The 175,824-nt window shown below is 58.8% G+C and carries 163 protein-coding genes and 18 pseudogenes; 70 read left to right on the forward strand and 111 right to left on the reverse strand.

All coding sequences use genetic code 11. The annotated features are described in order from the left end of the window. Nucleotides 1-9: 9 nt before the first annotated feature. The 3 genes from kduI to AF71_RS12750 form a co-directional block, all read right to left on the reverse strand. Nucleotides 10-852 carry a 5-dehydro-4-deoxy-D-glucuronate isomerase gene (kduI, locus tag AF71_RS12740; protein ID WP_169681530.1) on the reverse strand — a complete coding sequence of 281 codons (843 nt, stop codon included), beginning with the start codon at nucleotides 850-852 and terminating at the stop codon, nucleotides 10-12. Nucleotides 853-914: 62 nt separating this feature from the next. Continuing rightward, a complete protein-coding gene (gene kdgD, locus AF71_RS12745; protein WP_169681758.1) occupies nucleotides 915-1,820 on the reverse strand; it encodes a 5-dehydro-4-deoxyglucarate dehydratase in 906 nt (301 codons plus the stop codon). 99 nt (nucleotides 1,821-1,919) lie between these two features. Continuing rightward, nucleotides 1,920-2,660, reverse strand: coding sequence for a FadR/GntR family transcriptional regulator (locus tag AF71_RS12750; RefSeq protein ID WP_169681531.1), 741 nt, complete (start codon nucleotides 2,658-2,660; stop codon nucleotides 1,920-1,922). Between the two features lie 275 nt (nucleotides 2,661-2,935). On the opposite strand from AF71_RS12750, the gene AF71_RS12755 reads away from it, so the two are divergent. Then, nucleotides 2,936-4,084 carry a mandelate racemase family protein gene (locus AF71_RS12755; RefSeq protein ID WP_018858153.1) on the forward strand — a complete coding sequence of 383 codons (1,149 nt, stop codon included), beginning with the start codon at nucleotides 2,936-2,938 and terminating at the stop codon, nucleotides 4,082-4,084. A 28-nt stretch (nucleotides 4,085-4,112) separates the two neighbouring features. Here AF71_RS12755 and AF71_RS12760 read toward each other — a convergent pair whose 3' ends face one another. The 6 genes from AF71_RS12760 to AF71_RS12785 form a co-directional block, all read right to left on the reverse strand. Then, entirely contained in the window at nucleotides 4,113-5,171 is a 1,059-nt protein-coding gene (locus AF71_RS12760; protein WP_169681534.1) for a dienelactone hydrolase family protein, read from the reverse strand. A gap of 60 nt (nucleotides 5,172-5,231) precedes the next feature. Next, entirely contained in the window at nucleotides 5,232-5,990 is a 759-nt protein-coding gene (locus tag AF71_RS12765) for an ABC transporter ATP-binding protein (protein ID WP_169681536.1), read from the reverse strand. Beyond that, entirely contained in the window at nucleotides 5,987-6,838 is an 852-nt protein-coding gene (locus AF71_RS12770; protein ID WP_169681538.1) for an ABC transporter ATP-binding protein, read from the reverse strand. Before AF71_RS12770 ends, AF71_RS12765 begins: the two co-directional genes overlap by 4 nt. A 10-nt stretch (nucleotides 6,839-6,848) precedes the next feature. Further along, entirely contained in the window at nucleotides 6,849-7,691 is an 843-nt protein-coding gene (locus tag AF71_RS12775; RefSeq protein WP_169681760.1) for an ABC transporter permease, read from the reverse strand. A gap of 67 nt (nucleotides 7,692-7,758) precedes the next feature. Further along, complete coding sequence (locus AF71_RS12780) at nucleotides 7,759-8,775, reverse strand: ABC transporter permease (RefSeq protein ID WP_169681540.1); 1,017 nt, start codon at nucleotides 8,773-8,775, stop codon at nucleotides 7,759-7,761. Between the two features lie 67 nt (nucleotides 8,776-8,842). Then, nucleotides 8,843-10,438 carry an ABC transporter substrate-binding protein gene (locus tag AF71_RS12785; RefSeq protein ID WP_169681762.1) on the reverse strand — a complete coding sequence of 532 codons (1,596 nt, stop codon included), beginning with the start codon at nucleotides 10,436-10,438 and terminating at the stop codon, nucleotides 8,843-8,845. 190 nt (nucleotides 10,439-10,628) lie between these two features. Here AF71_RS12785 and AF71_RS12790 point away from each other — a divergent pair. Together AF71_RS12790 and AF71_RS12795 are read left to right on the forward strand one after the other, a co-directional pair. Continuing rightward, nucleotides 10,629-10,763 (forward strand): annotated as a pseudogene (locus AF71_RS12790) (alpha/beta hydrolase); the annotation flags it as partial. A 66-nt stretch (nucleotides 10,764-10,829) separates the two neighbouring features. Then, on the forward strand, nucleotides 10,830-11,210 hold the full coding sequence (locus tag AF71_RS12795) for a hypothetical protein (protein ID WP_169681542.1): 381 nt from the start codon (nucleotides 10,830-10,832) through the stop codon (nucleotides 11,208-11,210). Between the two features lie 161 nt (nucleotides 11,211-11,371). Here AF71_RS12795 and AF71_RS12800 read toward each other — a convergent pair whose 3' ends face one another. The 6 genes from AF71_RS12800 to AF71_RS12825 all read right to left on the reverse strand — a co-directional run bounded on the left by AF71_RS12800 (nucleotide 11,372) and on the right by AF71_RS12825 (nucleotide 17,070). After that, complete coding sequence (locus AF71_RS12800) at nucleotides 11,372-11,599, reverse strand: hypothetical protein (RefSeq protein WP_169681544.1); 228 nt, start codon at nucleotides 11,597-11,599, stop codon at nucleotides 11,372-11,374. Between the two features lie 508 nt (nucleotides 11,600-12,107). Continuing rightward, nucleotides 12,108-12,722, reverse strand: coding sequence for a DJ-1/PfpI family protein (locus tag AF71_RS12805; protein WP_169681546.1), 615 nt, complete (start codon nucleotides 12,720-12,722; stop codon nucleotides 12,108-12,110). A 58-nt stretch (nucleotides 12,723-12,780) separates the two neighbouring features. After that, nucleotides 12,781-13,731, reverse strand: a complete 951-nt coding sequence (locus AF71_RS12810; RefSeq protein WP_169681548.1) for a substrate-binding domain-containing protein — start codon at nucleotides 13,729-13,731, stop codon at nucleotides 12,781-12,783. Nucleotides 13,732-13,788: 57 nt separating this feature from the next. Then, a complete protein-coding gene (locus AF71_RS12815; RefSeq protein ID WP_169681550.1) occupies nucleotides 13,789-14,781 on the reverse strand; it encodes an ABC transporter permease in 993 nt (330 codons plus the stop codon). Continuing rightward, the gene (locus AF71_RS12820) at nucleotides 14,778-16,358 is read right to left on the reverse strand and encodes a sugar ABC transporter ATP-binding protein (protein WP_210258250.1); all 1,581 of its coding nucleotides are present in this window, start codon (nucleotides 16,356-16,358) and stop codon (nucleotides 14,778-14,780) included. Before AF71_RS12820 ends, AF71_RS12815 begins: the two co-directional genes overlap by 4 nt. Nucleotides 16,359-16,368: 10 nt before the next feature. Continuing rightward, complete coding sequence (locus tag AF71_RS12825) at nucleotides 16,369-17,070, reverse strand: GntR family transcriptional regulator (RefSeq protein ID WP_112648121.1); 702 nt, start codon at nucleotides 17,068-17,070, stop codon at nucleotides 16,369-16,371. A gap of 107 nt (nucleotides 17,071-17,177) precedes the next feature. Between AF71_RS12825 and AF71_RS12830 the strand changes: the two genes are divergently transcribed. The 7 genes and pseudogenes from AF71_RS12830 to AF71_RS31640 all read left to right on the forward strand — a co-directional run. Further along, nucleotides 17,178-18,194: an Ldh family oxidoreductase gene (locus tag AF71_RS12830; RefSeq protein ID WP_051085602.1), complete on the forward strand. Its 1,017-nt coding sequence runs from the start codon at nucleotides 17,178-17,180 to the stop codon at nucleotides 18,192-18,194. After that, nucleotides 18,191-19,417 carry an iron-containing alcohol dehydrogenase gene (locus tag AF71_RS12835; protein WP_169681552.1) on the forward strand — a complete coding sequence of 409 codons (1,227 nt, stop codon included), beginning with the start codon at nucleotides 18,191-18,193 and terminating at the stop codon, nucleotides 19,415-19,417. The genes AF71_RS12830 and AF71_RS12835 overlap by 4 nt, the downstream gene beginning before the upstream one ends. Before the next feature lie 18 nt (nucleotides 19,418-19,435). Continuing rightward, nucleotides 19,436-20,923, forward strand: coding sequence for an NAD-dependent succinate-semialdehyde dehydrogenase (locus AF71_RS12840; RefSeq protein WP_169681554.1), 1,488 nt, complete (start codon nucleotides 19,436-19,438; stop codon nucleotides 20,921-20,923). Nucleotides 20,924-21,039: 116 nt separating this feature from the next. After that, the gene (locus tag AF71_RS12845; protein ID WP_210258251.1) at nucleotides 21,040-21,768 is read left to right on the forward strand and encodes an alpha/beta hydrolase; all 729 of its coding nucleotides are present in this window, start codon (nucleotides 21,040-21,042) and stop codon (nucleotides 21,766-21,768) included. Between the two features lie 510 nt (nucleotides 21,769-22,278). After that, nucleotides 22,279-23,325: a catalase family peroxidase gene (locus tag AF71_RS12850; protein ID WP_169681558.1), complete on the forward strand. Its 1,047-nt coding sequence runs from the start codon at nucleotides 22,279-22,281 to the stop codon at nucleotides 23,323-23,325. Then, nucleotides 23,322-23,858 carry a cytochrome b gene (locus AF71_RS12855; RefSeq protein ID WP_112658375.1) on the forward strand — a complete coding sequence of 179 codons (537 nt, stop codon included), beginning with the start codon at nucleotides 23,322-23,324 and terminating at the stop codon, nucleotides 23,856-23,858. Before AF71_RS12850 ends, AF71_RS12855 begins: the two co-directional genes overlap by 4 nt. Before the next feature lie 63 nt (nucleotides 23,859-23,921). Beyond that, nucleotides 23,922-24,059, forward strand: a pseudogene (locus AF71_RS31640) (IS30 family transposase); the annotation flags it as partial. A gap of 197 nt (nucleotides 24,060-24,256) precedes the next feature. Here the strand turns inward: AF71_RS31640 and AF71_RS12860 are convergent. Further along, nucleotides 24,257-24,682: a pyridoxamine 5'-phosphate oxidase family protein gene (locus AF71_RS12860; RefSeq protein WP_169681560.1), complete on the reverse strand. Its 426-nt coding sequence runs from the start codon at nucleotides 24,680-24,682 to the stop codon at nucleotides 24,257-24,259. 579 nt (nucleotides 24,683-25,261) lie between these two features. Next, entirely contained in the window at nucleotides 25,262-26,263 is a 1,002-nt protein-coding gene (locus AF71_RS12865; protein WP_169681562.1) for a catalase family peroxidase, read from the reverse strand. Nucleotides 26,264-26,481: 218 nt separating this feature from the next. Here AF71_RS12865 and AF71_RS12870 point away from each other — a divergent pair, with 218 nt between their 5' ends. Beyond that, entirely contained in the window at nucleotides 26,482-26,721 is a 240-nt protein-coding gene (locus AF71_RS12870; protein WP_018858175.1) for a hexameric tyrosine-coordinated heme protein, read from the forward strand. A gap of 71 nt (nucleotides 26,722-26,792) precedes the next feature. Here AF71_RS12870 and AF71_RS12875 read toward each other — a convergent pair whose 3' ends face one another. The 13 genes from AF71_RS12875 to AF71_RS12935 all read right to left on the reverse strand — a co-directional run bounded on the left by AF71_RS12875 (nucleotide 26,793) and on the right by AF71_RS12935 (nucleotide 42,379). After that, nucleotides 26,793-27,686 (reverse strand): AraC family transcriptional regulator, encoded by an 894-nt coding sequence (locus AF71_RS12875; RefSeq protein ID WP_112658381.1) that lies wholly within the window; start codon nucleotides 27,684-27,686, stop codon nucleotides 26,793-26,795. A gap of 9 nt (nucleotides 27,687-27,695) precedes the next feature. Next, the gene (locus tag AF71_RS12880; RefSeq protein ID WP_169681564.1) at nucleotides 27,696-28,592 is read right to left on the reverse strand and encodes an AraC family transcriptional regulator; all 897 of its coding nucleotides are present in this window, start codon (nucleotides 28,590-28,592) and stop codon (nucleotides 27,696-27,698) included. Between the two features lie 41 nt (nucleotides 28,593-28,633). After that, nucleotides 28,634-29,584, reverse strand: coding sequence for a catalase family peroxidase (locus AF71_RS12885; RefSeq protein WP_169681566.1), 951 nt, complete (start codon nucleotides 29,582-29,584; stop codon nucleotides 28,634-28,636). A 119-nt stretch (nucleotides 29,585-29,703) separates the two neighbouring features. Continuing rightward, nucleotides 29,704-30,960 carry a condensation domain-containing protein gene (locus AF71_RS12890; RefSeq protein WP_169681568.1) on the reverse strand — a complete coding sequence of 419 codons (1,257 nt, stop codon included), beginning with the start codon at nucleotides 30,958-30,960 and terminating at the stop codon, nucleotides 29,704-29,706. A 51-nt stretch (nucleotides 30,961-31,011) separates the two neighbouring features. Beyond that, a complete protein-coding gene (hemA, locus tag AF71_RS12895; RefSeq protein WP_169681570.1) occupies nucleotides 31,012-32,226 on the reverse strand; it encodes a 5-aminolevulinate synthase in 1,215 nt (404 codons plus the stop codon). A gap of 145 nt (nucleotides 32,227-32,371) precedes the next feature. Then, nucleotides 32,372-33,280, reverse strand: a complete 909-nt coding sequence (locus AF71_RS12900) for an AraC family transcriptional regulator (protein WP_169681572.1) — start codon at nucleotides 33,278-33,280, stop codon at nucleotides 32,372-32,374. Between the two features lie 443 nt (nucleotides 33,281-33,723). Continuing rightward, nucleotides 33,724-35,574, reverse strand: a complete 1,851-nt coding sequence (locus tag AF71_RS12905) for an ABC transporter ATP-binding protein (protein ID WP_169681574.1) — start codon at nucleotides 35,572-35,574, stop codon at nucleotides 33,724-33,726. Between the two features lie 20 nt (nucleotides 35,575-35,594). Continuing rightward, on the reverse strand, nucleotides 35,595-36,356 hold the full coding sequence (locus tag AF71_RS12910) for a DUF1028 domain-containing protein (RefSeq protein ID WP_169681577.1): 762 nt from the start codon (nucleotides 36,354-36,356) through the stop codon (nucleotides 35,595-35,597). A 5-nt stretch (nucleotides 36,357-36,361) separates the two neighbouring features. After that, the gene (locus AF71_RS12915) at nucleotides 36,362-38,143 is read right to left on the reverse strand and encodes a gamma-glutamyltransferase family protein (protein WP_169681579.1); all 1,782 of its coding nucleotides are present in this window, start codon (nucleotides 38,141-38,143) and stop codon (nucleotides 36,362-36,364) included. Nucleotides 38,144-38,164: 21 nt separating this feature from the next. Next, nucleotides 38,165-39,037 carry an ABC transporter permease gene (locus AF71_RS12920; protein ID WP_169681581.1) on the reverse strand — a complete coding sequence of 291 codons (873 nt, stop codon included), beginning with the start codon at nucleotides 39,035-39,037 and terminating at the stop codon, nucleotides 38,165-38,167. After that, nucleotides 39,034-39,981: an ABC transporter permease gene (locus AF71_RS12925; protein ID WP_018858186.1), complete on the reverse strand. Its 948-nt coding sequence runs from the start codon at nucleotides 39,979-39,981 to the stop codon at nucleotides 39,034-39,036. The genes AF71_RS12920 and AF71_RS12925 overlap by 4 nt, the downstream gene beginning before the upstream one ends. A 74-nt stretch (nucleotides 39,982-40,055) precedes the next feature. Then, on the reverse strand, nucleotides 40,056-41,564 hold the full coding sequence (locus AF71_RS12930) for an ABC transporter substrate-binding protein (protein WP_169681583.1): 1,509 nt from the start codon (nucleotides 41,562-41,564) through the stop codon (nucleotides 40,056-40,058). 59 nt (nucleotides 41,565-41,623) lie between these two features. Beyond that, entirely contained in the window at nucleotides 41,624-42,379 is a 756-nt protein-coding gene (locus AF71_RS12935) for an FCD domain-containing protein (RefSeq protein ID WP_025661554.1), read from the reverse strand. 524 nt (nucleotides 42,380-42,903) lie between these two features. Here AF71_RS12935 and AF71_RS12940 point away from each other — a divergent pair. Beyond that, nucleotides 42,904-43,342: pseudogene (locus tag AF71_RS12940) on the forward strand (IS30 family transposase); the annotation flags it as partial. Nucleotides 43,343-43,456: 114 nt separating this feature from the next. Here the strand turns inward: AF71_RS12940 and AF71_RS12945 are convergent. Continuing rightward, nucleotides 43,457-44,563: pseudogene (locus AF71_RS12945) on the reverse strand (nucleotidyl transferase AbiEii/AbiGii toxin family protein). Then, a complete protein-coding gene (locus tag AF71_RS12950; protein WP_169681585.1) occupies nucleotides 44,544-45,272 on the reverse strand; it encodes a DUF6088 family protein in 729 nt (242 codons plus the stop codon). Before AF71_RS12950 ends, AF71_RS12945 begins: the two are co-directional and overlap by 20 nt. 1,610 nt (nucleotides 45,273-46,882) lie before the next feature. Between AF71_RS12950 and AF71_RS12960 the strand changes: the two genes are divergently transcribed. Together AF71_RS12960 and AF71_RS12965 are read left to right on the forward strand one after the other, a co-directional pair. Next, nucleotides 46,883-47,191 (forward strand): DUF1778 domain-containing protein, encoded by a 309-nt coding sequence (locus AF71_RS12960; RefSeq protein WP_169681589.1) that lies wholly within the window; start codon nucleotides 46,883-46,885, stop codon nucleotides 47,189-47,191. Next, complete coding sequence (locus AF71_RS12965) at nucleotides 47,191-47,736, forward strand: GNAT family N-acetyltransferase (RefSeq protein ID WP_169681591.1); 546 nt, start codon at nucleotides 47,191-47,193, stop codon at nucleotides 47,734-47,736. Before AF71_RS12960 ends, AF71_RS12965 begins: the two co-directional genes overlap by 1 nt. A 182-nt stretch (nucleotides 47,737-47,918) precedes the next feature. On the opposite strand, the gene AF71_RS12970 is transcribed toward AF71_RS12965, so the two are convergent. Together AF71_RS12970 and AF71_RS12975 are read right to left on the reverse strand one after the other, a co-directional pair. After that, nucleotides 47,919-48,173, reverse strand: a complete 255-nt coding sequence (locus tag AF71_RS12970; protein WP_062369244.1) for a type II toxin-antitoxin system Phd/YefM family antitoxin — start codon at nucleotides 48,171-48,173, stop codon at nucleotides 47,919-47,921. A gap of 156 nt (nucleotides 48,174-48,329) precedes the next feature. After that, nucleotides 48,330-49,220, reverse strand: coding sequence for a LysR family transcriptional regulator (locus AF71_RS12975; protein WP_169681593.1), 891 nt, complete (start codon nucleotides 49,218-49,220; stop codon nucleotides 48,330-48,332). An 82-nt stretch (nucleotides 49,221-49,302) separates the two neighbouring features. On the opposite strand from AF71_RS12975, the gene AF71_RS12980 reads away from it, so the two are divergent. Then, on the forward strand, nucleotides 49,303-49,647 hold the full coding sequence (locus AF71_RS12980; RefSeq protein WP_169681595.1) for a helix-turn-helix transcriptional regulator: 345 nt from the start codon (nucleotides 49,303-49,305) through the stop codon (nucleotides 49,645-49,647). A 514-nt stretch (nucleotides 49,648-50,161) separates the two neighbouring features. On the opposite strand, the gene AF71_RS12985 is transcribed toward AF71_RS12980, so the two are convergent. The 4 genes from AF71_RS12985 to AF71_RS13000 all read right to left on the reverse strand — a co-directional run bounded on the left by AF71_RS12985 (nucleotide 50,162) and on the right by AF71_RS13000 (nucleotide 56,292). Then, nucleotides 50,162-51,217: a dienelactone hydrolase gene (locus AF71_RS12985; protein ID WP_169681597.1), complete on the reverse strand. Its 1,056-nt coding sequence runs from the start codon at nucleotides 51,215-51,217 to the stop codon at nucleotides 50,162-50,164. A gap of 141 nt (nucleotides 51,218-51,358) precedes the next feature. Then, on the reverse strand, nucleotides 51,359-52,504 hold the full coding sequence (locus tag AF71_RS12990; RefSeq protein ID WP_246733642.1) for an AraC family transcriptional regulator: 1,146 nt from the start codon (nucleotides 52,502-52,504) through the stop codon (nucleotides 51,359-51,361). A gap of 137 nt (nucleotides 52,505-52,641) precedes the next feature. Further along, the gene (locus AF71_RS12995) at nucleotides 52,642-53,952 is read right to left on the reverse strand and encodes an MFS family transporter (protein ID WP_169681599.1); all 1,311 of its coding nucleotides are present in this window, start codon (nucleotides 53,950-53,952) and stop codon (nucleotides 52,642-52,644) included. Nucleotides 53,953-54,471: 519 nt separating this feature from the next. After that, nucleotides 54,472-56,292, reverse strand: a complete 1,821-nt coding sequence (locus tag AF71_RS13000) for a chloride channel protein (protein WP_169681601.1) — start codon at nucleotides 56,290-56,292, stop codon at nucleotides 54,472-54,474. Between the two features lie 86 nt (nucleotides 56,293-56,378). Between AF71_RS13000 and AF71_RS13005 the strand changes: the two genes are divergently transcribed. Both AF71_RS13005 and AF71_RS13010 read left to right on the forward strand, forming a co-directional pair. Then, a complete protein-coding gene (locus AF71_RS13005) occupies nucleotides 56,379-56,819 on the forward strand; it encodes a MarR family transcriptional regulator (protein ID WP_169681603.1) in 441 nt (146 codons plus the stop codon). 51 nt (nucleotides 56,820-56,870) lie between these two features. Next, nucleotides 56,871-57,362, forward strand: a complete 492-nt coding sequence (locus tag AF71_RS13010) for a MarR family winged helix-turn-helix transcriptional regulator (RefSeq protein WP_246733649.1) — start codon at nucleotides 56,871-56,873, stop codon at nucleotides 57,360-57,362. Nucleotides 57,363-58,218: 856 nt separating this feature from the next. Here the strand turns inward: AF71_RS13010 and AF71_RS13015 are convergent. After that, on the reverse strand, nucleotides 58,219-58,833 hold the full coding sequence (locus AF71_RS13015) for an RES family NAD+ phosphorylase (protein WP_169681607.1): 615 nt from the start codon (nucleotides 58,831-58,833) through the stop codon (nucleotides 58,219-58,221). Beyond that, entirely contained in the window at nucleotides 58,834-59,472 is a 639-nt protein-coding gene (locus AF71_RS13020; RefSeq protein ID WP_169681768.1) for an XRE family transcriptional regulator, read from the reverse strand. A 260-nt stretch (nucleotides 59,473-59,732) separates the two neighbouring features. On the opposite strand from AF71_RS13020, the gene AF71_RS13025 reads away from it, so the two are divergent. Further along, entirely contained in the window at nucleotides 59,733-59,978 is a 246-nt protein-coding gene (locus tag AF71_RS13025; RefSeq protein ID WP_169681609.1) for a PD40 domain-containing protein, read from the forward strand. A gap of 295 nt (nucleotides 59,979-60,273) precedes the next feature. Continuing rightward, nucleotides 60,274-60,564 (forward strand): hypothetical protein, encoded by a 291-nt coding sequence (locus AF71_RS13030; RefSeq protein WP_169681611.1) that lies wholly within the window; start codon nucleotides 60,274-60,276, stop codon nucleotides 60,562-60,564. 520 nt (nucleotides 60,565-61,084) lie between these two features. Here the strand turns inward: AF71_RS13030 and AF71_RS13035 are convergent. The 3 genes and pseudogenes from AF71_RS13035 to AF71_RS13045 all read right to left on the reverse strand — a co-directional run bounded on the left by AF71_RS13035 (nucleotide 61,085) and on the right by AF71_RS13045 (nucleotide 64,622). Beyond that, the gene (locus AF71_RS13035) at nucleotides 61,085-61,564 is read right to left on the reverse strand and encodes a hypothetical protein (protein WP_169681612.1); all 480 of its coding nucleotides are present in this window, start codon (nucleotides 61,562-61,564) and stop codon (nucleotides 61,085-61,087) included. A gap of 128 nt (nucleotides 61,565-61,692) precedes the next feature. Further along, nucleotides 61,693-62,560 (reverse strand): annotated as a pseudogene (locus tag AF71_RS13040) (PAS domain S-box protein); the annotation flags it as partial. 376 nt (nucleotides 62,561-62,936) lie between these two features. Continuing rightward, nucleotides 62,937-64,622, reverse strand: coding sequence for a cache domain-containing protein (locus AF71_RS13045; protein ID WP_169681614.1), 1,686 nt, complete (start codon nucleotides 64,620-64,622; stop codon nucleotides 62,937-62,939). A 142-nt stretch (nucleotides 64,623-64,764) separates the two neighbouring features. On the opposite strand from AF71_RS13045, the gene AF71_RS13050 reads away from it, so the two are divergent. Then, the gene (locus tag AF71_RS13050) at nucleotides 64,765-64,977 is read left to right on the forward strand and encodes a hypothetical protein (RefSeq protein ID WP_169681616.1); all 213 of its coding nucleotides are present in this window, start codon (nucleotides 64,765-64,767) and stop codon (nucleotides 64,975-64,977) included. Between the two features lie 248 nt (nucleotides 64,978-65,225). Next, a complete protein-coding gene (locus AF71_RS13055) occupies nucleotides 65,226-65,705 on the forward strand; it encodes a DUF3597 domain-containing protein (protein WP_169681617.1) in 480 nt (159 codons plus the stop codon). 568 nt (nucleotides 65,706-66,273) lie between these two features. On the opposite strand, the gene AF71_RS13060 is transcribed toward AF71_RS13055, so the two are convergent. The 28 genes from AF71_RS13060 to ugpC form a co-directional block, all read right to left on the reverse strand. Continuing rightward, nucleotides 66,274-67,209, reverse strand: coding sequence for a LysR family transcriptional regulator (locus tag AF71_RS13060; RefSeq protein ID WP_169681619.1), 936 nt, complete (start codon nucleotides 67,207-67,209; stop codon nucleotides 66,274-66,276). 79 nt (nucleotides 67,210-67,288) lie between these two features. Continuing rightward, nucleotides 67,289-68,080, reverse strand: coding sequence for a 3-oxoadipate enol-lactonase (gene pcaD / locus AF71_RS13065; protein ID WP_169681621.1), 792 nt, complete (start codon nucleotides 68,078-68,080; stop codon nucleotides 67,289-67,291). Nucleotides 68,081-68,165: 85 nt separating this feature from the next. Further along, complete coding sequence (locus AF71_RS13070; protein WP_169681623.1) at nucleotides 68,166-69,497, reverse strand: MFS transporter; 1,332 nt, start codon at nucleotides 69,495-69,497, stop codon at nucleotides 68,166-68,168. Between the two features lie 43 nt (nucleotides 69,498-69,540). Further along, entirely contained in the window at nucleotides 69,541-70,326 is a 786-nt protein-coding gene (benD, locus tag AF71_RS13075; protein ID WP_210258252.1) for a benzoate diol dehydrogenase BenD, read from the reverse strand. After that, on the reverse strand, nucleotides 70,323-71,348 hold the full coding sequence (gene benC / locus AF71_RS13080) for a benzoate 1,2-dioxygenase electron transfer component BenC (protein ID WP_169681625.1): 1,026 nt from the start codon (nucleotides 71,346-71,348) through the stop codon (nucleotides 70,323-70,325). The genes benD and benC overlap by 4 nt, the downstream gene beginning before the upstream one ends. Before the next feature lie 37 nt (nucleotides 71,349-71,385). Further along, on the reverse strand, nucleotides 71,386-71,898 hold the full coding sequence (gene benB, locus AF71_RS13085) for a benzoate 1,2-dioxygenase small subunit (protein ID WP_169681627.1): 513 nt from the start codon (nucleotides 71,896-71,898) through the stop codon (nucleotides 71,386-71,388). Then, a complete protein-coding gene (locus tag AF71_RS13090; RefSeq protein ID WP_169681629.1) occupies nucleotides 71,895-73,253 on the reverse strand; it encodes a Rieske 2Fe-2S domain-containing protein in 1,359 nt (452 codons plus the stop codon). Before AF71_RS13090 ends, benB begins: the two co-directional genes overlap by 4 nt. A 95-nt stretch (nucleotides 73,254-73,348) precedes the next feature. Beyond that, nucleotides 73,349-74,287, reverse strand: coding sequence for a catechol 1,2-dioxygenase (gene catA / locus AF71_RS13095; RefSeq protein ID WP_169681631.1), 939 nt, complete (start codon nucleotides 74,285-74,287; stop codon nucleotides 73,349-73,351). Between the two features lie 70 nt (nucleotides 74,288-74,357). After that, complete coding sequence (gene catC / locus AF71_RS13100; RefSeq protein WP_169681633.1) at nucleotides 74,358-74,648, reverse strand: muconolactone Delta-isomerase; 291 nt, start codon at nucleotides 74,646-74,648, stop codon at nucleotides 74,358-74,360. 13 nt (nucleotides 74,649-74,661) lie between these two features. Continuing rightward, entirely contained in the window at nucleotides 74,662-75,843 is a 1,182-nt protein-coding gene (locus AF71_RS13105) for a muconate/chloromuconate family cycloisomerase (protein ID WP_169681635.1), read from the reverse strand. Between the two features lie 449 nt (nucleotides 75,844-76,292). Next, nucleotides 76,293-77,972, reverse strand: a complete 1,680-nt coding sequence (locus tag AF71_RS13110) for a glycoside hydrolase family 3 N-terminal domain-containing protein (protein WP_169681637.1) — start codon at nucleotides 77,970-77,972, stop codon at nucleotides 76,293-76,295. A gap of 197 nt (nucleotides 77,973-78,169) precedes the next feature. Next, the gene (locus AF71_RS13115) at nucleotides 78,170-78,526 is read right to left on the reverse strand and encodes a phospholipase D-like domain-containing protein (protein ID WP_169681639.1); all 357 of its coding nucleotides are present in this window, start codon (nucleotides 78,524-78,526) and stop codon (nucleotides 78,170-78,172) included. A gap of 11 nt (nucleotides 78,527-78,537) precedes the next feature. Beyond that, complete coding sequence (locus tag AF71_RS13120) at nucleotides 78,538-79,221, reverse strand: C-terminal helicase domain-containing protein (RefSeq protein ID WP_169681641.1); 684 nt, start codon at nucleotides 79,219-79,221, stop codon at nucleotides 78,538-78,540. Next, nucleotides 79,137-79,961, reverse strand: coding sequence for a hypothetical protein (locus AF71_RS13125; RefSeq protein ID WP_169681527.1), 825 nt, complete (start codon nucleotides 79,959-79,961; stop codon nucleotides 79,137-79,139). Before AF71_RS13125 ends, AF71_RS13120 begins: the two co-directional genes overlap by 85 nt. A gap of 357 nt (nucleotides 79,962-80,318) precedes the next feature. After that, nucleotides 80,319-80,648: a hypothetical protein gene (locus AF71_RS13130; RefSeq protein WP_169681642.1), complete on the reverse strand. Its 330-nt coding sequence runs from the start codon at nucleotides 80,646-80,648 to the stop codon at nucleotides 80,319-80,321. Nucleotides 80,649-80,788: 140 nt separating this feature from the next. Next, complete coding sequence (gene glpK / locus AF71_RS13135) at nucleotides 80,789-82,291, reverse strand: glycerol kinase GlpK (protein ID WP_169681643.1); 1,503 nt, start codon at nucleotides 82,289-82,291, stop codon at nucleotides 80,789-80,791. A gap of 20 nt (nucleotides 82,292-82,311) precedes the next feature. After that, on the reverse strand, nucleotides 82,312-83,817 hold the full coding sequence (gene glpD, locus AF71_RS13140; protein ID WP_169681645.1) for a glycerol-3-phosphate dehydrogenase: 1,506 nt from the start codon (nucleotides 83,815-83,817) through the stop codon (nucleotides 82,312-82,314). Nucleotide 83,818: 1 nt separating this feature from the next. Continuing rightward, on the reverse strand, nucleotides 83,819-85,285 hold the full coding sequence (locus AF71_RS13145; RefSeq protein ID WP_169681647.1) for an NAD-dependent succinate-semialdehyde dehydrogenase: 1,467 nt from the start codon (nucleotides 85,283-85,285) through the stop codon (nucleotides 83,819-83,821). Next, the gene (locus AF71_RS13150; RefSeq protein WP_246733643.1) at nucleotides 85,282-86,037 is read right to left on the reverse strand and encodes a TSUP family transporter; all 756 of its coding nucleotides are present in this window, start codon (nucleotides 86,035-86,037) and stop codon (nucleotides 85,282-85,284) included. The genes AF71_RS13145 and AF71_RS13150 overlap by 4 nt, the downstream gene beginning before the upstream one ends. 17 nt (nucleotides 86,038-86,054) lie before the next feature. Beyond that, a complete protein-coding gene (locus tag AF71_RS13155; protein ID WP_169681772.1) occupies nucleotides 86,055-88,046 on the reverse strand; it encodes an alpha-glucosidase in 1,992 nt (663 codons plus the stop codon). 11 nt (nucleotides 88,047-88,057) lie between these two features. Further along, nucleotides 88,058-88,822: an SDR family oxidoreductase gene (locus AF71_RS13160; protein ID WP_169681651.1), complete on the reverse strand. Its 765-nt coding sequence runs from the start codon at nucleotides 88,820-88,822 to the stop codon at nucleotides 88,058-88,060. 9 nt (nucleotides 88,823-88,831) lie between these two features. Further along, nucleotides 88,832-89,716, reverse strand: coding sequence for an SMP-30/gluconolactonase/LRE family protein (locus tag AF71_RS13165; protein ID WP_169681653.1), 885 nt, complete (start codon nucleotides 89,714-89,716; stop codon nucleotides 88,832-88,834). Between the two features lie 10 nt (nucleotides 89,717-89,726). Continuing rightward, nucleotides 89,727-90,527, reverse strand: a complete 801-nt coding sequence (locus AF71_RS13170; protein ID WP_169681655.1) for an HpcH/HpaI aldolase/citrate lyase family protein — start codon at nucleotides 90,525-90,527, stop codon at nucleotides 89,727-89,729. 10 nt (nucleotides 90,528-90,537) lie between these two features. Continuing rightward, entirely contained in the window at nucleotides 90,538-92,283 is a 1,746-nt protein-coding gene (gene araD, locus AF71_RS13175) for an L-arabinonate dehydratase (RefSeq protein ID WP_169681656.1), read from the reverse strand. Then, entirely contained in the window at nucleotides 92,280-93,134 is an 855-nt protein-coding gene (locus AF71_RS13180; RefSeq protein WP_169681659.1) for a carbohydrate ABC transporter permease, read from the reverse strand. The genes araD and AF71_RS13180 overlap by 4 nt, the downstream gene beginning before the upstream one ends. Nucleotides 93,135-93,138: 4 nt before the next feature. Further along, entirely contained in the window at nucleotides 93,139-94,074 is a 936-nt protein-coding gene (locus AF71_RS13185; protein WP_246733644.1) for a sugar ABC transporter permease, read from the reverse strand. A 64-nt stretch (nucleotides 94,075-94,138) separates the two neighbouring features. Further along, nucleotides 94,139-95,374 carry an ABC transporter substrate-binding protein gene (locus AF71_RS13190; protein ID WP_169681661.1) on the reverse strand — a complete coding sequence of 412 codons (1,236 nt, stop codon included), beginning with the start codon at nucleotides 95,372-95,374 and terminating at the stop codon, nucleotides 94,139-94,141. 51 nt (nucleotides 95,375-95,425) lie between these two features. After that, a complete protein-coding gene (ugpC, locus tag AF71_RS13195; protein ID WP_169681662.1) occupies nucleotides 95,426-96,502 on the reverse strand; it encodes a sn-glycerol-3-phosphate ABC transporter ATP-binding protein UgpC in 1,077 nt (358 codons plus the stop codon). Between the two features lie 273 nt (nucleotides 96,503-96,775). Between ugpC and AF71_RS13200 the strand changes: the two genes are divergently transcribed. The 6 genes and pseudogenes from AF71_RS13200 to AF71_RS31650 form a co-directional block, all read left to right on the forward strand. Further along, nucleotides 96,776-97,807 (forward strand): LacI family DNA-binding transcriptional regulator, encoded by a 1,032-nt coding sequence (locus tag AF71_RS13200; protein WP_246733645.1) that lies wholly within the window; start codon nucleotides 96,776-96,778, stop codon nucleotides 97,805-97,807. A 284-nt stretch (nucleotides 97,808-98,091) separates the two neighbouring features. Next, nucleotides 98,092-98,451: a hypothetical protein gene (locus AF71_RS13205; RefSeq protein WP_169681664.1), complete on the forward strand. Its 360-nt coding sequence runs from the start codon at nucleotides 98,092-98,094 to the stop codon at nucleotides 98,449-98,451. Between the two features lie 150 nt (nucleotides 98,452-98,601). Beyond that, nucleotides 98,602-99,531 (forward strand): LysR family transcriptional regulator, encoded by a 930-nt coding sequence (locus AF71_RS13210; RefSeq protein WP_169681667.1) that lies wholly within the window; start codon nucleotides 98,602-98,604, stop codon nucleotides 99,529-99,531. Nucleotides 99,532-99,655: 124 nt separating this feature from the next. Then, nucleotides 99,656-100,537 carry an alpha/beta hydrolase gene (locus AF71_RS13215; RefSeq protein WP_169681669.1) on the forward strand — a complete coding sequence of 294 codons (882 nt, stop codon included), beginning with the start codon at nucleotides 99,656-99,658 and terminating at the stop codon, nucleotides 100,535-100,537. A 53-nt stretch (nucleotides 100,538-100,590) separates the two neighbouring features. Continuing rightward, nucleotides 100,591-101,571, forward strand: coding sequence for a carbon-nitrogen hydrolase family protein (locus tag AF71_RS13220; RefSeq protein WP_169681671.1), 981 nt, complete (start codon nucleotides 100,591-100,593; stop codon nucleotides 101,569-101,571). 793 nt (nucleotides 101,572-102,364) lie between these two features. Next, nucleotides 102,365-102,531 (forward strand): annotated as a pseudogene (locus AF71_RS31650) (adenylate/guanylate cyclase domain-containing protein); the annotation flags it as partial. Between the two features lie 196 nt (nucleotides 102,532-102,727). Here the strand turns inward: AF71_RS31650 and AF71_RS13230 are convergent. Together AF71_RS13230 and AF71_RS13235 are read right to left on the reverse strand one after the other, a co-directional pair. Beyond that, nucleotides 102,728-103,078, reverse strand: a pseudogene (locus AF71_RS13230) (FAD-binding oxidoreductase); the annotation flags it as partial. Between the two features lie 105 nt (nucleotides 103,079-103,183). Continuing rightward, nucleotides 103,184-103,745: pseudogene (locus AF71_RS13235) on the reverse strand (aldehyde dehydrogenase family protein); the annotation flags it as partial. A 309-nt stretch (nucleotides 103,746-104,054) separates the two neighbouring features. On the opposite strand from AF71_RS13235, the gene AF71_RS13240 reads away from it, so the two are divergent. After that, complete coding sequence (locus tag AF71_RS13240) at nucleotides 104,055-104,357, forward strand: thiamine pyrophosphate-dependent enzyme (RefSeq protein ID WP_348644133.1); 303 nt, start codon at nucleotides 104,055-104,057, stop codon at nucleotides 104,355-104,357. Here the strand turns inward: AF71_RS13240 and AF71_RS31655 are convergent. Next, nucleotides 104,356-104,654 (reverse strand): annotated as a pseudogene (locus tag AF71_RS31655) (PIN domain-containing protein); the annotation flags it as partial. The gene AF71_RS13240 and the pseudogene AF71_RS31655 overlap by 2 nt on opposite strands. After that, a complete protein-coding gene (locus AF71_RS13250) occupies nucleotides 104,651-104,884 on the reverse strand; it encodes an AbrB/MazE/SpoVT family DNA-binding domain-containing protein (protein ID WP_169681677.1) in 234 nt (77 codons plus the stop codon). The pseudogene AF71_RS31655 and the gene AF71_RS13250, both read right to left, overlap by 4 nt. A 290-nt stretch (nucleotides 104,885-105,174) precedes the next feature. Here AF71_RS13250 and AF71_RS13255 point away from each other — a divergent pair, with 290 nt between their 5' ends. After that, entirely contained in the window at nucleotides 105,175-106,137 is a 963-nt protein-coding gene (locus tag AF71_RS13255; protein ID WP_169681678.1) for a DUF808 domain-containing protein, read from the forward strand. Nucleotides 106,138-106,465: 328 nt separating this feature from the next. Here the strand turns inward: AF71_RS13255 and AF71_RS32240 are convergent, their stop codons facing one another. Next, nucleotides 106,466-106,633: a DUF3422 family protein gene (locus AF71_RS32240; RefSeq protein ID WP_348644130.1), complete on the reverse strand. Its 168-nt coding sequence runs from the start codon at nucleotides 106,631-106,633 to the stop codon at nucleotides 106,466-106,468. Next, nucleotides 106,633-107,310 (reverse strand): annotated as a pseudogene (locus tag AF71_RS13265) (STAS domain-containing protein); the annotation flags it as partial. The pseudogene AF71_RS13265 and the gene AF71_RS32240, both read right to left, overlap by 1 nt. Nucleotides 107,311-107,725: 415 nt before the next feature. Between AF71_RS13265 and AF71_RS13270 the strand changes: the two are divergent. The 3 genes and pseudogenes from AF71_RS13270 (at nucleotide 107,726) to AF71_RS13280 (ending at nucleotide 110,494) form a co-directional block, all read left to right on the forward strand. Next, entirely contained in the window at nucleotides 107,726-108,820 is a 1,095-nt protein-coding gene (locus tag AF71_RS13270) for an AI-2E family transporter (RefSeq protein WP_169681679.1), read from the forward strand. A gap of 338 nt (nucleotides 108,821-109,158) precedes the next feature. Further along, nucleotides 109,159-109,314, forward strand: a pseudogene (locus AF71_RS13275) (SulP family inorganic anion transporter); the annotation flags it as partial. A gap of 229 nt (nucleotides 109,315-109,543) precedes the next feature. Next, the gene (locus tag AF71_RS13280; protein WP_192241782.1) at nucleotides 109,544-110,494 is read left to right on the forward strand and encodes a polyphosphate kinase 2 family protein; all 951 of its coding nucleotides are present in this window, start codon (nucleotides 109,544-109,546) and stop codon (nucleotides 110,492-110,494) included. A 53-nt stretch (nucleotides 110,495-110,547) separates the two neighbouring features. Here the strand turns inward: AF71_RS13280 and AF71_RS13285 are convergent, their stop codons facing one another. Together AF71_RS13285 and AF71_RS13290 are read right to left on the reverse strand one after the other, a co-directional pair. Continuing rightward, a complete protein-coding gene (locus AF71_RS13285) occupies nucleotides 110,548-112,029 on the reverse strand; it encodes an alpha-amylase family glycosyl hydrolase (RefSeq protein WP_169681681.1) in 1,482 nt (493 codons plus the stop codon). 30 nt (nucleotides 112,030-112,059) lie between these two features. Further along, the gene (locus AF71_RS13290) at nucleotides 112,060-114,849 is read right to left on the reverse strand and encodes a glucosidase (protein ID WP_169681683.1); all 2,790 of its coding nucleotides are present in this window, start codon (nucleotides 114,847-114,849) and stop codon (nucleotides 112,060-112,062) included. A 268-nt stretch (nucleotides 114,850-115,117) separates the two neighbouring features. On the opposite strand from AF71_RS13290, the gene AF71_RS13295 reads away from it, so the two are divergent. The 4 genes and pseudogenes from AF71_RS13295 (at nucleotide 115,118) to AF71_RS13310 (ending at nucleotide 116,707) form a co-directional block, all read left to right on the forward strand. Next, on the forward strand, nucleotides 115,118-115,318 hold the full coding sequence (locus AF71_RS13295) for a type II toxin-antitoxin system VapB family antitoxin (protein WP_169681686.1): 201 nt from the start codon (nucleotides 115,118-115,120) through the stop codon (nucleotides 115,316-115,318). After that, nucleotides 115,315-115,698, forward strand: a complete 384-nt coding sequence (locus AF71_RS13300) for a type II toxin-antitoxin system VapC family toxin (protein WP_169681688.1) — start codon at nucleotides 115,315-115,317, stop codon at nucleotides 115,696-115,698. Before AF71_RS13295 ends, AF71_RS13300 begins: the two co-directional genes overlap by 4 nt. Before the next feature lie 409 nt (nucleotides 115,699-116,107). Then, complete coding sequence (locus tag AF71_RS13305) at nucleotides 116,108-116,389, forward strand: type II toxin-antitoxin system Phd/YefM family antitoxin (protein ID WP_169681689.1); 282 nt, start codon at nucleotides 116,108-116,110, stop codon at nucleotides 116,387-116,389. After that, nucleotides 116,389-116,707, forward strand: a pseudogene (locus tag AF71_RS13310) (type II toxin-antitoxin system RelE/ParE family toxin). Before AF71_RS13305 ends, AF71_RS13310 begins: the two are co-directional and overlap by 1 nt. Nucleotides 116,708-116,791: 84 nt before the next feature. On the opposite strand, the gene AF71_RS31665 reads toward AF71_RS13310, so the two are convergent. After that, nucleotides 116,792-116,995 (reverse strand): hypothetical protein, encoded by a 204-nt coding sequence (locus tag AF71_RS31665; protein WP_113164165.1) that lies wholly within the window; start codon nucleotides 116,993-116,995, stop codon nucleotides 116,792-116,794. A gap of 47 nt (nucleotides 116,996-117,042) precedes the next feature. Beyond that, a complete protein-coding gene (locus AF71_RS13315; RefSeq protein WP_169681690.1) occupies nucleotides 117,043-117,297 on the reverse strand; it encodes a DUF2934 domain-containing protein in 255 nt (84 codons plus the stop codon). Between the two features lie 539 nt (nucleotides 117,298-117,836). On the opposite strand from AF71_RS13315, the gene AF71_RS13320 reads away from it, so the two are divergent. Next, nucleotides 117,837-118,295 carry a MucR family transcriptional regulator gene (locus AF71_RS13320; protein WP_169681692.1) on the forward strand — a complete coding sequence of 153 codons (459 nt, stop codon included), beginning with the start codon at nucleotides 117,837-117,839 and terminating at the stop codon, nucleotides 118,293-118,295. 38 nt (nucleotides 118,296-118,333) lie between these two features. Here AF71_RS13320 and AF71_RS13325 read toward each other — a convergent pair whose 3' ends face one another. From AF71_RS13325 to AF71_RS13340, 4 genes are read right to left on the reverse strand one after another with little or no spacing between them, the layout of a single operon-like run. Next, entirely contained in the window at nucleotides 118,334-119,512 is a 1,179-nt protein-coding gene (locus AF71_RS13325; RefSeq protein ID WP_029792827.1) for a YcaO-like family protein, read from the reverse strand. Then, on the reverse strand, nucleotides 119,512-120,297 hold the full coding sequence (locus AF71_RS13330; protein WP_169681694.1) for a nitroreductase family protein: 786 nt from the start codon (nucleotides 120,295-120,297) through the stop codon (nucleotides 119,512-119,514). Before AF71_RS13330 ends, AF71_RS13325 begins: the two co-directional genes overlap by 1 nt. A 13-nt stretch (nucleotides 120,298-120,310) precedes the next feature. Then, complete coding sequence (locus AF71_RS13335) at nucleotides 120,311-121,159, reverse strand: McbB family protein (RefSeq protein ID WP_029792528.1); 849 nt, start codon at nucleotides 121,157-121,159, stop codon at nucleotides 120,311-120,313. 54 nt (nucleotides 121,160-121,213) lie between these two features. Beyond that, nucleotides 121,214-121,381: a phazolicin family TOMM bacteriocin gene (locus AF71_RS13340; RefSeq protein ID WP_169681695.1), complete on the reverse strand. Its 168-nt coding sequence runs from the start codon at nucleotides 121,379-121,381 to the stop codon at nucleotides 121,214-121,216. Nucleotides 121,382-121,554: 173 nt separating this feature from the next. Between AF71_RS13340 and AF71_RS13345 the strand changes: the two genes are divergently transcribed. Continuing rightward, complete coding sequence (locus AF71_RS13345) at nucleotides 121,555-123,321, forward strand: ABC transporter ATP-binding protein (RefSeq protein WP_169681696.1); 1,767 nt, start codon at nucleotides 121,555-121,557, stop codon at nucleotides 123,319-123,321. Between the two features lie 572 nt (nucleotides 123,322-123,893). Here the strand turns inward: AF71_RS13345 and AF71_RS13350 are convergent. The 3 genes from AF71_RS13350 to AF71_RS13360 are packed head-to-tail and all read right to left on the reverse strand — an operon-like array spanning nucleotide 123,894 to nucleotide 126,645. Continuing rightward, the gene (locus tag AF71_RS13350; protein ID WP_169681697.1) at nucleotides 123,894-125,147 is read right to left on the reverse strand and encodes a Zn-dependent hydrolase; all 1,254 of its coding nucleotides are present in this window, start codon (nucleotides 125,145-125,147) and stop codon (nucleotides 123,894-123,896) included. A gap of 9 nt (nucleotides 125,148-125,156) precedes the next feature. After that, entirely contained in the window at nucleotides 125,157-125,801 is a 645-nt protein-coding gene (locus AF71_RS13355; protein WP_169681698.1) for a TenA family protein, read from the reverse strand. 1 nt (nucleotide 125,802) lies between these two features. Continuing rightward, nucleotides 125,803-126,645 (reverse strand): BtpA/SgcQ family protein, encoded by an 843-nt coding sequence (locus AF71_RS13360; protein WP_025661805.1) that lies wholly within the window; start codon nucleotides 126,643-126,645, stop codon nucleotides 125,803-125,805. Between the two features lie 25 nt (nucleotides 126,646-126,670). Here AF71_RS13360 and AF71_RS13365 point away from each other — a divergent pair, with 25 nt between their 5' ends. Next, nucleotides 126,671-127,582: a ribokinase gene (locus AF71_RS13365; RefSeq protein WP_169681699.1), complete on the forward strand. Its 912-nt coding sequence runs from the start codon at nucleotides 126,671-126,673 to the stop codon at nucleotides 127,580-127,582. Between the two features lie 24 nt (nucleotides 127,583-127,606). On the opposite strand, the gene AF71_RS13370 is transcribed toward AF71_RS13365, so the two are convergent. The 7 genes and pseudogenes from AF71_RS13370 to AF71_RS13400 all read right to left on the reverse strand — a co-directional run. Next, nucleotides 127,607-128,377, reverse strand: coding sequence for a glutamine amidotransferase (locus AF71_RS13370; protein WP_169681700.1), 771 nt, complete (start codon nucleotides 128,375-128,377; stop codon nucleotides 127,607-127,609). 30 nt (nucleotides 128,378-128,407) lie between these two features. After that, complete coding sequence (locus tag AF71_RS13375) at nucleotides 128,408-129,472, reverse strand: phosphotriesterase (protein WP_169681701.1); 1,065 nt, start codon at nucleotides 129,470-129,472, stop codon at nucleotides 128,408-128,410. A gap of 7 nt (nucleotides 129,473-129,479) precedes the next feature. Next, nucleotides 129,480-130,481 carry an ABC transporter permease gene (locus AF71_RS13380; protein WP_169681702.1) on the reverse strand — a complete coding sequence of 334 codons (1,002 nt, stop codon included), beginning with the start codon at nucleotides 130,479-130,481 and terminating at the stop codon, nucleotides 129,480-129,482. Continuing rightward, nucleotides 130,478-131,296 carry an ATP-binding cassette domain-containing protein gene (locus AF71_RS13385; protein WP_029792518.1) on the reverse strand — a complete coding sequence of 273 codons (819 nt, stop codon included), beginning with the start codon at nucleotides 131,294-131,296 and terminating at the stop codon, nucleotides 130,478-130,480. The genes AF71_RS13380 and AF71_RS13385 overlap by 4 nt, the downstream gene beginning before the upstream one ends. Beyond that, the gene (locus tag AF71_RS13390; protein ID WP_025661799.1) at nucleotides 131,293-132,240 is read right to left on the reverse strand and encodes a substrate-binding domain-containing protein; all 948 of its coding nucleotides are present in this window, start codon (nucleotides 132,238-132,240) and stop codon (nucleotides 131,293-131,295) included. Before AF71_RS13390 ends, AF71_RS13385 begins: the two co-directional genes overlap by 4 nt. Before the next feature lie 38 nt (nucleotides 132,241-132,278). Then, entirely contained in the window at nucleotides 132,279-133,301 is a 1,023-nt protein-coding gene (locus AF71_RS13395) for a LacI family DNA-binding transcriptional regulator (RefSeq protein ID WP_169681703.1), read from the reverse strand. A gap of 256 nt (nucleotides 133,302-133,557) precedes the next feature. Continuing rightward, nucleotides 133,558-134,091: pseudogene (locus tag AF71_RS13400) on the reverse strand (substrate-binding domain-containing protein); the annotation flags it as partial. Between the two features lie 23 nt (nucleotides 134,092-134,114). On the opposite strand from AF71_RS13400, the gene AF71_RS13405 reads away from it, so the two are divergent. Both AF71_RS13405 and AF71_RS13410 read left to right on the forward strand, forming a co-directional pair. Then, nucleotides 134,115-134,369: a TOBE domain-containing protein gene (locus AF71_RS13405; RefSeq protein ID WP_312867265.1), complete on the forward strand. Its 255-nt coding sequence runs from the start codon at nucleotides 134,115-134,117 to the stop codon at nucleotides 134,367-134,369. Nucleotides 134,370-134,509: 140 nt separating this feature from the next. After that, a complete protein-coding gene (locus tag AF71_RS13410) occupies nucleotides 134,510-134,629 on the forward strand; it encodes a DUF1127 domain-containing protein (protein ID WP_169681705.1) in 120 nt (39 codons plus the stop codon). A gap of 216 nt (nucleotides 134,630-134,845) precedes the next feature. On the opposite strand, the gene AF71_RS13415 is transcribed toward AF71_RS13410, so the two are convergent. Further along, entirely contained in the window at nucleotides 134,846-135,694 is an 849-nt protein-coding gene (locus AF71_RS13415; RefSeq protein ID WP_169681706.1) for a ferritin family protein, read from the reverse strand. Nucleotides 135,695-135,878: 184 nt separating this feature from the next. On the opposite strand from AF71_RS13415, the gene AF71_RS13420 reads away from it, so the two are divergent. From AF71_RS13420 to AF71_RS13455, 8 genes are all read left to right on the forward strand, one after another. Next, complete coding sequence (locus tag AF71_RS13420; protein WP_246733646.1) at nucleotides 135,879-138,089, forward strand: NosR/NirI family protein; 2,211 nt, start codon at nucleotides 135,879-135,881, stop codon at nucleotides 138,087-138,089. A gap of 41 nt (nucleotides 138,090-138,130) precedes the next feature. Then, nucleotides 138,131-140,044 (forward strand): TAT-dependent nitrous-oxide reductase, encoded by a 1,914-nt coding sequence (gene nosZ, locus AF71_RS13425; RefSeq protein WP_169681708.1) that lies wholly within the window; start codon nucleotides 138,131-138,133, stop codon nucleotides 140,042-140,044. Then, nucleotides 140,044-141,411 carry a nitrous oxide reductase family maturation protein NosD gene (locus AF71_RS13430; RefSeq protein WP_246733647.1) on the forward strand — a complete coding sequence of 456 codons (1,368 nt, stop codon included), beginning with the start codon at nucleotides 140,044-140,046 and terminating at the stop codon, nucleotides 141,409-141,411. The genes nosZ and AF71_RS13430 overlap by 1 nt, the downstream gene beginning before the upstream one ends. Continuing rightward, complete coding sequence (locus AF71_RS13435; RefSeq protein ID WP_169681711.1) at nucleotides 141,408-142,325, forward strand: ABC transporter ATP-binding protein; 918 nt, start codon at nucleotides 141,408-141,410, stop codon at nucleotides 142,323-142,325. The genes AF71_RS13430 and AF71_RS13435 overlap by 4 nt, the downstream gene beginning before the upstream one ends. Beyond that, nucleotides 142,322-143,149 (forward strand): ABC transporter permease, encoded by an 828-nt coding sequence (locus AF71_RS13440; RefSeq protein WP_169681713.1) that lies wholly within the window; start codon nucleotides 142,322-142,324, stop codon nucleotides 143,147-143,149. Before AF71_RS13435 ends, AF71_RS13440 begins: the two co-directional genes overlap by 4 nt. Then, nucleotides 143,146-143,712 carry a nitrous oxide reductase accessory protein NosL gene (locus AF71_RS13445; RefSeq protein ID WP_169681715.1) on the forward strand — a complete coding sequence of 189 codons (567 nt, stop codon included), beginning with the start codon at nucleotides 143,146-143,148 and terminating at the stop codon, nucleotides 143,710-143,712. Before AF71_RS13440 ends, AF71_RS13445 begins: the two co-directional genes overlap by 4 nt. Continuing rightward, nucleotides 143,705-144,697: an FAD:protein FMN transferase gene (locus AF71_RS13450; RefSeq protein WP_169681716.1), complete on the forward strand. Its 993-nt coding sequence runs from the start codon at nucleotides 143,705-143,707 to the stop codon at nucleotides 144,695-144,697. Before AF71_RS13445 ends, AF71_RS13450 begins: the two co-directional genes overlap by 8 nt. A gap of 69 nt (nucleotides 144,698-144,766) precedes the next feature. Beyond that, the gene (locus AF71_RS13455) at nucleotides 144,767-145,201 is read left to right on the forward strand and encodes a pseudoazurin (RefSeq protein ID WP_169681717.1); all 435 of its coding nucleotides are present in this window, start codon (nucleotides 144,767-144,769) and stop codon (nucleotides 145,199-145,201) included. A 257-nt stretch (nucleotides 145,202-145,458) separates the two neighbouring features. On the opposite strand, the gene AF71_RS13460 is transcribed toward AF71_RS13455, so the two are convergent. The 3 genes and pseudogenes from AF71_RS13460 to AF71_RS13470 all read right to left on the reverse strand — a co-directional run bounded on the left by AF71_RS13460 (nucleotide 145,459) and on the right by AF71_RS13470 (nucleotide 146,730). Beyond that, a complete protein-coding gene (locus AF71_RS13460; RefSeq protein ID WP_246733653.1) occupies nucleotides 145,459-145,818 on the reverse strand; it encodes a hypothetical protein in 360 nt (119 codons plus the stop codon). Further along, nucleotides 145,814-145,987, reverse strand: a pseudogene (locus AF71_RS31670) (Fic family protein); the annotation flags it as partial. The pseudogene AF71_RS31670 and the gene AF71_RS13460, both read right to left, overlap by 5 nt. Nucleotides 145,988-146,184: 197 nt before the next feature. After that, complete coding sequence (locus AF71_RS13470) at nucleotides 146,185-146,730, reverse strand: SpvB/TcaC N-terminal domain-containing protein (RefSeq protein ID WP_169681718.1); 546 nt, start codon at nucleotides 146,728-146,730, stop codon at nucleotides 146,185-146,187. A 984-nt stretch (nucleotides 146,731-147,714) separates the two neighbouring features. On the opposite strand from AF71_RS13470, the gene AF71_RS31320 reads away from it, so the two are divergent. The 4 genes from AF71_RS31320 to AF71_RS13490 all read left to right on the forward strand — a co-directional run bounded on the left by AF71_RS31320 (nucleotide 147,715) and on the right by AF71_RS13490 (nucleotide 149,734). Next, nucleotides 147,715-147,879 (forward strand): hypothetical protein, encoded by a 165-nt coding sequence (locus AF71_RS31320; RefSeq protein ID WP_210258253.1) that lies wholly within the window; start codon nucleotides 147,715-147,717, stop codon nucleotides 147,877-147,879. A 39-nt stretch (nucleotides 147,880-147,918) separates the two neighbouring features. Further along, a complete protein-coding gene (gene tehA, locus AF71_RS13480) occupies nucleotides 147,919-149,130 on the forward strand; it encodes a dicarboxylate transporter/tellurite-resistance protein TehA (RefSeq protein WP_210258254.1) in 1,212 nt (403 codons plus the stop codon). Between the two features lie 19 nt (nucleotides 149,131-149,149). Next, on the forward strand, nucleotides 149,150-149,386 hold the full coding sequence (locus AF71_RS13485) for a hypothetical protein (protein WP_169681720.1): 237 nt from the start codon (nucleotides 149,150-149,152) through the stop codon (nucleotides 149,384-149,386). Nucleotides 149,387-149,587: 201 nt separating this feature from the next. Further along, nucleotides 149,588-149,734, forward strand: a complete 147-nt coding sequence (locus AF71_RS13490) for a hypothetical protein (RefSeq protein WP_169681721.1) — start codon at nucleotides 149,588-149,590, stop codon at nucleotides 149,732-149,734. A 15-nt stretch (nucleotides 149,735-149,749) separates the two neighbouring features. Here the strand turns inward: AF71_RS13490 and AF71_RS13495 are convergent, their stop codons facing one another. From AF71_RS13495 to AF71_RS13505, 3 genes are all read right to left on the reverse strand, one after another. Continuing rightward, the gene (locus AF71_RS13495) at nucleotides 149,750-150,598 is read right to left on the reverse strand and encodes a PhzF family phenazine biosynthesis protein (RefSeq protein ID WP_192241796.1); all 849 of its coding nucleotides are present in this window, start codon (nucleotides 150,596-150,598) and stop codon (nucleotides 149,750-149,752) included. A 423-nt stretch (nucleotides 150,599-151,021) separates the two neighbouring features. Continuing rightward, the gene (locus AF71_RS13500; RefSeq protein ID WP_169681722.1) at nucleotides 151,022-151,675 is read right to left on the reverse strand and encodes an HD domain-containing protein; all 654 of its coding nucleotides are present in this window, start codon (nucleotides 151,673-151,675) and stop codon (nucleotides 151,022-151,024) included. A 368-nt stretch (nucleotides 151,676-152,043) separates the two neighbouring features. After that, nucleotides 152,044-152,484 carry a helix-turn-helix domain-containing protein gene (locus tag AF71_RS13505; protein WP_169681723.1) on the reverse strand — a complete coding sequence of 147 codons (441 nt, stop codon included), beginning with the start codon at nucleotides 152,482-152,484 and terminating at the stop codon, nucleotides 152,044-152,046. A 104-nt stretch (nucleotides 152,485-152,588) separates the two neighbouring features. On the opposite strand from AF71_RS13505, the gene AF71_RS13510 reads away from it, so the two are divergent. Together AF71_RS13510 and AF71_RS13515 are read left to right on the forward strand one after the other, a co-directional pair. Then, nucleotides 152,589-153,833 (forward strand): MFS transporter, encoded by a 1,245-nt coding sequence (locus AF71_RS13510; protein ID WP_169681725.1) that lies wholly within the window; start codon nucleotides 152,589-152,591, stop codon nucleotides 153,831-153,833. Between the two features lie 392 nt (nucleotides 153,834-154,225). Beyond that, nucleotides 154,226-155,422, forward strand: a complete 1,197-nt coding sequence (locus AF71_RS13515; RefSeq protein ID WP_169681727.1) for an MFS transporter — start codon at nucleotides 154,226-154,228, stop codon at nucleotides 155,420-155,422. A gap of 121 nt (nucleotides 155,423-155,543) precedes the next feature. On the opposite strand, the pseudogene AF71_RS13520 reads toward AF71_RS13515, so the two are convergent. Then, nucleotides 155,544-155,882, reverse strand: a pseudogene (locus AF71_RS13520) (integrase core domain-containing protein); the annotation flags it as partial. 441 nt (nucleotides 155,883-156,323) lie between these two features. On the opposite strand from AF71_RS13520, the gene AF71_RS13525 reads away from it, so the two are divergent. Next, nucleotides 156,324-157,301, forward strand: a complete 978-nt coding sequence (locus tag AF71_RS13525) for an antitoxin Xre/MbcA/ParS toxin-binding domain-containing protein (RefSeq protein WP_348644131.1) — start codon at nucleotides 156,324-156,326, stop codon at nucleotides 157,299-157,301. Between the two features lie 298 nt (nucleotides 157,302-157,599). On the opposite strand, the gene AF71_RS13530 is transcribed toward AF71_RS13525, so the two are convergent. Then, nucleotides 157,600-157,932, reverse strand: a complete 333-nt coding sequence (locus tag AF71_RS13530) for a hypothetical protein (protein WP_169681729.1) — start codon at nucleotides 157,930-157,932, stop codon at nucleotides 157,600-157,602. A 964-nt stretch (nucleotides 157,933-158,896) separates the two neighbouring features. Here AF71_RS13530 and AF71_RS13535 point away from each other — a divergent pair. Both AF71_RS13535 and AF71_RS13540 read left to right on the forward strand, forming a co-directional pair. Next, the gene (locus AF71_RS13535; RefSeq protein WP_169681731.1) at nucleotides 158,897-159,634 is read left to right on the forward strand and encodes an AraC family transcriptional regulator; all 738 of its coding nucleotides are present in this window, start codon (nucleotides 158,897-158,899) and stop codon (nucleotides 159,632-159,634) included. A gap of 470 nt (nucleotides 159,635-160,104) precedes the next feature. After that, entirely contained in the window at nucleotides 160,105-162,402 is a 2,298-nt protein-coding gene (locus AF71_RS13540) for a PBP1A family penicillin-binding protein (protein WP_169681732.1), read from the forward strand. A gap of 524 nt (nucleotides 162,403-162,926) precedes the next feature. Here AF71_RS13540 and AF71_RS13545 read toward each other — a convergent pair. Together AF71_RS13545 and AF71_RS13550 are read right to left on the reverse strand one after the other, a co-directional pair. After that, nucleotides 162,927-164,522: a methyl-accepting chemotaxis protein gene (locus AF71_RS13545; protein ID WP_169681734.1), complete on the reverse strand. Its 1,596-nt coding sequence runs from the start codon at nucleotides 164,520-164,522 to the stop codon at nucleotides 162,927-162,929. A 1-nt stretch (nucleotide 164,523) separates the two neighbouring features. Next, nucleotides 164,524-164,835, reverse strand: a complete 312-nt coding sequence (locus tag AF71_RS13550) for a hypothetical protein (protein ID WP_169681736.1) — start codon at nucleotides 164,833-164,835, stop codon at nucleotides 164,524-164,526. A 626-nt stretch (nucleotides 164,836-165,461) separates the two neighbouring features. Here AF71_RS13550 and AF71_RS13555 point away from each other — a divergent pair. The 5 genes and pseudogenes from AF71_RS13555 to AF71_RS13580 all read left to right on the forward strand — a co-directional run bounded on the left by AF71_RS13555 (nucleotide 165,462) and on the right by AF71_RS13580 (nucleotide 167,987). Continuing rightward, entirely contained in the window at nucleotides 165,462-165,782 is a 321-nt protein-coding gene (locus AF71_RS13555; RefSeq protein WP_169681737.1) for a hypothetical protein, read from the forward strand. Nucleotides 165,783-166,459: 677 nt separating this feature from the next. Next, nucleotides 166,460-166,732: pseudogene (locus tag AF71_RS13565) on the forward strand (DNA polymerase IV); the annotation flags it as partial. 143 nt (nucleotides 166,733-166,875) lie between these two features. Then, nucleotides 166,876-167,097: a hypothetical protein gene (locus tag AF71_RS13570; protein WP_169681739.1), complete on the forward strand. Its 222-nt coding sequence runs from the start codon at nucleotides 166,876-166,878 to the stop codon at nucleotides 167,095-167,097. 312 nt (nucleotides 167,098-167,409) lie between these two features. Beyond that, nucleotides 167,410-167,688: pseudogene (locus AF71_RS13575) on the forward strand (acylphosphatase); the annotation flags it as partial. Nucleotides 167,689-167,786: 98 nt separating this feature from the next. Further along, nucleotides 167,787-167,987: a cold-shock protein gene (locus AF71_RS13580; RefSeq protein WP_153272531.1), complete on the forward strand. Its 201-nt coding sequence runs from the start codon at nucleotides 167,787-167,789 to the stop codon at nucleotides 167,985-167,987. A 256-nt stretch (nucleotides 167,988-168,243) separates the two neighbouring features. Here the strand turns inward: AF71_RS13580 and AF71_RS13585 are convergent, their stop codons facing one another. Beyond that, nucleotides 168,244-168,483, reverse strand: coding sequence for a phospholipase (locus tag AF71_RS13585; RefSeq protein ID WP_169681742.1), 240 nt, complete (start codon nucleotides 168,481-168,483; stop codon nucleotides 168,244-168,246). After that, entirely contained in the window at nucleotides 168,471-169,004 is a 534-nt protein-coding gene (locus AF71_RS13590; protein WP_169681744.1) for an AAA domain-containing protein, read from the reverse strand. The genes AF71_RS13585 and AF71_RS13590 overlap by 13 nt, the downstream gene beginning before the upstream one ends. Here AF71_RS13590 and AF71_RS32245 point away from each other — a divergent pair. Further along, nucleotides 168,984-169,220 (forward strand): transcriptional regulator, encoded by a 237-nt coding sequence (locus tag AF71_RS32245; RefSeq protein WP_348644132.1) that lies wholly within the window; start codon nucleotides 168,984-168,986, stop codon nucleotides 169,218-169,220. The genes AF71_RS13590 and AF71_RS32245 overlap by 21 nt on opposite strands. Before the next feature lie 163 nt (nucleotides 169,221-169,383). On the opposite strand, the gene AF71_RS31325 is transcribed toward AF71_RS32245, so the two are convergent. Next, nucleotides 169,384-169,863: a hypothetical protein gene (locus AF71_RS31325; protein ID WP_210258255.1), complete on the reverse strand. Its 480-nt coding sequence runs from the start codon at nucleotides 169,861-169,863 to the stop codon at nucleotides 169,384-169,386. A 318-nt stretch (nucleotides 169,864-170,181) separates the two neighbouring features. Beyond that, complete coding sequence (locus AF71_RS13600; RefSeq protein ID WP_169681746.1) at nucleotides 170,182-171,015, reverse strand: DUF4118 domain-containing protein; 834 nt, start codon at nucleotides 171,013-171,015, stop codon at nucleotides 170,182-170,184. A 208-nt stretch (nucleotides 171,016-171,223) separates the two neighbouring features. On the opposite strand from AF71_RS13600, the gene AF71_RS13605 reads away from it, so the two are divergent. Both AF71_RS13605 and AF71_RS13610 read left to right on the forward strand, forming a co-directional pair. Next, nucleotides 171,224-171,994 (forward strand): hydratase, encoded by a 771-nt coding sequence (locus tag AF71_RS13605; protein WP_169681748.1) that lies wholly within the window; start codon nucleotides 171,224-171,226, stop codon nucleotides 171,992-171,994. A 10-nt stretch (nucleotides 171,995-172,004) separates the two neighbouring features. Next, nucleotides 172,005-172,334: a hypothetical protein gene (locus AF71_RS13610; protein ID WP_169681751.1), complete on the forward strand. Its 330-nt coding sequence runs from the start codon at nucleotides 172,005-172,007 to the stop codon at nucleotides 172,332-172,334. Nucleotides 172,335-172,401: 67 nt separating this feature from the next. Here the strand turns inward: AF71_RS13610 and AF71_RS13615 are convergent, their stop codons facing one another. Then, on the reverse strand, nucleotides 172,402-174,300 hold the full coding sequence (locus AF71_RS13615) for a potassium transporter Kup (protein WP_169681753.1): 1,899 nt from the start codon (nucleotides 174,298-174,300) through the stop codon (nucleotides 172,402-172,404). Between the two features lie 50 nt (nucleotides 174,301-174,350). On the opposite strand from AF71_RS13615, the gene AF71_RS13620 reads away from it, so the two are divergent. The 4 genes and pseudogenes from AF71_RS13620 to AF71_RS13635 all read left to right on the forward strand — a co-directional run. Further along, nucleotides 174,351-174,491 carry a hypothetical protein gene (locus AF71_RS13620; protein ID WP_169681754.1) on the forward strand — a complete coding sequence of 47 codons (141 nt, stop codon included), beginning with the start codon at nucleotides 174,351-174,353 and terminating at the stop codon, nucleotides 174,489-174,491. A 103-nt stretch (nucleotides 174,492-174,594) separates the two neighbouring features. Then, nucleotides 174,595-174,798, forward strand: a complete 204-nt coding sequence (locus AF71_RS13625) for a cold-shock protein (RefSeq protein WP_029792702.1) — start codon at nucleotides 174,595-174,597, stop codon at nucleotides 174,796-174,798. A 302-nt stretch (nucleotides 174,799-175,100) separates the two neighbouring features. Beyond that, nucleotides 175,101-175,334, forward strand: coding sequence for a hypothetical protein (locus AF71_RS13630; protein WP_169681756.1), 234 nt, complete (start codon nucleotides 175,101-175,103; stop codon nucleotides 175,332-175,334). Nucleotides 175,335-175,467: 133 nt separating this feature from the next. Next, nucleotides 175,468-175,689 (forward strand): annotated as a pseudogene (locus AF71_RS13635) (hypothetical protein); the annotation flags it as partial. Between the last annotated feature and the right edge of the window lie 135 nt (nucleotides 175,690-175,824).

Genomic DNA, 175,824 nt, shown 5'->3' on the forward strand with positions numbered 1-175,824 from the left:
TCCCCCTCCTCACCTAAGATCTTCGATGGCGACAAGGTCGACGTCGGTATAGTCGACATTGTCACCGGCCATGGCCCAGATGAATGTGTAGCTTGATGTGCCGACACCGGAATGGATGGACCAACCCGGCGACAGGATCGCCTCCTCGTTCTTGACGATCAGGTGGCGCGTTTCGTTCGGCTCTCCCATCAGATGCACGACGCGGGCCTTTTCCGGCAGATCGAAATAGAGATAGGCCTCCATCCGCCGGTCATGGACGTGGCAGGGCATGGTGTTCCAGACAGAGCCTTCAGCAAGCGTCGTCATGCCGACGACGAGCTGGCAGGTCCTGGCGCCGTCCGGGTGGATGAACTGAAAGATCGAACGCTCGTTGCTCGTTGCCTGAGAGCCGAGATCGACGCGCTTGGCATCTGAAATGCCGATATGCTTTGCGGGGTGACGAACATGCGCGGGGGCGCTGAGCAGGTAGAATTTTGCAGGTTGTTCGGCCGATACGGACCGGAATGTCACCGAAGCCCCCATGCCGGCATAGACCATGTCGCGGGTACCGGCCTGAAACTCTTCGCCATCGACGACGACGATGCCGGCACCACCAATATTGACAGCGATCAGCTCGCGCCGGGCCAGAAGCGTGTCGGTCCCGGCAGGCTTGATCGTCTCCAGGTCAAGCGCTTCCGAAGTCGGCATGGCACCACCGACGATCATGCGGTCGTAATTGGTGTAGTGAAGCTGGATGCGGCCGGCCAGAAACAGCGGTGGCAGCAGAAAATTCTCGCGCAGCTCTTCCGTACTGAACCGTGAGGCCGTCTTCGGATCGATCGCATAGCGGTTGGTAAAATCAGTGTGGCTCATCAAAAGCCGTCCTTCCGTCTGTGTTTCTCAGTTCGTCAGCGACATACTGACGGTGCCGCTTGTCATCTGCGGTGCGGAGCTACCAGCTTCTCAAGCATCGAGACCTCGTCTGCTGTAAGGTCTGTCAGGGGCGCGCGTACTGGACCGCTATCAAAGCCCTGCAGGCGCACGCCTGCCTTGACGGCGGATACCGCGTAGCCCTTGCGGCGGTTGCGTATCTCCATGAACGGGAAGAAGAAGTCACGCAGGATGCGATTGGTAGTTTCGGTCTTCCCGGCCCTTAGAGCCGTGTAGAATTCCTGTGCCAGAGCCGGTACAAAGTTGAAAACCGCCGACGAATAGGTCGTCACACCCGCGCCGAGATATGCATCCGCAAAGAGCTCGGCAGTCGGCATGCCGCCGAGATAAGTGAGCCGGTCGCCGATGGTTGCTGTGATCTGTCGTACCAGCCCGATTTCGCCCGAGCCATCCTTGAAGCCGACCAGATTGGGGCAAACCTCGCAGAGCCGTGCAAGGGTATCGGCCGACAGGATGGCGTTGTCGCGATTATAGACCATAACGCCGATGTCGACCGCGTCACAGACCGCCTTCACATGTGCAAACAGGCCGTCCTGGCTGGCATCGATAAGATATTGCGGCAGCAGCAGAATGCCGTCGGCCCCCGCCTCTTCGGCCAATCTGGCGATCCGGACGGCCATCTTTGTGCCGTATCCGCATCCCGACACGATCGGCGTTGCGCCCGCTGATGCCTTGGCAGCACGCACCACCTCCGGCACCTCGTCGGGGGTTAGCGAGAAGAATTCGCCGGTACCACCGGCGGCAAACAAAACACTCGCGCCGAAACCGGAAAGCCAGCCGACATGGTCTTCGTAGACAGACCGATTAAACCGATCGTCGTCGTTAAAAGGGGTGACGGGGAAAGAAAGAAGGCCAGCTCCAAGAGCAGCCTTCAAAGAAATGGGGTCCAGTGCCATGGATATCCTCCGGACAGAACGAGAGTCGATGGCAGTGAAACTAGCAGAGATATGATGACTGTCAATAACTCATCATACGATAATTGAGATCACTCAGCCGCGCTTGATGAAATTCCGGTAGCGCTGTTGGCTTCCCTTCAGGTGGAGACGCATCGCCTCTCGCGCCGCGGCCTCATCCTGGTCCGATATCGCCCGGGCAATTCGCAAATGCTCGGATTGAATCTGCTGCAGGTACTCCTGCGAGGATCTCTCGGTATCACCCTCAGCCAAGACGCCCCTTGGAATGATCTGCTTGCCGACCAGCTGTAAAAACTCACGAAAACGGGGATTGCTGGTGGAATCAGCTATCGCCAGGTGAAACGCCCTATCTGCCTCGACCGTCGGCTTTTGATCCTGCTTCAGTCGCTCGATCTCGTCATAGGCCTCAAGAATGGCCTCTTCCTGGGCCGGCGAACGCCGTATGGCCGCAAGCCCGGCGGCCTCGATTTCGATCGCGGCCCGCAGCTCAAGCATTTCAAGCAACGAGGAGATCTTATTGGGATCGGCGCTTTTGAACCCGTCATAGGCGCCGGCCGGAGGCGTCAGGACGAAGACGCCGACCCCGTGGCGCGCTTCGACCAGTCCGTCGGCGCGAAGTGAAGCGATCGCCTCCCGGACTACCGTTCGGCTGACCTCGTATTCCTGCGTCAAACCACCTTCCGTTGGCAACCGATCGCCGGGCTTCATGGCCCCTGACGCAATCGCGTCGCGCAGGCGGCGCGCCACCATTTCCACTAACGTTTCACCGCTTTTGCGTTGCTCTGGCCCCGTCTGCTGAACCACATTGCGCCCCATATTTGTCCCCGCCCTCTGTCGATCTAGACATCCCGAACGACGCCCGTCTGTCAAGAGATTGCAAAAATCCGATTGACCAGAACGCGTCAGACATATTATGACATTAGTGACGCCGTATTACAAGTAAGCATCCGGAGGCCTTCGGCAAAGGCATCGCCGCGCACGTCAGCACCAAAACAGTCCAGGCGATGACGCGACAGGACTGTGGATCGAACCTTCGACATTTGCCGTATTCCGCCACCGGCCGGACACAGAAAGAACCTGGAGGAGAAGACTTGAAGATCGTCGATATTAACGTGCGCGTCTTTGCGCACACGACCTATCGCCACGCCGACACGGCTGGGCATGCGCATCCTGGGCCGGCTCACAAGGTCAACCTTGCGCTGCTGACGATCGTCGCAGACGATGGCACCGAGGGCTACTGCTTCTCCCCGCCCGAAATCGTTCGTCCGCATGTCCTCGACAAGTTCATCAAAAAGGTACTGATCGGCCAGGATCCATTTGATCGCGAGAGACTCTGGCAGGAACTCGCCCATTGGCAGCGTGGCAGTGCTGCGCAACTGACCGACCGGACCCTTGCTATCGTGGACTGCGCGCTGTGGGATCTCGCCGGACGTAAGCTCGCTATCCCCGTCCACAAGCTTATCGGCGGCTATCGCGACAAGGTGCGGGCCTATGGATCGATCATGTGTGGCGATGAGCTAGAGGGCGGCCTTGCGACGCCGGAAGACTACGGGCGCTTCGCCGAAAAGCTGGTAAAGCGCGGCTACAAGGGTATCAAGCTGCATACCTGGATGCCTCCGGTCTCGTGGGCACCTGATGTGAAGATGGATCTGAAGGCCTGCGCGGCCGTGCGGGAGGCCGTTGGTCCCGATATCCACCTGATGATCGATGCGTTTCATTGGTATAGCCGGACCGAGGCGCTCGAACTTGGCAAAGGCCTGGAAAAGCTGAGCTTCGACTGGATCGAAGAGCCGATGGACGAGCAAAGCTCGGCCTCCTACGCCTGGCTTGCCGCCAATCTCGATATTCCCGTTCTTGGTCCGGAGAGCGCTGGTGGAAAGCACTTCAGTCGCGCCGAGTGGATCACCTCGAATGCCTGCGACATCCTGCGGACAGGCGTGCACGATGTCGGCGGCATCAGCCCCGCGATGAAGTCGATGCACCTTGCGGAGTCCTTCGGCATGTATTGCGAAATTCATGGCAACGGCGCCCCGAACCTGATCGTCGCCGCCTGCAGCAAGAATGCCAAGTGGTACGAGCGGGGCCTCTTGCATCCCTTCCTCGAGTATGATGACGGCTTCGAGTATCTGAACGCGCTTGTCGATCCCATGGACGAACACGGCTATGTCCACCTTTCCGATAAGCCGGGTCTTGGAGAAGACATCAACTTCGCCTTCATCGAGGCGAACTTGGTGGCATGAACAAGAGGGGCTGGCGAAGCGTCGTTTGTCAGCCCCTTAGAGCCGCATCGAGCCAGTTGAGTGCCGCGTCCTGCTCTGGGATGGGAAACTCGTGGCCGCCTTGCCACATGGTTGTTTTCAGATTTTGCATCCCGTGCCCGGCCGACCAGAGCTCACGCAGACGGCCAAACGCAGCCTCAACGACGGCTGGAGGGAAATGTCGGTCCTCGCGCCCACTCAGAAAGTAGCCCGGCTTCGGCGCTGCAAGGCCGGCAAAGTCGGGATAGTCCAGCTTGCCCGCGATCTGTGGATGCAGCATGTAGAATGCAGATTGGCCGCGCAACTGGTTGCCGCCGGTCTGCATGAGCCCCTCCAAGGTGCCCATCCAGCCGATTGCACAGAAGGCCGCAATGTCGGCAGAAAGAGCTGCGACCTGCCAGGCGCGGTACCCGCCAAAGGAAAATCCGAAACTTGCCACGCGCTTCCGATCAACCTCTGGCAGCTCGCCAAGAAATTTGGCGGCTGCGATATCCTCCATGGCAACGACTGAGGCGAGCGAGACGCCGAACTGCATCAGGTTGGCGGCAAGCGCCTGCTGCGCTTCGTACCCGTTACCGCAACGGCTTGACCAGCCGAGCGCATCGACGCTGAGAACGACATAGCCACGCCGCGCCGCCTCCTCTCCAGGGAAACGTCCCCCATAGAAACGATCTGCCCACGCCTGCGCTGCTTCCCGCGTCGGGCTATCTGACGGCGCAGGGGCTACCTTTTCCTTGCCGATATCAAAGGTCGCACCGTGATCATGCAACATCAGCAAGGCTGGTGCAGGTGTCTGTTGGTGTGGCAGAAGGAGAAGGGCCTCAGCCACCTCGCCATTGGAAAATCGAAGGCTCAGCCGTCTGCCGGCAAAAGACGAGCAATCCCATTGCGCAATCGTTTCCACCCGGTCGACATGGCATGCGTCAGGATCGATCGACTGCACGACATAGGCCAATGTCGAGGAACGCCACGTCGCGAAGTCGACTGAAGAGCCGCCAAACCTCAACGGAAATGCTGACGTGTCGCGATGCCGTCGAGCGATGGAAGCAAGATTGTCTCGATCGATCATTGGCCTTCATCCGTATTGCCCGGCGCTGCCAACCTCACGATTGCGCCGCTTGGCGCCAGCTCAAACGGCCTGGTCGTACTCGACACTGGCTCGGATCAATTCCCTTGCGTAGGGATCGGTCGCCCGCCCCGTCGAAAGGACCGCACGGTCCAGGATCTCGACGATGCGTCCATGCTGCATGACCGCCAGCCGATCGCACATATGGTCGATCACCGCGAGATCATGCGAGACGAGGAGATAGGTCAGCCCCTTGCGTGCTCTAAGCTCGGAGAGGAGGTTCAGCACTTCTGCCTGAACGGACACGTCGAGGGCCGAAGTTGGCTCGTCGAGCAGCAGGACGGAAGGATCGAGGATGAGTGCGCGTGCGATGGCGACGCGCTGGCGCTGCCCGCCGGAGAGCTCGTGCGGATAGCGCTGGAGAAAGGCGGGAGTGAGCCCGACCTCGATCAGCGCCTGTTCCATGCGTTCTTGATGGCGATCCATACGCTGAATACGCAAGGGCTCCTGAAGCGCGGTTTGGATCGACTGGCGCGGGTGAAGCGATCCGTAGGGGTCCTGGAAAACCATCTGGACGGTACGGCAGTATTCGTCCTGAGGCGTATCGCGGACGGCTTTGTTGTTGATGGCAATCCTACCATCCCACGCGTTCAGCAGGCGGGCGACACACCGCAGGACTGTCGACTTGCCCGAACCGGATTCTCCGACAAGCCCGAAGGACTCGCCCTTGTCGACGCTGAAGTTCACGCCCCCGAGAATGCGCTTTGCGTGAACGCCAAGGCCGAGCGAAATGGATAGATTCTCAATCTCGATCGCGCTCATGGTGTACCCTCAACTGTTGCGACTTTGATGGTCTGGCTGCGGCTCAAGACAGGCAGTGGGCGGCGGTCACCGCCGATGTGAGGCTGCGCTGCCAGCAATCCGCGTGTGTAGGGATGTTCCGCGTTCTTCAGGTCGCGCGCCTGCCGTTCCTCGACGAACTCGCCCGACCGCATCACCAGAACGCGGTCACAGAAATTTCGGACCAGGTTGAGGTCATGGCTGATCATGATCAGCCCAATGCCCTTACTGATCACCAGGTCATTGAGGATCTTCAGCACCTGCATGCGCACCGTGACATCGAGCGCTGAGGTCGGCTCATCGGCGATGATCAGCTCAGGCTCGGGGATCAACATCATCGCGATCATGATGCGCTGCCCCATTCCGCCCGAGACCTCGTGCGGATAAAGACCGAACACCCGCTCAGGATCACGAATCTGCACCGCCTCCAGCATTTCAAGCGTGCGTTGCTTGGCCGCGCCGCGTGAGGCGCCACTGTGTATGCGATAGGCTTCCGCAACCTGATCGCCGACCCGGTGGACTGGATTGAGAGAGAATTTCGGGTCCTGCAAGATCATCGACATACGGCGTCCGCGGACCTGCAACATCTCTTTCTCGCGGCAGGTCAGCAGATCGGTTTCACCGAATTGCATCCGCTCAGCTGTAATTTTGGCCGTCGGCAGAAGCTTCAGTAGCGCCCGACCGATGGTGGATTTTCCCGATCCGGATTCACCAACGATACCCAGCCTCTCTTGCCCGAGCGAGAACGAGATTCCCTTGACAACCGGGTTGTCACCTTTGCGGCCGCGATAGCTGACATGTAGATCGCGGACATCGAGGAGATTGGCCATGTGACGTTCCTCACTTCTGCTTCGGGTCGAGCACGTCGCGAAGACCGTCGCCCAACAGGTTGAAAGCAAGACTGACAAGCAGGATCGCGCCGCCTGGAAACGCAACGAGCCACCAGTTGTCCAGCATGTAGCGCCGGCCCGTCGCCATCATCGCACCCCATTCGGGCAAGGGCGGCTGCGCGCCAAGTCCGAGGAAGCCGAGGCCAGCAGCAGTGAGGATCACCGTCGCCATGCTCAAGGTAATGCGGACGAGGACCGAGGGCAGACACATGGGCATGATCGACTTTACGATAATTCGCAGTGGCGAGGCTCCTTGCATGCGCGAGGCAGCGATATAGTCCGCCCCGCGAAAGGTCAGCGTCTCGGCTCGTGCCAGACGGGCAATCGGTGGCCAGGCAGTAAGCGCTATGGCGATGATCGCATTCTCCAGGCCCGCGCCCAATGCCGCGACAAAGGCAAGCGCCAGGATCAGGCTCGGAAACGACAGGAAGATATCGGTAATGCGCATCATCACCGTATCGCACCACCCGCCGAAGTATCCGGCTGTCGTTCCAACCAGAAGTCCGACCGGGCCAACGATGATAGACACGATGAAAATGAATGTCAGGCTGATCCGGCTTCCATAGACGAGACGGCTGTAGACGTCCCTTCCCAGTTCGTCCGTTCCGAACCAATGAAGGCTGCTCGGTCGGCCGAGAGCGTTGCCGAGGTCGACGACATTGGGGTCATGGCTGGCGAGAACGGGAGCAAGCAGCGCAGTCAACAGCAGTATCGCGACGACGATGACGCCGAAGGCAGCTGTTGGGTTCGCCAGCAACTCGCCGATGACCGCGGCGAACCGTCTGGCCGCCATGACAACAGGTCCGTTGCGACGCTCAGTCAAAACAAGATTGCTCATTTCAAGATGTCCTGGTGCCATGTCACCGCGTCCTTGGATCAAAGATCTTGTAGAGTGCGTCTGAAAGCAGGTTCAGCGCGATGAAGATAACGCCCACAAGCAGCACGCAGGTCATGACCGCGTTCATATCGCCGATGAGCATGTTGTTGGTGATGTATTGTCCAAAGCCCGGCCAGGAGAAGACCGTCTCAATCAGCACCGCCCCTTCGAGCAGGCTGCCATATGCCAAGGCAACGATGGTGACGAGCTGAACCCGGATATTGGCAAAGGCGTGATGCCAGATCGTCCGGCCCTTCGACAATCCCTTCACCCGCGCCGTCGTAACATACTCCTGCCCAAGCTGGTCGAGCATGAAACTTCGCGTCATCCTGGTGATGTAAGCCATCGACGAGTAACCGAGAATGCTGGCGGGCAGGATGAGATGGTTGAGCGCATCGCCGAAGACCTCCCAGTCGCCAGCGATCGCCGCGTCAATGAGCATGAAGCCGGTCGTCTCCGGCACAAGGCCGATATAGTAGTCGGAAATCCGCCCGCCGCCGCCCACGAGCCCAAGCACCGCGTAGAAAATAATGAGGCCGATCATGCCCGTCCAGAAGATCGGCATTGAATGCCCGATCAGCGTCAGGAAGCGGATGATGTGATCGGCTGGCCGATTACGATTGATCGCCGCGAAAATACCGAGAGGTATCCCGAAACCAGCCCCACAAAGAATGGCGAAGGTGGCAAGTTCAATCGTAGCCGGCATGACATGAGCAATGTCGCTGATGACCGGTTGCCCCGTGCGGATAGAAACTCCGAAGTCGCCGCGCACCACGTCCCCGACGTAGCGGATGAACTGTGTATGAAGCGGCAGATTGACCCCCAACCGCTCTGCGACCAACTCGTAGGTGGCGCGATCCGCCTCCTCCCCGACGATCGCTCTCACCGGATCCACCGGCATCAGACGACCGATGCAAAACGTCAGGATGAGGAGGCCGAGCAAGGTCACCATAATGGTGCCGGCCTGCCGCGCGGTGGCAAAGATGCGATCATGGCTCATTGCTGGATCTTTCATAGTCACAAAATGGCATGTGCGACGGGACACACCCGTCGCACGTGTTGGCGGCCTAGCGTTCCTTGGTGACCGTACGCAATTGCGTCGACCACGACGGATTAAGCGCCAGCCCTTTGATATCGGCGCGCACGCCCACGGTATCCACCACCTCGGAGAACGGCTGGATCGCCGGTACGAGGTTGGCATAATACGCCTGGATATCGCCGTAGAGTTTAGTCTGAGCAGTCTTGTCGCCTTCAACCTGTGCAGCATCGATCATGCTGTTCAGCTTCTCGTCGAAGAACGACGTGCGCCAACCCTGGAAGTTTGTCAGCTTTGCCTCGTCCGAATTGTTCGGGTTGTAGGCGATAGCGCGCAGATTGGAGTCGGGATGCGGCAACTGTCCGCCGCCGCCGCGACCGACAAGCAACTCGAATTTGCGTTCGCGCATCGCGCCATAAATCTGATCGCCGGACCCGGTGATGACTTCGGCCTTGATGCCCGCCTGCGCAAGTGTTGCCTGGAGAGCCGTTGCGAGGTTCAAGAACGGCGCGTCCGAAATACCGCGGAGCGTCGTCGAAAAACCGTTCGGATAGCCTGCTTCGGCCAGCAGCGCCTTCGCCTTCTCGACATCGAGCTTGTAGCCGGCATCAGGCAATGCACCGAAGATGCCGCTCGGGATCGGCCGATCGCGTAGCTTGCCGAAATAAGGCAGGACAGTCTTGTCGAGACCCTGATAGTCGATCAGATAGCGAAGCGCCTCTCGAACCTTCGAGTTCTTGAACTTCTCATCCTTCATCGACACCGCAAGGTAATAGAAGCCACTGCCACCGATTGTTTCTATCTTTACGTCCTTGTTGGCTTCCAGCGACTTGAGATCGGCCGCCGACATCGAGAAGGCAATGTCGATATCGCCCTTCTCCAGCATCAGGCGCTGGCTCTGCGATTCAGCCAGATGACGCATGATGATGCGGCGCATCGCCGGCTTGTCGCCCCAGTATTTGTCGTTGCGATCAAGAACGACGCGCTCGTTCGAGCGCCATTCACCAAGCACGAATGGTCCCGATCCCGCTGATTGCGTCGTCAGCCAGGCGGCACCCTTGTCACCGTCCTTTTCATTTTCCGTGACAGTCTTGCTGTCATAGATCGATCCCGGGCCAACGATGCCCAGCGTCATGATGACAAGTTCCGGGTCAACCTTCTTGGGAAGCGTGATGACCACGGTCTTGACGTCCGGAGCGGTGAAGCTTGCCTCGGCGTTGGCGGCAGTGAACCCATGGGTCTTCAAAAACGACGCCTGGGCCAGGTTCAGTGACATCAGCCGCTTCAACGACCAGACGACGTCCTCGGACGTGACGGGGTTGCCGGAAGCAAAGGTCGCCCCGTCTCGCAAGGTGAACGTAATCTTCGATTTGTCATCGCTGACGACCCAGCTCTCCGCGAGTTGAGGTGTGACCTCGGACCTGTTGACAGGATCGAGTGAAACCAGGTTGTCGTATATGTTGGCGAGAACCTGGACCGTCTCCTTGCCGGTAATGGCCGCCGGATCCAATGTCAGGATATTGTTCATCGAGAAGCCGACAACAAGCATGTTTGGCGGCGTTTCGGCACGGAGCGGTGCGCTCCAGCATGCTGCGCCGATAACCGCTGCAGCAATCATTGCCTTCATGTGATACATCGAAAATCCTCCTTTGCCGACTCCCGATCGACTGGTGATACTATCTGTCATCATATCTCATTAGTCAAGTTGTATGATATGCCCACACGGCAGCGATCCGTATTTTCGCAAGCGGGCGGCAATTGCCCTGACGGTCAGAAACACCTCCCGATAGCAAGAGCGCATGGAGAGCAACTCGCGGGCAAGTTCCGTGCCGCGTGCAGTCGACCTGCTCAAGAACGGGTCGCTGAAGACCTATCCGGGCTACCCCCATGGCATGCTGACCACACATGCAGATGTCCTCAACCCCGACCTGCTCTCGTTCATCAGGTCTTGACCACATCGACCGGACCGCGGCCTTCACCCCACGTCGGCCGCGCGATCTGTCACCCGGCAGTGCCGGGTGACACCTGTCGCCATCGACATGCCAGCATGGCTGGCGTTGCTGTCGTCTTTGAGTTTTATGGCGCTCAACTCAATGGCAGCTTTTGGGACACTGACCATAGACCTGCTCGGTGCCGCCGTTGTTGATGACTGCATCGTTGGTCGCGTCTGCCCAGATCCGGTGAATGTTGCATCCGAGGCTAATTTCCTGGCGATGGCGGCCGCGATGGCGCGCCGAACGAGAAGAGTGATATGTCCCTCGATCGTAGCCTTCGAAGGAGGATTGATTAGGCCGTCGCTTCTGAACCTGCCGTTACATCTGATGGCGGTGCAGTCGAAGTTTCGTTACGAACCTTTGGTTTCTCAAAACGACCAGCAAATGCGAACAAAGACAGGATGAGCCGCTTGATCGAGAGGTGCCGGGAAATGCACCGCGACTCCGAGAGCCCGGCTGTAATGTGGCCAAGATCAAAGCTCAGTTAGCCTTGGAAACGTCGCCGGCTTCAAGGCATCAGCTATCATATCTCCTAAAAGCCGATGCAAGCTGTGCGGTGCTCATGTTCATATGCAAGCGGCTGGCGATGTCGCAGATGCCACTGTTGTTTCCGTCCACAATGGCGGAGCCAAACGCGAGGCAAAGACTCCGTTGTTGTGGCGCGCTTCAGTGATGATATCGACAAAACTCACGGGACCTCCGTTGTCGCGAATATCTAGCCATTTGTCCCCGACAGCGATCCTTTGGCCGCCACGGACGACCAATTCATTCCTCTTGAAGTCTTCGTCGCTCATGCTCGACTTCCTAGAGTGTGAGGGCGATATTCCACTTGAAGTAGATTGCTTGCCCGGGCGCCAGACGAAATCCCATTTCCTGCGGGATCACCGATCGGACGACTTTTCTCCTTCATTGCGCATAGTCGCCTAGCCGCCTACTGGCGAGCCACCCGAAGGAGGCCCCGAATTACTCGGCCTCAATGGATGCGTTTGACGGCTGGATGAGCCCACGACCCTTTTCACCGCTGGGCCAGGTCCCACATGGAGCGACAGCCGCCTTTGGACGCGTTTACCAGTGGCGCGTTGACGCGAAAATTCGAGAAATAATGTCGAGTTGTCAATTGGCCAGCGGCTTGCGCGATGAACGGAGAAGCGGCCGTGAACCTTAGCTCGACAGATCCCATGCAGACCGCAGTGTGCATCACCCCTTCAAGCTTGGCCGCAAACGCAGGGTGCATCGGAAGCAGTGAAACTTCTGGTTTGGGGCCGCCGAGTGACGGCGACCCTAATGGAGAGGTCGCAGGAGTTACGCTGCCTGTGCAACATCATCCCGGTGGTGAATCTCTGTTCCGAGCACTTTCAGGCATTCCCGGATAAATGCGGCGAGCGCCGTCCATCCCTTTGCGGATACCATCGTGCCGTCAACGTAGGCCTCGGTCGGCGAAAGGTCGATATAGGTACCGCCTGCGAGTGTGACTTCCGGCTCGCAAGCGCCGAGCGCACCGACTTTCCTCCCGCGCACGACGCCGTCGACCGCAATAAGAATCTGCACGCCATGGCAGATCGTGAAGATCGGCTTCTGCTTCTCGTGGAAATGACGGACGATGGCCTGCACACGTTTGTCGGTGCGGATGTATTCCGGACCGCGGCCACCGGCAGCATAAACGGCGTGATATTGGTCTAGCTGCACCTCCGCCTCTGAGAATGTCTTGTTGATGGTGAAGAAGTGCCCGAGCTTCTCGGTATAGGTTTGATCGCCTTCGAAGTCATGAAGCGAGGTCTTGATGAGATCTCCGGCTTTCTTGTCGGGGCAGATGACGTGGACCGTATGGCCAACTGCTTCCATCGCCTGCTGGAAAACGTAGATCTCGTACTCTTCGGTGAATTCACCGGTCAGCATCAGTATCTTCTTGCCTGGCATGATTTACTCCTCTTTGTTCATGCGGCGGGGTGGCTCCTTGCCACCCCTGTTTCTATGATTAGAACGGCGAGTCCGGGAAGTAATACTCCTTCGCATTCGCCTGAGTGATGAGAGGCGCGTCGAGCTTGACGTTTCCTCTGGTGGGAGCCTGTCCGACCAAGTTGGCGACCGTCATGTAGATCGCGGTCTTGATCATCGCTGGCGGGTATGGCGTTTCGACCGGGGTCATGGCGTCTCCGTCGATGACCTTCTTGACGATGTCCTTCATGCCATTGCCGCCGAGTGCCAGCTTGATATCCTTGCGCCCGGATTCCTTGACCGCTTCGAGCACCCCAAGCAGCATGTCGTCGTCGTTTGCCCATACGGCGTCGATCTGAGGGTATTTGGCCAGATAGTCCTGCATCAGCTTGAAGGCTTCATCACTGTTCCAGTTCGCATACTGGATGTCGAGTACCTTGAGGTCAGTGCCCTTGATGGCGTCCTGGAATCCTTGAATGCGCTCGTCATCGATCACTGTCGGAATTCCCCGCAACACGACGAGGTTCCCCTTGCCGCCCAGCTTGTCGATCATGAATTTTGCAGTGTTGCGTCCGACGGCGATGTTATCGCCAGCCAGGTATAGGTCCTGGATCGTTGGATCGTTCAGGCCCCGGTCGACGACCGTGATGAAGGTTCCCGCATCCTTTACCGCCTTGACGGGGGTCGTCAGTTCCTCGGACGTGTAAGGCAAGATCACCAGAGCATCGAGTTTGCGTCCGGCCGACAGATCCTCAAGCGCGCTCACCTGCGCCGTTGCCGAAGGCGAGGTCTTTACCACCACCTCCACGTCCGGAAACGCGGCATTGATTTCCTTTGCTGCGGCCTGCGCGTGATAGACGATGCCTGCCGTCCAACCGTGGTCGGCAGCCGGGATCGACACTGCCACCACTTTCTTGTCGGCGCCGAATGCGTGACCCACGAGCAGCACCGTGCTTGCGGCGAGTGCCACAACCCATTTCCTCTTCAACATTCATTCCTCCCAGAATAGGACCGACAAAATTCATTCGCCGCGCGGTCCGGACGCGGATTATTTCGAGAACCTCTGAATGAGCATCGCGATGATGATGATCACGCCCTGGACGCCCGCCACCAGGTATTCGGAAACGAAGTCGGACAGCACCATCAGGTTGGCGATGAGTTCAAGGATGACCGCTCCGGCGACCGTGCCCCAGACGTGACCCTTGCCGCCGCGGAGTGCGGTTCCGCCGATGACAACTGCCGTGATGACTTGGAGCTCCCAGAGAACGCCAGTCGTCGGGGTGGCCGCGCCAAGACGCGGCACGTAGCAGATCGCGGCGATCGCAACGCAGGCACCCTGGATGGCGTAGGCGATCGTGCGGGTCTTGATTATCGATATGCCGGAATAGCGGGCAACGTCCTCGTTGGCCCCGACCGCGGCGCATTTGCGCCCGTACTTCATCTTGTAGAGAATGAACGAGGCGACGACAGCGACGGCAATCGAGATCAGGATCGGCAACGGGATGCCCGCGACGGTGCCAAAGTACACGGGGCGGTACGCGTCGCGGAGGGTGCGATCGATCGGGATCGTGCCGCCGTCGGACATGTACGTGATCAGTGCCCTGAAGATGCCCATTGTTCCGAGCGTCGCGATGAACGGCTCGATCTTGCCGACAGTCACAATAATACCGTTCATCAATCCGCAGAGGAGACCCACGGCAATCGCCACCACCATCCCGGCCGGGATTGCCGAAACACCCCAGTCGGGTGCCATCCGGTTCATGAACATGATCGTGATCCCGGTGATGAATGCGGCCATGGAGCCCACGGAGAGATCAAGGCCCCCCGACGAGATGACGAAGGTTGCGCCGACCGCGATGATCGCAATGAAGGCGCTGCGGGTGATGACGTTGCCGAGATTGGTCGCGGAGAGGAAATCCGGATTGACCGCAAAACCGATTGCCAGCAATGCGATCAGAGCCATAAATGGTCCCACATCCGCCCATCCGATATTCCATTCCCGCTCCGGTTTGACCGGGGTCGAACCCGTAATAACAGTCATCTGTTTCCTCCCTCGCCTTTTCCCGGAGCAGCGTCGCTTGTCGCCAGAAGCGCGACGTTGTGCTCCGTCATTTCGTCTCCTGAGACCTCCCCCGCGATGCGCCCTTCCCGCATCACAAGAATTCGATCGCAGATCCCGATCAGTTCCTGCATTTCGGAGGAGATCACGACGCACGCCTTCCCCTGAGCCACGAGCCGCTGGATGAATGCGTAGATCTGCGCCTTGTTGGCGATATCGATGCCACGCGTCGGCTCGTCGATGACGACGACCGAGGGCGCGGTCAACAATACCTTCGCAAGCAGGAGCTTTTGTTGATTGCCACCGGATAGCTGTCCTGCTTTCACCCCCAGACTCTTCAATCGGATGTCGTATTGATCGATGGCCTGTGTCAGAGCGGTCTGTTCGCGGCGTCGCCGCATCAACAAACCGGGATGAAACCGTTGAAGCGCGGACAGGGTGAGGTTGGGTGCAAGCCGCTCCTGGAGGAGAAGTCCTTTTCCCTTCCGGTCTTCGGTCAAGTAACCGATCCCGGCGTCGATCGCCGCCCGCGGCGAATGAATGTTGATCGACTTGCCTTCGAGTTCGACTTCGCCAGTTGCCGGTCTCAACCCCATGATCCCTTCGAATAGCTCCGTCCGGCCTGCCCCGATCATTCCGGCGAAGCCGAGAATCTCGGATTTGCGAACGTCGAAGGTGATTTCCTTTGCAAAACCCGGAACTGACAGGTTGCGGACTGAAAGCATCTTTTCACCAGCGGCCGCGGGTGACTTTTCCGGATAGAGCGCCGCGAGGTCGCGTCCGACCATCAGACGCGCCATGTCCAACTGACTGAGACTGTGGCCCGGGTGCGTGCCGACCAGCTTGCCGTCGCGCAGCACCGTTACCTTGTCTGCAATTCGCTGCACCTCGTCGAGACGGTGGCTGATATAGAGGACAGCAATCTCCTGCGCCTTGAGTTGCAAGATGATCGAGAGCAATCGCTCGACCTCGTCCCCCGTAAGGACGGCTGTCGGTTCGTCGAAGATCACCAGCCTATGATCATCCAGCAGCGCCCGAGCGATCTGGACAAGCTGGCGGTCGGCAAGCGAGATGTTTCGCACCAGCGCATTGGGGGAAACCATGCTTCCGAGTTCGGCCAGCTTCTCAGCGGCGAGACGGCGCATCGTCCGGTCGTCAACGACTCCGTTGCGCATCAATTCGCGGCCGAGGAACAGGTTTTCCGCGACAGTCAGGGCATCGGCAAGCAGAATTTCCTGATGGACCAGAACAATACCAGCCTGCTGGGCCTGCTCAGGCCCGACAAAACGGACCACGCCCTTGTCCATGCTCAGCGAACCTGCGGTAGGTTCGGCGTAGCCGGACAGAAGCCGCATGAAAGTCGATTTGCCGGCACCGTTCTCGCCGATGATCGCGTGAATCTCGCCGGGAAGGATGTCCAGTGTCACATCCGAAAGAACCGTGACCTGGCCATACTCCTTGGAAAGGTTTTCGGCACGCAACACCGGCTGACGTGCGAGGTCATCGGCCTGAACCACGGGCGCTCTTCCATCTCTCTGAATGCTGACAACGCTCGACATCGCAGATTCCTCAATCGAAAGCTGGGAGCAGCCTGTCCCGCGAATGCTCAAGGTGGACGCGCATCGCCTTCTCGGCGGCGGAAGCGTCGCCTGCAGCGAATGCCGTCAGTAACGCTTCGTGTTCGTCGAGAGCCTCCTCGGTCACCCGTGAGTGGAACATCAGACGGAAGATATGGAAATGCGTGTGCTGGTGATTGAGCGTCTCGCGGATGAGCTCGTTGCCCGCATATTCGAGGATACGGTCGTGGAACATTGCGTCCTGGCGCGCGAAGGTCGAATAGCGAAGGCGCTCATCGGTGCCATCACGTCGCCCCATCACTCCGGCTGCTTCGCGAAGCGTTGCAAGCTTTTCATCGTCCATCGCGAGGGCCGCTCTGGCTGCGCTGTCCGGCTCAAGCAGAAGACGCAGCTGATAAAGCTCGTCGAAGCGGCGTCGGGCGATCTGGGGAGCCGCGCTGTAACCGATTAGGTGGGTCTTGACTACCAGTCCCTCCCCTTCCAGCCGCCCAAGCGCTTCGCGGATGGGCGTCTGCGAGACATTCAGTTCGCGCACCAGATTATCGACATTGATCCTTGCGCCTGGGGGAATCTTCAAAGCCATCAATTGGGCGAAGATTGCCTCATAGACGCTTCCCGCAAGACTATTGGCCCTCGGGATGAACGCGCCCGTGTCCGGCGCATCGTTAAGGATCGTGGGTGTTCTATTCTGCATCATCTATTGCCTCTTGACAGAACCAATCGCTAACACGATGCTCGCCGATATTCAATACTATATCCTATAGGATTTTATTTGGAGCTGTCGTGAGAGTAAAGAGGGAGATAGCGGCGGACCTGGTGAGGAACCTTCTCGAGGAAAAAGGGACCCCTCGTTCATACGCTTTGCAGCAAACCGACGTTCTCGTCGAAGCAGAGTTGAGAGGTCATCCATCGCATGGCCTTCAAAGGCTGCCGAGGATTCTTCAGAGAATTGGCAATGGTCTCATCGATCCAAGCACCCAAGGGAAATCACACTGGCGAACGCCGTCATTCCTGAAGATCGACGGGCTGCGCGGACTGGGGCCAGTGGTCGCTCTCCAGGCATGCACCATGCTCTCTGAACGAGCTTCTTCGACAGGCGTCGCCGTTGCTGGCATCAGGAACTCAAACCACCTGGGGATGCTCGCCTATTACGTAGAGCACCTCGCGAAAGAAGGCATCATCGGGATCGCGCTATCTTCGAGCGAGGCACTTGTCCACCCATATGGCGGGACAACGCCCCTCCTCGGCACCAATCCCCTTGCGATTGCCGTGCCGACTGCGGACCGACCGCTTGTCGTCGATCTCGCGACCTCTGTGGTTTCAATGGGGAAGATCCATCACCATGCGGCAAACGGATGCGCGATCCCGGAGGGTTGGGCACGCGACAGCGACGGAGAAATGACGACCGACGCCGCCGCTGCAATGAACGGGTCGATCGCTCCGTTCGGCGACGCCAAGGGATACGCTCTTGGTATGGCACTTGAATTGCTGGTGGCCTCGATTGCGGACTCATCGACTGCGCCTGACGTCCGGGGAACGCTGGATGCCGATGCCATCTGCAACAAGGGGGACGTGTTGATTGCCATCGACGCCGGCAAGCAGCCCGACCTCCTCGCTTGCTTCAGTACCTACCTCGATCGCATCCGGAAATCGCGTCCAGCCGAGCCCACACGACCAGTAACGGTCCCTGGCGACGGCACCTGGTCGCGCCGCCAGCAGGCGCTCTGCGACGGAATCGAGATTCCTGGAAGGCTTTGGGACGAACTTAACGCCCTTTCCCGCTCAAACGAAGCACTTGTCAAAGGACATGCACAATGACCCTTTTCGCCGCCATTCGGCTTCCCCAGGAAATTCTCTTCGGCAAGGGACAACGTCATGCCCTCCCGCACATTGCCGCGAAGCTGGGCAGGCGTGCGTTGCTATGCACTGACGAGCGGTTCGCTGCTACGCCCGTCTTCGCGGATATCGTGAAGGCGCTCGAGGCCGCCTCGATCACAGTACTGATCCACGATGGTGTCCAGCCGGACGTTCCCATCGAGACAGTTTCCGTCTGTGTGGAGGAAGCACGAACCTTTCACCCGGACATGGTGATTGGCATTGGTGGAGGAAGCTGTCTGGACATGGCAAAGTGTGCCGCCTTGCTCCTTAGCCATGGCGGGCAGTTGAAGGACTACTACGGCGAGTACAAGGTGCCCGGCCCGACGCTTCCGATCATCGCTGTGCCGACGACGGCAGGGACGGGGTCCGAAGTCACGCCCGTCGCTGTCATTTCCGATTCCGAACGCACGCTCAAGGTTGGGATATCCAGTCCCTATCTGATCGCCACGACCGCCATCTGCGATCCCGAACTTACGATGACCTGCCCGCCCGGACTGACGGCGGTTGCGGGGGCCGACGCCCTCACCCACGCAATCGAGGCCTTCACCGCGGCGCGACGCGGTACCGATCCGCTGCTTGCTCAGAACCATGTATTCATCGGAAAGAGCGCTCTTACCGATCATTTCGCGTTGCTGGCGATCAAGCTTCTCGGCCGCAGCCTGGAGAGGGCCTGCAAGAATGGCTCCGATGAAGACGCACGGGCCGATGTCATGATGGGTGCGTTGGCGGCCGGATGTGCCTTTGGGACTGCAGGGACCGCTGCGGCTCACGCGATCCAATATCCGGCCGGAGCGCTGACCCACACAGCACACGGTCTCGGTGTCGCTACCATGATGCCCTATGTGATGAATTACAACAGATCCGTGTCCGCTGCCGAGATGGCCGAAATCGGCACCGCACTCGGCCTCGACAACGCGAACCGTAGCGACGAAGAACTTGCAGTCGCCGCTATCGAAGAGATCCGCAGGCTGTTTGCAACAATAGGCATTACACGGACGCTCGCGGATCTGGGCCTTGCTGCCGACAAGCTGGACTGGACCGCTGAACAGGCCTTCGGCATCGACAGGCTCATCAAAAACAATCCGCGGTCTTTTGACCTCGACGCCATGAAGCGTCTCGTCAGAGCGGCCTACGAAGGCGATCTCGTCGCATCCGCCAACTAAGAGAATCGGGGAAGCATCATGACCATTGCCCAACACATACCTCAAGTCGACCACCAACTGCCGGATCTCACGGCGACCGCACGCGGCCTCTACATCGATGGAGCCTGGCAGCCATCTCGGTCCGGTCGGACAATCGACGTCGTGAACCCTTCGACGGGCGAGGTTCTCGCCACCGTGCCGGATGCCACGATCGAGGATGCCCGCGCCAGTGTCGAAGCTGCATCCACTGCAGCGCCGGGATGGCGGGCTACGCCCCCACGCAAGCGCTCCGAGATCCTGCGCCGGTGCTTCGAGCTTATGATCGAGCGCTCCGAGATGCTGGCGACACTGATCTCGCTGGAAAATGGCAAGGCGTTGCGCGACGCGCGTGGTGAGGTCGCCTACGCAGCCGAGTTCTTCCGCTGGAATGCGGAAGAAGCTGTCCGCATTACGGGCGAGTTCGGCATAGCGCCATCAGGCACCAATCGCATCATCGTCGACTACCAGCCAATAGGCATCTGCCTGCTGATCACGCCGTGGAATTTTCCGGCGGCGATGGCTACCCGGAAGATCGCGCCTGCGCTTGCTGCTGGTTGCACCGTGATACTGAAGCCCGCCAGCGAAACACCGCTGACTGCTTACGCATTGGCTGCAATCTATGAGGAGGCCGGGGTGCCGAACGGTGTCGTAAACGTACTGACGACGACCAACCCCGGACCATTAACGGCAGAGGTTCTCGCGGATCCACGTGTCAGAAAGCTCTCTTTTACAGGATCGACTGGTGTCGGTCGCGGCCTCTTGGCCGAGGCTGCGAAGAACGTCATCTCCTGCTCCATGGAGTTGGGCGGCAACGCACCTTTCGTGGTGTTCGACGACGCAGACCTGGAAGCGGCCCTTGACGGTGCGATGATCGCCAAGATGCGAAACGCCGGCGAAGCCTGCACCGCGGCCAACCGCTTCTACGTCCAGTCGGGGATATACGATGCATTTGCCGAAGGCCTCACAAGGCGCATGGGCGCGCTCATTATGGGGTCGGGAGTTTCCGGGGACACCGAATGCGGTCCAATGATCACCCGCAAGGCGGTCGACAAGATCGCACGCCTCGTGGACGATGCAAAGGTCCGAGGAGCCCGTGTACTCTGTGGCGGCGACGCCCCGGCAGGTGACGGCTATTTCTATCCTCCGACTGTTCTGGCGGATGTACCATTTGAGTCAGAGATGGCCTCAGAGGAAATCTTCGGTCCGGTCGCGCCGCTCTATCGCTTCGAAACCGAGGAAGAAGCCGTCCGGAGAGCCAATGACACGGAACACGGCCTGGCTGCCTACGTCTATACGCGCGACCTTGCACGCGGGCTGCGGGTCTCCGACGGCATCGAGGCTGGGATGATTGCTTTAAACCGTGGTCTTGTATCCGATCCTGCAGCCCCGTTTGGCGGTGTGAAGCAAAGCGGCCTTGGCCGCGAGGGTGGTCAGCATCATGGCATTGCCGAATTCATGGAAGCGAAATATATCGCAACAAGTTTCTGAGCTGGGGAGCAATCGTGGAAACGGACCCATTTCGCATACGTGATCATGTTGCGCACTTCGACAGCATTGTCAGCGAGATCGTGAAAGCGAGTGAAAGAACTCGCGAAACTCTATCAATGACTGGGAACGTCGTCTATGGCGACGGTCCCTCCGAAAGCTTGGATATCTTCTATCCGGAAGGGACACGAAAGAACCTTCCGGTCCACATGTTCATCCATGGGGGCTATTGGCGGATGTTCTCCAAGCGCGACTATTCCTGTGTTGCAAACACCATCACCCAGGCAGGCGCGATCGCGGTCATCGTCGACTATGCATTAATGCCTGCCTACAGGATGGAGGTCCTTGTCGACCAAGTCGTACGCGCCAAACGATGGGTGATTGACCGCATCGCAGAGTATGGAGGCGACCCCTCGACACTAACGGTGAGCGGGCATTCGGCTGGCGCACACCTCGCAAGCTTCCTATTTCATGGGAGTACCATCCCCTCCGGCATCGAAGGTGCGTTCTTGCTCGGTGGCCTTTACGACCTCGCTCCATTGCAGCGGTCGTTTCTTCAAAACGAGATTGCGCTATCGGATGAAGAGGTGGCGCGCTTCACACCTCTCTCTCACCACCACGACCCGCACTGCCGCGTTATCCTAGCGGTTGGCGCAAAAGAGACAGATCCTTTTCATGCGCAATCTAATGCGTTTCTGTCTACCTTGCGAGGGCAAGGGCTCCCGGCAGTCCGGAAGATCCTGGCAGCTCGGAACCACATGGACTCAGTTCGCGACCTCGGTGTCCCTGGCTCTGAGGCTGGAGATCTTCTCGCCCGATTAGTGACTGGCGAGCCGTGCCCCGCCTGAAGCTTCGATGCTTCGATGCTTCGGTCCATGCTTGCAACGCGCGTGAACATCAAGGCGCTCATCAATGTTGCCTGATAATGGCGCGAATCCGGATTTGCCCGCTTGATCCTCGAAAAAGGAAGGAGCCATGAAAGCGACCAATACCGTTCTCGCGAGCCGCCCCAGCGGCACGCCGACATGATTGCCGACCGGGGCTCACCAATACGCTCATCCGTGCTGACAGCGTGGTACTGCGAGTGGAGAGCGAGTTCACCTGTCGAATGACTTGAGGCGCTCAGCTCCATCCAACATCGATCACAGCACGGATTCGCCACCTCTTCCAGGTACCCCATCCCGGCCATTGAGGATGCGTTTCCCGTTATGAAGTCCGATTTGACCGCGCTCAACAACAATGCCATCCTCCGTGGCCCAAGAACAGGAGAAGCGCTGAAACCCGCGTCGTCGCCTGTCGACGCACTAGCTTTGATTTCCTAGCATCGCAGAGAAACTGCTAAAGACGGAGAGGCTTGTATGCCGGGCTCGCAGCGTTCCGCTCTCGGATCCTTGATGCTGATTGCCGCGGTGGTCGGTTTCAGCGTCGGCGCCTTTGCCTACACTGCCGGATGGCTTTCGCCCGGCCGCCTTTCTTCAACAGAACTTGTCAGCGCCCTGGCGCCTCCAGGCGGACCCGCGCTGGGACATCGGCGGAATCACGCAAAGGGCGTCTGCTTCACTGGCACCTTTGAATCGAATGGGACCGCCGTGGCGCTTTCGAAGGCAACGGTATTCACCGCAGGACACTACCCCGTTCTCGGGCGCTTCAACTTGGCAACTCCTGATCCGAACGCCGCTGATCCGACGGTGCGGGTGCGGGGCGTCGGCGTGCAAATCTCAGCGCCTGACAACAGCGTCTGGCGCATGGCACTAATTGACCCACCCGTCTTCGCGGTCTCGACGCCTCACGGGTTCTACGACCTGCTCGAGGCCTCGAAGAGTAAGGATCCCGAAGCGATGAAAGGCTTCGTGGCAGCACATCCAGAATTTGCTGCGTTTGGCGAGTGGGCAACCACGGCTCCCTGGACGGCCAGCTACGCGGAGGTGACTTTTAACAGTCTCAATGCATTCATATTCACGGATGCTGCGGGTACAAAGAACGCAGTGCGTTGGTCATTGCGCCCAGAAACGCAGGCCGTGCCAATCTCCGGCGCGGATTTCACGAAACTCGGCCCCAATCATCTCGAAGAAGACATTACTGAGCGCGTTGCCAAATCGCCGCAGCGCTGGACACTCGTGCTGACAGTTGCCGACCCCTCAGATCCAACATCGGATCCGACGGGGGCCTGGCCGCCCGAGCGGCGTACTGTCGAAGCTGGAACGCTCGTGGTGCAGAAAATCGAGCCGGAGGTTGATGGTCCCTGCCGGGATATCAATTTTGACCCGACCATTTTGCCTGACGGTATCAAGGTTGGCGATGATCCGTTCCCGGCAGCCCGATCGGCAGCTTATGCCAGATCCTATGATCTGCGGACCAGTGAGGCGAACCACTATCCTCGAACAGCAGTGAGCGCAAAGCCATGACGGACATAAAAACACGCTTCTCCGCCGTTCAGCGTTTGTTGCATTGGCTGATGGCGATCGGAATTCTGGCCATGCTGTTCATCGGCGTCGGAATGGTCTCGACCATCGGACGGCAGTACGTACCGCTGCTGATAACCCACAAGACGCTGGGAATCGCCATTCTCGTTCTTGCCTTGGTTCGTCTTTTGGTGCGCTTCGTATCAGGCGCACCAGCACTGCCCGCAGACCTTCCCGAGCCGATGAGACTCGCTGCGCATCTCTCCCATGTTGGCTTGTACGCGCTGATGATCGGCATGCCCCTGATCGGCTGGGCCATGATGTCCGCAGCCGCCTATCCCATCGTGCTTTTTGGTGGGTTCCGCCTTCCGCCGATCCTACCGCAGAGCGCGAGCCTCCATACAATGCTGTGGAGCGCGCATTTCTATCTCGCCTTCGCGTTCTTTGCCCTCGTGATGGTGCATCTGGCGGCAGCGCTCTTCCATGGTCTAGTTCGACGCGATGGGGTCCTGCAAACGATGCTGTCTGGCAAGTAGGCTCGCTCCGATCGACGAGGTCGCCCTGCAAAAGGACTTCGTTCGTGAGGCCCGAAGGCCATTTTTCCGCCCGGCCTGTCCGTACATAGCCAAGCCCTGCTCAATCCTATCGCCTGGCAGCTCAACGAACGTCCAAGAAAGACCTTGCTTTATCAGACGCCCGCGGAAAAATTTGCAGAATGTGTTGCGGCGATCAATTGAACCCACTACCCAAAGCAGCCGTTCCGAGAACGAAACGCGTCGCCGAGCCCACGATTCGCGAGCGTTGGGAGTGCCCGCATTTATCTTGATGATCGGGTTTGCTGAGCCTCCGCGATCCTCTAGGTTATCGTGCCCTCAAGGCCGGTGTCACGATTTTGCCGACGCCCTCGGACGGCGATCCGAAGCGGTTGCGTCTGTCAGAATTGAATCTCGATCAGCTCGGGAGGCTCCTTGTTGAAATCGGAATATCGAATCCACCGCGGCGTCGCTTTGAACATCTCGGCCCCTCTCTCGATGAACTCCCTTTCGGCCGGAACGCTGTTGAGATGGGCTTCCTGGTATTGTTCGATATCTGCGGCAGGAACCCTTGTGGCCTTACCCTCGTATTGAACCGTGATGTTGTCGTCCCATCCGACAACGAACGCGACGCCGAGACGCTCCGCAAGATTGTTGAACTTCCGGGTGTCTTTGAAAGTGTCGAACACGATCTCAAGATTGTCCCGCACCGAGAAGTCGACCGTAGCCGCCTCCGGCGTTCCATTGCCGTGGCATGTCGCAATGACCGCCAAAGTGTGCTTCCTCAGGAATTCAAGGATCATGCGTTTCGTATGATCTTCGTCCATTGCCTCATCCCTCAGTGAGTATTCACGACTTTTGTGCAGTCTCATTCGACAGCCCGCCGGCTTCACCGGAGTTTGGCCGCCAGCGCCGCGAGCTTGCGAGATATGCGTTCACCGCCCGATCCAGCGATTGATGCGTCCGTTCTAATCTCATGCCTTCCAGGACGATTAACACATTGCTCGCCCTCGTTCGATGGTCGTCAAGACCGTGACCTGGACCTCGAGCGGACTGATGGTGGTTTTGTTCCACTTCGTGCGCGCCTCAGCAGCACAAACTGCATGCAAGCGAGGAAATGGTTGCAGAGGTGCTCTCCCACGTCATCTGCCGGCAGGGTCCTGCGCCGAACATCATGAAGGTCAAGGTTCCAAAAGAACGCAAGATCGCCGACAGGACGTTGCTTCACTTGCACGGCTATGATCGCTCTTGCCGCAAAGCAGACACGTCGCCCTGCCCTTGCGCCCAAAATAATTATGGGCGCAGATGGGGAACGGATGCGAAACGCGGCCCATCTGCGCCCGAAAAAAGCGCTTTGTTTTCAATGTTCGTGGCGCAACAGGGCGGCGGCCGGCAACTGGCGCTTCCTACTGCCGCTCTCCGAACGATATCGGATAGGTGTGGTTGCGAAACGTCAGCATGGGGTCAGCCGGTTCGATACCAGGGTGACTGGTACCCGGGAGGAAAAGCGTTTGCTTGTCGGCGACGGCCTTATCGCGCGGTAAGCCATCGAAGTTGAATGTGCCAAGCCTTACGAGGTTGCGGCTCTCCGGCCATGCAATAGACGGGTCTTCGATCTTGTCGCCATCTTCGGCCACCTGCGCATACCAATCGAATACGACCGGCTTCTTGGAAATCCTCGACACGATTTCCTCTTGGAGATAGTTCGGTCCCATCCTGTTGAGTTCCTCGGGATTCAAGTAATGCTCTCCGGCTTTCGGCACAAAGCGATAGCGCACAAACGCCGACTTTCCGTCACCATTGGTAAATTTGAATGAGTTGATCCCAAAGAAGGTCGCAGTTGCGTAGGATGCGGGGGACGTGAGTGTCTCGACAAAATGCTTAGAGATTGGATGGCTATCGAGGAACTTTTCCAACGGCGTCGGATGTTCCACGCCCGGACCGCTCGCGGCTACCAAACGTAGAAAGTTGGCGAATTCGTCACTCGTCGCGACGACGAATCCGTTGTGTTGATCGGTGGCGAAATCAAACTCAGTCCCGTCCTTGGCCTTGATTTTGATCGCTAGGCCGGTTGGTGCCGCGCCATTCGCCGTATCGGGAATGTCGGGCACGCCGGCAAAAAGGGAGAAACGCGCAACGACGGGGAGTTTTCCTTCGGAGAACACCGAAGCTTTCGTGAGTTTACTCGCGTCCCTGGTCGGCGTGAATGTACCAACGACCATCACGCCCTTGGTGTGCACCGCCCGTTCGTGGTGCGCACCAAATGTCCCGTGGAGTGTGTTTATGAGGTCCTGCGGCGTTTCTTTCTGCCCGTCCGCCCAGGCGGCCGACGTTATCACGGCGGCCCAAAAGACTGATGCCGCCAGGCAACGTTTGATCCGGAAATTGGCGGAAGTGAGGTTCGACATGCGATTGCTCCTTTTCGCTATATTCACCACGCAATTTTGCCCGAGACGCCACAATCCGGATTTTCCGCAACTGTCATTCTTTTCCAAATCGGGCCATCAAATTGAACATTCAGGTGCAGTACGGAATGGCCGGATAGTGCAAGCAGCGGCGCCACCGTCCAATACCTGCGAACCTGAGTGAACTATCCTGCAACGGCAAAAGAAGCTGGGAGGCATCCGTGAAAGAGTTCGCTGCATCACTTGAAACCGCAACGCCCCGCGAAGGCGTCGATCTGGCCGCCAGGCTTGCATGGGAAATGGTGAGGAAGGTCCAGCCTTCGAAGAGCATACGGGACCGGCTGGTGGTGATCTACGAGGACGATGCCGAAACCATTTTAATGGCCTGCCAAATCATTGCGATGAACTTTCAAGCCATCGCTGCGGCGAACAACTATTGGCACGATCGACCCATTGCATAGAGCGGAGAGGAGGCAAACAAAGAGCAAATTGAATCCGTACGAAAGTGCAAAAGAGCGACCGGTAGTGATAGTCAGTGGACACCACGCGGGTCGGTCCCGACTTTTCGGATGAAATCGCCGACGAAGTCGGAAACTTGCTCATAACCAAGGAGCGCGGCCACTTCTCCGGCTTCGTAGCCGCGGACCAACAGGCGCTTCGCACGCTCAATCCTGAGGTCGTCCCTCCAGGCGTGAACGGAGCCGCCGACGGTTTCCTCGAAGGCGGACACAAATTCTAGTGGCGACATGCCGCACTCATCCGAAAGTTCCTCCAGCCTGAGGTCACCGTCCAGATGTTCTGAGAGCTTTTCCTGTGCTCTTGAGACCTCTCCGTCCGACAAGGTCTTGCGCCGCGTCGCTTTTTGTCGAAACGCACATGCGTGATGGCGCACTGCGTGGGCGGTTGCAGCAACTGTCAGATGGTCGACAAACAACTGATTGGCGAGACCAGGGGAACGGAACGCCGGAAGTATGGCACGGACCAGATTATGCATGACGGGGTCCTGCACGCCAACGCCCGGGTTGTGATTGAAAGCGTCGACCGACGGAATTCCTTCCTTATCGGTGATAGCCGTCAATGCTGTCCGGGGCACATAGAAGCTAATGTGGTTAAAAGCGCTTATACTATTGGCCACCGGAGACGAGCGCAGATCGTAAAAGCTCGTTGTCCCCACAGGCAGAAACGCGGTTTTCATTTGCTTGCCATCAAGGAACAGGTCGTGAGCGGGAACGTCGCGCAACTGTACGGTCATGAGGAACGCGTCCTCGACTGCGATCGGCTCGCTCAGGCCCGTGTTTGCCTTATCACAACGGATTTCCGTGATGGCGATCCGGGCGTTCTTCAAGGTTTTGGCGACAAGGGATGGCGCGCGGGCGACTTTGAAAGTCTTTCTCAACCGCTCACCGTAAGCACCGGTCTCTTCCATATCGTTCTCCTAAGCGCGCCTGCGCCACGCGCCGGGCGAGATGCCGACAATGCGGGAAAAGGTGCGGGTGAAATGACTTTGGTCTGCGAAACCGCAGGCGAGTGCAATGTCGGAAATCGGCAATCCGGTATCCCGAAGCAGCTCCTTTGCCCGATCGCAACGCCGCACCACCATCCAGTGATGCGCGGGCATTCCCGTAGATTGCTTGAAGGCGCGCGCGAAATGGCGAGGCGACAGTCCGCAGTGCGATGCAAGTTCCGCGAGGGAAATCTCTCCCGTAAGATTGGCGTCGATGATTTCCTTCGCGCGCCGTTCATTCTTCGCGGAGAGACCTCCAGCGACAGCCCGCGCAATCACGTGCAGACCGCCGTAACGGTGGGCGATATGATTGGCGACGGCAAGCGTCGTGTGATCGAGGAAGAGTTGGCTCGCATATTCGGGATTTGCAAAAGCGGGCATCAGGGTTGTGCTAAGGGCGGCGATGACCGGATCATCAGCGGGCTTGTCGGACCGCATCTCCAGCTCTCCAAATCGCTTGCCATGTTCCTCCGCTATCATATCCATGGCGCTTTTCGGCAGGTAGTACATCATGCAATTCGAAGTTTCGCCGATGAAGGACGTTGGGTCTTCACGCAGATCGTAGAAGGATGTTTGGCCGCCGAAAAAGGGAAGCCTGCCGGTACCCTTGCCGTTGATCCAAAGCTCGTGCTCGATGCAGTCTTCGATCTGATACGCCACCAGATAGGCATCTTCGGGCGGGATCGATGACGTCAGGCTAGGTTTCCGACACTTAATGTGTGTGACTGCCACTTCCGATCGCTTCAGCGTCTTGGTCACGATGGCCGGAGCGTCGTCCAGGTGAAAGTGGTCTCCGAGACTTTGTCCATAAACTCCCTGACTGCGCATCTCAGTTTCCTCGCGGGCAGCTCTCGTAGTTCGATCGGTCGTTATTGGCGCTTTGCCAAGGAAATTCGATAGGCCTTCAGACGCGCGGCGAAGATTTCGTCGGGCGGATAGCCAACTCCGTGGGCCAACGTACCCGGATCGAAAATCGAGACATCGCAGGCATGATCACTATCGATCGCATCGATCGTGATCGTACCGAGGACAACTGTTTCACGTTCATCTTCTCCGGGCCAGCGAGCGGTAACATCCATGGTCGGATCGCCTGGTCGATCGAGCAACGCCAGAATGTCAAACTCTATCCCGCCGTTCCGGATGCGATCCTCAAGGTCATGGTGGAGAAAGTCCACAGCCTTCTCTTTCGCCTCTTCATCGGTCAGAACGATCTCTCCGATCCGTGGCACGATCTTGAATTTAATGAATCTCGTCTTGCCTGCTTCGTTGATAACGGGGAATGAGTGAACTCCCCAGTACGTGGTTCCCGCAAAGCTCGCCGGGAGCGAACGGGCCGCAATGTACTTCGCCTGGTTGAGCGTCTCGGGATTGGCGTCCGAAAAGGATTTGACTTTGGCGGGGTCCGGTTTGCCGTCCGGCCCGGGAATGCGGGCCTTAAGGAAGGCAAGCATCTGGTCGAGAGTGCGAGCGAAATGGACCGGTGCGCTTTCGACAAGGATGTCCGACGTCTCGCCGTCGGTCTCGATGCGAAAGCTGAACCCGCGCAACACCAACCTGTTCGTATCCGGCACATTCGGGTTGCCGCCACCCATCGAGAACCGCGCGAGTACACGGCCTGGTCTCGTGAAATTCACAGAACGTGTAATTTCCGCTACGCGCTCGGAAGGCACGTAGCGGCCGCGTACGCACCGACCCTTTGCGAAACTTGCTCGAACCTTTGGAGGATTGCCCGCAACAGCCTTGAGGGCCGCCACAATCGACGCCGGCGTCGCGGCTCCCTCGGCCGGGACAAATTCGGTGTTTTCGATCACATCAGCCATCGCCTATACCTCCGGCGAACCGCGTTGGTGTTCGTTGAGTTTAGTAGCGGCATCTCGGGTGTCGTGAACTGGGCGGCGATGTTTTGTCTAAAAAGGACAAAATCGTCTGCGCTTCATGATCAATCAACGGCTTCCCGGAGCAGGTTTTCGGCAGCCTTCAGAAGGCCGGGAATCGGTGTGAAGCTCGTGTGGAGCAAATGGATGCGGCCGCCGACTGTCGCTACACCGATCATCTGCTCGCCCTCGATGCCGACAAAAACCGATGGTCCCCAAAGGGCTTCGACACGGACAGCGCCGTACGCGTCAGACAAGGGCGCTTCCCCAAGGTTCGAGAGCATCATTTCGCAAGCACAAGCCTGCAACTCGATGGCGGCGAGCTCCTCGACCGAGGGCGAAGTGTCGAAGATATGCTGAAACGCACCGAAGGACTCGACAATTGCCTCTCGAGTCTTCATCGGCATCAGGTCTTGGCGGATATCCTTGGCCAAATCCCAGAGCCCGGTCGCGATGCCCGGCGCGTATCCGCCGATCGGGAAGACGATGGAGACAACACAGTCGTCTGTGATACCGAGCGTCGGCCTGAGATTGACCGGGGATACGGCGCGGATTGTCGCGTCGCACCATGCTTTTGAAAGCCGCCGACCTGCCAGAATGATGGCCGACAGGAGCGCGCCATGGACGGTCGTCGCATGACGCCGCACAGCCACCCTAAGCTGCGCTGAGAATTCCTGCGACAGTTGCAGGCTCGAAATGACGGGCCAGCCCTTTGACCTATCAAGCATTCGCGCCGGGATCGCCGTTGCGCCCTGGGCTGCCCCGACGGAACTAACGTCCCATTCAGAGGCGATGCTCTCTTGCGCGAGGGCCAGCCCGAGCTGTCCGCGGTGACCGCCACTCATCACCTCTAGCATGTCTCGCAATACAAATGCGATCGACATGCCGTCAGCTACTGCGTGATGCGCAGTGAAGACCAGTGTCGCATAGCGAGGTGAGTGAAACAAAACTGCGCGAACGAGCGGCGCATCGGTTTGTTCGAACGGCTTCATTAGTTCATCCGACACCACTGTCTTCCACGCATGTGGCGGCTCGGACCTGATGACTTCTAGCGGGATCGGGCGACCACTGCCCATGTAAAAACTTGGAACGCCGAACTCATTCCTTGCGATCTTCGAACGCAGGAGTGGGTGCCGCAACCGGGTAGCCTCGAGAGCACTCTTCCAGGATTCAATTGTCGTTTCGCCCGACACCTGCAGCGTCATGCAGAAGTGTTTGGGACTATTTTGGTCGCTAAGCCAGAAGTATTGCTCCACAGCGCCTAAGGGACGAAGTGGAATGCCGGATTGTGGGGCGACTGATGGCTTTACCTGCTGTTCCATGACGAATTCCTTTGTTCGGACGGCCAGCAACGATTGCCGCGATACTCGGGCTCAGGCTGCCGCTTTGGAAAGCGCGCACTGCGACCACAAGGACGAGAGTGCGCCAACGAGGTGTTCGATGTCCGCATCGGTGTGAAGTGGTGTAGGCGTGATCCGGAGACGCTCGGTCCGACGGGGGACAGTCGGATAGTTGATTGGCTGCGCGTAAATGCCGAAATCCCGAACGAGAAGGTCGGATACCCACTTGCATTTGGCCGCGTCGCCAATGACGATCGGGATAATGTGACTGGGATTATCAATGTGAGGAATGGCGGCTCGGTCGAGAAGCGCGCGCAATCGGGCGACCCGATCCTGATGCCGGGCGCGCTCGAATGGACTCTTTTTAAGATGCCTTATCGAGGCTAATGCCCCGGCGGTAAGCGCCGGTGGCAACGCTGTCGTAAAAATGAAGCCAGAGGCGAACGAGCGAATGAAATCACAGAGCGCTGCCGACGCGGCGATGTAACCGCCCATGACCCCGTACGCCTTGGCCAGCGTTCCCTCGATAATCGTCAGACGGTCTGACAAACCCTGACTTTCGGCAATACCGCCGCCGGTGTGCCCGTACATTCCGACGGCATGGACCTCATCAAGGTAGGTCATCGCACCATAGTTCTCGGCGAGGTCGCAGATGTCACGGATGGGAGCAATGTCACCATCCATCGAATAGAGAGATTCAAAGGCAATCAGTTTCGGGGCGTGAGGATCGGCTGCACGGAGCTTGTCGTCCAGATCGCGGATGTCATTGTGCCGCCAGACAATGCGCTCACACCTCGAATGGCGGATGCCTTCAATCATCGAAGCGTGATTAGCTGCGTCCGAGAAGACAATAAGATCGGGTATATGCGTGCCTAGTGTCGTCAGAGTGGCCCAGTTCGACATATAGCCGGAACTGAATGTCAAAGCCGCCTCTTTGCCATGCAAGGCGGCAAGTTCGCTCTCAAGAAGGACATGAAGGTGATTGGTACCGGCGATATTGCGGGTGCCCCCGGCTCCGGCCCCATATGAATCCACGGCCTCCTTCATAGCGGAGACGACAGCAGGGTGCTGCCCCATGCCGAGATAGTCGTTGGAGCACCACACGATCACTTCACGTGATCCGTCCGGCGAATGAATCATAGCTCGGGGGAATGTGCCCTCGGTGCGCTCAAGATCGGCGAAAATCCGATACCTGCCCTCAGACCTAAGGTCTGACAACCGTTCATTGAAAAATGCCTCGTAGTCCATCTTTTTCTCCCGCGTTTCCAACTGAAGACGGGATCATCCTAAGCGATGAACTGGAAGGCCGCTGGAAGCGACGGGTCATCTATTGTTTGATTCGGACAGGAATAAGTTTAAGGGCGGATCGCTGTTCTCTCGGCCCTGACAACGCTCATATGGCGTTATTCCGCCGCCATAACCCTGGGCTCGTTCCGGTTAGCGCCACGAAAACTCGTGTGAAATGGCTCTGGTCAGCAAAGCCGCAAGCCAGGGCCACCTGGGTGAGGTTCAGTTCGTTGGCGGCGAGAAGCCGCTTCGCAGTCTCCACGCGTTGCCGCGTCAGCCACTGGTGCGGCGAAATACCGGTCGATTGTCGAAACGCCCGGGAAAAATGACGGGCCGACACCCCGCATTCGCTGGCGACTGCGGCGAGCGAGATATCCTCACCAAGTCTAGACACGATCATTTCCTTAGCCCGCTTCTCCTGCCAAGGTGCAAGCCCGCCGCGCGCGCCTTCCCGCCTAAGCCTCATGCCGCCATAGCGAGCGGCCACGTGGATTCCGATCGCAAGCATCACATGGTCCATAAAGAGCACGCTCGCTTCTTCGGGGCGCCCAAAGAACGGCAACAATCCGGCTGACATATTCCGCATAACAGGATCGTCGGTGGCCAATGCCGGCTTGTATTGCAGCTCATCGATAGGAGAAGCACCTGCTTCCTCTGAGAGGGCGCTTAGGGCGGCACGGGAGAAATAGTAGTGAACAGTGTGGAAGCCGTGATTCAGGAGAAATGTCGGCTGTCGCTTGAGGTCATAAATGATGGTCTGCCCTTGACCTATTGCCGAGGCCGGAGCGGGACGACCACTCTCCCAGTAAAGATAGGATGGACAGCCGACAAGATAGTGCCCGACCATGAACGCATCTTCCTCCTTTGGAGGAGTGGAGAGTTCAAAGCTCGGACTATCATATCGGAGTTCGGTTGCGGCGATCGTCGATTTTCGAAGCGCTCTGCTGACAAAGGACGTTGCCTGCGCGCCAAGCCTTTTGCCGAAGCCTTCCCCGTAGCCACCGCTATCGCGCATTTAGTCACCACGATCACTTCGAATGGATGCGCATAATATGACAGCCATTCGGCGATGCAATATGTCGAAAAAGAATGTGCCTATCGCAAACGCTCGGACCGCTCACTTTGCCAGGGTGCACGGCCGTCATTGGCCGACCAGTCAATCACGCGTGAGGTTGTGATCCATTTGCGGCATGAAGCCCTGTTTGCAAGGAGTCAACATATCCATCTCAAAACGACTTTTGCTTCCCGTCGTCCTTCCATAATCGGCAATGGTGTCCATGAAGGGCTTCGGATCTAGTATTTCCAGCGAAGCGATCGCCTATAACCTGCTGATGCAGGCTAAGGAGTTTTTCCGGATAGAAGCGGGCCACAGACCGGTGGGAATCTCTCAATCCCGCCGTCCGCCCGCGATCCGATCAAACGTCGAAGAACACGACCGTAGTGGCACAAACCTAGGTCCTAGGCGTCTTGGTCGATCCTGACCAGGTGGCCGGGGCTGACTTCGCGATACTGGCGTGTGGGTGGGACATAGTCGAGCGGACGCACCGGGCTTTTCAGCTCGTCAGCCGCGAGGTTTCGCCGGATACCTCGGCGAGCAGGATCGGGGACCGGCACTGCAGCTATCAGTTTCTTCGTATAGCTGTGCTGCGGATTGCCGAAGACCGCCGGACGCGGCCCGATTTCCACGATCTCGCCAAGATACATGACTGCGACCCGGTGGCTGAGGCGCTCGACGACGGCCATGTCGTGGGAGATGAAGAGATAGGCCAGGTCGAGGCTCTTTTGCAGGTCCATCAGGAGATTGCAGACCTGCGCCTTGATCGAGACATCGAGCGCCGAAACGCTTTCGTCGGCCACGATGACCTTCGGATCAAGTGACAGTGCACGGGCAATGCAGATGCGCTGGCGCTGGCCGCCCGAGAATTCGTGCGGATAGCGGCTCATCATCTCCGCCTTCAGCCCGACCCGTTCCATGAGGTCGGCGGCCTTGTCGCGTGCCTGGGCGCGCGTTCCAAGGCCGTGTTCGCTGAAGGGTTCGGCGATCAAGGTGCCGACGCTCATGCGCGGGTTAAGGCTGGCAAAGGGATCCTGAAAGATCATCTGGATGTTGCGGCGCATGGTGCGCAGGCTGGTGCCGTCGAGTTTCAACACGTCCTTCCCCTCGAAGCGAACGCTGCCGGCCCGCGCATCGAGAAGGCGCATGATCGAGCGGCCGGTCGTGGACTTGCCGCAGCCGGATTCACCGACGAGCGAGAGTGTTTCGCCCTGGTGAAGGTCGAAGGAAACGTTCTCGACCGCGTGTATCGCACCGGTTTTGCGCCCGAGCAGCCCGCCGCGAATGTCGAAGCGGGTGACCAGCCCTTTGACTTCGAGGACCGGCTTCCTGTTATCGTCAACGGTTCGGCAAGCCTCTGCGGCCTCTTTCAGCTGGCCGGTCACCGCGTCCACCACCGGGAATGGAAGCGGGCTTGCACGATCCGTCATCGAACCCAAACGCGGCACCGCTGAAAGCAGGGCGCGGGTGTAGGGATGCTGGCCGCGGTGGAAAACGTCTTCCGTCTTTCCTGTTTCAACGGCCTCGCCACGATACATGACGACGGTGCGATCCGAAATCTCTGCTACCACGCCCATATCGTGGGTGATGAAAAGGACGGACATACCCTCCTCTTCCTGCAGCGTCTTTATGAGATCGAGGATCTGGCCCTGGATGGTGACATCGAGCGCGGTCGTCGGCTCGTCGGCAATCAACAACTTGGGACGCAGGGCGAGCGCCATGGCAATCATCACCCGCTGGCGCATGCCGCCGGAAAACTGGTGGGGATATTCGTCGAAGCGGGAGGCCGCATTCGGGATCCGGACCTTTTCGAGCAGACGGATCGTCTCAGCCCTGGCTTCCGCCGCCGAAAGATTGCCATGGCAGGTCAGTGCCTCGGAAATCTGCCGCCCGATGGTGAAGATCGGATTCAGCGAGGTCATCGGCTCCTGAAAAATCATCGCGACGTCCTTGCCGCGGACACCGCGCATCTCCTTGTCGGAGAGCGAAAGGAGATTCTTGCCATTGAGCAGGATGCGGCCTTCGACGCGACTGCTGCCTTTCGCAAGCAGCCGCATGATCGAGAGCGACGTAACGCTCTTGCCGGAGCCGCTTTCGCCGACGATGGCGACGGTTTCGCCGGGCATCACGTCGAAGGAGACGTCGCGCACGACCGGCCGCCAGGCGCCGTCCACTTTGAACGACGTCGTCAGGCCGGAGACCGACAGGACGGGTGCCAGGCCTGCGGCGGGCTTGACGGCGGCTGCGGTTGTCATGGGCTCACCTTCCATTTGCATCAGGTCGCGGCTTTGAGCGGCGTGGCGAACGAGGCGGACGGTCTTCCGGCCGCCACGCGTTCCGCCTCCAGCCCTGCGATCCGCTCGTCGATTTCGCGCCGGTCGATCATGCCGCTCGGATTGTCCCGGGTCGGCATGGTCTCGGCGACATGCAGGTAGCGCTCCTTGGCGACGGCGTAGAGCCGGTTGAGTTCGCCCAAGGGATCGGCGTGGTCGTCGACGCGCAGATTGAGCCAGGCAAAATCCTGATCGCGGTAGATGAGGAGCGCTGCCGACTGCTTGCCGCGCTTGTCGCCGCCGGCATCCTCGCCGGCCTGCATGGCTTCGAGCAGCCGTTCGGCCAGGGGCCTGCCCGCCGTCTTCTTGAAGGTGGCGAGCGTTTCGGCGATCACCTGCGGTCCCGCCAGCATGTTGCCGGCGACCGAGACGTTGTCGTCGACCAGATGGCCAGCCCAATCGATGCACTTGGTGCCGGTGAAGGCCGCGTTGCGGCCCTTGGCATCAACGAGGTGCAGCTGGCGCTGGTCCCGCCCCTCGTCGCGCCCGGTCAGAGCCGGAATGATCTCCTCCGGCGACTTGCCGGCGGCGAGCATGGCGAGGCCATCGGTGCCGTAGAGCGGGCTCACGAAGGCCTGTGTCGCGACCGCACCGACGCGGCCGCGAATGTGCGGCACGACGCCGCCGGCGGCGAAGAAGCGGGTGGCGACCGCGATCGCCAGATGGCCGGATTCCGGTTCGCGGGCAACGATGGACCAGGTCATGGCGATTATCTCCCGACCGCGTAGGCCTGCATCAGGCGCGGCGTGGCGGCCGCGCGCAACAGTCCGTCGGCATCGCGCCGCGCCGCTGTCAGGCGCCCGACGGTCCATGGATCGGCAACCGTGAGCTGATGGCCTTTCTGGCGCAACGCCTCGAGCACTGCCGCCGGGAAGTTGGCTTCGGCCGTCAGGTCACCCGGCGCCCGGGTGCGCGGATAGAAGGAGCCCGGGAAATGCGCGGTATGGAAGAGCGGCTGGTCGATCGCTTCCTGCAGGTTCATGCCATGATGGACATAGCGCAGGAAGAAAGCGAGCTGCCACTGGTCCTGCTGGTCGCCGCCTGGCGTACCGAAGGCGAGTGTCGGCCGGCCGTCATGGAGGGCGATGGAAGGCGTTAGCGTCGTGCGTGGACGCTTGCCCGGGGCGAGCGACGACGGCAGACCTGGTTTCAGCCAGAACATCTGAGCGCGCGAATTGAGGCAGAAGCCCAGGCCGGGAACGATCGGGGAGGATTGCAGCCATCCGCCGGAGGGCGTCACCGACACCATGTTGCCTTCGCTGTCGATGACGTCGATATGCACGGTGTCGCCGCGCTTCTCGCTCAGATGCGCCATGGTCGGCTCGTAGACAGCACCCGTCTTGGCGCCTTCAAGCAGCGCCATGGTGGCATCGTACTGTGCCTCGAAGCCGGAAAGACGGCCGGGACGCAGATCGAAGGAGGCTTCGTTCGTGATCAGCTTGCGGCGCTCGGCGGCGTAGGCGTCCGACAGAAGCTCTTCAAGCGGTACGTCGGTGAAATCAGGATCGCCATAGTAGACCTCGCGGTCGGCATAGGCGAGCTTCATCGCCTCAACGACGGTGTGTACGAAATCTGGACCGGCCGGATCCATGGAGGCGAGATCGAAGCCCTTCAGCAGCGACAGCGATTGCAGGAGTACTGGCCCCTGTCCCCACGGACCGGTCTTTGCGACCGTCCAGCCGTGATAGTCATGGGTGACAGGCGCCTCGACGGTCGCCTGCCAGTTCGCCATGTCGTCCGCGCTCAGCACGCCCTTGTGGTGGTTGCCGCTTGCATCCATCACTTCCGCCTCGCGCAGGTAAGTGTCGATCGCCTCGGCGACGAAACCGCGATAGAAGGCGTCGCGCGCGGCTTCGATCTGCGCTTCGCGGCCGGACTTGCTCTCCGATTCCGAGACGATGCGCTTCCAGGTCTTGGCAAGCACGGGGTTCTTGAAGTTGGACCAGGGAGCCGGCGCAGAGCCGCCGGGCAACCAGGTTTCGAACGAGGTCGGCCATTCCTTTTCAAAGAAGTCGGCAAGGCCGGCGATGGTGGCCGAGACACGCGGCAGCACGGGATGGCCGTTCTCAGCATAATGGATCGCCGGTTCGAGAACGTCGCGGACGCTCAAGCGACCGTAGTCGCGCAGCATCAGCATCCAGCCATCGAAGGAGCCCGGAATGACGGTCGCGAGCAGACCGTCGCCGGGGATCATCTTCAGTCCCTCGTTCGTATAGTGCTCGATCGTGGCTCCGGCCGGCGCCGGCGCCTGGGCGCAGATGACCTCGACCTTGTCCTTCTTCTTCGAATAGATGATCGCCGGCAGGTCGCCGCCAGGGCCGACCAGATGCGGCTCGACGATCTGGAGTACGAAACCGGTCGCGACCGCCGCGTCGAAGGCGTTGCCGCCCTTTTCCAGGATGCTCATGCCGACGGCCGAGGCGATCCAGTGCGTCGAGGTGACGACACCGAAGGTGCCGAGAATTTCGGGGCGGGTCGTGAACGTACTCATCTCAATTTCCTTTCGAAGAAATTACGCTTCGCGAGGGTCCAGCGCATCACGCAGGCCGTCCCCGAGAAGATTGAAACCCATGACGACGAGAAAGATCGCCAGTCCCGGCCACAGCGCCATCCAGGGCGCCTGGTTGAGAAAGTTCTTGGCGACGTTGAGCATCGAACCCCAGCTCGGCGCCGGCGGCTGCTGGCCGAGACCGAGGAAGGACAGGCTTGCCTCGGCGATAATAGCAGTGGCGATCGTCAGCGTCGCCTGCACGAGGATAGGCGCAAAGACGTTCGGCAGGACGTAGCGTCTGATGATATTGAAGTGTCGAAGCCCGATGGCGCGCGCGCCTTCCACGAATTCCTCGGTCTTGACGGCGAGCGTCTGGCCGCGCGTCAGCCGCACGAAGATCGGCATGGCCGAGAGCCCGATCGCGATCATCGCATTGGAGAGGCTCGGCCCCAGGAAGGCGGCGAGCGCGATCGCCGTGATCAGGAACGGCATCGCCAGGAACGCCTCGATGATGCGCGAGATCACATGGTCGATCCAACCGCCGAAATAGCCGGCGATCAGGCCGAAGGGCACGCCGACGACAACCGCGATCGCGACCGAAAAGATGCCGGCCAGCAGCGATGCCCGGGCGCCCCAGACCATGCGCGAAAGGATGTCGCGACCGAGTTCGTGGGTGCCGAGAAGATGGGCAAGCGACGGCGCCTTGCGGATCGCCGACCAGCTCGTCGCCGCCGGGTCGGGTATCGGCAGCAGCGGCGCGGAGATCGCGACGAGCGCAAAGAAGAGGACGATGACAAGGCCAGCAAGCGAGCCCTTGTTGGCCTTCATCTTGCGCCAGGCGCGGTTTTGCGAACGCGGCTCGACTGCTGTGGCCGACTGCTCGATGGCGGTCATAGGGCGGTCCTCATGCGCGGGTTGAGCAGGACGTAGAGCACGTCGGCGACGAGATTCATCAGGATGAAGCCGGTTGCGGTACAAAGCACGATGCCCTGCACGACGGCATAGTCGCGGTTGAACACGGCATCGACGATCAACTTGCCGAAACCGGGAATGGTGAAGATCTGCTCGGTCAGAACAGCACCCGCAAGCAGCTCGCCGAAGAGAAGCGCCGTGACGGTGACGATCGGAAGCAGTGCGTTGCGGAAGGAATGCTGCAAGACGACCGCCCCCTCCGACAGACCCTTGGCACGGGCGGTGCGGATATAGTCGGCGCTGAGCACGCTCAGCATCGAGGAGCGCGTATGGCGCATCAGCGTGGCTGCGAGCGCGTTGCCGAGAACGAACGCCGGCATGATCATTGTTTCGATCGAATGCAGCGGATCTTCGAAAAAGGGCGCGTAGCCCGAGGCCGGCAGCCAGCCGAGCTTTACCGAGATGAAGAGGATAAGCATGATGCCGAACCAGAAGTTCGGGATCGACAGGCCGCAGAGCGCGATGAAATTGGCCACAAGATCGAGCGCGGTGTTTTTCTTGACTGCAGCGAGTATGCCCATGGGGATGCCGATCAACAGTGCAAAGACGATCGACATCACGGCGAGCTGGATCGTCACCGGCAGCTTCTCGGCGATCAGCGTCGTCACTTCCTGGTTCGTCCTAAGCGAGATGCCGAGATCGCCCTTCACCGCACCCGCCAGCCAGTAGCCGTACTGGTAGACCACCGGATCGTTCAGCCGGTATTTTTCGCGCAAGAGCTCCAGCACTTGCGGACTGCGGTCCTCGCCGGCCATGGCCAGGACCGGATCACCCGGCAGAAGCTTCTGAAGCGAGAAGACGAAGACGGAGATGATCAGCAGCGTCGGTATGGCAAGCAGCAGCCGCTTTCCGATGTAGGTATACATGAGGAGATCCCGATGCTCGTCAGTCGCGTTGCAGGCGCCGCGCGGGAGACAACCCCCGCGCGGCGGTTCTTTTGTTAGTCGGCTTTCTTCACGCCCACGAGGCGGATCATGCCGTCCGGTGACGGGACAAAGCCGGTGACTTTCTTGTTGTAGCCCCAGATCCAGGCCTGATGTCCGATGTAGACGATCGGGAGGTCCTCAGCGAGGATCTTGCCGGCGGCATCGTACTTCTGCTTGCGCACGGCATCGTCCTGCGACTGGCGGGCTTCGGCAAGCAGTTTGTCCACGTCGGGGTTGCTGTAGTGCATGTCGTTGAGGCCCGCGCCAGTGGTGTAGAACTGGTTGGTGTTGCCGTCAGGGTCGACGCGGCCGGACCAATCCGAGCGGCTGACCTGGTAGTTGCCGGCGGTCTGGTCGTTGAGCAGCGTGGCGAATTCGGTGGCCTTCAAGGTCACGTCGAACCCGGCTTCGGCGACCATCGACTGGATGATCTGCATCATCTGGGCGATGATCGGATCGTTGGCCATGTTGAGCTCGACCGGAACGCGGTCGAAGCCTGCTTCCTTGATCAGGGCCTTGGCTTTTTCCACGTCGCGGGCCGGAACCGGGAGATCTTTGTTGAACCATGGGCTCGACGGCGGGAACGGCTGGTTGCCGGCAACACCCGTCCCGTCATAGACGATCTGCATGGCTGCCTCGCGGTCGATCGCCAGCGAGAAAGCCTGGCGAAGCCGCTTGTCCTTGCCAAGCGGATTGTCGGCGCGGGCGCCGTTGCCGACGTTGAAGTAGATGCCGAGGTTGCCGATATTGACCTTGTCGACCATGTCCAGGTTGGAATCGCCCTTCACGGTCTCGACATCCGTCGGCGCCACGCGCTCGATCAGATCGAGATCACCCGAGCGCAGGTTAGCGAGCCGCACCGCGCTATCCGGGATCGGCCGGTAGGTGATCTTGTCGATGAAGATGTTGTCCTTGTTCCAGTAGTCCTGGAACTTTTCGAGCACGATGCGGTCCTGCTGCACGCGTTCAACGAATTTGAACGGGCCGGAGCAGACGGGATGGTCACCAAACTTGGCGCCGAGTTCCTTGGCGGCCTTCGGCGAGATCATCATGCCGGCGCGGTCGGAAAGCTGTGCGACCAGCGTAACATCCGGAGCCTTCAGCGTGAACTTCACCTCGTAGTCCCCTGTTGCCTCGACCTTGGAGACGGAGGAAAGCTCGCTCTTGCGGCGCGATTCTGGCAGGGTCATCGCGCGGGTGATGTTGTCGACGACGGCCTGGGCATTGAATGGCGTATCATCCTGGAATTTCACGCCTTGGCGCAGCGTCAGCGTCAGTTCCTTGCCGTCGGCGGACCATTTGTAATCCGTTGCCAGCTGCCCGACGATCTTGAGATCGGGCGTGACGTCGAACAGCTTGTCGCAGAGCGCCGTGTAGACGATACGACCGACGAACGAACGCGATTGTGCCGGATCCAAGACGTCAGCGTCATCGGCAAGGCCGATCTTCAGTTCGGCGGCAAAGGTTGGTAGCGCTAACAGGACGCTTGCGCCAAGAGTAGCAAGGAAGTTGGCAGTTTTCATCTCGTTCCCTCTTATGTTTGAACCAGTTTTCCGGGCCGGCTTCCCCGGCCGGCCGATCGTCAGGCGTCGGGAGCAACTCCGTCAGCTTTTCGTTTCTCTTCGCTTCCCTCTTCCGGCAGATCGAAGGAGGTGACGCGGATGAGGCTTTCCTGCAGCATCAGCAAATGCTGGCGCATCGCTTCGGCGGCGCGCAACGGATCCCGCTCGGCGATTGCGTCGATCACGGCGGCGTGCTGCGCATAAGCGCGCTCTTCCGTCTTATGGCTGCGCCGAGCCATTTCGCGGATCGCCTGCCAGGCGTCGTCCTGGCGGACATGGTTGATGACATCGAAGATTTCGAGAAAGAACTGATTGCCGGCGCTTTGGGCGATCAGCCGGTGCAGCGCGCCATCCCACAATTCGCGCGCGTCGGCATCCTCACTCGCGACGATCTTCTTCGTCAATTCACGCATGCGCTCGATGTCGGCTGGCTTGGCACGGACGGCAGCAAGTTGCGCCAGCTGCGGCTCTATTCGCAGCCGCACTTCCATGATTTCCAGAAAATTGGTTCCGGCGACGATAGCGCCGACATGCCGGCTAAGCCCTTCGGCTCGCTGACCCGCGTAAGTCCCGGATCCCTGGCGGCGAGAAATCCTGCCCTCGGCATCAAGGACTTCCAGCGCCCGGCGAATGGCGCGGCGACTGACGCCAAACAGATCGGAGAGAGCACGCTCGGTCGGCAGCTTGCCGTCCGCAGGAAGATCGGAAGAGCTCAGCAGCTCTCGGAGCTTCTCGAGAGCATAAGTTGAATTTTCGGGTAGTCCTTGTACTGCCATTTTGCTTATTGGTTCGAACCAATTTCCAAGTGGTTCAAACTGCCCCGCAATCCGCGGTGGCGTCAATGCCAAAATTCATGAAAGTCGCAATTTTCTTGACTTCGTAAGGCAGTAGTTACGCTCGCAAGCTGGCATTTCACCTGCGGGCAGCGAAGGGCGCCCGACCACGTGCAACTTGAGCCGTCGAGAGCTAACCGTCTACGCGCCATACAGAGGATTTCGGAGCACGCTGCTAAGGTCTCTGACGCACCTTTCGCTCAGGCTGACGGTGTCAAAGTTCCAAGATGGCACGCCGTTCGATGCTGCGGCGGCCATAAAGTCGTTCGAACGCCGCCGCGATGACTCGGGCTGATCCTGAGCTACATGCTAGCCAGTAGTTTCTCAAGAATGCTACTAGCTGGCATCGTACACCTAACGGTGGCGGACCAATGGCGAACAGGCCGTTCTCTATCCGTCTGTCATACCCGAGTGATTTGCGTCCGAAGGTTCATGGCGGCGGCGCGGAGCTCGCGGTGATGGTCGCAGGCAATTGGACCGTCACCGTGTTTGAGTGTCCACTCGGCCATGCCAATGTCACGTCCTTCGTGGAGCGCAAGAGCCGCTGCACCGTTCTCATCAAGAATCCAAGCCGGCATTCGCTCCCTGATCATGGACAAAATCATCAGAGCTCTTTCTCCATTGCCGGCATTTGCGCGTCAAAGCTTCATGTTTGATCGCGGTACCGAGTTTGCCGGATTCAGGGCTTTGGACGAAGGGGATCCGCGCGTAGCTGGTTCTGCGACCCCAGTGTAGAGTGGCAAAAGGGAGCCCTGGAAAACGCCAGCAAGCGCCTACGCCGCTTCATGCCAGGAGCTACAGATCTGGCCGCCGTGTCACAACGCGACCTGATCCAACTCGCCCGTCAATGACCAACCCCGTAAATGCCTTGGCTACAACACTCCAGCCGAGGTGTTCATGGCGCATTGCAGGATGACGCGTGATCCCCTACCCTGCAAGACGGGTGTGATGCACTTGGGGCTTCTCCAAACGGCGCGCAAATGTCACGGCAGCACCTGGAGCTAGTCCGACATGACCTCCTCAATTTTTCTCTTCAGAAACCGAATTCAGGAACTGCTCGAGTTCAGCAATGCTTCGCATCACATCCCCGAATTTCGGGATTTCGCCGAAGATCATGGCTGACATACGCTCGTAGTCGCGTGCGAGCTTTTCCAGCATCTCAGAATTTGGGTTTAGCCGGTAGCTTCCCGGCACTGCGCGATCATAGCGATGATCTGGCGCCCGAAACATCAGTTCCTTGTGCACTCGGCAGGCCTCGGCCAACTCACTCATGCGGGCCGTTTTCTTTCCATAAGCGCCGTTCGTCCAGATTTGATGGACATCATAGTAGTGCCGCGAGTACCGGTTGAGATCAGGTACCGGCTTTTCGGGGTTCTGCTCGTCGGCTCGCTTCTGCGTCATTTCGGTCATCGCATGGAGAATAAGCACCTTCTCCCAGAAGGTTCTTTCCGGCTTCACGGTCGTTACCCCATTGACCGCCAAGTCGTCCGCGGAGGTCAGTTCGGACGCGATGTAGGGGATGATCGTGCGAGCTTCGACGGGAACAGGATCAGGGCGGGCGCCGCCCTCTATCCGGACGGCCGGCCTAACATAATCGGCATCGGTCCCAAGCACGCTCTTATAGGTGACGACAAGAATGTCGAGCGCGTCACGTTTCCGATAGGCATCGTAGCCGTACTCGACGGTGAAATGGCCTTGTTCGCCAACTATCGCCTCGATCTCTGCAATCTTGCGGAGAAGCTGGTCGCGTAAAGGGCCGGAGATGTAGGTGCGCGCCGCATCGTCGACCTTCTCTGCGAGCATTTTCTGTTGCTTGGTCACCGAGCCCTGTGCGGCAATCTCGTCTTCAAGGGGTGCTTCAATGTCGGCTTTATAGACGCCAAAGTCGATATCTTAGGAGAACCTTTTGATGACGTCATAGGCCTTGCTCAGGCTGGTGCCGCCTTTGAAGTAGAGATTGACCGGATCGCCATCTCGCTGATTGAACAGAAAGTCCAGGATCCAACAGACATAGAGATCCTTTTCGACATTCTCAGCGCGCGTCTGGAGGCCAGCTGCGGCTGCCGCATACAGCGCACGGCGTTCGTCGGGGTTCGGTCGAAGAACCTCAATGAACGTGGTCTGCATCGGCGGTCCCCTCTGGCGTCGTTTCTTGGCCGTGTGGTGCTAAGCCGTCGGCTATTTCTTGCGCAGCCGAATACATCCAGGCTGGCAGAGCCGAGAGGTTGGATCGGAGATCATCCGAAATCGCTTCTCGGTCCGGGCTCTTCCTCAGTTTCTGGACGATCCCGCTTATGGCCGGTTCCAAATTGCTGCGATCATCGCGCACCCAAGCTAACGCCTGGACTATGCGCATGGCCGGCCGGCCGGCCCAGAATGCGGCTTTAGCCGAGACTCGCTTGAAATCGAGCGTGTAGATGACCGGGGCGCTTACCTTGGGATCCCCGGTGGTTGCATCGATTTCGATCGTCCGCGGATATGTGTCCGCGTAGATTGTCGATCGCGCGGGAGCAGCCGTTGTGAGCCCGAGATCATTAGCCGCGGTCATTCCGTCCACGAGTATCCGAAGCTTGTCCCGGCGGGCGATTGCATCAACGAATGATGCGCGCGGCGGGAACACCAGCTTTCCAGTGAGCTTGCTGATAGAGGGTTTGTCGTAGAGCCCGCGGTAAGGTCGACGAATATCGCCACGGTTTGTCAGGCGCTGCAGCGCTTTCTCAACGGCGTTCGGGCTGGCGATATCAAGGAAGTCACCGCGGGACCACACACCCGAAGGAGCGCCAGCGCTGATCCGGGAGTGAATTTGCTCAAGGGTATCTGACGTCGGGTCGGGCATTGGTTCTCCAATGTCCAAAGATTATATACAAATACTGGTCAGCGACAAGCTGTCCAAAGTTTGCGTACAAATTCTGGTCAGCAAGGTCGTCCTTCGCTGACCGGGTATCGCGGTTGCCGCGGTCGTGATGATCGGCGGCACGGAAATCCTGCAGCCTGGCGCTCCTTCAGGCGCGGGAACATCGCGAAGACCTTCTCAAGGTCCTCTTTAAAGTATTTGAGGTTTCCCCCGCTAGAGTGATTACCGCGTCTCCTGCAATCCGAATAGAAATACCGTCTTCCCCCGGCATACGGCCGGGTAGGGTCTCTCAATCCTGGCAAGCTTACGACGCATATCGCGTCGCCAGCGACCTCCTGGACCGCGGCCGTCGACCGGATGCGTTCGTGGTCGGGGATGATTATTATGCGCTCGGCCTCTACCGAGCTCTACGCGAGCGTCGCATCCGCATCCCGGATGATGTGTTGGTTATGCGGTGGGGAAACCACCCCTTCGCACGTTTTATGGAGCCACCGCTTTCTACATTGCTTCTGCCTTTCCAGGAGGTTGCACGTCGCGCAACGCGTCGGCTCCTCGACCGGATCGAAAGGAAGCGCCGACGATCGGGTGGTGGAACGATTTGCGCCTGAACTTGTTGCTCGGGCTTCAACCACGCGCTGATCCTCAGCCTCGTTAGCAAATCTCGGCATTGGCCTGATGAAGTCAATGCGCAGATCGTGTCGGAGAGCCTCGGCCCGTTGCGGGGAACCGCCTTTCGACTTGGCGAACGATAGCGCGGCAGAGAAAGCTTGTTCTGCCTGCACCTGAGGACCTCGTCCGCTCCACGCTGGCCGATTGGGTCGGGCTGCTTTCCAAGAGGTCGACTGCGGGTGTCGGCTATGACTGCCACCTTTTTAGCTGGAGGCTTCGCAGGTCTTGAACGGAGACGAACCGCCGACCCTGTTGCTGCCTAGGCCATTTGACTGCCTCAGGCGCACCGTTGGAAACGCTCCCAAGACGAGAACTGAAACAGTCCTGGCGGGTAAAAGACCTGCGCCACCGGAACGCAAATAGCTCCAACAAATGCCATGTTTCACGGCGGTGACGCGGTTCTCGACGGTGACGCGTCTGTGCCAGAACACACCGCGGAGTTTGGTGACAGCCGACCTATGCCTTGTAGCGTTCAATCGTCGCTGCAAAGACTAGCGCGACCGTCTCCATCAATGCATCAACATTTGGCGGTCGACGCCCTGGATCGAAGGCGACACCGACCACGATTGTCTGGTCCACGGTCGCTGGGACAGGCCAGAAGTCAAAGCGGGAGTTATCGAAGGGGTAGACATCCGCCGCGACCAACGTGTTCGACCCCGATGCCGCTCTCGCCGCATCTATCTCCATATCAGTCAGGCTTGCATCACACTTACGACCTCCATTTCATAGTCGGGACCGATGTAAATGATGGCGACCGGTCTCTGGAGCGCTCTTGGCCTGCTCCCCGGAAGTCGCCGCAATCATCAGTCTCGTATATGTTGCCTTCCAACGTACGTCGCACGGACGGACGCATGCAATATGACTTGACCTTGTACGTCGATGAGGCGTACAACGCGATCTAGTTTCTAAGGCAGGAGGCGACTATGGTTGCTTTCAAAGACATCACTGTCGATATCGACGAGCCGAGCAACGCGCGGATGAATTTCCGTACGAAGCCTCGTATCAAGGATGCCATTCACCGGGCGGCTGCGCTTTCTGGCATGGACGATTCCGCCTTTACGATCAATGCAGCCTACAAGTCTGCAATCGAAACGATCGCGGCCCACGAAGCGACCGGTCTTAAGGCTGTCGATCACACGGCATTTTTCGAGGCTCTCGATAATCCGCCTGCGCCGACGAACAGCCTGAAGGAAGCTTTCAGGCGTCATCGCGAGACCGTCGTTTCCAAGTAATGGCAGAAGACGTAAAGCCGAAACTCCTCATCGAGCCGCTCGATCCTTCCAAACACGATCGGGCGGCTTTTTCGTGTGGCGTTAGCCAAGTCGATAACTTTATCAAGAAGACGGCCAACAAGCTCACGAAGGCAGATAATCTTCGTGTTTGGGTGCTGACGGCGGAGGACGAGAAGTCGATCATCGGGTTCTACGCGATCAACGCTCATTCGATCTATTACGACGAACTGCCGGAAAATTTCGCCCGCAATCGTCCGGGGCACGGCGCGATACCTGCCGCGTACATCTCCATGGTCGGTCGCGACGAACGATTCAGAGGCGGTGGATACGGCGGCATTCTTCTTGCCGATTGCCTCCAACGGATTGTCCGGATTGCGGAGCAGATCGGCACGGCCGTCATCGTCCTGGATGTACTCGATTGCGGAGACCCCGGAAAAACGCAGCAGCGCAAGGACCTCTACATCGGATACGGGTTTCAGCCTTTTCCCTCTATGCCGATGCGGATGTTCCTGCCTATTGCAACGATCAAAGATCTCGTCGGTTGAGCCCGCTTGCCATCCGAGTTTGAATCTCAGTTGCGGTATAGGACAGCTTGAGAGAATTGCCTGGTTGTCAGAGATTGGCCATCACCCACCGTATTCCAGTTCCCGCCTAAGTTTGTCTGGTAGGACGAAGGTCTTGAACGGAATCGAACCGAAGGGGTCTCGGCCGGATCGACGGTTTCGTTTCAGGATAGGTCAACCGACCGGGCATGTTCCGTGCGCTGCGGGAGCGGTAAGTCAACATCATCCGCTCCGGGCGCGGCCAGCATGTCACCGAGCGTCCGCATTTTACCGATAAGCCGCTTGTACTCATCGAACGACAGGAGGACATGCGCAGGCCGGCCCCTGTCGGTGATGATCACCGGTCCATCCCTGGTGGCGCGCTTTGCGCGGCCGAGGTCCTGATTGAGTTCTCGGCCTGAAAGCATGGTAACGGTCATGACGAGCCTCAACCTTACGCAACCACTTCTAGCTCGCGTAAACTGGAATTGTAAGGGGGCAGGCCCCTCGGGCTAAGCTAAAACTGCCTAGCCAAGCTCGGCAATCTGCCGGAGCAGCGGAAAAGTCGGCACCAGCGCAGGCACACTCTCGAGCGCTCACCGCCCTGCCCGAGCCAGCGACCGTGCGATGTCGACGATATCGTCTCGGCCAGCGGTTGGATCCTCTTTGCTCCAGGCAATGCCAAGCCCGATCCTAAAGTCGATCCCGCTTACCTTCTTCAGTTCAAAGCCGCGATTGGGAAGATCAAGCGTCCATTCCGGGGCAAAGCCGATGCCAAGCCCGGCAGAGACCAGTGACACCAGCGCATAGGTGTCATCGCAGCTGAAGGCAATGTTGGCGGTGAGGTCGTATTCCGCGAACTTCTCATTGAAGTAGCGTTCCGAAAACGACAGGTTCTGCCGGTTGAAGGCGATGATCTTCTGAGTGCGCAGATCATCGATGCTGATCTCCTCTTTGGCTGCCAGCGGATTGGCATGGCCAACTGCCAGGTAGTAGCGCTCATGCGCAAGCGAGACGAAGCGCAAGGAGCCGATGTTTTCCACCGGCCGGATGAAGCCTAAATTGAGCTGGCCGGTCTCCAGGCCGCGGATGATCTCGCCGGTATTGCCCGACGCGATATGGATGCGGACATCGGGATACTTGCGGGCGATCTTGGCAAGGAAGGTTGGCAGCATGCCCATGGTGGCCGGATAGATGCTGCCGATCTTGATCTGGCGGATGCGGCTGCCGCCGGCTGCCCGCGTCAGTTCCGTGGTCAGGTCGATGTCGCTCAGGATCCGCACACAGCGATCATAGAAGGTTTCCCCTGCCCTGGTCAGTTCCACCCGTCTGGTCGAGCGGATGAACAGCGGACAGCCAAGCTCCCTTTCCAGCGACATCACATGATTGCTGAGTGCCGGCTGGGCAATGCACATCCTGGCTGCCGCCCGGCCGAAATGCAGTTCCTCGGCCACCGCTTTGAAGTAAGAGAGTTGGCGTAGTTCCATGGAACTAAATCCACACATTGTTCTATTGTATATCAACGTATCGTACATGGACCCGTTGGGCTTGTCATGAACAAAATGTGGTATGGAACCATTTTCCGCGAATCTTAAACGACGTGCCGAACAGCTCGGAATCTCAAATGCTGAAGTAGCAAGGCGAACTGGCCTGAGCGACCGACGGTACGGGAACTACGTCAGTGGGGCACGCGAGCCCGATCTTGCAACGCTTGTCCGGATCGCGACTATTTTGGGGAGTTCCGTGGACGAACTGCTCGGGCTTGGTAACGAGGAACGCGTTCGAAGCGCCGACGAGGTTTTTCAAGAACGGATATCGGCAGCATTAAAAGCACTGCATCAAGAGGACCTTGCCAGATTAGTTGTCATGATCGAAGCGCTGGCGAAAGCAAACGGCACATTCGGCTCGCGGTAACGATATTTGTCACCTTGATGGGAGTCGGCCTCACAAAGGAGGCGACTATATGCAGGGAATTCGGGTGCGTTGTATTCTCCACAATCGACCTCCGGGATAATCCAACAGCGCGACCTTTCAAAGTTCGGGTGCCCGTCCGAACCGACGTCCCGAGAAGCATGATGCCGCGCTCGGCTAGCTCCATGCACAATTCGTCAATCGTCAAATCACCCTTCTCAGCCACACGTTCCCGAAACTACGAACCGTGGTCGCCCAACGTGCCGCCGCCAATATGACCTGTCGTCTCGGCGACAGAGAGCTCGTCTCTCGCTTCAGAACAGCAAGGCTATTCACAAATCGAGCCGACACCCGCAAATGAGGGGACGTCCGCGATGAGTGTTGCCCTCTTCAACGAATGCAATAACACGGGAACGCAACTTGATCGGGTGGGAATTGCCCATGATCGGTCTCCTTCCAGCCATGAATCACAAATCAGCCGATTCGAGAACCTGGATCAAACAACGGACGACGCGTTTTAGCGCTCCGTTTTGAGCCTTTGATCGAAAGCCTCAATGACCAAATTTACCAGTTCCTGATGGATTTCGCGGCGTGAGTGCCCATCGCCGTCCGTGCAAATGGGCTCCTCGATGTCTGCGGACTTGGCCATCTCGGCCGCATCCGGCATACACACTCCGAACATGCTATAGTGGCTTGCATCCTTTAACATGAAATACCCGCCTTCGGGAATGACCCTTGCGATTCCCGAGGCGAGCAACGTCCGGGGGATCGTTCCAGGTTGGCCAAGGTTTATTATCTCGACGGGGATCGAAACCTTCAAAAAAGACTCGATCTGAAAGACATCTACCGGAGCAGGGTCGATTGCCATAGCAAACTCAATCCGCCTGTCGCGATTGTCGCGATCAGCAAGTTTCATGTCCATCGCATGAAGGTCAACGCCACTTTGTTTTACCCATCCGCAAAGTGAAGGATTGAGAGCATCGGTGTCACAGTAACTCCCCAGACGGATTGGATCGATACGACCACCAGCCAAAGCCAAGGCTGTATTCCCGCCCATCGAAAGCCCAAGCACACCCGTCTTTTTGGGCTCAAGGTGATCTTCGAAAACCGGTTGCTTTTCCAAAGCGTCGAGCGTTGCGCTGATATCCGCAGGCCTAAGCCAAAGCTTCACCGTTTCGGCTGCTGACCTGTTGGCTCCTCCGTTCCCGAAATGAAGAGGAGCTGCCACGATGAACCCTTGCTTGGCCAAGGGCGCTGCAATCCAACTCATCGCTTGGGGAGTTCCCCCCAAACCTGCGCCATGAGATAGCAAAATCAAAGGGTGTCTTCCGTGCGCAATAGGGGCATCGAGCATGGCTTCCGTTCCGTAAAAGAACTGACTTTCGCCGAGCGTGACAGGCTTGCCACCAGCGTCGGCCGGATACCAAACGGTCACGGGAAATTCAGTGCCTCGCTCCTTGGAGGGCGCTGTGATCTGCCGGACGCCGACGAGTGCACTGTCTGCGGCTGAGTGCTGCGCTATCGCCATTGAAAGGACGCTGGCGCAGAACATTGCAACGATTTTGATCAGCATTTTCCTCGAAGCTCCTCATAGCCGTGGGTTATGTCGGAACTTGTCGCGGATTGAAGAGCGACGCGCCCAAGATCACGATTTCGCACGTCCAAGATCACGATTTAGGACGTATCGCGCATCGGCGTTTGAACTCACGCGGGGCTATCGAATGGAAGCTTCTTTGGGCAGTTCGGGCGCGGCAGACGTCTCGCCACCAGTGTTCCGATAGCGGCTCGGGGTCATGCCCGTGACCCGTAGGAATTCTCTATTGAAATTTGATTTTGTACCAAACCCCGCCTCCAGCATGATTGCCGTTATCTGATCGCGTGTGGTCACCAGCCGCTGTTTGGCATCACTCACTCGATATTCATTCACCACCTGCGAAACGTTCCGACCGTAGGTTCTGTTCAAAGCGCCGGAAATCTGGCGTGCTGGAATACCTGAGCGCCTTGCGAGACGCTGTAAGGTCAGGTCTGGGTCACGATAAAGATGTTGTTCCCGCATCAATGCATCGATGTGATTTGCTATCGCTTTATCCTCCATAGCGTCCGAAGGAACCTGCTGTGCGGATGAGGAATGGTCGAAATCCTCCGAAAGCGCATTCCCCTCATCACCGGGACGGGCATTGTCCGCAACAGTGGCGGCGTAACCGGCAATGGCCAGCCATAAAACGCTCGCAACCGTAAGAACCATTCGGCCCTGCTCGCCCTTTCCAAGGAAAAAATCAACCGCCACAACGGCGTCGATGAAGGACGTCACGACCAGCATAACCGCCACTGCGACAAGCGCCTTGTGAGCAGTCCACTCATCAGCGACGCGTACAGAAGAAAGCGCGTCCGGCCCCTCTTTGGCAATCTTGAGAAGTGCAAGGCCGTAGCCGAGGTAAGTGGCAAAAAGAACGATATCGATTGGAGCACGCCATAGGGTGACCAGAATGGCAACGAGGATCGCAGGCAGCAGGTGTGGCAGGATATCGTTGGACGTTGCGAGCCTATCGCGTCGCAGCTGATTGAACGCGGCAAAGCATAGAGCTGGGAGGATCGCCGCCACGACCGGCTGAATGAGACGCGCAGGATACCAACCGAGGTTCCAATTCAACCCCGACAGGATCGCCTGAGCGGCAAACGTTGCAATGAGCAGAGAAAACAGACCGAGTTTATATTCCGCCTGCCGCATCGTCCGAAAGAGGATGAGGCAAAGAAGAAGGGATATGACAAATGGCAAAGGTATCGAAGGCATCGCTGAAAGTGACACTTTTTCCTGTACCAGCGACGATACAGGATAGATTGTTTTCTTCAATGACTGCAAAGGCGCATTGTTGGCATCTGTGTCACGGCGGTATTACTCGAAATGGCAAGACGCGCGCGAGCGAGGCAAACGGCGCCTACGATCGACTTCACTTTTCTCGACGACGAGAAGGTATAGGCGATGTCGCGCGGTCAAGATCAATCTATCATCCCTTCACCCTGAAGGTAGCCTTTCTTCCGGGGATCGGGCATGAGAATAGCGGCGACGAGCGCAATGACCATCATTGCGGTCACGTACCAGAAGAACCAACTCTCGTGACCGATTGACTTGAACCAAAGCGCGAAATACTCCGCCGTTCCGCCGAAGAGCGCATTGCCGATCGCATAGGCGAAGCCGACACCGAGTGCTCTTACCTGTGCCGGGAACATTTCCGATTTCACGATACCGCTGATGGACGTGTAGAGACTGACGACTGCAAGGGCGCCCGTCACGAGGAAAAAGGCGCTGAATGCGTTTGTGGTGCGCCCGATGACGGTTAGAAATGGAACGGTCGTCAGAATGGAAAGGCCGGCCCATAGAAGCATGGAATTGCGCCTGCCGATCCTGTCAGACATGGCGCCGAAGAGCGGCTGCATCAGCATGTAGACGAAAAGGACCGTCGTCATCGTCAGGCTTGCGACCTCCTTGTCGAAGCCGGCGGTATTGACGAGGTATTTTTGCATGTAGGTGGTGAACGTGTAGAAAATCAGCGATCCCCCGGCAGTGTAGCCGACGACGATGAGAAACGCGCGCAAATGGTTGCGCAGGAGGCCACTCAGCGTTCCCGCCTCCTGCATGGTGCGGGTCTCTTCAGTCGACGTCTCCTGAAGCGAGCTTCGCAGATAGAGCGCGATCACGGCTGCCACACCGCCGATGGCAAAGGGAATGCGCCAACCCCACGCACGCAGCTGCGCTTCGTCAAGGAACTGCTGCAGGATGACAAGGACGAGCACGGCGAGCAGCTGGCCGCCGATCAGGGTGACATATTGAAATGAGCCGAAGAAGCCGCGGCGACCGGCAAGCGCTACCTCACTCATATAGGTCGCGGTCGTGCCATACTCGCCGCCCACAGAAAGCCCCTGGATGAGGCGCATGAGAAGGAGCAGAAGCGGCGCGAAGACGCCGATCGAGCTGTAGGTTGGCAAAATGGCGATAACAAAGGATCCGCCGCACATCATCGTAACCGAAATCAGCATCGCACGCTTGCGGCCCACCCGGTCCGCAATGCGTCCAAACAACCACCCCCCGATCGGCCGCATGAGAAAGCCCGCAGCAAAGATAGCAGCAGCATTCAGTAATTGACTGGTCGCGTCGCCTTCCGGGAAAAACTCCGACGCGAAATAGAGTGCTAGGAACGAGTAGACATAGAAATCATACCATTCAACAAGGTTGCCCGAAGCACTCGCCATGATTGCAAAAACGCGTCGCCTCGTATCTGTTGCGTCAGGCGAAAGGGGAACTGAAGTCATGGGCTCTCCGAGATCGAAATATGTTGCCGAAGCGGGATTATCAACCACTCGTTGAGTAATTGATATAAGCTGCAGAATGCCACACGTCAGGGGAGAGTGAAACCATTATTTCGCACGGTACCTGGTGCTGATCACAGACTACTACTCCAAGTAATCGATCTGATCGTCCTCCGGTCGCGTCTCGCGCCAACGGCAACGCGGGCTTCGGTCCGGCATCGCCTTTCTCAAGGATGACATTCCGCCACCCGGCACGAGCGCGTTTACCAACGGAAAGACAATTGACGCGGCGGCTGACTGACGCGGAAGTTTGCCACAGGTCCGAAATTCTCAGACGAAGCGCGTTCGGCGACAACATCAACGCACACCGTGAATGCGGTAGAGTGTCACCAGGCCGGGAGATTCCTAGACGACCTATATAATTGTCACAGCCACGTTCTGAAGAACCAGGCGATGGCCGCGACAACCGAAGAACCTTGTTAAATGGTGGATGGAAATCGCCCCTTTTAACGTCAGAGCTGATCATCTCGTAGGCACCTCGCGTCCCGAACCGACGGCGCGTCCGAAATACGGCCGCCGCTCCGTTTCGCTTGTTCTTAGGGAATGACGGAGCCTCAACAGGTCCTTGCGGGCTACGAGGCCGACGAGCTGGCCGTTATCGGGATCGACGATTGGAATGCGGCCGGCATCGGTTACCAGCATCAGATCGGCAACGTAACCGACCGTGTCATCGGGGTGAGCAAGCGGCACGGAATTATCGGACACCAGATCGGCGAGCGGCTGACTGCGCTCCACACGTTCCTGCTGCCAGCGCAGAGCGTCACCGCGCGACATCAGACCCTTGAGGATGCCTAGGTCATCGACTACCGGATAGACCCGGTGTGTCTTCGATCGCGTGGTAAAGAAATCGATCGCCTCCCCGGCGGTCATATCGGCCCTGAGGCTATCGACCTTGGAGATCATGATGTCACGGGCGCGGGCAAACTCGAAGGGATCGATGCCATATTCGCGGGTGATGTGCTGGCCACGGCGGGCGATCTTTTCCGTCAGGATCGAGCGGCGCAGCAGGAGAACGGTGACCGCGTAGGCCGCCACCGTTGCCGCCAGCAGCGGCAGCAGCGCCTGGACATCGCCGGTCAGTTCGACGGCGAAGAAAGTGCCAGTCAGCGGCGCCCGCATCGTGCCGCCCATCATCGCCGCCATGCCGAGCAGCGCCCAGAAGCCCGGATCGCCCGGCAGAACAAGTCCGACAAGCCAGCCGAGCGCACCGCCGAAAATCAGGAGCGGCGCCAGCACGCCGCCCGAGGTGCCCGATGACAGCGCCACGAGCCAGATCGCCGCCTTGACCAGCAGGATTGTCAGCACCGCTTGCGGCAGCAGGCTGCTGTTCAGGAGACCATCGATGATATCGTAGCCGACGCCGAGAACTCGCGGTTCTATGAGCCCGCCAAACCCGATGATCAGCCCGCCCAGCGCCGGGCACCACATCCAATGGATGGGCAGCGCTTCGAACAGGTCTTCAATCTTGTAAAGAAGCGTTGTCAGGATGCCCGACTGTAGGCCGGAGAGGATGCCCATTCCGGCGCAGAGCAGGATACCCCACCAGGGCAGATCCATGTGGAATTGTCTTGGAAAGAGAGGACCGGCTTCGAACAGGAAAGGGCGCCAGCAGATCGACACGCAGGCGGCGACGGCGACAGGAATGAAGCTGCGCGGCTTCCATTCGAACAGCAGCAGTTCAACGGCCAGCATGATCGCGGCGATCGGCGAACCAAAGATCGCAGTCATGCCTGCCGCGGCACCGGCGACCAGCAGCGTCTTGCGCTCTGCCGAACTCAGGTGAAAGCATTGGGCAAAGAGCGAACCAATCGCGCCGCCAGTCATGATGATCGGGCCTTCAGCGCCGAAAGGGCCGCCCGTTCCGATCGAGATTGCCGAGGAAATCGGCTTCAAGATCGCCACCTTTGGCGACATCCGGCTGCCGCCGATCAGGATCGCCTCGATTGCTTCAGGAATGCCGTGGCCGCGGATCTTCTCCGAGCCGAAACGAGCCATCAAGCCAATGACAAGACCGCCTAGAACCGGGATTACCACCATCCAGACCGAGCGCGGGGCCGCTGCCAACGAGACGGCATGGGTACTAAGGCGGCCGAACCAGACAAGGTTGGTCACTAGCGAAATGAGGCTGACCAGGACCCAGGCGGCAAAAGCGCCGCCGGTGCCGACGATCAGCGCCATGCCGATCAGAGCGATGACGCGCTTGTCGGTGGTGAAGTCTCCGGCTTCACGCCGCGAAAGGCCGCCCATGAAATCATGCGGCCGGTGGGTATTTTGTGGGGACATGGGGGTTCCTGTTGACAGGCTGGCAATGAAGGCCCAGATATATCGTATTACGATCTAATGCAAGTCATGCTTTGAGGAGCAGGCCGATGCCCAAGGAAGCCCTGTCAGAGACCGAATATGAGGCACTTGCCAATCTGAGATACCGGATCCGCAAATTCCGCCAGTTCAGCGCCGGGGCGGCCAGCCGTCTCGGCCTTTCACCACCGGAGCATCAGGCGCTTCTCGCCATCAAGGGGTTGGGGATCCGTGGCGAAATGAGCGTTTCCAGCCTCGCGGAGAAGCTGTTTCTGGCGCCTGCCGCGGCCACGGAACTGACGGAAGGATTGAAAGCCCGCGGCTTTCTGACCGTCGTCATCAAGCCGAAGCGCCGCATCGTTGTTCGATTGACAGATCAGGCGGAAGAGCTATTGCGTCGACTGACGCCTGCCCATCTTTATGAGATCCGGGAAATGGCGCCGGAGTTGATGCAGGCGCTGCGCGCGCTGCAGGATCACCGGCGGATGGAGATGGCGGCATGGATGCAGTGATCTTGCAGGTGGCAAGCCAATAACGGCAGGAGATTGATGGCCAGGAAGCAGATGGACGATCTGTCGGATGCCGATTACGAGGCGCTGTCCAACCTGCGCCATGCACTGCGCCAGTTCATGGATTTCAGCGCCTCGGCCGCCCACGAAGAAGGATTGCCGGCGCAGCAGCATCAGGCCCTGCTCGCCATCAAGGGCCACAACGGCGAGGAAGCGATGTCGGTCGGCCTGCTTGCCGAGCGGCTGCTGATCGCGCCGCATTCGACAACCGAACTCGTCGGCCGGCTGGTGGCGGCGGGATATGTGTCGCGCACAGTCGATCCCAACGACAAGCGACGCCACACGCTTGCGCTGACCCAGAAGGCCGAAGCGGTCCTCAAACGGCTGACGGCTATTCATCTGAGCGAGATTCGCGAGATGGCGCCACGGCTGATCGCCATCCTGCACGGCCTCCAGGATGGAGTGGAGCTAAATGGTCGCGCGAACATAGGTAGTCAGAAAAGCAATCCGTTTGAAACATGGATGTCAAACGTAAAGAGTCGATAGACGTACCTCTTACTACGGGATCCGATGCAAGAAGCCTCACATCAGGGCGGCACTCCGTGGCTTGCCTCGCCCAAGAGGACAACGTGCTTGTCAGCGAAACGGTCGAACAGATCGCCGAAGTGCGGATCGTGAAATTGGCTAAACGGTTCCGCTGCCTCTTTGATCAACGCCGGCAACGCCGGGCGACTACGGATCGGAGGAAGATCGGGTCGGTGCCATCCCTCCCATTGCCGCCAGCAACCGCTCATCGCGAAGGCCACGACCACGCAAATGCCGTTCAACCATGAGATCGCGTGAGTAGGCCATATCCAGCATGGGGAGATCCTCCTCCCCACCGAACGACGGAACGGCCTAAAGGTTGCGGCGCTCGCATCATCCCGGTTTTCTGGATGCGTCAGGAAACCCCAAATGCGTTCGAAGCATGCATCCAGAAATCAGGGACTCGTTCGGGGGGACGTTCTCTAGCCGCATCCATCAAATTTTCCCTGCTGATCAGGAGCGTCAGAGGGCGGATCCCGATCGCTCATGCGCTAGACGGGTTCGAACGCTGGCCCGCCACGTCATCGTAGCGCGCGGATCGAGTTAATCCCGGAAAAAAACTTGCGGCCTACGCCTTGAACACAGGCCAGTTCGAGGGCCAAGGCGTGTTTCAAGCTCAAGACCCGGGTGGTACTATCGCCGACACGAGCGACACGGCGAAGGTAGTGGAGCCAGAGCCTGCCGATGCCGCGCCGGCTGAAAGCGAGGCCGAGCCTTCAAAATGCAAACGATATCGAAGCGGCGGGTATCAGGATTGATCTGTCGAGGATGGGCTGTCAGAAATGACTTATCGAGCAACGCTAAACGCGGCGATGAATCAGGGATCGACAATCGCAACGTTCAGGTCATCGAGTACATTCGCGAGACCCGGCGCCCGTATCAGCTTTGTTGCGCCGACTGCCTTCAGCTTCCCGATGGCTCGATCAAACACCGCAAGATTCGTGTGCCCGTTTAGCCTTGACGGATAAATGATGCCGTCGACCTGATCTCGATGTTCATGGAATGCAACAGCCCATTTGCGAGCAAGGGATTGCTTGGAGGATTTTGCCACATCCGTCGGCACACCCATCTTGATCGCTCCGTCGTCGCGCAGATCAATCATCGTCAGTGGGTCGATCACCTCGATCTGCGCGTACTGTCGGTTGTGAAGCGCTGACTCGGAAATGGGGAGATCGCCGATCGAGCCATCGCGTTGGTCTCGCAGTACGGCTTCGAGAAAGCATACTTTGATGGTGCCGCCCATGTAGAGGACCCCAAAGCGATTGGCGGGCTTGCGGCGCCGCGGATCGCTGAAGCGGCTCGGTGTCTTTCCGAAGCCGAGCGGATCAGGGTATCTATCGAGGTAGATGCGGCCGAACCGTGAGCCGGGCGCGACGACGTGTAGATGCAGGCGTGCTGTTTCGAAGCCGACGGGCGGCAGTGCACTTCCCATTTACCGGAAATCTCGCCCAACGCTTTCCGCTACCGCGATCACCTGCTTAGTCCGTCCACGCTCCAGTGCTTCACGACCCGTCAGACCATCCAGTTCACCATGCGGCTGGACCAGGAAGCGATAGACTGCCCAGGCTCCACCGAGCATTTCGTGAAGGATAGGGAGTGCAGCAAATGGCTTGCCATCGGAATCGAGCTGCCAATCGGGGAAGCGATACCCACGCTTGGCCCCGTCGAGGCCGAGCACAAGACCGTTTTGCCGCTTGGTATTGATTGTCACCCGCGTCGTGCCGAGCAGGCGAGCAAAGTCGTCAGCGCTGAGCATTTCGGCGCGCTCGAGGATTTCTGCTGCTTTCGAGCGTCCGCGTGCCCGGGCTGCGGCAAGAGCTTGCTCAAGGCCAGCATCTGCGGTGTTGTCCTCCTCAGATGGCGCAGGGGCGGCCAATGCGTCGTCTTCGACCGGGGTTACGACCATCTCGCCTTCTGGATCGACGTCAACGCGGAAGCTTACACGTCTGCCGGCGGTTCGACTCCTTGAAATGGCCTGACCATATTGCTGCAGCAGTGTCTGCACGCGCTTCGGCTTGTCGGACAGGACTTTGGTCGCACTATCCGGAACTTTGATTTTGAAGCCGCTCATGCCTTCCGGCAGCGCACCGGCGCCTGTCGCCAGGAAAAAAGCCATGGACCTATCTGGTCCATCCCTGCGGGTCGAGCCGCCCTTGATGCTGGGTTTTGCCTTGGGAGATGCCATAACTTGCCTCCATACAGAAGTACTTATATGGCAAAGATGGATAAGTTCGTCAAGTTGGTAAAGGCATTTTTAGTCCATGGCACGCATAAGGCCAGGCGATCCAGAGCGAGGGCACAGGAGCGAAGGACCCAATTGCCGACGCCGTAATGCTTCCGGATGGCCGCTCCGTCAATGTGGGGCATTATGGCGGCGCTCCAGCGGCAGTCGTTCTCAAGTCAGACGGCGGCCTCGATACATCCGTTTCAAACGACGGCGTCATCGAGCTCCCCAACGAAAAGGTCAAATCAGGTTTCAACGCCGCCTTCCTGTCCCCGGATGGGAAACGCATCGCGATCACAAGTGACGTTGACGAAAAAGGAGCGCGCCTGGTTGTTCTGAGCGAGGAGAATTGAAACCGCGGCGCCCTTCGTGCGATGAGCGCCACCCATTAAGCTTTGTATCAAGCCCCGGTAGTCGCTTGCAGTTGGTTCAGGTCAAGGCGCGAGCGCAGCAGAAGCGAGATCACCATCCGATTGACCTCGGAGCACCTCGACAAGCTCCAGAAAATAAGCCTGTGCGACTGTCGGAATCCAATCCTTCCGCAAGGTAAGGCCAATGGGTCTTGCTGTATGTTCAAGATCTACAGGAAGAGCTCTGATAAGACCCCTCACGAACAGACAGGACACCACGAACAGCTTAGGCGCGGCGGTGGAAGCCGATACGATAAACTACGCCATGGCCGGCGCTTCGCTGCGGATCGAGAAACCGGTCTTCCACCCGGGTGCCTGGTCGCCGCAGTTCGAGGTGGGCATCGAGCATGAATTCGAAAACACCTATGGTAGCTATACTGGCGAAGAAAACTACCTCGCCACCAAAGTTGGCTTCGGCCGCCGCTTTGGCAACTCGGGATACTTCAATGTGGCTTATTCCCGAGAGGACGGGTTCACCGGCGCCCGACATCAGCAGGCGTTGACCTTCATCTACTCGCTGACCTTCTGACAGCACACCTTAACGAGCGACAACAACTCGGAGCCAAGTCTTGGAATTTGGCTCCTTGCTACACCTTATCCCCGGCCCTGGATTTTAGGCGTCGCGCTGTCTGACGCTCACCTTCGAGGCCGCAGGCATAACCTTTCAGAGTGAAGGTGAGATTACCGATGGAGGAATAGGCGTCCGCCTTCGATCGCAGGATCGGCATTAGACGTGGACAGGGATACATGTACGAGTTTGCTTGGTGTTCTTGAGCGGATACGAACCCGCGACCCCTACATTACGCAGATCTGGATCTTGAGCAGCGCTCATCGCGGTTTCAACTGGATGGCTGCACCATAAACAAGGTTCTGGCCTTTACCCCTCTCTTCGGCGAAGGCTGCCAACAATGGTGCTGATCTCTTCCTCCAAATGCCGTCCGCGATAAACGAACGACGTTTCGTGGCGCGCGTATTGACCATCTCGATCGGCGCTGAGCCAGTTGTATGACCCGACGCAAAGAAGGTCAGTGTCGATCGCTACGATCTTGCTATGCAGCTTCGGGAGCTTGTGCAGCCGAACCCCCTGCTGCCGATGGATTGACCCAGATGGAAGCGGTCGAAAAGGCATGCTCATAGATTAGGCCGAGGTTGAGCAGCGGATCAGCGAACACGTCGACTTCGGCGCCCCGCTGGACGGCGGCGTTGAAGGCCGCAAGGATTCCAACTCGTTCCATCGTTGAAGCGATCACCCACGGGCTGACGATGGTGTAGCGGCGTCGACCCTCAGACAGCGCATTCAGCAGGAAGGCATGATGCCCAGCTGCATCTCGAAGCATTTGAATCTGACCGCTCCCCTGCTTCAGGTCCTCGCGCGGCTCGACCGCAAACTCAAGCGCGTTCCGCTCTGACGCGAACAGGAAGTCCGCGAAGAGAGCCCTTGGCGACCCGGCTTTCGCGGCCGCCATAACGTCCATATCGGCAAATACCAGACAACTGTCCTTTGCCCGCGAGACCATCACGTTCAGCATACTTGGCGAAGCGTCGACGAAACCACCGTCAGCATGTATCTAGTAGACGGGCGAGAAGATCACGACGGATCGCTCAGCGCCTTGAAGCGCGTGGACTGTTCCGATTGTCATCCCTACGCGGCCGTCGAGAGCGTGATGACGCCCCCGAGAGGCATGGCGTCGCGTGCGTTTACGACCAGGTTCAGGAGTGCGGTCTCCGACTGGTTGGCGTCGGCCTGAACTTTCGGCAGAGCCAGCGGGAAACTCGTGACAATTTCGATCGACGGGCCGATCGACCGCTGAAGCAGGCCCGCCATTCCCTTCACGAGGTCGGACACGTCGACCGGCTCAAGCTTGAGTTCCTGCTTGCGGGAGAAGGCAAGCAGCCGCTGTGTCACGGCCGCGCCCCGTTTTGCCCCTTGGATGGCGTTCTCGATCAGATCCTGACCGGCGAGAGCCCGTTTCTTCGCGATCTCGAGACTGCCTAGAATGGCCATCAGTAGATTGTTGAAGTCGTGCGCGACGCCGCCCATGAGCTGGCCTACGGCTTCCATCTTTTGGGCCTGGAAGAGTTCGAGCTGTGCTCGCTCGTGCTTCCTGCGTCTGTCACCTCTCCGTAATGTCGCGCGTAATCTTGGCAAAGCCGATGAGCGTGCCGTCTTCTGCCCGAATAGGGTCGATGATGACATCTGCCCAAAAGCGCGTCCCATCCTTTCTGACCCGCCAGCCTTCTCTTTCGAACCGGCCCTCGGATGCGGCGATTTCTAGCGCTCTTCTTGGCAGATCGTCGGCCTTGTCCTCGTCGGTATAGAACTGCGAGAAATGCCTACCAATGATCTCTTCGGGTTCGTATCCCTTGATGCGGCGGGCGCCCGCATTCCAACTCGATACGTGACCGTTCGGATCGAGCATGTAGATGGCATAGTCGATCACGCCTTCGACCAGCACGCGAAACTGCTCCTCGCTTCGGTTCGGATCTTCGGTCTGCCTACGCTCTAAAAGGTCGATGGTCATGCGGAATTCCGATTGCGTGTTTCTCGAGGTAACTAGTTATCCGCCCTGGATTCGCAAGCCCAAGTCCAACTGGAAGCAAGACATTGAGCCCGTGATTGCGCTCCGGCGTTAACCCATTGCCGAAGAATACGTTTCCATCAATTCGCTCTTGCCTAATATTCAATTCATGGCTGGCTCGCGACCTGACCCGAAATGGCGGGCCGCGGGGACCGAGCAGCCATTTGGCCTTGCTCGAACGCCAGAGGAAGAGAAACTGGGGACTCTCCGGAGGCAACGCTCCCGAGTTTCTCTTCCGACCGACATTGCAACGCAGTCATCAGACCGGCTCCTCACCTCGTTGGCGAATGATCCTCGACGATCGGTACCTTCGGCTTCTTTCTCACGTCCTCTGCTCCGCAGCTCCATTTGTCGAAACTTGCAAACGCGGCTCTGGTTCCGTTGTTGTAAACGAAAGTTCGAAGACGAGTCCGTCGGGGCGATAGTCAGTCCGGCACACCGAGCGCGCCCTCGACGGGAAAGCTCGCTCGATCAGGACGGAGCCGAAGCCCTTCCGGGCAGGCGCGCCGACAGGAGGACCACCGCTTTCGGTCCAGGTGAGGTCGAGCCGTTCGCGCTCCTTGCGCCAGGCGATCGAAACCTTTCCTGTCTCGTTCGAGAGGCTTCCGTACTTCGTGGCGTTGGTTGCCAGTTCGTGCACCACGAGTGAAAGCGGCAGTGCGAGATCGGCGGCAAGGACAACGTCGGGTCCTTCGAGCCGAATGCGCTCGCAACCGCCATCAAGATGAGCCTCCATTGCGGCCACAATGACTTCACGCACCGACGACGACGTGGTCTCCTTCGAAAGTAGCAAATCATAGGTCCGGGCGAGCGCGGTCAGGCGCTCGGAGAAGGAGCGGTAGCGTTCGGGTTCCACCTTCGAGAAGGTCTGACGGGATATCGCCTGTACGAGCGTGAAGCCGTTCTTGACGCGGTGCGCCAGCTCCCTCATCAGCAGAGCACGCTCCTCAACCACCTGCTCGCTCTCGAGGCGGCGACGGTCGAGTTCTTCCAGCAGGCCATCGAGCGTCGCTCCGACCGCGGACAATTCATCGGACCCCTTCATGCCTGTCCTTGCCTTCGTCTCGCCGTTGCGCCAGCTGTCCATCGTCGCCGCGATGCGTTCGATTGGCGCGAGCAGGAACTTGTTGCCGATGAAGAACGCGGCGACGAAAGCAAGCAGCACTCCCCCCGCAATGCCAAGCATGTTCGCGAGTGTCGACCTGTTAATCTGAGCGAAGGCCTCCTCCTTTGAGAAGCCTGCACTGACGTAAAGCGGGCTGCCCGGCAGAGCGATCGGGCGGAATCCGAGGATCCGCTCGGTACCATCCTGGCTCGTGACATCGATGACGCCAGGCTCGTCGGCATGAATGAGCGACTGGAATTTGTCCGGAATGACGGTGCCGACGAACCGTTCGGGAAACGGCACCCGCGCAAGGATCGTCCCCTTTCCATCAGCTATCGTCACGGCATTGCCGGGGGAGACGCCGCGCTCGGTGATCCTGTTCTGAAGCCAGTCCAGCCGGACGCCGGTGACCACGACTCCCTTTAGATTGTCGCCTTCCATCAACGGCATTGCGATCGGCAACACGGCCGTATCCGAGATCCTGCTCATCGTGTAGGTGCCAACGACCGTCTGCCGAGAAACGATGACTCCCTTCAAATAATCACGGTCGGCGAACGTCGTGCCGGCCGGTATCTGCTGACTGCTGCAGACAGGGCTCCCGGTTGTATCGAGGACGAAGATCGTTCTGACGTTTGGAACGTTTTCCGCTACAGACTTCAAGCTCTCGTTGCAACTCGCGGCGTCGAGATGACGAACGGCGGGCATGGCGGACACCGAGACAAGCATGGCGCGGACGCCTTCGATGATCCGGTCGACCTCTGACGAAGCCTGACGAGCGGCTTGCGCAGCGTTGGCTCTCACCTCTTCGTTCCGCTGGGCACGCAGCGCGACCTCGTTATACACGAGCATAGCGACAACGGGCGCGAGGGCCGCCGCTGCGACCGCTACAAGCTTCAGCTTCATGTGGCCCCCCACTCAGACCCAAGGTCGTAGCACGCGCGCGAAACCTTGGCTATCCGGTGAGTTCAATCCCGCAACCTCCAGATCTGGCGGAACAAACCGCCGTCGCAATCATTTCGACGCGAGGAAAAGGAGGAGCTGGGAAATGCATTCAGATCGTCATTTTGAACGCCGGCGGGTGTTGCGTGGCAACGCCTATACCCTTGAGGAGTTTCGGAGCCGATACGGCCTTCATCCGGACGTGGCCGAGGACCTGTTCTATCGCTTCGGGCCGTCATCGATTGAACTGGACATCCTGATGGCCGCGAAGACGCGCGTTGCGTCGATCCACGCGATAACGCAGGAAATCGGACTCTAGGCACGTCCTCCACAGCGATGTCGACGGAAGGCGGATTACAGTCGTGGACGCTCGTCAGCAACCTTTCCTCATGAAGGTAAGCGGGGTCTCGGCTTGCTGTTGCGGAACCTCTAGCCGGACCTTCTTTCGAAATGGCGGCCCTTTCGCAGGGCTGCCGACGCTCTGTCGTCTCGGCGTCTCGCACTCCTCCAACGGAACAGAATGCCTCCGATCGTGTTTTTGTTTCACCGCGAATAAGGAGTCAGTCGATGAGCATTTTCGAACGCATACGCAACGCGATTTTGGGCGACGCCAACGCAGCAACGCCCGCTCAAGCGGCTTCCGCTTCCCCGTTGACACCGCCAGCGGCGCCCGATGCTGATCCAGTGCCGCCTCTGGGGCCAGGAGCACCCCAGTCGGATCAGATCGCCGAGCGTCCGCCGATCGTCACCGACCCGGCCACTGGTGCGCCTCCGCCGCCTCAGGCCCCCGCGATCGATATCGCGGACGTGCTCGATCAAGCCGCAAGGAGTTCAGGACAGAAACTCGATTGGAGACATTCGATCGTCGACCTGATGAAGGCCGTGGGGATGGACGCAAGCATGCAGGAGCGCAAGGAACTGGCATCCGAGCTGGGCTACTCGGGCGACAAGAGCGATAGCGCGGCTATGAACACGTTTCTGCACAAGACGCTGATGAAACGGTTGTCCGCGAATGGCGGAAAGGTGCCGCCCGACCTGCTCGACTAGAACCCGATCTTGCTCCAGTGAGCCGACCATAGCATGCGAACTCAGAGCGTTCACTCTGGTGGAGTACAGTCCAACATAGGCGCCGATCAACATCGCGGCGATGTCGTCCGCGGTAGAATGGCCCTCGTTGAACAACTGGACGGCCGCATTGCAAAGGACCGTGGACGCACGCTCGTCAGGGCGAACCTCGTAGTATCGGTACCAGGCTCGAACTGCGTTCGACCTCGTTTCGAAATCGAGACTTCCGCAATCGCGCTGCATCACCGCGATCGTCCCGGTTTCATTTGCGCAAGTGTGGCTCGAACAGTCTGGCGTTCGATCGCGTCGAGTTTGTGGCGTCCCCAGAACGGAAGCAATCTGCCGTCACGCTTGTAAACCAACTCCAACCGGCTCAAGGCAACCTGCAGGAACATTTTGCAATCGTGGACATTTCTTTCCGAGCAACCTGCCGCCCATTATTGGTGCGGACAATTGGTATGCGTATCGAACTCTATGTTCCGCGTTCCAAGAGCGGCTCAAAAAATGGGCACATCGTTCAATACAGCGTGCGCCACGGGGACTGAACGCCTCAGGGTTTATTCGGGAGTTTTACATTCGAGAGCCGAAGCCACGGAGGATTGTCGGCGTACATCTCGCGGATCAAATTCTTAATCTGTTCCACCTTGGAATTTGGCTCATCGTACCGATAGCTCATGATTACTGGTGAGGTTGCCTTCTCGTCCCGAATTGTGCGATATGACACGTCGTCCGGCCGCTGTCGTTGGGACGCTGACGGGATGATGCAAACCCCTGCGCCGGCTGCGACCATTCCCAGGGCGGTTTGGATTTCGCGAACTTCCTCGATCTGCGAATGCGCAATTCCGAGCTCGGCGAAAAGTGACATAACTTCGTCCGCGAAACTCGGCCTCGGCACGGACGGGTAAAGGATGACCGTTTCGTGAGCCAGTGATGCGAGGTCTATAGGCTCTTCAGACGCAGACAACGGGTGATGCTTTGGAAGCGCTACGACAAGGCGCTCCTCACGAAGCGTCAGACGCTCCACCTCGCGATCGTTGAATCTGACGCGACCAAAACCGAGATCGATACGCCGCTCTTTCAAGGCGCTGACCTGCTCCGTCGACATCATCTCCCGGATTTCTATGTCAAGGTCGGGCCAGAGATGCCGCATGCGGCGAACCAGGTCCGGGATGCCGCCGTATAGCGTGGAGCCGACGCAACCGATAACAAATCGCTCCCGCTTCGAACTGCCGATCTTGCGCGTCTGCTCGATGATATGTTCAGTTCGCAAAAGAATGTGAGTCGCCTGTTCGTAGAGAAAGCGGCCCGCCTCCGTCAAGGCGATCGGCCGCTGGCTACGATCGACAAGCACTACGCCGAGTTCGTCCTCAAGCTGTTGGATCTGCCGGCTAAGCGGCGGCTGGGCGATGTGGAGCAGTTCGGCAGCCCGTGAAAAATTCCGTTCGCGGGCGACCGTCACGAAATATCTCAGTTGTCGAAGATCCATCTGCCAGCCTCCCAACACATTGTTTGGGACTATCGCCGCCCGTCGCCGAGCCGTCCAGTGAGATGGCGCAACCCGGCTTCTACCGGCGCAGAAAGTCATGAACTGCCGAATTGAAAGGGTGTGGAGTTTCCACGTTGACGATATGGCGGCCGGGTAAAGAAACATGCCTGCCGTCGCGCACCCCGTGCGCGATGCTCTCGAGATCGGTGGGCGGGCATACGGCGTCGTCGGCACCAGACAGGGCAAGGATCGGGTTGGAAATCGAGGCAATCTCCTCTCTCAAATCTGCATCCCTCAGTGCTTCACAACAGCCGAGGTAGCCTTCTTCTGAAGTCCTCGAGAAGCTGTCGAGCACGCCTGTCACCACGCCTGGGTTGGCGGCGGCAAAATCCGGTGTAAACCACCGCTCGGCCGTAGCGGGCACCAAGGCGGCGAGACCGTTTGTCCTGACGTCACCGATCCTTGCGGTCCACCCCTCGGCCGTTCCGATTCTGGAGGCGGTGGCACACAGCACCATCTTTCCAAATCGAGGTCCGTGATGGACCCCAAGCCATTGTCCGGTGAGGCCGCCGATGGAGAGACCGCAAAAGTGAGCGCGGGAGATGTTGAGGGCGTCCAGAAGGGAGATCACATCGCTGCCGAGATCATCGAGTGCGTAGGGCGCAGGTGGTGGCGATGACAATCCGTGACCTCGACGGTCATAACGCAGGATCCTGAAATCGTCGGCGAGTTCGCTGACCTGTTCGTCCCACATGTGCAAGTCCGTGCCGAGCGAGTTGCAAAACACCAGCCATTCCTTGCTGGAGGCAGTGTCATCAGTGCCATCGAGCCGAAAATGGAGGCGGTGGGTGGGTAGGTCGAGAAATGGCATTCGATCAAGATTCCGATCAAGGCGGTGACGACGGCCCGAGATCCGGGCCAAGGGGTCGCGCGGAAGAACGCCGCGCGACGTCTACTTAAGCTGCGACAGCCGGAACTGAAGCGGTTCTTCGGCTGTTGCTGAGGGCGAACACCACCATCGCCACGGCCGAGACAGCAGCGGGAAGGGCGAAAATCAGGAAATTCTGCTGTAGCGGCAGGTTCTGTCCGAGCAGGACGCCGCCCAAGGTCGGGCCAACGATGGCTCCGATGCGGCCGACCGCTGACGCCCATCCGAGGCCGGTCGAGCGGACGGAAAGATTGTAAAGCTGGGCGACGCTTGCATAAAGCAGGATCTGGGTGCCGATCGTCGTGGCGCCCGCGACGAACACCATCAGGAAAAGAAGCGCCGGCGCCAGGTTGAACCCGATCAGGGCGATGGACGCTGACGCGGCCGCAAAGAAACCGATGACAACCTTGGCGAGGCCGAACCGGTCGCCTAGCCAGCCGCCCGCTATGGCGCCGACCATGCCGCCGAAGTTCAGCGAAAACAGGCTAAGCAGGCTCGCCTTCTCTGCATAGCCGGCCTCCTGGAGCACCTTCGGGAGCCACGACGAAAGCAGGTATACAAGCAGCAGGCAGCAGAAGAACGACACCCACAGCATCAGAGTGCGAAGCGTACGCTGATGCCTGAACAGTTCGGAAACCGATGCAGACGCGCCTTTGTGTTCCGAAAAGACCAGCCGATCTGCAGGTGTAAGCGACGCCGCCGGCACCACCTTCGCGTAAATCGTCCTGGCCTGTTCCTGGCGCCCTTGGCGAATGAGGAAACCAAGCGATTCAGGAAGCTTCCATAGAATGATCGGCAATACGACGAGTGGAACCGCAGCGACAAAGAACATCGGCTTCCAGCCATAATGCGGGATCATCTCGATACCGAGCCCCGCCGCGACCATTCCGCCGACGGAATAGCCGGAGAACATCAGGGCGACCATCGTCCCCCGAAGCCGCTTCGGCGCATATTCGTTCATGAGGGCAACCGCGTTTGGCATCAGTCCACCGCACCCAAATCCCGCGATGAAGCGGAAGATCTGAAACTCGAACGGTGAACTCGCAAATCCCGTCAAAAGCGTTGACGAGGTGAACAGGATGAAACTGATGGCAATGCCCTTCTTGCGACCGATCCGGTCGGCGAGTGGCCCGAAGACCAGCGCGCCGAACATCATTCCAAACAGTGCCCACGCCTGCAGTGCACCTGCCTGCGGTTTTGAGAGGCCCCACTCCGCGATCAAGGTCGGCAGGACCGTGCCTGCCACGAAGACGTCGTAACCGTCGACAACAAGCAAAAGGGCGCAGAGCGCCACGACCGCCCACTGAAACGCTCCAAAGGGCGCATTGTCTATTGCGTCATTCACATCGATGTTGCGCATTTTCTCCTCCCCGAGTTGCTACGCATTTTTCAAGAACAAGTGGTCAGCCGAGATCACCTCCCGCGACCGGCAGTATGCTTCCAGTGATGTATGAGGCCTCGTCGGAGGCCAGAAACAGGATTGGCGCAGCCTGCTCGGCGATGCTGCCGTAGCGTTTCATGAAGCTCGATTGCTTTACCTGCGCGACGACCTCGCCCATCCAGGCCTTTTCCTCCTTGGTGTCGCCTTCGGCGTTCCGAGGGATAGACCTTGCAGGGGCCTCAGTGCCGCCCGGCGCTGTCGCCACGACACGGATGTTCCGTTCGGCCAATTCCATTGCAAGCGACTGGGTGACAGCATTGACCCCACCTTTCGCCGCCGAATAGGGCACGCGGTGAATGCCTCGCGTCGCGTTCGAAGACACGTTGACGATGGTGCCGCCGCCACGCGCAAGCAGATGTGGAATGACGGCGTGGCATCCGTAGAGTGTCGGCATCAGGGATCGACGTATTTCCGCATCAATCTGCACCGGCTCGAATGCCTCGAAGGGACGCATTCGGATCGCACCGCCGACATTGTTGATCAATATGTCGATTCCGCCGAAGGTTTCCGCGGCGAAGCGCATGGCTTCCAACGCGCCGTCGTAGGTCTCGAGATCAGCGAGAAACGAGGCCGCATTGGCGCCCGCCTCGCGGGCCACGTCCCTCGCAAGCTCAGCACGATCCACCAGAACTACGCGAGCGCCTTCATCGGCAGCGCGCAGCGCCACGGCGCGGCCAATGCCCTGCGCTGCCCCCGTCACGACGATCACCTTGCCAGCAAAGCGTTCCCGATAGCCGGTCATCGTCATGCCGCCTCTTTCGCGACCGCATTCGGCGTAAACTTCTCATAGTAGAAGCTGTTGGGGCTCACACCATTGTCGTCGAAGTGCCTGCGCACCGCATCGACCATGGGCGGAGGGCCGCAAAGATAGACGTCGACATCACCGCCATGAAGAACCTCTTCCGGCATGTGTTGCGTTACCCAGCCCTTGCGCGGGTGGCTGGAGGCATTCTCGGCCACGACGGTCGTGAAGTTGAAGTTCGGCAGGCGGGCGGCATAAGCCTCGATCTCATCGACGAGAACGAGATCGAGATCGCGCGTCACGCCGTAGATCATGTGGATCGCCTGGTCAGATTCAGCGCGGGCGAGCGTTTCAAGCATCGAGAGGAAGGGAGCAAGCCCGGTGCCGCCGGCCAGAAACAGCAGCGGGCGCTTCACTTCACGCAGATAGAAACTTCCCAGCGGACCAATCAGGTCAAGTTTGTCGCCAGGCTTTGCCCCGGCGAGCCAGCCGCTCATCGCACCATCGGGAATCCGCTTTATGAGAAAGGCGAGACGCTGGTCGCCCGGCGCCGAAGAGAAGGAGTAGGAGCGGCTCTGACCATAGCCGGGAACGTCGATATTGACGTACTGGCCGGGCAGGAAGGCCGGCGAGGATGCCGTATCCACTTCCAGTTCAATGACAATCGCAGCATCTTGGTGTGGAGTCACGGCAGTAACGGTCGCCGCAAACTTCTGATGGCCGGTCTTGCAGGCGAGCGAGGTCGTCGGCACTGAAAGAACGCAATCCGATGTCGCTCTCATCTGGCAGGTGAGCACCAAACCGCTCTCCGCCTCGTCCGCGGTCAGGGCGTCCTCGATATAATCGTCACCGAGGTCGTAGCTGCCGCTTTCAGCCCGGCACTTGCAGGTGCCGCACACGCCGTCGGAACAATCCATCGGCAGGTTGATCTTGGCGCGATAGGCAGCGTCGAGGACCTTCTCGCCGCTGTTGCATCCGATGAAACGGGTAACGCCGTCCTCAAAATTCAATGCGATCTTATAGCACATGGCTCCTCCTCCGGGCCGCGGTTGCACGAGCCGGCCCTCAGATGTGATAGATGTCGATGACCTGGCGGATGTAGTCGTTCTTCAGCACGATCTTCTTGTCCGAGATCAGCAGCCCGCCGCCGGCCCTTCGAAGGGTGACGAACATGGTTCCGAAAAACTGGTCGGTGACCTTGTAGCGATGGTTCAGCGTGTGGAAGTTGTAGCGAACATCGACCTCCTCACCACGGTCCTTTAGGATCTCGACGTTCGTGATATTGTGGCTGGTGCGCGGTTCCGGGGTCGAAGCGCCGGAGCGCTCCGTCTTGATCCGGAAGACGCGATCTTCCAGACCATCCCGGCTCGGATAGTAGATCAGCGATATCTGGGTCTGCGGATCGTCGGTGATCTGGTCGTCGTCATCCCATGCCGGCATCCAGTAGGTCACGTCGGGTGTGTAACAGGTCAGCCATTCATCCCACTGCCGATCATCCAGCAGCCTTGCCTCACGATAGAGGAAGGCACAGATGTCCTGGTACGAAGACGTGGTGATTTCCGGAAACGAAATGGTCATGCCGCACCTCCGCTCTTTTCCATCGAGAGGGCGTCACGCATGACCTTGGCCCAGTATTCGTGCTGGCGAACGAACAGGCCTTCATCTTCACTGCGTTCTCCAGAAAGCAACGGCTCGATGCCCATCCGCTTCGCATTCTCATCCGGGCCATCGATCCAAAGCGGTGCGCCTCTCGACAGGTCATTCCAGAGCGCAGAGATGCCGGCATAGCCGGCCTGGCACGCGCGAAATTCCTCAAGATCGTCGGCCGTGCCCATTCCGGACACGTTGAAAAAGTCCTCGTACTGGCGGATCCGCAGCGTCCGGTCGGCTTCGCTTTCGCCTCTCGGCGCAAAGCAGAAGATGCTGATCTCGGTCTTGTCGACGCTGATAGGACGGGTCACGCGGATCTGCGTGCTGAACTGGTCCATCAGGAACACGTTGGGGTAAAGGCAGAGATTGCGTGTCTGGTTGACGATGAAGTCAGCCTTCTCCTTTCCAACGTGTGCGACAATCTCGTCGCGACCGCTGAAGACTGGCCGCACCTCGGGGTTCATCGTGTTTGTCCACAGAAGGATGTGCCCGTTTTCGAAGCCATAGACGCCGGCTACAGACTTGCTCCACCCGTTGGCGTCGACCGCCTTGGTACCTTCTTCCGTGCGGCGACCCATGGTGGCGGAGTAGTTCCAATGAACGGAGCTGACGTGGTATCCGTCGCAGCCATTCTCCATCTGCAGCTTCCAGTTTCCGTCGTAAATGTAGGACGAGTTGCCACGCAGGACCTCAAGACCGTTGGGGGCCTGATCGACGATCTGGTCGATGATGATTTTGGTCTCGCCGAGATAGTCCTCAAGCTCGGCGACATCGGCGTTCAGGCTGCCGAACAGAAAGCCTCGGTAGCTCTCGAAGCGGGCCACGCGCTTCAGGTCGTGCGAGCCGTCCTTGGCGAATTGAGCTGGATACTGGCTGGATTTTTCGTCCTTTACCTTCAGGAGCTTGCCTGAGTTCGAGAACGTCCAGCCATGGAACGGACAGGTAAAGCTGCCCTTGTTTCCATGCTTGCGCCGGCACAGCATCGCGCCTCGGTGCGCGCAGGCATTGATCACGGCATGCAGTTCGCCGGCCTTGTCGCGGGTGATGACGACCGGTTGGCGACCGATATAGGTCGTGTAGTAGTCGTTGTTATCAGGAACCTGGCTCTCATGTGCGAGATAGACCCAGTTGCTCTCGAAGATGTACTTCATCTCCAGTTCGAACAGGTCGGCATTGGTGAAGATGTCGCGGCGGCAACGGAACACGCCAGCTTCCTTGTCGTCTTCAACTGCGGTTGCCAGCAGTTGGTCGAGATCTCGTGCCTTCTCGATAATCGTGGACATGGCTTCTCCTCCCGCTGCGACGCCCTTCAAGGTCCGCCGTAGCGACAATTTCGGTTTTGGGACGGGAAGCGGCGGCCGGGGCCGCCGCGTGGCTCTTAGGCCGCGGCGCGCTTGCGCAGTTCGTTGATCTGGTTGTCGACGCCATCCACCAGCGCGGTCAGATGAATATCGAACTTGATCTCGGCGAAGGGGCCGGAAAGACTATTGGCCTTGATGCTGACCTCGTCGGTATGCTCGACGATCTCGGGAACGAGCCCGTCTCGGGTGGCGTAGGCGAAGTCGTCGTTGACAAGCGGATCGCCGGCGATGTTGATCTGGGTGGTCAGCTTGCGATGACCGTCGCCGCTGATGAACAAGTGGATGTGAGCCGGGCGCTGGCCATGGCGACCAAGAGCGCAGAGCGCCTGCTCGGTCGGGCTGCCCGGAGGAACGCCATATCCCTTCGGAACGATGCTCTGGAACTTGTAACAGCCCTTATCGTCGGTGACGATCGTGCGCCGCATGTTGAAGGGCGCCTGTTTGCCTGTCGGGTCGAAGTGGGAGTAGAAGCCGCGGGTATCGCAGTGCCAGACTTCGACGGTGGCATCCGGCAGCGGCTTTCCGTCGTCGCCGTAGACAGTGCCGTGCATGATGAGCGTATGGCCATTGGTGTCCGTGCCATCGTCAAGACGGGCAAAGCCATGTGCGACAGGAGCGCCGGCGACGTAGAGTGGGCCTTCGATGGTGCGAGGGGTCTCGTTCTTGATCCCCAATGCTTCGTCGATCGCGTCGAGCCGCTCATCCAAAAAATGATCGATGCCGAGGCCGGGCGAAATCAGGCCTGCCTGTCCGGCCGCACCGATCTCGTTCAGCCAGGCAATCCCTGTCCAGTATTCGTCCGGCGTGATGTCGAGGTCGTCGATCGCCTTGTAGATGTCGGACAGCAATCGGTGAACGATCTGCTTGACCCGTGGATTGCCGTCCGGCTTGTCGAGACCGGCAACCTTGGTCAGGAAGTCCTGGACTTCCGGCTTGTCGAAGATCTTTACACTCATGTCTTTTCCTCCACTTGGGTGATGTGAACTTTGAGCGCCGTCTCCTCCTGAGACGCCGCCAGCGAAGCGATCAGCTATCGTCTTCGCGTATGGATGATGGATGTCGAAGGAGCGGCGAGACTTCGATCTTCATGAACTTGAAGAGCGGAAGCCCCGACAGGACCTCGTGAAGCTCTGCGTTGTCTTTTACGTCGAAGACGCTGTAGTTCGCGTATTCGCCGGCGATGCGCCAGATATGCCGCCATTTTCCAATGCGCTGCAGTTCCTGCGAGTAAGCCTTCTCTCTGGCTATGATCGCTTCGGCCTCGGTAGCGGGAAGATCATGGGGGAGGTTTACGTGCATACGGACGTGAAAAAGCATTGGATACCTCCACTCAGCCCACGATGCTGATTGTCTTGCGAAGCCCGTCACGGGCAAAGAACGCTACACGCTCCTCGTCAAGCTCGATGCCCAATCCCGGTCCATCCGGAACCGTCAGCTCAAAGTCGCTGTAATCAAGGGGGCGGATCAGGATCTCCTCCGTCAGGAGCAACGGACCGAAGAGCTCGGTTCCCCATTGCAGCTTCTCGAACGTAGAAAAGGCATGTGCCGATGCGATGGTGCCGAAGGCACCCTCGAGCATCGTTCCACCATAGAGTTCGATGCCGGCAGCATCGGCGATCGACGCAACTCTCTGTGCGTTGAAGAGCCCGCCGCTCTGCGCAATCTTCACCGCGAATACATCCGCGCCGTGGATTTTCGCCAACTCAAATGCGGATTCGGGACCTTTCAAGGATTCATCGGCCATCAAAGCCACCTGGAAGCGATGCATTAAGCGCGACAGCGCCTGCGACGATGCCACCGGCTGTTCGACCAGTTCGCATCCTGCGGCGGCCAATGCGGCCATGGCGTAGACTGCTTCCGTTTCACTCCACGCCATGTTGACGTCGACACGGACCGCCCCGCGGTCACCAAGGGCGCGCTTGATAGCAGATACATGAGCAATATCGGCGGAGAGGCTCTTTGCGCCTATCTTGAGCTTGAAGATCTTGTGGCGCTTGAGATCAAGCATCTTTTCGGCTTCGGCAATGTCCCGCGCGGTGTCGCCGGATGCGAGCGTCCACGCGACCGGCAGACGGTCCCGCAGCCGGCCGCCCAGGAGTTCACTCACCGGCTGGCCGATACGCTTTCCATGCGCATCGAGCAGCGCCGTCTCGATGGCATTCTTGGCGAAGCGATTATCCTTCACCATCTTGCCGACGCGGGTCATCAGAGCGCGGATGCGAGTTGCGTCCTGTCCGACCATCACCGGAGCAAAATAGGTATCGATCGCCAGCTTCATACCTTCGGGGCTCTCGCCCCCGTAGGCGAGACCTCCGATCGTCGTTCCTTCACCTATACCGACGACGCCGTCGCTGCAGTGAACTTTGACCAGCATCAGCGTCTGGCCGTTCAGGGTGGTCACTGATAGCTTGTGCGGCCGTATGGTCGGCAAATCGACCAGTATTGTTTCAACCCGCTCGACAAGAGGGTGAAGGCTGGCGGACAGTGCGAGATGGGTCGATGACGTTTTCATGGGGACAGTTTGTCCGGCCATCCAATCTGCGTCCAACACCGATTTGGTTTGTTTTCATACCTTGGCGGTATAGTAAGGTGGCGTGCGAGCTCAGAAATCCGAGCGCTGGACCAGGCCGCCGATCTCAATGATCATCGGTGATTTCAACACTTTATTCAGGTGTGATGTCATGCAGAACCGCGACTTGCGGGCCGCTTTAAGCTATCCGGCATGTCTCATTTGCGCGAGCGGTTTCTTGCGGAAACTTCGCTCCTTACCGCCCTGCCCTGGCCAGCGACCGTGCGATGTCGACGATATCGTCACAGCCAGCGGTCGGATCTTCTCTATTCCAGGCAATACCACGCCCGATCCGGAAGTCGCCGCCACAAGAGCACTTTGATCGGAACGCGATCCCTGCCACTGCAATCGTTGTGCCGATAGCATGTGTTTATTGAGCGTCCGGCGCAGGCTCAAAAGTGCGCGTCCTCAAGGCCGCAGAATGGATCCACAGGGTTCACGCCCACGAAGGGCTTGCGACCAAGCATGCAGTCAACGACGGCTTCCTGGACGCTGTCCATTGTGGAATATGCGTTGATGTAGGCCGGTACCCGTGGCGCATCGTAGAGATGATATGGATGCCCGAAGGAGATCATTATTGACGGAATATTCGTCCAAGGCCGATACATCGCCTTGAAGAGACCCCCACCCCCCATGCGATGCCAGTCGACAAATATCCTGCCCCGAACGAGCAGCGACTCATCGCCCAGCGCATAGACCACGAGATCGAAATCATCAGGTGATGGCACAATGTCGGGTCGGTCAATCGTGACTTCGAAACCCTCCTTCTCCAAAAGCTCGGGAAGCACAAATTTCAGAGGCTGAGGGATAAGCGGATGGATGATACCTCCGTCGACCAGCAACACGCGCTTCGTCTTGGCCGGGTCGAGCGGAAAGATGCCTTGGACGTCCTTCACAAGCGTCGGCGATCGTCCGATGAACTCCCTCGATGCGGCCACGTTGTCCGAATGCGCGAGCACGCGGCGCGCTTCGGTGGCCTCAGGTAGAACATCCGACGACTGAAAAAGCTTGAGGTGCGCCTTGAGCGCCAGCACGCGCAGTACGGCTGCCTCGAGCCGCTCAGAGGTAATTCGGCCGTCTTCAACGGCAGCCTTGACCGCAGCCATATCCTTCTCAGGCGCATCGCTGAAGAGGATCATATCACAGCCATTGGCAATGATGTCGGGCATTGTCTCTATATGGTGGCCCCAAGCTGAAAGACCTCCCATGGGTGTCGCGTCGGAGACGATGATGCCATTGAAGCCGAGTTCGTTCCGCAGGAGGTCAACGTTCAACAACCTGGAAACCGAGGCCGGTCGGAAGGCTTCAAGATCGGCATCCGGCACTTTCGACCGGACATAGGCCGGAAACGAGATATGCCCGCTCATTACAGCCAGCACGCCTTCGTTGATCAGGGTTTTGTAGAGGCGACCGAAGGTTTTCTTCCACGCCTCCACCGAAAGCGGATTTGTCGTGGTAACAAGGTGCTGATCGCGGTCGTCGTATCCCTCGCCAGGCCAATGTTTCGCGGTGGCAGCCACACCATTTCGTTGGAGACTACGAACATGGGCAACCGCATGACGCTCGATCTTGTCGACATCGGAGCCATAAGAACGGGTACCGACGATCGGTGATCGGAAGGCGGCATTAATGTCAATAACGGGCGTGAACGACCAACGAACACCCATTGCGCGCCCTTCGCGTGCCAGGATTTCCGAACTTCTCTCTGTTGCCTCGACATCGTCAACAGCCGCAAGCCCAAGTTGGCCGAGCACCGGGGTGCCGAATGCAAATGAATGTCGGCTGCCTTCGAGGTCGGCGCTGATGATAGGGGGAACTTTGCTCCTTGACACGAGGTCGGAAATGACCCGCCGCTCGAAGTCAAGATCGGGCGTAAAGAAGCGGGTTACGCCGCCAGGTTTTAGCGTCCCAATGCGTTTGAACTCCTCCTCATCGGTCCCGATCATGATCAAGATGAAGAGTTGTCCTATCTTATCGTCGACGTCGAGCGAGGCATAAACGTCACGAACCCAGAGGATCGCAGGCTCATCGAGGTTGAAAGGCGCTTTGCGAAGTTCGTCGTAGGCCGTCATGATTCTCTCCCCCAAGGTGGCACGTCGACCGAGTGGTTACGTTCGCATTTGCACCATACCCATATCGTGCAGCTCCGAACCAAGGAAATACCGCCCTACCTCCTCATTCGAGCTGCATTTGCCGACTGCCGTCGCCTATTCAGGCAATTGACTAGCCGATATCTGGAGTTACGGCGTGTCCGCCGAGCCTTTAGCCACTATGCCACTCTGCGCCGCAGGCTGCCAACGATAGTGCTGATTTCTTCCTCCAGATGTCGCCCTCGATAAACGAACGACGTCTCGTGGCGTGCGTATTGGCCGTGTCGATCGGCGCTGAGCCAGTTGTAAGAGCCAATGCAAAGAAGGTCCGAGTCGATCGCCACTATCTTGCTGTGCAGATTCGGAAGCTTGTGCAGCCGAACCCCGATTTTTGAGAAAGCCTTCTCGACCGCTTCCATCTGAGTCAGACCATCGGCAGCTTGGCCCGAATTGAGCAATGGATCAACAAACACATCGATCACGGCGCCTCGCTGGACTGCGGCTTCGAAGGCGACCAGAAGCCCAACGCGTTCCATTGTGGATGCAATCACCCAAGGGCTGACGATGGTGAAGCGGCGACCACCGCCGGACAGCGCATCCAGAAGGAAAGCATCGTGCCCCGCAGCATCTGAATCTGACTGTCCCCCTGCTTCAGGTCGTCGCGAGGCTCGACCGCAAACTCAAGTGCATTCTTCTCTGACGCGAACAGGAAGTCGGCGAGGATTGCCCTTGGTGACCCGGCTTTTGCGGCCGCCATAGCATCCATATCGCCAAACACAAGGCAACTATCCTTTGCCCGTGAGACCATCACGTTCAGCATGCTGGGCGACGCGTCGATGAAACCGCCGTCTGCGTGTTTCGAGTAGACGGGCGAGAAGATCACCACAGGTCGTTCGGCGCCTTGCAGCGCGTGCACTGTTCCGATGGTCATGCCTTCGCGCCCTTCGACAGCGATCCTTCGACCGGCACAGGCTTCCCGAATTTCGCGAACCTGTCGGCCAAACGGGGTCACGATGGCGACAATCTTTTCCAAAGACCGGCCATAGCGCGCCTCCAGTCCAGCCCGATTGGCATCAAGCCAGGCAGCAATAGTTTGCGCCTCGAGCGGATTGCAGCGACTGCTCCACGAGGTAAGTGCGCGGCCATCTATATGCAGATATCCGAGCGCCGGGAGACCAGCGTCTGCTGGCGCCCTTCCCCGCAATGGTCGTAGCTTCCCCTTGTAGCACAAAGCATTGCTGAAGCTGATGATTTCGTCGTAACACCGCCTTGCTCGAACAGATAGAGACCCTTCTCGAGATCAGGATAAGGCGACACTCGGCAGGCTTGTTGTGCAAGGCGCATGGCGCTGCCATTGGACGAGCAGATCCTGCGGTCGACCAGAGTGTCAATGCCGGCGTCATTCGGGAGAAGGCCACTGTGTCGAAGATTGCTCACATCCACGGGCCGGGGAACCGATGAAATCGGTTCGATCTGTTGGGTGTCACCAATCACCAGGGCGCGCTTCGCCAAAGAGAAAGACGCCCCGGCAACTTCTGGCAAGACCTGACCTGCTTCGTCGACGATCAAAAGGTCTATGAAATTAAAGAGATACTCGGTCGCCCATTTGCCACCGTCGCGGCGAGTATAGGTCATCTTGCCTGGTAAGCTGGCAAATGTTGCCACGGCACAGGGGGTCAGCATCATCCGGCGGAGCCAGCGGGGGATGATTGTCGCCTTTCCGTTCTTGCCTTTCGAGGCAACGATGCCTACGAGGTCCGCCTCCATTGCCAGAAGCCAGCGACCTTCCCAGTAGTGCGTTGCCAGAAGGAAGAGGGGAAACCGAACATACAGGTCTGCCTGACGTTCCAGTTCTGCAACGTCATCAGCGCCGCCTAGGACCTCTCGCGCGCTGCCCCAGTTCCTTTCCGCCTCGTGGAACGTAAGACGCAAGGCTCTAGCCGTTGTGAGTGACTGCTCCGCGAATTGCAACGCCTTCTCCGCGGCCCGAAGCTCGCCTCGAATTCTGTCCTCGATCTCCGAAACCCGCCTGGCTGTCTCCAACCCCGGCAACAGATCGCCGATGGCAAGCCTAGCTCGCGCGGCGCGCTTCTCTTTGACAGAGGTCAGGAAGTCGACGACCGTGGTCAGCGAGGATTCCGACGCCAGATGTTGGTCCAGGGCAGCCCTCGCCGCACGGAGCTTTTCGACGGCAGCCGTTCGTTTCGCAGCCTCTTCGACACGCAGGCCTCAGTGGCGTCCGGATCGGCGCCCAGGCTTGTTTCGAGAGCAGAGCGCGCCGCGCGATATGCGCTGTTGGCGCGGTCGATCTACGCCAGCTTGTCTACCTCACCCGCCATCCGCTTCTGCAGCGCCGCCACCACGGATCCCACGCCGGGGTTGTCGAATTCGGGAAATGCGGCCGCCGCCGCCTGAAGATAGGCTTTCTTGGCGCGCTCGACATAGGGCCACTGTCTCGCGCTCGACCTGAAACTCTTCGGTCTGGTAGCGACGGGCTGCTTCAAGACGTCGGGAGTTCGACGCGAGGAACATCCCGAAGCTTTCCACCTCAGGCAACCACCGCCCCGCAAACGGGCCTACTCCCCGGTCGAAGTCCTTTTCGAAGGCGTCAATAATGTTCGTCACCGCTTGATTGTTGGAGGATGCCGCCACGATCACGGGCGGATCCTCACCCTGAAGCGCGCCGCACGCACCCGGAGCCCCGCGACGCGGCCCTCCGATCACACCAACCCCGATTTTTTCATTTGCCTGGCGGCATTTCGGCTAGCGGCGCGCGCCGGTTAATCCTCAAAGGCTCGCTAAGCGACTTGAGAAGCGAACTGGATGGTTGCCCGCACTGCTGCCTTCCACCCTCGAACCAACTGGAAATTCTGGTCAGCGTCCACGGATGGATGAAAGCCTTGTCCGATTTCCCGTTCGGCGGCGAACTGCTCCGGGCCTGGCCAGCACCCGGCGCCATGACCAGCCAGCCATGCAGCTCCGAGTGCTGTCACTTCGCTTGAACTTGATCGCTGGACAGTAAGACCGACGATGTCTGAAAGGCGCTGCATTGCCCAGGCGTTCTTCGACACACCGCCATCGACGCGAAGCAGCGATATGGAGGCATCCGGCCAATCGCTCCGCATTGCCTGCATCAAATCATGCGTCTGGAGACAGATCGAATCCAGGGCCGCACGTGCAAGCTCCGCCGGACCTGAATTCCTGGTCATGCCGAAGAGCGAGGCCCGGGCGCTCGGATCCCACCAGGGGGCGCCGAGGCCAGTAAATGCTGGAACAAGATAGAGCTGCTGCTCAAGGTCTGCCTGCTGGGCAAGGTCGGCGGTCTGATCGGCGCTGCCGATAATGCCGAGACCATCCCGCAACCACTGAACCGCAGCCCCCGCAATGAAGATGGAGCCTTCCAGTGCATAGGTCATCTGCCGTCCGATCTTGTAGCCTACAGTCGTCAGAAGACGGTTCTTTGAGACAACTCGATCGCTGCCGGTATTGAGCAACGCAAAACATCCCGTGCCATAGGTCGCCTTCATCCTGCCCGGCTTGAAGCACGCCTGGCCGACGAGGGAAGCGTGCTGATCGCCTGCCATCCCCCGTATGGGGACCGTGGCTCCGAGGATGTCGCGTTGCGCCACCCCGAAATCATCTATGTTATCAAGGATTTCCGGAAGAATGGAGCGAGGAATGTTGAAGCAACGCAGCAGCTCATCGTCCCACTGACCCGAGCCAATGTCGCACAGCATTGTCCGAGCGGCGTTGGTGATATCGGTTACATGTCGCTGACCGCCGGTCAGCCGGTAGACCAGCCAGCTGTCGACGGTCCCGAATGCCAGGTGACCTGCATCAGCTGCCTCTCGCGCGCCGCTGACGTGGTCGAGAATCCAGGCGATCTTGCTTGCCGAGAAATAGGCATCAATCAGCAAGCCTGTACGTGAGGCGATGAGGTCACTTGCTCCTTCAGCCCGAAGGCGGGCGCATGCATCGGCCGTACGACGATCCTGCCAGACAAGGGCGTTGTATATTGCCTTGCCGGTGCGACGATCCCACAGGATCGTTGTCTCCCGCTGATTGGTGATACCGATCGCGGCAATCTCCTGCGCTCCTACGGAGGCAGCTGCGATCGCATAGCGGGCCGTCTCGACAGTCGTACGCCAGAGGCCCTCAGGATCGTGCTCGACCCAACCCGAACGGGGAAAGTGTTGCGCAAATTCCTGTTGGCCGAACCCTTTTGCACTGTAGCTCTTGTCGAAGACGATGGATCGTGTCGACGTTGTGCCCTGGTCAATTGCAAGGATGTAATCGCTCATTGTGCCCTCAATCGTCAGGTTCAGCCGGCTGCTGCCTGGCTTGCAGACTGTTGGAGAAATGCCTCCAGTGCCTTGACGTCATCTGTGCCAAACCGGAGGCCGAGCTTGGTGCGCCGCCAAAGAATGTCATCGGTGGAGACGGCCCATTCTCGCCTGACGAGGTGGTCAATTTCATTGACGCCGAGATCCCCGGCTATGATCCTGCCGAGTTCACCCCGGGCACCGAGGATGTCAAAGGCCGACGTTCCATAGAGGCGGGCAAGACGACGGAGCGTCGCCTTCTCCACGCCCGGAGCATGACGGACGAGCCTGGCAACGAGTGCATCGAACCCATCGACGGGAAAGTCGCCTCCGGGCAGAGGTGCGGTTGCCGTCCAGCTCGGCTTGCGGGCGCCGAGAAGCTGCTCGATCTCGGACAGCACGGACTCCGCCAGGCGACGGTACGTGGTGATCTTGCCGCCAAACACGTTGATCATCGCCCCACGTGCCTTGTCGCCATCGACCTTCAGGACGTAGTCGCGTGTCGCTTCCTGAGCGCTTGACGCGCCCTGTTCGAAGAGCGGGCGTATTCCCGAATAGGACCAGACGACATCCGTGGGAACGATCTGCTGCTTGAAGTAGGCACCAGCCGACGCACAAAGGTACTCGGTTTCCTCGGCGCTGATCTTGACGGTTTCGGGGGCGCAAATATGGTCGCGATCCGTCGTGCCGATCAAGGTAAAGTCATCCTCGTAGGGAATGGCGAAGATGATCCGCTTGTCGTCGTTCTGGAATATATACGCCTTGTCATGTGCAAAGAGTTTGCGAACGACGATATGACTGCCTTGAACAAGGCGAACATTGCGCGCTCCTTTTCCTTGCGCGGCCATTGACAGGACGCGGTCGACCCAGGGACCAGCCGCGTTGACGACGAGGCGCGCCGTGACCGAGCGGCTCGACTTCGTGATGCAGTTGACCAGGGAAACGGCAAATCCTTGCGCCTTGCGCGTCACCTCTGTGACCTCGGTGCGCGTGAGTATCTCCGCACCTCGTTCGGCCGCATCCCTTGCATTGAGCACGACCATGCGCGCATCCTGCACCGATGCGTCCGAGTACTCGAAGCCTTTCCTGAACTGATCTTTGAGCGGTGCGCCCGCAGCGTCCTTCTGCAAGTCGAGGACCTTGGTGGGCGGCAGCTTCTTGCGCCCGCCAATGTGATCATAGATGAACAGTCCAAGGCGCAGCATCCAGGCAGGCCGAAGCGCCGAATGATGAGGAAGGACGAAGCGCAGTGGCCAGATGATGTGGGGCGCGAGGCTCCAGAGCACTTCCCGTTCCATGAGCGCTTCGCGAACCAGCCTGAACTCGTGATGCTCGAGATAGCGCAGTCCGCCATGGATAAGTTTGGTGGAGGCAGACGACGTGCCGCTGGCAAGGTCGTTCATCTCGGCCAGCAATACCTTGTACCCGCGGCCTGCCGCATCGCGTGCGACGCCGCAGCCATTGATGCCGCCGCCGATGATGATCACATCATAGTCGAACGGCATCTCAGATCCCCGCGACGCAGACATACTTCAGCTCGAGGAAACCCTCGATGCCATACTTCGACCCTTCACGGCCCATGCCAGACTGCTTGATCCCGCCGAAGGGTGCCATTTCGTTGGCGATCATGCCGGTATTGACGCCCACCATGCCGGCCTCAAGGGCTTCGGAAACGCGCCACACGCGCGCCATGTCGCGGGCGTAGAAGTAGGATGCGAGCCCGAACTCGCTGTCGTTTGCCATCGCGATGACATCCTCCTCGTCCTTGAAGGAGATGATCGGGGCGAGTGGCGCAAACGTCTCTTCCTTGGCAACCTTCATGGCCTGCGTGACGCCTGTGATGACGGTCGGCTGGTAGAAGTTGCCCCCAAGATCGCTCTTGCTGCCACCGGCAAGAAGCTTGCCGCCATTGGCGAGCGCGTCTGCAACATGCTCCTCCATCTTGGCCACGGCGCGCTCGTCGATGAGAGGCCCCTGACTGACGCCCTCCTCGGTCCCGCGGCCAAGCCGCAGCTCGGACACCTTGGCGAGCAGCTTCTCCGTGAAGCTCTCCACGACGCCCTCCTGCACATAGATGCGGTTGGCGCAGACGCAGGTCTGTCCCGCGTTGCGGAACTTGGAAATCATGGCGCCAGCCACCGCGGCGTCGATGTCGGCATCGTCGAAGACGATGAATGGCGCGTTGCCGCCAAGCTCCAGCGACAGACGCTTGATGCCGTCGGCTGCCTCCTTCATCAACCACCGGCCAACCCCTGTCGATCCGGTGAAGGTGATCTTGGCAATCTTCGGATTATGGCAGAACTCGAGGCCGATCGGCTTGGCTTCCCCCGTGACGACGGAGAAGACACCTTTTGGCACGCCGGCGCGTTCTGCAAGCACGGCAAGCGCCAGCGCCGATAGCGGCGTCTGTGACGCGGGCTTCAGGATCATGCTGCAGCCAGCTGCAAGCGCAGGCCCGGCCTTGCGGGTGATCATGCCGTTTGGAAAGTTCCATGGCGTAATGGCGGCGCAGACACCAACGGGTTGCTTCAGAACCATGATGCGCTGGCCGGGATTGGCACCCGGGATGATGTCGCCGTCGATGCGCTTTGCCTCTTCGGCAAACCATTCGAGATAGGCCGCGTTCGAGACGACCTCGCCCTTGGCTTCAGAAAGAGGCTTGCCCTGTTCCGTCGTCAGGATGAGAGCCAGGTCGTCGGCATTTGCGACGATCAGATCATACCAGCGCTTCAAGACCTGAGCGCGTTCCTTCGCGGTTTTCCGCGCCCACAATTTTTGCGCAGTATCGGCGGCATCGATTGCCTTTTGGACAGTCTCGCGATCGAGGTCGGGGACCTTTGCGATCACCGTGCCATCGAACGGGTCGGTCACTGCGAATGTCTTGCCGGTTGGCGAGGAAATCCATTCGCCGGCAACAAATGCCTTGTCGGTCAGAAGGGTCGAATCCTTGAGCGAGAGAGTGGATGCAGTCATGACAGACCTCCGATGATCTTGAAGAGAGCGGGTAAGGCGAGCGACAGGCCCGACAGGAAAAGCAGGCCGAAGGCCACCCTGCGAAGTGACAGGTTGGAAATCGGCGGCGGCCAACGCTTTGCAGCGAAGGTAAACAGGATGACCACGGGTATTGCGAGCAGCCCCCACCAGAAGCCGGCCTGCGGCATGTCTCCGGCCAAGGCGACGACGGCAAGTCGAATGACGGCATTGATGGCAAAGACGGCAACAAGGGTCTCGCGGATCGTCGGCTGTGGCAACGGCTGACGATAGAGGTGATAGACGAGCGGCGGTCCGGCTGTTGAAAACAGCCCTCCCATCAATCCCGCAATGGCGCCGAAGAATGCAAACGATCCGGTGGAAGAAAGTCGGGCAAGCGGCTGGGGTTTCATCGCCAATTGTATGCTCGAGACCACGATCACCAGACCGAGCACGATCTTCAGCCAATCGATCGAGTGAGCCGCCATCAGTCCGAGAAGCCAGTAGCCGACAAAAAGCAAGAGAATGCTGGCGACAATGATCGGCACGAATTCACGCGCGGCAATGTCGCGCCAGCCTTTCACAAGAACCTGCGCGGCATTGACGAATGTGAGACAGCTGACGAGGACGGCGGCGTCGGGTACGGCGATAACGCCGGTGAGCCCGACACCACCCATCATGATGAGGCCGAATGCAAATCCGGTCAGCGTCTGCAGATAAGCAGCGACCGCTGAAAGGAGCAGCAGAATGGCCAACCCGTGAAGATCCATCCCTAGAGCGCCCGCAGCTCTGCGAAATGGTCGGCAAATGGCGAGTCCGAGCGATAAAAGACCGGTGGCTCACCAAGCGGCGAGGCAACCGTGATCTCGTTGCCACCACGATATTGCTCGCCACTCCAGGCGTGCGTCCAGTTCGAACCCTCAGGGAGGTACACGGTGCGCTCGTTTTGAGCGGCCTGCCAGACCGGTGCGACAAGCATGTCGGAGCCGTAGAGGTAGCTGTCCTGGATCCCGTAGGTCTTGCGGTCGTGTTCATAGTGCAGGAACAGCGGCCGCTGTACTGGCAGCCCCTTGTCCGAGGCTACCTGCGACAGCGATTTCAGGTAGGGCGCCATGTGGACATAGACGCCGGTCATGCGGGCGAAGTGCGCAAGGACGGCCGGATCCTGATCGATCTGGACGTTGTCGCGAGGACGGTTGCCTTCATGGCTGCGCATGACGGGCGTGAAGGCTGCCATTTCAGCCCAGCGCATCAGCAGCTCGGGAGTGCGGACGTTACCAAAGAGGCTGGTATATCCACCGATGTCGGAGTGGTGATAGGCATTCCCCAGGAGACCGGCAGAAAGGGCCGCGCAGATGACGGTTACCAGGCCATCGTGTCGAGAAAAATCGACAGACTGGTCACCGCCCCACAAAAGCGGGCAGTGCTTCTGTACGCCGGTAAAGCCGGCACGCATGAAGAACAGCGCCTCGCCGGTTTTGCCACGGCTTGCAACCGCCTTGGCATTCACCTCGGCCCAGAGCGTCGGCCATTGATTGTGCATGATCTTCGCGTCGATGCCATTGGCCAGCTCGACGTCGATGGGCAGGTATTCGCCGAAGTCTGCCATCCATCCGGACAGACCGTAATCCAGCATCTTGCCGCCGATGACCTCGTCGGCAAACCAGTCGGCCGCCTCCGGGTTGGTGAAGTCGACGACGCCGCAGTCAAATTCGCCGAAGTCGACAAGCGCGGTGCGGCCAAATTCGTCCTTTGCGAAGTAACCGGCTTGGTCGGCTTCCTCAAACAGCGGCCCGTCAACGCAGAGATAGGGATTGACGTAGCCCAGGAAGCGAACGCCCTCGTCGTGGAGCTGTGCAATGCGCTGACGAAGACTGGGGTAACGTTCCTCGTTTGCCTGCCAGTCCCAGAACAGTCGGGCGCCGAAGGAGGTATGACGAAGGCCAACCCAGTCTTCGCACCAGAGACCGGAAACCTTGACGCCGGCTTCCTTCATCTTCTCCAGGCGGGTAAATGAATTCGTCCCGTCCTTGAGGCCGATGATCGCACCGTTGTAGATCCATTCCGGTAGCTGCGGCTGCCTGCCAAAGCGTGCGGAGAGAATTTCCACGAGTTCGACGAAGGTCGCTGCTGCGTATAGCTCGATGCGCTCGGGCACCGCCCAAGCCTCGATCTCATGAAATGTCTTGCGCCGGAAGTCGAACACCGAATAGGCGCTCGTCTCGACGTGAAGCGCATATCGGTTGGAGGAGATGAAGGTCGGCTGCGGGTAGTTGGTGTTGTAATAGTCTCCACCTGCCTTGCCCTCGACGTTCGACTTGAAGGTGATTTCGCTCATCTTGTCGCGACCGACACCCGGTTCGGATGTCCAGAGCGGGAAGCGGCGCCCGCGCATGTCGAAATAGGACATCTGCTCGCCACCGCCCCAGACATGCTCGTCATGATCGGCAACGACGCGCATCCAGAAGCGGTTGATCGAAGGATCCTCCGCCGATAGCTCCAGTGCATTGTCCGTCAGCCTGAGCACCAGGCGGGCGGGCTGGCCTTCGCGCTCGCACAGTGTGACCGTATTACCGTCGACCACGGCGTAGCGGAGTGCACTGCGTTCGATCACGTAATCTTCGATCTCGAAGTTGCCGCGATACATGTCCATGCGCTCATCGCCATGGCCGACATAGATTGCCGGCGTCGATGCACTGTGGCGCAGGATTGCGTGGCCGTTCAGCGAAATGGTGAAACCGTTGGGTGTTGTTTCGAGTATCATGTCCGTCATGCTCAGTTTTGTGTGAGGCCAGCGTCGACGACGAAGTTCGCGCCCGTGCAGCCGGCGCTCTCGTCGGAACCAAGGAAGAGTGCCATGCGGGCGACATGGGTCGCGTCGAGCCGGAATTTCAGCGCCTGCAGATCGATGAACTGTTGGTTCTGTTCAGGCGAGGTCCAGAGCTTCAGCTGCCGCTCGGTGACGATCGCACCAGGCACGATGCAGTTGACGCGAATTCCGGATGGCCCAAGTTCGCGCGCCAATGTCCTGGTCATGCCGTTGATGGCCGCCTTCGCCGTCGTATAGCCGACCATCCCCGGGCGGCCGCGCATCCATGAAATCGACCCCAGCATGATCACCGAGCCGCGAGCCTGTTTGGCCATGCGGCGGCTTGCTGCCTGGGTTGCAAAGAATTGATGATCAAGATTGAGCGCCAGCGCATGACGCCAGTAGTCGGGCTCGACCTCACCGATCGGGTGACGATCGTCCTTGCCGGCGTTGTTGATCAGCACGTCGATGGCGCCATGCTTGTCTTCGACGGCGCTGATCGCGCTCCGCAGCCGATCGATATCTGTTATATCGCAGCTCAGGAAGTCTGCCCCAGCCGCTGCGGCCGTGCGCGCACCGGTCTCGGCATCGATGTCGATGAACGACACTCTCGCGCCCTGCTCGGCAAAGGCTTTCACCATTTCTTCGCCGATGCCCGACGCACCGCCGGTGATCAGCACATTGCGGCCATTGAGCGAGGCGTAGCGGACGGAATCGTAAGGCGACGACATGAGTGGATCTCACACTTCGGGATCAAACAGGTTTTTTGGAAGACCGACGACGTCGGTGCGCATGGAAAACAACGCGCCCGACAACGGGTATCTGGAAAGCTCGGCATCAGACCGCCCGACCCGCGCGCTGGTGCAATAGAGCGTTTTCATATCCGGGCCGCCGAAGGTCACCATGGTCGGGCACAGGGCCGGAACCGGATATTCCGCCAACAGCTTGCCGTTTTGATCGTAGCGCTGGACGCGTCCGCCCTCGAAAAGCGCCGTCCAGTAGCAGCCCTCCACGTCGACTGCACCACCATCTGGCCGCCCCTTGTCTGCATCGCTTCCGAACCGGGCGAAGACCTGCCGATTGCTGACCGAGCCGCGTGTCGGGTCATAATCGAAGGTGTAAAGCGTGTAGCGAAGCGTGTCGGAGTGATAGAGCCGCTTTGCACCCGGCGAGAATGCAACGCCGTTCGATGTCAGTAGGCCTGAAGCAAGCTCGGCAAGCCCGTCGCGATCGAACCTATAGAGGCTGGCGATCCCCCGTTCCCGCGTCTCATCGACGGTGCCGGCGACAAAGCGCCCGGCCGGATCGACCATGCCGTCGTTGAAGCGACTAATCGACTGGTCCTCGGGATTGTCGGCGAGCTTGCGCAGGAGCGCGCCCTTTTCGTCAAGCAGCCACAAGCCGGATCGGAGACCTGCAATGAACCCGCCACCCTTTGCAAGCCCGATGCATCCGACCTCTTCAGGCAGTTCCATGGCCGTCAGGTGCCGCGACAATGGATCGAAGCGGTGGATCCGGCAGGCTTTGATATCGACGAAGTAAAGCACCTGTTCGGCAGATGACCATAGAGGGCACTCGCCAAGAAGGGTGTTCGCCTCGAGAACGGGTGTGAAGCCGGTGCTCACCGTCGCCACCTCAATAGGCAGCTGCCGGCAATGCCGGCGTGGCAGCACTACCGTTCAGGACACCCAGCCATTCGTTGGCGCGGCCGGTCATCATGGCAACGTCGGAGGCGATTGCCGCAAAGCTGTAGCCATACCCGATAAACCTTTGAACCATCTCGGGATTGGGACCGACGATGCCGATCGGCTTGCCGGCGGAACGTGCATCTTTGGCTGCTTTCTCGATCAGCGCCTGAACCTCGGGGTGTGCGATGTTGCCGATGTGTCCCATGGCCGCCGACAGGTCGCCGGGGCCGACGAAGACGCCATCGATACCTTCGACGGCAGCGATCTCCGGCAGTCGCTCGATTGCTTCGGGCGTTTCGAGCTGAACGATCGTGCAGATCTGGTCATTGGCCCGCTTCAGGTAGTCGGGGATCGTGCCGAACTTCGAGCCGCGGTGAACGGCAGCGACACCGCGAACACCTAGTGGCGGATAGCGCGTGTAAGAAGCAGCCGCCTTCGCCTCGTCGGCGGTCTGGACGAACGGCAGCATGACGGTGCGTGCGCCGGCATCAAGGACGCGCTTGACCAGCACCTGATCGTTCCAGGCGAGGCGAACAACCGGTTCGGCCGGCGTGCAGCCTACGGCTCTTAGAATCTGGGCAAGGTCGGAGACTTCGATTGGCACATGCTCCATGTCGACCACGAGGAAGTCGAAGCCGACGTAGCCAAGCGCCTCCGCCGTCGACGGGGCTGCGGCCATCAGCCATGTCCCAAGCGGGGTGCGTTCGCCAGCTTTGATCCAGCTCTTGAAATTGTTGGTGAGGCTCATGCTCGTTTCCTTAGAAAATGACGGGATCCGGCACGACAGCCGTACCGCTCAGGAAATCAAAATCGCACCCTTGATCTGCCTGGCTGACATGCTGCTGGTAGAGAGCGGCAAAGGAGCGCTGGTAGACGGGGGCTGCAGGCTTCCACTCGCGACGGCGCCGTTTAAGTTCCGCCTCGTCGACCCTCATGTTGATGGAGCCTGCCGCAACGTCGAGCTCAACCAGGTCACCGGTCTTCAAGAAAGCAAGCGGGCCACCAATCGCGGCCTCGGGAGAGACATGAAGAATGCAGGTGCCGTAATGGGTACCGCTCATCCGCCCGTCGCAAATGCGCACCATGTCGCGCACGCCCTGCTTGAGGAGTTTCTTCGGGATCGGCAGATTGCCCCACTCCGGCATGCCGGGCGCGCCGACAGGACCGGCGTTGCGAAGGACGATGACCGTATCCTCGTTGATGTCGAGATCGGGATCATCGAGGGTCTTGTTCATGACGGCAGGATTGTCGAAGACGATTGCCGGGCCGACATGCTTCAAGAACTTCGGATTGGCGGCCGATGATTTCATGACGGCGCCATTCGGAGCGAGGTTGCCGCGCAACACCTCGAGCGTCTTGCCGCGCGACAGCGGCACGACAGGATTGTCTTCGCCGCGGATGACGTCGTCGTTCCAGCATTCGGCGTCCGCGATGTTGTCACCGAGCGTGCGTCCGTTCACGGTCAGGCAATCAAGATCCAGCCGATGTGAGAACTTCTTCAGGAGGGCCAGCAATCCGCCCGCAAAATAGAAATCCTCCATCAGGAACTCGCCCGACGGGAAGACATTGGCCGCGACCGGAACCTTTGCTGCCATGGCCGCCATGTCGTCGAGCGTGAGTGAAATGCCGGCGCGCCTGGCCATGGCGATCAGGTGGACGGCGGCATTGGTCGAGCCGCCAAGCGCCATATAGGCGACAAGTCCATTCAGGAAGCTTGCGCGATTGAGGATGCTTGAAGGCTTCAAATCCTCCCAGACCATCTCGACGATGCGCACGCCGCAGGCAGATGCCATGCGCGGATGTCCAGAATCGACTGCCGGGATCGAGGAGGCGCCAGGCAGCGTTAGCCCCATGGCGTCGACGATCGAGGTCATGGTCGAAGCCGTTCCAATCGTGTTGCAGGTGCCCGCCGAGCGGGTCATGCGGCTTTCGAGGTCAACCCAGTCCGACTGAGTAATATTTCCAGCCCGCAACTCGTCCCAATATTTCTTCGTGTGGGTACCGGCGCCGGTCTTCGTTCCGCGCCATTGTCCATTCGACATCGGGCCGGCTGGACAGAAGATGACGGGAATATCCATCGAGATCGCGCCCATCAGAAGCGCCGGCGTGGATTTGTCGCAGCCGCCAAGCAGGACAGCACCGTCGATCGGATGTGATCTGAGCAGTTCCTCGCATTCCATCGCCAGGAAGTTGCGATAGAGCATGGTGGTCGGCTTTACCATGACCTCACCGACCGAAAGGGCTGGCATCTCGACCGGGTAGCCACCGGCCTGCCACACGCCACGCTTGACCGCCTCGGCGCGGTCACGCAGGTGGGCGTGGCATGGGCTCATTTCGCTCCAGGTATTGATGATGCCGATGACCGGCCGCCCCAGGAACTCGTCGCGGCGCATGCCCATCTGCTGGGTGCGCTGGCGATGCGCGAAACCGCGCATGTCGTCGGAGGCAAACCAGCGCTGGCTGCGCAGGTCGGCAAGATCACGTTTTGCTTTCACGCCGGTCATCCCTTGATACCACCCGCTGTCAGACCGGACACCACACGCTCCTGGAAGATGACGATCAGGACGGCGACCGGCACGATGCCGACCACGAGTGCCGCCGATATCACCGGCCACGGGAACGCAAACTCGCCCTGATAGAGCTGGATGCCGACGGGAAGCGTGCGAAGTTGCGGATTTGAATTGAACGAGAGGGCGAGAAGGAATTCGTCCCAGGCGTTGACGAACGCGAGGATGCCGGCGGTAAAGACGCCAGGTGCGCACAGCGGCACCACGACCTTGAAGAGCGCGCCAAGCCGCGTGCAGCCATCAATCATCGCAGCGCTCTCAAGATCGCGCGGAATTCCCTCGAAAAACGAAACCAGCATCAGCGTGCACACCGGCAGGCTCAGCACAGTGTAGGGCAGGACCAGGGCCGTCCAAGTGTTGAGGAGGTTCAGTGTCCTCATGATTTCGAACAGAGGGACGAGCAACGTTACCAGCGGGAATGTCGAGACAGCGATGATGGCGGCGAGAATGAGCCCGCGATGCTTCAGATTCAGGCGTGCAAGGGCGTAGGCCGCGAGCACCGAGACCAGCAGCGTCAGCGCGGTCGACAGGAGCGCCACCATGAAACTGTTGAACAGAAACAGGTGAAGCGGCTGGTCGGAGAAGGCCTGCATGTAGTTCTGCAGCGTCGGCGCGTGCGGAAACCAGGTGATCGGCTTGGCAGTCAGCTCGCCTTCCGTCTTCAGCGACGTGAACAGGATCCAGAGCGCTGGAAACATGCCGTTGACGAGCAGGATGATGGCGGCGATTGCGCGAAGCGGCTTGCCGGAAAGAAAGCTACCGGGACCTGATGCGGTGGTGGTGGTCATTGCGCTACTCCTTGGTGCGGATCATGCGCAGGTAGACGGCGGTGACGCACATGGAGAGCGCGAACATCACGACGGCAAGCGCAGAGCCGTAACCGAGATCGAGGAAGGAGACGGTGTTCTGGTGGATGTACATGGCAAGTGTCGCCGTCGATGTGCCGGGACCACCACCCGTCATCATGTAGGGGATATCAAAGGTTTGCAGCGACGTGATCGTCCGGAAGATCAGGGCGACGACGATCGAGGGCTTCAGCAGCGGCAACGTGATCTCGAAGAATTGGCGCAGACGTCCAGCGCCGTCGACATCGGCTGCCTCGTAGAGTGAACGCGGAATGGTCTGCAGGCCCGCCAGGATGATCAGTGCCATGAAGGACGAGGTCTTCCAGATGATTGTCAGGCAGATTGCAGCAAATGCCCAGTTCGGCGAGTTGAACCAGATGACACCAGGCAGGCCGACGCGGTTGAGAACATCATTCACAACGCCGTATTCGGAATGGAAGAACCACGCGAAGATCAGGCCCGCAAAGGACAGGGGAAGAGCCCAGGGGATCAAGAGCGACAGGCGGACGGGCCACTGGGTGCGAAACGGCAGGTTTGCCATCAGCGCAAGCCCGAGGCCGACAATGAGGGCGCCTGGGACGGTGATCACGGTGATGAGTACGGTATTCCAGGTGGTTTCCCAGAAGACCGGATCGTCGATCATCAGACGGTAGTTTTCGAGGCCGGCGAACTCGGCCGGCAGGCCCGATGTCAGCGACAGGCTGAAGAAGCTCGTATAGGCCAGCCGGCAGACGGGATAAACGATGATCAGCGCAAGCAGGAGCGCTGCCGGTGCAAGCAGGAGAATGGCCAGCGATCTGTCACTGAGATCCAGCCACCGCACCCATGCGGCCTGGCGCGGCTCGACATCGGCGCTGATCTTGAGGGAGGTTGTGGTCGCCATGACAAGTGTTCCGGTCCATCGGGTGGTTCTTTTGAAGGGCGACCAGGGGCCGCCCTTCGATTGATCAGCGAAGGATGCGCTTTAGCCGCGACTCGATCTGGCTTGCGCCCTCTTCCGGTGTCGAGACGCCGGCAAGAACAGCGTTGACGGTGGTGCGGATCGTTTCGCTCACCTCGTTGTAGCGAGGGGTAACCGGGCGCGGCTTGGCGGTTTCGACAACCTGGAGCGCATCGGCGAACCAGGGAGCGGCCTTGGTTACATCGCCATCCTTGTAGAGATCGGCGTAGGTCGGCAGCAGCGATGCGTTGATGGCCATGAATTTCGAAACCTCGGGGCTCGAAAGGTAGGCAACGAGCTTCTTGGCATCATCCTGATGAGCGGAGAAGGCTGAAACGCCCCACTCCCAGCCACCGAGGCAGGTGGCGGATTCACCACCCGTCATCGCCGGCAGGCGGGCGACACCAACCTTGCCCGCAACAGCCGATTCCGGTCCCTGTGACTGTGCCCAGGCATAGGACCAGTTTACTGCGAAGACCACGTTGCCGGCCTGGAACTCCTTGCGGGTGTCGTCGGTTGCCACTTCCGCAACGTTCTTCTTGGCAACACCGTCATCGGCAAAGCTCTTCCACAGTGCAAGCGACTTGACGGCCGCATCATGATCAAAGGACAGGCGACCGTTGTTCGTCAGCGCCTTGCCCTGGCTCCAGTACGGCAGCAGGAAGGTGCACACGGCGCCCTCAATGGCTTTTCCCTGGAACGACAGCCCCTGGAGCTCAGGGTTTTTCTCACCGTCGGTGATGGTCTTTGCGGCAGTCTTCAACTCGTCCCAGCTCTTCGGCGGCTGGATGCCGTATTTATCGAGCAGATCCTTGCGATAGTAGAGGAACTGGGCGTCGGCAAAGGCCGGCAGGGCAACGGTCTTGCCACCAACGGTGTTGGCTTCGGCATAGGCCGGCAGGTAGGCGGAAAGATCCTTGCCTTCGACGTCGCTGGTCCAACCGGCGGCGGCAAACTGGGCAGGACGGATGACGTCAAGGATGAGCACGTCTAGGGACGAATCCTTGGCCGACATCACCGTGTTGAGGTATTGCGCCTGCGCTTCCGACGTGTTGCCGCCGGTTTCGATCGTCACCTTGACGCCCGGCGTCTTGGCTTCGTACTGATCGAGCGCCTTGCGCCAGACGTTCGGCTGGTGCTGGCTCGAAATGTAGATTTTCAGCTCCGTATCGGCGAGTGCCGGTGCCGCGAAACTAAAGATCGTGGCGCAGGCGAGAGCGGCAGCTCTAATATTGCAGTTCATGTTTTCCTCCCATTGAAATTCGTAAGGACCAGGTGCGCAAACGCCTGAACGTCAGTGAATGGCGCGCTCGCTGGCGGCGTCGAAAAGGTGGATTTTCGTTGGATCGATGCCGACCGTCAGGGTCTCGCCGACGGTTGGACGAACCTCAGGCGGCATTCGCGCCGTTAAGGTGGCATCCCCCATGGAGAAGTGAACGAGCGTATCGGATCCGAGCGGCTCGACGACCTGAACACGACAGTTCAGGCTCGAACCACCAGACTGGGATTTGATGAAATGCTCGGGTCGGATACCGACGACAAACTCGCGGCCGTCGACGGCGGACAGTCCATTGCCCGATATCGCCGAAAGCGGAAGCTGGTCGCCATTCGGCAGATGCAGGCTGGAGCCCTGCGCCTTCGCCCTGGTGAAGTTCATCGCCGGAGAGCCAACAAAGCCTCCAACAAAGACGCTTGCCGGACGGTTATAGACCTCGTCTGGGGTGCCCACCTGCTCGATATCACCGCCCTTGAGAATGACGATGCGATCGGCGAGCGTCATGGCCTCGACCTGATCATGGGTGACGTAGATGATCGTGGTGCCAATGGTCTGGTGCAGCCGCTTGATCTCGGTGCGCACCTGCCCGCGCAGCTTTGCGTCAAGGTTGGAGAGGGGCTCGTCGAACAGGAAAACCTGCGGACGACGGACGATTGCGCGACCCATGGCGACGCGCTGGCGCTGACCGCCTGACAGTTGTCCTGGGCGCCGGTCGAGCAGGTGACCAATTCCGAGCATCTCGGCCGCCTGACCGATCCGCTTGTCGGTCTCCGCCTTGCTCATGCCGCGGACCTTGAGGCTGAAGCCCATGTTTTCACGGACGGTCTTGTGGGGATAGAGCGCGTAGTCCTGAAACACCATCGCGATATCACGCTCGCGTGGCGCCAGCTTGTTGACGACCCGGTCGCCAATTCGAACCTCGCCGCCGGTGATCGATTCAAGACCGGCAACCATTCTGAGTGTCGTCGACTTCCCGCATCCCGACGGGCCGACGAAAACGACGAACTCGCCGTCCTGGATTTCCAGGTCTATACCTTTGACGATGCGCAGCGCGCCGTAGCTCTTGTCGAGCTTGCGTAAACTTACCGAGGCCAAGATTTCCTCCCTAACGCGATGTCAATCGAGCGCACCGCTGTCTCAAAAAGATGGAGCAATCATAGCGCTACGATTTAAGAAGATCAAGAGGCAGCAGCACAGACAGGCCTCACGCAACAAATCCTGTGAATAAAGCCGCGCTATTAAGTGCCTTAACCTACTGTATAAACGTACATTTACTCATTTAATCGCTTGCCACATGTTGCAAGCATCACCGTTCCAACATACAATGTATTTTAGTTTGCAGCGCTACGATTTTGCGAGAGGCAGTCCATGGAAGCCATAAAGCGGCAACGCCGCAAGATGCAAAGCGTCACGATGATGGACGTCGCCGGAAGGGCCGACGTGTCGCCGTCGACGGTCTCGCTTTATCTGCGCAAGCCTGATGCGGTCTCGGCTGCCGCAGGCAGAGCCATCGCAGAGGCGATCGATGCGCTGAAATATGTCCCCAACCTCATGGCAGGCGGGCTTGCCGCAGCATCGTCGCGCGCCGTGAGCGTGATCGTGCCCTCGGTGCGCAATGCATTCTTTGCTGAAACGGTCGCAAGCATGCAGACCGAGCTTGGCAAGGAACGCCTGCAGGTCATGCTTGGCCACTCCGAATACAGCGAGCGCGAGGAGGAAAACCTCGTCAAGATGGCGCTGTCGTGGAAGCCTGCAGCGATTGTCCTCACCGGTCTCTCGCACACCGCCACGACGCGCCGGCTGTTGAAGGATAGCAACGTGCCTGTTGTCGAGCTGTGGGAGCTTGGCGGTGAGCCGATCGACATGGCCGTAGGCTTCTATCATGAACAGGTTGGAAGTACTGCAGCGACGCACCTTGTCCAGCGTGGGCGAAAGCGATTGATCTATATCGGCGCCCGTCTCCAGGAAGACCGCAGGGCCGCATTGCGCGCAGACGGCTTTATCAAGGCCGCCCGCGAGGCAGAGGGTGTCAGCGCCGAGATCGTGGAGCACCCGGCGCCCGCCAGTGCCGCCATTGGAGCAATGCTGCTTGCTGAAGCAATCAAGCGATATCCTGATGCAGATGCCATCGCCTGCTCGAACGACCATATTGCGCTTGGTGTCATATTCGAATGCCAGCGCATCGGCATTGCGATTCCCGAGCGGCTTTCCGTCATTGGCTTTGGGGACCTGAGTTTCAGTTCGGCATGTAACCCGGCACTGACGACGATCAGGCCACCCGGCGACCTGATCGGCACTGAAGCTGCCAGGCTTATCCTGGAAAAGATGAACGGCTCGAGCCGCCCCAAATCACATGTGATTGATACGCGCTTCACCCTGCTGCAAAGACAGAGTAGCTGACCGCTACTCATCTACTCCGCGGGCGGTGGGCTGCCCGATCGCCGATTATGACCAAACCGGCGATCACATGCGCCGTCTCGCCAGCCGACGTCATCTCGCCGATGGTCGACCTGTTGCCATCGACTTCAGCGCGTCAAATGCCGCCTGCCCGCCAGCTTTCCTAACCGTTCTTTGACTGGCTGCGAACGCGCACGGACGATAAGCTCCCCCCGATCAAGAACGCTCCCTTTGCTGCATTGTTTTGCCAATCGTTTTCCTGGCGGCAAATCTGATGGAGAGGAAACATGACGCGCACCAATCCCGGAAAGATCGCCCTCATGCTTGCCACAGGTACAGTGATCGGGTTGACGACCATCCACAACGCCAATGCTGCGGACAGGGTCCGCGTCCACGGGACTGTCGAAAACCTCGATGGCGACAGGCTGACGATCAAGGGCTCGGATGGCCAGGACATTGTGGTCACGATAAGATCTGGATTGAAAGTGCTGGGCGTCAAAAATGCATCCGCCGCCGATGTAAGGACCGGCGACTTCGTCGGGATCGGCTCGCAACCGACAGCCGGTGGCATCAATGGCGCGGTCCTTGGCGGGTTAATACACACATATATACAATTCCTCACCCTCGCAAATGCAGTCCGCGGATAGTCGTTGGTGGCAGTCGCGCCCGGCACCTTGGCCAGATTGCCGGAGAACCATCGCCGCAAGTCTATCGACGGCGACGCTGTTTTGGTTCAGGATCGCGATCGAACTTCCAGGCGTGTTTCTCGGGCGTTTGCCCATTGGTTGGGGCGCGACATGGATCGTCTCGATGCAATGCGTGTCATACTTGCGGTCGTCGATGCCGGCAGCCTGTCGGCAGCCAGCCGCAAGCTCAACGCGCCGCTTCCCAGCGTCAGTCGCAAGGTGGCCGAGCTGGAACGGCATCTCGGCACCAGCCTCATCGTCCGCACCAGCCGGAATATCCAGCTTACCAATGCCGGGCGGGACTATGTCGATGCGGCACGACGGATCATTGCTGATCTTGAGGAGGCCGAGCGGCGCGCCTCGGGCGAGTACGAGACACCACGCGGCGAATTGGCAATTACAACTGCGGTCGAATTCGGCACGGGCATAGCGTTACCGATCGCGCTTGCTTTCATGGACCAATATCCAGACGTCACGGTTCGCTTTCTCGCCGTAGACCGAATGGTCCACCTGATTGAGGAGCAGGTAGACATCGCCATTCGCCTCGGACCACTCGCCGACAGCGCGCTCTACGCCGTCCGGGTCGGTGACTATCGAATGCTGACCTGCGCCAGCCCCCGCTATCTCGACCGACGTGGAACGCCGCGACACCCGCTCGATCTAGCTGACCATGACTGTATCCTCTTTGGCAATCCCTCCAAATTCTGGACCTATCACGTCAGCGGCGAGGAACTGATCGCAGCACCGCGTACCAGGCTTTCTGTCAGCACGGCAGCCAGCAATCTTAAGGCGGCGTTGGGCGGTGTCGGGATCGCGCGTCTTTTCGACTATCAGCTCCAGGACGAATTCCGGTCAGGCGCGCTTGTCCCAATCCTGACCGAATATGATGGCGCGGCGCGGCCCGTACACATCGTCTATCCGCGCCAGGGGCTGCTCCCACTGAAGGTGAGAGCGTTCATAGATTTTGCCGCGCCAAGGCTGCGCGCCGCCTGCTGCGGCAAGCTGCCCGAGTCAACGGGCTTATCGGATTTGAGAGGCTGACTCTCACAATCCCATTCTACCGGCTGATAGCCCGGCGGTGCATATCTTGAACATCCAAACGCCGGCCAGCGGGCAAACGCAATGGCCGCCCAGTCAGCAATTGTCGAAAAACGGGAATGATGACATGTCGCATCACGCAAAACGACTGCCGACCGATATCGGGACCATCCCGATCGATACTGACATTACGCTCCGAAGGATGGTTGTCCATCGTGCGGATCCGAAGGGGACGGTGCTCCTCCTGCACGGATTTCCCGAAACCATCTATGCGTGGAAGGACGTCGCGCCGGCGCTCGCAGACGACTTTGAAGTCCACGCTTTCGACTGGCCGGGCTTCGGCCTCTCATCGCGTCCCCAAGTCGATCGGTTCAGCTATGCGCCCCGCGACTATGCGCGCGTTCTGAAGAATTACATCGATCGCTCCGGTATCGATCGGTCGCAGCTCACTATCTACGCGACCGACATCAGTGCTCTGCCCACCCTCCTTCTGGCGCTGGAGGAGCCTGATGTCGCAAAGTCGCTCATTGTCGGCGACTTCGCGCCATTCAATCGGCCAGCCTATATGTGGGAAAGCTTGCAGGCGCTTAAGTCGAAGCCCTCCTCCGACCAGGTTCGGGCTTTCATGAATGCAAATCGCGAGGAGATCCTGGCAAATACCTTTTTCCGCGGCCTTCCGGAGGAAGCCCGCTACGAAGTATCGCGCGAATTCCGGGAGGATATCGCGGTCGGCTGGGGTCACGGCGATATGACCTCGGTGGACGCCTTCTACCACTACTACTCACAGTTCACGCGCGACCAGGACTATTTCGAGGCGAATCTGGCGAGGCTCAGGACACCGGCAACCGTGGTCTGGGGTAGCGAAGACCTCTACATCAAGAAGGAAATGGGGATCGAACTTGCACATCGAATCCAGGCCGACCTCAAGCTTCTTCCCGACATCGGCCACTACCCGCATCTACAGGCCCCCAGCCAAACAATCGCGGAGATCCGCGGCTCGTTCCAATGACATCATCGTGGGCAGCAAGACACTCGCGCAAACCCGGACTGAAAGTGAACATCATGAATACCATCGTCAAAGCCGCGGCCGTTCAGATTAGCCCGGTGCTCTATAGCCGCGAAGCAACAGTCGAAAAGGTCGTCCAGAAAATCCATCAGCTCGCTCGGAAAGGCGTGCAGTTCGCCACCTTCCCAGAGACCTTGGTGCCCTACTATCCCTATTTTGCCGCCGTGCAAACGCCTTGGCAGCAGCTTTACGGCAACGAATTTCTACGGTTGCTGGAGCAAGCGGTGACGGTGCCCTCACCGACCACAGACGCGCTCGCCGACGCGGCGCGGGAGGCGGGTATGGTTGTGGCGATCGGCGTCAACGAGCGCGATGGCGGCACCCTCTATAACACGCAATTGCTCTTCGATGCCGACGGCACATTAATCCAGCGCCGACGCAAGATTACGCCCACCCATTATGAACGCATGATCTGGGGCCAGGGAGATGGTTCGGGCCTGCGTGCCATCGACAGCAAGGTCGGCCGCATCGGACAGCTCGCATGCATGGAACATAACAATCCGCTCGCGCGCTACGCCTTGATCGCCGACGGCGAGCAGATCCATTCGGCCATGTATCCTGGGTCCTGCTTTGGCGAACCCTTCGCGCAGAAGATGGAGATCAATATCCGTCAGCATGCGCTGGAGTCCGGCTGCTTCGTTGTGAACGCGACTGCCTGGCTCGACGCTGAACAACAGGCACAGATCATGAAGGATACTGGCTGCGAGATCGAGCCGATCTCGGGTGGTTGCTTCACGGCCATCGTCGCACCCGATGGCAGCTTGTTGGCCGAACCCCTCCGCCAAGGCGAGGGCGAGATTGTCATCGACCTCGACTTTTCGCGAATCGACAGGCGTAAGCAAGTGGTCGATGCGCGCGGCCACTATGCCCGGCCAGAGCTGCTCAGCCTGCTGATCGACCGCACCCCTACGGGCTATACCCATGAGCGGCCCACGCATCCGACGATCGACGCCGTCCGCGATACGGCCGGGTCCTGACCCGGTGGTGGTTAACCACCGCGCCTGATTGCCCCACCAACAACAGAGGAGTTCGACATGACCCCGACGTTTCTATTCGGCCTCACCGCCTCGCTACTGGTGATCGCGACTATCGGGCACTTCTTACCGGGGGAAGCTCCGGACGAGTTCGCGGCTGCGGTTGTTGCCTTCTAGAAGAAGAACCCCTGACCGGGTTGGAACGGGGCGACTAGCGTCAAGAATGGCTAGCGCTCGACGCTTAAAATGTCAGCCGCGCCACCCTGCTGCCACAAGAAACCACATCTGTTGGCAATCAATCTGAAAGGAGTAGAACCATGAAGTTTACCGACACCGCACCAACTCTTCCACGTCCGGATGGGCCGCCCCCGTGGCTAGGCAAGCTTGCAAAGGATGCAACTCTCGAAGGAGCAATCCTAAAGCGCTCAGTTCACGGCAGGAACAACATTCTCACGCTCATTTCGTATGCCCGCACGTTGTACTAATTCCAAGAATATACCTATTGCGGAAACTGGGACGACAATTTCTTCATGGAAGCATATCGCTCGCGGATCAACGGCGTTCCCGTCGACTGCTTTATCGTTGCTCACATGAACGATAAGGGTGAAGCCGACTCTATAATGCTTCATCACTACCCGCTCAATGCCACGTTGGAGTTTTCTCGTCTCATGTGGGAAAAGTTTGGCGATCGATTTGGCGATCTTTACCTGAGCACCACACAAGCGGATGGAGTAGCCAGGGCGTCCACCACGTGATCGTCTGAGCCGAAGAATTGCGGGGCAACGTCGCCGCGTATTGCGGCATTTCAGCCCAGGTTCACGGCGAGATCGTCGGCAAGATCGGCGACCGGTTCTTTGATGGAGCCGGACGTTACCTAAAGAACCCTGTCTCGCCCGGTCCACGTGGCATTGGCCGGATGCGCTGCAGAGCATATTGCCGCTGCCCGAATGTTCCGCGATCGCTGACGGGTCGAAAGCAATTTCGATGCCTTCGACATGCGTCCGTGATTGCGCTAGGTGGCTTTCGGCAGTTCCCCGTCAGCTAGCCCACCGGTCGCGATAACCCCAGGGAGTGTGCGGATCAAATTCTGCATCGCCCAGAAGCAGGGGCCCGAACAAGATGGGGTGGTTGCCGTCCTCCCCTAGCGGCATCGCCCGTCGGCGTTGGTCGACAGATTGCCGCCGACCTGGCAGCTGCCGCGCGAGCCGAGATCGATCGGCAGAAGGAAGCCCGCTCCCATGGCGGCGCGTTGCGCCACCTGGAGCGGCGTTCCGGCCCTGACCGTCATCGTGGCCGCGGCCGCATCGATCTCTTCCACGCCGGAAAAACGCTCCATGGAGACGGCGACGTCTCCCTCAGCCGCGTTGCCGCCGCCGGCAAGGCCGGTCAGCCCACCTTGAGGCACGACGCTCTGACGATGGCGGTTGCAGATGGCAAGGACGGTTGAGACCGCCTCCACGCTTGCCGGACGTAGCACCGTTTTTGGCAGCACGCGGCCGGAGAGAGACACGCGGCTGCTGAAGGCGTGTGCCGTTTCGACATCGGAGACGCCGTGACGCCACTTTCAGACTCTCAATGGACGACGCAGTGGCAAAGGCGCACACCAAGGCGAGCCCTAAGCCTCATCCGGGCAATGAACCGTCTTCACTTCCAGAAAGTCCTCCAGCCCGAACATGCCGCCTTCGCGGCCGTTGCCCGATTGCTTGTAGCCTCCGAAGGGGCTGCCGTAGCGGTGCGGGCCGCCGTTGATGTGGACCATGCCGGCACGGAGGCGCGAGGCGACGCGTTCCCGGTTACCGGTCTGGACGTAGGCAGCAAGACCATAGTTGGTGTCGTTAGCGATCGCGATCGCTTCTTCTTCCGTCTCGAACGGCATGATGGCGAGCACCGGTCCGAAGACCTCCTCGCGGGCGATGCGCATGCCGTTGTTGACGTCGGCGAAGATCGTCGGTTTGACGAAATAACCCTTCTCGAAGCCCGCGGGCTTGCCGGCGCCACCGACGAGAACGCGCGCCCTCGGCAATGCCGGCCTTGATCAGGGTCTGAACGCGGCCGTACTGGATGTCGCTGACGAGCGCCCCGATGTGGCCGCCCTCCTCCGCCGGATTGACGACCGAAGCCTTGCGCCCAACGCGCGCGGCGATCTGCACCACCTTGTCATGGACCGACTCCTGCACATTGCGACGATGGTCATGAGGATCGTAAAGCCCAGGCCGATGAACGTGGTCGATGCGAACAAGTATTCCCGCACAACCGACCAATCGATCGCCGCACGGGCGAATGCGTTGGTGATAAAAGCAAGGAAGGTGACCGCCAGAACCAACTGGATCAGACGGAGCGGCCGAAGCCGACGGATCTTTGTGGCGGTCGCAACATTGAGCCGCGGCAACGTGGCCGCGGGTATTCCGATCCGCGGTTCATTCAAGGTTTCGACGGCCACTGGCGTTACTCCGCCGTATTGATCGTGGGCTGCGGACAGGCCGCAGATCGGCGCGAAGCTTGCCTGCCCTGACCGGCCGGTCATTTCGTTGATGGGCGACGGCGGGCTTCAGTTCAGTCTTCCCGAAATGGGATCGGCCACAGAGGCCGGTGTTCCTGTCATCCTGATCCTATGGAACAATCGGGGCTACGGCGAGATTGAGAAGGCTATGGTGTCCAACAAGGTCGAGCCGATCGGCGTCCGGATCTTTACGCCCGATTTTTCGAAGTTGGCCGCTGTCTATGAATGGGACTACGTGCAAGCCTCCAATCTTGACGCGCACAGGCGGCGTTCCATTCGCCGCCGATAAAATCCGGCAGGACTCCCGTACGAGAACCACCGGCTCGACGATACCGTGTGAATACTTTTCCGGCGAGAAATAGCGCGGCTCCCGGAATGGGCGCGACGACCAGTCCCGCTTCGTCTATGAACGCATCATCAAGTTCCTCGATCCGCTCATAGCGAACCGCAAGTTCGGCATGAACTACATCATTGATCAACAATGGACCGGCAAGATGGCCGTCTCAAGTTGCTCGACCGCCCAGTCTCCCCAGGTCGAGTCATTGGTCACAAGGTCGAGCAAGGCATTCGTGTCGACAAGCTTCACGCTTCACCACGCGTGAGTGCCATGATCGCATCCGTATCGAGCCCTTCTCCGGCATGCCCCCGAAGCTTTTGAAAGCGGCTGGCAGGTTGCTGTCCATCAGCCCTTGTCAGCACTATGCTACCATCCACAGCTCGACGGAAGTCGACCTCGCTTCCGGGCACAATGCCAAGCAGTTCTCGCACCGCTTTCGGGATTGTCACCTGCTCCTTGGCTGTTACTGTCGTTGTCATGCTGTGCGCCTCGTTACACGTTGCGAACATGGAATGTGCGTTCGCAATCCTTACCTATACTCGCACGCCGTGCCCGTTCCCCAAACGACCGGCGGAGGTCGGCTTCCCCGACATTTTTGGGCGAGCCCACCGCCCTAGTCCGCCGGACTTTCCTCATCAGACAAACGGTGGGGTCGCGGCGGCGGGAGCCCCTCCGAAGCCGCGTTGCGACAAAGTCATTGCGGTACGCTATCCAAACCGAAATTGCTCCTAGATAGTTCCACTGTATCTGGACGAATGGAAAAGCACCTATGGCAACTGGACTTCTCGCACTGCTCGATGACGTGGCGGCAATAGCGAAACTTGCGGCTGCGTCGCTGGATGATGTCGCAGCTCAAACAGCAAAAGCAGGTGCGAAAGCGGCGGGAGTCGTGATCGACGATGCAGCGGTAACACCGAGATACGCGGTTGGCCTGTCGCCAGCGCGAGAATTGCCAATTATCGCTAAGATCGCCCTCGGATCCTTGAAGAACAAGCTTCTCTTTCTTCTGCCGGCGTGTATTTTTCTCGGCTACTTTGCGCCTTGGGCAATCACGCCGCTACTGATGGTCGGGGGCGTTTATCTTTGCTACGAGGGAGCCGAAAAGCTCTATGAAGCGATTGCCCCACACGACGCGCACAAGCATGAGGCGGAAGAGATGGGAACACCCGACCCGGTCGCGTTGGAAAACCAGAAGGTTGCGGGCGCAATCAGAACGGACTTTATACTCTCAGCAGAAATCATGGCACTAACCCTCGCGAACGTCGCCGCTTCCAATATCTACACGCAAGCTGCTGTCCTGGCGTCCGTCGGCATCCTCATCACCTTGGCCGTCTACGGCGTTGTCGCCCTCATTGTGAAGGCGGACGACATAGGGCTCGCGCTCGCTACTTCCTCAGTCGGCTTGGTCAGAGCGTTCGGCCGCGGCCTCGTTATCGGCGTGCCCTTGTTTCTCAGCATCCTCGCAATGATTGGGACCGCCGCCATGCTCTGGGTGGGCGGCAGCATTCTCGTCCACGGAATGACCCACCTGGGCTTCCATGGACCTGAACATTTCATTGACACGATTGCAGTCGGCGTCGGTGCCGTGTCGGCATATCTCACGGGGGTTCTGCACTGGACGACCACATCCGCGCTTCAGGCAGTGCTGGCGATTTTGATCGGCGGCATGACCATTGTGTTGGTGCATGCGTCGGCCCGGTTGATCAGGCGGCTCCGACCTCAAAATCCGTGAATGGGTGTCACTTAATTCTCTCTGGGTGAACTCTGACGAACCGCGATCGGTTTCGGGCGCGCCGTTCGAGCTCCGTCGAGACAGAGGCCCACCCGTAATCGCTGTCGCTGGCGACGTCGCTTTCGAGAAGCGGCCAAGTGGGTCTCTACGGCCGACATGGAGGCGCAAAGCCGTTATAGCCCGAGACACCTTGGTCTTGAAGGGACCAGAACCTTCGACCCACCATTTCATTGCGGGCTCCAGCGGCCCGGGCTTCGGTTTTTAATGAATCAAGATTCACTTCACAAAGTACGCTTGACACGCACGATCAGCAGCGCGACGGCGCCAACTAGAATCGGAATCGACAGGAGTAATCAAAGGGCTGACCCGAAGACCAACATGCTCGGACGACTACCTTCAAAACTCCGAGGAGATAATAGCCAATCGCGATGACGGAGAAGCCCTCCACCTCCCGCTGGATCTTACCTGAGTGGCAGCACGCTAGGCCGGCAACCACTACGCCGGCCCAGTCTTCGGCCGCGCCGTACTGTTCATGTCTTTGTACTGTTCTATCGCAACACGTACATTGAACAAAAGACGGTGTGGGCCAAGTTGCTTGTCCAATCCGGACTTGCGAACTATCTCGAGCACGCCCGGGTTCAATCCCACGAGCCAAACCGTCACACCCTCTCTCACCGCGCGCTCATCATTTTCGATCATCATCTGAAGAGCTGAATATTCGATGTCGGAAACGCGGCTCATGTCGATGGCCAGCACACGAGGCTTGTGCTCTGTGACCAAGGCCCCGATCGGTCACGTCCTGCGCATTGATAAAGAAAAGACGACCTTCCGGACGCACGATTAGCAGTCCCTCGAAGGCTTCGTCGTCGGGATGCTCGAGAGAGACGGGGCGAAGCACGTCAGCCCCGCGCTTTTTTCCGATCACTGAGACGCGCGGATGCGCCGCCTGGTAAGCGAGGGTGATGAGCGACAGGATGATTGCGACGATGATGCCCTGCAATGTACCGAATGTCAGGAGACCGACCGCCGCATGCCCACCAGAACTCCATCGCTCGGATCCGCCGAATTTGTACAAACTCTGCCGGCTTGGACGATCGCCGCCAGGACGGCATTCGGCAGGAGTCCGAGGATCGGCGCGAACAACAACATCGTGGCCAAGGCCGCAAGCCTAGTCTCTGATCAGCGACGCGGTCAATGCCCGAAGAGCGGGGCTTGGGTCGGGCGCAGGCGCACCGGAGGGGCGGCTGCTATTGCTGGCGCGCGTTACAGTTTGCCGATCCTAGCGTAGGGTCGGCCGCTCGCCGGCATCCACACCAGCGATCGTATCTGGATGCTTCGGGGCAACCTTGGTATAGTGTGTACCTCCTGAGCCAACGGTAGGGTCGCTCTTCTGTGGAAAATCCCGTTACTGCGATCTCATCCCGTAGCGCGCTTTTGCGAACCCTGATGCCGGCACACGCAGCGCTGTCGCTGGCGGAATCGTCCCTGGACCGTCGCGATCTGGTCAAGTGCATTGGCAGGATCCGCGCGGGAGCCGCGACGATGGGTGATCCCATGCCTTCGACGGTTTCTCTGACGGGAGACCAAGATGCCCGATGATACGACTCCTGCCGGCGGCACCCACCGTCAGCTCGGGCTTGGCACAGCCGGCCTGATTGAGCGCAGCATCACTTTGCTGATGGTCATGGTCCTGCTTGTCGGCGTGCTCGCGATATTGAAGCCCTTCGCCGCCGCCATTCTTTTCGGGGCGACGTTGGCGATTGCCGCCTGGCCCTTGCGCCAATGGATGATCGGCCGGGGTGTCGGGCCTCGCCTGACTGCAGCGCTGCTTCTCCTGCTTTCGCTTCTGGTGATCGTGTTGCCGGCACTGATCATGGCTCCGGTCCTCACCGACGAACTGAAGGCGTTCACGGAGAGCGTCGAGAACTACTTCGCGGCAACACCACAACGTCCCGGCTGGATCGAGAACGTCCCCCTGATCGGTGGCAAACTTGCTTCTGCATGGGATGGTCTACTAGAAGCGAAGGGTGACGTCGCCACTGCACTTGCACCCCAATCCGAGATTTTGCAGCGGTGGCTAATCACGGCGGCGCGTGCGCTTGGCGACAGCGTCGTCCAGATGATCCTGGCGCTGATCGTGGCAACCATGTTTTGTATCAACGGGAGCAAGCTGGTTGAAGAACTGGATAGCATCGTCGTCCGGCTGGGCGGGGCAACGGCGCATACCAGCCTTCTTGCAGCCGCCGGCGCGGTTCGCAGCGTCTCCTATGGCGTGATCGGCACAGCTCTCGCGCAGGCAGCGCTACTGGTGCTCGGCCTGGCACTCGCAGGTGTGCCTGGTGCGACCACGCTCGGCTTCGTCGGCCTACTGCTCTCCATCAGCCAGATCGGAGCCCCCCTCCTGGTGCTGATCTGGGGTGGTGCGGCGTGGTGGCTGTTCGGACAGGGCCAGGTCGGATGGGGGAGCTTCATGGTCGCATGGGGAGTTTTGGTCAGTATGGTCGACAACGTTCTCAAACCATGGCTGATCGGTCGCGGCATTCGAATGCCTATGCCTCTGACGATCCTGGGCGTCTTTGGTGGCTTTATCGCCTTTGGCTTCCTTGGTCTGTTTATTGGACCGACGCTGCTTGCTGTCGCTTTCGTCCTGCTGCAAGCATGGCGGACGAGCCCGCCCGGCTAACAACTGGCTTCCAATTGGATCGCGGCAAAGGCGAGTTACCGAGGATTACCGCGTAAACTTCCAGAAGATGTCGTCGGACTTCGTCTCCTTGGAGCAAAGCGGAATCGGAGGCGTCGATGCAAGTGCTCTAGACATCAACATGGACGCAGAAACGCGCAAGAGGCGCGGCGCCTTGCCCGCATCTGGGACAGCGGTGGGTCAAATGCGTTGGCCGGCGAAATATGATATACTCTTGCATATTACGAGGAGGTCAACCTGCCAGATGTAGCCGAAAAGGCGAGGTCGACAACAATGATGGGGGGTGAAAAAGGTAAGTGGCTGACGCAACCCAAAACCAATTGGCGCGCTGGCTGCCGGGGTTTCAATTTCTTCGTCAATACAAGGCTGACTGGCTTTTCCATGATTTTGTTGCAGGGATCGTGCTGACCACCATGCTGGTGCCGGTCGGCATCGCCCATGCCGCAGCGTCGGGGATACCTGGAATTTACGGGCTCTAGGCGACGATTGTCCCTTGTTAGCCTATGCGGTGTTTGGCGTATCGCCGTCGACCGAGCCGGCTCCATCAGGCGCAGTTCGGGCCGACAGCGAGGGCCGGTGATTCCTCGGAGCAACGCCGGCTGGCACTTGCAACAGGAAATTGCGGAATGTCCACGCCGCTGCACGAATGCGTGAATGCTGACACAACAAGGATGTCGACTTCGGTTACCAAAATGGGAGCATGTCATGGCAGAGGACAAGATGAAACTGGATGTGGATTTTGACCAGAAGCGTGAGATCCCTGTGGGGGACAGCGGCCGCGTACGCTTTCGTTTCCGCGACATTGCCGTGGAGCCCGGAAAGTCGGTTTCGCTTAAGGATTTCGACCCGGATTTTACCGGCGGCTATGACGACAAGGCCGGGGCGCTCGAAAAAGTGGCGGCAAACGTCGACCGCCTGTCTGCGATGCAGGAAGTTCTCTATGCCCAGGATAACTACGCCCTATTGATCATTTTTCAGGCCATGGACGCGGCGGGCAAGGATGGCGCGATCCGCCATGTCATGTCCGGGATCAATCCACAGGGCTGCCAGGTCACAAGCTTTAAGGCGCCGTCGGCGGAGGATCTAGATTATGGCTATCTTTGGCGCGCATCAAAGGCGCTGCCAGGGCGCGGCATGATCGGCATTTTCAACCGATCCTACTACGAGGATGTTCTGGTTGTCAGGGTTCACCCGGAACTGCTTGAAAAGCAAAAGCTTCCGGCACGCGCTCGCAAAGGAGATATCTGGCAACGCCGGTTCAAGGAAATAAACAATTTTGAAAAATATCTTCGGCAAAACGGCACAATCGTTTTGAAGTTTTTTCTCAATGTCTCCAAGAAGGAGCAGAAGAATCGCTTCCTGGCGCGGATAGACGAGCCAGAAAAGAACTGGAAGTTTTCACCGGCGGATTATGCAGAGCGAAAACACTGGGACGACTACCAAAAGGCGTTCGAGGATATGCTGGAAAACACCAGCACGGAGTGGGCTCCCTGGTTCGTCATTCCGGCCGACAACAAATGGTTTGCCCGGCTGGCGATTTCGGAGGTGATCTCCGAGGCCTTCGAGAGGATCGATCTGCAGATGCCTGTGGTCAGTGAAGCGCGAAAGAAGGAACTGAGGCAGATACGAAGCCAGCTTCTCGACGAAGAGGACTGATGGCGCGGCTCTGTCGCTGGCATGTTGTCCGTCGCCACCCCGTGCCTGTCGCTTCAGGGCAGCGCGGTGATTTGAAACACGTGGTAGCCCCACGGCGGCAGATCGAGATAGAGCCCCCTTGAGACGAGGGCGCTCCCGTCGCGGTCATAGCTGGCGAGACCCATCAGATCCTTGAGCCGCACCGCTCGACCGGCCAGGTCGGGGAACGGGAGCTGGACAAAACACTGGCTCTGGTTTGGAGCATAGTTGACGACGATCATCTGCCGCTGGCCGTCATTCTTCTCCCAGGACCAGGAGATGAAGCAATCCGACGTCCAGTTGCCCTCCCAGGCCGGCACGCAGTCGAGCAGACGCCACTGGCCGTCGCGGACGATCGGCTCCCGGAGCACTGCCAGAAGGTCTTCGTAGAACTGCTGGCAGGCCTCACTCACCGGCTCCAATGGCGCACGGATCAAATGCGGCGAGATGCGCTTCTTCCGCCCCTCGAACTGGCCCTGATGAAAGAACCGCAGTCCAGGCGAAAGGAAGGTCACAATCGCCGCGGCTTGGTGCATCTCGGGCGTGAAGGTCGCAGCGACCCGGGGCTCGTCGTGGTTCTCCAAAAACCGAGCAAGCTTCTGCTGGTAGTCGAGCCCCGCGTACAGATGCTCGCGCACCGGCCGCGCGTGGCCCTCCCGCAGGCGATCGTAAAGCCGCTTGTCGTAGGCGTAGTCGAAGCCCTGCTGCTGCAGCGTCCATTCCATGTCCCAGTACACCTCGGCCATGAAGGTAAACCCCGGGAATTGTTTGCGGACGCGTTGCGTCGCTTGCGGCCAGAACGGCTCGGCGTGGATGTGCCACGTCCGTTCGAATATCTCCGGCAACACCAGCATCGCCATGTCGCAGCGGACCCCGTCGCACTGCTTGGCGATGCGCAACAGCTCGCCGATCATCGCGTGCTGCAAGTTCGGATTGCCGTAGTTGAGCTGCAGCGTGTCGGGCCAGCCGTCGAAATACGGGTCGCGGCCGTAGGCTAGCACCAGCGGCCCTTTCGACGTTCGCACGCGGCAATAGTTCTGCGGTGCCTTTGCGAAATCGGCGTCGCTGCCGTGGACGAAATAATCGGGATGCTGTTCGACCCACGGGTGATCCGGCGCCATGTGATTTGGCACGAAGTCGAGCAGCAGCCGCAGGCCACGCTGCTTGAGCCGTTCGCGCAGGCGCGCCAGCGCAGCATCGCCACCCAGACTGGAGTGCACGGTGTAATCGGCTATGGCGAACCCCGATCCTGCGATGTCTGTCTCGCGCAGGTCGGGCAATGTCTCCTCAAACTGGTGGCGCCAGTCCAGGTTGGTGCGAGATACACTTTGTGCCGCTGGACCGGTCTGCCAGACGCTTAGCAGCCAGATCCAGTCGAACCCCATCTCGGCAAGGCGCTCCAGCTCAGTGTCGGGAATGTCATCAAGCGTGGCCGGCCGGCCGAGCCCTTGGGATAGCTCGGTAAGCCAGACGCGCGTGTTGATCTGAAAGAGCGAGGGATGGAATCCCGTGTTCATCTCAGTTCCCTCTCCGCAATGGCTGCTCCTCTATCCGCTGCCTCGCGAGGCAGCTCCATACGCCCGTTCCCGGACGAGGCGGTCCACGAACCGCCGTTTCTCCTTCTCCTCCAGAATGTCGGCGGCGCTGGTACGGCCGAAGAGGTCGAGCAGGCGCGCGATCACGCCCGTCCAACCAGTCTGGTGACTCGCCCCGAGGCCCGCCCCATTGTCCCCGTTGAAATACTCGTAGAAGAGGATGAGGTCGCGCCAGTGCGGGTCCTCCTGAAACTTCGCGGTCCCTCCATAGACCGGTCGACGGCCGTTCGCGTCCCTCAGGAAAGTGCTCGTGAGCCGCTGCTTTATCTCCTGAGCCACCTCGAAGAGCGTCATGCGGCGACCGGAGCCGGTCGGACACTCGACCGTGAAGTCGTCGCCATAGAAACCGTAGAGATTGAGGAGCCCACGCACGATTAGCGCGTTGACCGGCATCCAGACGGGGCCCCGCCAGTTCGAGTTCCCGCCGAACATCCCCGTGTCCGATTCGGCCGGTAGGTAGGAGACGCGGTGGGCGTCACCCCCGACATGAAGAACGAACGGGTGGTCCTGGTGGTAGCGGGAGAGAGAGCGGATACCGTACGGGCTCAGGAACTCCCTCTCGTCGAGCATATAGCCGAGCACCCTCTCGAGGCGTTTCCTGGACAGCGGCGAGAGTAGGCGGCGCCCGGCGTAGCCGACAAAGCCGTGCTCGGTTGGAGCGACCTGCGCCACGACGTCGGGATGGCGCTCCCTGAAAAGGTTGACGAGTTCGCGAAGCTTTGGAAATCGCTCGAAATCGTCTGGGCCGAAGATTGTGGAGGCGCAAAGCGGGATCAGCCCTACCATCGACCGGACCTTGAGGCGGGTCGCCGATCCGTCCGGCAGCCGCAGCACGTCGTAGAAGAATCCATCCGTCTCATCCCACATCTCGTCATTGTGCTCGCCGATGCGGTCCATTGCGTAGGCGATCCACATGAAGTGCTCAATGAACTTGAACGCCGCCTCCTCGTAGACGGGATCGTGGTCGGCGAGTATGAGAGCGATCTCGATCATGCTCTGGCAGTAGAACGCCATCCAAGCGGTGCCGTCGGCCTGTTCGAGCGACCCGCCGGTCGGGAGCGGCGCGCTGCGGTCGAAGACACCGATGTTGTCGAGGCCGAGGAACCCGCCGGCGAAAACGTTCCGGCCATCGGGGTCCTTGCGGTTCACCCACCAGTTGAAGTTGAGCATGAGACCCTGGAACGAGCGCTCCAGGAAGTCGATATCCTCCCGCCCGAGGGCTTGCTCCGTCCTGTAGAGAAAAAGCGTCGCCCACGCATGCACGGGCGGATTGACGTCGCTGAAGTTCCACTCGTAGGCCGGGATCTGCCCATTCGGATGCACATACAGGCTTCGCAGCATGAGGAGGAGTTGCGCTTTTGCGAAGTCCAAATCGACGAGCGCGAGCGCGAGCGTGTGGAACGCGAGGTCCCATGCAGCGTACCACGGGTATTCCCACTTGTCGGGCATGGAGATGATATCGCCATTGAACATGTGGAACCACTCGGCGTTGCGCATCCGCCGCCTGGAGGTTCCGACGAGAGGATGCGCCTCGTGCTCCTTGAGCCAGGTGTCCACGTCGTAGAAGTAGTACTGTTTCGACCAGAGCATCCCCGCAAGCGCCTGGCGGTGGACCCGCCGCTCGTCCTCGTTCAGCGACCCGGGGGTAATCCGCTGGTAGAACTCGTCGGCATCCTTTTTGCGGGCGGCCACCGTCGCATCGAAGCTCTTCGCGAACGGCCTCGCCGGCAGCCTTGCTGACAATCGCAACCGGACGATCGAGGCACCGCCCGCCGGCACGTCGAGGATGTAACGCGCCGCGGCCTTCGTGCCGGTCTTTTCCGGGTTGATGGCCCCGGTGTCACCAGAAACGACGTATCGGTGGAACGCGTCCTTGACGAACGGCGTCGGGTTCGGCTGCCCCCAGAGGAAGGAAACATTGCTCTCGTTCTCTGTGAAGAGAAATTCCGGACGTCCGTCGCACGCGAGCGTATAGTCGCCGACCTCGGGGTGCGAGGCGCAGATGGTCCCACAGGCTTCCCGCAGGAGCGGCTTGGCCCCATTTTTCCCCCACGACCACGTGTTGCGGAACCAGAGCGTCGGCAGCACGTGGAGCCGCGCGGCCTCGGGCCCCCGGTTATGCACCGTCACCTGGATCAGCATGTCCTCCGGGTCTTCCTTGGCATACTCGAGGAAAACGTCGAAGTAGCGGTCGTCGTCGAAGACAGCGGTATCGAGCAGTTCGTACTCGAACTCCTCCCTCGACCGGTGCCGGCTGGTCTCGACGAGGTCCCGATAGGGGAACTCCCGCTGGGGGTATTTGTAGAGGTACTTCATGTAGGAGTGCGTAGGAGTCGAGTCGAGGTAGAAGTAGTATTCCTTGACGTCCTCGCCGTGATTTGACTCGCTGTTCGTGAGCCCGAACAAGCGCTCTTTCAGGATCGGATCGCGCTCGTTCCAGAGCGCGAGCGCAAAGCACAGCCGCTGGCCGTCGTCCGAGATGCCGCCAAGGCCATCTTCGCCCCAGCGATAGGCCCGCGAGCGCGCCTGGTCGTGAGTGAAATAGTTCCAGGCGTCGCCCGACTCGCTGTAGTCCTCGCGTACCGTGCCCCACTGCCTCTCGCTCAGATAGGGGCCCCATTTCTTCCAGGCGCCCCCCGCCTCTCTGTCCTCCTCGAGGCGACGTTGTTCCGCGACAAGGACGGACCGCGACGGCTGCGCCGGCTCGGCTTGCGCCCTTGCGCCCGATGGACCATTCGACATAGTTCGGCCCCCTCATTTTCCGTGGTACGCATGCGCGGTGTTCTGGCTCGCGGCATGTGTTCATTGTAGCGGAAATGCTGGGGGTCATGTTGACATTTAGCGGAGAGCTTTGGCCGGCAACGCAAAGCGAAGAATTTCAAGGCCCCAGAGGACTGGTCTTGAGCGGAATCGAACTCGCGCCCCCATGGATCAGAACACCACGTCGCTATTAGGCATCGATTTTAGCACCAAATGGTGCTATGTATTCAATAAGGCGCGGGAGATGGAAATGCGATCCACCATAAATCTTGACGACAACCTCCTGGAGCGAGCCAAATCGCTGACAGGCACGAAGGAAACGGCGGCTCTTGTCCGTCTGGCGCTGGAGACGCTTGTGCGCGTTGAATCTGGCAAGCGGTTGATCGCTCTTGGCGGCTCTATGCCGAACGCCGAGGCTGCCCCTCGTCGCCGGAGCGAAGTGGCCAAGTGATCCTTGTAGATACCTCAATCTGGATCGACCATTTTCGGTATGGAGACGCCGACCTGAAAAAAATCATCGAGGATGACCGTCTGCTCTGCCACCCTTTTGTCGTTGGCGAATTGGCTCTAGGCAGTCTGCGAGAACGAGATGCCGTTATCGCGTTTCTCTCGGCTCAACGGGAAGCCGTGATCGCAACTCATGCAGAGGTAATGACTGTCATTGAGCGCCACTCAATATTCTGTATGGGGATTGGCTACACTGATGCGCATCTGCTGACTTCAACACTCCTTGACCGAAGAACCAGCTTGTGGACGCGAGACAAGCGCCTAGCGGCCGCAGCGCAGAAGGTTGGTGCGCCGGTTTTTCTATCCGCGCAAATGCCCAACTAGTATTGAAGCGATGCACTCCCTCAGCATTTTTACAATTGATGGGAATCGAACCGCTGGCGCATTCTGCGCTTTCTCGTTTCGCCACTTGGTCCAAAGGATAGAAAGGGGAGTAGCGCGTACCTTCTCCCCAAACGGCGACCGATGCATTCTTCCCAGACAGCATGATATGAACTCAGCCGGCAGGCGGAGGAACGATACGCAAGCCTTGCCAACAATCTGGCCGAGCCGCTGGCCGTCTTCCGAGATGCCGCCAAGGCCATCTTCGCCCCAGCGATAGGCCCGCGCGCGCCTGGTCGTGCGTGAAAATAGTTCCACTCGTCGCCCTGCGGATGTGTCAGCTGGCATTTGAAAGGCTGCTTTTCCATTGACCACTTAATGATCTATATTCTGGTCAATAGGGAGTAAGTGCATGAAGCTTTCAGAGCGGGTCAAGCCAATCAGTTATCTCAAGGCGCATGCGCCCGAGATTATCCGGACGCTAAAGGACAATACGCAGCCGGTCGTCATTACGCTTCATGGAGAGGCGAAAGCCATTCTTCAGGACGTCGGCCAATACGAAGAAACACAAGAGACGGTGGCGCTCCTGAAGGTACTGGCGCTCACCAACCGGCAAGTGGAGGAAGGCAAAGTGCGCCCCGTTGCGTACGCCTTTTCGCGCATCCGCAAGCGTCTAGCCGACAGCCAATCCTGATGCCATATCGTGTCGTTTTGCTGAGGAAGCGGAACGCGACATCGAGGAGCTCTATCGCATCATCGCTAGCCGCTATGGGACCGAGGCGGCAGAGCGCATCCTGACGGAAATTGAAAGCACCTGCGCCGAGCTTGAAGCACTCCCCGCCGGCGGAAATGTACCGAAGGAGTTGGCGGGTATCGGAATCTCCGAATATCGGGAACTGCACCATAAGCCGTGACGCATGATCTATCGCAGGCCACTGATGTCGTTGTCTACTGCGTCGTGGACGGACGCCGTGACATGCAGGCGTTTCTGGAGCGAAGGCTGCTGCGCTGATGTTAGGGCGGCGCGGTTTTTGGTTGTTATATCATCGACTACGACGGGATCCCGGCGGGCGTCGCTGAATGGAACCGACCAGCCTCAATGAACAGCAGCCGACGTCGGCGCGTTTACCCTGGTGGCCTCTTGGCCAACATAAGTGGATATCAGCATTGCGGCAATCTCGTCCAAGGACCGGTAACCCTCGTTGTATAGTTCTATCGCGGCCAGGCAGAGTACGCTTGTCGACTGCTCATTGGGGATAATGCCATAATGGCGATGCCAGGCCTGTACAGCTTCGGACATCGTTCGAAAATCAGGTTCCGGCTTCTGCAGCACAGGCTGTTCCTTAGTTACTTATTCTCGGAGGCCAGTTCACCCGGCTTGAACGAACCAGGCCCGCCTTCTGACGAAATGGCATCTGAACTCGCCTTTTCGTCTCCAGGTATCGTTGTCGCGCTGTGATGCGAAGGCGAAGACGTCTGGGGCAAGTCGTCGTCTTCGGCCAGTTCGCGCTCAGCCTCATACCAACGTCGATCCTGGCCTTCCGGACGACCCTCCGGCTCCCGCTTCTCGAACGCCCGGCGTCTCACGTGCTCCGTGTCCATGAAAGCCTCCATTGTTGGCAATCATAAACGTTCGCTGCACGGAGTGGTTCCTCGATTGCCGGTGGGGTCGCAATGACATTTTTGTGCACGCCGCCTCGAAATTCGGAATGATGTCGAGCACCGCGGCAAAGGTGTCGAGCAGCGACGCATCGAATGTCGCCTTCACCGCCTCGAAACCCGACTCGAGCTCCATCTCGGACGGGATTGCACAGCTGGAACCTATCAAACCCACACGTATTTGTTGCGTCCGATAACTTTATCTAACTTGACCGATTATAATTTTTTGATACCTGTGAGGAAACAGGCAAAATGAGCGAGGATACCATCTTGAGATCCAACCTTATCTAAATCTGCAAAAGCGACTTTCTGACTGTCGTTTTGTTCTCTATGCGAATATCTCTTTAGTGGGACATTTGCTTTGGAGTCAGCAGGTAAATTTCGCTGGCGTAGATAACTGCTGGCTCAGATGAGGCGAGGGATACCTCAGCCATCTGAGCACCACGCATGTGATCTATCCTCGAAAAGAGGTAGGTTGTTCCATGTATTCTAAATCTAAAGATTCTTCATCTGATAACATAACGGAACTAGCGGCAAACATCGTTACCGCCTACGTAAGCAGACACGATGTTCCCGTGCAGGACTTGCCTTCACTTATCGCAAGCGTTCAAGCCGCGTTAGGACAGGGGCATAAGGTTCCTGAAGGTGTACCGGAAACAAGGCCTTCGTTCGCCTCGCATCAGCGCCCAGCTGTGCCTATCGAACAATCGATAGAAAAGGATCACTTAATTTGCTTGGAAGACGGCCGGAAGTTCCGCTCATTGAAACGGCATTTGAAAACTCAGTACAATCTAAACCCTGACGAATATCGAATTAAGTGGGGTCTTCCGCCCGAATACCCGATGGTTGCCCCCTCTTATGCCGCTCGGCGCTCATCAATTGCCAAGGGTATCGGTTTGGGCGTCAACGTATCAAGGCGGTCAAACAAGCAGGAAGAGTAGGCTTCAAAGAGGTTAAAGCGGGAAATCTCGCTTTAACCTCATGAAAAAGGCATTGCCTCCAAACGCTTCATTTCATCTGTACAAAACAGGCTTATCCACTTGTTATCATTATTATTATGATCGCCCGGGTTCATATGGATAAAGAAATCCGGCGATACGATTCGGCAAAAGTGTAGCTGGGTTCCAGGCAGGTTGATAGCGCGAGAGTATACATAGATGTTGCTGGAGACAGATAGAATATTTTCTTTGAGCCTCTCGATATTCCTGTCTGGCATGCTCGTTCCTATCTCCAGTGGAGCGACTTCGACGCCAAGCTCAAATCCTGCTTTGTTCGCAGCTTGGAAATTTTCTTTGAGAGACGTGCTGCCGTAGTCTCGACTGTTGAAGAATTCCATTTGAGGAAGCAATAGAGACGTTTGCCAAGCTTCTGTAAAAGCCTTCGTTGTTGCCATTTCGGGAATGAGATCGGCAGAGCAGCCGCAGGAGAAATTGACCAATGCATCTGCATCGTTCGAGCGATACTCGCAAAACTTAACGCTGACCCCCGCCAGGAAAGAAATGTCGATTAATCTCAGGCTGCCATTGGAAGACATTTGATCGTGAATTTTCTGGGCTTTCCCATCTGTGAGGCTGCCCCTCAGACTGTTCCCCTCGATAGCGTTGCAGCGTCGGGAAACCCACATAGCCGTTGTGCACTGCCTTTCAACGAACTCCAACAGCGCGCCCCGAAACGCGTCGAGTTCATTGCGATGTATTGCCGAACCGGACGTATCACGTATCGGTGCGAATAGAGCGTCGCGCTGTGCGTCAAAACTGTGCAATGACAGAAGAACTGCCGGGTAGAGAGCTTTGCTATCGGAGCCCAAGCGGCTAACGTCTACAAGACGGAAGTTCGTGCCGTGCACGTCGTCGCGAACATCATCGTGGCAGGTTTGCTGGAGCGCAAACGCCAATGCGGCCTGTTCATCGACGTTAAGTCGCATGTCTGCAATGGCACCTGATTGTGTAGAGGTTACAGCTCGGAACGCCGTATAGCGTTCAAAATATTCTCCCATGGCTTTGACCGCCACGCCTGGGCCAAAACCAAACCCGTGACCGTTGAGATCGTTGGTGTCATCTGCTGAGAAGACAGTAGGTTCACAGATGCAAGCCGGATATGCTGGTGTTAGCCGATATCTCGGTGTGCTGGAGGCGAAACTGCGATATGAATGGTGCATTAGTCGTCCTCCGGATAGGCAAAAGCCTGAATGATTCCCGGCAACAGAATGCGGCTATCCAGCCCGCATCTCTTCGCCAGAGCGTACTCAGAAAAGCCAGATAGAACGCGGGACCGAATTTCTTGCTGTTGGGCAATTTGAAGCATCTGTTGGTACATCGATCCGACTTCCATCAGTGCGAGCCGATAACCGCGAGAGCGATACTTGAATATCGCCTTTTTAAGGCTGATGAGGTACACTACGTAGAACGCAGCGCGATCGATCTTATAGATGTCATTATATGAGGCGCTATCATATTCTCCTTGAAGCACCTCGAAAGCGTTGCTTACCGGCAGGTAATGCAAAACATCAAAGTCTGCGTCTCGTCCTGAGACGTTCCCCAGGATAACGACTGTTTCAACACTGTAGAGGGCGCCGCCAGAGGGATAAGGCCGCCGTCGGGCCTGGTCAGCGCCAAGAGCTTGTGAGAAGATTTGGCAAATAGTCTGGAAGTCGACAGACCTTGTTCCACCCTTTTCAAGGGACGGTAGTCGCCAGATCGATTCAGGGATATTTTTCCCGAGTGAAATCGTTCGAGTGATATGGGAAAACCTTGTTTCGAAGGCCTCCGCCCGCTTTAGGTCTTCGACCGACAGATATGGCTGGCTCAGAGCGCTTTCCAGTGGGGAGCCGGCAACGGAGATACAGTGCTGGTGAAAAGTGCGGATTTCGCTTTCAACTTCTGGGTCAACAAACTGGCTTGCGTGTGCGATTTGGTTGACCGACGATATTTTTGCGTGTCGCATCTACGGTCTCTCCCTAAATATCACGTGGTGATGAACTGAAATTTGAATGGACGCCCCTGTGTCGTTCAATGCGGCCAGTGTCGAGATTCAATTCGATCACGGTGCTGAGGTCATCAGGGAAGAGCGGAGAAACACCATCTGCGATGAGTGGGCGAAGCCGCATGTAAGCAAGGTGGAGTGCGGTTGCGGTCTCGATTTGCGAGGCGGGAAATGTTGGTACCGCTAGCGTTTCGATCGCATAGGGATCAGAAAAGAAATAGTCTGCCCAACTAGAAGGCTTAAATTTTGAAGATCGATCAAGGCCAGCGAGATTATGGATACCGCTGAAATGATCGGGTAGGTCGATCGCCGGCGAATAGAATCCATCGACGATGAAATGTCGGAAAACAAAATATGAATGAAGCAAGATCGATTCTTTTCTCGATTTGCACGCAGCGTATATTTTCCTGGCGAGCTCAGGCTCGTAACGATCTTGAATAGCCAGGATAAGATCGGCGCCCTCGATATCTGCAATGTTTGCAGAAGAGCGGCATGACACAGCGTCACGATCGAGTATCAACTGCGCAACGTCATCGGCGAGTTTTCGGGACGGAGAAAAAACCATTACGGTTTTCATATCTTCGACTTTTCGGAGCACTCTCAGGCGCTCTAGGAACTGCCGAGCGGCCGTGACTGGGAGCGTCTGGCTCTCTAAAATTTTTTCAATTTCCCGTTCGTGAACGCGAGATTGAAGCCGTTTAATTTCGCCAAGAGCAGCCACAAGATTTGCGTCGGTAACGCGCGCTGCGCCTACCGGCGTGAAAAGCTGCCATGCGCCATCTGTCGGCGCGGAACTGATTACGAACGGGGAAACCGAAAGCATCTTGCAACCCTCCTTGTGAAAGTGGCGGCCCCGATGTGGGGCCGCCGTTGCTCTTTAAGTCGAAACCGAGTTTGCCGAGCCGGAAGACTTGCCGGAAGCGCCGCAGCGGCTGCTGCTGTCGCACCGGGCGCACGTTGCAGCGGTTTGAACCTTAGCATCGCCACCATCGACGAACTCGATTTCGGTTCCAAACTGCGGCGGATTCAGAATCTGCGTAGTCATCACATACCTCCTATTTGCGGGTTGAAGGTGCAGCGAAATGCTGCAAAAGCAAAATTATTCCTATATTCACCTTAGTCAAGCATAAAAATAGTGATAGTATGTATTCAATGGCAATATCGAAGAATAATATTCTCAGCTATTGCTCGGTAATATTGTGCAATGGAGCGATATTCATGGGTAACTCGCAAAACGCATTTTTGGTAATAAGCAATATGCTTCTGAATAACAGCAAACAGCGCGCTCTGTTTCTGTTGGTATTATGCACTATAACGCTCACCGCAATTGGTTCAGCGTTGTTTCCAATATTCTTCTCCCTAGGTATTGATGCGCTGGCCGAGGGAGGTGCGAGTGTCAATGTAGGTACTCGCTATATAATCGCTTTCGGAATTGGCCTGACAGTTGTCGGGGCTCTAGAGCAGGCCCAATGGCTTACATTCGGACCAATGAACCTGCGTCTTCAAAGACACCTAACGAGGCATGTATTCGAACATGCTCTTTCCCTGCCGTATCGTAAGCTGAAGGAATATACGACTTACGAGATTGGCCGAACCGTAGAGCGTGGCCTCGATGCGGTCCGCGAAATCACGTCAAATCTGACCTTCTTCCTGATACCTACATTTATTGAGCTGATCATTGCGGCGTCGGTTATAGCCTTCATGATCGACGTATGGATCGCGTTGCTACTATTTTCCGCGCTGCTCCTGTACGCGATCATCGCCAACGTATCGGCAGCCAAAATCAGAAGATCCACTGAAAGTGCGATGGAGACCGGGATCGACGCTTGGAATTTCGGTCTTGATGGCGTCGCTAATGCAGAACTTGTTCAGCAGGCCAACAGGGTCAATGAATTCGCTGAGCGTTTAAACCGCAAGCTCAAAGTCAACGATCAAGCGTGGGCTTTGACATTCCAACAGAGAGCTTTTTTTGGCGTTCTCCAGGCGCTTGTGTTCGGCGCTGTCGTGACGGGTGTACTCTGGCGTGGGGCCTCGGATGTTGCCGATGGGACGATGACCATCGGCAATTTAGTACTGCTGAACACTTACATTATCCGGCTGCTGCAGCCAGTCGAAACCTTTGCAAGGGTTTATCGGGAGGTGAACTCCTCCTTGGGAGAAGCCAGATTGCTTATGGAGCTTCTCTCGACGCCTGTACCTGAAATGCTGACGCAGCCTGTTGGCTGTGATCGATTGCCGATGACCCTGGAACTGTCTGATATAGCGATCTCGATGAATGAACGGGACTTATTGGCCGACCTTTCCCTTATGGTGCCGGCTAGGGGGAAGCTGTTCATAGTCGGCCCATCGGGCGTTGGAAAATCATCTTTGTTGAAGGTGATCTCGTGCCTGTCCATGGCTGATCGTGGCAAATACCTCATCGATGGCGCGTTGGTCACTGAAGGAAATGCGGGTGGTTTTAGGTCGAGTATCAGCGTCGTGCAGCAGGACTGCCTTCTATTCGATTGGTCGATATCTGAAAATATTGCATTTGGCGTAGAGGCGCCTCAGGAGGAAATAGAAAAGGTCATTCTAAGGCTTGGCCTGCATGACGTGGTGCAACGTCACCAAGAATTGGGAGAGCCAACCGTCGGCGAGCGCGGCAGCCGTTTGTCGGGCGGAGAAAAGCAGCGGGTATCGCTCGCGCGTGCACTTCTTGCCAAACCCCTGCTGCTTATTCTTGATGAGCCTACGGCAGCACTGGATGAAATAAATCGGAAGGGTGTTTTAGATGCAATCGCGGAGTTGCAGCAGACATGCACCACGGTTTTTGTCACTCATGATCTCTCCATAGTGGACGCTGAAAGCGAAGTTTTGTTCCTCGGACCAAATCACCGCTATTGGACGGGAACTCATGCGGATCTCCAAAGGGAGAGCGGGGAATACCAGGCATTTGTGGACGGCAAAGTAATCGGGCAATTTTCTGACATGTCGCAGAAATCCTGAGTTTCTCGACAAGATTGTCGGCCCTGGAAAATCAGGGAATTCTGTCGCAAAACTCGCTTGCAAGAGTCACGGTTTCCCGACAGATATATGCGACAGGATTACGCCGCTGGTGACATCCCCTCGGCCTTGCCTCCGACCAGCGCCCAGATATGGCCAAGAGGAGCGAAGATCAGGCCACGCGGCGGCCGATCATGTCAGTTTGGATTTCGTTACGCATCACAGTTCCGCCGTGACGGCTCACTGCATTACGACAGGCAGGACGAGACAGCCGAGGCTGCCCCGAATTTCGTTCGCTAGAGCGATCCAAGTTTTGCGAGAGCGTCGGCGACACCCTTGTCATATGCAGGATCGGTCTCGTGCAATTTTCATATGACGTTGCTTCACCTCGCTCCGGGCGTCGCCCATCGCGCGCCTGCCAATTGAAGCGCTTCAAGCGTATGGGCTCGTTTCGCGAACTACAAAGAAACGGCATTCCAAAGTTTGTCTAACTTTATGCGGCAAACTCGGATTGTCGATCAATCCTTGGAAGTAATCCTTCAAATTGGCCGAATTGAAAATATTTCAATCCAAACTCATGAGCGCCGATTTTCGCCCTCGCAGGCAATTGCAAGCGTCGCCTGTGCCAGCACATCACAGCCGATGACGGCATGTGCAGGCTCGACATACTCGGCCTCGTTGTGACTGAGCCCATCGCGGCACGGAACGAAGATCATCGCTGCCGGCGCAACGCGATTAACGAACAGCGCATCGTGAAAGGCCCCTGATAGCATTACCGCGCTTTTGACCCCGCGCGCAGCTGCTGCCTGCTCGATTACCCGCTGCAATGCGTCGGAAAAGACGCAGGGCGCCATATCGAACGATCGGGCGATCTCAGTCGTGCATCCCTGCCGCTTCGCTTCCTCCGCTATGCGCGATGTCACGAGCCGTTCGATATCATCCAGCCGCGATGGCTCTGGATGACGCATATCGACTGTGCAGTGGACCTTGTCCGGGATCGCATTGACCGAGCCAGGCTCGGCTGAAATCCGCCCAACCGTAAACCGCGCGTCCGGATCGGCTGGCATCACCGCCTCGTAGAGGCCCGACAGCGCGGCGGTCAGCGCGCGCAGTGGGTCACGGCGGTACGACAGTCCCGTCGTGCCGGCATGGGCCGTCTGCCCCGTAACCGACACATCAAGCCAACGCGTGCCCTGGATACCCTTCACCACGCCAACCGGAATGTCGTTCGCCTCGAGAGAGGGCCCCTGCTCGATATGGACTTCGATATAGGCGTGAACCGGAAAGCCGAGCGGCAGCATCTCGGCCTCCGGCAGGCTCGCAATCGTCAGCGCCAGTTCCTCGGCAAAGCCTGCGCCATCGGTGGCGATCTTGCCCTGCCAGGCGGCTGGAATCTCACCCGCCGAAAAGGCCATGGATCCCATGCATCCCGGCGCAAAGCGACACCCCTCCTCGTTGGTCCAGGAGACGACGACAACGGGACGCTCCGTCTCGATCCCCGCGTCCTCCAGGCTCTCCAGCACCTCGAAAGCAGAGAGGGTGCCAAGCGCGCCGTCGAACCGGCCGCCGGCCGGCTGGCTGTCGAGATGACTGCCGATGATCACCGGCGCGAGCGTATCGTCCCGGCCCTTGCGTCGGATGAAGAGGTTGGCCATCGGGTCCTGAAAGACGAGGAATCCCCTCGCCCAGGCAAGCTCGGCCAGAAGCCGCCGCGCCCGGCGGTCGCCTTCTGTCAGCGCCTGGCGATTGACGCCGCCCTTCGCCGTGCCGCCGATGGCGGCGAAGGTTTCGAGCCGGGCGTTGAGACGATCGCCGTCTATATCGAGCATGGTTTCACCTCAGAGATAAGGAGCGTCGTGGAAGGCGATCTCCAGCGCCTGCGCGCGGCCGAAGATGCCGCTGAGCCGGGAACGTTCCTCCAGGCTCATGCCCTCGCCGGCGTCATCGAGCTCTGCCTTCAGCCACATCGCCTGGGCCGCGAAGTCCTCATGCGCGTGCAGGTCCACCCACTCCTTGAGTAGCGGATCGCTCACCTCGTAACGGGTGGCCTTCTTCGACCAGGTCCAGTACATCCACTCGGCGGCAAACATGGCGGCGACCGTGTCGAGGTAGCCACCATCCCGAGAGATCGCCAGCATGTCGTGGCGGAACGCCGCCACTTCGGGGACCGCCGTGTTGTAGGCCGCGGGATCAATACCGCGCTCGGCGAAGGTCTTTTCGAAATAGGCGATCTGCTGGTTGGCCAGCGCATCGAGAACGCCGATCAGCCAGCGCTTCTGGGCGATCGTCTCTGCCTTGGCGGCTGCAAAGGCAAAGATCGAGATGGCGGTATCGACGAAGGCGCCCTCGAAAACGAGGTAGCGTTCGAAGACTTCCTTCGAGAGCCGGTTTGCCTCGATGTCCTTGACGAAACGATGGGTTACCATCGCATCGAAGACGGCGGCATTTTCACGCAGGATCTGCTCGGACAGTGTCTCGCTCATATCAGCCTTCCAGACCGGGACGCGCGGCTTCGACGAAGGCCTTGACGCGGGAGAGCTCCACAGGATTCCACCAGACGCCGCCTTCCTTGAGCGAGGACGCGACGATGACGCCGTTCGTCCGCTTCAGGATCTCGACGATATTTTCCTTCGTAACGCCAGAGCCGACGAGCAGCGGCAGATGGGTCGCGGCGCCGATCGTCTCGATCTCCTCCACGGTCGCCGAATTGCCGGTGCGCTGGCCGGTGGCAATCACCACATCAGCGTCGAAGAAGGCGAGATCGCGGGTCAGTTCTTCGATCGTCCGGTCGGCGGTGATCGCGTGCGCGCCATGCTTCACATGGCTGTCGGCGAAGACCTTGATGTGCTCGGCACGCAGAGCCGAGCGGTAGCGCATCGCTTCGGCCGCGCGACCTTCCATAAAGCCCTCGTTGGCGACATAGGCGTTGGCCCACTGGTTTACACGGATAAACCTGGCGCCGCCGGCCATGGCGATGGCGAAGGCCGGGATTGGGGCGTTTGCAAGCACGTTGATGCCCATCGGGATGCCGGTCGCCCGTCTGATCCGGTCGGTGACGACGGACATGAAGGCGGATGTCTCGGGGCCGATATCCTCGGGCTTCGAGAAGGGAATATCGCCGTGGTTTTCGATGATCAGGCCATGCAGGCCGCCCTCGATCAGTGCCTCGGCATCGCGCATCGCGACATCGTAGATCGCATCGACAGTCGCGCCGCGGTAGCGCGGGGCGCCGGGAAAGGGCGAGCAATGGATCATCCCGATCAGCGCCTTGTCAGTGCCGAATATTTCCCTTATGGCGCTTGAATTGTTATCCGAAATCGTCTGCATTTTCATTTCCTTTCGAAGGCCAGCCATGCCTGCCAATGTTCGTGCTCATGTCATCGGTAACGTCGCCGTCGACGAAACCATATCCGTTTCGACCATGCCGGAAGCCGGGGCTTCGATCCTTGGCCGCGAAGAAACACGCGACCTTGGCGGCAAGGGTGCGAACCAGGCCGTGGTCATGGCCCGCACAGGCCTCCCCACCACCCTCGTTGCGGCCGTGGGCGAGGATTTCCGCGCCCAGACCATTCGTGATCAACTGGCGCCAGAACCGGTCGAGGCCAAGCTGATTGCGCTTGCCGGCCGTTCCAGCGACTTCTCCATCATCTTCACCACGCCTGATGGCGAAAACGCCATCGTCACCACCACCGATTCAGCCGGATCGCTGACGCCGGGAGAGGCCATCGCTGCGCTCGACACCGCCGTATCAGGCGACCTCATGGTCCTGCAGGGCAATCTCAGCGAGGCAACCACGCTTGGCCTGCTCCAGGAAGCCCGCCGCCGCGACCTCGTTACCGCCTTCAACCCCTCGCCCCTCAGGCCCTATTTCGGCGACTTCTGGCCGCTGGTCGACATCGCATTCCTGAACCGAGGCGAGGCGGAGAGCCTCACCGGTTCATCCGACACGGCCGCGACCGAAAAGCTGCTGCAATCGGGCGTGCGCCACGTCGTTCTGACGCTCGGCGGCGACGGCGCCCTTTTGGCAAGCCGTGGGGCCGCTATCGCCACCATTCCGGCCGTGTCCACCAAGGCGATCGACACAACAGGCGCCGGTGACACCTTCATGGCGGTGGCGCTGGCTTCCGCCGCGTTGCGCGGCGTCGAGCTCGACCCCCGCGCCATCGGCCACGCCGCCTCCGCCTCCGCCTTGACAGTCAGCCGCCGCGGTACCCGCTCGGCCTTCCCGACCACCGACGAGCTGCAGGCGATCCTGGCGCGCTGAAGCGCGCCAAGGGCCATCGACGCCTCAGCGCTTGTCGCTCAGCCAGCCGAGGATATTCTTCCACAGGCGGCCATAGCCTTCCCATTCGCAGAAGGCGGGCGACAGCCAGTGCGGGCCGATATCGGATGTCCACGCCGCGCTGCGCCCCTTTTTGAACGTTCCGGTGACGAGCAGCGGATGGCCGCCCTGATCGTCCGGCAGGCGGGCGACGACTTCGACGTCGGCGCGGTCGCGCACTTCCACCTCGTTGATGCCGAGCAGCAGCGGCCATTCACCGCTCATGCCTGCTACCGTGGGGTGGTCCGCCTTGGCGATGACGGCTCCCGTGCCTTCTGGAATCTCGACGCGGTCGTCATATGGCAGGCAGGTGACGGGGAGCACATCCTCGACCGGCGTGCGGCGCCAACGCGCCTTGCCGTCGATGCCTTGGAAGGAGAAATAGCCGCCGACCATCAACAGGCCGCCGCCCTTTTCCACCCAGGCCTTGATGAGCTTCAGCCGGTTCGGCACCGTCTTCGAATGCAGCCAGACAGCGGGCGGCAGCAGCAGCGAGTTCGCGCCGATATCCGACAGGATGATCACGTCATAGACGTCGAGCCCCGCCATATCGAAGGGGAATTTTTCAACTGCCTCATGGGCCGGCATGTAGGTCAGCTCGTACTCACTGCCTTCGAGCGCCTTTACCAGCGGCTCGGCGCCGAGATGGAAGGTGACGCTTCCGAACTGGTCGAAGCCTTTGTAATGGGTGGCGGAGCTGACCCAGCTCTCGCCGACGAGGAGGACTTTTTTTGTCATGGTCTTTCCATTTCTATAAACGTTCTGCGGTCAGGCCTTGGCCTCGAATACCGATCTCGGATTGTCGCACATGAGAATATCGAGCTGTTGATCGGTCAGCCCGTGGCGCTTCAGCCGCGGCAAGAAGTGCTTGAGAATGTAGGCATAGCCATTGCCTCCGTAGCGCGTCAGCATCATCTTCAGGAAGACGTCGTGGGAAAGGAGGATGCGATCGATATGCCCCTGCTCCACCAGCTTGACGATGGCGCGCGCCGCCTCCTCGTCGCTCGGGCACTGCACCTGCTGGTCGGCGTAGAAGAAATCCATGCCGATCATGTCGTATTCCAGGAAGGCGCCGCGCGACGCGAGCTCGCCCTGATAGGCAAGATCGTCATGCGACGGGTTCATGTGGCAGAGCACGGTGTGGCGAAGCTCCGCTCCCTCCACCGCCGCGATATCAAGCACCTTGTGGCCGAGCCGGAACCAGCCGGGCAGATGCACCATCAGCGGAAGACCGGTGCGCGCCTGCGCCCGCGCCGCCGCCCTCAGTGACTTCTCTTCCTGATCAGTGAAATCCGAGGACACCCCGATCTCGCCGATCAATCCGACCTTGATGTCGGTGCCATCTACGCCGGCGGTTGCTTCCTGAACGATCTCGTCGGCGATCTGGTCGATCGTCATGCCGGCGACCTTTGCCGGATGCGACGAGCCAAGATAGTAGCCGGCGCCCATGATAATATTGAGCCCGGAAGCCTGCGATATCCGCTTCAGTGCCCGGGGATCTCGACCGATGCCCTGGCAGGTCGGCTCGACAACGGTGTGTCCCCCATGTGCGGCGAAATCCTTGAGCTCGGTGATGGCCAGCGGCTCATCATCCAGCGTGATGTTGTGCTTGTTGACGAAAGGATCCTGGCGCAGCTCGCTCAGGATCTCCATGCAGACGAAGCTGTCGGAGAGGTACTGGCGCTCCGGCGTCTTCGGTGCATGCCACCAGCAGCGGCAGTCGTTGAGGATATGCTCGTGCATCAGCGTGATGCCGAGAGCAGAAGCAGGGATTGCCCCCGCTACGGTCATCACCTTGCCCGAGCGCACATGGGCTTCTGAAAGTTCGCTCATGCCGACCTCACTTCTTCTTTCCGCCGAAGCGGAAGTTAGTGGTAAAGATCTTGGTGTTGAGCCAGATTGCCACGAGGATGATGGCGCCCGTCACGATCTGCGTGAAGAAGGGCGAGATGTGCATCAGGATCAGCCCGTTGCCGATGACGGCGATGGTGAGTGTCCCGAGCACCGTGCCGAGAATGCTGCCGCGTCCGCCCATCAGCGATGTGCCGCCGAGCACCACGGCCGCGATGACCTGCAGTTCGAAACCGACGGCTGCGTTGGACGAGCCGGAGCCGAGACGGGCGGCGATCAGAAGTCCGGCCAATGCGCAGGCAATCCCTGACACCATGTAGACCGAGGCAACGATCCATTTCGCCGGCATGCCGACGCGGCGTGCGGCCTCGAGATTGGAGCCGACCGCGACGACTTGCCGGCCGTATTTCGTGTAGGCGATCACAACGTAGCCGATCACGGCCACAAGCACGGCTATCAGCGCCGGAACCGGAAGCCCGAGGAACTCGCCCCGGCCGAGCCAGAAGAAGCCGGGCGCATCCTTGATCGGGATCGAATATCCCTGCGTCAGCCACAGCGCGAAACCTCGCAGAATGGAGAGGCCCGCGAGCGTGACGATGAAGGCCGGGATGCCTTGATAGGCAATGAACCAGCCCTGGGCGATGCCCATCAGCGCGCCAAAGGCAATCATGCCGATCACTACAGTCGGCCATGGATAGCCCATGGCCATGATGATTGCCGCCACCGCATTAACCAGCGCCACCTGCGAACCGACGGAAAGATCGATGCCGCCAGTGATGATGACAAGCGTCATCGCGACCGCGACGACCAGGATGGGAGCGGCCTGGCGCACGACGTTGAGGATATTGCCCAGCGTCAGGAACGTGTCCGTGGTGGCGGAGAAGAAGACGAGGCAAGCGAGGAAGAACACGGTGATCGACAGCACCTGCGCGTGTTCGGAAAGGAAGTCCGCGACCGGCGATCCGGCCGCGCGTTCGGTATAGGCGCTCAATGCTTCTGCCCTCCGACGATGAGCTGCACAAGATCCTGCAAGTCGGTCTTGGCGATATCGCGTTCGGCGACCTTGGTGCCTTCGTACATGACGGCGATACGGTCGCAAACGCGGAAGAGATCCTGCAGACGGTGGGTGATAAGGATGACCGACACCCCTTTGGCCTTGACGCGGTTGATCAGGTTGAGCACGGCCTCGACCTCCGCCACGGCAAGAGCCGATGTCGGCTCGTCCATGATCAGCACCTTCGGATTGAAGGACGCGGCGCGCGCGATAGCGATCGCCTGCCGCTGACCGCCCGACAGTTTCTCCACCTTAGCACCAAGTCGTGGGATGCGGATCTCGAGCGCATCCAGCATGGCGCGGGCCTCGGTCAGCATGCGCGCGCGGTCGAGGAACGGTCCCTTGGTCAGTTCGCGGCCCAGAAACAGATTGCCGACCACATCGACATGGTCGCACAGGCTGAGGTCCTGAAACACCATTTCGATATTCCTATCGCGGGCGTCGGCCGGTCCGCTGAAGCGAACCTCCTGTCCGTCGACGGCGATCGTGCCGTCATCGGGGATATAGGTACCGGAGATGACCTTGGTCAGCGTCGACTTGCCGGCTGCGTTGTCGCCGACCAATCCCAGGCATTCGCCGGGATAAATGTCGAGATCGACGCCGCGCAGCGCCTGATGCGAGCCGAAGTTCTTGCGGATGCCCTTCAAGGAAATGCGGGGCTGGCGATTGCCGCCTTCGCCGGACTGCCGGGGGAGAATTTCTCCGCCCCCGGATCCTGCGACAGCGGTTGGGTGCTGTCTGTCAGAGATCATTTGAAAACGGCCCGGTAGGGTTCGACATTCTCCTTGGTGACGATAGTGATCGGCACCGAGATCGTCTTCTCGACGCTGCCGCCGTCCGAGATCTTCTTGAGGGCATCGACGGCCGCCGCACCCATGGCGGACGGATCCTGCTGGATCACGGCTGTGACGTAGCCCGCGTCGATGCCGGCGATTGCCTGGGCGGTCAGATCCCAGCCGAAGATCTTGACATCAGACTGCTTGCCCTGGCTTTCGACAGCGGCGATGGCGCCCATCAGCGCTGGCTCGCCGGTGGCGTAAACTGCGTTCATGTCGGGGTTGCCGGTGATAAGGTTTTCAGCGGCGGCCAGCGCGTTGTCCTGGATGTTCTGGCCATCGACGACGCCAGCGGTGGTGACGCCTTCGACACTTTTGACGGTCTTTTCGAAGCCTTCCTGGCGGACATTCTGGATGAAGGAGTTCAGTGCGCCGACAACGCCATACTTCACCTTGCCGCCCATGTTACTTTTCACATAATCGAGGAAGAACTTGCCCATGTCTGCACCAGCCTTGGCATTGTCGACGCCGATCTGCGCCTTCTGCGGGCCTTCCGGGAGAATCGCATCGATGGCGACAACGGGAATGCCCGCGGCGGCGGCCTGCTGCACGGCTGGCATGATGCCATTAACGTCGATTGCAACGACCGCGAGGCCGTCTACCTTCTGCTGGATATAGGTTTCGATGGCGCTGTTTTGCGCGGCCGGGTCGTTATTGGCGTTGAAGATCACCAGCTTGGCGCCGGCCGCGTCGGCCGCCTTTTGCGCGCCTTCGTTCATCTGGTTGAAGAACAGCGCCTGCTGGTTGATCTGCACAAGCGCGAAGGTCTTTTCAGCGGCGAAGGCACTCCCGAACGAGATGCCGGCAAAGACCGTGGTCGCGAGTGCAGTCGTGAACGTCCTGCGTGTCAGAATAGTCATGTCTTGTTCCTCTGGTTAGGTTCATCTTCGTTGCTTTTTTATTGTTTCGACGGCGGTGCAACGGAGTTCCGCACGACGATTTCGACCGGCAGCAGTTCCTCGGAGCGCAAGGTCTCGGGCTCCTGCCAGTTTGTTTCCAGAACGAGCGCCAAGGCGCGTTCGCCAAGCGCCCGGACGGGCTGGCGTATGGCGGTCAGCGGCGGCGCAAAAAGATGCAGCGGTCCGACGTCGTCGAAGCCGATCACCGAAACCTCGCCGGGAACCGAGACGCCCTCGGCAAGCAGCACTTCGATCAAGCCGATCGCTATTTCGTCCGAACTGGCAAAGATGCCCGTCGCCTGCTTGCCCTCATCGATAAAACGGCGCGCCGCCTGCCGGCCGAATTCCACCGTGAAGCTGCCCTCGTAGCGTGTCACCTGGAACGGCTCTCCACGCTCCATAAGCGCGCGTTCCAGGCCGAGGAAGCGGCGGCGCGTGCTGATCATTTCCTGTGGGCCGCCGATGTAGACGATGTGCCTATGCCCATGGTCTGCTAGATGCCGACCCGCGAGATAGCCACCCTCCTCGTTATCGGCGAAGAGTTTCGGCACTATCGCATTCGGCACGTCTTCGTCGACGATGACGACCTTGCCGGCCTGGTTGATCACTGCCGCCAGTTCGCCGTCGTCTGGATGGTTGGTAACGAAGATGAGGCCATCAACATGGTTGCGCGCAAGCCCTGTCACATATGAGATCTCACGGCCAGGGCGGTTGAGCGTCGCATGCAGCGACAGGGCGAGGCCGCGCTTATCCGCCTCGTGCTCTACAGCAGCAACAAGCGTTGCGAAGAACGGATTGGCAATATCCGGCACCACAAGACCGATCGTCTCCGAACGGCCGCGGCTCAGACGGCGCGCATGCGGGTTCGGCTCGTAGCGAAGTTCCCGGATTGCCTTGTCGATGCGCTCTTTGGTTTCAGGGGGAAGTTGAAGCGAACCGTTCAGAAGCCGTGATACCGTCGCTACCGATACGCCAGCGGCATCGGCGACATCCTTCAGGCTTGTAGCACGCTTGCTGGACATCATGTCTCCCTGACAGGATAACTAAGCTTGTAAAGCGATTTACTAAACCGCTTTACAATGACACCCGCAATCCCGCTGTCAAGCGTGAAAATTGGGCACGAAGAAAAATTAGGCGAAAGGCCCGCTTCCGCATTAGCCAAGGTCGATGGCGAACAATCCGTGACAGGCCTCGGGGCTCGAAGCGCGTTCGCGGGTGGTCTTTAGCGCGCAGGATCTAATTTAGCCCGCAAGCTTGGCAACCGGGCGTTTTCATGTGTCACGCGGAGCCTCGTGCCGCGATGCTGCAAAGAAGCCGAACGATGCCCGGCTCCAGCTTTTCGCGGCGCGAAAGCCCGAGGATCGCGAGGCCCGCACGATGCCCGATTTCCTTGAGTTCCATGTCGATCGTCGTGAGCGGTGGTCGTGTTTGCTTCGAGATGACCTCCCAGTTATCGAACCCAACGACGGCGACGTCGTCAGGGATCGACACACCCCGGTCGCGAAGCGCATCGATGACGCCGCGCGCAATTTCGTCGCTTCCACAGAAGATTGCATCAGGTTTTGGGCCTGATTGCGAATAGACAGCATCAATTGCTGAGTGTCCCCATTCTTCGGACCACTCGCCGAACATCACTTGGCCGGATGAGCCCACAAGTTCCCTATAGGCATCCGCACGGATCCGGGCGGCGAGGTAGTTCTGCACGCCGGTGATGTGCAGGATGCGTGACCTGCCCAGGGTCTGGAGATGTTGCACGGCAATGCGCGCACCCTGGGCATCATCAGGATGGAAGCTCAATCTATCGGCAGTACCGGCCACATGCAGGCAACCCGGTCGTGTTCGGTATCCGGCCTGAATCGATATCGAGTCTGACACCAAAACCCGGCTTCGAAACGGTCGAGGCGAATATCGATCTCGTTGAGCCGCTTGGACCGGAGACGATGAACTACTTCGATATCGGGCCGGTGAGCCTTTGCGCCAATGTCGATCCGGAAAGTGAGCCGCGTCCAGGTTCGCGTATGCCGCTTTCCTTCAACATGAACCGCATGCATCTTTTCGATCCGGCTGGGGGCTGTTCGCTTTCGTCCTAATGACATCAGGAATTGACCTTGCCCCCAGGTTTTATCCAGTTTTAAGTTCGCTCCAGCGGTTTTTTTGAAGTGCTACCCGATTTTGGGCCAGCGGGAGCTGGAATTTTCCGGGGTTAAGGCTCAGTTCGGCGGGGGTGCCGATGAGCCGTTCATTGTTGCCAACGGTCTCCGAACTGGGCCGCATGAGCAATCGCTCACTCCATGACCTTGGCATCGATCGCGGCGAAATCAAGCGGATCGCAAGAGCTGGCGCTCGCTAAGTCCGCGAAGACAATGTGCAGTTTGAAGCGCTCGTCCTACCAGGCGGGCGCTTTTGTTTTGCTAGTGATGGATAGCGCCAAAGCGCCCCGCGTATCGCCCTTACTCTTTGGGCAAAATATCACGCTCCGATGGACGATGGCCTACGGCGTCACCATCTTCCGTTCATCCTCTGTGGAAAGAATTCTAGTTTCGGATCGAACGTCCCTCGTATCATACTAGAGTTGGCGCCCTCGAAGAGCCCGGAGGCAGTGAATGACCTGCGAGGCGAACTCGCGGGCCCGACCGGCCTCTTTCTCGTCGGCCGCGCGATCTCCGATGTCGAGGTAGCAGTCCGCTAGGAATTCGCAGAGCGGCAGAGCACTTTCAACCGCCTTTCGTGTCGCCTTCCCCGGGCGCGGAGTGGTAAGTAGCGGGAATTCTCGCATCGAGCTCGACCTCAGCTCGGCTTCTTTTGAAAGAGCCAGGAGGTCGTCGCCTCCGTCTGTCCTTGATAGTTCCGTCAACGATCTGAGCTGTCCAGACAATATCTGCTCAAGCATCGGCAAATCGCCTTTGTCGACCGTTAGAGTTTGATCTCGTTCCCGGTGAAATGCCAGTCGTCGCTCGCGTCTCAATGTTGCAACATGGCCGAGTTCCTCCCGGGCCATTCGTTCGGCTGCATCTCTAACGTCGTCCGACCCGGCATGGGCCGAGACGTAGGACCAGAACACGAACGCGCGTTCCTCGTTGCGAACGGCTATCGAGAAAGCGCGGTAGGCGCTCAACATCTCGGGAGCCACTTTCCCAGCTCCTTCGTCATCGAACAGGTGTTCCGGGGGATAGGCGGAAACCGCAAGTGTTTTGCATCCGAGTGCTTTCTCCCATTCATTCACTTTGCTCAAGTGCCCCTGTTCCTCGGCGACCAGCGCATCGAACACTGCCGCAAGCTCGGGGTGTCCCATCTCCGTCATTCTAAGACCGAGGGCGAGGTAACCTTCTATTGCTTCCTGTTCCATGGCACGACCAAGCGCCAAAAGCTCGTCCAACGACGCTAGATGCCAAGGATCGGAGGTCTTTGCTGGCATGCAGTCCACTCCTGTTAGGCCTTCCCCTTGCCGGATATGGGCCCATTTGAAACGCGTACGTTTTTCCAACGAGGAGTTGTCTTCGGCCGAGGTTAGGATACATTCTCATCTCGGAACTGCAAAGAAATCCAAGGCCAGCGCAATGAACTTTTCAAAGAAAGTTCGGTCGTCATGGTTAGCAAGCATGCTCGTGCTTGCGGTCGCGTTCGTCGGCCTCTCGTCCACAACCCCCGCATTCGCAGCCGGGCAGCTTCCCACCTTTCTTGAAAGAGTTCAGCCAAGCGAGCTTTTCGAGGGTGCCGACCGCTTCGGCGACGCCGTGGGAGACCCCCCCATCGCGCCGGTCTATCGAGGTGACGTTCTGCTTGGGTATGTCTACCTCAATTCCGATTTTACCAGTTCGGTTGGCTATTCTGGTAAGCCGATCCACATCGCAGTTGGCATCGATCCGTCCGGAATTATCAGGGGCTTCAAGCTCATAGAACACCACGAGCCGATCGTCCTCGTCGGAATTCCCCAGGCCAAAGTCGTCGCCGCCTTGAATTCGATTATCGGCAAAGACCTTGGAAGGGTAGCCTCCGGGGCTGAGCGCCCGCCGGAGGTGGATATCGTCAGTGGAGCGACCGTCACGGTGCTCGTCATGGGCGACAGCGTCGTTCGCTCCGCCGTCAACCTCATCCGGAGCAAGCGCCTGGGCGCGAGCGGTCCGGCAGGTGTTAGACCTGTTTCAGTTGTCAAAACGCTCGACCTTTCGAGAGACCAGGCGAGCGACTGGCAGACCCTCCTCGGTGACGGCTCGGTCCGGAGCCTGCGGTTGACGGTTGGCGAGGTTTCGAAGGCCTTTGAAGAGGCCTCACATCCGGAAGCGGCTTCGCACCCGGAAACCGCGAACCCGGAAGACCGTTTCATCGATCTATACATTGCGCCTGTGAGCGTCCCCGCAATCGGCAAGACGCTCCTTGGAGATGTCGCGTATCAGCGCCTCGCCACCCAGCTCAAGCCGGGACAGTCCGCGATCCTCGTGGCCGGAGACGGGGCATACTCCTTTAAAGGCTCCGCCTACGTCCGCGGCGGCATCTTCGATCGCGTCGAATTGCTACAGAGCGGGCAAGGTTTGCGATTTCGCGATCGCGACCATACGAGGATCGCGGCTCTCGCGCCGTCGGACGCACCACGCCTGAGGGAGATAGCGCTGTTCGTTGTGCCGCCGGAATTCTCCTTCGAGGTGACCGAGCCGTGGGAGCTGGAAATGCTCGTGCAACGCAGCAGCACGGGCGCGCGCGACAAGTCCGTCATCCCCTATTCGATCCCATACGCCCTTCCGTCCACCTACTACACCGTGACGCAGACCTCCTCGCAAGAGCAGGTCCCGGTCGCCGCCGCCGAGAAGAGCGATCCGGCGGAAGCGAAACCGGAACCCGGCGAGCCTCCGCTGTGGAAGCGCATGTGGGGTATGAACAGAGCCTCGATTGCGATCATCGTCGCTGCGCTCCTCGTCCTGACGGCAATCTTCTTCTTCCAGGACTGGCTGGTCAAACGTCCGAAGCTGTTCGGATGGATCCGTACCGGGTATCTCGTTTTCACCCTCGTCTGGCTCGGATGGTACGCGAACGCCCAGCTGTCGGTTGTCAACGTCCTAACATTCACGAACGCGCTGGTCACCAATTTCAGTTGGGAGTTCTTCCTCGCGGCACCGTTGATTTTCATCCTTTGGGCCGCGGTGGCGGCCGGTCTGCTGTTTTGGGGGCGCGGTCCGTACTGCGGATGGCTCTGCCCGTTCGGTGCGCTGCAGGAGCTGCTGAGCCAGGCTGCGAAGCGCCTCAGAATACCCCAGGTGAAAGTTCCGTGGGGACTTCACGAGCGTCTTTGGCCAATCAAATACATGACCTTCCTTGGGCTTTTCGGAATGTCGTTCTATTCGATGGCCTATGCGGAGATGCTCTCGGAGATCGAGCCGTTCAAGACCGCGATCATCCTGAAGTTCATCCGTGACTGGCCATTCGTTGTCTTCGCTTTGCTACTCCTCGTGGCCAGCCTCTTTATCGAGCGGTTCTACTGCCGCTACCTCTGCCCGCTTGGGGCGGCACTTGCCATTCCAGGTCGTATCCGGACGTTCGAATGGTTGAAGCGCTGGCCCGAATGTGGAACGCCCTGCCAGCGTTGCGCGAAGGAATGTCCGGTGCAAGCGATACACCCTGAAGGCCCGATCAACGTCAACGAGTGCATCTACTGCATGCACTGCCAGGAACTCTACCATGATGACCAGCGCTGTCCCCACATGATCCAGGTACGGCTCAAGCGAGAAAAGTTCATGGCGCTGTCAACTCCGGAATCGAGAGGAGAAAATAAACCACCAAAGACGCTCGTTACTCATAATGGAGAACCGGTCAAATAGGCACGCGACGTATGCGGGCCGCACCCCAGGAGGCAAATACCATGTCGAATGAAGACAAAAAACTGCCCCTTTTCAACAGACGTCAACTACTGGGGACCACTGCCGTGGCTGCGGCCGCAGGAGCGGCGACGGCCAGCGGTGCGTTGGGCCTTTCGGGTGGGGCATCTCCAGCGATGGCCCAGGAACGCGCAAAGTGGGAGGTCAAACCTGGCGAGCTCGACGAATACTACACCTTCTTCTCGAGCGGCCAGTCAGGCGAAGTCCGCATCGTCGGTGTTCCGTCGATGCGCGAAATCATGCGCATTCCTGTGTTCAACCGTTGCAGTGCCACGGGATGGGGTCAGACGAACGAGAGCCTGAAGGTGCTTACGGAGAACATGCGGCCGGAGACGGTGGAGTTTCTCAAAGACCGCGGCGGCGTCTACCAGAACGGTGACCTTCACCACCCGCACCCATCCTTCACGGACGGCACCTACGACGGCCGCTATCTCTTCGCCAACGACAAGTCCAACACGCGGGTCTGCCGTATTCGCCTTGACGTCATGAAGTGCGACAAGATCATCGAGCTTCCAAACCAGCACACCGTGCACGGCCTGCGCGTCCAGAAGTTCCCCAAGACCGGCTACGTGTTCTGCAATGGCGAAGACGGTGTCCCGATCCCCAACGACGGCAAAGTACTGGACGATCCGAAGCAGTACCGCTCCATCTTCACCGCGGTCGATGGCGAGACGATGAAAGTCGCCTGGCAGGTCATCGTGGACGGCAACCTCGACAACGTCGATGCCGACTATCAAGGCAAGTACTGCTATTCCACCTGCTACAACTCAGAGGGCGGCGTGACCCTCGAAGAGATGATGAGCAAGGACCTGGACTGGGTCGTGGTGTTTAACCTCAAACGCATCGAAGAAGCGGTCGCCAACGGTGACTTCAAGGAAATCGGCGGCGTTCCAGTAATCGATGGCTCCCACGGTTCGAAGTACACCCGCTACATTCCGGTCCCGAACAGTCCCCATGGTATAAATACGGCCCCGGACGGGATCCACTTCGTGGCCAACGGCAAGCTCTCACCGACCGTCACGGTGTTCGACGTGCGCAAGTTCGACGACCTCTTCGACGACAAGATCGAGCCGCGCGACACAGTCGTCGCCGAAACTGAACTTGGGCTTGGGCCGCTGCACACGGCTTACGACGGGAGGGGAAACGCCTACACCACGCTGTTCCTCGACAGCCAAGTGTGCAAGTGGAACATCGAGGACGCCATTCGGGCGTTCAAAGGCGAGAAGGTCAATCCTATCCGCCAGAAGCTGGACGTCCACTACCAGCCGGGACACAACCACTCCTCGATGGGTCAGACCAAGGAGGCTGACGGCAAGTGGCTCATCTCGCTCAACAAGTTCTCGAAGGACCGCTACCTCAACGCCGGCCCACTGAAGCCGGAGAGCGATCAGCTGATTGACATCTCGGGCGACGAAATGGTGCTCGTTCACGACGGCCCCTCCTTCGCCGAGCCGCACGACGCGACGATCGTGCATGCGTCCAAGATCAATCCGCTCCATGTGTGGAAGCGCGAAGACCCATTCTTCGCCGACGCAGTCGCTCAGGCCAAAAAGGACAATATCGACCTCATGGTAGACTCCGAAATCATTCGCGATGGTGACAAGGTTCGGGTTTACATGACGTCCGCGGCTCCCGCGTTCGGGCTGACGTCCTTCACCGTCAAGGAGGGCGACGAGGTGACCGTATACGTCACCAATATCGACGAGGTCGAGGACCTGACGCACGGCTTCTGCATCGTCAACTACGGCATCAACATGGAGATCGGGCCGCAGGCGACGGCATCGGTGACCTTCAAGGCGGCCAAGCCCGGTGTCTACTGGTATTATTGCACGTGGTTCTGCCATGCGATGCACATGGAAATGAAAGGTCGCATGATGGTCGAACCTAAGTCGGTATGATGGTGCGCGTGACGATCATAGCGATGGTGGCGTTCTGGGTCGCCATCGCCATCCCCGCCGAGGCCGCAGAGCGGATGGTCACACCTGCCGATAACCTGGCAGCGATCCTGGAGGCGGCATCGCCGAGGGACCGCATTACCCTGCAACCAGGCAAGCACAAGGGTCCCGTGAAGATCGTCAAGCCTGTGACCGTGGAAGGGGAGCCGGGGGCTGCGATCATAGGCGACGGAAAAGGCACCGTCGTTACCATAGACGCGGCGGGCGTCGTTCTCCGGGGCCTTGAGATCAGCGGATCGGGCACGAACCTCGAAGGCGCGGACTCGGGTGTGTTCGCGACCGAGAACGCGAAAGGTGCGCTCATCGAACGGAACAAGGTCACTGGAAACCTCTACGGCATCTACGTCCACGGGGCGACCGATTCTTTGGTCCGCAACAACACGGTCATCGGCCTGAAGAAGGGCCACCTGAGCGAATTGGGCAACGGCATCGCGGTTTGGAATGCGCCGGGTGCCAAGATCGTCGGCAACGACGTCAGCTTCGGCCGCGATGGCATCTTCACCATCGCGAGCAAGCGCAATGTGTTCAGCGGCAACAACTTCCATGACGTTCGTTTCGCGATTCACTACATGTACACCAACAACAGTGAGATCAGCGGCAACACGTCTACTGGGAACGCAGTCGGCTACGCGCTCATGTTCTCAAACAAGCTGAAAATCATCGGCAATGTGTCTGACGGAGACCGCGATCATGGCCTCGTGCTGAACTTCGCCAACGGATCGCAGATTGAGGAGAACACCGTCATCGGGCGGATGCAGCCCCAGAGCCGCTGGACAACGGCCGGGAACCGCGACCCCGCTGACAAAATGCCTTCAGACGATAGTCCAGTGAGCCCCGACGTCAGCCTCTCGGGCGAGCGACTGGGCCCGGAGAAGTGCGTTTTCATCTACAACGCCAACAACAACCGACTGAGGGGCAACAGGTTTGAAGGTTGTTCGATCGGTATTCACTTTACGGCCGGATCAGAAGGCAACTCTATGAGCGAAAACGCCTTTATCAATAATCGCACTCAGGTCAAATACGTGGGAACCCGGTATCTCGATTGGTCGGCGGACGGCCGTGGCAACTACTGGAGCGACAATCCGGCGTTCGACCTCGATGGAGACGGGATCGCCGACAACGCCTACCGCCCGAACGATGTCATGGACAAGGTGATGTGGACCTCTCCCCAAGCGAAGGTGCTGGCCACCAGCCCCGCAGTCCAGGTCATCCGCTGGGCTCAGGCTCAGTTCCCGGCCTTACTGCCGGGGGGCGTCGTTGACAGCCATCCCCTAATGGCACCTCCCCCCCAAAAGGAGCCGGTGCAATGACAGCACCGACCGCAACAATTTCAGGCGTCGCCAAGCGCTATGGAAACGTCCAAGCGGTCAGGGACGTTACTTTCGAGCTCAACGAAGGGGAAACCGTCGCGCTTGTCGGCCACAACGGCGCCGGAAAGACGACATTGATCAAGCTTATGCTCGGCCTGATCCGCCCCTCCGCGGGCAACGTGCTTGTTCTCGGCGAAGACCCAGCCAAGGGCGATTTCGAGGTTCGGAGGCGGCTCGGCTACCTGCCGGAAAGCGTGTCCTTTCACATGGCCTTGACGGGGCGGGAAACCTTGGCCTTCTACGCGCGACTGAAACGGGTTGAGGTTTCCGTGGTGCCGGAGCTTCTTGAGCGGGTTGGACTGGCTGCGGTTGCGGCCGACCGTCCGGTCCGGACCTATTCAAAGGGCATGCGGCAGAGACTTGGTCTGGCACAGGCGCTGCTTGGCCAGCCGCGGGTCCTGCTCCTGGACGAGCCTACGAGCGGCCTCGATCCGGCTCTTCGCCGACGATTCTACGATATCCTGGGCGAACTGCGATCCGCTGGGACCACAATCCTTCTTTCGTCGCACGCACTCACCGAACTTGAAGGACGGGCCAATCGCGTGGTGATCGTCAACGAAGGCGTGAAGGTCGCCGATGGATCGCTGGAGACTTTGCGAACCCTTGCGCATTTGCCCACCCGCGTGAGCGTGAAACTTGCAGGCGGTGGTTCGCCGGTCGATTGGAAATTTGGAAGTGGCTGGAGGAAGACAGGTGTCGACACGGTCGAGACCGAGGTGACGGTGGAGGACAAAGTCGCACTCCTTCGAGAGGTCACGGCCAATCCTGCGGAGGTAGCCGGGGTGCACCTCGTAGAGCCGACACTGGACGATCTCTATGCCCATTTCCTTGGCGGGCGGAAGGCGGCCGAATGAAGAACATCCTTATCGTAGCCCGCAAGGAAATTCTGGAAGGGTTGCGCAATCGGTGGGTGCTCGGGGCAACACTTCTCCTTGCAGCATTGGCGCTCACCCTCACTGCGCTGGGCAGCGCGCCGACGGGTAACGTCGGGGTCAACCAGCTCGACGTGGTCATCGTCAGTCTATCCAGCCTCACCATTTTTCTCGTGCCGTTGATCGCGCTCCTGCTCTCGCACGACGCGATCGTGGGCGAGATGGAACGCGGCACCATGCAGCTGCTTTTAAGCTATCCGGTCGGGCGCAATCAGGTTATTCTCGGCAAGTTCTTCGGGCATGTCGCCATCCTCGCCTTCGCGACACTCTGCGGCTACGGTGCCGCCGCATTGGCCCTCGCGATCACAAGTCCTGACATTGACGCCGCCAGTTGGCGTGCCTTTCTCGCCATGATCGGGTCGTCCGTGCTTTTGGGTGCGGTGTTCGTCGCTATCGGATACCTGGCAAGCACGATTGTCAGCGAGCGGAGCACGGCGGGCGGCATAGCCATCGGCATCTGGCTACTGTTCGTCCTGATTTATGACATGGCGTTGCTCGGCGCACTCGTCGCGGCGGCGGGGCACGCTCTTCCCTCCAGTCTTCTGGACACGTTCTTGCTGCTCAATCCAACCGACGTCTACCGGATGCTCAACCTCGGGTCTGGAGACGCAAGCGCTCTTTCCGGCCTGGGCGGCGTCGCAAAGCATTCCGGACTTAACGCCGTATTGATGATTGTAGCGCTTGTCGCGTGGACCATATTGCCGCTCGCGCTTGCCGCGGTCGTATTTTCGAGGAGGGAGCTATGACACGCGCTTTGGTGGTCGGGATACTATTGTCGGCCTTTTTGCTTGGAGGGTGCAGGGAGGAGCAACGGGCCTCTCCGCCGCCGTTCGCGCTGACGTCGGAAGCAGTAGGCAGGTACTGCGGAATGAACGTGCTCGAACACCCCGGGCCGAAAGGCCAGATCATTCTCGATGCACAAGTTCCCGAACCCATCTGGTTCTCGTCTGCCCGCGACGCGCTGGCTTTCACAATGCTACCGGAAGAGCCGAAGGACATCGCGGCAATCTATGTATCCGACATGAGTAAGGCACCGAGTTGGGAAAAGCCAGGTGAGTCGAACTGGATCGACGCACGAAAGGCCTTTTACGTCATCAGCAGTTCCGTGCGGGGCGGCATGGGGGCGGAAGAGGCGGTCCCCTTCTCCACGGAGGAAGCGGCACGGCAATTTTCCGTCAAGAACGGCGGGCGTGTCGTCGCATTCAGTGATGTCCCCCAGGCCTACGTGCTGGGTTCAGGCGGTGCCGATGCCGATACCACCACCCCCACAAACCCCGAGAAGAAGTTGGAGGGACATGGTCATGGCTAGAGGATACACTCGCCGCCGGGCTATTGCGATTATCGCCGCGACGGCGGGCTTGCCCCTTCTGACCCGTGCGGAACCTATGGCGACAGTCATCAGGTGGAGCGGGCAAGCCCTCGGCGCACCGGCAACGCTTATTCTAAATCACGAAAACCAGGTTCATGCCACGCGGTTGATCGATGCGGTCGTTGCCGAGGTTGCCCGGCTGGAAGCCGTGTTCAGTCTCTATCGCGACGAATCCTCGTTGTCCGAATTGAACAGGGTCCGTGCTCTAGTCGCGCCTCCGCGTGATCTGGTGACCTTGCTTGGCTCCTGCCAGGAATATTGGACCATGAGCGGCGGTGCATTCGATCCGACTGTGCAGCCACTGTGGTCTTTATATCGCGACCACTTCATGCAGCCGGAAGCTGATCCCTCCGGCCCGCCGGCCGAAAAGATCAGAAATGCGCTCGACGCCGTGGGCTTCGACGGCATCGAATTCAATAGGGATCGCATTATCCTGACCCGACCTAAGATGGCAGTGACTTTGAATGGCATTGCCCAAGGCTACATCACGGACAGGATCGTGGAATTGCTGAGAGGGGCCGGGGTGACTAGCAGTCTTGTCGACATGGGAGAAAGCCGCGCGATAGGTTCGAGGGAGAATGGTACGCCGTGGCGGATCGGCCTCGCAGAGCGACAGGACGAGTCTCCCGACGTGATTCTCGAAGTCACCAACAAGGCAGTCGCAACCTCGAGTGCGACGGGCTTCCATTTCGATGAGGCACAGCACTTCGGTCATATTCTCGACCCTCACACCGGAGGAGCCGCTGCATTGTACAGGCGCGTGACGGTCATCGCCGACAATGCGACCACTGCAGATGCTTTGTCGACGGCATTCAGCTTGATGCACGAGACCAGTATTCGATCGGTGATTGACCGCAGACCAGACGTGCAGGCAGACCTCGTCCGGGCGGACGGCGGCCATCACCGTTTCGAAACGCGAGCCTGAGGTGGCGCGACGGCTCGCGCTCGCTTTTTCCCTAGCGCAAACAACCAACCACGAGAGGAGTACGTGATCATGCGCCTTCTGAAAAATCTGACCGCGGCATCTATGCTTGCGGCAACCGCTGTTCCGGCGGCAGCTGCCGATTTCGAGGTTCACATGATGAACAAAGGGGCCGACGGAGTGATGGTATTCGAGCCCGCACTCACTAAGATCAAGCCGGGCGACACTGTGACCTTTGTGCCGATGGACAAGGGGCACAATGCCGAAACCGTAAAGGATATGATTCCTGAAGGCGCCGAAGCCTTCAAGAGCAAGGTCAATGAGAACCTGAAGCAGACCTTCACCGTACCGGGAGCTTACGTGATCAAGTGCACGCCGCATTTTTCTATGGGCATGGTCGAGGTTGTGGTGGTGGGTGATACCCCCGCAAACCTTGAGGCTATCAAGTCCGGAAAGCTGCCGAACAAGGCTCGCGAGCGCGTCGACAAGGCGCTTTCGCAGCTATAATCCTTCAGCTTTTAGGGTCGGCAGCAGAAGCTGTTCAAGGCGCAGTCGCCCGGCTGTCGTTGACCTGTGATCGTACACCTTATGGCAGCCCATCGCCTTGGGTATTGTCGCACAAGACATCCTCGACCACACGCTGGTCTTACTGCCGCAGCCATCACACCAATAGTAGCGATGGTGGATTGAAGTTCGCCCGTGTCGTCGGAACCCGAAAACTTGCCCACGCCTCACTGAAGCTCATGCGGCGGCGAAAAAGGGGCCTAACTCCGAACGCTGCCGGTTCCAACTTTCGGCATTACTGGGCCCTCCGCACCCGCTCCGACTGGGGCCGCCACAGCCGCCGCGATTGATCGCGCGATGGCCATCTGGGCGTCGAGAATGCTTCGACCCTTTATATTGACGTCGTAGTCGCTCGACCACACGACTGCGCCGTCTGCCCCCCGGACCAGGCGTGCGATTGCTCGCATATCATCAGGTTCCAGGCGTACGCTACCTTGCAGAGTGTATGTCGTGTCGGCCTCATTGGTATTGGCATTTCCGTCCTCGGCGATAACGATCAGCCCATTGAACTTCACGAGATTGACGACAATTTCGTTTGTCAGCCCGCTCAGGACTACCATCCAAGCGCCCGAGCGCGCGCTCGGCCAAGCTGAGACGCTCCAGCAATGAAAGCACATCAATCGCCGGCTCGGGCGGCAACGGTGGTGTTACGAACGCCCGTACTGTTTCATTGGCAGCGATCGTCTCGACGAAACGACCCAACCGATGTTTGGATTGGGAATCTGACATAACCCAGTATCAGCCGCGCCCGTTATTTAACCAAGGCGCACTTAATTTAATTAAGCAGCGGATTTAGATAAGAGCGCTTAATTAACGTGGGAGACATTGAACTCTGGAGCGCTGATCTAGAGTAATCTGCGTAAGGGCACAAATGCGATGGCCAGGCAGCATTCAAAGTATTACATCCTTTCTTAAAGCATTGCCTCCTAGCGCCAATGCACATCGCGAGGACTGTCGCTCCTGGTCCACCGCTCGATCCGCGCGATCTGCGCGCCGACCCGCGGGCGATAGCGCCGCACTACCCAGCCGTCGTCATGGACGATGGGGCGGCCGTCCTCGAGCGCCAGCTCGCCGCCGGGTGTTCTGCGAAACTCGGGAACCAGTTCCTCGACGTCCGACAGGGTGAAGGTGTCGCTGTCGGTTGCTTCCTCGTAGCGCGGCAGCCCCTTGTCCGTCTTGCGCCTGATGGCGGGAAGATCAAGCTCCCAGCCGAAACCGCACGGGGAATTGCCGGCGCCCGAGTCGTACGCCAAGGCGAGCGAAGGTCCGAAGCCCGAGCGGCCAGGGCTCAGGGCCAGCGGCACGCTCAGGGTACCCGTGCCCGTCACCGGGTTAGTCGCGAACTTCTCACCGATGCCCCGGATGGCGCCGCCGCCCTTGGGCAAAGCGACGGACAGTGGAACGACCGCGAACGGCTTGTCGGAGGCGGCCGTCGCAGCGAGCGTACCCGTAGCCGTGTCTCGTTCGGCCATTCCAGCCTCCCGACCCACCAGGGTGCGACCAGATTGCATTCGCCGTCGCGTCGTTGTCAAGGTTGCCCAATGACGTGCTTGCGGGCAGTTTGATTTCTGCCCCGGTGCGCCCCTCATTACCTGGTCATGGCCTCAGTATTGCTCGGTTTGCCTAAATGCCAATCGACATGATCTTCGCATCTGTGCGGCTCGGCGCGTGCGGATACACGGCCCACCGACTGAAGCATCAACCGCGATAGGAGCATAGGCTGATTTTTCGCTGCGCGCTTGTGCGTTCCAAGGACCAGTGAAACCCCGTTGGTCCTGCCCAATTTCGGATGAGTAGCGTCGTTCATAACCTCGACGACGGTATGATCGACCCACTCCGCTCCCTACCGCCCCGCCCTTGCCAGCGATCGTGCGATGTCGACAATATCGTCGCGGCCAGAGTGGGCTTCCAATGCCGGCCCTTAAGAAATGACATTGATTATATTTGACAAAATAAGAAAAGCTCGCCTACTGTCCTCAGTCCTAGGACAAAGGACTAATGAGGTGTCCTTCTATATCGCATGCCATAGCGTTCAACATTCGGCCTGAAAACCCTTCGAGTTAGTGGCGTTCAAGAATTATAGACCTGTTTGAGCCGAGACTGCCGAACGACAAACTCCATCGTAGCTTCAACGAAATCCGCAACAATACGCGCTACGCCAAGGTGGTGCCGGTAATTCAAAGCTGGGCAACAGGTATCCTCGACCCGAAAAGGTGAGGCGGAAAAATTCGTCAAGGAAGTTCCGTCAACCTTCAATTCGTCCATGTGGGAAATCTATCTCGACAAGGCTTTTACCGATCTAGGGTGTACCGTCGACTATCCCAAATCCTCACCGGATTTCTTCGTGAAGGGACCTGGGGAACAACGAGTTGATCAACCTCGTCCTCTCGCCGCGTTATTATTACGGCTGGGATCATTGCTAGCGTTGTGAGGCACCGCTCGAAAAATTCCAGCACGTGACGGGCACCTCCGACCGCAATGGCCCCTATACCGTGGATAGCTTCCGCGGCTCGGGTGCGGACTTCATGGAGGAGTTCAAGCCTTTCATTGAGGACGGCAAGACCATCATCTGCTCGCCCCACAAGGTTTATGGTCCCCAGGCCAACGATCTGAAGCTCTAGCTTGGCAAGCGGGGCATCAACCGGGTGATCCTCACCGGGATGCTGGCCAACGTGTGCGTCGATTCGCACATGCGCGACTTGCTCGAAGCGGGCTTCGAGGTCGCGGTGGTGCGTGACGCCGTGGCGGCCCCGAAGCTTCCCGACGGCGACGGCTATCTCGCCGCGCTCATCAACTATCGCTTCATGGCCAACGCATCTGGACCACGGACGAGACGGTCGATAAGTTCTTGGCAGGCGCTCGCTAGGGCCGCTTCCGCTGTCGATCGAGAGGGCATTATGACACGTTCAAACATCGCGACGGTGCCAGCCGGCCTCTTTGGCATGGTGCTGGGATTAGCGGGTCTCGGCGGCGCCTGGCGTGCAGGACACGTTGTCTGGGCGCTTCCCGTCTTCGTCGGCGAACTGGTGATGTTGACGGCAGGATTTGTCTGGCTGATCCTCACGTCACTCTACGCACTCAAATGGCTTATTGCGCGCGACGTAGCGCTTGCCGAGCTCGCCCATCCAGTCCAATGCTGCTTCGTCGGGCTCGTCGGCGTGGCGACGATGCTGGTCGCCGGCGGACTTGCGCCCTATTCCTACGGAGTGGCGCTTGCTCTTTATATCGGCGGCGCGCTCTTCACGTTCGGCTTTGCCATCTGGCGAACAGGCGGTCTATGGCAAGGGGGGCGCGATATCATCCAGACGACACCGGTGCTCTATCTTCCGAGCGTGGCCGGAAGCTTCGTCGCCAGCACAGTTGGCGGTGCGCTCGGCTTCGCGGATCTTGGCACGTTCTTCTTCGGCATGGGGTTCTTCACGTGGCTGGCCATCGAATCCGCCCTGCTGCATCGGCTGCTCACCGCACCAACTTTGACAAGCGCCCTGCGGCCAACCCTTGGCATCCAGTTAGCGCCGCCGGTAGTCGGCGCGGTGGCGTTGATCGCGGTAGCGCCACAAGCACCAATACTCCTTGTACACGCAATGATCGGCTACGGCGTTCTCCAGGTCCTAATCTTGCTGCGGCTTCTGCCCTGGATCCTGAAAGAACCCTTCGCGCCGTCCTATTGGGCGTTCAGCTTCGGCGTAACGGCGCTTGCAATCGCGCCGATCCGCCTTATCGCTCTCGGAGACGACGGCGTCATCCTCTATCTAGCACCGGTCCTATTCGGTTTCGCGAACCTGTTCATGCTCATTCTAACAGCTGGGACGATTTGCCGGCTGTTGCAGGGCCGTCTCCTGCCACCACCTAATGTTGCGCCCACACCCTGACCAAGGCTCAGGAAAGTGGATGTACGCATATCGCCTGAATGTGATCACGCTTCTCTGGTCTTCATCCGGCCGGGACCGCGGTAGCAGTGCGTTTGGACGCCGCCATCAGCCAGGCAAAAGCGCGCCGCCATCGATGTGGTCGCCTTACGGGCTGCCGAGCTACCATGTCGTCCAGGACGTGCCGTCGCTCAGGGTTATTGGCGACGGTCTCTGGCAACGCGTGAAGATGCGTAAGGAAAACTGGCGCGATGGCTAGGACAGAGCGTCATCCCGCTGGGCCGGGGGTTCAGTCCGCACACGTGCCAAGAATTGGCGTCATCAGTTGCACATGTGCATCGATCCGCTAAAGAACCTCCGCGGGAACGGCCTCTCGCTCTGGCTGCGATCGCCATAGTTTATTCACCCGCGCGACGGTCTCGGCAACCGCTCTGAGAACGGCAGCTTCCCGGCGTGCGCGATGATCGTCGTCCGTGACACCGTCATGGGTTTTGACATGCCGCACGAGCAGCTATCCGCGCGTGTGATTTTCGAAGTAACGATAGCTCATCTCAAATCCGACTTTGCGAAAATCATCGATAGCGATGCGATCATGGCGGCCAGCTAGCTTATAACCAGCACTTTAAAGGGATGCGACGCCCTCTATGCAAGTTGTAACGTCGCCACCGACCCAGATCCGATCTTCGACCAGCTCCACATGAACACGTCCTTCCCGTCCAAGGACGGTACCTTGGCTGGCAATGTATGATGAAGAAGCGATGCCGTTACCAATCAACCATTGAGCGATGCCTGCATTTAAGCTGCCGGTTACCGGGTCTTCAAAACCGGCCGCGGAAAAGGCACGCACCTCGAAATCCGCTTCCCGCCCATCCTTTGTTAGATCCCAGGGGGCAACGACACCGACCCGTAATCCAGACAGGATGGCGAAATCCGGACGAAGCGCGAGGACGTCAGCCCTGGATCGCAGTTGGACAGCGAGCCAGCCAGGGCCATTGTCCACCCAGTTGGCATCGACGATGTCATCGGTTGTCAATCGCAGACCTTTGAGGACTAGCGTCAGTGTGTCGAGTTCCACCGGGCCTGATCGCCGCAGTTCGGGGGCTTCGAAAGAAAGTCGTCCATTGTTGCGCCGAATGTGGACTAGTCCCGCCTCGCACTCCTGGACAATCTCACCACTCTTTGGCCTTCCACCGGACGACAGCCATGTGTGGCAGCTCCCCAAAGTGGGGTGGCCTGCGAAGGGCAACTCAGCAACGGGTGTAAAGATGCGAACGCGGTAATCGGCATCTACCGACCTCGGCTGTAGAAGGAAAGTCGTTTCGCTAAGGTTCGTCCAGCGCGCGAAAGCAGCCATCTCAGATGCGGTCAAGGAATCTGCTCCAATGACAACCGCCAGCGGATTGCCCAGCAAAGCTTTGGAGGAAAAAACATCAACCTGCTGGAATGAAAATTTAGTGATTTCGTGTCTCATTACGATGTCCTGGTGCCTTAATGTATGCAGCGTTTTGGGGCAGATTGGTTTAACGCCCGGTTTGGGGCAGCATTTGTCGCTATTTATAGCGCAATCAGGTCGTCCCACCCAATCGCTGGTGACGTCCGTTTTGGGGCAGCGGCTCCGCCGCAGGCGGGACCCCGACCCGCGAATGGTTAGGGAGCAAAGCCGCTCGATCGCGCTGTTAATACCGGCATTTCCCCCACGTCCATCATTTCAGCTGTACGGTGGGAGACATCGCCCAAAGGGGATTCAGGACCCATGCCCACAAAGAAGGAGCACCGATCGCCTGTTGCGCTGGAACAGCGCGACGTAAGCGCCGACCTGGTTTTCGACACCGGCAGCGCCTGAACGACAATCGTCCCAGACCGCGGAAGTGCTGTGGCCGAGATGACCACGGCATCACGCGTCCGCTTTCGACGCAGGCGCTGGGGCAAGGATGCCTCGCTCGACAGCAAGTTCTATGAGCCTTGTGCTGAGGCTTCCCAAGGTCTCGGAGGCCACGCCGATCGGCCGCATACGTCGATGCACGTCGGTTGTCGTGACACCGGCGGCGGGCCAGGTGCCGCCGTCCGTGAAGTAGTTGTGCAACAAGGGCTGCAAGCGATCGATGGCGTTTGCGAACCGTGATTCCGCAGAAACCTTCGCCTCGAAATCGTCCCACAGCGCCCGGAACTCTTCCGCCTGGTCCTGGGGCAGCAATGCGAATATCCGCTGGGCAGCCTTCAGCTCCCTTTCGGCCTGATTGGCGGCACCGACGCTATCGTAGGCAAAGGTGTCCCCGGCATCGATCTCCACGACATCATGGATGAGCAGCATCCTGAGCACACGCAGAATATCGACAGGTTCGTCGGAATGCTCAGCCAGCACCATCGCCATCACCGCCAATTGCCATGTGTGCTCGGCGTCGTTCTCGACGCGCGAGCGATCCAGCAGAGGGGTTCTGCGCAAGACTGTCTTCAGCTTTTCGACTTCCAGAATGAAGGCCAGTTGCTCGGCAAGGCGCTGATTGCCTAGGAGGCATCCGATAGAATCCGCAGTCATTTGAATGGTCACATCAATACTCCATGGCGTTCGACACCCGCTGTCCATCGAGCTTCGGATGGTTCTGTATCGGCCCGTAGACAGTTTGTCGTGGATCCAATTAGCCTTGAGCGCATGCGAAGGAAAGATGCCCGAAACTCTCGGGTGAAGCGCCTGAGCGGAACGACGCAAAATGAGCCTTGATCGCATTGGCCGTTTTCACCCTTGCTCCCTGGACGGCAGCCGTCCCTGATCCCGTTTCCTGAACGGAAAAGAACGACAGGTCGCTCAATCCAACGGTCGCCAGCACGACCGCTGTTGGCGGCCGAAAGGCGAGATTGACAGTAGACCGCTCTGCACCCGCAAGCTGCGGTCATACACACGCTCGTTCCCGAGCGACATCAGCCTGTTACCTGAGTGTCGCTCCAGACAAGAGAGCGACCATCGGCGGATCGGACCACAAGCCGAGCGACTGGCGCGCGTTTTTCTCGGTCCACAAGCGAGGAACGAGCCTCCCGGTCAGTGAACAGGTAATCTTCACCCCATTGTCGGAGTGCAACGATAACGGGGAACAGACCGCGTCCCTTTGCCGTGAGGACGTATTCGCGGTACGCGGTTCCATCCGAGGCTGGCACGGTTTCGAAAATCCCTCGCTTCGCAAGGTCGCGCAATCGGGTCGACAACACCCCTTTGCTTATGCCCAGCCCGTTCTGGAACTCGCCAAAACGACGCTTGCCGTCGAAAGCGTCGCGGATGATCAAAAGCGACCACCAGTCGCCGATTGCATCAAGAGAACGCGCGACCGGGCACCCGGCATTCCAAAGACTAACCCGTTTCACCATCGCTATCGATCTCCAATCCAAACTGGTTCTATCTTAGAACTAGCTTTGAGGTGAGCCAAGTGGTTTCAACGTCAAACGAGTTGAAACCACGAGGAGCAGCCACGATGAGTGAGAACACAGCAGATGCCGCGAACAGGGTTCCAGCACATGGGTTGTCGAGAGTACAGACGCTGATCATCGCGGTGGCAGCAGGCGTGAGTGTGGCGAATATCTATTACGCTCAGCCCCTGCTCGATCTCATGGCGCATGACCTCGGCATCTCGTCCTCCAGCATCGGTCTTGTCGTCACGCTGACGCAAGTCGGATACGGGCTGGGCTTGATCTTCATCGTGCCGATCGCCGATCTCACCGACCGCCGAAAGCTTACCATCATCCAAGGGCTGCTTTCGGCGATCGCTCTTATCGTCGTGGCGACGGCCGGGGCCAAGACGATACTGTTCGCTGGCATGAGCGCGGTCGGATTGCTGGCTGTTCTCGTTCAGATACTCGTTGCCCAGGCCGCGGCCCTGGCGACGCCGGTTCAACGCGCCGGCGTGGTAGGCACGGTCACCAGCGGCGTCGTAACCGGCATCCTCGCAGCTCGATCCGTTGCCGGCACGATTGCCGATTTCGGCGGATGGCGGACGGTTTATCTGACATCTGCGCTGCTCACGGTCGCGATCGTCGGTATCCTTGTGCAGGTGCTGCCAGGGCGAGCGGCAGAGCGGCATTCCGAAACATATCTCAACGCTCTCGTCTCCGTTCCATCCACGTTCCTGCGCGAGCCGATTCTGCTCTTTCGAGGCATTCTCGCGCTTCTGATCTTTGCATCCTTCAGCACGTTCTGGACCTCGCTGGTGCTTCCACTCAGCGCTCCGCCATTTTCCTATTCCCATACCTTGATTGGGCTGTTCGGATTGGTTGGACTGGCAGGTGCGATTGGAGCAACATCCGCTGGAAGACTTGCAGATAAAGGCTACGGTCGATGGACGACCGGAATTTCTCTTGCGCTCCTGCTCGCATCCTGGGGTCTGATCGCTTTCCTTCCACTCTCCATTTCAGTGCTGTTAGTTGGCGTGTTCGCGCTCGACTTGGCAGTCCAAGCCGTCCACGTGACCAACCTCAGCGTCGTGGTGAGCGTGCATCCGCACAAGAGTGGCCGCCTAATTGGAGGCTACATGATCTTTTACTCGATTGGCAGCGCTCTGGGTGCGATCGCCGCAACGGCAACCTACGCGCGGTACGGCTGGTCGGGGATTACCATCTTGGGAGCAGCTTTCAGCGGGTTTGCGCTCGCAGTGTGGATCTCCAGCCAGCTTTTCAGCGAACGCAGATCGAACAATCGTTCGGTCGAATGTCCCCACGGATGAGAGCTTTGGGCCGATAGCCGGATGCAGCCATATCCTGACTGTCACCATAAGCAGCCACTGCAATAGCATATCAGCCGTACTGTTCGGCATTCGGTCTAGCATTCAATCGGCTTCTCGCCAGCGTTCGCTCGCGAGCGAGTTTACATGGTCAACCGGCCCGGTTGAGAGCCTCTCTCCGGGGCCCGGCCAGCGACCGTGCGATGGTGGAAAATCTCGGTATGGCACAGCGGTGCCGGAGCGGGGGGCGTCCACCTCATCAGGTCAAGGTCAGCAAGATTCGGGTGGTTTACCTGGTGCTTTTATCGCCAACACTCTGCGGCGATAGAGAGTTAAGCGTGAGTGCCACGCCGATTGGCTCACTCGCATTGCGACACGAACGCTCGGAGTAAATGATGAACAAAGAGATATTTAAAAATGTAACGCAGCAACAAGAGTTACGAGGATGGGGGGGAGTTTGGTCACTATGCTTCGGAACCTTTGCTTTGGTATCGAGTGAACTCGCGCCGATCGCTGCTCTTCCTGTCATAGCTCGGGACTATGCGATAGACGCGGGATCAGTTGGCCTTGCAGTAACGCTTCCAGCCCTCGCGGCGGCCATCGCGGCACCTCTTTTCTGTTGGTCACAAGCAGACCGAAAGACGCTACTGCTGGCAATGATGCTGCTTACGTTCGTTGCCGATATGGTCGGCGCATTTAGTGGTGGTCTCACGCTTCTTTTGTTAGGGCGGTTAGTTCTTGGAGTATCTATCGGTGGCTTCTGGTCGATCGGAGCGACTTCCGCCGCGAGGTTGGTGCCACAGCATCTAAAAGGTCGAGCAATTGCGATCGTGTTCGGCGGAGCTTCCGCCGGCAGCGTCATCGGGTTGCCGCTTGCGTCCGCCATTATACAGGCACAAAGTTGGCGAGCAGCTCTCTTGGTTTTCGGCACTATCGCGATTTCCATCGCACTAGCCCAATTGTTTTTGCTTCCAAAACTGCAACCACAGAACAAATTCCATTATTCTTCTCTTTGGGAGCTTCTCCGCATGCCAAATTTCGCCGAGGGGCTGGCCGCAACCTCTCTTTTAATTTCGGGCCATTTCATTGCCTACACTTTCCTCGCTTCTCTCATTGGGGAATTGCAAGTACCCAATGGAATTTCTCCATGGGCGTTCTTTGCTTTTGGATGCGCAGGACTTATATCGAACACCATATCTGGAGAATACGTACAAACGTATTTTCGCCAAATGGCGCTGTTGTACTCACTTCTACTAGGTCTTTCACTGCTTGCGCTTACCCTTACTCACAGCTCTCTAGTGGCCGCATTCAGTATAATCGTGTGGGGAATTGCGTTCGGAGGTATTCCCATCTGCTTGCAGGTTTGGTTGCTAACGGCCGCTCAGGATCGCCGCGAAATCAGCGGAGCGGCGTTCGTCAGTGTCTTTCAGATTTCTATCGCGGTGGGAGCGCTCGCTGGCGGGTTTCTCAACGAGAGATTCAGCATTCAAGGCAACATGGTCGCCGGTTGCGCACTCGCGGGGACGACAGCAGCGCTTATCGTCATCGGCCGAATTGCGAAACGTCTTTCCGGCGAACTGAGCCGATCATAGGCGGGTCGTTCAAAAGATCTGACTGCTTACGAATTGGCCAAGATGTGAAGCGTCTGTACGAAAACCACGGCCTTCCAACTTAGAGGTAGCTCGGTTTGTCTGAACAGTTTTGGGCATTTCGCTAAGTGGATTTTCGCCTTGATTGTGCCGCGACTATCATTGGTGTCAGCGCGTTGAAGTAGGCCTGATCCGGCGTCTGTCGGTCAAGGGACGAATGTGGGCATCGGCTATTGTAAAAGGTCAGATATCGGCCGATGCCGACGCGGGCCTCGGATACTGTCTTGTCGGCGTGGAGGTAGACTTCCTCGTATTTGATCGAACGCCAGAGCCGTTCAACGAACACGTCGTCCCGCCACGCACCCTTGCCATCCATCGAGATGGCGATTTCCGCCTTCTTCAGCACGGCAGTGAAGTCCACCGAGGTGAACTGCGATCCTTGGTCAGTGTTGAAGATATCGGGGTCGAAAGCCCGTCCCGCGGCGGCGGGTGGGACTGTCAAGTGGCGTGGCGCGGAAGGTGGGAAGTCTTCTCGGGTCCGCTTACGGACTGGCGCCGAAGATGGACCGGCTTCACGGGCCGCTTGACCGGCCTGGCCGGCGATGACATGGGGCGGAAACAAACATGCGGCCCGGAACGGGCCGGGCCGCTCTCCTGACTCACTGCCCGGGGAGGGCCGTGTCATTCCGTTGCAGATTTCCCGAAGAACGCCTATTTTAGGTGGATTCACGGCGAAACTGCCGGCTTCAGCGCGTGGTGAGCCGCTAATATCGATTGACGAGAGGGCCACTCGACACTATGTCGAGAGCTAACAACTAATCCAGCGTCCTGAGAGACACGGGCTCCGGGCGGTTGGGGTAAAAAGCCGGCGCAAGCCGGTTTTTTTATGCCTTGGGGGTAGGGAGTGCCGGCGTTACGAACACGCGTCGATATCGACGGCTACAATCTTTACTACGGCTGCCTGCGCAAAACAGCGTTCAAATGGCTCGACGTTCTCGCCCTGTTCGAAACGCAAATCCTGCCGTCGATCCTCTATAGGCCAGCGCCGGGCGCCGAGCCGGCGACGATGACGCTGCATCCGGACAGCGCGATCAAGTATTTCACGGCCAAGATCATCGAAAGCGCTGCCAAGGGCGAAGATTCGGTGTCTTCGCAGGCCCAATACCACAATGCCCTGACGACGCATTGCGGTGGCAGGCTGTCCTTCGTGATGGGCCATTATTCTCTCTACAAGGCCAACCAGCATATCGTTCCCGCAGACGATCCAAAGCGCTGGCCACGCGATTGCGACAAGATCCAGGTCTGGAAACTCGAGGAGAAGCAGTCGGATGTGAACCTGGCGCTTCATCTCTACGACGACGCCCTGAGCGGCGAGGTCGACCAGGTGGTGCTGGTCACCAATGACACCGACCTTGCACCGGCTCTGGAGATGTTGCAGGCGCGTTGCCCCCACATCGTTCGCGGCCTGGTGATCCCGACGCGCAAAGTCGGCGCGGGCGGCGATCTTGAACGCGAGGCAAACGTGTCGCTGGCGAAGCTGGCTCACTGGGTCAGGCGGCATATCTCGGAAGATGAGTTGCGGGCGTCGCCGTTGCCGGATGTCGTCCCCGGCCGCCGGCGGGCCAGCATCAAACCGCATTCATGGTATGCGAAGCCGCATCACCTCACGAAAATGCTGGAGATGGCCCGCCCGGTGCTGCGCACCGAAGGCGAAATTTTGAAATGGGCGCGCAGAGAGAGCGTGCAACTCGGCGGCCGTCGACCGATCGATCTGATAGAGACGGATGCTGGTGCGGTCGAAGTGTTCGACTACATCGAAGCCTATATCCGCAAACAGCTCGACAGGGCCGGCGATCAGGACGATCTCTCCTCTCAATCCTGAATTTGACGGGTGGGAAGGGAGCGCGAGGGATGGGGCCTCAGGGGCATCCCTCGTCCTGGCCCACACCGCTTGGGTAGCGGTAAGGGACAGGCACACGCGCGCCGGGCTGATCGGCCTCCCTTGTAGGTCACAGTTCCTTCACTTGGGCAGACGAATGCGGGCGAGGACAGGTGGATGCGCCGCCTCATCGGCGCATATGCTCGCCTGCTCACGCCTTCAGCGCCGCCATCCTTTCGCCGAGGAGCCACAGAGCCTTGTTGAGCTTGATATCCTGATCGATGCCGTTGACGGCGCGATCTTACGAGCATCCCGGGCGAACCGGGCAAAGCGCGATTGATTGGCGCTCCAAAAGCTCGCCGTGGTCGATCAGCAACTTAGTCCAATTTCCGCAAGTAGCAGTTCCGATGAAACGGCCAATACTCGTTCTACTCAGCGTAACCCCCGCACTGCCCAGCATTCGCGCGTAGCAGCCTTCGGCATCTGTCGAGGGTATCGAGATGTGGAAAGTCAAGCTACGATCCTGTTGATGCGCCGCTAGAAAGGCTCGGATTGTGGGCGAGGCGGCATCGTGCACCGCATTGATAGTGGCGCACACCATATTTTCTGCAATAATTTTATCAAGTGACGACATTGCGCTTTCTTTCCGATTACAGGCCGCCAATATTTCGACAGCTCCTTAAGTGTTTCGGCCTGAGGTTTCCTCGTCCAGAGTAATTGCGTGAGCCGAAAACAGGCTAAAGCGAGCGATGACTTACAACTTCCAACCGGGATTTGGCGAATTACTTGCTCGCCTTCGATATGATCTTCGACGGCTCCCGTTTTACCGCAGCGTGACGATATTGATCGTGCGACTGCATCATTCACCCTATCAACGCCGTAGCGATCAAGCCTGCACGCATGTGAAGATCCTCTGATGCGGTGGAGCGCAAAAGCCTAAGCTGTCAGGCGGCTTCAGTCGTTGTTCCTGCCTGGACGAGACTGACCGCCGTTCGGAGTTGCGACCGGTCGTTGAAGAGCTTAGTCGCCGGTTCTGCAAAATGATCCGGACATGACACGGACAAAATTCGCTTCGTCGATGCCACGGCTTTCGACCACGCATTCGAGACAGTCCTTTCGTCTGGAAAATGAGGTCCGGCCGGTACCCCTCGCCGTTGTTTTGACGAGATGTAGGGTTTGCTCGTCCCAACTACCACGAGCCGGATCCATAGGCGGGTAGCCGTACGAGTCGAAGATCCACCATAGTGGATCGCGCATTACGGGATCAATTCCAAGTACGCCATGCGCGGAGAAGACTGATCCATCGCTTCGTTCCTCACGGCAATCGCACAACAGGAATAATCGGGGCTCGTCCCAGTGAAACCACCACGCGGTCTGAGTTGGCCCAGCGCCTCCCCAGGGGTTTGAATGGATTGTCCCCCTCCCTTCCCACCGACCGAGAAACAATTCGAGCTTTTCTCGCTCGTGCTCAATCGCTTCCATGACAAGTTTCCGAAATCTGACAGTGGACAACCGATATAGGGGTTGGCTATATACGTCAATAATAATCATTTTTTTATTAATCTCGCCAAGCGGCCGAGTCTAGTAGGGACTTCGATATGATAACGATGCGGGATTTTCACCGCGAAATGAGTCCGTACAAAATGAAACACAGGCATGCCGAAGGGCAGCTTTTTCTCCTTCGGAAAGGTCTGTGCAATTTTACGACGGCAAGTAGCGCTTGGCTGATGACGCCCTACAAGCCCTGCTGGATACCGCCAAACGAAGTACATGAAACCGAAACGCTGGGACATGTAGAAGGCACAAGTTTTATGATCGACGAAAACCTGTGCAGGAGGCTTCCTAGTTCCTCGTTCGTGATGAAAGGGACAAACTTGATCTTGGCGGTCGTAGATAGGCTGAGGACGGTTACCCGTTCCAGTCTACGCGAAGGCAACTTGTTCGAAGTTCTGCTCGATGAAATAGCAGAAGGCGAGCCCGATCGGCTGCATTTGCCACTTCCTCGAAATCAGGCCCTCCGCAACCTGGCGTCCGCAATCTACAACCATCCAAACGACCGACGCAGCATGGAGGAATGGTGCACGAAGCTGGACATACCAGGCCGCACATTCATCCGCCGTTTCAAAGACGAAACGGGGCTTACCTTTGTTGACTGGCGCCGCCGGTGCCGCATTATCCGGGCAATTGCGATGATGCGCGAGGGCCACGGGATAGACGCAATCGCTACCAAGGTCGGCTACCACAGCGCGAGTTCGTTTATAACCTCTTTCCGCCGGATGACAGGAACGTCACCGCATCAATTCGCTATTGAGAATCAACTTCGCGTCGGCCACTAGATTCAAGCCCGATACGGTTCGTTTGCCTACGTCCCGATGAACGCATGGTTGCCAACACAATCACAAATACATCACACACCAGTCGCCACACTGACCAGCCAACGACGGATTGTCGTTTCTTCTGCTTCCGTGAAGCCCTACGTCTTTTTCGATTCTAGCAGACACAGATTTGCTCGCACCAACCCACTTGTTGCGAACTGGCGCCAGCGCGGCAAACCCACCATTTTTGCAAATTTTGCGATCGATTACGGGTCCTCCTCCTATGCAGGTCGATCAGCGCTTCGCAATGAAACCTTGGCAGCGACAAGATCGAAGCCTAAACTCGGCGAAAAAAATGTGGACAGCCCCCCACATTGTCAGCGCAACCAATAACATCACGTTCATGTAGAGGAAGGTAAGAGTGGCCGCCCCGCGCGTTGCAACTCCACCAAGGCGCGCTATCTTATGAACCAATCGTTGAGCGGTAACCTATGCCACGCCCTTCAAAATCCTCTATTGCGCGTGCCAGTGGCGCCGACAAGGAACCGAAAGCGGAGGCAAGCCTCGCACACGATCCCAGTTCTCACGAGCAAGAAGGATCCGGGTCGTTCACTCAAACCGATCAGCCCCCCTCTCCTAGAACTTTTAGCGAGAGCAGGCAGGCAGTCTTCAATCTTTGCCGTGCGCTCCGCCACGATCTGCATGCATTCTTCACCTCGGCCAAGGTGACGGCAAAGGCGGGAGCTTCCCAACTGCGGACGAAACTTAAGGCTTCGAAGCGAGCGTCTGTCAGACCGGTTGCTATTCGTCGCTGGTTGGCGATTGCACTTCCGAAAACCTTCACGCGTGTTCGCAGTCTTTTCATGGAGCTGATCAGACGCAGCCGGCAGGCATGGCTTCACACCAGCGGACTGAAGATCACGGTCGCATCCATTTTTGTTGCCTTCGTGCTGTTTGGAAGCAGCCTGTTGGTGTGGGCGCTGAAAGATGTTCCCTGGAGCGAGATCCGCGCCGGAACGCTGAAGCCCATCGTGGTTTTGGAAACTTCAAATGGCGAGCCGTTGGTCAGACAGGGGCCCTACCAAGGCCCCTACGCGCAATACGAAGCGTTTCCACCTCATCTGGTCGATGCCGTCCTGTCGATCGAGGATCGGCGGTTCATGGATCATTTCGGTATCGATGTCCGAGGTATCGGAAGGGCGCTGGTACGAAATTTCGCGGCTGGTTCGGTCGTCGAAGGTGGCAGCACGATCACGCAGCAACTAATCAAGCTGCAATACCTCGACAGCGACCGAACGATAAAGCGAAAGATCCAGGAGTTCGTGATCGCCATTTGGCTGGAGTGGAAACTGGGCAAGAAAGAGATCCTCACGCGTTATCTGAACACCGCCTATCTTGGGGCCGGCGCAACGGGGATGCCCGCGGCCGCGCGGATATATTTCAACAAGGACATTGGTGCGCTCGACTTGGCCGAATCGGCAATGCTTGCGGGATTGCTGCGAGCACCGAGCCAGTGGAATCCGATCGACAATTTCGAAGGCGCCCGGCAACGGACCTCGGTCGTTCTCGACACGATGGTTGCCAACAAAAAGATTGCAGCGTCGGTAGCAGAGAGCGTTAGAGCGCGGTTTGCTGAGTTGCATCCGACGGCACCTCCGCCGCGCGCCGGAAGCTGGTTTGCCGACTGGATCTCGCCCCAGGCGAGCGAAATCGCCGGAACATCGCCGGGATCGACCACTGTCCGCACCACGCTCGTTCCACACCTGCAGCAGATCGCTGAAAGGGTCGTCAAAAGAGCTCTGGACACTGAAGGAAAAACTAGGGGGGCGTCGCAAGCGGCATTGGTTGTGATGATGCCAGACGGAGCCGTCGTTGCGATGGTCGGGGGTCGCGACTACAAACAAAGCCAGTTCAACCGGGCGGTCACGGCGATGCGGCAACCGGGCTCGACTTTCAAACTGTTCGTCTATTATGCAGCCCTCAAGGCCGGCTTGGGCCTAACCGACCAAATCCTGGATGCCCCGATCGAGGTCAATGGATGGTCGCCGGAGAATTCCAGTGGCCGCTACCGCGGCTGGGTCACACTCGCCGAGGCATTCGCGCGGTCGCTCAACGCGCCCGCAGTGGCGCTCGCGCAGGAGGTTGGGCTCGACAAGGTGATTGCAGCAGCACGAGAACTCGGAATTAGTGCGCCGCTCGCCAACACGCCATCACTGGCTCTCGGCACATCGGAAATCAGCCTTCTTGACCTCACGAGTGCCTATGCATCCGTCCACCTCGGCAAAGCACCCGTTGAACCTTGGGGCATCGTTGATTTTCAGGCGTCGGGACACGAAAAGTCGTTTCGGGTTGGTCCACCGGCCACACCAGCCACTGATCTAGCGCAATATCAGCCTGATCTGCTTCGCCTGCTCCAGTTGGTCGTCGAGCGGGGCACGGGGCGCGATGCCGACCCTGGCTCTTTCGCAGCCGGCAAGACCGGCACGAGTCAAAATAATCGCGATGCTTGGTTCGTGGGTTTCACAGGCCCACTCGTTGCTGGCGTATGGGTTGGCAATGATGATGATACGCCGATGAAGGGCGTCACCGGCGGCGAACTTCCGGCGCATATATGGCGGGCTTTCATGCGCGAAGCACTGGCGGAGCCCGGGGCGAACCCACTTGTCGGTGCACAGGCCACACCACAGTCCTGCAACGTCAGGGCCTGCTCCCGTAGCTATCGTTCTTTCCGCCCGTCCGACTGTACATATCAGCCCTATTCTGGCGAACGGCGACTCTGCGAAAAGTGAACCCAGATGATGGGACTGATGGAGCTGACCGACGGTCTGTTCCACCTGCCTGTCGTGCTGCTCGCTCAGGCACTAACGGCAACGTACTTCCCTAATGTACCGCTAGCAGGCGGAGAGATTCGCCTATGAGAACACCGAGCGCGGCTTTGATGACGACAGCAACAGCGCGCACTATTCAGCCGAGGCAGCCAAGCTAGCCTTGTCGCGTACGATCGACTTCCTGAAGGTGACTTTAGGTTAGGTCGCCGCGGTACAGCCCGGCCAAAGCTGAAATCTGACGGCGGAGTCACTGTGCCATGTAGAGCTCGCACGGTCTTGAATGTCGTCGCAATCCCACTCCAGCGATCTCATCTCGCGTCGTCAACGAGCACCACGCGCAGCGTCGTACCGAAAACACTGGCGGCAATTCCTAGCCGACATCGACAGTCGGTCGCTTTGCACTCGAAGCGGACAGCTTGGCATCACCCTGTCATGGATGGCGGGTGACACTCACCTGCACTCGACCCAGTGCGCTTCAGCCACGGCTATGCCGCGGCCCGGATGCGATTGTGGGATGTGATTGCGCCAACCTTGAAACGTCGGATGAGCTGCTCAAGGACGTTCGCCTCATCGGCAACGAATCCAATGGCGGCCGCAGATTCTTCGACCATTGTCGCATTTTTTTGGGTGTTTCGGTCGATATCGGAAATTGCATTGCCGATGCCGTTAAGCTCAGTGGACTGCTGGCGTGAACGTTCAACGATCTCCGCAATGTGCCCGCTGATGGCCGCAACATCTCCAGCAATTCCGTGAAGCGCCTGGCCTGTCTTGTCGACCAATGCAACGCCGTGCTTGACGTGATCGGCAGATGCGCTGATCAGCGTCTTGATTTCTTTGGCAGCGGAAGCAGAGCGCTGGGCCAACTCGCGGACTTCCTGGGCAACTACTGCAAAACCCTTGCCAGCCTCTCCTGCGCGCGCGGCCTCTACCCCGGCATTTAGCGCGAGAAGGTTTGTCTGGAATGCAATGTCGTCGATCACGCCTATAATTTGGCTGATCTCCTGCGAAGAGCCTTCGATCTTGAGCATTGCGTCGACGGCGTGGGCAACGATAGCGCTCGAATCTTCGGCGCCGTCTTTCGCCTTGCGCACCATTGAACCGACAGTTTCCGCAAGTGTGCAGGTCTCGCGGACCGTTTCCACCGCATGGGAAAGAGATGCGGCGGTTTCGGATAGCGAGGCCGCCTGATTTTCCGTCCGCTGGGACAGATCGGAGTTGGCGTGGTTGATCTGCGCAGATCCGTTGCGCACTGAATTTGCAACGTCGCCCACCTGCCTCAAAACAGCGTCCAGCTGTTCGACAGATTCGTTGAAGGCATGACGCAAGTCGTTCAAATCGCCTTCGAGCTCTTCCGCGATACGCACGGTCACATCGCCCTTGGAAAGCTTGGAGAGCGCCGAGCGCAGGCAGGTAACAGCAAAGGTGACTGAACCATGTGCCTTGGCCCGCAACTCTTCCTGGGCCTCGCGCGCCGCTGCTGCTTTATTGTCAGCGTGCCGAGCCATTTCCGCCATTTCTGTCGCCTTGCGGCCCGCCGCCTGGGCCTGCGCAACGGACCGCTCCGCTATCGCGAAGGCGGAGACCATGGCTGACGTGAGAGCGATCAGCGCGCCAGCCTGCAACACAAGAACGGCGGCATGGAGAACCACCCGATTGAAATACGACTCCCCAGGAAACACGGCGAGAGGAACGGCGACATAGAGAACGAGGTGATGCAACGCCACGAGCCCGGCAAATGCGACGATCGCGCGCCAATCGACCCACGCTGCGCAAATCGCCAACGCCGCGAAGAAATACATATGCAAGTCGATCTGCAGCGGCGAGCCTTCGAAGCCATAGACGAGAAAGCCTACGCTGGTGGCCATGGCCATCGAGGTGACAATTCGGGTTGCAGGGCCCGAGCGGTCGCGCCACCATGTGAAGCTGGCCGTGATCGTTATGATTGCGGCAGCAATCACCGAAGGCAGGTCGAAACTTTCCGGTCTGACCAAATTTCTGACGGTTAGCGCGGCAAGATTGATCCAGAGCAAACCAACAATTCCGAACGAGGCGCGTGTGCGCAATTTTTCCAAAGCATCCATCTTAGGCTCCTGCCCGGCAGCCGACTGCCAGAATGTGATTGAGAACGAGAATGGCGCCGGCGCTACGCAGGCGTTCGGGAAACCCGGCTGTGTCCGAATAGGCGACAGCGAGCCAAGGGCGGGCACCAGCCAGGACAAAAGCTCCTCCTGCCTGGCCGACAACATCCATCATATGGGACGGAGGCAGACGCGGATCCGTCACCACCAGGACGAATGGCCCGCGCGGCAGCGAAAGTGCACCGAGGAATAAGCCTGCAAAGAGAAGGGCGTAGAGGGCGATCTGTCGCCAGCAAGATTTTTCGGCATGCGTCATTCAAGTATTCATGTGTTCGCATCGGCGCTCGCTTCGCACTCGCGGTTAATGCCACGCACCTGGCCCGCGCCGTTCCCTCAAATTAGCGATATATGGTTTACGACGCATTAAGCCGCTGCGTGATGCCCCGATGAGCGGCGTAAGGATCCTCAAGGTCCGGCATTCGCATCGAAACCGTTCCGCTCGGCCCTTCCCGATCACTCCAGGCTAACTCCGCATTCCAGGGCCGGTGATCTGTGACCGATGTATTTACTGGTGGGGTAGCCGAAGAAGAGGGCTCCCGCTTGACGGTACGACGCTGGATAATGCTGTTGACGCCGCAGACCTGCTTCACGCCAAGGACCTCTTCCACCGGTGCAAGATCGACAATCGCGCACGAGCCGACATAACGAGACCAGAGCGACCATCATGGATCCTCTAAGGGACTCCAGGCCACACCTTAGGTACCGTCAATCCGTTCGGCATCGGTGTACCGCTGGTGGGCACAAGGTTTGATCAGGAAGAGCATTGTATGGCCCTGAGGGGCGCTGGAAGGTGGTGGCAGTCTGATCGAGCTACCCTCCGGCAATAGACTTCGCCCAACAAGGGCCCTACTTCAAAGCTGAAGAGCAATCGACGAGAGCCTCATGGTCAAGCAAATAGCACTACTTTCTGCTATTCTTCTAAGCTGCACTTCTTCAGTGTTTGCGGTCGCCGCAGCTGATAGGGAAGCCGCGGAAAAGTTCTGCCGAGAACTTGACGTTGGCGCAGACGGAGTTTGCATTGTTAACCCCGACAAGAAGTTGATTTCTATCAAGCGTCGGGTTTATGGGGAAACCGAACTGCCGGATTGTGGCAAGATCGCCGACATGGGCAACAGCGTCTTTCCGACTAAGGCTGGCTGGACCCTGACGATTGAGGTGGATGCGGACGGTAGACGCCAATCAGCCTCTTGTGTCTTTGATTGACTTCAAGGGATGTCGCATCTGATCGAACATCCTCACGAATATTGGGCTCGACCAGACTTGAGCGGATACGAACCGCGACCCTCACATTGCAACTGGCGAGCAGCGAGCGTTTGTCCGAGTACTACTAGAGCTTGGGCGGTTTGGGACACGCCAGATGGCGCAGTATGAGCAACCTGCGGAAGCCCGCGGGCTGGAGCCGGAGCAGCGATCAACTGCGGCACCAACCGGACGCATCGCACCGTGATCGAGCTTCTAGCCATTATGCCTCTCTGCGCCGCAGGCTGCCAACGATGGTGCTGATTTCTTCCTCCAGATGCCCCCTGTCGCTTGGCATTTAATCGGAGTCTTCCTCACTTTGTGTGATGATCATGAGCGGTAGCGTGCGCGCTCTGAAGAGCTCCGCGCCCGCTCTGCCGTACATCGCACGTTTGATCGTCTTCAGGCGGTTGATCTGGCCTTCCGCCTGGCCGTTGCTCTAGGGGAGTTTAACGGCGTTGCGGACGGCGCCGATGTCACGGTGGAAGACCCGCGCGAAAGGTCGGGCTGTCTACCGATGAACTCTACGGCTTCTTGACGACGGATCCGAATGCGTTGGTGAAGCCGATCCACGAGAAGGCGATGGATGCGGGCCGTGGGACGAGGCGATGCACTCGGCCCGGCCGCTCCCAGACCACGCGCTGATCGCCAAGGTCTGGCGATATTGCGAAGCCAACGCTATCAGGGCGAAGACCGCCACGATGAAAGTGAAATACGCTGACTTCACGCAGATCACACGGGCCAGGACAGGCGAAAGGTCTTTCCTATCGGCCGGAGAAATTGAAGAGACTATCGCCTTGCTGCTCAAGCCCGACTTCCCGCCGCCAAAGGGCCTTCGATTGCTGGGCGTCACCCTATCCTCGCTTGAGAGAGCAGATGACCTCCCGACAGACCAGGTGCTTTTGACGCTCTGACCTGCCGACAACAAGATCAACGATGTTTCGGCGTCCGGTCGCTGTGCCCACTCATCCTTATCCTCTTTGTGGATAATGAACCGAGCAATGGTCATATTTCAATTTCCTGATATCTTGCCCGCATTGTGTGGGGAGTAGACGTTATGAAGAGTTTGGTTCCAGACGCATTTTACTGGGCGCGATCAGACAGGCACACCGATGGCCGGACGACGATCGTGCAAGTGTCTACGATTTTTGGCGAGGATCCAGACTTCTGGACCTTGGCGTTAGTCGGCTCCGATCAGCATCACATGATAAGTGATTTCGAGATCATCGCGTTCGTTGAGCCGCTGGAAAGCTACTCGTTGCGCCAAGCCGCCGAGTAGCGGCGGGGATTGTGATCTCCGCCGGTCCCTAGGACCAGTCCTCGGCCGCAAAAGTGGTATCCACCGCAAAACCCCTGCCGCTCAAAAGAAAGCCCTCGCAGGAGAACGAGGGCCGCAATTTGATCCGTCGCAAAGGGGGTGACAGTAAACGCACTCTTCTTTTGTGCATGCAGTTATATTTGAAACTGCTTAATAAATCGAAAGTGTTCCACAGACCGCCAGCGAGCGCCCACCTGCCGCCACAGCCTCCTCCCGCGCTTTGTTCAAGCCGAGCTACATTTTACGCGAGATCGAGGTTCCATCAGGAGCCCCATGAGTCCCGATCTGTTTGCTTTTCACGTCAGGATAACCGGGAAGGTTCAAGGCGTGAGCTATCGTGCCTGGACGCGCGATCAAGCGGTCCAGCTCGGACTAACGGGCTGGGTCAGGGACCAGGGTGATGGGTCTGTGTCCGCCCTTATCGTTGGAACGTCGAAGGCAGCGTCGGTAATGCTGGAGCGGTTCTGGGACGGACCATCCGGTTCGAGCGTCAGCGCCGTTGATCCGCAGGCGAACACTTTGGACCGAACTCCAGATCATTTCGTGATAACCCCTAACGAGAAAGTGGAAGCCAGCTGTGTGCGTTGCTTGCTTGCGATTGCTCGCCGGTCTATGACTTCACCTCCAAAAGCTGGCACTAGGAGAAGTTTGTGGCGAATGGCACTGTAAAGTTTTTCAATCAGGACAAGGGCTTCGGCTTCATCACGCCGGACAATGGCGGCCCGGATGTCTTCGTGCATATCTCTGCAGTACAGGGTGGATCGCTGCGTGACGGCCAGAATGTCAGCTACGACCTGGGTCAAGATCGTAAGACCGGAAAGTCCAAGGCCGAGAACGTCCGTCCGGCCTGATCGAGATCAATGGTAAGAAGGGCTGGCTCGAAATCGTTCGGCCCTTCTTCGTTTGCTCACACTTTCACTCGCGTCCGAAATTATCCCGGAGCGTTGGTGCTCAGTTAGGCGTACCTTTTCCGATGCGGACCTTAAGCTCGAGGTCTGCTGGAGTGGAGGTGAAAATGAAGCAATTGGAAGATCTTCAAACAGTTACCTTTAATCTGCAAGGTGAGGCAAGCCCTATCGCCTGCCACTCAAATCGCACGTATAGCGATTACGCCTCCCTGCGCCGAAGGCTGCCAACGATAGTGCTGATCTCTTCTTCCAGATGCCGTCCTCGATAAACGAACGACGTCTCGTGGCGCGCATATTGGCCATGTCGATCGGCGCTGAGCCAGTTGTAGGAGCCGATGCAAAGAGTATCAGTGTCGATCGCCACGATCTTGCTGTGCAATTTCGGAAGCTTGTGCAGCCGAACGCCAATCCGTGAAAAGGCCTTCTCTACGGCTTCCATCTAGTCAATCCATCAGGAGCCTGGCCTTGGTTGAGCAGCGGATCAGCGAACACGTCGACTTTGGCGCCCCGCTGGATGGCGGCTTCGAAGGCCGCAAGGATTCCGACTCGTTCCATCGTTGATACGATCACCCACGGGCTGACGATGGTGTAGCGGCGGCCGGCACCGGACAGCGCATCCAGCAGGAAAGCATCATGCCCAGCTGCATCTCGCAGCATTTGAATCTGACTGCTCCCCTGCTTCAGGTCCTCGCGCGGCTCGACCGCAAACTCAAGCGCGTTCTTCTCTGACGCGAACAGGAAGTCCGCAAGGATAGCTCTTGGCGACCCGGCTTTCGCTGCCGACATAACATCCATATCGCCAAATACCAGACAACTGTTCTGTGCCCGTGAGACCGTCACGTTTAGCATGCTGGGTGAGGCGTCGATGAAACCACCGTCAGCATGTTTCGAGTAGACGGGCGAGAAAATCACAATTGGTCGTTCGGCGCCCTGCAGCGCGTGCACTGTTCCTATGGTCATGCCATCGCGCCCTTCGACCGCAATCCTTCGGCCGACGGTATCGACCGTTCCTATGTCGGGCGAGTTGAACGGGGTGAAGAGAACGTCACGGTGGCCCTAGAGGCTTTCGCATTTGTTCTTTCGGTCGGGGTTGCAGCCCTGTTTAAAGAAATTGGTCCGCATGAGGGAAAGCCCAAACCGCTTCGCTCGGGCCGCAAACCTAAGGGAAGCGACTAGGGCTCAAGTGAGGTCGTGCGTGTGGTGGGTGGTCGAATAAGAGGCCGGCGACATGGCGACGAGCGCTTGCCGCTCTTGATGGGATTCGAAGGAAGTCCCGGAAAATAAAACAGCGCAAGCGTCTGAAATTTCGAACTTTGTAGCGTAGGTTCACAACCGCAGTTTACGAACGATGTTGAGCAGCGGCAGCGCCCAAGAGGCCGCGTGCGTCTTTGCCGTGGTAGCCGCGCTTGAACGAAGCGATTTCCTGCTTTTGCGGTATCGTTATCACGATAAAGCGCTTATCGGGCTCCGGTCCATCATCAATGGCGAAGTCGATCACCCAGACAGTCATCGATGAACCACGGCATAGGACCATCAGAAGTTCCACATCCGCGTCTTCTTCGTCCGTTGGCTGAAATGGAAGCTCGTAAACAAAGGTTTCCTGAAATGGCGTTCCCTGGAGACTGTCAGTGAACCACCTCCACGCGGATGAGAAATCGATCGGAAACGGTGGCATCTCCAGGTTCAAGTGCACAATATCTCTGCTGAAGATAACCTCACCGTCGTAATAGGCGTGGATGCCAAGTGAATACTCGGACTCACTTACGTGGTTCGCGAGTGTCCTTCTGAGCTTCTCCAGGGTTGACGACTTTTCGAACATTAGCACCTCCGAACCTAAGGAAATGGGCGCCGGAGGGAATATGTCCAGTCATAGCAGTGTTGACAACCTGAACCTCCATAAAGCCTTGACCACTCGGCGACGGGCTGGCATCCCGAAATGGCCGACGAAAATTGGCAGACAGCGCCCTATCCGGCTTCGCACTCGACCCCGAGCGCTGCATGATGATCGCCGCCTATAACGTGAACGGCGTCATCGGCTCGGCACCCTAACGATGACCTGTTGACAATTGGAGGGATCCGCGATCGGCGGATTCGAAGCCATTGACGCGACTGCGCCAGAACACACCGCGCAGCCGAGCTACTCCTTGTAGCGTTCAATCGAGGCTGCAAGGATCAGCGCAACCGTCTCCATCAACGCACCAACATTCGCCGGTCGACGACCCGGATCGAAGGCGACGCCGATCGCGATTGTCTGGTCCACGGTCGCTGGAACAGGCCAGAAGTCAAAGCGAGAGTTATCGAAGGGGTAGACATCCGCCGCGACCAACGTGTTCGACCCGGATGCCGCTCTCGCCGCATCTATTTCCAAATCAGTCAGCCGTGAATCACTTACGACCTCCATTTCATCATCTGGACCGATGTAAATGATGGCGACCGGTCTCTGGAGCACATCCGCAAGCGTTGCACGCGTGATACTCTTCGCCTGCTCCACGGAAGTCGCCGCAATCATCTGCCTCGTATAGGCTTTCAGTTTTCCCAATTGCAGACGGAAGCGGTCGAGTTCCGACTTGTCGCGCCGGTTCGACGACACGAGGGTGCTGGTTATACAGCCGATGACGAAGAGTAGTACGATCGCCCAGATATTGGCGGTGTCCGCTACCGCAAGCGAGAACCGGGGTTCGGTGAAGAAGAAGTTGTAGGCAAGTGCTCCGAGAAGCGCTGAAAACAACGCCGGGCCAAGACCAAATGCGATACTGCTGGCGACGACAGGCAGAACATAGATTAGCGAAAGGTTGGGAATGGTTTCGTAGCGATCAAAGCCGGCGGCAACCGCCGTTGCCAACCCCGCCAGGACCAAGGAAGTGAGATACTGGAGCAGCAGCGGCATATCTGAAAGACCAAGATCATTGGCGACATCAGGCGTTCTCGCAGCGCCAGTTGCAGATTGGGACAGCTCGCTGTTCAAGGACATGGATAAATCCTCCTACCAGACAAAAGTGGGCCGGAATGGATTTGAATTCCATGTGGGAGCAAATGAAGATTTATAAGCGCCGCATAAGTGCAGCTCTCGAAGCCGTCATCATTATGAGATTTTAATTTCTGCGAGCTCGCGTTCGCATGGATCCCTGACGCCGGAACGACCATCTTCAACAGCCATCTTAGGAATTGGAGTCTCGAAGATGTATTTCGAACTTAAGGACGCCACTGCCGATATCCTTGCCAAGAGCCGACGCCGCGAGGATCTTTGCGATCTTCCGCTGAACCTGATTACCTCGGAAAAGGAAGCGTACGACATCCAGGCAATAGCACAGGACGCGCTGGGCTTTGAGAGAAAGGGCTATGCGATCGTCGGTACGAGCGACGCGTCGCGGCGGATGTTAGGTTTGACAACGCCGGTCTACGCTGAAATTCCCTCGTTCACGTTTCTGGAAGGAATAAAGGAGTTCCGGCTTCCACCTGAAACGATAGGAGTCCAGTGTGAGTTCGTGTTCACCATGCGCCGATCCTACCCGGAGCCAGGAGAGGTGATAGACATTAGAACTGCCCACGACGCCATTCTTACCTGTCGGCCGGCCATTGGGATCATTGGCCGCAGGACACGCCGGACGTTCATTGGCTACTATGCGGCGATCGCGGACTTCGGCCTGCATGTCGCAACGATCTGCGGCGATCCTGTTCCACGCTTCCCGCCCAGCGAAGTTTCCAGGATCGACCTTACGACGTTTCTCTTCAAGCATACCGTCTTTTCGGGGAAGGCGACATCGGTGATGGGTGACCCGCTGAATGCCGTCACCTGGCTCGCAGCCGAGCTTGCGGCAAAGGGACGACAGCTCGAGCCGAACGAGATCGTCGCAACTGGCTCGTGTACGAAAATTCTTCAGGTCTGGCCGGGCGAGCATCTAGCGGCCGATTTCGGCCCGCTCGGCCAGATCGAGTGTATCTTTACTTGATCAGGGCCGAATGGAGATTCCCGAAAAAATAGCCGAGGCGAAATCAGACGACGACCGTCATATCCAGCTAGCCAGTGCCAAACGTGCGGGCGATCCAAGCGGCGAAAACGGGGATCTGGTCGGCTCCGCGCCAGACCGCGGCCCAGATGAAGGTGTTGAATGGCATTGGCAGAAAGAACACGACGACGGCCAGCCAGTCTGGATACCCAGATTGGACGATCAGGATCGCAAGGCCCGTGGTCACCAGATTGAGTACGGTCCCACACACGAACATGTCACGCCACAGGAGCACTTTGATCGGAACGCGATCCCGGCTCCGTTCTCTGAGATACCGCAATAACAATGCCAGACCGCCTTCCTCATCTTCGCAACAAGCTTGCGCAACTGCATCGGTGGATTGAAGGACCTCAGATCACCATCTGCTCCCCGAGCTCGACGACGCGGTTGCTTGGAAGCTGGAAGTAGTCTGAGGGATCGATGGCAAAGCCCGCCATGGCGATAAACAGTTTGTCTTGCCAGTGCGGCATGCCGGTGTTCGGATCGCCGACGAGCTTGCGCTTGCCGACGTAGAAGGATGTCGACATGATCTCGAAGTCGAAGCCAGCCTTGCGGCAGAGCGGCAGGGCGGCGGATATGTTCTGGTCCTCCATGAAGCCGTAGAGCAGCTGGATCGAGGTGAATCGGTCTGAAAGCTTCCTGAGGGTCACTCTGTCGTCCTCTGAGACATACGGCCGCGGGGCCGTCTTCACGTTGAGAATAACGTTATGCTGGTGAAGGACCCGGTTGTGCTTCAGATTGTGGAGCAGGACATTGGGCGTCATGTCGGGCAGGCTTGATAGGAAGACGGCGGTTCCCGGAACCTGGACCGGCCCATGATCCGACCTCCGTTCGAGCGACGCAAGGAAACGCTCGAGGGGAACGTCATTGTTCGCAGCCTTCGCTCGGACGAATTTTGTCCCCTTTCTCCAAGTCCACATCATGACCATCAACACGCCAGCAATCATGACTGGAACATAGCCGCCATCGTGGATTTTCAGCAGATTGGCCCCTAGGAACACGCTCTCGAGCAGAAGAAGCGGTAGGAGGACCAGGAGAGCCGTCGGCACCTTCCAGCCCCATACGACTCTAAGAAACTGGAACGACAAGACAGTGGTTACGACCATCGCGCCGGTAACGGAAATTCCGTAGGCAGTCGCAAGCGCTTCCGAAGATCCGAAGGTAGTAATCAGTGCGAGCACGCCGATCAGCAGGACGACGTTGACGGCGGGAACGTAGATCTGGCCCGTGTTGGAAGCGGAAGTGAAACAGATCTCCAGCCGTGGCAAAAATCCCAGATGAATTGCCTGACGGGCAAGCGAGAAGGCGCCGGTGATCACGGACTGGCTCGCGATGATAGTCGCAGCGGTCGCGAGAAGGACTGCGGGAAGCAACGCCCACTCCGGAAACATCAGGAAAAACGGGTCGGTGGCGGCAGCCGGGTCGCTCAAAACGAGAGCACCTTGGCCGAGGTAGTTGAGCGCAAGCGATGGAAAGATCACGACGAACCATGCTACCTGGATCGGCTTGCAACCGAAGTGCCCGAGGTCGGCGTAAAGGGCTTCCGCTCCCGTGACCGTCAGGAAGACCGCACCCAAAATGACGAGGCCAACGAAGCCGGCATGGGTGAGGAAATCCAACGCATAGTATGGGTTGATGGCCAGGAGAATTGTCGGATCGTCGGCGATGTGCAGAAGGCCAGCAATACCCATGACGACGAACCACAGCAGCGTGATCGGGCCAAAGAATTTGGCGACGATTGCCGTGCCGATTGACTGTATAAGGAACAACAGGAGCATGATCGCCACTGCGATCGGCAGGACATACGGCGCAAAGATGGGCGTGACGAGTTTAAGCCCCTCCAGTGCCGAAAGCACCGACAGGGCCGGCGTTATCATGGCGTCGCCGATGAAGAGCGCCGCCCCGATAATGCCCGCGAAGAAAAAGATGGTTGCGTGCCGGCTGGTCTTCTTCATGAGCAGTGCCAGCAGGGAAAGTGTGCCGCCCTCCCCGTCGTTATCCGCTTTCAGGAGAAAGAGGACGTACTTGAAGGTGACGATAATGGTGAGAGTCCAGATCATCAGCGAGATGAGCCCGATCACCTCGTGCGGCGCAACGCCGTCATGGGCAAATGGCCGGAGAGCTTCCCTAAAGGCGTAGAGCGGACTTGTCCCGATGTCGCCATAGACGACACCGATCGCGCCGAGGACAAGAACCGCCAGCTGCTTCGAATTCTGATTGTCATTGCCTGCATGCGCGGTGGCGGTCATGAATATCTCGCGGTTGCTTGAACCGCAGATATGGGGCCGAATTGTTAAATTTGAATGCCGTGGTAGAGTACGGCCTCGCAGACCATCGGGCGAGGGAGTCGGTCGTCTCACACGCCGACAAGGGGGCTCTGATCGACAAGGCCCAGACGTCGGTCGAAGACGTGCTCGATACGAAGCGCTTCTGGAGATAGGGAACCCGTTCCGGCGGCTGGCTTACGTCCGAAAACACGTTGCGGGTGGAACCACTGACCGTTATGAATCCCCTTCAATCAACATGCTGCTTCGGAGACCGCTGTGGCGAACGGGACTGTAAAGTTTTTCAATCAAGACAAGGGCTTCGGCTTCATCACGCCGGACGGTGGCGGCCAGGATGTATTCGTGCACGTGAGCGCCGTACAGGGATCCACGTTGCTACGCGAAGGCCAGAAGGTTTCTTACGAGGTCGGCCAAGACCGCAAGACTGGGAAGTCGAAGGCAGAAAACGTCCGTGCTATCTGATGGTCGCGTGCTAGCGCGACCACTCTTGGCATGAAGGCCTGCAAGGCTTTGCATCTTGTGAGGATGATGGCTTTCAACTACCACGGAAGCTCCTTCGCCTGGCCCACCCCAGACGCAATCGTTCGGTCGTCGCTAGCGTGTCGAAGCCAAGCGATCTGCGGGCCTCGTCCGCGAGAGAACTGAGATGACGACGGCTCCAGCCGCGACGCCGAAAGGACCCAACGTCCGCAAAGGCAGAAGCGTCACTGTCGCGCTGGAACGTCGTGCCCTCGCCTGCGTTGCTCATGTAGACGGAGCGGCAGATGAAGTTTTTCTTCCACATCAGGGATATAGATGGCTATGAACGGGACGAGGACGGCGTTGAACTGCCATCCTTATCGGCCGCGATCAACGAAGCGAATGATGCCGCGAGGGAGATGGTGGCGGAGTTGGTGATGCAATCCGAGGAGATTGACGGTCGCGCTTTTGAAATTGCCAACGAGGATGGAGAGATCGTGAGGACGGTCGCGTTCAGGGATGTGATCAAGCTCGACTGATCAGGAATCCGTCGCCGCCCATCCTTCCGGATCGGAACGACCGCAAGGAGCTCACGTTTTGCGCGATGCAGTCTATTGCATATGACGTTTTTATGACAGAGTTTGTCGCATCACGTTCAAGAGGAGGGCAAACATGGGTGAAAAACGGAAACGAGTCTATGAAGCGCTTTTGGATGGCGCCACAGAAGGTCTTTCCGGCAAGGGGCTTTACGATTTCGTTTTGAAACGTTGCCCAAAGGCGACCAGCAAGAAGATTGTGCGTGCCTCGCTTCTGGCGCTTACCGATCCCCATGTAAGGGATCCGAATATCCTGAATACCATCTACGCGCTCGCCATAAAACACAGGATGGATGAGGTCGGCTCCGCCTACGATCCCGATGACGAGGAGAACGCTGCTGAGAAAACCCCAGTTCTGCGCAAGCTGAAAAAGAAAGCGGAATCGTCCGCCTATGCAGCCCTCCAGGCGCATCCGACGAGATTAGGAAGCTCG

The organism is Rhizobium sp. 57MFTsu3.2, assembly GCF_012932765.1.
Classification (GTDB): Bacteria; Pseudomonadota; Alphaproteobacteria; order Rhizobiales; family Rhizobiaceae; genus Rhizobium; species Rhizobium altiplani.

Bases quoted from the DNA above. Each gene is read 5' to 3' on its own strand.
- catA (WP_169681631.1), bottom strand. From the start codon at position 74,287: ATGAGTGTAAAGATCTTCGACAAGCCGGAAGTCCAGGACTTCCTGACC.
- AF71_RS13170 (WP_169681655.1), bottom strand. From the start codon at position 90,527: ATGAGCCTCACCAACAATTTCAAGAGCTGGATCAAAGCTGGCGAACGC.
- AF71_RS12785 (WP_169681762.1), bottom strand. From the start codon at position 10,438: ATGAAGGCAATGATTGCTGCAGCGGTTATCGGCGCAGCATGCTGGAGC.
- AF71_RS13090 (WP_169681629.1), bottom strand. From the start codon at position 73,253: ATGTCCACGATTATCGAGAAGGCACGAGATCTCGACCAACTGCTGGCA.
- AF71_RS13280 (WP_192241782.1), top strand. From the start codon at position 109,544: ATGGCAGAGGACAAGATGAAACTGGATGTGGATTTTGACCAGAAGCGT.
- AF71_RS13605 (WP_169681748.1), top strand. From the start codon at position 171,224: ATGTATTTCGAACTTAAGGACGCCACTGCCGATATCCTTGCCAAGAGC.
- AF71_RS12780 (WP_169681540.1), bottom strand. From the start codon at position 8,775: ATGAGCCATGATCGCATCTTTGCCACCGCGCGGCAGGCCGGCACCATT.
- AF71_RS13185 (WP_246733644.1), bottom strand. From the start codon at position 94,074: ATGGCGACCACAACCTCCCTCAAGATCAGCGCCGATGTCGAGCCGCGC.
- AF71_RS13570 (WP_169681739.1), top strand. From the start codon at position 166,876: ATGAAGAGTTTGGTTCCAGACGCATTTTACTGGGCGCGATCAGACAGG.
- AF71_RS13540 (WP_169681732.1), top strand. From the start codon at position 160,105: ATGCCACGCCCTTCAAAATCCTCTATTGCGCGTGCCAGTGGCGCCGAC.
- AF71_RS12750 (WP_169681531.1), bottom strand. From the start codon at position 2,660: ATGGGGCGCAATGTGGTTCAGCAGACGGGGCCAGAGCAACGCAAAAGC.
- AF71_RS13375 (WP_169681701.1), bottom strand. From the start codon at position 129,472: ATGAGCGAACTTTCAGAAGCCCATGTGCGCTCGGGCAAGGTGATGACC.
- glpK (WP_169681643.1), bottom strand. From the start codon at position 82,291: ATGAGCGATTACATCCTTGCAATTGACCAGGGCACAACGTCGACACGA.
- AF71_RS13420 (WP_246733646.1), top strand. From the start codon at position 135,879: ATGCTCGTGCTTGCGGTCGCGTTCGTCGGCCTCTCGTCCACAACCCCC.
- AF71_RS13180 (WP_169681659.1), bottom strand. From the start codon at position 93,134: ATGACCACCACCACCGCATCAGGTCCCGGTAGCTTTCTTTCCGGCAAG.
- AF71_RS12925 (WP_018858186.1), bottom strand. From the start codon at position 39,981: ATGTATACCTACATCGGAAAGCGGCTGCTGCTTGCCATACCGACGCTG.
- AF71_RS12880 (WP_169681564.1), bottom strand. From the start codon at position 28,592: ATGCGCAGTCAGGGAGTTTATGGACAAAGTCTCGGAGACCACTTTCAC.
- AF71_RS12900 (WP_169681572.1), bottom strand. From the start codon at position 33,280: ATGCGCGATAGCGGTGGCTACGGGGAAGGCTTCGGCAAAAGGCTTGGC.
- AF71_RS13355 (WP_169681698.1), bottom strand. From the start codon at position 125,801: ATGAGCGAGACACTGTCCGAGCAGATCCTGCGTGAAAATGCCGCCGTC.
- AF71_RS13585 (WP_169681742.1), bottom strand. From the start codon at position 168,483: ATGGAAGCCGTAGAGAAGGCCTTTTCACGGATTGGCGTTCGGCTGCAC.
- AF71_RS13340 (WP_169681695.1), bottom strand. From the start codon at position 121,381: ATGACTACGCAGATTCTGAATCCGCCGCAGTTTGGAACCGAAATCGAG.
- AF71_RS12860 (WP_169681560.1), bottom strand. From the start codon at position 24,682: ATGGACGAAGATCATACGAAACGCATGATCCTTGAATTCCTGAGGAAG.
- AF71_RS31325 (WP_210258255.1), bottom strand. From the start codon at position 169,863: ATGTTCGAAAAGTCGTCAACCCTGGAGAAGCTCAGAAGGACACTCGCG.
- AF71_RS13495 (WP_192241796.1), bottom strand. From the start codon at position 150,598: ATGAGACACGAAATCACTAAATTTTCATTCCAGCAGGTTGATGTTTTT.
- AF71_RS13590 (WP_169681744.1), bottom strand. From the start codon at position 169,004: ATGACCATAGGAACAGTGCACGCGCTGCAGGGCGCCGAACGACCAATT.
- AF71_RS13015 (WP_169681607.1), bottom strand. From the start codon at position 58,833: ATGGGAAGTGCACTGCCGCCCGTCGGCTTCGAAACAGCACGCCTGCAT.
- AF71_RS12815 (WP_169681550.1), bottom strand. From the start codon at position 14,781: ATGACTGTTATTACGGGTTCGACCCCGGTCAAACCGGAGCGGGAATGG.
- AF71_RS12920 (WP_169681581.1), bottom strand. From the start codon at position 39,037: ATGACCGCCATCGAGCAGTCGGCCACAGCAGTCGAGCCGCGTTCGCAA.
- AF71_RS12855 (WP_112658375.1), top strand. From the start codon at position 23,322: ATGACGGACATAAAAACACGCTTCTCCGCCGTTCAGCGTTTGTTGCAT.
- nosZ (WP_169681708.1), top strand. From the start codon at position 138,131: ATGTCGAATGAAGACAAAAAACTGCCCCTTTTCAACAGACGTCAACTA.
- AF71_RS13630 (WP_169681756.1), top strand. From the start codon at position 175,101: ATGAAGTTTTTCTTCCACATCAGGGATATAGATGGCTATGAACGGGAC.
- AF71_RS12960 (WP_169681589.1), top strand. From the start codon at position 46,883: ATGGTTGCTTTCAAAGACATCACTGTCGATATCGACGAGCCGAGCAAC.
- AF71_RS13330 (WP_169681694.1), bottom strand. From the start codon at position 120,297: ATGCGACACGCAAAAATATCGTCGGTCAACCAAATCGCACACGCAAGC.
- AF71_RS13325 (WP_029792827.1), bottom strand. From the start codon at position 119,512: ATGCACCATTCATATCGCAGTTTCGCCTCCAGCACACCGAGATATCGG.
- AF71_RS12885 (WP_169681566.1), bottom strand. From the start codon at position 29,584: ATGGCTGATGTGATCGAAAACACCGAATTTGTCCCGGCCGAGGGAGCC.
- AF71_RS13445 (WP_169681715.1), top strand. From the start codon at position 143,146: ATGACACGCGCTTTGGTGGTCGGGATACTATTGTCGGCCTTTTTGCTT.
- AF71_RS12965 (WP_169681591.1), top strand. From the start codon at position 47,191: ATGGCAGAAGACGTAAAGCCGAAACTCCTCATCGAGCCGCTCGATCCT.
- AF71_RS12915 (WP_169681579.1), bottom strand. From the start codon at position 38,143: ATGAGTACGTTCACGACCCGCCCCGAAATTCTCGGCACCTTCGGTGTC.
- AF71_RS13200 (WP_246733645.1), top strand. From the start codon at position 96,776: ATGGAAGCCATAAAGCGGCAACGCCGCAAGATGCAAAGCGTCACGATG.
- AF71_RS12875 (WP_112658381.1), bottom strand. From the start codon at position 27,686: ATGGAAGAGACCGGTGCTTACGGTGAGCGGTTGAGAAAGACTTTCAAA.
- benB (WP_169681627.1), bottom strand. From the start codon at position 71,898: ATGACCATTTCGTTTCCGGAAATCACCACGTCTTCGTACCAGGACATC.
- AF71_RS12800 (WP_169681544.1), bottom strand. From the start codon at position 11,599: ATGAGCGACGAAGACTTCAAGAGGAATGAATTGGTCGTCCGTGGCGGC.
- araD (WP_169681656.1), bottom strand. From the start codon at position 92,283: ATGACCGGCGTGAAAGCAAAACGTGATCTTGCCGACCTGCGCAGCCAG.
- AF71_RS13220 (WP_169681671.1), top strand. From the start codon at position 100,591: ATGAATACCATCGTCAAAGCCGCGGCCGTTCAGATTAGCCCGGTGCTC.
- AF71_RS13470 (WP_169681718.1), bottom strand. From the start codon at position 146,730: ATGGCCGAACGAGACACGGCTACGGGTACGCTCGCTGCGACGGCCGCC.
- AF71_RS13115 (WP_169681639.1), bottom strand. From the start codon at position 78,526: ATGGAACGCGTTGGGCTTCTGGTCGCCTTCGAAGCCGCAGTCCAGCGA.
- tehA (WP_210258254.1), top strand. From the start codon at position 147,919: ATGCTGGCCAACGTGTGCGTCGATTCGCACATGCGCGACTTGCTCGAA.
- AF71_RS12935 (WP_025661554.1), bottom strand. From the start codon at position 42,379: ATGGCAGTACAAGGACTACCCGAAAATTCAACTTATGCTCTCGAGAAG.
- benC (WP_169681625.1), bottom strand. From the start codon at position 71,348: ATGTGCTATAAGATCGCATTGAATTTTGAGGACGGCGTTACCCGTTTC.
- AF71_RS13055 (WP_169681617.1), top strand. From the start codon at position 65,226: ATGAGCATTTTCGAACGCATACGCAACGCGATTTTGGGCGACGCCAAC.
- AF71_RS12910 (WP_169681577.1), bottom strand. From the start codon at position 36,356: ATGACCTGGTCCATCGTTGCCCGCGAACCGGAATCCGGCCATCTGGCG.
- AF71_RS13530 (WP_169681729.1), bottom strand. From the start codon at position 157,932: ATGTCGTCACTTGATAAAATTATTGCAGAAAATATGGTGTGCGCCACT.
- AF71_RS13270 (WP_169681679.1), top strand. From the start codon at position 107,726: ATGCCCGATGATACGACTCCTGCCGGCGGCACCCACCGTCAGCTCGGG.
- AF71_RS13000 (WP_169681601.1), bottom strand. From the start codon at position 56,292: ATGTCCCCACAAAATACCCACCGGCCGCATGATTTCATGGGCGGCCTT.
- AF71_RS13615 (WP_169681753.1), bottom strand. From the start codon at position 174,300: ATGACCGCCACCGCGCATGCAGGCAATGACAATCAGAATTCGAAGCAG.
- AF71_RS13250 (WP_169681677.1), bottom strand. From the start codon at position 104,884: ATGACAACGACAGTAACAGCCAAGGAGCAGGTGACAATCCCGAAAGCG.
- AF71_RS13285 (WP_169681681.1), bottom strand. From the start codon at position 112,029: ATGAACACGGGATTCCATCCCTCGCTCTTTCAGATCAACACGCGCGTC.
- catC (WP_169681633.1), bottom strand. From the start codon at position 74,648: ATGCTTTTTCACGTCCGTATGCACGTAAACCTCCCCCATGATCTTCCC.
- AF71_RS13335 (WP_029792528.1), bottom strand. From the start codon at position 121,159: ATGCTTTCGGTTTCCCCGTTCGTAATCAGTTCCGCGCCGACAGATGGC.
- AF71_RS13060 (WP_169681619.1), bottom strand. From the start codon at position 67,209: ATGGATCTTCGACAACTGAGATATTTCGTGACGGTCGCCCGCGAACGG.
- AF71_RS13345 (WP_169681696.1), top strand. From the start codon at position 121,555: ATGGGTAACTCGCAAAACGCATTTTTGGTAATAAGCAATATGCTTCTG.
- AF71_RS13410 (WP_169681705.1), top strand. From the start codon at position 134,510: ATGAGCCGTTCATTGTTGCCAACGGTCTCCGAACTGGGCCGCATGAGC.
- AF71_RS13210 (WP_169681667.1), top strand. From the start codon at position 98,602: ATGGATCGTCTCGATGCAATGCGTGTCATACTTGCGGTCGTCGATGCC.
- AF71_RS12890 (WP_169681568.1), bottom strand. From the start codon at position 30,960: ATGGAACAGCAGGTAAAGCCATCAGTCGCCCCACAATCCGGCATTCCA.
- AF71_RS12970 (WP_062369244.1), bottom strand. From the start codon at position 48,173: ATGACCGTTACCATGCTTTCAGGCCGAGAACTCAATCAGGACCTCGGC.
- AF71_RS12950 (WP_169681585.1), bottom strand. From the start codon at position 45,272: ATGCCCGACCCGACGTCAGATACCCTTGAGCAAATTCACTCCCGGATC.
- AF71_RS13510 (WP_169681725.1), top strand. From the start codon at position 152,589: ATGAGTGAGAACACAGCAGATGCCGCGAACAGGGTTCCAGCACATGGG.
- AF71_RS12760 (WP_169681534.1), bottom strand. From the start codon at position 5,171: ATGATCGATCGAGACAATCTTGCTTCCATCGCTCGACGGCATCGCGAC.
- AF71_RS12850 (WP_169681558.1), top strand. From the start codon at position 22,279: ATGCCGGGCTCGCAGCGTTCCGCTCTCGGATCCTTGATGCTGATTGCC.
- AF71_RS12835 (WP_169681552.1), top strand. From the start codon at position 18,191: ATGACCCTTTTCGCCGCCATTCGGCTTCCCCAGGAAATTCTCTTCGGC.
- AF71_RS13290 (WP_169681683.1), bottom strand. From the start codon at position 114,849: ATGTCGAATGGTCCATCGGGCGCAAGGGCGCAAGCCGAGCCGGCGCAG.
- AF71_RS13295 (WP_169681686.1), top strand. From the start codon at position 115,118: ATGCGATCCACCATAAATCTTGACGACAACCTCCTGGAGCGAGCCAAA.
- AF71_RS13370 (WP_169681700.1), bottom strand. From the start codon at position 128,377: ATGACAAAAAAAGTCCTCCTCGTCGGCGAGAGCTGGGTCAGCTCCGCC.
- AF71_RS13035 (WP_169681612.1), bottom strand. From the start codon at position 61,564: ATGCTGAACGTGATGGTCTCGCGGGCAAAGGACAGTTGTCTGGTATTT.
- AF71_RS13485 (WP_169681720.1), top strand. From the start codon at position 149,150: ATGTACGCATATCGCCTGAATGTGATCACGCTTCTCTGGTCTTCATCC.
- AF71_RS12765 (WP_169681536.1), bottom strand. From the start codon at position 5,990: ATGAGCGCGATCGAGATTGAGAATCTATCCATTTCGCTCGGCCTTGGC.
- AF71_RS12930 (WP_169681583.1), bottom strand. From the start codon at position 41,564: ATGAAAACTGCCAACTTCCTTGCTACTCTTGGCGCAAGCGTCCTGTTA.
- AF71_RS31665 (WP_113164165.1), bottom strand. From the start codon at position 116,995: ATGTCCGAAGCTGTACAGGCCTGGCATCGCCATTATGGCATTATCCCC.
- AF71_RS13535 (WP_169681731.1), top strand. From the start codon at position 158,897: ATGATAACGATGCGGGATTTTCACCGCGAAATGAGTCCGTACAAAATG.
- AF71_RS12825 (WP_112648121.1), bottom strand. From the start codon at position 17,070: ATGCAGAATAGAACACCCACGATCCTTAACGATGCGCCGGACACGGGC.
- AF71_RS13435 (WP_169681711.1), top strand. From the start codon at position 141,408: ATGACAGCACCGACCGCAACAATTTCAGGCGTCGCCAAGCGCTATGGA.
- AF71_RS13005 (WP_169681603.1), top strand. From the start codon at position 56,379: ATGCCCAAGGAAGCCCTGTCAGAGACCGAATATGAGGCACTTGCCAAT.
- AF71_RS13545 (WP_169681734.1), bottom strand. From the start codon at position 164,522: ATGGATGCTTTGGAAAAATTGCGCACACGCGCCTCGTTCGGAATTGTT.
- AF71_RS12840 (WP_169681554.1), top strand. From the start codon at position 19,436: ATGACCATTGCCCAACACATACCTCAAGTCGACCACCAACTGCCGGAT.
- AF71_RS13455 (WP_169681717.1), top strand. From the start codon at position 144,767: ATGCGCCTTCTGAAAAATCTGACCGCGGCATCTATGCTTGCGGCAACC.
- AF71_RS13430 (WP_246733647.1), top strand. From the start codon at position 140,044: ATGGTGCGCGTGACGATCATAGCGATGGTGGCGTTCTGGGTCGCCATC.
- AF71_RS12980 (WP_169681595.1), top strand. From the start codon at position 49,303: ATGGAACCATTTTCCGCGAATCTTAAACGACGTGCCGAACAGCTCGGA.
- glpD (WP_169681645.1), bottom strand. From the start codon at position 83,817: ATGCCGTTCGACTATGATGTGATCATCATCGGCGGCGGCATCAATGGC.
- AF71_RS13415 (WP_169681706.1), bottom strand. From the start codon at position 135,694: ATGCCAGCAAAGACCTCCGATCCTTGGCATCTAGCGTCGTTGGACGAG.
- AF71_RS13600 (WP_169681746.1), bottom strand. From the start codon at position 171,015: ATGTCCTTGAACAGCGAGCTGTCCCAATCTGCAACTGGCGCTGCGAGA.
- AF71_RS13395 (WP_169681703.1), bottom strand. From the start codon at position 133,301: ATGTCCAGCAAGCGTGCTACAAGCCTGAAGGATGTCGCCGATGCCGCT.
- AF71_RS13215 (WP_169681669.1), top strand. From the start codon at position 99,656: ATGTCGCATCACGCAAAACGACTGCCGACCGATATCGGGACCATCCCG.
- AF71_RS13305 (WP_169681689.1), top strand. From the start codon at position 116,108: ATGAAGCTTTCAGAGCGGGTCAAGCCAATCAGTTATCTCAAGGCGCAT.
- AF71_RS13350 (WP_169681697.1), bottom strand. From the start codon at position 125,147: ATGCTCGATATAGACGGCGATCGTCTCAACGCCCGGCTCGAAACCTTC.
- AF71_RS13515 (WP_169681727.1), top strand. From the start codon at position 154,226: ATGAACAAAGAGATATTTAAAAATGTAACGCAGCAACAAGAGTTACGA.
- AF71_RS12865 (WP_169681562.1), bottom strand. From the start codon at position 26,263: ATGTCGAACCTCACTTCCGCCAATTTCCGGATCAAACGTTGCCTGGCG.
- AF71_RS13440 (WP_169681713.1), top strand. From the start codon at position 142,322: ATGAAGAACATCCTTATCGTAGCCCGCAAGGAAATTCTGGAAGGGTTG.
- AF71_RS13070 (WP_169681623.1), bottom strand. From the start codon at position 69,497: ATGCGCAACATCGATGTGAATGACGCAATAGACAATGCGCCCTTTGGA.
- AF71_RS13190 (WP_169681661.1), bottom strand. From the start codon at position 95,374: ATGAACTGCAATATTAGAGCTGCCGCTCTCGCCTGCGCCACGATCTTT.
- AF71_RS13315 (WP_169681690.1), bottom strand. From the start codon at position 117,297: ATGGACACGGAGCACGTGAGACGCCGGGCGTTCGAGAAGCGGGAGCCG.
- AF71_RS13610 (WP_169681751.1), top strand. From the start codon at position 172,005: ATGGAGATTCCCGAAAAAATAGCCGAGGCGAAATCAGACGACGACCGT.
- AF71_RS12775 (WP_169681760.1), bottom strand. From the start codon at position 7,691: ATGGCGGCCAGACGGTTCGCCGCGGTCATCGGCGAGTTGCTGGCGAAC.
- AF71_RS12805 (WP_169681546.1), bottom strand. From the start codon at position 12,722: ATGCCAGGCAAGAAGATACTGATGCTGACCGGTGAATTCACCGAAGAG.
- AF71_RS13045 (WP_169681614.1), bottom strand. From the start codon at position 64,622: ATGAAGCTGAAGCTTGTAGCGGTCGCAGCGGCGGCCCTCGCGCCCGTT.
- AF71_RS13025 (WP_169681609.1), top strand. From the start codon at position 59,733: ATGCTTCCGGATGGCCGCTCCGTCAATGTGGGGCATTATGGCGGCGCT.
- AF71_RS12995 (WP_169681599.1), bottom strand. From the start codon at position 53,952: ATGACTTCAGTTCCCCTTTCGCCTGACGCAACAGATACGAGGCGACGC.
- AF71_RS13360 (WP_025661805.1), bottom strand. From the start codon at position 126,645: ATGCAGACGATTTCGGATAACAATTCAAGCGCCATAAGGGAAATATTC.
- AF71_RS13155 (WP_169681772.1), bottom strand. From the start codon at position 88,046: ATGATACTCGAAACAACACCCAACGGTTTCACCATTTCGCTGAACGGC.
- hemA (WP_169681570.1), bottom strand. From the start codon at position 32,226: ATGGACTACGAGGCATTTTTCAATGAACGGTTGTCAGACCTTAGGTCT.
- AF71_RS13205 (WP_169681664.1), top strand. From the start codon at position 98,092: ATGACGCGCACCAATCCCGGAAAGATCGCCCTCATGCTTGCCACAGGT.
- AF71_RS13550 (WP_169681736.1), bottom strand. From the start codon at position 164,835: ATGACGCATGCCGAAAAATCTTGCTGGCGACAGATCGCCCTCTACGCC.
- benD (WP_210258252.1), bottom strand. From the start codon at position 70,326: ATGACGATGACCGGCTATCGGGAACGCTTTGCTGGCAAGGTGATCGTC.
- AF71_RS12985 (WP_169681597.1), bottom strand. From the start codon at position 51,217: ATGCTGATCAAAATCGTTGCAATGTTCTGCGCCAGCGTCCTTTCAATG.
- AF71_RS13105 (WP_169681635.1), bottom strand. From the start codon at position 75,843: ATGAAAACGTCATCGACCCATCTCGCACTGTCCGCCAGCCTTCACCCT.
- AF71_RS12770 (WP_169681538.1), bottom strand. From the start codon at position 6,838: ATGGCCAATCTCCTCGATGTCCGCGATCTACATGTCAGCTATCGCGGC.
- AF71_RS13145 (WP_169681647.1), bottom strand. From the start codon at position 85,285: ATGACTGCATCCACTCTCTCGCTCAAGGATTCGACCCTTCTGACCGAC.
- AF71_RS13160 (WP_169681651.1), bottom strand. From the start codon at position 88,822: ATGTCGTCGCCTTACGATTCCGTCCGCTACGCCTCGCTCAATGGCCGC.
- AF71_RS13385 (WP_029792518.1), bottom strand. From the start codon at position 131,296: ATGATCTCTGACAGACAGCACCCAACCGCTGTCGCAGGATCCGGGGGC.
- AF71_RS13505 (WP_169681723.1), bottom strand. From the start codon at position 152,484: ATGGTGAAACGGGTTAGTCTTTGGAATGCCGGGTGCCCGGTCGCGCGT.
- AF71_RS13255 (WP_169681678.1), top strand. From the start codon at position 105,175: ATGGCAACTGGACTTCTCGCACTGCTCGATGACGTGGCGGCAATAGCG.
- AF71_RS13320 (WP_169681692.1), top strand. From the start codon at position 117,837: ATGTATTCTAAATCTAAAGATTCTTCATCTGATAACATAACGGAACTA.
- AF71_RS12905 (WP_169681574.1), bottom strand. From the start codon at position 35,574: ATGACAACCGCAGCCGCCGTCAAGCCCGCCGCAGGCCTGGCACCCGTC.
- AF71_RS12975 (WP_169681593.1), bottom strand. From the start codon at position 49,220: ATGGAACTACGCCAACTCTCTTACTTCAAAGCGGTGGCCGAGGAACTG.
- AF71_RS13010 (WP_246733649.1), top strand. From the start codon at position 56,871: ATGGACGATCTGTCGGATGCCGATTACGAGGCGCTGTCCAACCTGCGC.
- AF71_RS13390 (WP_025661799.1), bottom strand. From the start codon at position 132,240: ATGACTATTCTGACACGCAGGACGTTCACGACTGCACTCGCGACCACG.
- AF71_RS13555 (WP_169681737.1), top strand. From the start codon at position 165,462: ATGGTCAAGCAAATAGCACTACTTTCTGCTATTCTTCTAAGCTGCACT.
- pcaD (WP_169681621.1), bottom strand. From the start codon at position 68,080: ATGCCATTTCTCGACCTACCCACCCACCGCCTCCATTTTCGGCTCGAT.
- AF71_RS13450 (WP_169681716.1), top strand. From the start codon at position 143,705: ATGGCTAGAGGATACACTCGCCGCCGGGCTATTGCGATTATCGCCGCG.
- AF71_RS13490 (WP_169681721.1), top strand. From the start codon at position 149,588: ATGATCGTCGTCCGTGACACCGTCATGGGTTTTGACATGCCGCACGAG.
- AF71_RS12820 (WP_210258250.1), bottom strand. From the start codon at position 16,358: ATGTCGAGCGTTGTCAGCATTCAGAGAGATGGAAGAGCGCCCGTGGTT.
- AF71_RS12810 (WP_169681548.1), bottom strand. From the start codon at position 13,731: ATGTTGAAGAGGAAATGGGTTGTGGCACTCGCCGCAAGCACGGTGCTG.
- kduI (WP_169681530.1), bottom strand. From the start codon at position 852: ATGAGCCACACTGATTTTACCAACCGCTATGCGATCGATCCGAAGACG.
- AF71_RS13020 (WP_169681768.1), bottom strand. From the start codon at position 59,472: ATGAGCGGCTTCAAAATCAAAGTTCCGGATAGTGCGACCAAAGTCCTG.
- AF71_RS13365 (WP_169681699.1), top strand. From the start codon at position 126,671: ATGCCTGCCAATGTTCGTGCTCATGTCATCGGTAACGTCGCCGTCGAC.
- AF71_RS13050 (WP_169681616.1), top strand. From the start codon at position 64,765: ATGCATTCAGATCGTCATTTTGAACGCCGGCGGGTGTTGCGTGGCAAC.
- AF71_RS13460 (WP_246733653.1), bottom strand. From the start codon at position 145,818: ATGGTAGTCCTGAGCGGGCTGACAAACGAAATTGTCGTCAATCTCGTG.
- AF71_RS13110 (WP_169681637.1), bottom strand. From the start codon at position 77,972: ATGACGGCCTACGACGAACTTCGCAAAGCGCCTTTCAACCTCGATGAG.
- AF71_RS12845 (WP_210258251.1), top strand. From the start codon at position 21,040: ATGACTGGGAACGTCGTCTATGGCGACGGTCCCTCCGAAAGCTTGGAT.